The organism is Variovorax sp. AC103 (assembly GCF_979254005.1).
Genome location: NZ_CEEDFC010000007.1, coordinates 54,961 through 279,740, shown reverse-complemented (window position 1 = coordinate 279,740; position 224,780 = coordinate 54,961). Strand labels below are relative to the sequence as shown.

203 protein-coding genes, 1 tRNA gene and 1 pseudogene (1 of these 205 running past the window's edge) are annotated in these 224,780 nt (G+C 67.8%); 136 read left to right on the top strand and 69 right to left on the bottom strand.

Annotation, left to right across the window (positions count from 1 at the left end):
• Window positions 1-128: 128 nt before the first annotated feature.
• The 4 genes from AC0IYU_RS13355 to AC0IYU_RS13340 are packed head-to-tail and all read left to right on the top strand — an operon-like array spanning window position 129 to window position 4,957.
• Entirely contained in the window at window positions 129-1,163 is a 1,035-nt protein-coding gene (locus AC0IYU_RS13355; protein WP_472117440.1) for an ABC transporter permease, read from the top strand.
• Window positions 1,160-2,206, top strand: a complete 1,047-nt coding sequence (gene yjfF, locus AC0IYU_RS13350) for a galactofuranose ABC transporter, permease protein YjfF (protein ID WP_472117437.1) — start codon at window positions 1,160-1,162, stop codon at window positions 2,204-2,206. Before AC0IYU_RS13355 ends, yjfF begins: the two co-directional genes overlap by 4 nt.
• Before the next feature lie 43 nt (window positions 2,207-2,249).
• The gene (locus tag AC0IYU_RS13345) at window positions 2,250-4,010 is read left to right on the top strand and encodes an IlvD/Edd family dehydratase (protein WP_472117434.1); all 1,761 of its coding nucleotides are present in this window, start codon (window positions 2,250-2,252) and stop codon (window positions 4,008-4,010) included.
• Between the two features lie 29 nt (window positions 4,011-4,039).
• A complete protein-coding gene (locus AC0IYU_RS13340; protein WP_472117431.1) occupies window positions 4,040-4,957 on the top strand; it encodes a dihydrodipicolinate synthase family protein in 918 nt (305 codons plus the stop codon).
• A 49-nt stretch (window positions 4,958-5,006) separates the two neighbouring features.
• On the opposite strand, the pseudogene AC0IYU_RS13335 reads toward AC0IYU_RS13340, so the two are convergent.
• Window positions 5,007-5,873, bottom strand: a pseudogene (locus AC0IYU_RS13335) (LysR family transcriptional regulator); the annotation flags it as partial.
• Between the two features lie 112 nt (window positions 5,874-5,985).
• Between AC0IYU_RS13335 and AC0IYU_RS13330 the strand changes: the two are divergent.
• Window positions 5,986-6,762 (top strand): SDR family NAD(P)-dependent oxidoreductase, encoded by a 777-nt coding sequence (locus tag AC0IYU_RS13330; protein WP_472117428.1) that lies wholly within the window; start codon window positions 5,986-5,988, stop codon window positions 6,760-6,762.
• A gap of 49 nt (window positions 6,763-6,811) precedes the next feature.
• Here AC0IYU_RS13330 and AC0IYU_RS13325 read toward each other — a convergent pair whose 3' ends face one another.
• From AC0IYU_RS13325 to AC0IYU_RS13305, 5 genes are all read right to left on the bottom strand, one after another.
• A complete protein-coding gene (locus tag AC0IYU_RS13325) occupies window positions 6,812-7,066 on the bottom strand; it encodes a hypothetical protein (RefSeq protein WP_093245227.1) in 255 nt (84 codons plus the stop codon).
• Between the two features lie 135 nt (window positions 7,067-7,201).
• The gene (locus AC0IYU_RS13320; RefSeq protein WP_472117425.1) at window positions 7,202-7,681 is read right to left on the bottom strand and encodes a hypothetical protein; all 480 of its coding nucleotides are present in this window, start codon (window positions 7,679-7,681) and stop codon (window positions 7,202-7,204) included.
• Between the two features lie 28 nt (window positions 7,682-7,709).
• On the bottom strand, window positions 7,710-8,120 hold the full coding sequence (locus tag AC0IYU_RS13315; protein ID WP_472117422.1) for a hypothetical protein: 411 nt from the start codon (window positions 8,118-8,120) through the stop codon (window positions 7,710-7,712).
• 151 nt (window positions 8,121-8,271) lie between these two features.
• Window positions 8,272-10,839: a cyanophycin synthetase gene (cphA, locus tag AC0IYU_RS13310; RefSeq protein ID WP_472117419.1), complete on the bottom strand. Its 2,568-nt coding sequence runs from the start codon at window positions 10,837-10,839 to the stop codon at window positions 8,272-8,274.
• 45 nt (window positions 10,840-10,884) lie between these two features.
• Window positions 10,885-13,122: a cyanophycin synthetase gene (locus tag AC0IYU_RS13305; RefSeq protein ID WP_472117416.1), complete on the bottom strand. Its 2,238-nt coding sequence runs from the start codon at window positions 13,120-13,122 to the stop codon at window positions 10,885-10,887.
• Window positions 13,123-13,261: 139 nt separating this feature from the next.
• Between AC0IYU_RS13305 and AC0IYU_RS13300 the strand changes: the two genes are divergently transcribed.
• Window positions 13,262-15,550: a cyanophycin metabolism-associated ABC transporter gene (locus AC0IYU_RS13300; protein ID WP_472117413.1), complete on the top strand. Its 2,289-nt coding sequence runs from the start codon at window positions 13,262-13,264 to the stop codon at window positions 15,548-15,550.
• Window positions 15,547-16,026, top strand: coding sequence for a cyanophycin metabolism-associated DUF1854 family protein (locus AC0IYU_RS13295; protein WP_472117410.1), 480 nt, complete (start codon window positions 15,547-15,549; stop codon window positions 16,024-16,026). The genes AC0IYU_RS13300 and AC0IYU_RS13295 overlap by 4 nt, the downstream gene beginning before the upstream one ends.
• A 4-nt stretch (window positions 16,027-16,030) precedes the next feature.
• Here the strand turns inward: AC0IYU_RS13295 and AC0IYU_RS13290 are convergent, their stop codons facing one another.
• From AC0IYU_RS13290 to AC0IYU_RS13275, 4 genes are all read right to left on the bottom strand, one after another.
• Entirely contained in the window at window positions 16,031-16,741 is a 711-nt protein-coding gene (locus AC0IYU_RS13290; RefSeq protein ID WP_472117407.1) for a hypothetical protein, read from the bottom strand.
• Complete coding sequence (locus AC0IYU_RS13285) at window positions 16,738-18,261, bottom strand: alkaline phosphatase (protein ID WP_472117404.1); 1,524 nt, start codon at window positions 18,259-18,261, stop codon at window positions 16,738-16,740. Before AC0IYU_RS13285 ends, AC0IYU_RS13290 begins: the two co-directional genes overlap by 4 nt.
• A 32-nt stretch (window positions 18,262-18,293) precedes the next feature.
• On the bottom strand, window positions 18,294-19,769 hold the full coding sequence (locus AC0IYU_RS13280; protein WP_472117401.1) for an alkaline phosphatase: 1,476 nt from the start codon (window positions 19,767-19,769) through the stop codon (window positions 18,294-18,296).
• Between the two features lie 156 nt (window positions 19,770-19,925).
• The gene (locus tag AC0IYU_RS13275; RefSeq protein ID WP_472117399.1) at window positions 19,926-20,336 is read right to left on the bottom strand and encodes a DUF2177 family protein; all 411 of its coding nucleotides are present in this window, start codon (window positions 20,334-20,336) and stop codon (window positions 19,926-19,928) included.
• Between the two features lie 79 nt (window positions 20,337-20,415).
• On the opposite strand from AC0IYU_RS13275, the gene queC reads away from it, so the two are divergent.
• Entirely contained in the window at window positions 20,416-21,129 is a 714-nt protein-coding gene (gene queC, locus AC0IYU_RS13270; RefSeq protein WP_472117396.1) for a 7-cyano-7-deazaguanine synthase QueC, read from the top strand.
• Here the strand turns inward: queC and AC0IYU_RS13265 are convergent.
• A complete protein-coding gene (locus AC0IYU_RS13265) occupies window positions 21,111-22,898 on the bottom strand; it encodes an ABC transporter ATP-binding protein/permease (protein ID WP_472117392.1) in 1,788 nt (595 codons plus the stop codon). The genes queC and AC0IYU_RS13265 overlap by 19 nt on opposite strands.
• Window positions 22,899-23,007: 109 nt before the next feature.
• A complete protein-coding gene (locus AC0IYU_RS13260; RefSeq protein WP_472117389.1) occupies window positions 23,008-23,568 on the bottom strand; it encodes a phosphonate degradation HD-domain oxygenase in 561 nt (186 codons plus the stop codon).
• Between the two features lie 270 nt (window positions 23,569-23,838).
• Between AC0IYU_RS13260 and AC0IYU_RS13255 the strand changes: the two genes are divergently transcribed.
• The 5 genes from AC0IYU_RS13255 to AC0IYU_RS13235 are packed head-to-tail and all read left to right on the top strand — an operon-like array spanning window position 23,839 to window position 29,037.
• Window positions 23,839-24,873 carry a putative 2-aminoethylphosphonate ABC transporter substrate-binding protein gene (locus AC0IYU_RS13255; protein ID WP_472117386.1) on the top strand — a complete coding sequence of 345 codons (1,035 nt, stop codon included), beginning with the start codon at window positions 23,839-23,841 and terminating at the stop codon, window positions 24,871-24,873.
• 28 nt (window positions 24,874-24,901) lie between these two features.
• Window positions 24,902-25,981 carry an ABC transporter ATP-binding protein gene (locus AC0IYU_RS13250; protein WP_472117383.1) on the top strand — a complete coding sequence of 360 codons (1,080 nt, stop codon included), beginning with the start codon at window positions 24,902-24,904 and terminating at the stop codon, window positions 25,979-25,981.
• 2 nt (window positions 25,982-25,983) lie between these two features.
• The gene (locus tag AC0IYU_RS13245; RefSeq protein ID WP_472117380.1) at window positions 25,984-27,708 is read left to right on the top strand and encodes a putative 2-aminoethylphosphonate ABC transporter permease subunit; all 1,725 of its coding nucleotides are present in this window, start codon (window positions 25,984-25,986) and stop codon (window positions 27,706-27,708) included.
• Window positions 27,705-28,847 (top strand): TIGR03364 family FAD-dependent oxidoreductase, encoded by a 1,143-nt coding sequence (locus AC0IYU_RS13240; protein ID WP_472117377.1) that lies wholly within the window; start codon window positions 27,705-27,707, stop codon window positions 28,845-28,847. Before AC0IYU_RS13245 ends, AC0IYU_RS13240 begins: the two co-directional genes overlap by 4 nt.
• A 58-nt stretch (window positions 28,848-28,905) precedes the next feature.
• A complete protein-coding gene (locus AC0IYU_RS13235) occupies window positions 28,906-29,037 on the top strand; it encodes a hypothetical protein (protein ID WP_472117375.1) in 132 nt (43 codons plus the stop codon).
• A 21-nt stretch (window positions 29,038-29,058) separates the two neighbouring features.
• On the opposite strand, the gene AC0IYU_RS13230 is transcribed toward AC0IYU_RS13235, so the two are convergent.
• The 8 genes from AC0IYU_RS13230 to AC0IYU_RS13195 all read right to left on the bottom strand — a co-directional run bounded on the left by AC0IYU_RS13230 (window position 29,059) and on the right by AC0IYU_RS13195 (window position 38,022).
• Window positions 29,059-30,063, bottom strand: coding sequence for a tripartite tricarboxylate transporter substrate binding protein (locus tag AC0IYU_RS13230; protein ID WP_472117372.1), 1,005 nt, complete (start codon window positions 30,061-30,063; stop codon window positions 29,059-29,061).
• Window positions 30,064-30,097: 34 nt separating this feature from the next.
• Window positions 30,098-31,537 (bottom strand): MmgE/PrpD family protein, encoded by a 1,440-nt coding sequence (locus AC0IYU_RS13225; RefSeq protein WP_472117369.1) that lies wholly within the window; start codon window positions 31,535-31,537, stop codon window positions 30,098-30,100.
• A gap of 17 nt (window positions 31,538-31,554) precedes the next feature.
• Window positions 31,555-32,541, bottom strand: a complete 987-nt coding sequence (locus tag AC0IYU_RS13220) for a Bug family tripartite tricarboxylate transporter substrate binding protein (RefSeq protein ID WP_472117366.1) — start codon at window positions 32,539-32,541, stop codon at window positions 31,555-31,557.
• The gene (locus tag AC0IYU_RS13215; RefSeq protein ID WP_472117362.1) at window positions 32,538-33,710 is read right to left on the bottom strand and encodes a PrpF domain-containing protein; all 1,173 of its coding nucleotides are present in this window, start codon (window positions 33,708-33,710) and stop codon (window positions 32,538-32,540) included. Before AC0IYU_RS13215 ends, AC0IYU_RS13220 begins: the two co-directional genes overlap by 4 nt.
• Window positions 33,711-33,796: 86 nt before the next feature.
• The gene (locus AC0IYU_RS13210; protein ID WP_472117359.1) at window positions 33,797-35,113 is read right to left on the bottom strand and encodes a Bug family tripartite tricarboxylate transporter substrate binding protein; all 1,317 of its coding nucleotides are present in this window, start codon (window positions 35,111-35,113) and stop codon (window positions 33,797-33,799) included.
• Entirely contained in the window at window positions 35,110-35,736 is a 627-nt protein-coding gene (gene leuD, locus AC0IYU_RS13205; protein ID WP_472117458.1) for a 3-isopropylmalate dehydratase small subunit, read from the bottom strand. Before leuD ends, AC0IYU_RS13210 begins: the two co-directional genes overlap by 4 nt.
• A gap of 2 nt (window positions 35,737-35,738) precedes the next feature.
• Window positions 35,739-37,139 carry a 3-isopropylmalate dehydratase large subunit gene (gene leuC, locus AC0IYU_RS13200; RefSeq protein WP_472117356.1) on the bottom strand — a complete coding sequence of 467 codons (1,401 nt, stop codon included), beginning with the start codon at window positions 37,137-37,139 and terminating at the stop codon, window positions 35,739-35,741.
• 1 nt (window position 37,140) lies between these two features.
• The gene (locus AC0IYU_RS13195; protein WP_472117352.1) at window positions 37,141-38,022 is read right to left on the bottom strand and encodes an isocitrate lyase/PEP mutase family protein; all 882 of its coding nucleotides are present in this window, start codon (window positions 38,020-38,022) and stop codon (window positions 37,141-37,143) included.
• Between the two features lie 133 nt (window positions 38,023-38,155).
• Between AC0IYU_RS13195 and AC0IYU_RS13190 the strand changes: the two genes are divergently transcribed.
• Window positions 38,156-38,980, top strand: a complete 825-nt coding sequence (locus AC0IYU_RS13190) for a GntR family transcriptional regulator (RefSeq protein WP_472117349.1) — start codon at window positions 38,156-38,158, stop codon at window positions 38,978-38,980.
• A 33-nt stretch (window positions 38,981-39,013) separates the two neighbouring features.
• Complete coding sequence (locus AC0IYU_RS13185) at window positions 39,014-40,303, top strand: MFS transporter (protein WP_472117347.1); 1,290 nt, start codon at window positions 39,014-39,016, stop codon at window positions 40,301-40,303.
• On the opposite strand, the gene AC0IYU_RS13180 is transcribed toward AC0IYU_RS13185, so the two are convergent.
• On the bottom strand, window positions 40,251-41,669 hold the full coding sequence (locus tag AC0IYU_RS13180; RefSeq protein ID WP_435482703.1) for an aminotransferase-like domain-containing protein: 1,419 nt from the start codon (window positions 41,667-41,669) through the stop codon (window positions 40,251-40,253). The genes AC0IYU_RS13185 and AC0IYU_RS13180 overlap by 53 nt on opposite strands.
• Window positions 41,670-41,768: 99 nt before the next feature.
• Here AC0IYU_RS13180 and AC0IYU_RS13175 point away from each other — a divergent pair, with 99 nt between their 5' ends.
• The 3 genes from AC0IYU_RS13175 to AC0IYU_RS13165 are packed head-to-tail and all read left to right on the top strand — an operon-like array spanning window position 41,769 to window position 43,964.
• Window positions 41,769-41,957: a DUF2970 domain-containing protein gene (locus AC0IYU_RS13175; RefSeq protein WP_435441643.1), complete on the top strand. Its 189-nt coding sequence runs from the start codon at window positions 41,769-41,771 to the stop codon at window positions 41,955-41,957.
• On the top strand, window positions 41,954-42,667 hold the full coding sequence (locus AC0IYU_RS13170; RefSeq protein ID WP_472117344.1) for a c-type cytochrome: 714 nt from the start codon (window positions 41,954-41,956) through the stop codon (window positions 42,665-42,667). The genes AC0IYU_RS13175 and AC0IYU_RS13170 overlap by 4 nt, the downstream gene beginning before the upstream one ends.
• 13 nt (window positions 42,668-42,680) lie before the next feature.
• Window positions 42,681-43,964: a c-type cytochrome gene (locus AC0IYU_RS13165; protein ID WP_472117341.1), complete on the top strand. Its 1,284-nt coding sequence runs from the start codon at window positions 42,681-42,683 to the stop codon at window positions 43,962-43,964.
• Window positions 43,965-43,981: 17 nt separating this feature from the next.
• On the opposite strand, the gene AC0IYU_RS13160 is transcribed toward AC0IYU_RS13165, so the two are convergent.
• The 13 genes from AC0IYU_RS13160 to gspG form a co-directional block, all read right to left on the bottom strand.
• Window positions 43,982-45,373 (bottom strand): 8-oxoguanine deaminase, encoded by a 1,392-nt coding sequence (locus tag AC0IYU_RS13160; RefSeq protein WP_472117338.1) that lies wholly within the window; start codon window positions 45,371-45,373, stop codon window positions 43,982-43,984.
• Between the two features lie 78 nt (window positions 45,374-45,451).
• Window positions 45,452-46,351: a 5'-nucleotidase gene (locus AC0IYU_RS13155; RefSeq protein WP_435482707.1), complete on the bottom strand. Its 900-nt coding sequence runs from the start codon at window positions 46,349-46,351 to the stop codon at window positions 45,452-45,454.
• A gap of 37 nt (window positions 46,352-46,388) precedes the next feature.
• Window positions 46,389-47,627: a type II secretion system inner membrane protein GspF gene (gspF, locus tag AC0IYU_RS13150; RefSeq protein WP_472117335.1), complete on the bottom strand. Its 1,239-nt coding sequence runs from the start codon at window positions 47,625-47,627 to the stop codon at window positions 46,389-46,391.
• 15 nt (window positions 47,628-47,642) lie between these two features.
• Window positions 47,643-49,040 carry a GspE/PulE family protein gene (locus AC0IYU_RS13145; RefSeq protein WP_472117332.1) on the bottom strand — a complete coding sequence of 466 codons (1,398 nt, stop codon included), beginning with the start codon at window positions 49,038-49,040 and terminating at the stop codon, window positions 47,643-47,645.
• 48 nt (window positions 49,041-49,088) lie between these two features.
• The gene (gene gspD, locus AC0IYU_RS13140; protein WP_472117329.1) at window positions 49,089-51,389 is read right to left on the bottom strand and encodes a type II secretion system secretin GspD; all 2,301 of its coding nucleotides are present in this window, start codon (window positions 51,387-51,389) and stop codon (window positions 49,089-49,091) included.
• A 5-nt stretch (window positions 51,390-51,394) separates the two neighbouring features.
• A complete protein-coding gene (gene gspN, locus AC0IYU_RS13135; RefSeq protein ID WP_472117327.1) occupies window positions 51,395-52,201 on the bottom strand; it encodes a type II secretion system protein N in 807 nt (268 codons plus the stop codon).
• A gap of 10 nt (window positions 52,202-52,211) precedes the next feature.
• On the bottom strand, window positions 52,212-52,781 hold the full coding sequence (gene gspM, locus AC0IYU_RS13130; protein ID WP_472117324.1) for a type II secretion system protein GspM: 570 nt from the start codon (window positions 52,779-52,781) through the stop codon (window positions 52,212-52,214).
• Window positions 52,778-53,995: a type II secretion system protein GspL gene (gene gspL, locus AC0IYU_RS13125; protein ID WP_435482712.1), complete on the bottom strand. Its 1,218-nt coding sequence runs from the start codon at window positions 53,993-53,995 to the stop codon at window positions 52,778-52,780. Before gspL ends, gspM begins: the two co-directional genes overlap by 4 nt.
• A gap of 127 nt (window positions 53,996-54,122) precedes the next feature.
• A complete protein-coding gene (gene gspK, locus AC0IYU_RS13120) occupies window positions 54,123-55,091 on the bottom strand; it encodes a type II secretion system minor pseudopilin GspK (RefSeq protein WP_435482713.1) in 969 nt (322 codons plus the stop codon).
• Window positions 55,088-55,780 carry a PulJ/GspJ family protein gene (locus tag AC0IYU_RS13115; RefSeq protein WP_435482714.1) on the bottom strand — a complete coding sequence of 231 codons (693 nt, stop codon included), beginning with the start codon at window positions 55,778-55,780 and terminating at the stop codon, window positions 55,088-55,090. Before AC0IYU_RS13115 ends, gspK begins: the two co-directional genes overlap by 4 nt.
• A complete protein-coding gene (gene gspI, locus AC0IYU_RS13110) occupies window positions 55,780-56,169 on the bottom strand; it encodes a type II secretion system minor pseudopilin GspI (protein WP_472117321.1) in 390 nt (129 codons plus the stop codon). The genes AC0IYU_RS13115 and gspI overlap by 1 nt, the downstream gene beginning before the upstream one ends.
• The gene (locus AC0IYU_RS13105) at window positions 56,166-56,684 is read right to left on the bottom strand and encodes a prepilin-type N-terminal cleavage/methylation domain-containing protein (protein ID WP_472117318.1); all 519 of its coding nucleotides are present in this window, start codon (window positions 56,682-56,684) and stop codon (window positions 56,166-56,168) included. Before AC0IYU_RS13105 ends, gspI begins: the two co-directional genes overlap by 4 nt.
• A complete protein-coding gene (gene gspG / locus AC0IYU_RS13100) occupies window positions 56,659-57,099 on the bottom strand; it encodes a type II secretion system major pseudopilin GspG (protein WP_435482717.1) in 441 nt (146 codons plus the stop codon). The genes AC0IYU_RS13105 and gspG overlap by 26 nt, the downstream gene beginning before the upstream one ends.
• A gap of 50 nt (window positions 57,100-57,149) precedes the next feature.
• On the opposite strand from gspG, the gene AC0IYU_RS13095 reads away from it, so the two are divergent.
• Window positions 57,150-57,755, top strand: coding sequence for a type II secretion system protein N (locus AC0IYU_RS13095; protein WP_472117315.1), 606 nt, complete (start codon window positions 57,150-57,152; stop codon window positions 57,753-57,755).
• Between the two features lie 64 nt (window positions 57,756-57,819).
• Here AC0IYU_RS13095 and ilvA read toward each other — a convergent pair whose 3' ends face one another.
• A complete protein-coding gene (gene ilvA / locus AC0IYU_RS13090; RefSeq protein ID WP_472117312.1) occupies window positions 57,820-59,424 on the bottom strand; it encodes a threonine ammonia-lyase, biosynthetic in 1,605 nt (534 codons plus the stop codon).
• Between the two features lie 49 nt (window positions 59,425-59,473).
• Here ilvA and AC0IYU_RS13085 point away from each other — a divergent pair, with 49 nt between their 5' ends.
• Window positions 59,474-60,604: a hypothetical protein gene (locus AC0IYU_RS13085; RefSeq protein WP_472117310.1), complete on the top strand. Its 1,131-nt coding sequence runs from the start codon at window positions 59,474-59,476 to the stop codon at window positions 60,602-60,604.
• Window positions 60,605-60,704: 100 nt separating this feature from the next.
• Here AC0IYU_RS13085 and AC0IYU_RS13080 read toward each other — a convergent pair whose 3' ends face one another.
• Window positions 60,705-62,003 carry a porin gene (locus AC0IYU_RS13080; RefSeq protein ID WP_472117307.1) on the bottom strand — a complete coding sequence of 433 codons (1,299 nt, stop codon included), beginning with the start codon at window positions 62,001-62,003 and terminating at the stop codon, window positions 60,705-60,707.
• A gap of 246 nt (window positions 62,004-62,249) precedes the next feature.
• Between AC0IYU_RS13080 and AC0IYU_RS13075 the strand changes: the two genes are divergently transcribed.
• The gene (locus AC0IYU_RS13075) at window positions 62,250-62,699 is read left to right on the top strand and encodes an OsmC family protein (RefSeq protein ID WP_435441931.1); all 450 of its coding nucleotides are present in this window, start codon (window positions 62,250-62,252) and stop codon (window positions 62,697-62,699) included.
• Between the two features lie 18 nt (window positions 62,700-62,717).
• Here AC0IYU_RS13075 and coq7 read toward each other — a convergent pair whose 3' ends face one another.
• Entirely contained in the window at window positions 62,718-63,347 is a 630-nt protein-coding gene (coq7, locus tag AC0IYU_RS13070) for a 2-polyprenyl-3-methyl-6-methoxy-1,4-benzoquinone monooxygenase (protein WP_472117455.1), read from the bottom strand.
• A 281-nt stretch (window positions 63,348-63,628) separates the two neighbouring features.
• Here coq7 and AC0IYU_RS13065 point away from each other — a divergent pair, with 281 nt between their 5' ends.
• The 8 genes from AC0IYU_RS13065 to ygiD all read left to right on the top strand — a co-directional run bounded on the left by AC0IYU_RS13065 (window position 63,629) and on the right by ygiD (window position 73,055).
• Window positions 63,629-64,861 carry a porin gene (locus AC0IYU_RS13065; protein WP_472117304.1) on the top strand — a complete coding sequence of 411 codons (1,233 nt, stop codon included), beginning with the start codon at window positions 63,629-63,631 and terminating at the stop codon, window positions 64,859-64,861.
• A 194-nt stretch (window positions 64,862-65,055) separates the two neighbouring features.
• Window positions 65,056-66,036: an ABC transporter permease gene (locus tag AC0IYU_RS13060; RefSeq protein ID WP_435441666.1), complete on the top strand. Its 981-nt coding sequence runs from the start codon at window positions 65,056-65,058 to the stop codon at window positions 66,034-66,036.
• 1 nt (window position 66,037) lies between these two features.
• Complete coding sequence (locus AC0IYU_RS13055) at window positions 66,038-67,309, top strand: M20 aminoacylase family protein (protein WP_472117301.1); 1,272 nt, start codon at window positions 66,038-66,040, stop codon at window positions 67,307-67,309.
• 31 nt (window positions 67,310-67,340) lie between these two features.
• Window positions 67,341-68,927 (top strand): ABC transporter substrate-binding protein, encoded by a 1,587-nt coding sequence (locus AC0IYU_RS13050; protein ID WP_435441668.1) that lies wholly within the window; start codon window positions 67,341-67,343, stop codon window positions 68,925-68,927.
• Between the two features lie 72 nt (window positions 68,928-68,999).
• The gene (locus AC0IYU_RS13045) at window positions 69,000-69,911 is read left to right on the top strand and encodes an ABC transporter permease (RefSeq protein WP_435441669.1); all 912 of its coding nucleotides are present in this window, start codon (window positions 69,000-69,002) and stop codon (window positions 69,909-69,911) included.
• A 19-nt stretch (window positions 69,912-69,930) separates the two neighbouring features.
• A complete protein-coding gene (locus tag AC0IYU_RS13040) occupies window positions 69,931-71,001 on the top strand; it encodes an ABC transporter ATP-binding protein (RefSeq protein ID WP_435482725.1) in 1,071 nt (356 codons plus the stop codon).
• Window positions 70,998-72,038, top strand: a complete 1,041-nt coding sequence (locus AC0IYU_RS13035; RefSeq protein WP_472117298.1) for an ABC transporter ATP-binding protein — start codon at window positions 70,998-71,000, stop codon at window positions 72,036-72,038. Before AC0IYU_RS13040 ends, AC0IYU_RS13035 begins: the two co-directional genes overlap by 4 nt.
• Before the next feature lie 108 nt (window positions 72,039-72,146).
• Window positions 72,147-73,055, top strand: a complete 909-nt coding sequence (gene ygiD / locus AC0IYU_RS13030; RefSeq protein WP_472117295.1) for a 4,5-DOPA-extradiol-dioxygenase — start codon at window positions 72,147-72,149, stop codon at window positions 73,053-73,055.
• A gap of 27 nt (window positions 73,056-73,082) precedes the next feature.
• On the opposite strand, the gene zwf is transcribed toward ygiD, so the two are convergent.
• The gene (zwf, locus tag AC0IYU_RS13025) at window positions 73,083-74,555 is read right to left on the bottom strand and encodes a glucose-6-phosphate dehydrogenase (protein WP_435482728.1); all 1,473 of its coding nucleotides are present in this window, start codon (window positions 74,553-74,555) and stop codon (window positions 73,083-73,085) included.
• A gap of 151 nt (window positions 74,556-74,706) precedes the next feature.
• On the opposite strand from zwf, the gene AC0IYU_RS13020 reads away from it, so the two are divergent.
• Genes AC0IYU_RS13020 through AC0IYU_RS13005 form a run of 4 tightly spaced genes read left to right on the top strand, consistent with a single transcriptional unit; the run spans window position 74,707 to window position 79,714 of the window.
• Window positions 74,707-75,720 (top strand): ABC transporter substrate-binding protein, encoded by a 1,014-nt coding sequence (locus AC0IYU_RS13020; RefSeq protein WP_472117291.1) that lies wholly within the window; start codon window positions 74,707-74,709, stop codon window positions 75,718-75,720.
• Window positions 75,721-77,979, top strand: coding sequence for an ABC transporter permease (locus AC0IYU_RS13015; protein ID WP_472117288.1), 2,259 nt, complete (start codon window positions 75,721-75,723; stop codon window positions 77,977-77,979).
• A 16-nt stretch (window positions 77,980-77,995) separates the two neighbouring features.
• A complete protein-coding gene (locus tag AC0IYU_RS13010; RefSeq protein ID WP_472117286.1) occupies window positions 77,996-79,039 on the top strand; it encodes an ABC transporter ATP-binding protein in 1,044 nt (347 codons plus the stop codon).
• A 12-nt stretch (window positions 79,040-79,051) separates the two neighbouring features.
• Window positions 79,052-79,714: an HAD family hydrolase gene (locus AC0IYU_RS13005; protein ID WP_472117283.1), complete on the top strand. Its 663-nt coding sequence runs from the start codon at window positions 79,052-79,054 to the stop codon at window positions 79,712-79,714.
• Here AC0IYU_RS13005 and AC0IYU_RS13000 read toward each other — a convergent pair.
• The gene (locus AC0IYU_RS13000) at window positions 79,660-80,328 is read right to left on the bottom strand and encodes a lipocalin family protein (RefSeq protein ID WP_472117280.1); all 669 of its coding nucleotides are present in this window, start codon (window positions 80,326-80,328) and stop codon (window positions 79,660-79,662) included. The genes AC0IYU_RS13005 and AC0IYU_RS13000 overlap by 55 nt on opposite strands.
• A 270-nt stretch (window positions 80,329-80,598) precedes the next feature.
• Here AC0IYU_RS13000 and tal point away from each other — a divergent pair, with 270 nt between their 5' ends.
• The 15 genes from tal (at window position 80,599) to xylB (ending at window position 99,718) form a co-directional block, all read left to right on the top strand.
• A complete protein-coding gene (tal, locus tag AC0IYU_RS12995; RefSeq protein ID WP_472117278.1) occupies window positions 80,599-81,558 on the top strand; it encodes a transaldolase in 960 nt (319 codons plus the stop codon).
• Between the two features lie 2 nt (window positions 81,559-81,560).
• On the top strand, window positions 81,561-83,117 hold the full coding sequence (gene pgi, locus AC0IYU_RS12990; protein WP_472117275.1) for a glucose-6-phosphate isomerase: 1,557 nt from the start codon (window positions 81,561-81,563) through the stop codon (window positions 83,115-83,117).
• Window positions 83,118-83,190: 73 nt separating this feature from the next.
• A complete protein-coding gene (locus AC0IYU_RS12985) occupies window positions 83,191-85,782 on the top strand; it encodes a type VI secretion system Vgr family protein (RefSeq protein ID WP_472117273.1) in 2,592 nt (863 codons plus the stop codon).
• A gap of 11 nt (window positions 85,783-85,793) precedes the next feature.
• Window positions 85,794-88,040, top strand: coding sequence for a hypothetical protein (locus tag AC0IYU_RS12980; protein WP_472117270.1), 2,247 nt, complete (start codon window positions 85,794-85,796; stop codon window positions 88,038-88,040).
• Window positions 88,037-88,615: a hypothetical protein gene (locus AC0IYU_RS12975; RefSeq protein ID WP_472117268.1), complete on the top strand. Its 579-nt coding sequence runs from the start codon at window positions 88,037-88,039 to the stop codon at window positions 88,613-88,615. The genes AC0IYU_RS12980 and AC0IYU_RS12975 overlap by 4 nt, the downstream gene beginning before the upstream one ends.
• Window positions 88,616-88,966: 351 nt before the next feature.
• A complete protein-coding gene (locus AC0IYU_RS12970) occupies window positions 88,967-90,277 on the top strand; it encodes an ABC transporter substrate-binding protein (RefSeq protein ID WP_472117266.1) in 1,311 nt (436 codons plus the stop codon).
• 150 nt (window positions 90,278-90,427) lie between these two features.
• Complete coding sequence (locus AC0IYU_RS12965) at window positions 90,428-91,285, top strand: carbohydrate ABC transporter permease (protein ID WP_472117263.1); 858 nt, start codon at window positions 90,428-90,430, stop codon at window positions 91,283-91,285.
• A 10-nt stretch (window positions 91,286-91,295) separates the two neighbouring features.
• Window positions 91,296-92,120, top strand: coding sequence for a carbohydrate ABC transporter permease (locus tag AC0IYU_RS12960; RefSeq protein WP_435441686.1), 825 nt, complete (start codon window positions 91,296-91,298; stop codon window positions 92,118-92,120).
• A 167-nt stretch (window positions 92,121-92,287) separates the two neighbouring features.
• A complete protein-coding gene (locus tag AC0IYU_RS12955; RefSeq protein ID WP_472117260.1) occupies window positions 92,288-93,328 on the top strand; it encodes an ABC transporter ATP-binding protein in 1,041 nt (346 codons plus the stop codon).
• A 79-nt stretch (window positions 93,329-93,407) separates the two neighbouring features.
• Window positions 93,408-94,796 carry a D-arabinitol 4-dehydrogenase gene (dalD, locus tag AC0IYU_RS12950; RefSeq protein WP_472117452.1) on the top strand — a complete coding sequence of 463 codons (1,389 nt, stop codon included), beginning with the start codon at window positions 93,408-93,410 and terminating at the stop codon, window positions 94,794-94,796.
• Window positions 94,793-95,581 (top strand): L-iditol 2-dehydrogenase, encoded by a 789-nt coding sequence (locus tag AC0IYU_RS12945; protein WP_472117257.1) that lies wholly within the window; start codon window positions 94,793-94,795, stop codon window positions 95,579-95,581. Before dalD ends, AC0IYU_RS12945 begins: the two co-directional genes overlap by 4 nt.
• A 23-nt stretch (window positions 95,582-95,604) precedes the next feature.
• Window positions 95,605-96,276 carry a transaldolase family protein gene (locus AC0IYU_RS12940; protein WP_472117254.1) on the top strand — a complete coding sequence of 224 codons (672 nt, stop codon included), beginning with the start codon at window positions 95,605-95,607 and terminating at the stop codon, window positions 96,274-96,276.
• Window positions 96,277-96,293: 17 nt separating this feature from the next.
• Window positions 96,294-97,262 carry a carbohydrate kinase family protein gene (locus AC0IYU_RS12935; protein WP_435482746.1) on the top strand — a complete coding sequence of 323 codons (969 nt, stop codon included), beginning with the start codon at window positions 96,294-96,296 and terminating at the stop codon, window positions 97,260-97,262.
• Window positions 97,263-97,273: 11 nt separating this feature from the next.
• Window positions 97,274-98,230, top strand: a complete 957-nt coding sequence (locus tag AC0IYU_RS12930) for an AraC family transcriptional regulator (protein WP_435494138.1) — start codon at window positions 97,274-97,276, stop codon at window positions 98,228-98,230.
• A gap of 18 nt (window positions 98,231-98,248) precedes the next feature.
• Entirely contained in the window at window positions 98,249-99,718 is a 1,470-nt protein-coding gene (xylB, locus tag AC0IYU_RS12925) for a xylulokinase (RefSeq protein WP_472117251.1), read from the top strand.
• Between the two features lie 161 nt (window positions 99,719-99,879).
• Here the strand turns inward: xylB and groL are convergent, their stop codons facing one another.
• Together groL and groES are read right to left on the bottom strand one after the other, a co-directional pair.
• Window positions 99,880-101,532: a chaperonin GroEL gene (gene groL / locus AC0IYU_RS12920; RefSeq protein WP_435441693.1), complete on the bottom strand. Its 1,653-nt coding sequence runs from the start codon at window positions 101,530-101,532 to the stop codon at window positions 99,880-99,882.
• 53 nt (window positions 101,533-101,585) lie between these two features.
• Window positions 101,586-101,876 (bottom strand): co-chaperone GroES, encoded by a 291-nt coding sequence (groES, locus tag AC0IYU_RS12915; RefSeq protein ID WP_093125512.1) that lies wholly within the window; start codon window positions 101,874-101,876, stop codon window positions 101,586-101,588.
• A gap of 290 nt (window positions 101,877-102,166) precedes the next feature.
• Between groES and AC0IYU_RS12910 the strand changes: the two genes are divergently transcribed.
• Window positions 102,167-102,976: a GntR family transcriptional regulator gene (locus AC0IYU_RS12910; RefSeq protein WP_472117248.1), complete on the top strand. Its 810-nt coding sequence runs from the start codon at window positions 102,167-102,169 to the stop codon at window positions 102,974-102,976.
• A gap of 72 nt (window positions 102,977-103,048) precedes the next feature.
• On the opposite strand, the gene AC0IYU_RS12905 is transcribed toward AC0IYU_RS12910, so the two are convergent.
• From AC0IYU_RS12905 to AC0IYU_RS12890, 4 genes are read right to left on the bottom strand one after another with little or no spacing between them, the layout of a single operon-like run.
• On the bottom strand, window positions 103,049-103,786 hold the full coding sequence (locus AC0IYU_RS12905; protein WP_435444926.1) for an amino acid ABC transporter ATP-binding protein: 738 nt from the start codon (window positions 103,784-103,786) through the stop codon (window positions 103,049-103,051).
• Window positions 103,764-104,453 (bottom strand): amino acid ABC transporter permease, encoded by a 690-nt coding sequence (locus AC0IYU_RS12900; protein WP_435482750.1) that lies wholly within the window; start codon window positions 104,451-104,453, stop codon window positions 103,764-103,766. The genes AC0IYU_RS12905 and AC0IYU_RS12900 overlap by 23 nt, the downstream gene beginning before the upstream one ends.
• The gene (locus AC0IYU_RS12895) at window positions 104,453-105,121 is read right to left on the bottom strand and encodes an amino acid ABC transporter permease (protein WP_435482751.1); all 669 of its coding nucleotides are present in this window, start codon (window positions 105,119-105,121) and stop codon (window positions 104,453-104,455) included. The genes AC0IYU_RS12900 and AC0IYU_RS12895 overlap by 1 nt, the downstream gene beginning before the upstream one ends.
• A 15-nt stretch (window positions 105,122-105,136) precedes the next feature.
• Window positions 105,137-105,970, bottom strand: coding sequence for a transporter substrate-binding domain-containing protein (locus AC0IYU_RS12890; protein ID WP_472117246.1), 834 nt, complete (start codon window positions 105,968-105,970; stop codon window positions 105,137-105,139).
• A gap of 206 nt (window positions 105,971-106,176) precedes the next feature.
• Between AC0IYU_RS12890 and AC0IYU_RS12885 the strand changes: the two genes are divergently transcribed.
• The 7 genes from AC0IYU_RS12885 (at window position 106,177) to AC0IYU_RS12855 (ending at window position 113,153) form a co-directional block, all read left to right on the top strand.
• Window positions 106,177-106,503 carry a (2Fe-2S)-binding protein gene (locus AC0IYU_RS12885; protein WP_472117243.1) on the top strand — a complete coding sequence of 109 codons (327 nt, stop codon included), beginning with the start codon at window positions 106,177-106,179 and terminating at the stop codon, window positions 106,501-106,503.
• Window positions 106,496-107,944, top strand: a complete 1,449-nt coding sequence (locus tag AC0IYU_RS12880; protein WP_472117240.1) for an FAD-dependent oxidoreductase — start codon at window positions 106,496-106,498, stop codon at window positions 107,942-107,944. Before AC0IYU_RS12885 ends, AC0IYU_RS12880 begins: the two co-directional genes overlap by 8 nt.
• Window positions 107,941-109,089 (top strand): NAD(P)/FAD-dependent oxidoreductase, encoded by a 1,149-nt coding sequence (locus tag AC0IYU_RS12875; RefSeq protein ID WP_472117238.1) that lies wholly within the window; start codon window positions 107,941-107,943, stop codon window positions 109,087-109,089. The genes AC0IYU_RS12880 and AC0IYU_RS12875 overlap by 4 nt, the downstream gene beginning before the upstream one ends.
• A 12-nt stretch (window positions 109,090-109,101) precedes the next feature.
• Window positions 109,102-110,037: a dihydrodipicolinate synthase family protein gene (locus AC0IYU_RS12870; RefSeq protein ID WP_472117235.1), complete on the top strand. Its 936-nt coding sequence runs from the start codon at window positions 109,102-109,104 to the stop codon at window positions 110,035-110,037.
• A 52-nt stretch (window positions 110,038-110,089) separates the two neighbouring features.
• Window positions 110,090-111,502: a dihydropyrimidinase gene (gene hydA / locus AC0IYU_RS12865; protein WP_472117232.1), complete on the top strand. Its 1,413-nt coding sequence runs from the start codon at window positions 110,090-110,092 to the stop codon at window positions 111,500-111,502.
• A 13-nt stretch (window positions 111,503-111,515) separates the two neighbouring features.
• Window positions 111,516-111,770, top strand: a complete 255-nt coding sequence (locus AC0IYU_RS12860; RefSeq protein WP_472117230.1) for a zinc ribbon domain-containing protein — start codon at window positions 111,516-111,518, stop codon at window positions 111,768-111,770.
• Window positions 111,771-111,902: 132 nt separating this feature from the next.
• Window positions 111,903-113,153: an allantoate amidohydrolase gene (locus AC0IYU_RS12855; protein WP_472117227.1), complete on the top strand. Its 1,251-nt coding sequence runs from the start codon at window positions 111,903-111,905 to the stop codon at window positions 113,151-113,153.
• On the opposite strand, the gene AC0IYU_RS12850 is transcribed toward AC0IYU_RS12855, so the two are convergent.
• Complete coding sequence (locus tag AC0IYU_RS12850; protein WP_472117224.1) at window positions 113,131-114,081, bottom strand: LysR family transcriptional regulator; 951 nt, start codon at window positions 114,079-114,081, stop codon at window positions 113,131-113,133. The two genes, AC0IYU_RS12855 and AC0IYU_RS12850, sit on opposite strands and share 23 nt — an antisense overlap.
• A gap of 82 nt (window positions 114,082-114,163) precedes the next feature.
• On the opposite strand from AC0IYU_RS12850, the gene pyrB reads away from it, so the two are divergent.
• Both pyrB and AC0IYU_RS12840 read left to right on the top strand, forming a co-directional pair.
• Window positions 114,164-115,204, top strand: coding sequence for an aspartate carbamoyltransferase (gene pyrB / locus AC0IYU_RS12845; protein WP_472117221.1), 1,041 nt, complete (start codon window positions 114,164-114,166; stop codon window positions 115,202-115,204).
• Window positions 115,204-115,956 carry a sulfite exporter TauE/SafE family protein gene (locus tag AC0IYU_RS12840; protein WP_472117218.1) on the top strand — a complete coding sequence of 251 codons (753 nt, stop codon included), beginning with the start codon at window positions 115,204-115,206 and terminating at the stop codon, window positions 115,954-115,956. Before pyrB ends, AC0IYU_RS12840 begins: the two co-directional genes overlap by 1 nt.
• Window positions 115,957-115,999: 43 nt before the next feature.
• On the opposite strand, the gene AC0IYU_RS12835 is transcribed toward AC0IYU_RS12840, so the two are convergent.
• Complete coding sequence (locus AC0IYU_RS12835) at window positions 116,000-117,637, bottom strand: phospholipase D family protein (protein WP_472117215.1); 1,638 nt, start codon at window positions 117,635-117,637, stop codon at window positions 116,000-116,002.
• 137 nt (window positions 117,638-117,774) lie between these two features.
• On the opposite strand from AC0IYU_RS12835, the gene AC0IYU_RS12830 reads away from it, so the two are divergent.
• From AC0IYU_RS12830 to AC0IYU_RS12815, 4 genes are all read left to right on the top strand, one after another.
• A complete protein-coding gene (locus tag AC0IYU_RS12830) occupies window positions 117,775-119,895 on the top strand; it encodes a TonB-dependent siderophore receptor (RefSeq protein WP_472117212.1) in 2,121 nt (706 codons plus the stop codon).
• Between the two features lie 27 nt (window positions 119,896-119,922).
• A complete protein-coding gene (locus AC0IYU_RS12825; RefSeq protein ID WP_472117208.1) occupies window positions 119,923-121,113 on the top strand; it encodes a PepSY-associated TM helix domain-containing protein in 1,191 nt (396 codons plus the stop codon).
• A complete protein-coding gene (locus tag AC0IYU_RS12820) occupies window positions 121,110-121,298 on the top strand; it encodes a hypothetical protein (protein WP_472117205.1) in 189 nt (62 codons plus the stop codon). The genes AC0IYU_RS12825 and AC0IYU_RS12820 overlap by 4 nt, the downstream gene beginning before the upstream one ends.
• Window positions 121,299-121,361: 63 nt before the next feature.
• Window positions 121,362-123,512: a TonB-dependent receptor domain-containing protein gene (locus AC0IYU_RS12815; RefSeq protein ID WP_472117202.1), complete on the top strand. Its 2,151-nt coding sequence runs from the start codon at window positions 121,362-121,364 to the stop codon at window positions 123,510-123,512.
• Between the two features lie 269 nt (window positions 123,513-123,781).
• Here the strand turns inward: AC0IYU_RS12815 and metK are convergent, their stop codons facing one another.
• Window positions 123,782-124,966 (bottom strand): methionine adenosyltransferase, encoded by a 1,185-nt coding sequence (metK, locus tag AC0IYU_RS12810; RefSeq protein ID WP_472117199.1) that lies wholly within the window; start codon window positions 124,964-124,966, stop codon window positions 123,782-123,784.
• Between the two features lie 217 nt (window positions 124,967-125,183).
• On the opposite strand from metK, the gene AC0IYU_RS12805 reads away from it, so the two are divergent.
• A complete protein-coding gene (locus tag AC0IYU_RS12805; RefSeq protein WP_472117196.1) occupies window positions 125,184-126,074 on the top strand; it encodes a lysophospholipid acyltransferase family protein in 891 nt (296 codons plus the stop codon).
• On the top strand, window positions 126,071-126,955 hold the full coding sequence (locus tag AC0IYU_RS12800; protein WP_435441414.1) for an LpxL/LpxP family acyltransferase: 885 nt from the start codon (window positions 126,071-126,073) through the stop codon (window positions 126,953-126,955). Before AC0IYU_RS12805 ends, AC0IYU_RS12800 begins: the two co-directional genes overlap by 4 nt.
• 21 nt (window positions 126,956-126,976) lie before the next feature.
• On the opposite strand, the gene AC0IYU_RS12795 is transcribed toward AC0IYU_RS12800, so the two are convergent.
• Both AC0IYU_RS12795 and yihA read right to left on the bottom strand, forming a co-directional pair.
• On the bottom strand, window positions 126,977-127,888 hold the full coding sequence (locus tag AC0IYU_RS12795) for an alpha/beta fold hydrolase (protein ID WP_472117193.1): 912 nt from the start codon (window positions 127,886-127,888) through the stop codon (window positions 126,977-126,979).
• Between the two features lie 85 nt (window positions 127,889-127,973).
• The gene (yihA, locus tag AC0IYU_RS12790; RefSeq protein WP_472117191.1) at window positions 127,974-128,747 is read right to left on the bottom strand and encodes a ribosome biogenesis GTP-binding protein YihA/YsxC; all 774 of its coding nucleotides are present in this window, start codon (window positions 128,745-128,747) and stop codon (window positions 127,974-127,976) included.
• Window positions 128,748-128,825: 78 nt separating this feature from the next.
• Here yihA and AC0IYU_RS12785 point away from each other — a divergent pair, with 78 nt between their 5' ends.
• From AC0IYU_RS12785 to AC0IYU_RS12765, 5 genes are all read left to right on the top strand, one after another.
• The gene (locus AC0IYU_RS12785; RefSeq protein WP_472117188.1) at window positions 128,826-129,515 is read left to right on the top strand and encodes a c-type cytochrome; all 690 of its coding nucleotides are present in this window, start codon (window positions 128,826-128,828) and stop codon (window positions 129,513-129,515) included.
• 123 nt (window positions 129,516-129,638) lie between these two features.
• Window positions 129,639-131,813 (top strand): cytochrome c biogenesis protein ResB, encoded by a 2,175-nt coding sequence (locus AC0IYU_RS12780; RefSeq protein ID WP_472117185.1) that lies wholly within the window; start codon window positions 129,639-129,641, stop codon window positions 131,811-131,813.
• A complete protein-coding gene (gene ccsB, locus AC0IYU_RS12775) occupies window positions 131,810-133,126 on the top strand; it encodes a c-type cytochrome biogenesis protein CcsB (RefSeq protein ID WP_435441409.1) in 1,317 nt (438 codons plus the stop codon). The genes AC0IYU_RS12780 and ccsB overlap by 4 nt, the downstream gene beginning before the upstream one ends.
• A 116-nt stretch (window positions 133,127-133,242) precedes the next feature.
• Window positions 133,243-134,262 carry a protein-methionine-sulfoxide reductase catalytic subunit MsrP gene (gene msrP, locus AC0IYU_RS12770; RefSeq protein WP_435441408.1) on the top strand — a complete coding sequence of 340 codons (1,020 nt, stop codon included), beginning with the start codon at window positions 133,243-133,245 and terminating at the stop codon, window positions 134,260-134,262.
• Window positions 134,263-134,290: 28 nt separating this feature from the next.
• The gene (locus tag AC0IYU_RS12765) at window positions 134,291-134,953 is read left to right on the top strand and encodes a protein-methionine-sulfoxide reductase heme-binding subunit MsrQ (RefSeq protein ID WP_472117182.1); all 663 of its coding nucleotides are present in this window, start codon (window positions 134,291-134,293) and stop codon (window positions 134,951-134,953) included.
• A gap of 6 nt (window positions 134,954-134,959) precedes the next feature.
• On the opposite strand, the gene lysA is transcribed toward AC0IYU_RS12765, so the two are convergent.
• Together lysA and lptM are read right to left on the bottom strand one after the other, a co-directional pair.
• On the bottom strand, window positions 134,960-136,246 hold the full coding sequence (gene lysA, locus AC0IYU_RS12760; protein WP_472117179.1) for a diaminopimelate decarboxylase: 1,287 nt from the start codon (window positions 136,244-136,246) through the stop codon (window positions 134,960-134,962).
• Window positions 136,243-136,512: an LPS translocon maturation chaperone LptM gene (gene lptM, locus AC0IYU_RS12755; RefSeq protein ID WP_472117176.1), complete on the bottom strand. Its 270-nt coding sequence runs from the start codon at window positions 136,510-136,512 to the stop codon at window positions 136,243-136,245. Before lptM ends, lysA begins: the two co-directional genes overlap by 4 nt.
• Before the next feature lie 36 nt (window positions 136,513-136,548).
• Between lptM and cyaY the strand changes: the two genes are divergently transcribed.
• Window positions 136,549-136,881: an iron donor protein CyaY gene (gene cyaY / locus AC0IYU_RS12750; RefSeq protein WP_472117173.1), complete on the top strand. Its 333-nt coding sequence runs from the start codon at window positions 136,549-136,551 to the stop codon at window positions 136,879-136,881.
• A gap of 10 nt (window positions 136,882-136,891) precedes the next feature.
• Here cyaY and AC0IYU_RS12745 read toward each other — a convergent pair whose 3' ends face one another.
• On the bottom strand, window positions 136,892-139,303 hold the full coding sequence (locus AC0IYU_RS12745) for a penicillin-binding protein 1A (RefSeq protein WP_472117170.1): 2,412 nt from the start codon (window positions 139,301-139,303) through the stop codon (window positions 136,892-136,894).
• 240 nt (window positions 139,304-139,543) lie between these two features.
• On the opposite strand from AC0IYU_RS12745, the gene AC0IYU_RS12740 reads away from it, so the two are divergent.
• The 33 genes from AC0IYU_RS12740 to AC0IYU_RS12580 all read left to right on the top strand — a co-directional run bounded on the left by AC0IYU_RS12740 (window position 139,544) and on the right by AC0IYU_RS12580 (window position 172,568).
• Window positions 139,544-140,623 carry a pilus assembly protein PilM gene (locus AC0IYU_RS12740; protein WP_435441402.1) on the top strand — a complete coding sequence of 360 codons (1,080 nt, stop codon included), beginning with the start codon at window positions 139,544-139,546 and terminating at the stop codon, window positions 140,621-140,623.
• A complete protein-coding gene (locus AC0IYU_RS12735; protein WP_435482780.1) occupies window positions 140,620-141,240 on the top strand; it encodes a PilN domain-containing protein in 621 nt (206 codons plus the stop codon). Before AC0IYU_RS12740 ends, AC0IYU_RS12735 begins: the two co-directional genes overlap by 4 nt.
• A gap of 6 nt (window positions 141,241-141,246) precedes the next feature.
• Window positions 141,247-141,927 carry a type IV pilus inner membrane component PilO gene (locus AC0IYU_RS12730; RefSeq protein WP_472117168.1) on the top strand — a complete coding sequence of 227 codons (681 nt, stop codon included), beginning with the start codon at window positions 141,247-141,249 and terminating at the stop codon, window positions 141,925-141,927.
• Complete coding sequence (locus AC0IYU_RS12725) at window positions 141,924-142,463, top strand: pilus assembly protein PilP (protein WP_472117165.1); 540 nt, start codon at window positions 141,924-141,926, stop codon at window positions 142,461-142,463. The genes AC0IYU_RS12730 and AC0IYU_RS12725 overlap by 4 nt, the downstream gene beginning before the upstream one ends.
• Complete coding sequence (pilQ, locus tag AC0IYU_RS12720) at window positions 142,460-144,592, top strand: type IV pilus secretin PilQ (RefSeq protein ID WP_472117162.1); 2,133 nt, start codon at window positions 142,460-142,462, stop codon at window positions 144,590-144,592. The genes AC0IYU_RS12725 and pilQ overlap by 4 nt, the downstream gene beginning before the upstream one ends.
• A 23-nt stretch (window positions 144,593-144,615) precedes the next feature.
• Window positions 144,616-145,164, top strand: coding sequence for a shikimate kinase (locus AC0IYU_RS12715; RefSeq protein WP_435441397.1), 549 nt, complete (start codon window positions 144,616-144,618; stop codon window positions 145,162-145,164).
• A gap of 34 nt (window positions 145,165-145,198) precedes the next feature.
• Entirely contained in the window at window positions 145,199-146,308 is a 1,110-nt protein-coding gene (aroB, locus tag AC0IYU_RS12710) for a 3-dehydroquinate synthase (RefSeq protein ID WP_472117159.1), read from the top strand.
• Entirely contained in the window at window positions 146,305-147,435 is a 1,131-nt protein-coding gene (locus AC0IYU_RS12705; RefSeq protein WP_472117157.1) for a deoxyguanosinetriphosphate triphosphohydrolase, read from the top strand. Before aroB ends, AC0IYU_RS12705 begins: the two co-directional genes overlap by 4 nt.
• Before the next feature lie 20 nt (window positions 147,436-147,455).
• Entirely contained in the window at window positions 147,456-148,700 is a 1,245-nt protein-coding gene (locus AC0IYU_RS12700; RefSeq protein ID WP_472117154.1) for an MFS transporter, read from the top strand.
• On the top strand, window positions 148,697-149,272 hold the full coding sequence (locus tag AC0IYU_RS12695) for a DUF1415 domain-containing protein (protein WP_472117150.1): 576 nt from the start codon (window positions 148,697-148,699) through the stop codon (window positions 149,270-149,272). Before AC0IYU_RS12700 ends, AC0IYU_RS12695 begins: the two co-directional genes overlap by 4 nt.
• The gene (locus AC0IYU_RS12690) at window positions 149,269-150,156 is read left to right on the top strand and encodes a class I SAM-dependent methyltransferase (protein ID WP_472117147.1); all 888 of its coding nucleotides are present in this window, start codon (window positions 149,269-149,271) and stop codon (window positions 150,154-150,156) included. The genes AC0IYU_RS12695 and AC0IYU_RS12690 overlap by 4 nt, the downstream gene beginning before the upstream one ends.
• 43 nt (window positions 150,157-150,199) lie before the next feature.
• Window positions 150,200-150,895 (top strand): transposase, encoded by a 696-nt coding sequence (locus AC0IYU_RS12685; protein WP_472117144.1) that lies wholly within the window; start codon window positions 150,200-150,202, stop codon window positions 150,893-150,895.
• Window positions 150,896-151,080: 185 nt separating this feature from the next.
• Window positions 151,081-155,829, top strand: a complete 4,749-nt coding sequence (locus AC0IYU_RS12680) for a glutamate synthase-related protein (RefSeq protein WP_472117141.1) — start codon at window positions 151,081-151,083, stop codon at window positions 155,827-155,829.
• Window positions 155,830-155,863: 34 nt separating this feature from the next.
• Complete coding sequence (locus AC0IYU_RS12675) at window positions 155,864-157,342, top strand: glutamate synthase subunit beta (protein ID WP_472117138.1); 1,479 nt, start codon at window positions 155,864-155,866, stop codon at window positions 157,340-157,342.
• 66 nt (window positions 157,343-157,408) lie between these two features.
• The gene (locus AC0IYU_RS12670) at window positions 157,409-158,269 is read left to right on the top strand and encodes an ABC transporter ATP-binding protein (RefSeq protein WP_472117135.1); all 861 of its coding nucleotides are present in this window, start codon (window positions 157,409-157,411) and stop codon (window positions 158,267-158,269) included.
• Window positions 158,270-158,351: 82 nt separating this feature from the next.
• Window positions 158,352-159,134, top strand: a complete 783-nt coding sequence (gene mlaE / locus AC0IYU_RS12665) for a lipid asymmetry maintenance ABC transporter permease subunit MlaE (protein ID WP_472117132.1) — start codon at window positions 158,352-158,354, stop codon at window positions 159,132-159,134.
• Window positions 159,135-159,270: 136 nt separating this feature from the next.
• On the top strand, window positions 159,271-159,771 hold the full coding sequence (gene mlaD / locus AC0IYU_RS12660) for an outer membrane lipid asymmetry maintenance protein MlaD (protein ID WP_435441384.1): 501 nt from the start codon (window positions 159,271-159,273) through the stop codon (window positions 159,769-159,771).
• 35 nt (window positions 159,772-159,806) lie between these two features.
• Window positions 159,807-160,523: an MlaA family lipoprotein gene (locus tag AC0IYU_RS12655; RefSeq protein WP_472117129.1), complete on the top strand. Its 717-nt coding sequence runs from the start codon at window positions 159,807-159,809 to the stop codon at window positions 160,521-160,523.
• A gap of 162 nt (window positions 160,524-160,685) precedes the next feature.
• Window positions 160,686-161,345: an MlaC/ttg2D family ABC transporter substrate-binding protein gene (locus tag AC0IYU_RS12650; protein WP_472117126.1), complete on the top strand. Its 660-nt coding sequence runs from the start codon at window positions 160,686-160,688 to the stop codon at window positions 161,343-161,345.
• 4 nt (window positions 161,346-161,349) lie between these two features.
• Window positions 161,350-161,625, top strand: a complete 276-nt coding sequence (locus tag AC0IYU_RS12645) for an STAS domain-containing protein (protein WP_435441381.1) — start codon at window positions 161,350-161,352, stop codon at window positions 161,623-161,625.
• A gap of 33 nt (window positions 161,626-161,658) precedes the next feature.
• A complete protein-coding gene (locus AC0IYU_RS12640) occupies window positions 161,659-162,606 on the top strand; it encodes an ABC transporter ATP-binding protein (RefSeq protein ID WP_472117123.1) in 948 nt (315 codons plus the stop codon).
• A complete protein-coding gene (locus tag AC0IYU_RS12635; protein ID WP_472117120.1) occupies window positions 162,603-163,367 on the top strand; it encodes an ABC transporter permease in 765 nt (254 codons plus the stop codon). Before AC0IYU_RS12640 ends, AC0IYU_RS12635 begins: the two co-directional genes overlap by 4 nt.
• Window positions 163,368-163,384: 17 nt before the next feature.
• Window positions 163,385-163,627: a BolA family protein gene (locus AC0IYU_RS12630; protein ID WP_007835251.1), complete on the top strand. Its 243-nt coding sequence runs from the start codon at window positions 163,385-163,387 to the stop codon at window positions 163,625-163,627.
• Between the two features lie 40 nt (window positions 163,628-163,667).
• Entirely contained in the window at window positions 163,668-164,957 is a 1,290-nt protein-coding gene (gene murA, locus AC0IYU_RS12625) for a UDP-N-acetylglucosamine 1-carboxyvinyltransferase (RefSeq protein ID WP_472117117.1), read from the top strand.
• Window positions 164,954-165,595 (top strand): ATP phosphoribosyltransferase, encoded by a 642-nt coding sequence (gene hisG / locus AC0IYU_RS12620; protein WP_435441378.1) that lies wholly within the window; start codon window positions 164,954-164,956, stop codon window positions 165,593-165,595. Before murA ends, hisG begins: the two co-directional genes overlap by 4 nt.
• Before the next feature lie 16 nt (window positions 165,596-165,611).
• The gene (gene hisD / locus AC0IYU_RS12615) at window positions 165,612-166,982 is read left to right on the top strand and encodes a histidinol dehydrogenase (RefSeq protein WP_472117114.1); all 1,371 of its coding nucleotides are present in this window, start codon (window positions 165,612-165,614) and stop codon (window positions 166,980-166,982) included.
• 35 nt (window positions 166,983-167,017) lie between these two features.
• Window positions 167,018-167,842, top strand: coding sequence for a hypothetical protein (locus AC0IYU_RS12610; RefSeq protein WP_472117112.1), 825 nt, complete (start codon window positions 167,018-167,020; stop codon window positions 167,840-167,842).
• A 5-nt stretch (window positions 167,843-167,847) separates the two neighbouring features.
• A complete protein-coding gene (locus tag AC0IYU_RS12605) occupies window positions 167,848-168,195 on the top strand; it encodes a hypothetical protein (RefSeq protein WP_472117109.1) in 348 nt (115 codons plus the stop codon).
• Window positions 168,192-169,283 carry a histidinol-phosphate transaminase gene (gene hisC / locus AC0IYU_RS12600; RefSeq protein ID WP_472117107.1) on the top strand — a complete coding sequence of 364 codons (1,092 nt, stop codon included), beginning with the start codon at window positions 168,192-168,194 and terminating at the stop codon, window positions 169,281-169,283. Before AC0IYU_RS12605 ends, hisC begins: the two co-directional genes overlap by 4 nt.
• A complete protein-coding gene (gene hisB, locus AC0IYU_RS12595) occupies window positions 169,280-169,897 on the top strand; it encodes an imidazoleglycerol-phosphate dehydratase HisB (protein WP_472117104.1) in 618 nt (205 codons plus the stop codon). The genes hisC and hisB overlap by 4 nt, the downstream gene beginning before the upstream one ends.
• Window positions 169,898-169,916: 19 nt before the next feature.
• Window positions 169,917-170,573 (top strand): imidazole glycerol phosphate synthase subunit HisH, encoded by a 657-nt coding sequence (hisH, locus tag AC0IYU_RS12590; RefSeq protein ID WP_435441372.1) that lies wholly within the window; start codon window positions 169,917-169,919, stop codon window positions 170,571-170,573.
• A gap of 62 nt (window positions 170,574-170,635) precedes the next feature.
• Window positions 170,636-171,376, top strand: coding sequence for a 1-(5-phosphoribosyl)-5-[(5-phosphoribosylamino)methylideneamino]imidazole-4-carboxamide isomerase (gene hisA / locus AC0IYU_RS12585; protein WP_472117100.1), 741 nt, complete (start codon window positions 170,636-170,638; stop codon window positions 171,374-171,376).
• A 19-nt stretch (window positions 171,377-171,395) separates the two neighbouring features.
• On the top strand, window positions 171,396-172,568 hold the full coding sequence (locus AC0IYU_RS12580; RefSeq protein ID WP_472117097.1) for an AAA family ATPase: 1,173 nt from the start codon (window positions 171,396-171,398) through the stop codon (window positions 172,566-172,568).
• Window positions 172,569-172,580: 12 nt separating this feature from the next.
• On the opposite strand, the gene AC0IYU_RS12575 is transcribed toward AC0IYU_RS12580, so the two are convergent.
• The 3 genes from AC0IYU_RS12575 to AC0IYU_RS12565 are packed head-to-tail and all read right to left on the bottom strand — an operon-like array spanning window position 172,581 to window position 176,292.
• Complete coding sequence (locus AC0IYU_RS12575) at window positions 172,581-174,020, bottom strand: hypothetical protein (RefSeq protein WP_472117094.1); 1,440 nt, start codon at window positions 174,018-174,020, stop codon at window positions 172,581-172,583.
• Window positions 174,021-174,073: 53 nt separating this feature from the next.
• Window positions 174,074-174,973: an amino acid ABC transporter substrate-binding protein gene (locus AC0IYU_RS12570; protein ID WP_472117449.1), complete on the bottom strand. Its 900-nt coding sequence runs from the start codon at window positions 174,971-174,973 to the stop codon at window positions 174,074-174,076.
• Between the two features lie 11 nt (window positions 174,974-174,984).
• Window positions 174,985-176,292 (bottom strand): dicarboxylate/amino acid:cation symporter, encoded by a 1,308-nt coding sequence (locus tag AC0IYU_RS12565; protein ID WP_435441367.1) that lies wholly within the window; start codon window positions 176,290-176,292, stop codon window positions 174,985-174,987.
• Between the two features lie 144 nt (window positions 176,293-176,436).
• Between AC0IYU_RS12565 and AC0IYU_RS12560 the strand changes: the two genes are divergently transcribed.
• From AC0IYU_RS12560 to tatC, 9 genes are all read left to right on the top strand, one after another.
• The gene (locus AC0IYU_RS12560) at window positions 176,437-177,270 is read left to right on the top strand and encodes a D-hexose-6-phosphate mutarotase (protein ID WP_472117092.1); all 834 of its coding nucleotides are present in this window, start codon (window positions 176,437-176,439) and stop codon (window positions 177,268-177,270) included.
• Window positions 177,271-177,301: 31 nt separating this feature from the next.
• Window positions 177,302-178,087, top strand: a complete 786-nt coding sequence (gene hisF / locus AC0IYU_RS12555; protein WP_435482811.1) for an imidazole glycerol phosphate synthase subunit HisF — start codon at window positions 177,302-177,304, stop codon at window positions 178,085-178,087.
• Window positions 178,088-178,154: 67 nt separating this feature from the next.
• Window positions 178,155-178,544, top strand: a complete 390-nt coding sequence (hisI, locus tag AC0IYU_RS12550; RefSeq protein ID WP_435441364.1) for a phosphoribosyl-AMP cyclohydrolase — start codon at window positions 178,155-178,157, stop codon at window positions 178,542-178,544.
• A complete protein-coding gene (locus AC0IYU_RS12545) occupies window positions 178,541-178,939 on the top strand; it encodes a phosphoribosyl-ATP diphosphatase (protein ID WP_435482812.1) in 399 nt (132 codons plus the stop codon). The genes hisI and AC0IYU_RS12545 overlap by 4 nt, the downstream gene beginning before the upstream one ends.
• Window positions 178,940-178,966: 27 nt before the next feature.
• Complete coding sequence (locus tag AC0IYU_RS12540) at window positions 178,967-179,356, top strand: DUF4870 family protein (protein ID WP_472117089.1); 390 nt, start codon at window positions 178,967-178,969, stop codon at window positions 179,354-179,356.
• Window positions 179,346-179,705: a histidine triad nucleotide-binding protein gene (locus tag AC0IYU_RS12535; protein ID WP_472117086.1), complete on the top strand. Its 360-nt coding sequence runs from the start codon at window positions 179,346-179,348 to the stop codon at window positions 179,703-179,705. The genes AC0IYU_RS12540 and AC0IYU_RS12535 overlap by 11 nt, the downstream gene beginning before the upstream one ends.
• Before the next feature lie 65 nt (window positions 179,706-179,770).
• Window positions 179,771-180,013, top strand: a complete 243-nt coding sequence (tatA, locus tag AC0IYU_RS12530; protein WP_116912174.1) for a Sec-independent protein translocase subunit TatA — start codon at window positions 179,771-179,773, stop codon at window positions 180,011-180,013.
• A gap of 13 nt (window positions 180,014-180,026) precedes the next feature.
• Entirely contained in the window at window positions 180,027-180,500 is a 474-nt protein-coding gene (gene tatB, locus AC0IYU_RS12525; protein ID WP_472117084.1) for a Sec-independent protein translocase protein TatB, read from the top strand.
• Window positions 180,501-180,566: 66 nt separating this feature from the next.
• On the top strand, window positions 180,567-181,376 hold the full coding sequence (gene tatC, locus AC0IYU_RS12520) for a twin-arginine translocase subunit TatC (protein ID WP_472117080.1): 810 nt from the start codon (window positions 180,567-180,569) through the stop codon (window positions 181,374-181,376).
• 30 nt (window positions 181,377-181,406) lie between these two features.
• Here tatC and AC0IYU_RS12515 read toward each other — a convergent pair whose 3' ends face one another.
• The gene (locus AC0IYU_RS12515) at window positions 181,407-182,567 is read right to left on the bottom strand and encodes a trypsin-like peptidase domain-containing protein (RefSeq protein WP_472117079.1); all 1,161 of its coding nucleotides are present in this window, start codon (window positions 182,565-182,567) and stop codon (window positions 181,407-181,409) included.
• A 292-nt stretch (window positions 182,568-182,859) separates the two neighbouring features.
• Between AC0IYU_RS12515 and AC0IYU_RS12510 the strand changes: the two genes are divergently transcribed.
• The 3 genes from AC0IYU_RS12510 to pdxA are packed head-to-tail and all read left to right on the top strand — an operon-like array spanning window position 182,860 to window position 186,019.
• Complete coding sequence (locus AC0IYU_RS12510) at window positions 182,860-184,212, top strand: MFS transporter (protein ID WP_472117077.1); 1,353 nt, start codon at window positions 182,860-182,862, stop codon at window positions 184,210-184,212.
• The gene (locus AC0IYU_RS12505; protein ID WP_472117075.1) at window positions 184,209-184,982 is read left to right on the top strand and encodes a Nif3-like dinuclear metal center hexameric protein; all 774 of its coding nucleotides are present in this window, start codon (window positions 184,209-184,211) and stop codon (window positions 184,980-184,982) included. The genes AC0IYU_RS12510 and AC0IYU_RS12505 overlap by 4 nt, the downstream gene beginning before the upstream one ends.
• Window positions 184,979-186,019, top strand: a complete 1,041-nt coding sequence (gene pdxA / locus AC0IYU_RS12500) for a 4-hydroxythreonine-4-phosphate dehydrogenase PdxA (protein WP_472117072.1) — start codon at window positions 184,979-184,981, stop codon at window positions 186,017-186,019. The genes AC0IYU_RS12505 and pdxA overlap by 4 nt, the downstream gene beginning before the upstream one ends.
• Before the next feature lie 50 nt (window positions 186,020-186,069).
• Here the strand turns inward: pdxA and mscL are convergent, their stop codons facing one another.
• Window positions 186,070-186,504, bottom strand: coding sequence for a large conductance mechanosensitive channel protein MscL (gene mscL / locus AC0IYU_RS12495; RefSeq protein WP_435482819.1), 435 nt, complete (start codon window positions 186,502-186,504; stop codon window positions 186,070-186,072).
• A gap of 69 nt (window positions 186,505-186,573) precedes the next feature.
• Between mscL and AC0IYU_RS12490 the strand changes: the two genes are divergently transcribed.
• The 8 genes from AC0IYU_RS12490 to AC0IYU_RS12455 all read left to right on the top strand — a co-directional run bounded on the left by AC0IYU_RS12490 (window position 186,574) and on the right by AC0IYU_RS12455 (window position 192,823).
• Window positions 186,574-187,263: a phosphatase PAP2 family protein gene (locus tag AC0IYU_RS12490; RefSeq protein WP_472117069.1), complete on the top strand. Its 690-nt coding sequence runs from the start codon at window positions 186,574-186,576 to the stop codon at window positions 187,261-187,263.
• A gap of 230 nt (window positions 187,264-187,493) precedes the next feature.
• Window positions 187,494-188,267, top strand: a complete 774-nt coding sequence (locus tag AC0IYU_RS12485; protein WP_472117066.1) for a LuxR C-terminal-related transcriptional regulator — start codon at window positions 187,494-187,496, stop codon at window positions 188,265-188,267.
• Between the two features lie 211 nt (window positions 188,268-188,478).
• Entirely contained in the window at window positions 188,479-189,096 is a 618-nt protein-coding gene (gene petA, locus AC0IYU_RS12480; protein WP_472117063.1) for a ubiquinol-cytochrome c reductase iron-sulfur subunit, read from the top strand.
• 14 nt (window positions 189,097-189,110) lie between these two features.
• A complete protein-coding gene (locus tag AC0IYU_RS12475) occupies window positions 189,111-190,547 on the top strand; it encodes a cytochrome b (RefSeq protein ID WP_472117060.1) in 1,437 nt (478 codons plus the stop codon).
• A 34-nt stretch (window positions 190,548-190,581) separates the two neighbouring features.
• Window positions 190,582-191,355, top strand: a complete 774-nt coding sequence (locus AC0IYU_RS12470) for a cytochrome c1 (protein ID WP_435482838.1) — start codon at window positions 190,582-190,584, stop codon at window positions 191,353-191,355.
• Between the two features lie 99 nt (window positions 191,356-191,454).
• Window positions 191,455-192,066: a glutathione S-transferase N-terminal domain-containing protein gene (locus AC0IYU_RS12465; RefSeq protein WP_435444840.1), complete on the top strand. Its 612-nt coding sequence runs from the start codon at window positions 191,455-191,457 to the stop codon at window positions 192,064-192,066.
• Between the two features lie 41 nt (window positions 192,067-192,107).
• Window positions 192,108-192,686 carry a ClpXP protease specificity-enhancing factor gene (locus tag AC0IYU_RS12460; RefSeq protein WP_472117057.1) on the top strand — a complete coding sequence of 193 codons (579 nt, stop codon included), beginning with the start codon at window positions 192,108-192,110 and terminating at the stop codon, window positions 192,684-192,686.
• Window positions 192,687-192,747: 61 nt separating this feature from the next.
• Window positions 192,748-192,823, top strand: a tRNA-Thr gene (locus AC0IYU_RS12455).
• Between the two features lie 40 nt (window positions 192,824-192,863).
• Here the strand turns inward: AC0IYU_RS12455 and AC0IYU_RS12450 are convergent.
• From AC0IYU_RS12450 to AC0IYU_RS12420, 7 genes are all read right to left on the bottom strand, one after another.
• Window positions 192,864-195,032 carry an SWIM zinc finger family protein gene (locus tag AC0IYU_RS12450; protein WP_472117054.1) on the bottom strand — a complete coding sequence of 723 codons (2,169 nt, stop codon included), beginning with the start codon at window positions 195,030-195,032 and terminating at the stop codon, window positions 192,864-192,866.
• A complete protein-coding gene (locus tag AC0IYU_RS12445; RefSeq protein ID WP_435482841.1) occupies window positions 195,029-196,153 on the bottom strand; it encodes a VWA domain-containing protein in 1,125 nt (374 codons plus the stop codon). The genes AC0IYU_RS12450 and AC0IYU_RS12445 overlap by 4 nt, the downstream gene beginning before the upstream one ends.
• Window positions 196,150-198,603 carry a DUF5682 family protein gene (locus AC0IYU_RS12440; protein ID WP_472117051.1) on the bottom strand — a complete coding sequence of 818 codons (2,454 nt, stop codon included), beginning with the start codon at window positions 198,601-198,603 and terminating at the stop codon, window positions 196,150-196,152. Before AC0IYU_RS12440 ends, AC0IYU_RS12445 begins: the two co-directional genes overlap by 4 nt.
• A 10-nt stretch (window positions 198,604-198,613) precedes the next feature.
• Window positions 198,614-199,762 carry an ATP-binding protein gene (locus AC0IYU_RS12435; RefSeq protein WP_472117049.1) on the bottom strand — a complete coding sequence of 383 codons (1,149 nt, stop codon included), beginning with the start codon at window positions 199,760-199,762 and terminating at the stop codon, window positions 198,614-198,616.
• 11 nt (window positions 199,763-199,773) lie between these two features.
• The gene (locus AC0IYU_RS12430; RefSeq protein WP_472117046.1) at window positions 199,774-203,955 is read right to left on the bottom strand and encodes a WGR and DUF4132 domain-containing protein; all 4,182 of its coding nucleotides are present in this window, start codon (window positions 203,953-203,955) and stop codon (window positions 199,774-199,776) included.
• A 264-nt stretch (window positions 203,956-204,219) separates the two neighbouring features.
• Window positions 204,220-205,386, bottom strand: coding sequence for a GGDEF domain-containing protein (locus AC0IYU_RS12425; RefSeq protein WP_472117044.1), 1,167 nt, complete (start codon window positions 205,384-205,386; stop codon window positions 204,220-204,222).
• Window positions 205,387-205,530: 144 nt separating this feature from the next.
• The gene (locus AC0IYU_RS12420; RefSeq protein WP_472117041.1) at window positions 205,531-206,514 is read right to left on the bottom strand and encodes an SDR family oxidoreductase; all 984 of its coding nucleotides are present in this window, start codon (window positions 206,512-206,514) and stop codon (window positions 205,531-205,533) included.
• 188 nt (window positions 206,515-206,702) lie between these two features.
• Between AC0IYU_RS12420 and AC0IYU_RS12415 the strand changes: the two genes are divergently transcribed.
• Complete coding sequence (locus AC0IYU_RS12415; RefSeq protein ID WP_472117038.1) at window positions 206,703-207,242, top strand: DUF1003 domain-containing protein; 540 nt, start codon at window positions 206,703-206,705, stop codon at window positions 207,240-207,242.
• 55 nt (window positions 207,243-207,297) lie between these two features.
• On the opposite strand, the gene recJ is transcribed toward AC0IYU_RS12415, so the two are convergent.
• Window positions 207,298-209,019 carry a single-stranded-DNA-specific exonuclease RecJ gene (gene recJ / locus AC0IYU_RS12410; protein ID WP_472117035.1) on the bottom strand — a complete coding sequence of 574 codons (1,722 nt, stop codon included), beginning with the start codon at window positions 209,017-209,019 and terminating at the stop codon, window positions 207,298-207,300.
• Window positions 209,016-209,981, bottom strand: coding sequence for a hypothetical protein (locus tag AC0IYU_RS12405; protein WP_472117033.1), 966 nt, complete (start codon window positions 209,979-209,981; stop codon window positions 209,016-209,018). Before AC0IYU_RS12405 ends, recJ begins: the two co-directional genes overlap by 4 nt.
• Window positions 209,982-210,036: 55 nt before the next feature.
• Here AC0IYU_RS12405 and AC0IYU_RS12400 point away from each other — a divergent pair, with 55 nt between their 5' ends.
• Together AC0IYU_RS12400 and lolD are read left to right on the top strand one after the other, a co-directional pair.
• Window positions 210,037-211,293 (top strand): lipoprotein-releasing ABC transporter permease subunit, encoded by a 1,257-nt coding sequence (locus AC0IYU_RS12400; RefSeq protein ID WP_472117030.1) that lies wholly within the window; start codon window positions 210,037-210,039, stop codon window positions 211,291-211,293.
• Entirely contained in the window at window positions 211,286-211,963 is a 678-nt protein-coding gene (gene lolD, locus AC0IYU_RS12395) for a lipoprotein-releasing ABC transporter ATP-binding protein LolD (protein ID WP_472117027.1), read from the top strand. Before AC0IYU_RS12400 ends, lolD begins: the two co-directional genes overlap by 8 nt.
• Window positions 211,964-212,248: 285 nt before the next feature.
• On the opposite strand, the gene AC0IYU_RS12390 is transcribed toward lolD, so the two are convergent.
• Window positions 212,249-213,058: a sigma-70 family RNA polymerase sigma factor gene (locus tag AC0IYU_RS12390; RefSeq protein WP_472117025.1), complete on the bottom strand. Its 810-nt coding sequence runs from the start codon at window positions 213,056-213,058 to the stop codon at window positions 212,249-212,251.
• Window positions 213,059-213,108: 50 nt separating this feature from the next.
• Here AC0IYU_RS12390 and AC0IYU_RS12385 point away from each other — a divergent pair, with 50 nt between their 5' ends.
• Entirely contained in the window at window positions 213,109-213,720 is a 612-nt protein-coding gene (locus AC0IYU_RS12385; protein WP_472117022.1) for an ATP-dependent Clp protease proteolytic subunit, read from the top strand.
• 3 nt (window positions 213,721-213,723) lie between these two features.
• Here AC0IYU_RS12385 and AC0IYU_RS12380 read toward each other — a convergent pair whose 3' ends face one another.
• Window positions 213,724-214,110 carry a RidA family protein gene (locus AC0IYU_RS12380; protein ID WP_472117019.1) on the bottom strand — a complete coding sequence of 129 codons (387 nt, stop codon included), beginning with the start codon at window positions 214,108-214,110 and terminating at the stop codon, window positions 213,724-213,726.
• Window positions 214,111-214,321: 211 nt separating this feature from the next.
• On the opposite strand from AC0IYU_RS12380, the gene AC0IYU_RS12375 reads away from it, so the two are divergent.
• The 9 genes from AC0IYU_RS12375 to AC0IYU_RS12335 all read left to right on the top strand — a co-directional run.
• The gene (locus AC0IYU_RS12375; RefSeq protein ID WP_472117016.1) at window positions 214,322-215,902 is read left to right on the top strand and encodes an ABC transporter substrate-binding protein; all 1,581 of its coding nucleotides are present in this window, start codon (window positions 214,322-214,324) and stop codon (window positions 215,900-215,902) included.
• A 19-nt stretch (window positions 215,903-215,921) separates the two neighbouring features.
• The gene (locus AC0IYU_RS12370) at window positions 215,922-217,181 is read left to right on the top strand and encodes a lactonase family protein (protein WP_472117013.1); all 1,260 of its coding nucleotides are present in this window, start codon (window positions 215,922-215,924) and stop codon (window positions 217,179-217,181) included.
• Window positions 217,181-218,134 (top strand): ABC transporter permease, encoded by a 954-nt coding sequence (locus AC0IYU_RS12365; protein WP_472117010.1) that lies wholly within the window; start codon window positions 217,181-217,183, stop codon window positions 218,132-218,134. Before AC0IYU_RS12370 ends, AC0IYU_RS12365 begins: the two co-directional genes overlap by 1 nt.
• 10 nt (window positions 218,135-218,144) lie before the next feature.
• Window positions 218,145-218,984 carry an ABC transporter permease gene (locus AC0IYU_RS12360; protein WP_435493888.1) on the top strand — a complete coding sequence of 280 codons (840 nt, stop codon included), beginning with the start codon at window positions 218,145-218,147 and terminating at the stop codon, window positions 218,982-218,984.
• Entirely contained in the window at window positions 218,984-220,015 is a 1,032-nt protein-coding gene (locus tag AC0IYU_RS12355; protein WP_472117006.1) for an ABC transporter ATP-binding protein, read from the top strand. Before AC0IYU_RS12360 ends, AC0IYU_RS12355 begins: the two co-directional genes overlap by 1 nt.
• Before the next feature lie 154 nt (window positions 220,016-220,169).
• A complete protein-coding gene (locus AC0IYU_RS12350; protein WP_472117003.1) occupies window positions 220,170-221,147 on the top strand; it encodes an ABC transporter ATP-binding protein in 978 nt (325 codons plus the stop codon).
• Window positions 221,144-222,469: an amino acid deaminase gene (locus AC0IYU_RS12345; RefSeq protein WP_472117000.1), complete on the top strand. Its 1,326-nt coding sequence runs from the start codon at window positions 221,144-221,146 to the stop codon at window positions 222,467-222,469. The genes AC0IYU_RS12350 and AC0IYU_RS12345 overlap by 4 nt, the downstream gene beginning before the upstream one ends.
• Before the next feature lie 10 nt (window positions 222,470-222,479).
• A complete protein-coding gene (locus tag AC0IYU_RS12340; RefSeq protein ID WP_435440568.1) occupies window positions 222,480-223,391 on the top strand; it encodes a MurR/RpiR family transcriptional regulator in 912 nt (303 codons plus the stop codon).
• Window positions 223,388-224,780: the 5' portion of an N-acyl-D-amino-acid deacylase family protein gene (locus tag AC0IYU_RS12335; RefSeq protein WP_472116997.1), read on the top strand. Its footprint extends 83 nt past the window's final position; only the first 1,393 of its 1,476 coding nucleotides appear in the window; it begins with the start codon at window positions 223,388-223,390; its stop codon lies beyond the right edge, outside the window. The genes AC0IYU_RS12340 and AC0IYU_RS12335 overlap by 4 nt, the downstream gene beginning before the upstream one ends.

The following is a 224,780-nucleotide window of genomic DNA, read 5'->3' as shown; positions in this document are numbered from 1 at the left end:
TTTTTCTCCCTCCCCTCCGGGGGGTGGGTCGGGGTGGGGGCGCGCGGCCTTCACCTTCGCGCAATGTCGAAGGCCGCGTGCCCCCATCCCAACCTTCCCCCAAAGGGGGAAGGAGCAAGGCAGAAGACATGAACCGCCTTTCATCCCTCATGCGCCATCGCCTCGCCTGGCCCCTCATCACACTGCTGCTCCTGCTCGCAGTGAACACCGCCTTCAACGCCAGCTTCCTCCACCTCGAATGGCGCGACGGCCATCTCTACGGCAGCCTGATCGACATCCTGAACCGCGCGGCGCCGCTGGTGCTGGTGTCGCTGGGCATGACGCTGGTGATCGCCACGCGGGGCATCGACATTTCGGTGGGCGCGGTGGTGGCCATTGCGGCGTCGCTCGCGGCCTGGATGATCGGGGGCTCGGTGGCCAACGACGTGAGCCGCTTCCCCATGTCGCTCGCCATCGCCGCGGCCATCGGCATCGCGCTGCTGTGCGGGCTGTGGAACGGCCTGCTGGTCGCCAAGGTGGGCATGCAGCCGATCATCGCGACGCTCATTCTCATGGTGGCCGGGCGCGGCATCGCGCAGCTCATCGCCGACGGGCAGATCATCACCATCTACTACAAGCCCTTCTTCTTCCTGGGCAGCGGCTACCTGCTGGGCCTGCCGTTCTCGCTGTTCATCGTGGCGGCGGTGTTCGTGCTGCTGTACTTGGCGATCACGCGCACGGCGCTGGGCCTGTTCATCCAGGCGGTGGGCATCAACCCGACGGCGGCACGCGTGGCCGGCGTGCAGGCGCGGCGGCTGGTGGTCGGGGCCTATGCGTTCTGCGGTGCTTGCGCGGGCGTGGCGGGCCTGCTGATCAGCTCCAACGTGAAGAGCGCGGACGGCAACAACGCCGGCCAGCTCATCGAGCTCGATGCGATCCTGGCCGTGACGCTGGGTGGCACGGCACTCACCGGCGGGCGCTTCAGCCTGGTGGGCAGCGTGATCGGGGCGCTGATCATCCAGACGCTGACCTATGCGATCTATTCGCTGGGCGTGCCGCCGGAGATCAACCTGGTCGTGAAGGCAGGGGTGGTGTTCGCGGTGATGCTGTTGCAGTCGCCGGAGTTTCGTGCCGAGATCCGGTCGCTGGTGCAGCGGCCGGCGGGTGAAGGGGCCAAGGTATGAGCGCGGTGATCGATACGGCACCCTCACCCCAGCCCTCTCCCGCTAGCGGGAGAGGGAGCAAGACCGGGGGCAAGGGCAGGAACGGGCTCAATCCGAAGTACCTGCCGTTGACCGCAACCATTTCTTTGTTCCTGCTGGTGGCCACGCTCGGCTCGGTGTTCTACGACGGCTTCTTCTCGGCGCAGGTGTTCCTCAACCTGCTGATCGACAACGCCTTCCTGATCGTCGTGGCCGTGGGCATGACCTTCGTGATTCTCTCGGGCGGCATCGACCTGTCGGTGGGCTCGGTGATCGCGCTCACCACCATGGTCTCGGCCTCGCTGGTCGAGAAGCACGGCTGGAGCCCGGGCATCGTCATTCCGCTGGTGCTGGCGATGGGCACGGCCTTCGGGGCATTCATGGGGCTGCTCATCGAGCGCTACAGGCTGCAGCCCTTCATCGTCACGCTGGCGGGCATGTTCCTGGCGCGCGGGCTGTGCTACCTGATCAGCATCGACTCCATCAGCATCACCAACGCGTTCTATTCGGAGGTTTCGCAGATCCGCATTCCGATCTGGGGCGAAGCCTCGGTGTCGATCAGCGCGCTGATCGCCATCGTGGTGCTGCTGGCGGCGGTGTTCATCGCGCACTGCACGCCCTTTGGCCGCGCGGTGTACGCCATCGGCGGCAGCGAGCATTCGGCCATGCTGATGGGCCTGCCGGTGCGCCGCACGCTCATCGGCGTGTACACGCTCTCGGGCTTCTGCTCGGCGCTGGCGGGTGTGATCTTCACCTTCTACATGCTCTCGGGCTACGGCCTGCATGCGGTGGGGCTGGAGCTCGACGCCATCGCGGCCGTGGTGATCGGCGGCACGCTGCTCACGGGCGGCGTGGGGTATGTGGCGGGCACGCTGTTCGGCGTGCTGATGCTCGGGATCATCCAGACGCTGATTTCCTTCGACGGCACGCTGAGTTCGTGGTGGACGCGCATCGTGGTCGGCGCGCTGCTGTTCGTGTTCTGCCTGCTGCAGCGCTTCTTCACGTCGCGCGCGCCGCGCCGCTGACGACTTCTTTTTTTCTCTCTCCAGCTTTCATCAGGACTTCCGCATGTCGGACCCCACATCCAAGACCCCCCCGAAGAAACTGCGCTCCACCGAGTGGTTCGGCTCGGCCGACAAGAACGGCTTCATGTACCGCAGCTGGATGAAGAACCAGGGCATTCCGGACCACGAGTTCGATGGCCGCCCGATCATCGGCATCTGCAACACCTGGTCGGAGCTCACGCCGTGCAACGCGCACTTCCGAAAGATCGCCGAGCACGTGAAGCGCGGCATCTCGGAGGCGGGCGGCTTTCCGGTGGAGTTCCCGGTGTTCTCCAACGGCGAGTCGAACCTGCGGCCCACCGCCATGCTCACGCGCAACCTCGCGAGCATGGACGTGGAAGAGGCCATTCGCGGCAACCCGGTCGATGCGGTGGTGCTGCTCACCGGCTGCGACAAGACCACGCCCGCGCTGCTGATGGGTGCGGCGAGCTGCGACATCCCGGCCATCGTGGTCACGGGCGGGCCCATGCTCAACGGCAAGCTCGACGGCAAGAACATCGGCTCGGGCACGGCCGTGTGGCAGCTGCACGAATCGCTGAAGGCGGGCGAGATCAACCTGCACCAGTTCCTCTCGGCCGAAGGCGGCATGTCGCGCTCGGCGGGCACCTGCAACACTATGGGCACGGCCTCCACCATGGCCTGCATGGCCGAGGCGCTGGGCACCTCGCTGCCGCACAACGCGGCCATTCCGGCGGTCGACGCGCGGCGCTACGTGCTCGCGCAGATGTCGGGCATGCGCGCGGTGCAGATGGCCAAGGAAGGGCTCACGCTGTCGAAGATCCTCACGCGCGAGGCCTTCGAGAACGCCATCCGCGTGAACGCGGCCATCGGCGGCTCGACCAACGCGGTGATCCACCTGAAGGCGATCGCGGGGCGCATCGGCGTCGAGCTGGAGCTGGAAGACTGGACGCACATCGGCAGCCACACGCCCACCATCGTCGACCTGATGCCCTCGGGCCGCTTCCTGATGGAAGAGTTCTATTACGCCGGCGGCCTGCCTGCCGTGCTGCGGCGGCTGGGCGAGAACGGCCTGTTGCCGCACCCCGGTGCGCTCACGGTCAACGGCCAGTCGCTCTGGGACAACGTGCGCGAGGCGCCCAGCCTCGACGACGAGGTGATCCGCCCGCTGAGCAACCCGCTGATCGCCGACGGCGGCATCCGCATCCTGCGCGGCAACCTGTCGCCGCGCGGCGCGGTGTTGAAGCCCTCGGCCGCAACGCCCGCGCTGCTCAAGCACCGCGGCCGCGCGGTGGTGTTCGAGAACCTGGAGCACTACAAGGAACGCATCGTCGACGAAGACCTCGACATCGACGCGAGCTGCGTGATGGTGCTGAAGAACTGCGGCCCCAAGGGCTACCCCGGCATGGCCGAGGTCGGCAACATGGGCCTGCCGCCCAAGCTGCTGCGCCAGGGCGTGAAGGACATGGTGCGCATCTCGGACGCGCGCATGAGCGGCACGGCCTACGGCACGGTGGTGCTGCACGTGGCGCCCGAGGCCGCCGACGGCGGGCCTTTGGCGGCGGTGCGCGACGGCGACTGGATCGAGCTCGATTGCGATGCGGGGCGGCTGCACCTGGACATCAGCGACGAAGAACTGGCCTCGCGCCTGGCGTCGTTGACCGGCACCGACGCGCAACCCATGAGCACGCGCGGCGGCGGCTACCAGAAGCTCTACGTCAACCATGTGCTGCAGGCCGACGAGGGCTGCGACTTCGACTTTCTGGTGGGCTGCAGAGGTTCTGCCGTGCCGCGCCATTCGCACTGACATTCCACCGACCTCCACGGCGATTCACCATGACCCCCAGATACCGCGGCATCTTCCCGGTGGTGCCCACCACCTTCACCGAACAGGGCGCGCTCGACCTCGAGAGCCAGAAGCGCTGCGTCGACTTCATGATGGACGCGGGCTCCGACGGCCTCTGCATCCTGGCGAATTTCTCGGAGCAGTTCGTGCTGTCCGACGAAGAGCGCGAGGTGCTCACGCGCACGATCCTCGAGCACGTGAAAGGCCGCGTGCCGGTCATCGTGACCACCACGCACTACAGCACCCAGGTCTGCGCCGAGCGCAGCCGCCGCGCGCAGGACATGGGCGCGGCCATGCTGATGGTGATGCCGCCATACCACGGCGCCACCTTCCGCGTGCCCGAACCCCAGATCTTCGAGTTCTATGCGCGGCTGTCGGACGCGGTGGGCATCCCCGTCATGATCCAGGACGCACCGGCCAGCGGCACGGTGCTGTCGGCGCCGTTCCTGGCGCGCATGGCCAGGGAGATCGAGCACGTCGCGTATTTCAAGATCGAGACGCCCGGCGCGGCCGCCAAGCTGCGCGAGCTGATCCGCCTGGGCGGCGACGCGATCGAAGGCCCGTGGGACGGCGAGGAAGCCATCACGCTGATGCCCGACCTCGACGCCGGTGCCACCGGCTCCATGACCGGCGGCGGCTACCCGGACGGCATTCGCCCGATCATCGAGGCGCACCGCGCGGGCGACCGCGACAAGGCCTTCGCGCTGTACCAGCAGTGGCTGCCGCTCATCAACTACGAGAACCGCCAGGCGGGCCTGCTGGCCTGCAAGTCGCTCATGAAGGAGGGCGGCGTGATCGCTTGCGAGGCGCCGCGGCATCCGCTGCCGGCGATGCACCCCGAGACGCGCGCCGGCCTGATCGAGACGGCGAAGCGGCTCGACCCGCTGGTGCTGCGCTGGGGGCGCTAGCGGCGTCGCGTTCCTCGGTGAAGTACGGCGCGAGGATTTCCGTCAGCCAGTCCATCACCGCCAGCACGCGCGGCGCGAGCTGGCGGCGGTTGACGTACACCAGCGACACCGGCATGGGGCGCGCGGTGAACGCCGGCATCAGCTGCACGAGCGAACCTCTCTCGAAGCAAGGCTGCAGGCCCGCGACAGGCGCCTGGATCAGCCCGAGGCCCGCCACCGCCGCGGCGTTGTAGGCGTCCGTGCCGTTCACCGTGACGGTGGCGCGCACAGGCTGCACCCTGTAGCGGCCTGCTGCCGCGTCGAAGTATTCCCAGCCCGCATCGTTCGGCGAGACGGTTTGCGCGAAATGCACGATGCGGTGCTGCGCGAGGTCGGCCAGCGTGTGCGGCGTGCCATGTGCCTGCAGGTAGGCCGGGCTCGCGGCGTTGGCCATGCGCATGACACCGAGCGGCCGTGCGACGAGTTCGGAGTCTCCGAGCACGCCCACGCGCAGCACGCAGTCGAAGCCCTCGTTCACGAGGTCGACCCGGCGGTCGGTGGTGCTGATGCCGATCTCGAGCGCGGGATGCCGCGCGAGGAATTCGGGCAGGCGCGGAATGACGAGGTCGCGCGCCACGGTGGCGGGCAGGTCGATGCGCAGGCGCCCCGTCAGGCCGCCGGTGTTCGAGCGGAACAGGGTGGCCAGTTGTTCGCCTTCTGCGAGGTAGTCCTTGCATCGCGCCAGGAAGTGTTCGCCGTCCTCGGTGAGCCGCACGCTGCGCGTGGTGCGCTGCAGGAGCCGCGTGCCGAGCCGTTCCTCGAGCTGCTGCACGGCCACCGACACGCGCGCCCGGGTCAGGCCGAGCTGGTCGGCGGCGCGGCTGAAGCTCGCGAGTTCGGCGACCCTGGAGAAGATGCGCAGTTCATCGGTGTTCATTGCGGTGGATTGTTATGAAATCGGATAACAGTGTGCATCGCCTTGCGGGATTTATCTTGCTGCCGGTAATTTTTAAAGTCCATCCATCGATTCATCCACCGAGGACTTTGAAATGACCGCTTCCATCACACCCGTTTCCCGCATTGCCCTCGTCACCGGCGGCAGCCGCGGCCTGGGCCGCAGCACCGCGCTGGCGCTTGCCGCAGACGGCGTCGACGTGATCCTGACCTATGTGTCGAACGAAGCCAGCGCTCAGGCGGTGGTGTCGGAAATCGAAGCGAAGGGGCGCCGCGCCGTCGCGCTTCAGCTCGACGTTGGCGACAGCAGCGCGTTCGCCGCGTTCGCGCAAGCCGTGAAGGCGGCGCTGGCGTCCACCTGGCAACGCGAGCGCTTCGACTTCCTGGTGAACAACGCCGGCGTGGGCCTGCATGCGAGCTTCGAGGAGACGACCGAGGCGCAGTTCGACATGCTGTTCAACATCCACTTCAAGGGCACGTACTTCCTCACGCAGAAGCTGCTGCCGTTGATTGCCGACGGCGGGCGCATCGTCAACCTGTCGTCGGGGCTGACGCGCTTCTCGATGGCCGGCGCCTCCGCTTATGCCGCCATGAAGGGCGGCGTGGAAGTGCTCACGCGCTACCTCGCCAAGGAGCTGGGCGCACGCGGCATCACGGTGAACACGGTGGCGCCGGGCGCGATCGAAACCGACTTCAGCGGCGGCATGGTGCGCGACAACCCGCAGGTGAACGCGATGGTCGCGGGATTCACCGCGCTGGGACGCGCGGGCAGGCCCGACGACATCGGCGGTGCGATCGCGGGCTTGCTGGGGGAGGGGAACCGCTGGGTAAATGCCCAGCGCATCGAGGTCTCGGGCGGGATGATGGTCTGAGCGCGGGGCGCGCCCTGACGGGGACCGGGCACGGCGTGCCCGGGTGAACTCAGCTCTTCTCGAGCTCGGTGACCTGCAGCGACAGGTCGAACAGCTTCGACTTGCTGGCGTAGTAGCGGTCGAGCCGCCACTCCTTCAGGATGTCCATGGCGAGCTGGAAGCTCTTGTAGTCGAGGTTGTACAGCGTGATCAGTTCGAAGCTGCGTTCGGACTCCAGCGCCAAGACGAGCTGGGCCAGGATCTTGGCCGATTCGTTGGCCGGGTCCGTTTCGATGAATCGGCGAGCGACCTTGATGGCATTCATGGGAAGGGATTCCTCGGTAGGCAGGGACCGAGAACTATAGCTAGCACTCCTGCGCCTTTTGTGACGGTTTTATGACAGCCAAGGTCATCGCCCGCCTTCCGGGCGCAAACCCGGAAGGGAGGGGCCTGCGGGCGTTCAGCGCATCGGCATCGGTGCCGGCATGGGCACCATCACCGGCTCGGGTGCGCGCTCCATCGGCATGGGCCGCGGCATCGGGCGCGCGGGCCGCACGGTGGTGGTGACCGATTCGCGGATCACGCCGCCGCCCATCACGCTGCCCTCGACCGCCGCGCTGGTGTTGCCGCTGCCGCCCAGCACCCGGGCTTCGCAGTCGGCACGGTCGGCCGGTTGCTGCAGGCCGCAACGGGCCAGGGCGTTGGCACGGTAGTCGGGTGCGCCGGTCAGGGCGCCCTGGGCCGCGGCCTGGCGCGCTGCGCCGGCTTCGCGGATGCAGGCGGCACGGTCCTGCTGGTTGTGGCCGCACACGGCCAGCTCCTGCTGGTAGGTGCCGCCGTCACCGCGGCGCGGGCCGGCGGCCGAGGCCACGGAGGCGCTGGCCACGCCGCCCAGGGCGAGCAGCGCGAAGATCATCGAACGCGAGGTCTTGCTTTGCATGATGTGTTCCTTGGGAAGTCAAAGGGGTTCAACGCGACGGCACGGGCTGCGCCGGCAGCGGCGTCACGGTTTCGCGGATCACGCCGCCCCCCATCACGCTGCCTTCGGTGGTGGTGCGCGCGCCGCCCTTGATGCGGGCTTCGCAGTCGGCCTGGTCGGCCCCGGGCTGCTCGCTGCAACGGGCCAGCGAATTGACCTGGCCGCGGGCCGGGCTCGGTGTGGTGAGGCCGCTGCGGCCGGCTTCCTGCTTCGCGGCGCCGGCTTCGCGAAGGCATGCTGCGCGGTCTTGCTGCACACCGTCGCACACCGCGCGCTCTTTCTGCATGCGGGCATCGCTGCCCGGCGCCTGTGCGACGGCGGTCTGCGCGCCGAACACGATGAATCCGCTGGCGGCGAAAAGGGCCGTGGCGGAAAGGATGGAACGAACTGTTGTTGTCATGCGGGCTCCTGGTTGGGGCACGCCCTCCTGGAGGTGCGTGACCGGAGCCACAGTGTGGTGTCGGTGGGGGTGGCGGGTCTGTGGGACAGCCGCACCCTCTGGCCGGGCCGGACGCGCCCCTCTCTGTGGGACGTGTCCGGCAAGCGGGGCTTCAGCCAGCCGCGATGCGCTGCGCGAGGTGAGCGAGCGCTTCCTCGACCTGGTCGACGAGGATGAGCGACAGGTCCCCGGGCTGCAGGCGCGCCAGCGCGGTGTCGATGGCGACGAACTCGCCGCGGATCTCGTCGATGTAGCGCGTGCGGGCCGCGCCCTGCAGGCCCTGGCGCAGCAGCGCCATCACCTCGCCGTCGGCGCGGCCGCGCTGCGCCGCGTCCTGGTACAGGATCACGTCGTCGAAGGCCTGGCCGAGGATGGCGGTCTGGTCGCGGATGTCGGAGTCGCGGCGGTCGCCCGCGCCGCTGATGACCACCGAGCGCTTCTTCGCCGGCATCGTGTCCACGGCCGACACCAGCGCGCGCATGGCGTCGGTGTTGTGGCCGTAGTCGGCAATGACGGTGGCGCCGCGGTAGTCCATGACGTTGAAGCGCCCGGGCACGCCGGCCGCGTCGTTCATGAAGCTTGCGAGGCCGCTGCGGATGGTGTCCCAGTCCAGGCCCACGGCCCAGGCCGCGGCCACCGAGGCCATCACGTTGTCGACCTGGAAGCCGATGGTGCCGCCGCGCGTGATCGGCACGTCGCGCAGCGCGATGCGTTCGCGCCACGAGCCTTCGGCGGCGACCAGCGTGTCCTGGTCGACGTACACGGTGCGCTTGCCCTGGGCGCGGTGCGTGGCCATCACCGGGTGCATGCGGTCGGCGGTGAAGAAGATCACGTGGCCCGGGCAGCCCGCGGCCATGGCCGCGACGTTCGGGTCGCCTGCGTTGAGCACCGCGTAGCCGTCGGCGGACACGTTGCGCACGATCACGCGCTTCAGCACCGCGAGGTCTTCCACGGTGGTGATGTAGTTCAGCCCCAGGTGGTCGCCGCTGCCGATGTTGGTGACCACGGCCACCTCGCAGCGGTCGAAGCCCAGGCCCTCGCGCAGCACGCCGCCGCGGGCCACCTCGAACACGGCCGCGTCCACGTCGGGGTGCATCAGCACGTTGCGCGCGCTCTTCGGGCCGCTGCAGTCGCCGCTGTCGGTCTGCCGGCCGTCGACGTACACGCCGTCGGTGTTGGTCATGCCGGTGCGCAGGCCGCTGGAGGCGAGCAGGTGGTTGATGAGGCGTGCGGTGGTGGTCTTGCCGTTGGTGCCGGTGACCGCCACGACCGGAATGCGGCCGTCGTCGCCGTGGGCAAACAGGGTGTCCATCACCGCTTCGCCCACCGCGCGGCCGCGGCCGAACGAGGGCGAGATGTGCATGCGCAGGCCGGGCGCGGCGTTGACCTCGACCACGCCGCCGTGCTGCTCCTCGAGCGGGCGCAGCACGTTCTCGCAGACCATGTCGACGCCGCAGATGTGCAGGCCGACCATCTGCGCCGCATCGACGGCGCGCGCCGCCACTTCGGGGTGCACGGTGTCGGTCACGTCGGTGGCGGTGCCGCCGGTGGACAGGTTGGCGTTGTTGCGCAGCACCACGCGCTGGCCGCGCGCGGGCACGCTGTCGGGCGTGAGGCCTTGCGATTCGAGCCGGCCGACGGCAATGTCGTCCAGCCGGATCTTGGTGAGCGAGGTGGCATGGCCCTCGCCGCGGCGCGGGTCGAGGTTCACGGTGTCCACCAGCTGGCGCACGGTGAGGACGCCGTCGCCGATCACCTGCGGCGGATCGCGCCGCGCGGCGGCCACCAGGCGGTCGCCCACCACCAGCAGGCGGAAGTCGAAGCCGGGGAGAAACTTCTCGACCATCACCTCGCCGTAGACGGCCGCCGAATCGTAGGCCGAGAACAGTTCCTCGCGCGTGGTGATGTTCACCGTGACGCCCTTGCCCTGGTTGCCGTCCTGCGGCTTCACCACGACCGGCAGGCCGATCTCGTGGGCGGCGGCCCAGCCGTCTTCGGCGCTGGACACGGGGCGGCCCAGCGGCACCGGCACGCCGGCGGCGTTGAGCAGCTGCTTGGTCAGTTCCTTGTCCTGCGCGATCGATTCGGCCACGCCGCTGGTGCTGTCGATTTCGGCGGCCTGGATGCGGCGCTGCTTGGAACCCCAGCCGAACTGCACCAGGCTGCCGCGCGTCAGGCGGCGGTACGGAATGCCGCGTGCCACGGCCGCATCGACGATGGAGCCGGTGCTCGGCCCCAGGCGCTCCGATTCGTCCAGGTCGCGCAGCTCGGTGATGGCGGCGTCGGCGTCGAAGGGGGTGTCGGCCTGCGCGGCGGCGATCAGTTGCTCGGCCAGTTCGATGGCGCGGCGGCCCACGGCCTCTTCGCTGTACTGGAAGACGACCTGGTAGACGCCTTCTTCGAGCGTCTGCGAGGTGTGGCCGAAGTTGACGGCGCAGCCGGCCTGGGCCTGCAGCGCCACGGCGGCGTTTTCCAGCACGTGGGCCAGGGCCAGCGGCTGGCCCAGCACCATGGGGTGCAGCTCGCCGATGGTCGGGAAGCGCGCGCGCAGGCGGCTTTCGAAGCCGGCCAGCTTGCCGGTGGCGTTTTCATCGCCTTCGCAGGCCACGACCGCTTCGATGGCGGTGTGGCGGCTCCAGAGATTGGGCCCGCGAAGGGCTCGGATGCGGGTGACTTTCATGGGGCGGCGAGGGCTCGAGGCTTGCGTTTCCGGCGCGCGAACGCGTCAGATGAATTGAGGTTGGAGGGGCTGGGTCTGCGACAGCTGGAGCGAGGCCAGCGCGGCCTGCAGGTCGGCCTCGAAGGCCTCCACGCCGGCGCCGATCAGGTTCAGCGGAATGCCCAGGGCCCAGGCCGCGGCCACGGCGGCCAGCAGGCTTTCGAGGCTCACGCCGGCATGGGTGGCGCGCCACACGGTCAGCCGGCCCAGGCCGGGCAGGAACGATTCGCTGCTGCCGTTGGCCAGCACCACGCGGTCCTGGCGCACCAGCACGGCCTTGCCGCCGGCGGTCTGGTGCGCGGTGAGCGCGGCAGCCTGCGGTTCGGCCGAATACAGGATGACGGCGCCGTCGCACAGCGGCGCCAGGCCGGCCACGCGCGCGTCGGCCGCGTTCAGCACGGCGGTGCCTTCGGACAGCACCACGTCGACCTGCGTGCGCAGCACCTTCACCAGCTGGTCGCTCTCGGTGATGTCGTAGTCGGTGAGGGCTTCGAAGCCGTCGAGGTCGGTGACGATGCCGACTTCGCAGCGGTCGTACGACAGGCCGTCGCGCAGGATGGTCTCGGCGCCGTTCTCGATCACCACGGCCTGCACGGCACGGTTCACCAGCAGGCGGTGGCCGGCGTCCCAGTTGGCGCTGTCGCGTGCGTCGACGCGGCGGCGTTCCAGGAACAGGCCGTCGCGGCAGGCCAGGCCGGTGTGGCGCCCGCCCAGGTTGACGAGCCAGGCGACCAGGCGTGCCAGCACCGCGGTGTTGCGCGAGCCGGCCACGCCGATCACGGGAATGCGCCCGGGCGCGTCGTTGGGGAACAGGTGGTCGCAGATGGCGCGGCCCACCGGGCGCGGCGAACCGACGGCCGGCTTCAGGTGCATCAGCAGGCCGGGGCCGGCGTTGACTTCGACGATGGCGCCGCGCTGCGGGCCCAGCGGCTTGGAAATGTCCTGCGCCACCAGGTCGATGCCGGCGATGTCGAGGCCCACCACGCGCGCGGCCAGCACGGCGGCATGCGCGACTTCGGGGTGGACCTGGTCGGTGCAGTCGTTGGCCATGTTGCCGTTGCGCTGGATGGTCACCACGCGGCCGGCGGCCGGCACGGCGTTGCCGTCCAGCTCCTGGCGCTTGAGCTCCAGCTGCAGCTTGGCGTCGGTGTCCAGCACGATCACGTCGAGCGGAAACTCTTCCTCGGCGCCGCGGCGCGGGTCGCTGTTGAGCTGCTTGTCGATCAGCTCGCGCACGCTGGCCTGGCCGTCGCCGGTCACGGTGATGATCTCGCCGCGCGCGGCCGCCACCACTTCGCCGCCCACCACCAGCAGGCGGTGTTCGTGGCCGCGGATGAAGCGCTCGACCATCACGTCGCTGCCTTCGGGCTCGGCCACCGCGAAGGCGGCCATGACTTCTTCGCGCGTCGTCAGTTCCAGCGAGACGCCGCGGCCGTGGTTGGCGTCCGACGGCTTCACGACCACCGGCAGGCCGATGTCTTCGGCGGCTTCCCAGGCTTCCTCGGCGCTGTTGACGACCTGGCCTTCGGGCACCGGCACGCCGCAGCTCGCCAGCAGGGACTTGGTCAGCTCCTTGTCGCTGGCGATCGATTCGCCGATGGCGCTGGTGTAGTCGGTCTCGGCGGTCCAGATGCGCTGCTGGTTGGCGCCGTAGCCCAGCTGCACCAGGTTGCCGCTGTTCAGGCGCATGTGCGGAATGCCCCGGTCGGTGGCGGCGGACACGATGGCCGCCGTGCTCGGGCCGAGGTAGCAGTCTTCGACCTTGGCCTTGACCGCGTCGACCGCCTTCTGCACGTCGGCGGCGCTGAACGGGTCGTTGTTGATGGCGGCCATCAGCAGGCGGTGGCCCTGGGCCAGCGCCACGCGGGCGACCTGCTCGTCACGCGCCCGGAACACCATGCGGTAGACGCCGTGCTCCGAGGTGCTGCGGGTTTGCCCGAAGCCCGTGGGCATGCCGGCCAGGTTCAGCAGCTCGATGACGACGTGCTCCAGCACGTGGCCCGACCAGGTGCCCTCGGTCAGGCGCTGGATGAAGCCGCCGCGCTCGCCGACGCCGCAGTGGTGCTCGATGAGCGCCGGCAGCAGCCCGGTCAGGCGGTCGGTGAAGCCGTTGATCTTGTTGGAGGGGAAGTCCTCGAGCGAGCCCAGATCGAGCCAGACTTCGAGCACCGGACGGTAAGTCCAGAGATTGGGACCGCGCAAATAGTTGATGCGCAGCAATTGGATGTCGTCGAAACGGGTCATGCAAACGTTCGATGTGCTTTGGCCGAGCACCGCGGCGCCTTCAAGCGCGCCCATGGTGATCGGTCAGAATCGGCGCCCGACCAAGGGCGCCATGAAGCGGTCCATGCGGCCCGCGACGGGCAAGAGTCAAAGAAACACAATGCAACATCACGATCCAGTCGGCACCCGGGAGGGCGAAACAGAGGCGGCTTCAGCGGCGCTGAAAAACCGTCTCGCAGTCGCGGAAAACGTTCTGGTAACACTGACGGTTGACCTCGACGACCAACTTCGCTTTTCCGGCGGCCTAGTCGCCCTCACTGACCGGAGGCTGATTGCGTGCGAACCGGGTGGCGAATGGCGTGAGTGGTCGCTAACTGAATCGGCCCTCGAACTGCGTCTTTCAGACCATTCCGGCGTCGGAACCCTTGATTTGACGGGGCCCGCGGGCCGTCTGGGCCGCTGGCGCTACACGCTGGGCAGCCAGGCCGCGGCGCTGCGGCTGCTCAAGTTGTTCGGACAGCGAACACAGGGTGCCGCCAAGGAAATGCCTCGGGCCGTCGACCCGGCCGACGGCGACGACGGCGCGATAGACACCGAAATCCAGGCCCCGCCCTCGACCTGGGTGCTGCTGCGCCTGGGCCGTTTTGCCGGGCCGTACCGCAAGCAGCTGATCCTGGGGTTCGTTCTGACCCTCATTTCCACCGCCGCCACGCTGGTCCCGCCGTACCTGACCATTCCGCTGATGGACGACATTCTGATTCCGTTCCAGAACGGGCAGAAGATCGACACCATGCGCGTGGGCCTGTACCTGGGCGGCCTGCTGATCGCGGCGCTGGTCGGCTGGGGGCTGGGCTGGGCGCGCACCTACCTGCTGGCGCTGGTGTCCGAGCGCATCGGCGCCGACCTGCGCACCACCACCTACGAGCACCTGCTGACCCTGCCGCTGGACTACTTCGGCGGCAAGCGCACCGGCGACCTGATGTCGCGCATCGGCTCGGAAACCGACCGCATCAACGTCTTCCTGTCGCTGCACGCGCTCGATTTCGCCAACGACGTGCTGATGATCGTGATGACCGCGATCATCCTGTTCTCCATCAACCCGCTGCTGGCCGTGGTCACGCTGGTGCCGCTGCCCTTCATCGCCTGGATGATCCACGTGGTGCGCGACCGCCTGCGCACCGGCTTCGAGAAGATCGACCGCGTCTGGTCGGAGGTGACCAACGTGCTGGCCGACACCATCCCCGGCATTCGCGTGGTCAAGGCCTTTGCGCAGGAGCGCCGCGAAGCCGAGCGTTTCCGCGTGGCCAACGTCTACAACCTGCAGGTGAACGACAAGCTCAACCGCACCTGGTCGCTGTTCACGCCGACCGTGTCGCTGCTGACCGAAATCGGCCTGCTGGTGGTGTGGGCCTTCGGCATCTGGCAGGTGGCGCGCGGCAGCATCACCGTGGGTGTGCTCACCGCGTTCATCGCCTACATCGGGCGTTTCTACACGCGGCTCGACTCCATGAGCCGCATCGTATCGGTCACTCAGAAGGCGGCCGCGGGCGCCAAGCGCATCTTCGACATCCTCGACCATGTGAGCAACGTGCCCGAACCTGCAAATCCGGTGAAGGTCGAGCGTGTGCAGGGCCGCATCGAGATGAGCGGGCTGGGCTTTCGCTACGGCTCGCGCGCCGTCATCCACGACCTCGACCTGGTGATCGAGCCCGGCGAAATGATCGGCCTGGTGGGCCACAGCGGCTCGGGCAAGAGCACGCTGGTCAACCTCATTTGCCGCTTCTACGACGTGACCGACGGCGCCATCAAGGTCGACGGCACCGACATCCGCCGCTTCGCCGTGGCCGACTACCGGCGCCACGTGGGGCTGGTGCTGCAGGAGCCGTTCCTGTTCTTCGGCACCATCGCGCAGAACATCGCCTACGGCAAGCCCGACGCCACGCGCGAAGAGGTGGTGGCCGCGGCCCGCGCGGCCCATGCGCACGACTTCATCCTGCGGCTGCCGCACGGCTACGACTCGCTGGTGGGCGAGCGCGGGCAGGGCCTGTCGGGCGGCGAGCGCCAGCGCATCAGCATTGCGCGCGCGCTCCTGATCGACCCGCGCATCCTGATCCTCGACGAAGCCACCTCGGCGGTGGACACCGAGACCGAGAAGGAAATCCAGAAGGCGCTGGACAACCTCGTGCAGGGCCGCACCACCATCGCCATTGCGCACCGCCTCTCGACGCTGCGCAAGGCCGACCGCCTCGTGGTCATGGACCGCGGCGAGGTGGTCGAGGTCGGGCCGCATGACGAGCTGATGGCCAAGCAGGGCGCCTACTGGCGCCTGTACCAGGCGCAGCTGCGCCAGGGCGACGACGATGCGAGCGAAGGCGCGGTCGACGAACGCGCGGGCGCGCAGGCATCGATGGCCGTGACGCACGCAGCCCATCCGGCGGGGAACGCATGAACACCGACACCCAACCCTCTTTCGAACTCGAGCGCGACACCTTCGGCCGCCTCGTGCTGACCGACGCCCAGGGCGAGCGGCATGTGGGCATCACGCCGGTGCGCGCCTTTCCACTGAGCGCGCCCGGCCATGGCGTGTCGCTGGTCGGCGGCGAAGGGCGCGAGCTGGTCTGGATCGACGACGTCGCGCAGTTGCCGGGCAACGCCAGGGCACTGCTGCAAGAAGAACTTGCCGTGCGCGACTTCGCGCCCACGCTGCTGCGGCTGCACCGCGTGTCCAGCTTCGGCGTGCCCAGCACCTGGACCGTGAGCACCGACCGCGGCGACACCGCCTTCGTGCTCAAGGCCGAGGAAGACATTCGCCGCCTCGAAGGCGGCGCGCTGCTCATCGCCAGCGCGCACGGCGTGCAGTTCAGGATTCCCGACGTGAAGGAACTGGACCGCGCGTCGCGCAAGCTGCTGGAGCGCTTCCTCTAGAACTTCAGTCCAGCAAGTCCGAGTACTCGCCGCGCTCGTAGACCTCGGCGGTCTGCCAGGGCAGTGTCTTCGGTGCCGCGATGGCCGCGGCGGTCATCGTGTTGACCGAGGTGCCGTTCGCGTTGCGCTGCTCGATCCTGCGGGCGTAGCGGCCCGCCACGTCCCAGTCGATGCGCAGCGTGCTTTCGCCCTGCGGCAACTCGTAGCGCTGCACCCCCTTGCCGCCGGCGCCCAGCGCCTTCATGCGCGGCAGGCTCGCCGGGTCGACCAGCCAGTAGGCGTTGGCCCACGAGCCGCCGTAGCCCACGTTGCCGTAGTTGGCCTGGTCGACCTCGATCACCTTGCGCTGCTCGCGCAGCACCATGCCCACCTGTACCTTGCCGGCCGCATCGCGGCGCAGCCACAGCGGCGCTGCCGTGGTGTCGGCGTGCGAGTGGCCGATGTGCACCTTGCCTTCGCGCGCCTCGTGGTCGTGGTCGGCGCGCAGCACCGGCGGCAGTTCGCGCTCGATCCACACCGTGCCGGCGCGGCGGAACATCAGGTCGGCGTAGCGGCTCTCGCGCTGCACGCCGTCCTTGCCGATCGACATCACGTGGTGGCTGATGCGCAGGTTCTGGTCGGGCGCCGCAGCGTCGCCCGCCGCGCCCGCCGTCATCGAGAAGGCCGCGAAGGCCGTGGCGCCCAGCAGCGCCTTGAGGGTCGGGGAGGCGTTCACAGGCCGGCCGCTTCCTTCACCTTGTTGAACACCTTGATGTTCTCCATGGTGCCCTTGAAGATCTTCGAGCCCGCGCCGCCGGCGAACAGCATCACGTCGCCGCCGCCGTGCGTTTCCGCGCCGGGCGAGCCGAGGTTGATGCCGACTTCCTGCAGGAAGTTGTCGTCCGTGGTGTCCATCACGCTCTGGTCGTCGCGGCTCGCCGCGCGTGCCGGGGCGATCCACTTCTTGCCGCCGTCTTCCGCGTTGACGTCGCTGCCTGCGGTCGCGTTGGGCCGGCCGCCGTTGCCGAACACCAGCGTGGTGTACGGCTTGCCGTCCGACGCCTTCGAGGGCTTGCCGTCGGCGTAGCCGTTGACCAGGCCCAGGATCGGGTTGCCGATCTTCGGATAGCCGTTGAAGGCGATCGCGTGGTCGTGGTCGGCCGTGACCACCACCAGCGTGTTCTTCAGGCCCGGGTCTTTCTTGTTCATGTAGTCCAGCGCGGTCTGGATGGCCGCGTCGAAGGCCAGCGTGTCTTCCAGCGCGCGCTTGGCGTTGGTGCCGTGCAGCGCGTGGTCGATGCGCCCGCCCTCCACCATCAGGAAGAAGCCCTTGTCGTTCCTGCTCAGCACGCCGAGCGCCTTCTCGGTCATGTCCGACAGGCTGGGCTGGTCGAGGTTCTGCTTCACGCGGTCCAGCTCGTAGGCCATCTCGCTCGGCGAGAACAGGCCCAGCAGCTTGCCCGTGGCGGCCGCATCGACGGCCTTGAGCTTGGTGCCGTTGTCCACGTAGGTGTAGCCCTTGGCGGTCATCGCGGCCACCAGGTCGACGCCGTCGGTGCGCTTGGTGCCCGCCGTCGTCAGGTAGTTGCGCTGGCCGCCGCCCAGCAGCACATCGATGCCGTCGAGCAGCTTGGGGTTGTAGTTGGCATGGCCCGGCACGCTCTGCTCGGCAATGGTGTTGTAGCCGTTGCGGTTGCAGATGTGCGCGTAGGTGGTGGCCGGCGTGGCGTGGCCCACGCGCGTGGTCGACACCGCGCCCACCGCGCGGCCCTTGGCCTTGGCGAGCTCCAGCAGCGTGTCGGCGGCCTTGCCGTTGGTCGGCGGGCAGGTGGTGTTCTCGCCGTTGATGTACTGCTTGCCGGTGCTGTCGACGGCGACGGTGTCGCTCGACATCGAGATCACCTCGTTGCGCATCTTCACGCCGGTCATGTAGGCCGCCATGGAAGGCGCGCTGTCGGTGGTCTGGCCGTCCAGCGAGAAGGTCTTCACGCGCGCCGCGTAGGGCAGCGACTGCATCACGAGGTTGGCGCGCTCCGGGCTCACCAGCGAGCCGGGCCTGGCGGCCAGCTGCTTCTCCCCCTTGTAGATGCGCGCTGCGGTGACGGTGACGGGGCCCATGCCGTCGCCGAGGAAGAAGATGACGTTCCTGGCTTCGCCGGCGGCGTGCGCGTTGCCGGCCAGCATGCCTGCGGCGCCGCCAAGCAGGGCGACGGCCAGGCGGGTGGTGCGAATGGTGCGGTTCATGGTCTTGGGCATGTGGGTGTTCGTCCGTGGGTGCTCGCGGCCCCTCACAGGCCGACCGCCTTCTTGATCAGCCCGAACACGTCGGTGTTGGTGATGACCCCCGAGAAGTTGTCCGCGCCCAGGCCCTGCGCGCCCAGGAACACGTCGGCACCGCCGTGGGTCTCGGAGTCGCTCGCGCCGTCCATCGGCACCACCGCTTCCTGCCTGTAGTCCTTGCTTTCCAGCGCGGTGGCGTCGATGGCGCCGCGCGTGGCCAGGCGCACCGGGCCGTTGCCGAAGCCGATGATGGTGTACGGGTTGCCGTCGACGTCCTTGCTGGTCTTGCTGGTGTCGACGTAGTCCTTCACCAGGCCGAGCACGCCCGGCTTGCCGGCTTCGGTCTTGCCGGTGCGCGCGGCGTAGCCGTTGAGCTGCAGCGTGTGGTCGTGGTCGGCCGTGACCACCACCAGCGTGTTCTTCAGGCCCGGGTCGATGGCCTGCATCTTGTCGAGCGCGAGCTTGATCGCGTCGTCGAAGGCGCCGGTGTCCTGCAGCGCGCGGCGTGCGTTGGTGGCGTGCAGCGCATGGTCGATGCGCCCGCCTTCCACCATCAGGAAGAAGCCCTTCTTGCGCGCGGCCAGCGCGTCGATGGCCTTGCCGGTCATCTCGGCCAGGCTCGGCTCCTTGGCGGCGTCGCGGTCCAGGTCGTAGGCCATGTGGCTCTTGGTGAACAGGCCGGCGATTTTGGTGCTGCCGTCGACGGGCAGCTTGTCGAAGTCGCTCTTGCTGGCGGCGAAGCTGTACTTCGCGGCCTTCAGCTCGGCGATCAGGTCGCGCTTGTCGTTGCGCTTGCCGCCGGCTTCCTTGCTGGTGAAGTAGTCGGTGCCGCCGCCGAAGAACACGTCCACGCCGTCGCCCAGCTTGCCGTTGTAGCCCGCGCCGCCCGGCACCAGCGCCGCGGCGATGGTGTTCTCGGCGTCGCGGTGGCACACATGCGAGTAGGTGGCGGCGGGCGTGGCATGCGTGATGCGCGTGGTGGTCACCACGCCGGTGGCATAGCCCCTGGCCTTGCTCTGTTCCAGCAGCGTTTCCACGGCCTGGCCGTTGCCCGAGGGGCAGGTGCTGTCGAAGTTGACGTGGTAGGCCTTGCCCGCCGCGTCGGTGGCCTTGGTGTCCGCGCTCATGGAGATGACTTCGTTGTTCATCTTCACGCCGGTCATGTAGGCCGACATCGAGGGCGCGCTGTCGGTCACCTGGGCGTCGTTCGAATAGGTGTGGACGAAGGCGGTCTCGGGCAGCGTGTCCATCGTGAGGTCGCCGTCTTCGCCGACCTTGTAGATGCGCGCCGCGGTCATGGTGGTGATGCCCATGCCGTCGCCCAGGAAGAACAGCACGTTCCTCTGCGCCTGCGCCGCCACGGGCGGCGTGGCCGGGGGCGGAGTGAGCGGCAGCACGTGGCTGGTGTTGTTGCTGCCGCCGCAGGCGGACAGCAGCAAGGAAACGCCCAGCAGCAGCGCTGGGGCATGGAAGCGTCGAGTCATGCAACTCCCTCGGATGGTGTTCGAGCGGCGCGCCTGCTGCGCACCGTTTCTGGAGCTGCAATCTAAAGACCTCGGATGACCCGGGAGTGACGAGTCTCCTGCGCTGAAAAAGTCAGCGCGTTTTCTTCGGGGAGCGTGAGGTCGAGCGCGGGCCGGTCAACGCGTCGCGTACCACCTCAGCGCGGCCGCGCCCGCTGCGGCCGCCACACCGCTCACCAGCGTGCCCCACGCAATGTCGATGAAAGACAGCGCCAGCGGCCAGTTGCGAATGACGGCCAGGTTCGTCAGGTCGTAGGTGGCGTAGCAGAACAGGCCGAACAGGCCGCCAAGCACCGCCGCCCGTGTCACGCTCTGCGCCTCGGCGCCCGGCAGGATCGCGAAGATCAGCAAGCCGATGGGATAGATCAGGTAGAACGCCGCCGCGAAGGCCAGCCGCGGGTTCGGCGACATCAGGTCGCCCATGGCCTCCTGGTACATGCTCTTGGCGACGACGCCGAGCCAGATCATGTCGATGACCAGCAGCACCACGAAGGTGACCGCCCATGCAACCAGGTGTTTAGTGTTCATTCGCGGGATCGTATCCGTGCGCGCGACCTGGCCTGCGAAAATTGCGGCTTTGGACTACGACGGCCCGCCGTCGACGGATATGCCCCTGCACACCACCGCCCTCGTCCTGTTCTCCGGCGGCCAGGACTCCACCACCTGCCTGGCCGATGCGCTTTCCAGGTACCAGCGCGTCGAAACCCTGGGCTTCGACTACGGGCAGCGCCACCGCGTCGAGCTCGACGTGCGTGGCACCATCCTCACGCAGGTGCGCGAGCGCTTTCCCGACTGGGCGCCCCGCCTGGGCGAAGACCATGTGCTCACGCTCGCCGCGCTGGCGCAGCTGGGCGGCTCGTCCCTCACCGAGGAAGTGGCGTTCGCCATGCAGGCCGACGGCCTGCCCAACACCTTCGTGCCCGGGCGCAACCTGCTGTTCCTCACGCTGGCCGGCGCGCTGGCCTACCGGCGCGGGCTGCAGGTGATCGTCACCGGCGTCTGCGAAACCGACTTCTCGGGCTACCCCGACTGCCGGGACGACACCATGAAGGCGATGCAGCTCGCGCTGTCGCTCGGGCTGGAGCGCCGCCTGGTCATCGAGACGCCGCTCATGTGGATCGACAAGGCCGAGACGTGGGCCATGGCCCACCGCCTGGGCGGCGAGCCGCTGGTGGACCTCATCGTCGAAGAAACCCACACCTGCTACCTCGGCGACCGCGAACACCGCCAGGCCTGGGGCTACGGCTGCGGGGAGTGCCCCGCCTGCGACCTGCGCAAGAAGGGCTGGGAGCGATATTCCGGTCAGGCCGCTGCGGGCTGAACAGCCGCCGTGTTCAGCCGGTAGCGCGCGCCCGTCGATCCTTCGGCCTGCGGCTCCAGCGTCCATCGCTGGTTGTGAAAGTCGCCTACCGCCGCACGGTGCGCGATCGACACCATGGCGCCCCCGGCGGCCTGCACGGTGTCCGAGAGGCGCTTGTAGAGCACGCCCTCGGCGTGCGCGTCCAGCGCGCTGGTGATCTCGTCGGCGAACAGCCATGCCGGCTTCTTCAGCAGCACGCGCGCGATGGCCAGGCGCTGCTGCTCGCCGCCCGAGAGCTTCTGGCTCCAGGCGTCGCTGTCGTCCAGGCGGGTGGCCAGGTCGGGCAGCAGGGCGTCGGTCAGCGCCTGGCGCAACTGGTCGTCGCTGAAGTCCGCGGCCGGGTTGGGGTAGGTCAGCGCGTCGCGCAGCTTGCCGTCGGGCACGTAGGGGCGCTGCGGCATGAAGACGGCGTCGTCCGGCACCTGCATGTGGCCCTTGGAGAACGGCCAGATGCCGGCGAACGAGCGGAACAGCGTCGACTTGCCGCTGCCGGACGGGCCCTGCAGCAACACGCTGTCCCCGGGCTTGACCGACAGCGCGGCGCCGGCGAGCAGCGGCGCGCCGTCGGGCAGCGCGACCGCAAGGTCGTCGGTGCGCAGCACGGCCGCGGGGGTGCGCTGCACGCTGTCGTCGCGCTCGGCGTGGGCGCGCATGCCGTCGTCGAAACTGGTCAGGCGGTCGGTGGTGGCGCGCCACACGGCCACGCTGTCGTAGTTGTCGACGAACCAGCTCAGCGACTCCTGCACCTTGCCGAAGGCCGAGCCGATCTGCATCAGGTGGCCGAGCTGGAAGGCCCCGCCGAAGTACTGCTGCCCCGCCACCAGGAACGGAAAGATCACTGCCGCCTGCCCGAAGAACGAGGTGAAGGTGACCAGGTTCTTCTGCTGCTTGATCAACTGCAGGTAGTTGCGCAGCACGTCGCCGAAGCGCAGGTCGAGCTGGCCGCGCTCGACCGTCTCGCCCTTGTCCAGCGCGATGGCTTCGCTGTACTCGCGCACACGCACCAGGTGGTGCCGGAAGTCGGCTTCGTAGCGCTGTTGTCTGAAGTTCAACCCGATCAGCGGGCGTCCGATGAAGTGCGTGATGACGGTGCCGATGATGGAATAACCCAGCGCCACCCAGACCATCGCGCCTACCACCTGGTAGGTGGTGCCGCTGAACGTGAACGAGAAATTACCCGACAGCCCCCAGAGCAGGCCGATGAAGCTCATGAGCGTGACCACGGCGTTCAGCAGGCCCATCGACAGCGTCATCGTGGAACTGGTGAAGATCTGCATGTCCTCCTGGATGCGCTGGTCGGGGTTGTCCGGCGTCTGGCCGTTTTTGCCGGCGTAGCGCGCCAGCTCCAGGTGATAGAAGGTGCGGTCGGCCATCCAGCGCGACAGGTAGCTGCGCGTCATCCAGGAGCGCCAGCGCAGTTGCAGCAACTGGGTCACGTAGAACTTGAGCACCTGCACCGCGATGTTGGCGAAGGCGATCCAGCCGAACACGCCCACCTCGTGCCAGAAGACCACCGCGTTCTTGTTCTGCAGCGCGTCGTAGAAGCGCCCGTACCACTCGTTGCCCAGCACGGCCACGTACACATAGAACAGGTTGAGCGCGACGATGGTCAGCAGCATGGCGCGGGCGCGCCACTTTTCCTCCGACTTGAAATATGGCGCCGACAGCGCGAAGACGCGCCTCAGGACCTGGGCGAACGTGGCGGCACGCGCCGTGACGGAGAGAGACATGCAGGTTTCCTCGCAGGCGCTCGCGCGCCGTTCATCGTGAGGAAACCATAGTAGACAAATGTTTCTTAAACCGGCCTGAAATGCGGCCCAGGCACCAAAAAGACTTCGATCAGCGCCGCATCACCCTGGCCGCGGTCGCCAGGAAGTGCCCCAGCGGCGGCGTTTGCAGCCCTTGCACCTTCGCCTCTTCGTCCCACAGCCGCAGCCGCACGGCGTCGCCGGCCCCTTCGAGCGCGGCAAAGCGCTGCGCGGCCTCGCCGTCCATCACGCCGCCCTGCAACGCCAGGCTGCGCACCGAGTCGGGCGAGAGCTTCGAGAAGTAGCCGGCCTGCGTGGCGCACAGGTAGCGCTTGGCATCCACGTGCAGCCGGATCGGCTCGCGCACCTCGGCGTCGAAGGCGCCGCGCAGCAGGGGCAGGGCGATGTACTGGTGCCGGTCGTCGATGCCCAGCTCGGTGGGCGAGCGCGACAGCGTCTGGTGCTCGGCGATCAGCAGGTGGCCCAGGTCGTGCAGCAGCGCGGCCGTCACCAGCGCGTCGCTCGCGCCAGCCTGTTCGGCCAGCCAGGCGCATTGCAGCGCGTGCTCCAGCTGCGACACCGGTTCACCCGCGTAGGCAACCCCGCCGCGTTCGGCGAACAGGCGGGCGATCTCGGCGAGGTCGAGGGTCATGAAAGTGAACGGAGCGGGCGAAGCGAAAACACGGGCAATGGAACCCGGACTTTGCCGCCAGGCAGTGACACGCGGATGACGGTGCCGCCGATCGCGGGCGCTTTTTTGGGCGTTTGGGTTTTTTTGGGGCATCCGACAAATCCCTGTCACATGCCGCTGCCAGCATCGCCCGCATTCGCCGCACCGGACGACTTTCGTACTTTCGCCTGCCTGTCCGTTTGCCCCGCACCGCGTCCTCTCTTCTCTCTACTTTCTCCCAAGGATCCCACCATGCTGCATCGTCAACTCCGCTGGTCCGTCGTGCCGGCCGCCCTGCTTTCGATGGCCTTCGCCGCGTCGGCCCAGGGCCGCACCGAGCTGCTGGTCTACACCGCGCTCGAAGCCGACCAGGTGCAGGCCTACAAGGCCGCCTTCGAAAAGGAGAACCCGGCCATCGAGCTGAAGTTCGTGCGCGACTCCACCGGCATCGTCACCGCCAAGCTGCTGGCCGAAAAGGCCAACCCGCAGGCCGACGTGGTGTGGGGCCTGGCCGCCACCTCGCTGATGCTGCTCGACAAGGAAGGCATGCTCCAGCCCTACGCGCCCAAGGGCTTGGACGCCGTCAAGCCCACCATGCGCGATCCGGCGAACCCGCCCAAGTGGGTCGGCATGGACGTGTGGTCGTCGGCCATCTGCTTCAACACCTCCGAAGCCACCAAGAAGAACTTGCCCAAGCCCACCAGCTGGGCCGACCTGACCAACCCGGTCTACAAGGGCCAGATCACCATGCCCAACCCCGCCGCCTCGGGCACGGGCTACCTGATGGTGTCGGGCTGGATCCAGATGATGGGCGAGGACAAGGCCTGGAAGTACATGGACGCGCTGCACCAGAACATCGGCATCTACAGCCAGTCGGGCAGCAAGCCCTGCCGCCAGGCCGGCGCGGGCGAGTTCGCGCTCGGCATGTCGTTCGAATACCGCGCCAACAAGACCAAGCGCGACGGCGCGCCCATCGACATCGTGCTGCCCAAGGAAGGCCTGGGCTGGGACATGGAAGCCACCGGCATCATCAAGACCAGCAAGAAGCAGGACGCCGCCAAGGCGCTGGCCGACTGGGCCGTGACGAAGCAGGCCAACGAGCTGTACGCGAAGAACTTCGCCGTGCTTGCGCTGCCGGGCATCCAGGAAAAGCTGGAGTTCGTGCCGGGCGATGTGGAGAAGCTGCTCGCCAAGAACGACTTCACCTGGGCCGCCGCCAACCGCGACCGCATCCTGACGGAGTGGTCCAAGCGCTACGAGTCGAAGTCCGAGAAGAAGCCGCTCTGATCCCCTTGAAACGAAGCGGTACCTGGTCATGACGAGCAGCAGCTTTCTCTCCCTTCGCGGCATCGGCAAGTCCTTTGGCGCCACACGCGTGCTCGACGGCATCGACCTGGACATCGAGCCTGGCGAGTTCGTGTGCCTGCTCGGCCCCTCGGGCTGCGGCAAGACCACGCTGCTGCGCATCGTGTGCGGCATCGAGCGCGCCGACAGCGGCCAGATATTGCTGGGCGGCCAGGACATCGCGGGCCTGCCGCCCGCGGCGCGCGGCTTCGGCGTGGTGTTCCAGTCGTACGCGCTGTTTCCCAACCTCACGGCCGCGCAGAACATCGCCTACGGCCTGCATCCCACGGGCGCACTGGCCCGCGAGATGGCCAAGCGTTCGCGCGAGATGCTCGACCTGGTCGGCCTCACCGCGCATGCCGACAAGTACCCCGTGCAGCTCTCGGGCGGCCAGCAGCAGCGTGTCGCCCTGGCGCGTGCATTGGCCCCCAACCCGCGCCTGCTGCTGCTCGACGAGCCGCTCTCCGCGCTCGACGCGCAGGTGCGCGCCAGCCTGCGCAGCGAAATCCGCGCGCTGCAGAAGCGCCTGGGCATCGTCACCATCATGGTCACGCACGACCAGGAAGAAGCGCTGTCGATGGCCGACCGCGTGGTGCTGATGCACAACGGCCGCATCGAGCAGGCGGGCACCCCCGACGAGCTGTACCGCCAGCCGCGCACCCGTTTCGCGGCCGGCTTCGTCGGGCGCATGAACATGCTGCCCGCGACGGTGCTGGCCGACGGCAAGGTGCGGGTGCGCGACAGCGAGCTGTTCTGCGCGCCGGGCAACTTGAGCGTCGGTTCGCAGGCCACCGTGGGCATTCGCCCCGAACACGTGGTGGTCAAGCGCTTCGGCACCGAACTCGGCGCCAACAGCTTCGCGGCGCGCTTGCTCGACACCGAGTTCTTCGGCAACCGCACCTCGGCCCGCCTGGCATGCGAGCCGCTGGGCATAGAGATAGAAGCCGAGCTGCCCGCCGATGCGCGCGGTGGCGGCGGCGAGCCCTTGGTGCCCAGCAGCATGGTGCATATCCAGTTGCCGTTGAACGCGCTGTCGGTGCTGGCGCATTGAGCATGAGCAGTTCTCCCGACGCCGTTGCCGTCCTGCCGGTGGCGACGGCGCGCATGGCGCGCATGGGCGCGTTCGACCGCGAGCGATGGCTGACCGGTGCCGCCGTGCTGCTGATGGTGCTTGTGCTGGTCGTGATCGTCGCGTTGCCCGTAAGTGCGCTGGTCGGCCAGAGCTTCTTCGACCGCGCGGGCGCCTTCGTGGGCCTCGCCAACTTTGCGCGCTACCTCGACAACCCGGCGCTCGTGCAGTCGGCGTTCAACAGCCTGGGGCTCGCCGCCGTCAGCGCCGTCATCTGCACCGGCATCGCCTACGTGTACGCCTACGGGCTCACGCTGTCGTGCATGCCGGCCAAGGGCCTTCTGCGCGCGGTGGCGCTGGTGCCGCTGCTCGCGCCTTCGCTCCTGCCGGCCATCAGCCTCGTGTATCTGTTCGGCAACCAGGGCCTGTTCAAGGGGCTGCTGGGCGAGGTGTCGATCTACGGGCCGCTGGGCATCGTGCTGGGCTCGGTGTTCTGGACGCTGCCGCATGCGCTGCTGATCCTCACCACGGCCATGGCCACCTCCGACGGCCGGCTGTACGAAGCCGCGCAGACCCTCGGCGCCTCGCGCTGGCGCATCTTCCGTACCGTGACGCTGCCGTCGTCGCGCTACGGCCTGATCGTGGCCGCGATGGTGGTCTTCGTGCTGGTCATCACCGACTTCGGCGTGCCCAAGGTGGTGGGCGGCCAGACCGGCGTGCTCGCGACCGACATCTACAAGCAGGTGGTCGGGCAACAGAACTTCCAGATGGGCGCCGTGGTCGGCCTGGTGCTGCTCATTCCCGCGGTGCTGTCCTTCCTGGTCGAGCGCCGCGTGCGCGGCAAGCAGGCCGCGGCGCTGTCGGCACGCGCCACGCCGTACCAGCCCGAACCGGTGAAGTCGCGCGACCGCGCGCTGCTCGCGTTCTGCGTGCTCACCGCGTGCGCCATCCTCGTGATGATCGGCATGGCCGTGTTCGCCTCGCTGGCCACCTACTGGCCCTACAACCTCGCGCCGTCGGTGAAGAACTACGACTTCAGCAACATGGACGGCGGCGGCTGGGGCAGCTACTTCAACTCGCTGCGACTGGCCGTGTGCGCGGCGGTGGCGGGTGCGCTCGCCACCTTCGTCTCGGCCTACCTGGTCGAGAAGCCGCGCCACTTCGGGCTGCTGCGCGAACTGCTCAACCTGCTGGCCAACCTGCCGCTGGCCGTGCCCGGGCTGGTGCTGGGCGTGGGCTACATCTTCTTCTTCATCTCGCCGTCGAACCCGCTGCGCGGCATCTACGGCAGCATGACCATCCTCGTGGTGTGCACCGTGGCGCACTTCTTCTCGGTGGCGCACCTCACCTCGCTCACCGCGCTGCGCCAGCTCGACCGCGAGTACGAGCTGGTGTCCGAGTCGATGGGCGTGCCCTTCTGGCGCACCCTGTGGCGCGTGCACCTGCCGGTGGCGCTGCCCACCGTGCTCGGCGTGGGCGGCTACTTCTTCGTCAACGCGATGACGACCGTGTCGGCTGTCGTGTTCCTCTATTCGCCGCAGACTTCGCTGGCCGCCATTGCCGTGCTCAACATGGACGACGCCGGCGACGTTGCGCCGGCCGCCGCCATGGCCTCGCTGATCATGCTCACGGCCGCGCTCGGCCGGGGCCTGTTCGCGCTCGCGGGGCAGGGGGCACTCAAGCGCACCCAGGCATGGAGACACCGGTGAAGCCCGCGACCCGAGCTCTTTACTCTGACCATTTCGACCTGATCGTGGTCGGCGCCGGCATCGTCGGCCTGGCCCACGCCTACACCGCCGCGCAGCGCGGCCTGAAGGTGTGCGTGGTCGAGCGCGACGCGGCCTGCGTGGGCGCGTCGATCCGCAACTTCGGCTTCATCACCGTCACCGGCCAGGCACCGGGCGACACCTGGCGCCGTGCGATGCATGCGCGCGAGGTGTGGCAGCAGATCGCGCCGTATGCGGGCATCGACATCGTGCACCGCAACCTCTGGCTCGCCGCTTACCGCCCCGAGGCGCACGACGTGCTCGAGGCCTTCATGCGCACGCCGATGGGCGAGGGCTGCGAGCTGCTCGACGCCGCCGATGCGCAGGCCAAGGCACCGGCGCTGAGCCTGGCCGATGCGCAGTCGGTGCTGTTCAGCCCGCACGAGCTGCGCGTGGAATCGCGCACCGCCATCGGCCGGCTCGCGAAGTGGCTGGCCGAGGCGCACGGCGTGACTTTCCGCTTCGGCGAAGCGGTGCACGAAGTCGAAGCACCGCGCGTGCGCACCTCGCGCGGCACGCTGCATGCCGAGCGCGTGGTGGTGTGCACCAACACCGACCTGCACGGCCTGTTCGCCGAGCGCATCGCCGCGCACGACCTCACGCTGTGCCGCCTGCAGATGCTGCGCGTGCAGCCCGAGCCCGGCTTTCATTTGCCCGGCTCCGTGATGATGGACCTGAGCCTGGTGCGCTACGAGGGCTACAGCACGCTGCCCGAGGCCGCCGCGCTGCGCGCACGGCTGCAACAGGAAGAAGCGGCCTCGCTGGCGCACGGCATCCACCTCATCGTGGTGCAGAGCGCCGACGGCTCGCTGGTGGTGGGCGACTCGCACCACTACGCCGATGCGCCCGAGCCCTTCGCGATGGAGGCGGTCGACCAGCTCATCCTGCGTCACCTGCGCAGCACGCTGAACCTGGAGGCCGCGCAGGTCACCGAGCGCTGGACCGGCGTGTACCCGTCGTCGAAGACCACGCCCTGCGTGATCGACGCGCCGGACGACGCCACGCGCGTGGTGCTGGTCACCAGCGGCAGCGGCGCGAGCACCGGCTTCGGCATTGCGCACGACGTGCTCGACGCCTGGTGAGGCGGTTCGGCGCGGTGTCCGACTTGACGCACCGCGGCGCGGTCATAGCATGGGCTGTATGAGAAGCACAGCATTCGTTCTTTTGTTCTGCCTCGGCCTGCTGACTGCCGGCTGCGACGACAAGCCCAAGCCTGGTGGACCGATGCCCAAGGCGCTGGCCGCGGGTGTCTTTGCCGCGCCGCAGCACTGATTCCCGGTACCGGGCCGGCGGCTATTCCAGCGTCATGTGCGACGCGGTGACGATCTGCGCCATGCGCGTGCGCTCCTCCAGCAGGAATTTCTCGAAACCAGCGCGCCCCAGCAGCATCGGCTGCGCGCCGCCGCGCTCGGTCTGCGCGATCAGGTCGGCGTCTTCCTGGTAGGAGCGCAGGGTCACTTCGGCGATGCGGTCGAGCACGGCGGGCGACGTGCCCTTCGACGCGAAGATGCCGCCCCAGTGCTGCATGAGGATCGTCGGGAAGCCTTGCTCGACCGTGGTCGGCACCTGCTTCATCGGTCCGGTGCGTTCGCGTGCCGTGAGCGCCAGCGCGTGCAGCTTGCCCGACTGCACGAACGCGGAGACCCCGATGGGTGCCTCCGAGGCCAGGTCCACCTCGCCGCCGACGATGGCGTTCACCGTCTGCGAGCCACTCTTGTAGTGCACCAGCGTCACCGGCACGCCGAGCGCGGCCTCCACCATCTCCGCCACGAAGTGCCCGGTGCTGCCGCTGCCTGCGGTGCCGAAGTTCAGCCGGCCCTTGGCGCGGGCCCACGCTTGCAGCTCCTTCAGGTTCTTCACCGGCACGCCCGCGTTGGTGACCAGCACCGAGGGCGCGGTGCTGGTGCCCACCACGGGCACGAGGTCGGTCTCCGCATACGGCATCTTCGGGCGCAGCAGCGCGTTGGCGATGGCCCCGTTGCCGGCCGACAGCCAGGTGTAGCCGTCGGGCGCGCTCCTGGCGACGTATTCGCTGCCGATGATGCCGCCGGCGCCCGGCCGGTTGTCCACGATGATGGTCTGGTTCAGCCGCTTGCCCTGGGCCTGCGCCATGGCGCGCACGTTGGTGTCGCCGGGGCCGCCGGCGGAGAACGGCAGCACCAGGCGGATCGGCTTGGCTGCGGGCCACGGGTCCTGCGCGCGGGCGGGCAGGCAGGCCGCACCCGCGAGTGCCAGCAGGCCCAGCGAGAACGTGCGGCGGTGCGTGTGAGTGGAGGTGTGCGCGGATGTGTGCGTCATGGTGTCTTGTCTCCTTCGTTCTTTTCAGGGCCTGTCAGTCGAAGGCCGCCGCCACAGGCGGCGCCAGCAGCGCGAGTAGCTCGCGCACGTCGGGCAGGTCTTCGATGGAATGCACCATCTGCTCGATGGCCTGCTGCCGCGCGCCATCGATCAGTCCGTCGGTCAGCGCGCGGTACTTGGCCGCGACCTCGTCGCTGCTTTGCGGCGACTCGATGGCGCGGGACGCGTTGCGGTCGATCTGGATGCGCTGGCCGTCAGTGAAGCTCACCGCCAGCCGCACACGGCCACGCTTCAGCGGGCCGCCGGTATCGAATTCGGGCTGGTGCCGCACCTCGATGCGCGGAATCAGCGCCCACACGTCGTCGGCGTCGATGCGCGCGGGTGTGAACTGCTTCACCATCGCTTCGCCGTCGAGCACCGCCACGGCCAGCGCGTAACCGATGTTCATCTGCGCGCCGATGGGCGTCAGCGGCCGCTCGGGCACCCACCAGCCGTGGTGGTAGACCGCGTGGCTCACCTCGACCTCGATGCGCGCGATGTCTTCGGGCACCAGCTTGCGCTGCGCGGCGGCGTCGAACAGCGCGTCCAGCGGCGAGTGGATGCCACCCATCGCCGCATAGGGCTTGATGACGATGCGCTCCACCTCCCAGCGCTCGCCCAGCGCCTCGGTGATCTTCGACGCGTCGGGGTCGTGACCTTCGCCGAAGGTGGAGAGGAAGCCGCCGTACTCGCGCTCGAACACACGCTTGATGCCGGTGTAGCCGCCTTCGGCCAGCACAGCGGCATACAGGCCGTTGCGCGCCGAGAAGCCATGGTGCATGCGCTTGCACATTGCCTCGTACTGCGCGGCCATGAGCCCGGCCGACTGCGTGCCCGCCAGGCCCAGCGCGTCTTCGAAGCGCGCGGGGTCCAGCCCCAGCAGCTTGCCGACCGCCGCCGCCGCCGCGTGCGTGCCGAACACCGAACCCGAGTGCCAGCCGCGCGACAGCATCTGCGCACCATGCAGCGCCATGCCCACGCGCGGTCCGACTTCGTAGCCGGCCAGGGCGGCTTCGAGGAACTGGCGACCCGTGACCTTCAGGTCGCCTTCCGAGGCCGCCCACAGCGCGGGCAGCACGATCGATGCGCTGTGCAGCGGGCCCAGCGGGTGGTAGTCGTCCAGTTCGAAGCCCTGGATGAAGGTGCCGTTGAGCAGCGCCGCGCCCGGTGCGCTGGTGCGCGCGCCCCAGCCGACGATGGTGCGGTCGCCGCGGCCTTCGAACTTCTGCACGATCTGCGCGGCAGTGCGCGACCACGGCAGCTGCGCGCCGACGATGGCGCAGGCGATGCCGTCGAGGGTGAGGGCCTTGGCGCGTTCGCGCGCCGAAGCGGGCGCGGTGTCGAGGCGGAAGTCGGCGAGCCAGTGGGCCAGGCGGCCGGTAGGGCCCGAGGGGTCGGTGGCGTCCGCGGAAAGGGTCGTGGCTTTGCTTTGCATGGAAGGGCTCCGGTTCGTCAGTCGATCTGGACATTGCCGTCCGTCACGGCCTTGCCCCATTTCTTCACTTCGCTCTGCAGGAAGGCCGCGAAATGGGCGGACGAGTCCACCGACACCTCGGAGCCGATGGCGCGCGTGGCCTCCTGCAGCGCGGGGCTGGCCGCCGCGCGGTGGATGGCCGCGTTGAGCGCCTCCACCGTGGCCGGCGGCGTGCCGGCCGGCGCGAGAAAGCCGACCCACGAATTCACGTCGAAGCCCTTGAAGCCCTGTTCGTCCACCGTGGGCACCGCGGGCAACTGCGGGTTGCGCTTCAGTCCCGAGATGGCCAGTGCTTTCAGCTTGCCCGATTTCACGTGCGGCAGCACCGATGGCAAGGCATCGAACATCAGCGACACCTGGCCGCCCATCAGGTCGTTCAGCGCCGCGGGCGAACCCTTGTAGGGAATGTGATTGAGCCGGATGCCGGCCTGCGCCTGGAACATCTCCATCGCCAGGTGCGCGGTGATGCCGTTGCCGCCCGAGCCGAAGTCGACCTTGCCGGGGCGCGCCTTGGCGTAGGCGATCAGCTCCTTCGCGTCGTTCGCGGGGAACGACGGGTTCGCCACCAGCAGCAGCGAGCCCATGCTGACCAGCGACACCGGGGCGAAATCGTTCAGCGTGTCGTAGGGCAGCTTCTTGTACAGCGTCGGGTTGATGGCCATCTGCCCCAGCGTGCCGAGCAGCAGGGTGCTGCCGTCGGGCGCGCTGCGCTTCACCTCCTGCGCGCCGAGGCTGCCGTTGGCGCCTGCGCGGTTGTCGACGTATACCGGTTGGCCCAGCTCCTTGGTGAGCGCTGCGGCGTAGTTGCGCGCAATGATGTCCACCGTCTGGCCGGCGGGGTAGCCGACCACGATGCGCAGCGGCTTGTTGGGCAGCGGGCCTTGTGCAACGGCCGTGGTGGTGGCGATGGCTGCTGCCGTGAGGCAGAGCGCGGCAAACGTGCGCCGCGAGAACGTTGCATTCATGCGTGTTCCTCCACGGGCACGTAGACCTCGCCCGCCATCAGTCGGCGCGCGGTGCGCGTGAGGCCCAGCGCCGAGAAGCGGGTGTCTGCCGGGTGGTCGGAGGTTTCGGCCACCACCTTCACTTCCATCACGCCGAGCGGATGCCCGATGCGCAGCGTGCCGGTCGCCGCGCGCTGCGCGCCGACGGCCTGGTGCACCGTGGAGCCGGTCACGCGCGAGGCGGCGGCCGTGCACATCGACCCGGTGCCGGCCATGCTGTCGTGGCACTTGCCGAGAAACACGAGGCGCGCCCGCAGGTCCATGGTGGCGGCCGCCTGCGTCTGGCCATTCACGTCCACGTAGTCGGCCGGCGGCGCGACGATCACCGCCAGCGGCAGGCCCGGCAGGTGCACCTCGCGCCAGTCGGCGTACAGGCCGATGCGTTCGCCCATCTTCGACTGGATCTCGCCCAGCGTCTCGATGAGCGCGCGGTCGGCGCTGATGGCGTCGGGCAGCTCGCTGCCGTGCATGCCGAGCGATGGCGCCGCGATGAACACGCAGGGGTTGGCCGTGTCGCACAGCGAGACCTCGATGCGGCGGCCATCTTCCAGCGTCACTGTGTCCACTTCCCGGCCCGTGGGCAGCAGCCGGCCGGTCTTGGCGCCCACGGTGCCCGCGTAGTCCATGAGGATCTCCGCGCCCGTGCCCGGCACGCCGGGAACGGCGCAGTCGCCGTGCACGCGGGCCTTGCCGTTCTTCACCTGCACTTTCGACACCAGCAGCTTGCCGGTGTTGGTGTTGTGGATGCGCACGGTGGTCACCGGCTCGACGGCCTCGACCAGCCCTTCGTCGATGGCGAAGGGCGCGACGGCCGAGGAGATGTTGCCGCAGTTGGCGTCGTAGCCGATGCCGTCGCGGTCCACGTCGACCTGCGCGAAGGTGTAGTCGACGTCGGCATCCTCGCGCGCGGAGCGCTGGACGATGGCGACCTTCGAGGTCACGAGCCGCGAGCCGCCCATGCCGTCGATCTGCAGCACGTCGGGCGTGCCCATCGCGCGCTTGAGCAGCCGGTCGCGCGCGGGGCCCGCGGGGGGCACGTCGCGTTCGTGGAAGAACAGCGCCTTGCTGGTGCCGCCGCGCATCAGCACGCAGCGAACGCCGACCTGTTCGGTCTGGGGAATGGAAGCCATGGTCTTGCTCCTTGGGCAGAAAAGGCCGGCGGGCGCGGCCGATGCGCGGCGCCCGGGCCAGGGAAGATGGAAGAGGGAGGGTTGCCTTACTCGAGCGGGTAGAGCTTGACGAGCGCCGCCATGCGCTCGCTTTCTTCCCGCACCTGCGCCGCAAAGGCGGCAGGGGTGTTCACCACCGGCTCGGCGCCGGCCGAGGCGATGGTCTTGCGCACGTCGGCGTCCTTCACCGCCTCGTGCAGCGCGTCGACGATGCCTTGCGTGACTTTCGCAGGCGTGCCCTTGGGCGCGAACAGGCCGAACCACGTCACCGACTGGAACTGCGGATAGCCCGCCTCGGCGGTGGTCGGCACCTCGGGCAGGGCGGCGGCGCGTTTGGGGCCTTGCGTGGCGAGGATCTTCAGCGTGCCGGCCTTGTAGTGCGGCAGCGCGGCGGTGATGCCGGTGAACGCCATGTTGACGTTGTTCGCGATCATGTCCGTCACGATGGCGCCCGTGCCGCGGTAGTTGACGACGATCAGGTTCGGCAGCCCCGCCTCGGCCGCGAGCTGCTTGGCCGACACCCGCGCCAGCGATTCACCGGTGGCCAGCGAGCAGGGCTGCGCGGCAGTCTTGCAGTACTGCACGAACTCGCCGAACGTCTTCACCGGCAGCTTGGCGCTCACGACCACCGCCGCGGGCGACTGCGACACGGCCGTCACCTGCTCCAGCCGCGCGAGCGGGTCGATGCCCTTCAGTCCCGGCGTGTACTTGGTGATGACGATCGAAGGCACCTGCAGCAAGAGCGTGTAGCCGTCGGGCTTGGCTTCCATCACGCGGCGCGTGCCGATGAGGCCGTCGGCGCCGGGCATGTTCTCGACGATCACCGGCTGGCCCCAGATCACGCCGAGCTGCTTGGACACCGCGCGCGCCGTGGCGTCGGTCCCACCGCCGGCGGCATAGGGCACGACGAGGGTCACGGGGCGATCGGGGTGCCAGGCGGCCTGAGCGAACGCAGGGGGTGCGAGCAAGCAGAGCGCGGCGGCGGCGATCACGCAAAGTGCCGGCGGTGGCTTGTATTTCTTGAGGCGTTCGATGGTCATGTTGTCTCCGTTTTGAATGAATGAATCCGGGGCGGCGCGCGGCATGTCAGGCCGGGGGGCGAGTCGTCCGCGCGCCTTCGGACAGCGCGTCGATCGAGCGCGGCCCCCTGCGAGCAGGTGCGTGATGGCGTGGGCCATAGGCACATCGGGGTCTTTGCACGGCAGCAGCCAGTGCGTGGCCTGCGCGGGCAAGGCGCTCCACGCGAGCGCGGGCGAGCGGTTGCAGCCGACGCCGTCACCGGCTTGCCGGCCTCGCGTGAGCAGGCCGGCCCACCGCAGCACCCAGGGGTGCCCCCGCAGCGAGGTGGCCGTGGTTGCGTTCATGCAAGGGCTCCCTGCGCGGCGGGCCAGGCCCAGGGCCGGCGCGCACGGTCGGCCTCCTGCCATTCGCGGATCAGCGCATCGTCCTTCAGCGTGAGGCCGATGTCGTCGAGGCCGTGCAGCAATGCCTCGCGGCGCAGCGGGTCGATGTCGAAGGGCGACACCCGGCCGTCGGGCGCGGTGACGGTTTGCGCATGCAGGTCGACCGTGACCGCCGCGCCGCCCGCGCACTGCGCCGCCAGCGCCTCGACCTGCGCGACCGGCCAGCGCAGCGGCAGCACGCCGTTCTGGAAGCAGTTGTTGAAGAAGATGTCGCCGAAGCTCGGTGCGATCACGCAGCGGATGCCCAGGCCCATCAGCGCCCACACCGCGCCTTCGCGCGACGAGCCGCAGCCGAAGTTCTCCGCCGCCAGCAGCACGGGCGCGCGCTGAAAGGCTGGCTGGTTGAGTACGCATTGCGGGTCTTCGCTGCCGTCCGGTCGCAGGCGCAGTGCCTCGAATGCGTAAGGTCCGAGCTGGTCGCGCTTGAACGCGGTGAGGCGCTCGATGCGGATGATCACATCCGTGTCGACGTTGGCGCGCATCAGCGGCGCGGCGGTGCCGGTGACCGAGGTGAAGGGGGTCATGGTCATGCCAGCGTCCTCACGTCGGTGATGCGGCCGGTCACCGCCGCGGCAGCCGCCATCGCGGGGCTCGCCAGATGCGTGCGCGCCCCGGGCCCCTGCCGCCCGACGAAGTTGCGGTTGGAAGTGGACACGCAGCGCGCCTTGGGCGGCACCTGCTCGCCGTTGGCGGCCACGCACATGCTGCAGCCGGGTTCGCGCCACTGGAAGCCCGCAGCCTCGAACACCTCGTGCAGCCCTTCGGCCTCGGCGGCGCGCTTGACGTTCTCGGAGCCGGGCACGACCCATGCAGTCACACCCTTGGCCACATGCCGGCCGCGCGCCACTTCGGCCGCGGCGCGCAGGTCGGGCAGCCGCGAGTTGGCGCACGAGCCGATGAAGACCCAGTCGATCGGCGTGCCCGCAATGGCTGCGCGCGGCGCGAGGCCCATGTAGGCCAGTGCGGCCTCGATGGCGCCGCGCGCTGCCTCGTCCGGCGCATGGGCTGGGTCGGGCACATGGCCGTCGATGGCAATCGCGTTCTCGGGGCTGGTGCCCCAGGTGACGGTCGGCGCGACCGCGGCGGCGTCGATCGCCTCTTCGCGGTCGAACACGGCGTCGTCGTCGCATGCCAGCGAGAGCCAGTACGCGGCGGCGGCGTCGAACGCCGCCCCTGTCGGCGCGAAGGGGCGCCCGCGCACCCAGTCGACGGTGCGCTGGTCGGGCGCGATCAGGCCGAAGCGCGCGCCGAGTTCCACCGTGAGGTTGCAAAGGGTGAGCCGCGCCTCGACGTCGAGCGCGCGCACTGCCTCGCCCGCGAACTCGACGGCGTACCCCACGCCCGCCGCAGCGCCCAGCCGGCCGATGATGTGCAGCGCGAGGTCTTTCGCGGTGACGCCCGCGCCGAGCACGCCGTCGCAGCGGATGCGCATGCGCCGTGGCTTTTGCTGCCGCAAGGTTTGCGTGGCCAGCGCGTGCGTGCTCTCGGAAGAGCCGACGCCGAAGGCCAGCGCGCCGAGGCCGCCGTTGGTGCAGGTGTGGCTGTCGCCGCAGATCACCGTGAGGCCCGGCAGCACGATGCCCATTTCGGGTCCCATCACGTGCACGATGCCCTGGCCCGGCTGGCCCAGGTCGTAGAAGCGCACGCCCGATTTCGCGCTGAGGTCGCGCAGCGCGCCGTGCAGCCTGCCGCCCAGCGCAAAGGTGCCGGGCGTGCGCCCGGGCTGGCTGGAGGCGGCGTGGTCGGGCGTGGCGAAGTCCAGCTCCGGGTTGTGCAGCGGCAGGCCGCGCGCGGCCACCTCGGCCATCGCGGGCGGGCCCGACAGGTCGTGCAGCAGGTGGCGGTCGATGTGCAGCAGCGCCCAGTCGTCGCCGAGCGCGCGCACCACGTGGGCATCCCAGAGCTTGTCGAACAGGGTGCGGGCCATGTCAGCGGCTTTCCATCGCCGCGCCTGCGTTGAAGCGCGTCCGCAGGGCATCCCATTCGTCCGCGCCGAAGCGGCGGAAGGTCTGCGCCACGGTGGCGTTCACCGTCGGGGCCTTGAAGGTCGCCTTCAGCTCGGCCAGCGCCGCGTCGCCTGCCTCGATGGCGGCCTTGAGCATCAGCCCCGGCAGGATCGCGAGCCTATAGCCCATGGCTTCGGCTTCGCGCAGGTCGAACACCGGCGTGCGCCCGCCGGGCACCACGTTGAGCAGGCAGGGGCCGTGCACGCGCCTCGGCACGGCGGCGGCTTCCTCGGGCGTCTGCGTGGCTTCGACGAAGGCCATGTCGGCGCCGGCCTGCAGCGCGGCGTTGGCGCGCGCGATGGCTTCGTCCAGGCCCAGCATGGCGCGCGCGTCGGTGCGCGCAATGACCATGAACGCCTTCGTGCGGCGTGCCTCCACCGCGGCGCGAACCTTGGAGACGAACTCCTCGTGCGACACCACCTGCTTGCCGTCGAGGTGCCCGCAGCGCTTGGGCGAGACCTGGTCCTCGATGTGGATGGCGGCCACGCCGCGCGCCTCGTACTCGCGCACGGTGCGCGTCACGTTCAGCTCGTTGCCGTAGCCCGTGTCGGCGTCGGCGATGAGCGGGATGTCGACCGAGCGTGCCATCACCGCCGCGTTGTCGACCATCTCGCTCATCGTGAGCAGGCCGAAGTCGGGAAAGCCGCGCGCGGCCGAGGTGCCGGCGCCCGTCATGTAGACGGCGGCGAAGCCTGCCTGCTCGATCAGGCGCGCGCCGATGGCGTCGTAGGCGCCCGGGGCGATCACCATGCCGGGCGCGTCGAGCAGCTGGCGAAGCGAAGGGAGCGTCGGGGTGGGAGTCATGGCGGGGCCTTGCCGGATGGCGTTTGAGTTGATGTGTTTATATTCTAAATACAACTGGAGGGAATCCGCAAGCGTGTCGTCCGGCCGCCATCCTGGCGTCTTGCTATGCTCGACCTTCGCTTTTCCTTCTGTCATGGCACGTCCTCCCGCATCTGCTCCCTCGCTCGAACGCGGTCCCGGCACCTCGCTGCACCGGCAGCTCTTCGTCGTGCTGCGTGACGAAATCACCCGCGGCGTCTTTGCCTCCGGCGCGTTGCCGAAGGAAGAGTCGCTGTGCGAGCGCTTCGGCGTGTCGCGCATCACAGTGCGCCGGGCGCTGGCCGACCTGGCTTCGCTGGGCCTGGTCGAACGCCGGCACGGCCTGGGCACCTTCGTGCGCGCCGACCTGCCGCAGGTGCGCGCACGGCCCAGCCTCGGCCTGGTCGACGGGTTGCGCAAGGCGGCACTCGAAACCGATGTCGAGGTGCTCGAGGTCGCGCAGTCCGTGGCGCCGCCCGACGTGGCCGCGCTGCTGCAGCTCGCGCCCGACGAGAAGGCCGTGCATGCGCTGCGCCTGCGCAGCATCGACGGCGTGCCGGTCATGCTCACCGACGCGTGGGTGCCGTCGCGGCTCGGCAAGCGCGTGTCGGCCGCTGCGTTGCGCAAGCATGCGCTCTACGAGATCCTGCTGTCGCAGGGCGTGAAGTTCGGCCGCGTGGTGCAGGAGATCACGGCCGAGGTGGCCGACCCGGTGCGCGCGCGGCTGCTGCAGGTCGACACCGGCGCACCGCTGCTGAAGATGGTGCGCCTGCTGCACGACCTCGACGCCCAGCCGGTGCAGCACCTCACCGTGTCGCTGACGGCGGAGCGCAGCCGGATCCTCATGGACATCGCCGGCGCGACGATCAACACGCTCACTGCGGGGCAGGTGGTGCACGACGTGCATCCGCCGCCTTCGCCCCCCCGGCGGCGCACCTGACGCCGCCCCGAAAGAAGAAGAGAGACAACAACAATGACCCGCGCGGAGACAACGCCCCTCACCCCACCCGGCCACCTGCCCGATTCACGCTACGCCATGCTGCGCCTTGGCCTCACGCTGCTGATCATGACGGTCGGCAGCAGCGGCATGTACGTGGTGTCGGTGATGCTGCCCGCGGTGCAGGCCGAGTTCGGCGTGGCGCGTGCCGACGCCTCGCTGCCCTATACGCTGCTGATGCTGGGCTTCGGCTTCGGCGGCGTGCTCATGGGCAAGCTGGCCGACCGTGTCGGCGTGATGTGGCCGCTGCTCGGCGGCTCGGTCTTCCTCGGCCTGGGCTACATCGCCACGGGCCTGTCGGGCGGCATCGTGTCCTTCACCATCGCGCAGGCATTGCTGGTCGGGCTGCTCGGCTGCTCGGTGACCTTCGCACCGCTGGTGGCCGACACCTCGCTGTGGTTCGTCAAGCGGCGCGGCATCGCGGTGGCGGTCTGCGCCAGCGGCAACTACCTGGCCGGCGCGGTGTGGCCGCCGATCGCGCAGCACTTCGTGGAGACGGTGGGCTGGCGGCAGACCTACATCGGCATGGGCATCTTCTGCGGCGTGACGATGGCGCTGCTCGCGTTGCTGTTCCGCGCGCGGCCGCCTGCGCTTGCGCAGGCACTGCCTGCCGGCGCGTCGAACCGGTCGAGTGGCCTGGCCGCACGCGACCCCACGCGGCCCTTCGGCCTGCGCATGGGCACGGCGCAGGGCCTGCTGTGCGTGGCCGGTGTCGCGTGCTGCGTGGCCATGGCGATGCCGCAGGTGCACATCGTGGCCTACTGCGGCGACCTGGGCTACGGGCCGGCACAGGGCGCGATGATGCTGTCGCTGATGCTGGGCTTCGGCATCGTGAGCCGGCTGGTGTCGGGCGTCATCTGCGACCGCATCGGCGGGCTGCGCACGCTGATGCTCGGCGGCCTGCTGCAGTGCGTGGCGCTGCTGCTGTTCCTGCCCTTCGACGGGCTGGTGCCGCTGTATGTGATCTCGGCGCTGTTCGGGCTGTTCCAGGGCGGCATCGTGCCTTCGTACGCCATCATCGTTCGCGAACACTTTCCGCCGGAGGATGCGGGCGCGCGCGTGGGCACGGTGCTGATGTTCACGCTGTTCGGCATGGCGCTGGGCGGCTGGATGTCGGGCAAGGTGTTCGACCTCACGGGCAGCTACCACGCGGCCTTCCTGAACGGCATTGCGTGGAACCTGCTCAACGTGGGCATCGCGGCGTTCCTGCTGTTCAGGACGCTTCGGCGACCAGGCGGCCAAGGGTCTGCATTGCCTGCTCGCTGAGCGCGTCCCAGGGGTGGCCATAGTTCAGGCGCAGGCAGTTGGTGAAAGCGCGCGTGGCCGAGAAGATCGGCCCGGGCGCCACGCTGATGCCGAGCGCCAGCGCCTTGCCGTGAATCTCCAGCGCGTTCACCCGCGCCGGCAGCTCGACCCACAGGAAGTACCCGCCCAGCGGCCGCGTCGCACGCGTGCCCGCCGGAAAGTAATGCCCCACGGCCTGCGCGAAGGTGGCCTGTTGCAGGGCCAGCGTCTGGCGCAGCCGGCGCAGGTGCTTGTCGAGCCCGCCCTTTTCCAGGTAGCCGGCCAGCGCGAGCTGCGACGGCGCCGAGGTGCTGAGCGTGGTCGTGAGCTTTTGCCGCGCCACCTGCCGTGCGAAGCGCCCGGCCGATGCCCAGCCGATGCGGTAGCCGGGCGCCAGGCACTTGGAGAACGAGGCGCAGTGCAGCACCAGGCCTTGTGTGTCGAAGGCCTTGGCCGGGGGCGGGCGGCGCTCGCCGAAGTAGAGCTCGGCGTACACGTCGTCCTCGATCAGCGGCAACTGGTGCCGCGCCAGCAGCGCGACCAGCGCCTTCTTCTTCGCATCGGGCATCAGGCTGCCCAGCGGGTTCTGGAAGGTGGTCATGAGCCAGCAGGCGGTGGGCCTGTGCGCCGCGATGGCCAGCTCCAGCGCGCCCAGGTCGATGCCTTCGCCCGGATGCGTGGGCACCTCGATGGCGCGCAGGCCCATGCGCTGCAAGGCCTGCAGCGCGGCATAGAAGGTGGGCGACTCGACGATCACCGCGTCGCCCGGCCGCGTCACGGCCGAGAGGCAGAGGTTGAGCGCTTCCAGCGCGCCGTTGGTCACGACGATCTCGTCGGCCGGCACCGGCATGCCGTCGCCCAGGTAGCGCAGCGCGATCTGCCGGCGCAGCGCGGCGCTGCCGGGCGTGAGGTCGTCCACCGTGCTCCACGGGTCCAGCGACTTGGCGCTGGCCGCCATGAACTGCCCCAGCCGCGCCAGCGGAAACAGCAGCGGGCTCGGGAAGGCCGAGCCGAAGGGCACCACCTTGCGCGACATGCTGGCTTCGAGGATGTCGAACACCTGGTCGCTCACGTCGAGCGAGCGCGGGCCGTCGGCGGGGCGCGAGGTGAGGGTGGACTCGGGTGGCGCGTCGCGCAGGCCGCCGCCGGTCACGTAGTAGCCCGAGCGGTCGCGCGCGCGCACCAGGCCGCGCGCCTCGAGCAGGTAGTACGCCTGGAACACGGTGGACGCGCTGACCCCGCGGCTCTCGCCGGTGTGGCGCACCGAGGGCAGGCGGTCGCCGGTCTTCAGGGTGCCGTTGCGAATGGACGCCTCGATGTCGGCGGCCAGGGCTTCGTAGCGCTTCATGGCAGGGCGGTGTTCATTCGGCAGGACTTTATCTGCACCGGTCAATTGAGGGGAATCTGCATCTGTTTTTTTGAGTGGGCAGGGTTCACACTCGGTCCCATGTCGAATCTCATGCGCGCGGTGCGCGCCGTTCTCTGGAGTTTCATCGGCCTGGGCGGGCGCCGCGCCGACGCCGACAAGCGAACCGCGCAGGTCGGCATCCTGCCGCTGATCGGCGTGGCGCTGGTGATGGTGCTGCTGCTGATCGCGGGTCTGCTGGCGTTGGCGCATTACGCGGCTGGCACATGAAGCGCGGACTGCGCCTCTTCGCGCTCGGGCTGCTGCTTGCCGTGCAAGGGACGGCAGGGGCTGCCAACACCACCGTGCCCGACACCATCGAGCAGCGCGTGGCCGCCTGCATCGCCTGCCACGGCCGCGAGGGCGCGACCACCAACGCCGGCTACTTTCCGCGCCTGGCGGGCAAGCCGTCGGGCTACCTGTTCAACCAGCTGGTGAGCTTTCGCGACGGGCGCCGCTTCAACACCGACATGGCGTACATGGTGCAGCACATGTCCGACGATTACCTGCGCGAGATCGCCGACTACTTCGCCGGGCTCGACCTGCCGTATCCGCCGGTCTCGCCCGTGAGCGACGCCACGCCCGAGGTGCTCGCTCGCGGCCGCATGCTCGCGCTGCAGGGCGACCCCGAGCGCCGGCTGCCCGCGTGCGTGCAGTGCCACGGCGCAGCGCTCACCGGCGTGCAGCCCGCCACCCCGGGGCTGCTGGGCCTGCCGCGCCTGTACCTGGCGTCGCAGCTGGGCGCCTGGCTCACCAACGAGCGGCACGCGCAGGCACCCGACTGCATGGCCGAAGTCGGCCGCCGCATGTGGACCTCCGACGTGAACGCCGTGGCGAGCTGGCTGGCCACGCAGCCGGTGCCGGCCAACGCGAAGCCCGCCGCTTCGCTGCCCGCGCCGATGCCGATCGCCTGCGGCGGCACGACCGGGCCGAAGAAGTGACGAAGCCGCACCCATGAAACTCCGACACCTCGGCTGGACGCTGCTGACCCTTCTGGTGCTGATGGCCGTGGCCGCCGGCACCGTCGTGGCCCTGAACCTGCGCGGCGAAGACCCGCTGCCCGAAACGGCCGAAGCCTTCCAGTCCACGCCGCAACAGGTCGAGCGCGGCCGCTACCTCGCGCTGGCCGGCAACTGCGCGGGCTGCCACACCACGCGCGGCGGCCGGCCCTACGCGGGCGGCCTGCCCATCGACACGCCCTTCGGCACGATCTATTCGAGCAACCTCACGCCCGACGACGGCACCGGCATCGGCCGCTGGAGCAGCGCGCACTTCTGGCGCGCGATGCACAACGGGCGCAGCAAGGACGGCCGCCTGCTGTACCCCGCGTTCCCGTATCCCAACTTCACCCAGGTGACGCGCGACGACTCGGACGCCATCTACGCGTACCTGCGCAGCGTGCCAGCCGCCACGGAGCCCAACAGGGCGCACCGGCTGCGCTTTCCCTACGACACCCAGCCCGCGCTGGCCGTGTGGCGCGCGCTGTCGTTCAAGCCCGAGCCTTTCGTGGCCAACGCGGGCAAGCCGGCCGAGTGGAACCGGGGCGCCTACCTGGTCAACGGGCTGGGGCATTGCATCGCCTGCCACGGCCCGCGCAACTCGCTGGGCGCGACGGACACCAGGCTCGGCCTTTCGGGCGGGCTGATTGCCGTGGAGAACTGGTACGCCCCGTCGCTCACCGACCCGCACCAGGCCGGCGTGGCCGACTGGCCCGCCGCCGACGTGGTGGCGCTGCTGAAGACGGGCGTGGCGCCGCGCGGCTCCGTCATGGGGCCGATGGCCGACGTGGTGTTCCGCAGCACGCAGTACCTGAGCGAGGCCGACCTGGGCGCAATGGCGAGCTACCTGAAGGACCTGCCCGGCGTGCCGAAGGCCGAAGCGCCCGTGGCGGCCAACGCCCCGATCCGCCGCGACGCCGGCACCATGGCACGCGGCGCGAAGATCTACGACCAGCGCTGCGCGTACTGCCACGGCGACCAGGGGCAGGGCGCCGCCGGCGCCTATCCGCCGCTGGCGGGCAACCGCGCCGTGAACATGGCGCAGCCCACGAACCTGATCCAGGTCGTTTCGCACGGCGGCTTCCTGCCCACCACGGCCGGCAACCCGCGCCCCTACGGCATGCCGCCGTTCGGCCAGGTGCTGGACGCGGCGGACGTGGCGGCGGTGCTCACCTATGTGCGCGGCTCGTGGGGCAACGACAGCGCGCCGGTCACGCAACTCGACACGATGCGGCGCTGAGTGCGGGGCCGCCGGGGTCAGGCCGTGTGCGGATGCTGCGCGCGCTCGTACAGCGTGCGCGCCAGCGCGCGGTGCCGTGCCAGCAGCGGCGTGAGCTCCAGGCCGGTGAACTGCCCGTCGCGGATGCGCACCGCGCCGTCGATCACGCTCAGCGACATCTGCCCCGGCGTGCAGAACACCAGCGCCGCCACCGGGTCGTGCCATGCGCCCGCATGCGCCACGCCGCGCAGGTCGAAGGCCACGAGGTCGGCCGACATGCCCGGCGCCAGCGCGCCGATGTCGTCGCGCCCCAGCACTTGCGCTCCGCCCAGCGTGGCGATCTCCAGCGCCTCGCGCGCCGTCATCGCGGCGGGGCCGTGGCCCACGCGTTGCAGCAGCATGGCCTGTCGCACCTCGCCCAGCATGTGCGCGCCGTCGTTCGAGGCGCTGCCGTCCACGCCCAGCCCGACCGGCACGCCCGCGCGGCGCATCGCACCGATGGGCGCGATGCCCGAGGCCAGCCGCATGTTGGAGCAGGGGCAGTGCGCCACGCCGGTGCCGGTGCGCCCGAAGAGGGCGATGCCGGCTTCGTCGAGCTTCACGCAGTGCGCGTGCCACACGTCGCGCCCGACCCAGCCCAGGTCCTCGGCGTATTCGGCCGGCGTCATGCCGAACTTCTCGCGCGAATAGGCCACGTCGTTGTCGTTCTCCGCCAGGTGCGTGTGCAGTGACACGCCGCGCTCGCGCGCCAGTTCGGCCGACAGGCGCATCAGGTCGCGCGACACCGAGAAAGGCGAGCAGGGCGCCAGCACGATGCGGCGCATGGAATGGCGCGACGCGTCGTGCCAGCGGTCGATGAGCCGCTCGCTGTCGCGCAGGATGGCCTCTTCGGTCTCCACCACTTCGTCGGGCGGCAGGCCGCCGGCGCTGCGGCCCACGCTCATGCTGCCGCGCGCGGCATGAAAGCGCATGCCCATGGCGTGCGCCGCCTCGATGGAGTCGTCGAGCCTGGCGCCGTTGGGAAACAGGTAGAGGTGGTCGCTGCTGGTGGTGCAGCCTGAGAGCATCAGCTCGGCCATGGCGGTCTGTGTCGACACGCGGATCATCTCGGGCGTGAGGCGCGCCCACAGCAGGTACAGGTGGGTGAGCCAGCCGAAGAGCTCGGCGTCCTGCGCCTCGGGCACGGCGCGCGTGAGGCTCTGGTACATGTGGTGGTGCGTGTTGACCAGGCCGGGCAGCACCACGTGGCCGTGCATGTCGAGGGCCTCGGCCTGCCCGCTGCGCAGGGCGTCGAGGTAAGAGGCCGGCAACTCGGCCGTCGGCCCCACCCAGGCCACCGCGGGCCCGTCGCACACCACGGCGCCGTCGGCGATTTCGCGCCGCGCGGCGTCCATGGTGACCAGAACGTCGGCGTGTCGAAGGATCAGCATGCCGGCATTCTTGCCGGTGCCCGCGGGCCCGGCAAGCCCGTGGCCCGTCATGGCGCCTGCGCAGCGCCTTCGCGGTGCTCAGGGCTCGTTGCTGATGCCGCTGCTCACATGCCCCGCGGGCACGTGGCGCGAGGCCGCGTCGACGTGCCCGGTCTGGTCGTCGAAGAAGAAGTCGGGCTCGAACTCGCGCAGGAACTCGCCCTTGGGCAGGCCGCCGAGGAACATGGCCTCGTCGACGCGGATGTTCCACTTCATCAGCGTGCGAATGGCGCGCTCGTGCGCCGGTGCGCTGCGCGCGGTGACCAGCGCGGTGCGAATGCGCATGTGCGCATTGCCCGCCATCTGCAGGCGGTGCAGCGCCATCAGCAGCGGCTTGAACGGCCCTTCGGGCAGCGGCAGGTCGGCCTTGCTGAGTTCGTGCGCCTGGAAGGCGTCCAGCCCCTCGGCCTGGAACACGCGCTCGGCCTCGTCGCTGAAGAGCACCGCATCGCCGTCGAAGGCAATGCGCACTTCGCTGGGCCAGGCGTCGCTGGCCTTCACCGATTCGACCAGCACGCGCGCGGCCGGAAAGCCCGCGCCCAGCGCCTCGCGCACGTCCTGCGCATTGGCCGACAGGAACAGGTGCGCGCGCAGGGGGCGCAAGTAGCCGAAGGGCGGGCGGCCCTGCGTGAACACGCCGCGCTGCAGCTTGATGTCGGCCGCCACGCTCGAGCGGAAGATGCGCATGCCCGACACCGGGTCGTTGCGCGACAGGATCACCACCTCCACGCGCTGCACGCCGTCGTCGTTGAAGCGCAGCAGCTTGCGGATCAGCGAGTACGCAATGCCCGGTGCGGCCGGCACGTCGATGCGGTCGAGCTGCAGCTTCATGTAGCCCTCGTTGTCGCCGGCGTCGAAGATCCTGTTTTCTTCTTCGAGGTTGAACAGGGCGCGCGAGGAAATCGCGACCACGAGCTTGTCTTCGAGCGTTACGGGCATGTCGCGTGCACCTGGGTGTGTGAGGCGATGCGGCGCGTCACTTGATGAACTGGTTGAGCTGGATGATCGGCAGCATCACCGCCAGCACGATCAGCATCACCACGCCGCCCATCGCCACGATCAGCAGCGGCTCGAGGATGGTGGCCAGGTGCATGGCGCGGCGCTGCACTTCGGCGCCCAGCTGGTTGGCCGCGCGCTGCAGCATCAGCGGCAGCGTGCCCGTTTGCTCGCCCAGGCGCGCGAACATCGACACCAGCCCCGGAAAGCGTTTCTTCTGCGCCAGCGCAGAGGCCAGCGGCGCGCCTTCGCGCACCAGCACCAGCGCGTCGAGCGCGTCGGCGCGCATGGCGCGGTTGCTCAGCGTTTCGGCCGCCGCCTGCAGCGCGCGCAGGATGGGCACGCCGGCGGTGGCCAGCATGGCCAGCGTGCTGGCGAAGCGCGCCGCGTTGTAGCCGCGCGCGAGCTTGCCCACCAGCGGCAGCTTGAGCCAGGCGGCGTCGAACTTCAGGCGGAAGGCTTCCTGCGCCAGCGCGAGCCGCACGCCGGCTGCTGCGAGCACCACCGCGCCCAGCATCCACCAGCCGTAGTTGCGCACGCCCGCGCTCAGCGACAGCATCACGGTGGTGAGGAAGGGCAGCGAGCGCTTGGTGCCCGCGAACACCTGCGCCACCTGCGGCACCACGTAGCTCACGAGGAAGATCACGATCACGATCGCCACCAGCGTGACGATGGCCGGGTACAGCGCCGCGCCGATCAGCTTCTGCTGCAGCGCCTGGCGCTCTTCCAGGTCGTCGGCCAGGCGGTCGAGCACCAGGCCCAGGTTGCCGCTCTGCTCGCCGGCACCGATCACGGCGGTGTAGATGGGCGAGAACTCGCGCGAATGCGCCGACAGCGCACGCGCGAACGGCGAGCCCGCGTTGACCTCGGCGCGCAGCGAGGCGACGAGGTTGCGCTGCGGCTCGGACTCGGCCTCGTCGGTGAGGGCGGTGAGCGCGCGTTCCAGCGGCAGGCCCGAAGACACCAGGCCCGCGAGCTGGCGCGTCCACACGGCCAGGCCGGTGGAATTGAAGACCCGCTTGCCGCCGCCCAGCCAGCGGCTCAGGCTGCTGCGCTGGCCGGTGCCGTTGACGTGGTCGCTGCCGACCGGCTTGACCGACAGCGGAATGAGCGCCTGCGCCCGCAGCAGGCTGCGCGCGCTGCGTGCGGTGTCGGCCTCGAGCACGCCTTCGCGCGACTGGCCGGTGGCATCGATGGCTTCGAAGGAATAGGCGGGCATGGCGAAACCGGCGCGCTAGTCGCGCGTGACGCGCAGCAGTTCGGCGCGCGAGGTGACGCCGGCCTGCACCAGCCGCTCGCCGTCTTCGCGCATCAGCCGCAGGCCGCCGCGCGCGCCGGCTTGCAGCAGCTCGCTCTCGGCCGCCTTGCTGTGAATGAGGCCCTGCACGGTCTCGTCGGCCACCAGCAGCTCGAAGATGCCGGTGCGGCCCTGGTAGCCGGTCTGGCCGCAGACCTCGCAGCCGGCACCCGCGCAGGCCGTGCAGACCTTGCGCACCAGCCGCTGCGCGAGCACGCCCAGCAGCGACGAGCTCAGCAGGAAGGGCTCCACGCCCATGTCGGTCAGGCGCGTGACGGCGCTGACGGAGTCGTTGGTGTGCAGCGTGGCCAGCACCAGGTGGCCGGTGAGCGAGGCCTGGATGGCGATCTGCGCGGTCTCGAAGTCGCGGATCTCGCCGATCATGATCACGTCCGGGTCCTGCCGCAGGATGGCGCGCAGGGCCTTGGCGAAGGTGAGTTCGATCTTGGCGTTGATCTGCGTCTGGCCCACGCCGGGCAGCTCGTACTCGATGGGGTCTTCCACCGTCATGATGTTGCTGCGGCTGGCGTCGAGCCGGGCCAGCGCGGCGTACAGCGTGGTGGTCTTGCCCGAGCCCGTGGGGCCCGTCACCAGGATGATGCCGTGCGGCTGCGAGATGAGTTTTTCGAAGCGATGCAGCGTGTCGCCCTGCATGCCCACCGATTCGAGCGTGAGCTTCGACTCGCTCTTGTCCAGCAGGCGCAGCACCGCGCGTTCGCCGTGCGCGCTGGGCAGCGTGGACACCCGCACGTCGACCGCGCGCGTGCCGATGCGAAGGCTGATGCGCCCGTCCTGCGGCAGCCGCTTCTCGGAGATGTCGAGGTCGGCCATGATCTTCAGCCGCGAGATCAGCGCGGCGTGCAGCGCGCGGTTGGGTTGCACCACCTCGCGCAGCGTGCCGTCGATGCGAAAGCGCACGGACGAGGTGCGCTCGTAGGGCTCGATGTGGATGTCGCTGGCGCCGTCGCGCGCAGCCTGCGTGAGCAGCGCGTTGAGCATGCGGATGATGGGCGCGTCGCCCGCGCTGGCCAGCAGGTCTTCGACGGCCGGCAGCTCCTGCATCATGCGCGAGAGGTCGGCGTCGTTCTGCACTTCGCTCACCACCGCGGCGGCGCTCGATTCGCCCTGCGAGTAGGCCGCGCTGATGCGCTGCGCCAGCACGCCGTCGGCGAGCACCTCGAAGGCCTGCACGCCGTACTTGCGCGCCACCTCGCCCACGGCGCTGCGCGCGGGGTGCGAGGACATCCACAGCGTGTGGCGGCCGTCGTCGGCTTCCTCGAGCAGCAGTTGCTGGCTGCGTGCGAACGCGTAGGGCAGGGGGTAGCGGCTGGACATCAGGGCAGTATCAAGGCATTTGGCGCGCGTCAGGGCAGTTCGCGTGCGTCAGGGCAGCTCGCGTGCGCTCACGGGATCGGCCGTGGGCGGCAGCGCGCCGCGCAGGGGGCTCGGGGCCAGGCGGCGGTTGTCGGCGGGCAGCGCCGGCGGCGGAATCAGCTGGGTGCCTTCGTCGCGCAGGCCGCCGGTGCGGTTGCTCGCGGCACCCAGCGGCGGTGCGGCCGGCAGGATGGGGGCGGCGCTCACGTTGCGCAGCATCACGTTGTCGGTGTTGGGCTGCGCCGCCTGCTGCAGGCCGCGGATCTGGTCGTAGCGGTCGTAGGCGAAGGCTTCGGTCGAGTTCGCGTCGCGCATGACCACGGGGCGCAGGAACATCATCAGGTTGTTCTTCTCGCGCTTGCGGGTCTCGTTCTTGAACAGGTTGCCCACGATCGGGATGTCGCCGGCCAGCGGCACCTTCTCGATGGCGTTGCCGTAGGTGTCCGACAGCAGGCCGCCCAGCATGACCAGGCCGCCGTCTTCCACCAGCACGCTGGATTCGAGCGAGCGCTTGTTGGTGGTGGGGCCGTTCGGGTCGGTGGTGGTGCCGGCCGCGACGTTGGAGATCTCCTGGAAGATCTGCATCTTTACCGTGCCGTTCTCGTTGATGGTCGGGCGCACGCGCAGCGTGAGGCCCACGTCCTTGCGCTCGACGGTGGTGAAGGGGTTGATGCCCACCGAGCCCGAGGTGCTGGCGTACGAGCCGGTGGGGAAGGGCACGTTCTGGCCGATGACGATCTTGGCCTCTTCGTTGTCCAGCGTCAGCAGGTTGGGCGTGGACAGCACGTTGGCGTCGTTGTCGCTGCTGAAGAAGTTGGCGATGGCGCCCAGGATGTACTGGCCGCCGACCTTGCCCGCGATGCCCAGGTTCAGGCCGGTGGGAAGGTTGATGCCCGCCGCGTTGCGGGTGGCGATGGCCTGGGTCAGCGCCAGGATGTTGGCGCCCGTCAGGCTGGAGTTGGTGCCGATGACCGCGTTGTTGCCCAGCGCGCTTTGCCACTGCACGCCGAAGTTGGCGGCCTTGGTGGCGTTCACCTCGACGATGAGCGCCTCGATCATGACCTGCGCGCGGCGCCCGTCGAGCCGGTCGATCACCGCGCGCATCTGGCGGTACTGCGGCTCGGGCGCCGTGATGATCAGCGAGTTGGTGCTCGGGTCGGCCTGGATCTGGCCGCCGGTGGACGGCTGGTTGGCGTTGTTGAGCGGCGCCGAGGCCTGCGGCGAGCTGCTTCCCTGACCGCCGAAGGCCGACTGCTGCGCCTGCTGCGAGAACGCGTTCTGCCCCTGCGGCTGGGCCGCGCCACCGGCCGCGCCCGCGGCGCCGCCCTGGGTGGTGTTGATCTGGTTGGCCGCCATGGCGGCGCGCAGCGTGGCCGCCAGGCGCACCGCGTCGGCGTTCTTCAGGTAGACGACGTAGATGTTGCCGGCCGCGCCGTTGGTGCTTTCGGCGGCCGGGCGGTCGAGCTTGTCGACCAGCGAGCGCACCAGGCTCACGCGCGCCGGGTTGGCCGCGCGAAGAATCAGCGAGTTGCTGCGCGGGTCGGCCATCAGCGTGGTGCGGAACGACGCATCGGCGGCGCCCGGGGCAGCGGCCGCGCCCGGCGCGCCCGCACCGCCGCCGTCGATCAGGCGCTGCACCAGCGGCACCATGTCGGTGGCGATGGAGTGCTTGAGCTGGATCACCTCGATGTCGGACGCGTTCGGCACGTCGAGCGACGCGATGATGCGCGCCAGCCGGCGCATGTTGTCGGCGTAGTCGGTGATCACGAGCGAGTTGTTGCCCGGGTTCACGTTGATGGTGTTGTTCGGCGGAATCAGGGGGCGCAGCACCGGCAGCAGGCTGTTGGGCGACTCGTAGTTGAGCCGGAAGATCTGCGTGACGATCTGGTTGCTGCCGCTGGACGACGCGGCGCCGATGGAGGTGTTGACGGTGCTGCTCTGCAGCTTGGCGTCGGCCTCGGGCACCACCTTGTACAGGCCGTCGGCCTCCACCACCGCGAAGCCCTGCAGCCGCAGCGCCGAGGCGAACTGGTTGAAGGCCGCGGCCGGCTGGATGGCGCGGTCGGTGACCAGGTTCATCGTGCCCTTCACGCGCGGGTCGACCACCACGTCGCGCCCGGTGACCACCGCCATGGTGCGCGCCACGGCCTCGATGTCGGCGTTGGCGAAGTTCAGCGTGATCGGCTCCCCGCGGCGCGGTGCGTCGCCGGCCTGCGCGAACACGGCGGGCGCGGCCTGCAGGAAGGTGGCGGCGATCAGCACGCGCACCGCAAGGGCGACGGTGCCGGTCGAAAACAGTGGCTTCATCATGAGGATCAACCCAGGGTGATGATCGAGCGTGCGTTGTCGCGGCGCCCGATGATGTTCAACAAATTGGAAAGTGCGTCTTCGCGGCCTGGCGCCGCACTGGCTTCGCCGTTGAAGCGGAACGAGGTGCCGTTCCAGCTGCCGCTGCCGTTGAGTTCGAGGCTGCCTGCGCGCGTGCTCAGCAGCAGCGTGGGGCTGGGGCCGCCGTCGAGCGTGAGGCGGTAGCTGCCCATCGGCCTCAGCGTCGACAGGCTGGAGGAAACGTCGGTGGCGTCGAGCGTGGCCTGGCCCGCGATGCGCAGCGCGGGACCGTCCCACTGCACTGCGAAGGCCTTGGTGGACAGGTCGAGCGCGCCTTCGAGCTTGAGCGTGTTCCAGGGCGCGCCCAGGCCGGCGAGCATGGTGGCGGGCCAGCGCGAGCGGCTGTCCTGCCAGGTGAGCAACATGCCGCCGGCGCGCGGGCTGGCCTTGAGTTCGAGCGGCTGCGCGGCACAGCAGGCCAGGTCGAGGCTGGCGGACATGCCGCCCCAGCCCGGACGCATGCGCCAGTGCAGCACGCCGGGCAGCGACACGGCCTGCGCGCCACCCGCGCCGCTGGCGAACACCACGGCAGCGGTGCCGTTCCACACGGTGCCGCGCGGGTTGGCCAGCACGAGGCGGCCTTCGCTCCAGCTCGACAGCGCCGCCGACAGCCAGCGGGCCGGCGCGAACAGCAGCACCGCCGCCAGCACGCCGAGGGTCAGCCCGAGCAGGGCCCAGCGCCAGCCGCGGGGCGGCCTGGGTTGGAAGGCGGAGGGGGCGGACCGGGTCACCATGCGGTGCTGCTCATCGCGCCGCGGGCAGCGCCATGACGACGGTGCCGTCCCAGCGGACCACCGGCGGCTTGGCGGCGTCCTTGCCGCCTGGCGACGGTGCGGCCGCGGCGGCGGGCGTGGAGGCGGGCGTGGATGTGGGCGCGCGGGTCAGGTGCACTTCGCGCGGCACCGCATGGGCATTGCCGCGGGCCTGGGCAAGCCATTGGGCGAGCGTGGGCGCAGGCGCGGCGCGCAGCGACACCGTGGCGGCACCGTCGCCGCCGGCCGTCATGAGCTGGGCATTGCTGGCGCCGAGGCCGTCGCGCACCGAGGTCTCCAGCGCGCGCAGCGCGTCGTCGCGGTTCAGCCGCGGCTGCGATTGCAGCGCCTTCGCGCGGTTCTGCAAGGTGGCCATCTGCTGCAGTTGGGCGTCGAGCCGTGCGTGTTCGGCCGGGGCCGCGGCCAGCGTGCGCAACGCGGGGGCGAGCGCAATCCACCACAGCAAGGCCAGTGCCACCAGCGTGGCGGCCCCTGCGACCAGGCGGCGCTCGCGCGCATCGAGCGCGGCCCAGCGCGCCTTGAGTTGTTCGCTGAAGTTCATCGGGTGGCCTCGGCCTGTGCCTGCACGAGCAGCAGGTCGCCTTCGGTGCGCACGCCGTAGCCGCGCGGCGCCATGGCGCCGGTGACCTGCGACACCTCCGACGGCTGCAGCCCCAGGCCGCGCAGGCGCAGCTGGCCTGCGCTGTAGTCGACGGCGCTGGGCACCTTGCCCGGCGGCAGGTTGGCGGCGAGCGCGCCGACCATGGGTTCGAAGTCGCTGTCGGCCACGTCGCCCACGGCCTGTTGCAGCGCCGAAACCTCGCGCTGCATCTGCAGCGGCGCGTCGATCACGATCTTCACCGAGGGGAATGTCTGGGTCAGCATGGTCTTGGCGGCCTGGCGCTTGGCGTCGAGCGCGTTGCGCTCCTTCCAGGCCCAGGCGTTCAGGCCGATGAGCTGGGTCAGCAGCAGCGCCACCACGCCCCAGCGCGCGGCACGCCATTCGGGTGCGTAGCGCAGGGTCTGGAAGACGGAGGCGAACTTCTTGCCGGCGCGCGCGCGGCCGGTCACGGCCAGGTCGAACTGCGCCAGCTCCCACGGCGTGCGCGCGGCCTGCAGCCAGCGCTGAGGCGTCTGCACGATGGGCACGCGGCGCTCCAGCAGGTGCTCGGCGGCTTCGGCCACGGCGGGTTCGGTGGTGATGACGGCAGTGTCCAGCGGCAGGCCGCTCGACAGCGCCAGCCCCGCACCGGCCAGCGGCAGAGAGACCACGCCGTCGGCGTCGCAGACGGTGAGCCGCGGCGCCTCGGGCTCGCCCGTGACCAGCAGCAGCGGCGGGGCGTCGAGCGGCTGGGGCGCGAACTCGGGAACGATGCGCACCACGCGCCGGCCGGCCGCTTCAAGCGCCTGCACCACGCTGCGCAGCCAGATGCGGTTGCAGGCCGCGACCCACACCGGCGCGCCGGCCTTGGCGTCGGGCTCGAGCGCGAAGTGCAGGCTCTCGGGCTCGTCGAGCAGGTGCTCTTCGAGCAGGCCGTCGAGCACCGCGCGCAGCCTGGAGGCGCTGCCCATGCTGCCCTTGGGCAGCGTGACGCGGTGCCACGAGAGGGCGGCGGAAGGAATGCCGAGCATGACTTCGCTGCCCGAGGGCAGGAGCGCCAGCAGCGCGCGGCCCTGGTTGCGCAACGCAATGCCGTCGTCGCCTGCCTGGGCCCAGTCGAACTCGCCCGCGGCGTCGGCCGGGGGGAGGGGGGCAAGGAGCAGCAAGGGGGTCATGTCGATGTTGGAAAAGCCGGTGGATTGTAGGTGTCTGTCCGACAGTGGAGCGCTCTTCTTTCGATAGCGTACTGTGCAGCTGTGACGCGCGTTAGAAGGCTTTTTATTTACAAATAGTGCCGCGAAATCAGGGTTTGACCGGAGTGTTCGTTGCGCCGGCGCCTCGGGTGCGCCAGATGGTCGTCACCGTGACACCGTTGCGTTGTAGGAGCGAGTGTTCCTCGACATAGGTGCGGTCCAGCCGCAGGCGGCCGTAGACCTCGAAATAATTGGTGCCCACGCCGTGCTGCGCCGCGTTGAAGGGCGCGCTGCCGCTGGGCAACGCGGCGTTGGCGGCGGCGATGTCCTTGAAGAAGCTGCGCGTGCGGCGCTCCACCAGCTGGCGCGCGCTGGCGATGTTGAGCGACTCCATGCTGGCGCTGATGGCCTCGGCGCTGGCGGTGTTCAGGTTGAGCGTGGTGCGCACCGGCAGGATCGTCACGTAGGGTTCGAGCGCCGCCGCGGTCGAGGGCGACAGGCCGAGCCACACCAGCTGCGAGACTTCCTGCGGCATCAACGGGGCGCCGCCGGCATCGCCGTCGGCACCCGTGGCGAGCGCGCTCACCAGGCCCGTGGTCATGCGATTGAGCTCGGCCACCGGCAGGCCCAGCGTGTTGAACAGCCGGGTGAAGGTGGCGACGCTGGCGGGTATGGGCTGGCCGGCGTCGACCAGCGACAGCACGTTGAGCTTGGACTGCGCGTCGACGATGCGGCCCGACAGGAACGCGTCGGGCAGGCCTTCGACGCTGTCGCTGGCCACGTTCTTCTCGGCCGCCAGGAAGGTGGTGAGCCGCGCCTCCTCGAGCGGCACGGCCCAGGGCTCGGTGAGGTTGTCGGAACCGCCGGCGCGGCCGTCCTCGCCGAGGATCAGCCGCGACCAGTCGAGCGCGCCGACCAGCACCCAGGCGGCCTGCACGCGGGCGCGCTCGGCGCCTTCGATCTCGGCGGCGCGCCATTGCTGCCAGAGCGCCGCGGCGGAAAAGGTGGCCACCAGCATCACCGTGAGCATCGCGGCGAGCAGGGCGGCGCCGGACTGGCGCTGGGCGGTCTTCGTCATGAGCTTCGGGGCGCGCCGACGGTGGGGCGGACCCAGTCGCGCGTGAGGGTGCCCGAGAGCCCGTCGCCCGGCGGCAGCGTGATCACCAGGCGCAGCCCGTCGGGCATGGCGACGACCGGGCCCGTGGGCGCATTGGGGGTGGCGGCGACGGTGGGCAACTGGCTGGCGGGCACCCAGGTGTTGTCACGAAAGAAATAGAGCTGCCAGCTGCTGGCGGGCACCAGCGTGACGTCGCTGTAGCCGCCTGCGGCGCCGGTGCCGGCGTCCTGCGACCAGGCGGCGGCCATGTTCCAGGCCTGCTGCCACTCGCCGCGCGTGGCGAAGGGCAGCGATTGCCAGCGCCGCCAGCGCACGCCGTCGGGGCCTTGCTTGAGCGTCCAGGCGACCACCAGCACGGAGGGCGCGCTGGCGTCGCTGCCGCGCCGCGTGAGGCGCAGCACGCGGCCGTCCCAGTCGATCGGGCGGGTCTGCGCCAGCGTGGTCACGGCGTCGAGGTCGGCGCCCCACTGCGCAAGCGTGGTCTGCAGCGTCAGCACGGCGTCGGCGCGCTGCTGGTTCTGCGTGGTGGCGCGCGACATGCTCTCCAGTCCGCGCCAGCTCACGAGCGACAGCAGGGCCATCACCGAGATGGCGACGAGCAGCTCGATCAGCGTGAAGCCGCGCGGGGCGGTGGGTGTGGCGCGCCGCATCAGTAGCGCCCCACCACGGTCGAGATGCGCAGGATCGGCGCGTCGCCCTCGTCGCGCACCTGCACGTCGACACGGCGGAAGTTCGGGTTCAGCGTGGGAAAGGTCGAGGTCGTCACGTTGAACGACACGCCGGCCTGCGGGCAGATCGAGCCCGAGTCGCCCACCGCCGGCATCTGCCGCGAGAGCCGCGCCTTGGCGAGTTCGTTCTCCGCGCACAGCTCGGCCAGCACCAGGTCGGACTGGCGCTGCGCATTGCGGGTGAGCGACATCGTGGCCTGCGAGCCCGCGGCCAGCGCCAGCGCCACGATGCCCAGCGCGATCAGCACTTCGATCAGCGTGAAACCGCGGCCGTGCGAGACGCGTGATGACGAAAGGCGCCGCGCGCTCATTGGACGGCCGTCACGGTGAAGGGGCGCAGCCCGTCGGTGGCGATGCGCAACGCGCGGGCGGGTGGGCCGGCCGAATAGAGCATGACCTGCTGCGGCGCAATGATCGGGTCGGGCCCCAGCTGCAGGCCCGGAACCGGCACACCGCTGGCGAGCGAAGCCTGCGCCGTGATGCCTTCGGCGGCCCAGCCGCTGGGCAGCGCACCGGCCGGCAGGCCGTCGAACACGAAGCCGCCTTCCACCAGGCGCCACCGCACCACCACGCCGCTGGCGCGCGACTGGGCGCGCGCCGATTCGAGCAGGGCGGCCAGGCGGTCGCCCTCGCGGTCGAGCTTGGCGGCGTCGGTGTCGCGCATGGCGAAGCTCACGGCGGCGGTGGCAATCGCGATGATCGCGATCACCACGATCAGCTCCAGCAGGGTGAAGCCGGCGGCCGGATGGCTGTTGTGGGGAGGGTGCGGATGCAGGTTGCGGCGCGGCGCGCCCGGGCTGCTACTGCCAGCTGCCGATGTCGGCATTCTTGCCCTCGCCGCCGCTCTGGCCGTCGGCGCCGAACGAGAGCACGTCGATCTCGCCCTTGATGCCCGGGTTCATGTACTGGTACGGATGGCCCCAGGGGTCGTTGGGCAGCTTCTCGACGTAGGGCTTCCAGTTGGGCGCGGCCGGGCCCGAGGTCGGGCGGGTGAGCAGCGCCTGCAGGCCCTGCTCGCCGGTGGGGTAGCGCTGGTTGTCCAGGCGGTAGAGCTTGAGCGCCTGCATCAGGTTGTTGATGTCGGTGCGTGCGGCCGTCACGCGGGCGTCGTCGGCGCGTTCGATCACGTTCGGCACGATCAGCGCCGCGAGCACGCCGATGATGACCAGCACGACCATCAGTTCGATCAGCGTGAAGCCGCGTTGGGCGGTGCGGGTGGCGGTACGAAGGAATTTTTTCATGGGTTCGGCGGACATGATTCGGAAGGCGCGCTGCATGATAATCCGCGCCCATGACAAGTCCTTACTCCGCCGCCCGCTGGCATGCCCCACTTGCAACGACAGGGCTTTGGGCGCTGGCAGCCGGCGCGGCCGTGTTCTGGGCGCTGCGCCTGGCCTCGCCGACCGACATGGTCGCGGCGGCCGCGACCATGCCCCGGCCGTCGGTTGCGGCCGACTCGGATGCGGTGGCGCGGCTGCTGGGCGTGCTCCCCGCATCGAGCACCGCGCCGGTGACGCCGGAGGCGGCCAGCCGCTTCGCACTGTCGGGTGTCGTGGCCGACCCGTCGAAGCAGGGCGCCGCGCTGATCGCCATCGACGGCAAGCCGCCGCGGCCGTTTCGCGTGGGGTCGAGGGTTGGCGACAACTACGTGCTGCAGTCGGTGGGATTGCGCTCTGCCACGCTGGGCGCGCAGGCCGACGGGCCCGCGGCGTTCACGCTGCAACTGCCGGTGCGCGCGCCGATCAGCGTGTCGAGCGTGCCGGGTGCATTGCCGACGGTGGCGTCGGCACCGCCCGTGTCCATGAGCGCCCCGCCGCCCGCCGGATTGCCGCCGGCGATGATGCCGACGGTGGTGGCGCCACCTCCGCAGCAGGCGCCTCAAGGGCAGGCGCAGTAGCCCGCAGCAGGGCGCAGCGAACGATTCAGCGACAGAAGCCGGCCTTGCGCCGGCTTCTGTCTTTTCAGGCCTGCAGGAACATGCGGTACGCCGGGTTGGCCGTTTCCTCGACGTAGGGATAGCCCAGCGTTTCGAGGAAGGCGTCGAACGCGGCGGACTCACCGGTCGGCACCTGCAGCCCGACCAGGATGCGTCCGTAGTCGGCGCCCTGGTTGCGGTAGTGGAACAGGCTGATGTTCCAGTTGGGCTTCATCAGGCTCAGGAACTTGAGCAGCGCGCCCGGGCGTTCGGGAAACACGAAACGCAGCAGGCGTTCGTCGTGCGCGAGACCGGTGCGCCCGCCCACGAGGTGGCGAAGGTGCTCCTTGGCCAGCTCGTCGTGCGTGAGGTCCAGTGCCTCGAAACCGTGTTCGTTGAAGCTGCGCGCAATGGTGGCCGACTCTCCGCGCTCCGAGGTCGTGAGGCCGACGAACACGTGGGCCTTGGCCGCGTCGCTGATGCGGTAGTTGAACTCGGTCACGTTGCGCGGCGCGCCGCCGGCCTCGGCGTCGCGCGCGGGCAGTTCGCTCACCAGCTCGCAGAAGCGGCGGAAGCTGCCGCGCTCTTCGGGGATCGTGACCGCGAACAGTGCTTCGCGTTCTTCGCCGACCTCGGCCCGTTCGGCCACGAAACGCAGCCGGTCAAAGTTCATGTTGGCGCCGCACAGGATGGCCGCGTAGGTCTCGCCCTGGCGGCCGTGCCGTGCCACGTATTGCTTGATGGCCGCCACCGCCAGCGCGCCCGCCGGTTCGACGATGCCGCGCGTGTCCACGAAGATGTCCTTGATGGCGGCGCACACCGCGTCCGTGTCGACGGCGATGTACTCGTCCACCAGCTCGCTGGCGATGCGGAAGGTTTCTTCGCCGACCAGCTTGACCGCGGTGCCGTCCGAGAACAGACCGACGTCGGGCAGGTTCACCCGCTGGTGCGCGGCGACCGATTGCATCATCGCGTCGGAGTCGTTCATCTGCACGCCGATGACCTTGATCTCGGGGCGCACGGCCTTGATGTAGTTGGCCACCCCGGAGATCAGGCCGCCGCCGCCGATCGCGACGAACACGGCATCGAGCCGGCCCTGGTGCTGGCGCAGGATTTCCATCGCGATGGTGCCCTGGCCTGCAATGACGTCAGGGTCGTCGAAGGGGTGGACGAAGGTCAGGTCTTGCTGCGTCTGCAATTCGAGTGCGTGCAGATAAGCGTCCGAATAGCTTTCGCCGTGCAGCACGATTTCGCCGCCGAAGCCGCGTACGGCATCGATCTTCAAGCGGGGCGTGGTCACCGGCATCACGATGACGGCGCGGGTGCCGAGCTTGCGCGCGCCCAATGCAACGCCCTGTGCGTGATTGCCGGCGGATGCGCAAATCACGCCGCTCGCCAATTGCGCCGCGCTCAGGTGCGCCATCTTGTTATAGGCGCCACGCAGCTTGAAGCTGAATACCGGTTGCTGGTCTTCGCGCTTGAGCAAGACCGTGTTGCCGAGCCGTGCGCTGAGCGCGCGCGCCTTCTCCAGAGCGGACTCCACGGCCACGTCGTACACACGGGCGTTGAGAATTTTTCTGAGATAGTCGGCGGGCGTCAGCGCCGGAGTAACAGGTGCATTGCGCACGATTTTTTCCAAGGGAGTTTTCATTTGCTAACCGTCGATGATAAGAGGCATCGGGATTGCATGCGGGTATGACATGGACACAAATGTCATAAACCTATTTCAAAGTACCCCTGCAGCCAATGATTCGGGATTTTTTGGACGCAGCTATTCCGCAGTTCACACGCCTGCCAATCAAATTACGATTGAGCAAAATTTGTTATCAATTTCTGTCAGCGACCTTTCCAAAGGACTGATGCAGGCAGAGGCTGCGCGTGTTCAGCGAAAAGAAATTGGCCGGCCCACGTGGCAGGTCATGGGCAACAGATTGCGTGCGCACATCATTCCGCTGCTGGGTGATGTGCAGGCGCAGTCGTTCGTTACGGCCGATGCGCAGCGCCTCATCGACCACCTCGGCGCGCAGGGCTTCACCAGCACGACGATCGCGCAGTATCTGGTGCTGTTGCGCAAGGTGCTGATGCATGGCGTGCACACCGGCGTGCTGCGCGATGCGCCGGCATTTCCGAAAGTGAAGGTTCGCAGCCAACCGCGCGGCAGCTTCAGCGTGGCGGAGTACCGAACGATCATTGCGGCCGCGCGAAGCTTGCGCGGGCACGCGCACCCGGTGCTCGATCAGCTGTCGGCCGGCGAGCGCTTCTGGATCGCGAGGGAACTGCTCGTGATGCCGGACGAGTTGCCATGGCTGATCCGCTGGATGGTGAACACCTTCGTGCGGCCGAGCGACATCAAGCTCATGAAGCACAAGCACATCGATGTGGTGCGCGGCAAGCATGTCTACCTGCGCATGAACTTGCCGGAGACCAAGCGGCACAGCCAACCCATCGTGAGCCTTCGACCCGCCGTGCGTGTCTATGAATGCTTGCTCGCTCATCGCGGCGAACATGGATTTGGCGGCGCGGAAGACTACATCTTCATGCCGCACCTGAAGAACCGTGAACACGCATTGGCCGTGCTCAACTTCTTTTTCCACTGGGTGCTCGAGAAGACGGGACTCGCCAAGGGGCCGTTGGGTCAGGCCAGGACGCTCTATTGCCTGCGCCACACAGCGATCACGTTGCGGCTCCTGTATGGGCAGGGCATCGACATGCTGACCTTGGCGCGCAACGCACGCACGAGCGTCAACATGGTTGAACGTTTCTACGCGTCGGTGTTGAGCGGAGAAATGAATGTGGGGCTGCTGCAGAGCAGGCGTGGTCGGGTGACTTGAAGGGAAAGGGAAAGGACAAAAAGCCGCCCGGCTTGCACCGGGCGACTTGAGGCTTTGCTGAATCGAACTGGCGGGAGCCAGCATCGGGATCAGACGAAGATCAGAACGCGTGACGGATACCGAAGTCGTAGCCCGTCGAGTTCTTCGGCGTGAAGGCTCCAGCTGTGTTGTTGTAGAAGGCCGGGCCGCCCACAGTCAGAGCCGCGCCGTTCTTGTTGCTCACGCGAGCCACCGTGGCGTACAGGGCCGTGCGCTTCGACAGGTTGTGCACGTAGCCGAGTGCCAGCTTGTTGGCCTTCGGGTCGCGGATCGGCAGAGCGAACGCGGTTTGAACCCTGTTCAGGTCGTACTTGACCGACGAGTACGAAGCGCGGATCAGGCCAGCACCGACCGGCACGGTCACGCCGAGCAGATAGCCCTTCAGGTTCACGTCGGGGCGGCCTCCGCCGAAGGGGGTGACTTCGTAGTCACGCGAGTTCTTGGCGCGCGAAACTTCACCGAAGAGCTTTGCGGGACCGAAGTCGTACGAAGCACCGAGGTTGAAGGTCTTCACAGCGTCGGTGGTACCGGCGTAGTACTGGTCGCCCACAGTGCTGTTGCCGTAGGCAAGTGCGACATCCAGGGGACCGTTGGCGTAGCCGAAGCGACCGCCAATGTAGCGGCCGGTGCGGCTCTTGGCCGCGCTGGCCTGCTCGATTGCGCCGGTCTTCGAATTCAGGGCGAAGCCGGTGCCCGCAGTTGGCGTGAATTCGCCGTTTTTGTACTTGTCGTTTTCGTGGAACGCGTACATCAGCTGACCGTAGAAGCCACCCAGGTTCGGCGGCAGGAAGTAGCCGATCGAGTTGCTGGCGCGAACGTAGTTGGCGTTGCCGCCGAAGCCGCCCGTGCCGCCGGCGGTGTTGAAACCGTTGGCCGTCGAGATCAGGTTGGTGCCCACGCCGTTGGTGCCGAACGGATCGAACACGGTGTCGTTCCAGAAGGTCGGGGTGTAGTCACGGCCGAGGCGGATTTCGCCGAAACCACCGGACAGGCTCACGGTCGAGCGACGAGCGAACGTCGAGACACCGGTTGCGCCGTCGTCATTGGTGATCGGGGCTTCGAGCCAGAAGCTGGCTGCCAGACCGCCACCCAGGTCTTCCGTACCACGGAAGCCCAGACGGCTGGAGTTGTAGCCCGAGTTCGCCAGAGCGGTACGGCGGACCTTGACGCTGCCTTGGTTCGTATACGTGGGAATGTTGAAGTCGTTGCGCAGCACGGTGGGCTTGAGGTCCCGCGAACTGGACGAATAGCTGCTGATCGATGCGTCGACCACACCGAACAGAGTGACGGACGACTGGGCCGAGGCAACACCGGCGACAGCCAGGGCAGCCAGAGCAGCTGCCCTTTCAGGCGCGCGCACTAGAGTGGCTCAGGCCTGCTGCGTGTCCCGCGGCAAAGAAAAAAGCCCCGAGCTTTGCAGCTCGGGGCTAAATCCACCAATTGGAAGGGTGGAGGAGACAACTTGCTGCACGCAACGGGGCGTGCAATGAAATAAAGTATATCGACTGTTTGCTGCGATGCAACAAGCGAGTGACGCTTTTCCCACACATCAACCGATGTTGCTGTGCATTTTTGCCCGACATCTCTCACTGGAACCCGAACGACCATGGAATGCACAGTAAGTTGGACCGGTGACGCCGGCACCCGATCGGCCATGGGCTTCGTTGCCGAGACCGGCAGCGGCCATGTCCTGACGATGGACGGCGCACCCGACGCCACCAAGCCGGAGAACGGCGGCCAGAATCTGGCGCCCCGGCCCATGGAGACGCTGCTCGCCGGCACCGGCGGCTGCACGGCCTATGACGTCGTGCTCATCCTGAAGCGCGGCCGCCACCGCGTCGAGCGCTGCAGCGTCAAGCTGACGAGCGAACGGGCCGAAAAGGATCCCAAGGTGTTCACCAAGATCCACATGCATTTCACGGTGGCGGGAAAAGGCATCCCTGCCTCAGCCGTGGAGCGCGCAGTTGCGCTGAGCCACGAAACCTACTGTTCCGCCAGCATCATGCTGGCGAAGACGGCCGAAATCACCACCAGTTTCGATCTGATCGAAACCTGAGGGCCGGACCATACCGGCTCAGATGCGGTGCGCCAGCGTTGTCATGATGCGGGATGCCACGCGCATCAGGGCCTTGGCTGGGGGCGGCAGTTCCGCAGCCCCGGCATCGACGGCTTGTGCTGCGTGGCGTGCCTCGTCGAGCTTCATTTGCTCGACGACGGCCCTGGAGGCACTGTCGGCGGGTGGAAGGCGGTTCAGGTGGCTGTCGAGGTGGGCCTCCACCTGCCGCTCCGTTTCGGCGACGAACCCCAGGCTCAGCGGATCTCCCAGACGCCCCGCAACCAGCCCGAGGCCGAAAGCGCCGGCGTACCAGAGCGGATTCAGTATCGAAGGCCTTGCGCCAAGTTCATCCAGGCGCTGGCGCGTCCAGGCCAGATGATCGGTTTCCTCGTGTGCGGCCTCGATGAACTGGGCGCGCAAGGATGGGTCATGCGTCACGGCAGCCTGCGCGGTATAGAGCGCTTGTGCGCAGACCTCGCCGACGTGGTTCACGCGCATCAGGGCGCCAGCCTCCCTCCGCTCAGGAGCGCTCAGCTCGCCCGGGGCATCGAAAGGGGCGGGCATGGCCCGGGTGGCGTGGGGGCGGGCAAAAAGAGTGCGCAGTGCCGCGTCCGCCGCGGTCAGAACAGGATCTAGCAGGGGCGTCATGGGTCTATTTGAACCCACGTGGGAAATGACCTGCTTGAGCGTCGTCATATTTCACATGATGGCAAGAAGGGTGGTCCAAGTCCTTTGTTGCAGGCGTGCAACGAAACGCGATGACCAGCCAACTTTTCGGGCGAATTGTTTTGCCCTGCTGCGACGGCTCTGGTGCAATAGCAACAACTTCCCAAAAGGAGGTTGGCCCGGGGTCCGGTGGGAGCACTAAGTGCCAGTCACAGTGAGCCCTTCGCACCGGAGCCCTATGTTTAACCTTGGAGAAACTTGCAATGAAAAAATCTCTAGTTGCTCTGGCTGCCCTGGCTGTCGCCGGTGTTGCCTCGGCTCAGTCGTCCGTCACTCTGTTCGGTGTGGTCGACGCGTCGGTCAGCGGCTACTCGTCCAACTCGCGCGACCTCAACGGTGCGACGCTGTTGAACCCGTTCTACCAAAACCAAGGCAGCGCCAAGGTCAGCCGTACGACTCTGGCTAACTCGGCGTACAACTCCAGCCGTCTGGGCTTCCGTGGTACGGAAGACCTGGGTGGCGGTCTGGCAGCCAGCTTCTGGCTCGAAGCCCCGATCACCAATGACGACGGCGCAACCGGTGTCTCGACGTTCGCTCGTCGCTCGACCGTGAGCCTGTCCGGTGGTTTCGGTGAAATCCGCCTCGGCCGTGACTACACCCCGACCTTCTGGAACGACACCGTGTTCGATCCGTTCGGCACCAACGGCGTGGGCACCAACCTGATCTCGACGGCCAACGGTTTCAACACCGCCGGCGGCACGGGCGGCTTCGGCGGCAATGCCAACTACGTTCGCGCCAGCAACTCGATCGGCTACTTCCTGCCGCCGAACCTGGGTGGCTTCTACGGTCAACTGATGTACGCGTTCCACGAACGTGACAAGTTCGACGGTATCGGCGCTCAAGCTGCTCGCGGTACGGCTCTGAGCCGCACCGGCCGTTACGTCGGTGGTCGCTTCGGCTACGCCAACGGTCCTCTGGACGTCGCAGTTGCCTACGGCAACAGCACGACCGGTGACGCTTTCAACGCCGGTTCGACCGACGCTGTGAAGACCCTGAACCTCGGCGCTTCGTACGACTTCGGTCCCGTGAAGCTCTTCGGTGAAGTTTCGCGCGCCAAGAACACCCGCGACTTCGACGGCAACTTCGTGTTCCAGCCGATCAACCCGCCTGACGTCGATCTGACCGGTTACCTGCTCGGCGTGACCGTGCCGGTCGGTGCTGGCCTGATCCGCGCTTCGTACTCGGCTGTGAAGTACGACCTGAACGCAGTTCAGAACCCGTTCGCCCTGCCGATCCGCGACCCGAAGGCCAACAAGCTGGCAATCGGCTACGTGCACAACCTGTCGAAGCGCACGGCTCTGTACGCAACGGTGGCTCGCGTGAGCAACAAGAACGGTGCAGCTCTGACGACCGGCGGCCCGGCGTTCATCAGCAACGCAACGTTCACCCCGAAGAACTCGACCGGCTACGACTTCGGTATCCGTCACGCTTTCTAATTTGACGCTGGCGTAAGCCAGCTTCGAATCAAAAGCTCAAGAAGCCACTCGACGAAAGTCGAGTGGCTTTTTCGTTCTGGCGCACCCTCCGTGACGAGTGTTGGCAAAGAGCACCAAGTGCGTGCACCCCCGGGGAACCCCCGTGCGGGCACGCACCTTGCACTGCTAGCATGCCCGTAAACTTTAGTAGCTGAATGATCGCCTTTGTACTGCGCCGCCTGATCCAGGCCGTGATCGTGATGATCGCGGTCGCGTTCATCGCCTTCCTTTTGTTCCAGTATGTCGGCGACCCCGTCGTGTTCCTGCTGGGACAAGACGCCAAGCCCGACCAGATCCGCGAACTGCGCGCCTCATTGGGGCTCGACCAGCCCTTCTTCGTGCAGTTCTGGCACTTCCTGGTGAATGCCGCGCAGGGCGAGTTCGGATTGAGCCTGCGCCAGGGCGCCAAGGTGTCGCGCCTCATCGGCGAACGCTTTCCCGCCACGCTTGAACTCGCGCTCGTGGCTGCGGTGCTCGCGTTGTTCATCGGCATCCCGATGGGCGTGTACACCGCGCTGCGCCGCGGTACCTTCATGAGCCAGGTGTTCATGACCGTGTCGCTGCTGGGCGTGTCGCTGCCCACGTTCCTGATCGGCATCCTGCTGATCCTCGTGTTCGCGGTCACGCTCGGCTGGTTTCCCAGCTTCGGGCGCGGCGAGACGGTGAGCTTCGGCTGGTGGACCAGCGGCCTGTTCCGCGCCGACGGCTGGCACCACATCGTGCTGCCGGCCGTGACGCTGGCGATCTTCCAGCTCACGCTCATCATGCGGCTGGTGCGCGCCGAGATGCTCGAGGTGCTGCGCACCGACTACATCAAGTTCGCGCGCGCGCGCGGCCTGTCGAACCGCGCCATCCATTTCGGCCACGCGCTCAAGAACACGCTGGTGCCGGTGATGACCATCACCGGCCTGCAGCTCGGCGGCCTGATCGCCTTTGCCATCATCACCGAGTCGGTGTTCCAGTGGCCGGGCATGGGCCTGCTGTTCATCCAGGCCGTCACCTTCGCAGACATCCCGGTGATGGCGGCCTACCTCTGCCTCATTGCCTTGATCTTCGTGGTGATCAATCTGGTGGTCGACCTGCTGTATTTCGTGGTCGATCCGCGTCTGCGCGTCGGCAAGGCGGGAGGGCACTGACATGACGGCAATGACATCCGAGGCGCCACGCCTCCAGGCGTCCGGGCGCGCGTTCGCGCACATCGCGAGCTTCTATCCGGAGATCGCGGCCTTTCGCCGCGACCTGCATGCACACCCCGAACTCGGCTTCGAAGAGGTCTACACCTCGGGCCGCGTGCGCGAGGCCCTGCGCGCCTGCGGTGTGGATGAGATCCACGAGGGCATCGGCAAGACCGGTGTGGTCGGCGTGATCCGTGGCAAGTCGACCGCCAGCGGCCGCATGATCGGCCTGCGCGCCGACATGGATGCGCTGCCCATGCGCGAGGACAACGACTTTGGTTGGCGCTCCGCCAAGGACGGCCTCATGCACGGCTGCGGCCACGACGGCCACACCGCCATGCTGGTTGGCGCGGCGCGCTACCTTGCCGAAACACGCGACTTCGACGGCACGGCCGTGCTGATCTTCCGGCCCGGCGAAGAAGGCTTCGCCGGCGCGCGCGTGATGATCGAGGACGGCCTGTTCGACCGCTTCCCCGTGAACGCCGTCTACGCCATGCACAACTGGCCCGCCATGCCGGCCGGCACCGTGGGCATCAACCGCGGCGCGATGATGGCCGCGGCCGACCGCGTCACCATCCACATCAAGGGCAAGGGCGGCCATGGCGCGCACGCTTACCAGACCGTCGACCCGGTGATCGTCGCGGCGCACATCATCACCGCGGCCCAGAGCATCGTCTCGCGCAACGTGCGCCCGATCGACGCCGCGGTCCTCAGCATCTGTGCCATGCAGGCCGGCGACCTCGGCGCCATGAGCGTGATACCGGGCGAGGCCACGATGGTCGGCACGGTACGCACCTTCAGCGCCCGCGTGCAGGCGCAGGTGGAGCAGCGGCTGAGCGAGCTGTGCACGGCCATTGCTTCCGGCTTCGGCGCGAGCGCCAGCATCCAGTACGAGCGCATCTACCCCGCCACCATCAACACCGCGCCCGAGGCGATGTTCGCGGCCGACGTGGCCGAATCGCTGGTGGGCGCGAAGAACGTCGACCGCAACATGGAGCCCAGCATGGGCGCGGAAGACTTCTCCTTCATGTTGCAGAAGAAGGCAGGCGCCTACCTGCGCATCGGCCAGAACGTGCGCGAAGGCGCCTACCTGCACAACAGCCGCTACGACTTCAATGACGAGATCCTGCCGCTCGGCGCCGCGCTGCACGCCGGCCTGATCGAGCAGGGCATGCCGCTTGCCGCTACCCGCGGCGCGCAGCCAGTGAAAGCAGCCGCCACCGCGGCGACGTGATGTGTTCGATTTCAACCCGAGGAGTGATTACATGAGTTTCAAGAAGAATGTGGCTGCGGCCGCCGTCATGTGCGCCCTGGGCGCACTCAGCATGGCTGCCGGCGCGCAGACCATCCGCGTTGCGAACCAGGGGGACGCCCTGTCGCTCGACCCGCACTCGCTCAACGAGTCGCTGCAACTGAGCACCACCGCCAACGTGTATGAAACCCTGGTCGGGCGCAACAAGGACCTGAGCGTCGCGCCGTTGCTGGCCACCAGCTGGAAGCAGACCTCGCCCACCGTGTGGCGCTTCGAACTGCGCAAGAACGTGCAGTTCCACGACGGCACGCCGTTCAACGCCGACGACGTGATCTTCAGCTTCGCGCGCGCCTCGGGCGACGGCTCGGACATGAAGTCGAACACCACCGACATCAAGGAAGTCCGCAAGGTCGACCCGTACACCATCGAGATCGAGACCAAGGGCCCGTTCCCGATCCTGCCCGACGTCATCACGCAGCTCATGATCATGAGCAAGAAGTGGTGCGAGGAGAACAAGGCCGTCACGCCCGTGGACCGCCGCAAGGGCATCGAGAACACCGCCTCGTTCAAGGCCAACGGCACCGGCCCGTACCGCGTGCGCGAACGCCAGCCGAACGTGCGCACGGTGTTCACGCGCAACCCTACCTACTGGGGCAAGATCGAAGGCAACGCGCAGGAAGTCATCTTCACCCCGATCGCCAACCCGGCCACCCGCGTGGCCGCGCTCATCTCCGGCGAAGTCGACGTGATGGAGCCGGTGCCGGTTCAGGACATCGCGCGCGTCAACGCCAGCCCGACGGCCCGCGTCATCTCCGGCCCCGAACTGCGCACCATCTTCCTGGGCATGGACCAGAAGCGCGACGAGCTGCTCTACTCGAGCGTGAAGGGCAAGAACCCGTTCAAGGACAAGCGCGTGCGCCAGGCCTTCTACCAGGCCATCGACATCGTCGGCATCCAGCGCACCGTGATGCGCGGCGCCTCGCGCCCGACCGGCCTGATGGTCGGCCCCGGCATCAACGGCTGGACCGAAGCGCAGGACAAGCGCCTCCCGCTGGACGTCGAAGGCGCCAAGAAGCTGCTGGCCGACGCCGGCTACCCCAACGGCTTCGAGGTGTCGCTGAACTGCCCGAACGACCGCTACGTGAACGACGGCCAGATCTGCCAGAGCGTGGCCTCCAACCTCGCGAAGATCGGCGTGAAGATCAACCTCGTGGCCGAGACCAAGGGCACGTACTTCCCCAAGGTGCTGCGCCGCGACACCAGCTTCTACATGCTGGGCTGGACCCCGACCACCTACGACTCGCACAACGCGCTGACCGCGCTGATGGCCTGCCCCGACGACAAGACCGGCGCCGGCCAGTTCAACCTGGGCGCGTACTGCAACCCGAAGGTCGACGAGCTGACCAAGAAGATCCAGTCCGAAACCGACAAGCCCAAGCGCGACGCGATGATCAAGGAAGCCTTCGACCTGCACACCGCCGACATCGGCCACCTGCCGCTGCACCAGCAGACGCTGGCCTGGGGTGTCAGCAAGAAGGTGTCGCTCACGCAGATGGCCGACAACTACATGCCGTTCAAGTGGATGAGCATCAAGCCGTGATCCCCAGGGCCGCTCTCTGAGCGGCCCGACCATGGGCCCGCTTCTTGCGGGCCCATTCCTTTTTGCCCCACGATGAAAAAAACACTAGCCCGTTGGCTCGACAGCGATGTCGGCTACAGCTTCCGCACTTCGCCGGTGGCGATTGCAGCGGCGCTCATTGCGCTGGTCTGCGTCATCTGTGCGTTGTTCGCCGGATGGGTTTCCCCGCACAACCCCTTCGACCTTGCCGTGCTCGAACTCGGCGACGCACGGCTGCCGCCGGCGTGGACCGCCGAAGGCTCCTCCAAGTACCTGCTCGGCACCGACGACCAGGGCCGCGACATTCTCTCGGCCGTCATTTACGGCGCGCGCATCTCGCTGATCGTCGGCCTGGTGTCGGTGGCGCTGTCGCTCGTGGTGGGCGTGGTGCTCGGCCTGCTGGCCGGTTTCTTCGGCGGCTGGCTCGACTCTTTCCTCATGCGCGTGTGCGACGTGATGCTGTCGTTCCCGCCCATCCTGGTGGCGCTGCTCATCTCGGGCGTCGGCCGTGCGCTCTTTCCCGGCGCGCACGAGTCGCTGGCGTTCGGCGTGCTGATCATTTCCATTTCGCTGACCGGCTGGGTCCAGTACGCGCGCACGGTGCGCGGCTCCACGCTCGTGGAGCGCAACAAGGAATACGTGCAGGCCGCGCGCGTCACCGGCGTGGCGCCCGTGCGCATCATGCTGCGCCACGTGCTGCCCAACGTGATGGGGCCGGTGATGGTGCTGGCCACGATCCAGGTGGCCACGGCCATCATCACCGAGGCCACGCTGTCGTTCCTCGGCGTGGGCGTGCCGCCGACCTCGCCTTCGCTGGGCACGCTCATCAGTATCGGCAACCAGTACCTGTTCTCGGGTGAATGGTGGATCACGGTGTTCCCGGGGCTGATGCTGGTGCTGATCGCACTCAGCGTGAACCTGCTGGGCGACTGGCTGCGCGACGCGCTCAACCCGCGCTTGCGCTGAACACAAGGACAACGCCACCATGACGCTGCTCCAGGTCAAAGACCTCGTCGTCGAATTTCCGCACCGCCGCGGCACGCTGCGTGCCATCGACCGCATTTCCTTCGACATCGCACCCGGGGAAATCCTGGGGGTGGTGGGTGAGTCGGGCGCGGGCAAGTCGCTCACGGGCGCGGCCATCATCGGCCTGCTCGAGCCGCCCGGGCGCGTGGCCGGCGGGGAGATCCTGCTCGAAGGCCAACGCATCGACAACCTCGGTTTCGATGCCATGCGGCCCATTCGCGGGCGCAAGATCGGCGCGATTTTCCAAGACCCGCTCACTTCGCTGAACCCGCTCTACAGCGTGGGCCGGCAACTGGTCGAGACGATCCGCGCCCACTTGCCCGTGACCGAGTCCGAAGCGCGCAAGCGCGCCATCGGCCTGCTGCAGGACACCGGCATTCCCGCCGCCGAACAGCGCATCGACCACTTTCCGCACCAGTTCTCCGGCGGCATGCGCCAGCGCGTGGTGATTGCGCTGGCACTCGCCGCGGAGCCCAAGCTCATCGTGGCCGACGAGCCGACCACCGCGCTCGACGTGTCGATCCAGGCGCAGATCATTCAGCTGCTCAAGCGCATCTGCAAAGAGCGCGGCGCGGCGGTGATGCTCATCACGCACGACATGGGCGTGATCGCCGAGACCTGCGACCGCGTGGCCGTGATGTATGCGGGCCGCATCGCCGAGATCGGCCCGGTGCACGAGGTGATCCACCAGCCCTCGCACCCCTACACCTCGGGGCTGATGGCCTCGATTCCGGACATGACGAGCGACCGCGAACGGCTCAACCAGATCGACGGCGCCATGCCGCGGCTCAACGCCATTCCCACCGGCTGTGCCTACAACCCGCGCTGCCCGCGCACCTTTGCACGCTGCCTGACCGAACGGCCCGAGCTCATGCATGCCGGCGCCACGCGCGCGGCCTGCTGGCTGCACGACGGCGCGGACCCGCATGCGGGGCAGGCCGAGATCGCCGCGAAGCACCATGACGCGCTCGCGGGCGGCGAACGCGCCGCGCCCGAGGCGTCCGAACCCCTCGTGGAGGTGACGCGATGAGCGCCGTGACCGAACCCGTCATCGCCACGACCGCGGCCGTTGCCGGTGAACCCCTCGTGGTCGCGCACGATCTCGCGCGCACCTTCGACGTGTCGCCACCCTGGCTCAACCGCGTGCTCGAGCGCAAGCCGCGCGTGCTGCTGCACGCGGTGGACGGCGTGAGCTTTTCCATCGAGCGCGGCAAGACGCTGGCGCTGGTGGGCGAATCGGGCTGCGGCAAGAGCACCGTGGCGCGCCTGCTGGTGGGCCTGTACGCGCCCACGCGCGGCGGCCTGCAGTTCGACGGGCAGGACGCGCATGCCGCGTTCAAGACGCCCGAGGGCCGCAAGCTGCGCCGCCGCATCCAGATGATCTTCCAGGACCCGTACGCGAGCCTGAACCCGCGCTGGATCGTGGAAGACATCATCGGCGAGCCGCTGCGCGAGCACGACATCCTGAGCGACAAGGCTGCGCTGCGCGAGCGCGTGGGCGAGCTGCTGAAGTCGGTCGGCCTCTCGCCGCTGGACATGAGCAAGTACCCGCACCAGTTCTCCGGCGGGCAGCGCCAGCGCATTTCCATTGCGCGCGCGCTCGCCACGCAGCCCGAGTTCCTGGTGTGCGACGAGCCCACCTCGGCGCTCGACGTGAGCGTGCAGGCGCAGGTGCTCAACATCATGAAGGACCTGCAGCGCGAGCAGGGCCTGACGTATCTTTTCATCTCGCACAACCTTGCGGTGGTGCGGCACGTGGCCGACCAGGTCGGCGTGATGTACCTCGGCCGGCTGGTCGAAGTGGCTGACAAGCAGGCGCTGTTTGCGGCGCCCCAGCATCCGTACACGCGCATGCTGCTGGACGCCATTCCTCAGATGAAGCACACCGGCCGCCAGCGCACGCCGGTGCAGGGCGAGGTGCCCAACCCGCTGAACCCGCCCACGGGCTGCGCCTTTCATCCGCGCTGCCCGCACGCCAATGCGCGCTGCTCGGCCGAGCGGCCGAAGTTGCTGAGCATCAAGGGCGTGCAGGTGGCCTGCCATGCGGCCGAGGAAGGGCGCATCTAGGCGTGACGCTTCCATAGGTTGTTGCGTGCGCTGGCCGGACGCAGGTCTCTTTCGAAAAGTGTGCGCAAAGGCACCGCCTTGCGCACAGAACTGCTGCAGAGTGCCGCCATGCCAATGACGACGACGCTTGCACACTCCGAACTGGGCCGCCGCGGCTTCCTGATGGGCTCCGCCCTGGGCGCGACCGCGGTGCTCGCTTCCCTGGCCTGCAGCGTACAGGCGGCTGGCGCGCCTTCGCGGCGCATGCCGGTCGTGTTCATCGGCCACGGCACGCCCATGAACGCCATCGCCGACAACGCCTTCACGCGCCGGCTGTCGGCATGGGGCAGGGAGCTGCCGCGGCCCTCGGCCATCCTCAGCGTGTCGGCGCACTGGCTCAGCCGCGGCGCCACCGGAGTCGGCGTGCAGGCGAACCCGAAGACGATCCACGATTTCGGCGGTTTTCCGCAGGCGCTGTTCGATGTTCAGTACCCCGCGTCGGGCCATCCCGCGCTGGCCCGTGAAACCGTCGGCGTGGTGAAGCAATCGGCCGTGATCGCCACCGACCAGTGGGGCCTCGACCATGGCACGTGGTCGGTGCTGAAGCACCTGTATCCCAAGGCCGACGTGCCCGTGTTCCAGCTCAGCATCGACTACGACAAGCCGGCCGCCTTCCACTACGCCGTGGGGCGCGACCTGGCGGCATTGCGCGACCGGGGTGTGCTCGTGATGGGCAGCGGCAACGTGGTGCACAACCTGCGCGCCACGGACCGCGGCACGCCCGACGGGCCGAGCGCGAGCCGGCCGTGGGCGCAGGCTTTCGACGATGCGGTGAAATCCGCGCTGGCGGGGCGCGACGACCGAGCGCTGGTCGATTACGAGAAGCTGGCGGGGGCGTCCACCGCCGTGGCAATGCCCGACCACTACTACCCTTTTCTCTACGCCCTCGGCGCCGCCGGCATCGGCGAGTGTGCGAAGACGGTCTACGAGGGATTCCAGTCGGGCACGCTCAGCATGCGGTGCCTGCAGTTCGGCTGAGGCTGAGCGCGCGGCCGCAAGGGCGGGTTACTGCTCCTCGCCCCAGGCGAACCCGTCGCGCGCAATCATCGCGCTCGACGCGCTCGGGCCCCAGGTGCCGGCCGCATAGGGGCGCGGACCGCCGTCCGATGCCCAGCTGTCGATCAGCGGCTCGACCCAGCGCCACGCCTCTTCCTGCTCGTCGCTGCGCACGAACAGGTTGAGGCGCCCGTCGATCACGTCGAGCAGCAGGCGCTCGTAGGCGCCCACGCGTTCGGAGCCGAAGCGCTTGTCGAAGTCCAGGTCGAGCTGCACCGGCGCCAGTTGCGTGGCGGCGCTGTTCGCTCCGCTGCTGCGCTGGCGGTTGTCCTGCGCCTGCGCGAGCATGTGCAGTTCCAGCCCGTCCTTGGGCTGCAGGTTGATCACCAGCTTGTTGACGTTGCCGGCCGGCGCGCGGTAAATGGCGTGCGGCGTGGGCCTGAAGTTGACCTCGATGCGTGCGTCGCGCGAGCCCAGGCGCTTGCCGGTGCGGATGTAGAAGGGCACGCCGGCCCAGCGCCAGTTGGCGATTTCGGTGCGCAGCGCCACGAAGGTCTCGGTGCGGCTGTCGGGCGGCACGCCGGGTTCGTCGCGGTAGCCCTGCACCCGCTCGCCGTAGGCCGTGCCGGCGGTGTACTGGCCGCGCACCGCATGCAGGTTCAGGCTTTCGGGGGTCCAGGGCTTCAGCGCGCGCAGCACCTTGAGCTTCTCGTCGCGGATGGCGTCGGCGTGCGCGTTGATCGGCGGCTCCATGGCCACGGCGCACAGCAGTTGCAGCGCGTGGTTCTGCACCATGTCGCGCAGCGCGCCGGTCTGGTCGTAGAAGGCGCCGCGCTTTTCCACGCCCAGGTCCTCCGCGATGGTGATCTGGATGTTGGCGATGTGTTCGCGCCGCCAGATGGGCTCGAACAGCGCATTGCCGAAGCGCATGGCGAACAGGTTCTGTACAGAGGGCTTGCCGAGGTAGTGGTCGATGCGAAAGACCTGCTTTTCCTCGAGCACCTTGCTCACCGCCGCATTGATGGCACGGTTCGATGCAAGGTCGTGGCCCAGCGGCTTTTCGAGCACGATGCGCGTGCTCGGCCCGTTCAGGCCCGCCGCGGCAATCTGCTCGACCACCTGCGTGAAGAGCGCGGGCGCGGTGGCCACGTACATCACCACCGTGTCGGCATTGCGCTGCTTGAGCAGCTCGGCCAGCCGCGCATAGTCGTCGGGCTTGGACAGGTCCATGCGCAGGTAGTGCAGCATCGACGCGAACTTCTTGAACTCTTCGGGTGAAGGGCGCTTGGAACCCTCGACCGCGCTGAAGCGCGACTGGATGAGTTCGCGGTACTGGTCGTCGGAGTGATCGTCCCGCGCCACGCCGATGATGCGGCCGTCCTGCGGAAGGCTGCCGTGCCGGAATGCCTGGAACAGCGCGGGCATCAGCTTGCGCCATGCGAGGTCACCGGTACCGCCGAACAGAACGAGATCGAAGCTCATGAAAAAACTTTCCTTTGTCTGGATGCCGAGCAGGCCGCAGGCCTGGGGGTGCAGTCGCGATGGTACTTGTACCGATTTTTGAAACCTGTACTAAAGCTATGCTGCCACGTGGCCGCAAGGCCTTTTTTTGTTGAAGAGGCGGAGATTCCCAATGAAGAGCAAGATTTTTACCGCAGCCGCGCTGCTCGGCCTGTCGGCCGCGGCCTCGGCCCAGACCGTGAACGTGATCTGTTCGGTGCAGGCCGAATGGTGCAACGTGATCTCCACCGTCTACGCGCGCACCACGGGCGTCCGCATCAACATGGCGCTCAAGGGCTCCGGCGAGGCGCTGGCCCAGTTGATCGCCGAGAAGGACAACCCCAAGACCGACGTCTGGTTCGGCGGCACCGGCGACCCGCACCTGCAGGCGGCCGAGCAGGGCCTCACGCTCGAGTACAAGTCGCCCACGCTGTCGCAGCTGCACCCCTGGGCGCAGCAGCAGGCCAGGCAGTCGGGCTACAAGACGGTCGGCATCTACTCGGGCCCGCTGGGCTTCGGCTACAACCCCGAGCTGCTCGCCAAGAAGAAGCTGCCCGTGCCCAAGACCTGGGCCGACCTGCTCAAGCCCGAGTACAAGGGCGACATCCAGGTGGCGAACCCCGCGTCCAGCGGCACGGCCTACACCATGATCGCCACGCTCGTGCAGATGATGGGCGAGGACAAGGCCTTCGAATACCTCAAGGCGCTGCACAAGAACGTGGGCCAGTACACCCGCTCCGGCACCGGCCCCATCAAGGCGGTGGCGCGCGGCGAAACCGCGATCTCCATCAGCTTCGTGCACGACGGCCCGGGCGAGAAGATGCAGGGCTTCCCGGTGGAGACCATCACGCCGAGCGACGGTACCGGCGCCGAGATCGGCTCCATGAGCATCATCAAGGGCGCGCGCAACCTCGACGCCGCCAAGAAGTTCTACGAATGGGCGCTCACGCCCGGCGCGCAGGAACTGGGCGCCGCGAACAAGCAGTTCCAGCTGCCGAGCAACGTGAACGCCAAGCTCGATCCGCGCATTCCGGACTTCAAGAAGATCAAGTTCATCAACTACGACTACGCCAAGTACGGCGCCAGCGCGGAGCGCCGCCGCCTGATCGCGCGCTGGGAAAAAGACGTCAACTCGCTGCCGCGCTAAGTGGACGCGCGTTCCATCGACGGTGCGCCGGCCAACCCGGCGTCCGTGGCGGCGGCCCGGCGCTCGCAGCGCTGGATCCGGGCATGGGTGGCGCTGGGTTTCGCGGCCTACCTGCTGCTGCCTTGGTACGCGATCCAGGATGCCACCTGGTACGAGGCCGTTCCGCAGGTCTTCGGCCAGGCCGAGGGCGCCAACGGCCTGATGCAGGCGGCCACGCAGGGGCGCGGCTGGCTGTTCATCGGGCTGGTGGGACTGGCGTTGTGCGCCGTGGGTGCATGGCGGCCGGCCGGCAAGGCGCAAGGGCGCTGGCTGCTGGCCGGTGGCGCGATCGGCTTCATCGGGCTGGCCGTTGCGGGCTTCACCATCGGCGCCAAGGGCTGGAGCTTCGCGGCACTCAATACGCAGTTCGGCGAGCTGGCCATCAACCAGTTCGGCATTGGCGCGGGCGGCTTCGTGGCGCTCACCGCCCTGGTGCTGCTGGCGGCCTTCGGCATGGCGCGGCTGGGCCTGTTCAAGGGCGACCTGTTCGTGTCTGCCGCCGTCATCGGTTGTGGCGTGCTGATGGCGCTGTTCATCGCCTACCCGGTGAGCAAGGCGCTGGCCGGCGCGTTCTTCAATGAAGACGGGCAATGGTCGATCACCGCCTTCATCGCGCGTGTGTTCACCGAGCGCATCTGGGGCGTGGGTTGCCTTGCCGGCGGCGTGCGCTGCGGCGTGGCATGGAACACGCTGGTGCTGGCGCTGCTCACGGCCGCCGGCACCACCTTCCTCGGCACCCTTATGGCGTTGATGGCCGAGCGCGGCAGCAAGCGCGGGCAGGGTGCGTTGCGGGTGCTGGCGCTGCTGCCGATCATCACGCCACCCTTCGTGGTGGGCCTGGGGCTGATCCTGCTGTTCGGCCGTGCCGGCATCGTCAACCAGGTGCTCGAGAGCGTGTTCGGCATCGAGCCCACGCGCTGGTTCTACGGCATGCCGGGCGTGCTGGTGGCGCAGCTGTTCGCCTTCACGCCCATCGCGTTCATGATCATGCGCGGCGTGGTGCAGGGCATTGCGCCCAGCCTGGAGGAGGCCGCGCAGATGCTGCGCGCCGACCGGCGCCGCACCTTCTTCACCATCACGTTGCCGCTGCTCAAGCCCGGGCTGGCCAACGCCTTCCTGGTCGGCTTCATCGAGAGCATTGCCGACTTCGGCAACCCGGTGGTGGTGGGCGGGCAGTTCTCGGTGCTGTCGACCGACATCTTCTTCGCCATCGTCGGCGCGCAGTACGACCAGGGCCGCGCGGCCTCGCTGGCCTGGGTGCTCACGCTGTTCGCGCTCGGCGTGTTCGCGCTGCAGCGCGGCCTGCTGGGCAAGCAGAACTACACCACCGTGAGCGGCAAGGGGGACGCCGGCATCGCGATGGCGCTGCCCGACGGCGTGCGCCGCACCATCTACTGCGTGGCGCTGCCGTGGATCGCCTTCACCGCCGTGGTCTACCTGTTCGCCTTCGCGGGCGGCTTCGTGCAGACCTGGGGGCGCGACTACACCTTCACGCTGAACCACTTCAAGAGCGCCTTCGCGCTCGAGTGGGGCCAGTTCGGGCTGGTGTGGGCCGGCACCGCATGGAACTCGCTGATCACCACGCTCAAGCTCGCGGGCATCTCGGCGCCCATTACGGCGGCGCTGGGCCTGCTGATCGCGTGGCTGCTGGCGCGCAACGAGTTCAAGGGGCAAGGCTTCTTCGAGTTCGGCGCGCTGCTGGCGTTTGCGATTCCGGGCACGGTGCTGGGTGTGAGCTACATCCTGGCCTTCAACGTGCCGCCCTTCGAGCTCACGGGCACCGGGCTGATCATCGTGCTGTGCTTCATGTTCCGCAACCTGCCGGTGGGCGTGCGGGCCGGCACGGCGGCCTTCAAGCAGCTGGACCGCTCGCTTGACGAGGCCTCGCTGATGCTGCGCGCATCGACCTCGCAGACGCTCTTCAAGGTGGTGCTGCCGCTCTTGAAGCCCGCGCTGGTGGCTGCGCTGGTCTACAGCTTCGTGCGCGCCATGACGACGGTGAGCGCGGTGATCTTCCTGGTCACGGCCGAGAACGAGCTCGCCACCACGTACATCATTGGCCGTGTGGGCAACGGCGACTACGGCATTGCGCTGGCGTACTGCACGGTGCTCATGATCCTGATGTCGCTGGCTATTGCGCTGGTGCAGTTCGTGGTGGGGGAGCGCAAGCTGGGGCGGCGCAAGACCGGGGCTCCCGTGGTGGCCGCGCCGGTGCATTGAAACGAGAGAACAACACATGAGCAACGGCATCGAATTCCGCAACGTCACCAAGCGCTACGGCACCGACAGGAACGCGCCGCTGGCCGTCAAGGGCATCAGCTTCGAGGTGCCCGTGGGCACGCTCACCACCATCCTCGGCCCCTCGGGCTGCGGCAAGACGACCACGCTGCGCATGATCGCGGGGCTCGAATCCCCCACCTCGGGCTCGATCTTCATGGGCGGGCGCGACGTCACCACGCTCGGCCCCGCCGAGCGCAACGTCAGCATGATGTTCCAGAGCTACGCGCTGTTCCCGCACATGAACGTGATCGAGAACGTGAGCTACGGCCTGCGCATGAGCGGCGTGAAGAAGGACGAGGCCACCTCGCGCGCCCGCGAGGCGTTGCGCGGCGTGGGCCTGGTCGGCTTCGACGAGCGGCTGCCCAGCGAGCTGTCGGGCGGCCAGCAGCAGCGCGTGGCCCTGGCGCGTGCGCTGGTGCTGGAGCCGGCGGTGCTGCTGTTCGACGAGCCGCTGTCCAACCTTGACGCGCGGCTGCGGCGCGAAATGCGGGAAGAAATCCGCATGCTGCAGCAGCGGCTGAAGCTCACGGTGGCCTACGTCACGCACGACCAGAGCGAGGCGCTGGCCGTGAGCGACCAGATCATCGTGATGGACCACGGCGTGATCGCCCAGCGCGGCACGCCGGAGCAGCTCTACGGGCGCCCCGAGAGCGAGTTCGTCGCCGGCTTCATGGGCGAGGCGATGGTGTTTCCCGCCACGGCCCAGGCCGACGGCAGCGTGGTGTTGGGCCCGCTGCGGCTGCAGCCGCGCTATGCGGTGTCCCCCGGCACGGTGAAGGTCGCGGTGCGTCCGGAGGCCTGGCAGATCGGCGCGATCGACGGCTTGCCGGCGACCTTGCGCAAGGCGGCGTACCTCGGCAGCTTCTACGAATACGGCTTCGACACCACCCTGGGGCCGGTCTTCGTGGTGTCGGCCGACCTGGCCCGCCCGCTGGCGGCTGGCGCGCAGACGACGCTGTCCCTCGGAGCCCATGGCGTGAGCGTGGTGCCGGGCGCATGAAACAATGGCGCCATGAACGTGGTTTTCGATCTGGGTGCCGTGCTGTTCGCATGGGAGCCCACCCGCCTGGTACAGACCCATCTCCCGCAACACGCGCCGACTGAGGCCGCCGCGGCCGCGTTGGGGCGTGCGCTGTTCCATCACGACGACTGGACCAGCTTCGACTGCGGCACCCGCACGCTGGACGACGCCATCGCCCGCATGGCTGCCCGCCTGTCGTTGCCGACCGCACCGCTGCACGCGATGCTCGAAGGGCTGGGCGAGCGGCTGGAGCCCATCGGCGTCACGGTCGAGATGCTCGAGCAGCTGATCGCCCACAGGGAGGCGGGCCAGCCGCTGCGGCTGTACTACCTGTCGAACATGCCCGCGCCGTATGCCCGAGCCATCGAGCGCCGGCACGCTTTCATGCGCCGGTTCGACGGAGGGGTGTTCTCGGGAGATGTCAAATTTCTCAAGCCCGAGCGCGAGATCTACGAGGTGCTGGCCATGCGCCATGGCCTCGACCCTGAAGAAACGGTGTTCATCGACGATTCGGCCGCCAACGTCGAGATGGCGCGCGCCTTCGGCTGGCACGCCATCCATTGCACCGCGCCGGCCATGCTGCCGTCGCAGCTGCAGCGCTACCTGCCGGTCAACACCACCTTGTCGGTGTCGAACCCCAGGCTGCGGGCGTAGTCCAGCTCCGCTTCGAGCACGGCGGCATCCAGGCGCGGCGCACGCGACAGCACCCACAGGTACTCGCGGTTGGGCGTGCCGACCAGCGAGACCTGGTAGTCGCGGTCCAGCTTCAGGATCCAGTAGTCGCCCCACACCAGCGGCAGCCAGCTGAGCCACGAAGGGGCGAAGCGCACCTCCAGACGGCCCGCCCCGGGCTGGCCCGCCACCGGCACCACGCGGGCGGAGCCGATGGTTTCGTCGAAATTGCCGTCCTGCCGCACGCAACGGTTCAGCACCTGCACAGTGCCATCGGGTTGCGGCGTGTACTCGGCCGTGACCGGACCGGCACATTGCTTCTGGAACCGGTTGGGCAGGCGGGCCTGCTCGTGCCAGATACCGGCATAGCGCTGCAGGTCGACCGGCGCAACCACCTGCAGCGGCGCCCTCATCAGCGGCGCGCCATCGGCCGGGCCTGCCGGCTGGGCGCGCGCGGTGCGAGCCGCGCCCAGAGCCAGCCAGGTGGCCACGCCGCCCACGACGAAGGCCGTGGCCATGACGCCGATCGCGTGGCTGGTGCGGCGGTCGTCGAAAGGCCGGGCGACGGGCGTGGCGGGGCGAGGGCGTTGGGTCATGGGGGGCACTCCTGAAGGGGATGAAAACGTTCGGCTTGTTCCGAAGGGTAGCCCCAGGGTGGGCACTTGGCCGTCAGTCACGGACCACAGCCGATGTAGGGCCGGGAGGCTGGAAACGACGCACTGTGCAAGCCCCCGGCGGACATACAACCCCACAGGCATCAGGCTGATGGAACCGCGCGAAAACCCGTGCTACGGTGCGCATGAAAACATAGGCCGACGCGCAACTGCGTGCAGGACTTGTCACCACCCGCACAGGATAATGATTTCATGAACCAACTCGATGCCCTCCGCCAGTGGACCACCGTCGTCGCAGACACCGGTGACTTCAAGCAGCTCAGCGTTTCCAAGCCGCAGGATGCGACCACCAACCCGTCGCTCATCCTGAAGGCCGTGCAGAAGCCCGAATACCGGCCCCTGCTGGACGAAACCGTGAAGAAGCACGCCGGCAAGCCGCTGGACGAGGTCATCGACCGCCTGCTGGTCAACTTCGGCACCGAAATCCTTCAGATCATTCCGGGCCGCGTGTCCACCGAAGTCGACGCCCGCCTGTCCTTCGACACGGCCGCCACCATCGCCCGCGGCGAGCGCATCGTGGCGCTCTACAAGGCCGAAGGCATCGACACCGAGAAGCGCCTGCTCATCAAGGTGGCCTCCACCTGGGAGGGCATCGAGGCCGCGCGCGAACTGCAAAAGCGCGGCATCCGCACCAACCTCACGCTGCTGTTCTCGTTCGCGCAGGCCGTGGCTTGCGGCGCCGCGGGCGTGCAGCTCATTTCGCCCTTCGTGGGCCGCATCTACGACTGGTACAAGAAGTCGGCCGGCGCCAAGTGGGACGAGGCCGCCAACGCGGGTGCCAACGACCCCGGCGTGAAGTCGGTGCGAGAAATCTTCAACTACTACAAGCAGCACGGCATCAAGACCGAAGTCATGGGCGCGAGCTTTCGCAATGTGGGCCAGATCCAGGCGCTGGCCGGCTGCGACCTGCTGACCATCAGCCCCGAGCTGCTGGCCGAGCTGGCCGCAAGCAACGAGCCGCTCGAACACGCGCTCGACGCCAAGGCTGCTGCAACCCAGGGCGATGCCAGGAAGGTGAGCTACGACGAGGCGGGCTTCCGCTTCGCGCTCAACGAAGACGCCATGGCCACCGAGAAGCTGGCTGAAGGCATTCGCGCCTTCGCGGCCGACGCCGTGAAGCTCGAAAAGCTCATGCAGGAAAGCGGCAAGTAAACATGGCCATGACCCAACGCTGCGATCGCGCGCCGGCCTGGGCGCAGCTGCAATCCAGTTTCGACGTCGCCGGGCGCCAGTTCGACGTGCGCCACGCCTTCGTCGACGACGCCGGGCGCTTCGCGCGCTTCAGCCAGGAGGCGCCTTATGTCTTCGCCGACCTGTCGAAGAACCTGATCGACGCGCGCACCGAAGAGCTGCTGCTCACGCTGGCGCGCGAATGCGGCCTCGAGGCGCACCGCGACGCCATGTTCGCGGACGAGCACATCAACAACACCGAAGACCGCGCCGTGCTGCACACGCTGCTGCGCGCGCCTGCCGATGCGCCGACCGGCGCCAAGACGGCGAACGAGCTGCGCGAGGTGCACGCCACGCTCGACGCCATGCTGGCCTATGCCGAGAAGGTGCGCGGCGACCACACGATCACCGACGTGGTCAACATCGGCATCGGCGGCTCCGACCTCGGCCCGCAGATGGCGGTGCTGGCGCTCGCCGAATTCGCCGCGCCGGGCAAGCGCTTTCATTTCGTCTCGAACGTCGACGGGCATGAGCTGGCGGGCGTGCTGAAGGGCCTGGCACCGGAGCACACGCTGTTTCTCATTGCCTCGAAGACCTTCACCACCACCGAGACGATGACGAACGCGCAGTCGGCCAAGCGCTGGTACGAGCAGTCGGGCGGAACGGACATCGCCGGGCATTTCGCGGCACTCACCACGAACGTGGAAGCAGCGAACAAGTTCGGCATTGACACCACCTTCGGCTTCTGGGACTGGGTGGGCGGGCGCTATTCGCTGTGGTCGGCCATCGGCCTGCCGATCGCGCTGGCCATCGGCCCCGAGGGCTTTCGCCGGCTGCTGGCCGGTGCGCATGCGATGGACGAGCACTTCCGTACCGCACCGCTCGCACAGAACCTGCCGGTGCGCCTGGGCCTGCTCGACGTCTGGTACCGCAACTTCCACAAGTTCACGAGCCGCGGCATCGCGCCGTACCACAGCGCCCTGAAGCGCCTGCCGGCCTACCTGCAGCAGCTGGAGATGGAAAGCAACGGCAAGCAGGTCGACGCGAGCGGCAAGCCGGTGGCCTTCGGCACGTCGCCCGTGCTGTGGGGCGAGCCCGGCACCAACGGCCAGCATGCGTACTTCCAGATGCTGCACCAGGGCACGGACGTGATTCCGCTCGAATTCGTGGCGGTGCGCGACGCGGCGCACGACCTCGAAGGGCACCACCCCAAGCTGCTGGCCAATGCGCTCGCGCAGGCGCAGGCCTTGATGGTGGGCAAGCTCGACGAAGGCGGCCACAAGAACTTTCCGGGCAACCGGCCGAGCACGTTCTTCGTGTTCGAGAAGCTCACGCCCGAATCCCTGGGCGCCTTCCTCGCGATGTACGAGCACCGCGTGTTCACCAGCGGTGCGCTGTGGGGCATCAACAGCTTCGACCAGTGGGGCGTGGAGCTGGGCAAGGTGCTCGCGAAAGACATCGAGCCGCGCCTCGCCTCGGGCGACATCACGGGCCTGGACGCCTCGACGGCGGGATTGCTGCGGCGCCTTAGCTCGCGGTAGCGATTTGCAGCGGGCGCCGACGCCGGCGCGCCGCGCAGAAGCCATGTGAGCGAGACGGCCCGACCGCGCCGCGGTGCGCGGATTCTGCAAATTACTTCTCACTCTTTTTGGCTTTGTTCGGCTATGGAGGCCGGGCGACCATTGTTTGCAATGGTGCAGCGCACGCACCCCTGAGACTTCTTGGACGATCACTCGTCAAGGTCTGTGCGTGCCTTCTTCCATCTTCACCAGCTCACGAACAATCTCCGTCGACAGCGTTGCAATGCCCAGCCTGCTGGGCAACCCCGCGCTGGAATTCAAATCGCTCGACGGCCACGAGTCGTTGGGCGAACTCTTCGAATACACCGTCCGGCTGCAGACGCCCGACAGCCCGGCACTCACCGAGTACGTCACGGCCAATGTTCCGGTCAAGCAACTCATCGGCAAGGAGCTCGGTGTTTGCATCGAGCTCGACGGCAAGGGCTTCGGTGTAGCGGCCCGAACGGGCGCAGGCATCCGCGAAATCAACGGCCTCGTCACCAGCGCCCGGTTCGTGCAGCACGAGAACCGCCGCGGCATCTACGAGATCGTTCTGCGCCCATGGTTGATCCTGGCCACCCACACCAGTGACTACAGGATTTTCCAGAACAAGACGCCGCTGGAGATCATCGAAGAGGTGCTGGCCGACTACAGCTTTCCCACTGAAAAGCGGGTCACCCATCGCTACCCGCAGCGCGTGTTCCAGGTGCAGTACGGCGAGACGGACTTCGAGTTCATCACGCGGCTGATGCAGGAGTTCGGTATCTACTATTTCTTCGAGCACAAGGATGCTGCTCACCGGCTGGTGTTGGTGGACGACGTGGGGGCACACAAAACCTTCGAGAGCGGGGCCTACAGGGTCATCAGCTACTACCCGCCAGGGCACCAGGTCGACGAAGAGCACTGCAACGAGTTCTGCAGCAGCGAGAGCCTCGAATCGAGCCAATGGGTCACCGACGATTTCGACTTCACCAAGCCGCGTGCCAGGCTTCGGCAGATCTCCAAGATGCCGCGCAACACGGGCAACAACACCTATGAGTTGTACAAGTGGCCGGGTGATTACAGCGATCCTGATGAAGGCCGCGACCTGGCGCGCACGCGCATGGAGGCGACCGGCGCCCCTGGCAGCCGCGGCCGGGGAAGCGGGAACCTGCGTGCGGTCGTCACAGGATGCACCTTCTCTCTGATCAACTACCCGCAGGATGCGGCGAACCTCGAGTACTTGGTCATCGCCAGCACCTTGCGCCTGCACGAAAGCGCGCATGCCAGCGGCCAAGACGGCTACGTGTGCTACGCCGACTTCGAAGTCCAACCCGCCAGCAAGATCTTTCGCTCACCGCAGTCGCAACCCAAGCCGAGCACCGCCGGGCCGCAGACCGCCATCGTCACCGGCCCGAGCGGCCAGGACATCTGGACCGACGAATACGGCCGCATCAAGGTCAGCTTCCACTGGAACCGCTACTGCACGAAGGACGAAAATTCTTCCTGCTGGATACGTGTGGCCTCCTCTTGGGCCGGCACCAACTTCGGCGCCATGCATGTGCCGCGCATCGGCCAGGAGGTGATCGTCGACTTCGAGAACGGGGACCCTGATCGCCCCATCGTCACCGGGCGCGTCTACAACCGGCTGAACATGCCGCCCAGGCAACTGCCCGGGCAAAAGCACCTCTCGGGTTTTCGCAGCCGTGAACTGAGTGCCGATGGACAAGGCCAGAGTGTCCGCGGCAACCATCTCGAACTGGACGACCATCCCGGCAAGATCCAGGCGCAGCTCAAGAGCGACCACCTGAGCAGCAGCTTGAGCCTGGGGCACATCGGGCGTATCGAAGACACGACCGGCCGCAAGGACGACCGCGGCCAAGGCGTCGAACTGCGCACCGACGGCCACGGTGCGATCCGCGCCGCGCAAGGCTTGTTGGTCACCACGCAAGCCAGGCCCAACGCGCAGGCGCACATCACCGACATGGGGGAGACCCTCGTCAGGCTCACGCAGGCGCGCGATCTGCACGAGGGAATGAGCGAGCTGGCGCAGCAGGTCAAGGCGCACGAAGCGGGCGATCAGGATGCCGTCACGAAGGTCCTGAAGGAACACAACGACGCGGTCAAGGGCAAGCGCGGCGGCACTGCGCAAGGGCAGTTCCCGGAACTCGATGAACCCCACCTGGTGCTTGCCAGCCCGGCAGGCATTCACAGCACCGCCGGGACGACGACGCACATTGCAAGCGTCGGGCACAACGCGTTGACAAGCGGCGGGCATACCAGCGTCAGTGCGGGCAAGGGCTTTCTGGTGAGCGTGAAGGATGCGATGCGCCTGTTTGCCTGGAAGGCCATTCGCCTGACGGCCGCCACCGCAGGCATCGACATCGTGGCGCTGCAGAACAGCATCAAGCTCATGGCCAAGCTCGACATCAAGCTGGAGGCCCACAGGATCAGCATCACCGCCAAGGAAGAGATCCTGATCAACGGGGGGAGCAGCTACACCCGGTGGGACGCCTCGGGCATCGTGCATGGCACCACTGGGGTGTGGCGCGAGCACGCGGCCACGCACAGCTTTGCGGGGCCCGACAGCTTGCCGGTGGCCGTTACTTCCTTCGACGTGCCCCAGGTATTGCCGAAGACAAACGGCAAGTTTCCCTTCTCTCTCTGAGCTCGATTGACATGATCATCAGCCCTCCCTTCCTGTCGTTGAGCGACATCCCCGTCTATGACGGTCAGTGCGTCAGTAGCGTCATGCCCGGTGGCATTGTCGGCAGTGGTGCCTACCCGATCAGTCAGGCCATGGGCTGGCATGGCGGACTTCACATCCACGCCCCCACCAATACGGAGCCCGTGCGCGCCATTGCCGACGGCACCGTGGTCTTCAGACGCGACGCAGGCAACGCGCGCTACGACAACGAGGACCATTCGACGGGTTGCGTCGTGATCCGTCACGTGAGCGAGATCGGCGCGCAAGGCTCCACGCCTGTCACCGTCACCTACTACTCCATCACCCAACATCTTCGGCAACTGGATCGCGACCTGCCCGCTGTCGGCAGGGCCATCTATCGCAAGGACAAGCTGGGACTTGCTGGCACCATTCATGGCGAGAGCGACCGCATCCATCTGGAAATCATCGCGGGCGATGCCGACACCCTCAAGCTCGTCGGACGCAGCACCGGGGAATTGGCTGTCGGTGGCAGCGGTCGCATCGATGCGGTTTACGGCCAGATGTATGTGCTGGTGCCCGCCAAGAGCCCGTGGTACAGCGCGCAGCCAGCCGGCGTCCCCGGGGCCACGGCTGCCGGCGACAGTGGCAACGACGACCTGGTCATCGGCATCCGGTATGAAGCGGGTAGCGCCACGCTCACCACATACAAGCTCAGCGGCGGCATCGTCGGAACGGCGCCGCGAGAAGCCGATGCCGAATACAACCTCTACACCGAGGCAAACGCGCGCCATGGCCGGCTGAGCGCAGCCGACCAGCTCCACAGCAGCCCCAGTGGCTGGTACGAGTTGCTGCGCTTCGGTCGAAATCTGGGCACGGACTCCTTGCCCGCAAATGCAGCCCACTGGCGCAAGGTCGTCGTGCCGGGCCAATCAGGCGGTGTCTGGATCAATCTGAATGCCAGCAACACCAGGAAATTCAGCGATGCCGATTTCCCGCAGTGGGCAGGCTGGAAGCTGATCGACGATGACGTGACCGACGACAACAGCCGCTGCGACTCGGCCGCGATCAACGCGATGCTGACCTCGCCACCTCAAACCGGTGCCACAACGGTCCTCACGCCAGCGCAGAAGGCCGCTGACCGCATGCAGAACCTGTGCAAGTCTGATGTGCAGGAGAAATTGGCCAAGACCATTTGCAAGTTTCCGACCGAATGGGCCAAGGATGAAGTGCGCAAGCGCTGGGCATGGACGAGGGAGACCGGAAATCCCTCGATGCCGTATCCGCTGGAAGACGAAACCGACTTCACCGAAATGGCGGACTTCGCTCAGAAGCTTTGCTTCTGGGAGGACCTGCCTGCTGAAGACAAAAGCCGCCTGACGATCAAGCACTGGCACTTTCATCCCAGGGAGTTCATCAAGCACTTCAGGATGTGCGGGTGGCTGAGCAAAAGAGAGTTGGCTAAGCTGATACCTGTAAATATCATCAGAAAGCCCGGGAGCCACAATTCAAGCTCGGCTGCGATCTGGGAGTCGCCTAGTTTGTCGGCAGCACAAAATTTCCTCTCGATTCATGCCGCCGAACTGAATTTTTCGCTGAGAAAATTCTTGATAAATACACCCATCAGGCAGGCTTGCTTTTTTGGTAATTCGACACAAGAGACGCAGTGGTTTCGCTATTTGAAGGAGGGGAATGGTGGAAATCCAGCGCTCCATCAAGGGTGGTATGGCCGTGGATTTTTGCAGCTGACGAATCCGAATGGAAATATGAATGGTGGAAGAAACAACTATTATAAATATTTCAGGTTCGTGGGGCGTGCCCCTTCATTTCCGCAAGGCAATCAAGAAACTATCTGGCGCGATGAAATTGGCACCGATCCGCACCATGCGGCACAAAGTGCCTGCGCCTATTGGGTCTGGGACAATAAGTCAGCGCCAGATGCCGCAAATCCCAGTCGCGCGCAAGTCGACAATGCTAACAAGTATGCAGATATGCAAGGCGTAAATCAGCGAAGAACGATATCGACCGGAAGCAATGGGGTGAAGATATGGTATTACAACCAATCCTTCGTCAACTGCGCCACTGCCGTTAATTTTCCTGGCGCGACGGGACAAAATCCACCCAACATGAACGGATTGGTTGATCGCTCAGTCGCATTTGTGAACGCTTTAATGGTTTTGGCTGATGTTCCTTTGTTCGAGAATTCCCAACAAATTTACGAGCCTCAGCCAGAGAGCTACGTTCAGCAAAGGGCCGTATGAAATCAGTATCCATTCTCTGGATGGTTCTCGCCCTTCATCTGCCCTGCAATGCAAAAGCTACGGATTTTTCTAGCCCCACTGCTGCAGACAGGCTCAAGATTGAATGCGGCTACGATCTTGGAGAGGAAATAACCAGGGAAATTATTTCGGAGGAGATAAAAGAAGGTGTTTTTGATTCTGCCAAATACGTCAATTTTGATTTCCGAATTAATTTGAGAATTTTGCAAAAAGAGGTGGCAGCCAATATTGTTTTTAATTGCATTGGTGAGGGGTCACGTGCCCCATCTAAGAAATCGCTGACGCCGATTCAATTGATGCGGCAGGAGGATGCAGGTGGTCGTTATTTTCGGCACGTCGCATGGCAACGAAAAATACATGGGCGTAATTGGAGTGGCTTGATTGCTTATTCTGATTATCTTTTTGGAGACGGGCAGAAAACGCCGACTTACACCTATTTGATCTGTCGTGCTCAATCGCAGTGTTTTAATTTTGAGATTGATCCAAGAGATAGACTGACCTCCAGGGAGCGTGAGGCAGTGCTTGATTTGATAAAGGACATTTCGTACGAAAAATAAAAAGATGAAATCTTGGATATTTCAATCGAAAAGTAAATAAGTTTCTCAGTGTTGTCTCAAACGCTGGAGGCCTGCGGTTTGCGCTGCGCATGTCACGCGACCCGCATTGGTCTCGCTTGGTGAGACGCGTGGATCTCCGCCATGGCGGTTGCAGCAGTCGCTGGGCGGCTGTGGCCTTTGGACCCCGCAACATGCATGCTGTATTGCAGTAACTAGGGAATATCCCAGTCAAGTAGTGCATGAAAGTACCATTGCTGTCCGTCGAAGTACCAAAGCTGCAACGGCGTTTCTCCAGAATCCCCCCACGGCGACCCGACAACAAGAGGGCGTCGCTCACCTCTAGGAGACAACATGAAGCGTTTTCTGAAAGCGGGCCTCGTCCTCGCACTCATCGGCACGGGCGTCGTGTCCCAGGCCGCCACCGAACTCGTGATCGCGACCGTGAACAACGGCCACATGATCGAGATGCAGAAGCTCACCCCCTTCTTCGAGAAAGCCAACCCCGACATCAAGCTGAAGTGGGTCACGCTCGAAGAAGGCACGTTGCGCCAGCGCGTGACCACCGACATCGCCACCAAGGGCGGCCAGTTCGACGTGATGACCATCGGCCTGTACGAAACCCCGATCTGGTCGAAGAAGGGCTGGCTCAAGCCCATCGCCACCGATGCGGCCTACGACATCGACGACCTGCTGCCCGCCATCCGCAACGGCCTGTCGACCGACGGCAAGCTGTACGCGGCGCCGTTCTACGGCGAGAGCTCGATGCTCATGTACCGCAAGGACCTGGCCGACAAGCTGGGCGTGAAGTTTTCCGACCAGCCGACCTGGGCGCAGGTGAAGGAGTTCGCCGACAAGGCCAACGACCCGAAGGGCGGCGTCTACGGCATGTGCCTGCGCGGCAAGCCGGGCTGGGGCGACAACATGGCCTTCCTGACCACGCTGGTCAACACCAACGGTGGCCAGTGGTTCGACATGCAATGGAAGCCGCAGATCGACACCAAGGCCTGGAAGGACGCGATCACCTTCTACGTCGACATGATGAAGAAGGACGGCCCTCCGGGCGCGTCGGCCAACAGCTTCAACGAGAACCTCGCGCTCTTCAATGAAGGCAAGTGCGCGGCCTGGGTCGACGCGACCATCGCGGCCTCGTTCGTCAGCGATCCGAAGCAGTCAAAGGTGGCCGACAAGGTGGCGTTCACGCAGGCACCGACCGCCAGCACGCCCAAGGGCGCCAACTGGCTGTGGTCGTGGAACCTCGCCATTCCGGCCAGCTCGACCAAGGACGAGGCCGCGCAGAAGTTCATCAAGTGGGCCACGTCCAAGGACTACATCAACCTCGTGGCCAAGGAGACCGGCTGGGCCTCGGTGCCGACCGGCACGCGCAAGTCGACCTACGCGAACCCCGAGTTCCAGAAGGTCGCCAAGTTCGCCGAAGCCGAGAAGAAGGCCATCGACAGCGCCAACCTGACGGACAGCACGCTGCCCAAGTCGCCGTACGTCGGCGTGCAGTACGCGGCCATTCCGGAGTTCCAGGCCATCGGCGTGGCGGTGGGTCAGCAGATGAGCGCGGCGCTGTCGGGCAAGGTCACGGTCGACCAGGCGCTGAAGACCTCGCAGACCGCCGCGGAGCGCGAGATGAAAAAGGGCGGGTACTACAAGTAAAGCCTGCGGGCTTTGCTCCCTCCCCTTACGGGGGAGGGTAGGGGTGGGGGCATGCGGCGCGCGCGACAACGCCGCGCCTGAACAGGCAGCCCCCATCCCGGCCTTCCCCCAGCGGGGGAAGGAGCCAGGGACCACAAGAAGGGATACCTCATGAAAAGACTCCTGCCCCGCGCCCTCATGGCGCCCGCGGTGCTCACGCTCTTCCTTTGGATGATCGTGCCGCTGCTGATGACGTTGTATTTCTCGTTCGTCAACTACAACCTCATGCAACCCGGCGAACGCACGTTCGCGGGCCTCGAGAATTTTCACTACTTCGTCACCGACCCCGACTTCTGGCCGGCCACATGGAACACGCTGCTGCTGATCGGCAGCGTGATCGTCATCACGGTGGTGTTCGGCGTGCTGCTCGCGCTGCTGGTGAACGAGCCCTTCCCGGGGCGCGGCATCGTGCGCGTGCTGCTCATCTCGCCGTTCTTCGTCATGCCCGCAGTCAATGCCCTGCTGTGGAAGCACATGATGATGAACCCCATCTATGGCGTGCTGGCCGACCTGTGGCGCTTCTTCGGCGCCGCGCCGGTGGACTGGCTCACCGACGTGCCGCTGTTCTCGGTGATCGTCATGGTGGCCTGGCAGTGGCTGCCCTTCGCCTGCCTGATCTTCATCACCTCGCTGCAGTCGCTGGACCGCGAGCAGATGGAGGCCGCGCGCATGGACGGCGCGAGCTCGTTCCAGCGCTTCTTCTATCTCACGATTCCGCACCTCGCCCGCCCGATGGCCGTGGTGATCATGATCGAGATGATCTTCCTGCTCAGCGTGTTCGCCGAGATCGCCATCACCACCAACGGCGGCCCGGGCAACGAGAGCACGAACATGACCTACCTGATCTTCAAGCAGTCCCTCATGAATTTCGACGTGGGCGTGGCTTCGGCCGGTGCGCTGTTCGCGGTGGTGCTGGCGAACATCGTGGCGGTGTTTCTCATCCGAATCATCGGCAAGAACCTCGACTGAAGGAACGATCATGCAACCCAGCAACTTCCTTCCCCAGCTGCTGCGCACCGTCGGTGCATGGGCCGTGGCGCTGCTCTTGTTTTTTCCGCTCGGCTGGCTGTTCCTCACGGCCTTCAAGACCGAGCTGCAGGCCATCCATGTGCCACCGCTCTTCATCTTCGAGCCCACGCTGGACAACTTCGGCGAAGTGCAGCGCCGCAGCGACTACCTGCTGTACGCGCGCAACTCGCTCATCACCAGCCTGGGCTCGACCATCCTGGGCCTGCTGATCGCGGCGCCTGCGGCGTACTCGATGGCGTTCTTCCGCACGAAGCGAACGCGCGACATCCTGATGTGGATGCTCTCCACCAAGATGATGCCGGCCGTGGGCGCGCTGGTGCCGATCTACGTGCTCGCGCAGACCGCGGGCATGCTGGACTCGCTCACCGCGCTGACCATCGTGTTCACGCTGTCGAACCTGCCGATCATGGTGTGGATGCTCTACAGCGCCTACAAGGACATTCCGAACGAGATCCTGGAAGCCGCGCGCATGGACGGCGCGAGCCTGTGGACCGAGTTCCGCCACGTGGTGCTGCCGCTGTCGGTCGGCGGGCTCGCGTCGACCGGCCTGCTGTGCCTGGTGCTGAGCTGGAACGAGGCCTTCTGGGCGCTCAACCTCACCTCCGCCAAGGCCGGCACGCTGGCGACGCTCATCGCCTCGTACTCCAGCCCCGAAGGCCTGTTCTGGGCCAAGTTGTCGGCCGCCTCGCTGATGGCCATCGCGCCCATCGTGGTGTTCGGCTGGTTCAGCCAGAAGCAGCTCGTCCAGGGCCTGACCTTCGGCGCCGTGAAATGAACACCCCCAGTCTTCGCGCACTTCGTGTCGCTTCGCCAACCCTCTCGAGGGAGCGCTGCCAGCAGCCCGGCAAAGCCGGTTCCGCGGCAGCTCCCGCATTTCGCTGCGCGCTTTCGACCCGTGCAGGTGCTTCGGCAGCCTGCCCACAAGCAATCAAGGAGTTGTGAATGGCCTACCTCGAACTCAAGAACATCAAGAAGAGCTTCGGCGAAGTCGACATCATCAAGGGTGTGGACCTGCAGATCCAGAAGGGCGAGTTCATCGTCTTCGTCGGGCCTTCGGGCTGCGGCAAGTCGACGCTGCTGCGGCTGATTGCCGGGCTCGAGCCCATCACCAGCGGCAGCCTGATGCTCGACGGCAAGGACATCACCTGGGCGCCCTCGGGCAAGCGCGACCTGGCGATGGTGTTCCAGAGCTACGCGCTCTATCCGCACATGAGCGTGTACGACAACATGTCGTTCGCACTCAAGCTCGCGGGCGTTTCCAAGAGCGAGATCAAGACCAAGGTCGAGCATGCGGCCACCACCCTCAACCTCACGCAATACCTCGACCGCACGCCCAAGGACCTGTCGGGCGGCCAGCGCCAGCGCGTGGCCATCGGGCGCGCCATCGTGCGCGCGCCCAAGGTGTTCCTGTTCGACGAGCCGCTGTCCAACCTCGACGCGGCGCTGCGCGGCAACACGCGTGTGGAAATCCACAAGCTGCACCGCGCGCTGGGCGCGACCACCATCTACGTGACGCACGACCAGGTCGAGGCCATGACGCTGGCCGACCGCGTGGTGGTGCTCAAGGACGGGCTCATCGAGCAGGTCGGTACGCCGCTGGCGCTGTACGACCGCCCGGCCAACCAGTTCGTGGCGCAGTTCATCGGCATGCCGTCGATGAACATGGTGGCCGCCAATGCCATTCCCAGCTTCTCGGCCGCCACCGGCGGCAGGCTGCCCGCGGACGGTTTCCTGGGCGTGCGCCCTGAAGGCCTGCGCGTGCACGCGAGGCAGGGCGCGCCGGTGTCCGACGTGCAGGGCCGCGTCGAGCTCATCGAGGCGCTGGGCGCCGACACGCTGATTCACGTCGACGTGGGGGGCGTGCCGCTCGTCGCCCGCCAGAACGACCGCACGCCGCTGCAGGCCGGCGACGACGTGGCTGTGGAGCTCGACCCCTCCGTGCTCCATCTGTTCAACCGCGAAGGCCGTTCGGTCAGCGCGTGAGCCCGATTCCTTCAACGCCATTTCAACGGACATTGCCGTGACCATCGCGCACATTCCACCGGCTCCCACGGAGTTCACGGTGCTTCATCTCGGCCTGGGCTCGTTCCATCGCGCGCACCAGGCGGTGTACCTGCAGCGGCTGATCGACGCGGGCGACACCCGCTGGTCGCTGTCGGGCGCCAACATCCGGCCGGACATGGCCGACATCGTCGCGGCGCTGCAGGCGCAGGGCGGACGCTACACGCTCGAAACGGTGTCGCCGGCGGGCGAGTACCGCTACGAAGAGATCGAGGCCATCCGCGAGGTGCTGCCCTGGGAGCGCTCGCTGGCCAGCGTGATCGCGCGCGGCGCGACGCCTTCCACGCGCATCGTGTCGTTCACCGTCACCGAAGCCGGCTACTACCTCGACGACAAAGGCAAGCTGGACCTGTCGTTCGGCGATCTCGCGGCCGATGTAGCGCGCGCGCGGCGCGGCGAGGCCGGCGGCGACAACGTGACCATCTACGGCGCGCTGTGCGCCATCCTGCGTGCGCGCAAGGAAGCGAATGCGGGCGCCGTCACGCTGCTGAACTGCGACAACCTGCGCCACAACGGCGAGCGCTTCCGCGCGGGCCTGCTGGAGTTCATTGCGCTCGCGGGCGACACCGGCCTGCTGGCCTGGGTGAAGGCGAACACGCGCTGCCCGAACGCGATGGTCGACCGCATCACGCCGCGCCCGCCGCCCGAGCTGCGCGCACGCGTGAAGGCCGCCACGGGCCGCGACGATGCCGCCGCCATCACCGGCGAGAGTTTCATCCAGTGGGTCGTCGAAGACGACTTCGCGGCCGGCCGGCCCGATTGGGGCCGCGTGGGCGCGGAGCTGGTGGCATCGGTGCAGCCGTACGAGGAAGCCAAGATCCGCATCCTCAACGCCACGCACAGCTGCATCGCCTGGGCGGGCACGCTGGTGGGGCTGGGCTTCATTCATGAAGGCACGCACGATGCGGCGATCCGGAAGATGGCGTTCGACTACGTTACCGACGACGTCATTCCCTGCCTGACCCCGAGCCCGATCGACCTCGCGGCGTACCGCGACGTGGTGCTCGACCGCTTCGGCAACCCCGCCATCCGCGACACCAACCAGCGCGTGGCGGCGGACGGTTTCTCGAAGATCCCGGGCTTCATTGCGCCGACGGTGCGCGAGCGCCTGGCGGCCGGCCACGGCATCGACAGCGTGGCGATGCTGCCCGCGTTGTTCCTGGCGTTCCTGCAGCGCTGGCACAAGGGCACGCTGCCCTATGCCTACCAGGACCAGGGCATGGACGAAGCGGTGGCGCACGCGATCTGCGACGCGGCCGATCCGGTCGTCGCGCTGTGCTCGGACGCGGGGCTGTGGGGTCCCCTTGCCGCCGATGCCCGCCTGATCGATGCCGTGCGCCGTGCCAGCGAGCGCGTTGCGCGTTTCATCCAGACCGAAAGCCAGCCATGACCCCACGTCTTCAAGACCGCCATGTTCTGCTGACCGGCGCGGGCGGCGGCATCGGCCTGGCCGTGGCCGAGGCGTGCATTGCCGAAGGCGCGCGCTGCAGCGTGATCGACCGCGCGACCGCCGCACCCGACGCGGTGCGCGAACTCCAGCAGCGCCACCCGGACAGCCTGGCGTACATTGCCGCCGACGTCACCGACACGCAGGCCATCACGCACATGCTGGCCGGGGCGCAAGTGGCGTTCGGGCCGATCCACACGCTGTTCAACAACGCGGCGGTGTTCGACCTGGCGCCGCTGCTGGACAGCGACGAGGCCTCGTTCGACCGGCTCTTCGCCGTCAACGTGAAGGGCATGTTCTTCGTGATGCAGGCGGTGTTGCGCCACATGGTCGAGGCAGGCACGCAGGGTGCCTCGGTCATCAACATGGCCTCGCAGGCGGGGCGGCGCGGCGAGGCGCTGGTGTCGCACTACTGCGCGACCAAGGCGGCCGTCATCAGCTACACGCAGAGCGCCGCGCTGGCCATGGCGCCGCACGGCATTCGCGTGAACGGCATTTCGCCGGGGGTGGTCGACACGCCGATGTGGGACCACGTCGACAGCCTGTTCGCCAAGGCCGAAGGACTGCAGCCCGGGGAGAAGAAGCGGCAGGTCGGGCTGGCGGTGCCGCTCGGGCGGATGGGCTCGCCGAGTGACATTGCCGGCGCGGCGGTGTTCCTTGCCAGCGACGAGGCGCGCTACATCACGGCGCAGACGCTCAATGTCGATGGCGGCAACGTCATGAGCTGATCCTCCTGTATGCGACCCGAGCCATGAATGAAGACTTCCACCTGTACCTCGACAGCGCCGACCTGAGCGAACTGCAGGCCTGCCTGCCGCACCCGGTGGTGCACGGCGTGACCACCAACCCGACCCTGCTGCTTCGTGCAGGCGTCGGCCGTGCTGCCTTGCCGGGGCTGCTGAAGCGCTGCATCGAACTGGGTGCACGCCAGGTGCAGGCCCAGGTGTATTCCAGCGAGGTCGACGGCATGCTCGAAGACGCGCGCGCCTTGCTGTCGCATTTCAACCGCGGCCAGCTCGTCATCAAGATCCCCGCCACGCGCCAGGGCCTGGATGCCGGCGCGCGGCTCATTGCGCAGGGCGTGCCCGTCACCTGGACGGCCGTGTATGCGCCCGAGCAGGCGCACTTTGCGGCGCAACTGGGTGCGGCCTACGCGGCGCCGTACCTCGGGCGTCTCGAAGACGCGGGCGCCAACGGGCTGGCGCTGATTGCGCAGATGCAGTCGCTGGTCGCGCAGCGGCCTTCGTCCGGCACACGGCTGCTGGTGGCCAGCATTCGCTCGCGCGAGGCGTATCTTTCGTTGCTGGGGGTCGGCGTGGGGGCCATCACCATTCCGCCGCGTCTCTTTGCCGAACTGCTCGACCATTCCGCGACGCTGGCCGCCGAACGCGGCTTCCTGGCCGATGCGAGCGCCTTGCCCTGATCGAGAATCCAGACACCATGCGCATAGCACTCACGGGCGAAGCCCTCATCGATTTCACCGCCAGCGAGGCGGGCACCCTGGCCTTCCTGGGGCACGAGGGCGGCTCGCCGCTCAACACGGCGGTGGCCTGCGCCCGGCTCGGGCAGCCGACAGGCTTCTTCACGCAGCTCTCGACCGACCTGTTCGGCGAGCGGCTGATGGGTTTCCTGCAGAGCAACGGCGTGGACACGAGTTTCGTGCTGCGCAGCAATGCGCCTTCCACGCTGGCCTTCGTCGAGCGCACGCCGCAGACCAACCGCTACGCGTTCTACACGCAGGGCAGCGCCGACGCCACCTGGGCGCCCGAGCCGCTGCCGCAGCTGCCGGCGGACTGCCGATTCCTGCATTTCGGCTCGATTTCGCTGCTCCAGCAGCCGGCTGCCACGCGCATCACCGACCTGATCACGGCGAACAAGGGTCGCTGCGTGATCGTGTTCGACCCCAACGTGCGGCCCAGCCTGATTGCGGACATGGTCGGCTACCGAGCACGCGTGACGGGCTGGTTCGCGCTGGCCGACCTGGTCAAGCTCAGCGACGAAGATGCCGAACTGCTCGCGCCCGGGCAACCGGTCGACGCCCTGGCCGCGGACATCCTGAAAGCCGGGGCGCGTGCCGTGATCGTCACGCGCGGCGGGCACGGCGCAACGCTCTGGCGCACGGGGCACGCGCCCATGGCCGTGGCTGCGCCGCGCGTGCAGGTGGTCGACACCATCGGCGCGGGAGACACCTTCACGGCCGGGTTGTCGGTCTCGCTGCTTGCGCACGGCGTCGAGCGGCCGGCGCAGCTCGGCGAACTGGGCGACGAGGCCTGGCGCGAGGTGATGCGCTTCGCCGCCACCGCCGCCGCGCTCAACTGCGCCCGCGAGGGTGCCGACCCGCCCACGCTCGCCGCGGTTCACATCGCGCTCGCGGAGGCACAAAATACCGGTGCTGCTTCCCGGTCCTGAACCGTGCTGCCATGACGACGTCCACACGCAAGCGTTCGATTCCCCGCCAGCGCCAGCCTGAGCTGGAGCGCGACTTTGCGCGCTCTCCCTCGCTGGGCTACGAGGCGCCCGAAGAAACCGGCCTGGTGCGCTGCCTGGCGCACGGCTTTCCCAGTCCGCTGGTGCGATGGCACTTTCATGAAGACTACGAGCTGCACCTGATCACCGAAACCTCGGGCAAGGCCTTCATCGGTGACTGGATCGGGCCGTTCCAGCCCGGGCACCTGGTGCTGTGCGGGCCGCGGCTGCCGCACAACTGGATCTCGCTCGACGTGCCCGAAGGCGGCGCCGCGGGGCGCGACCGGGTGATCCAGTTCCGCCACGAGCCCATCGAGCGCGCGGCCAGCGAGATTCCCGAGCTGCGCGAGGTGATGCAGCTGCTCGAGCGCGCGCGCCACGGCATCGAGTTCTTCGGCATGTCTGCGCAGGCGCAGGTGCACTGGGACCACATCAAGGCCGCGCGCGGCGTGCGGCGCCTGGGTCGGTTCTGCGAATTCCTGGCCGATCTGGCGGAGTGCACCGACTACCGGCTGCTGTCGAGCGTGCAGATGCAGGGCGCGCAGGGCGCGGACGGCGATGCGCAGGTCGACCAGATCAACGGCATCGTCAACCGCATCACCAACAACATGGCCGAGTCGATCTCGATGTCGGACGTGGCCGCCGAGCTGGGCATGAGCGAGAGCCGCTTCAGCCGCTTCTTCCGGCGCTCCACCGGCAACAGCTTCACCGACTTCGTCAACCGCGTGCGCATCAACAGCGCCTGCCACCTGCTGATGCAGACCGACCACTACGTGACGGACATCTGCTACCAGGTGGGCTTCAACAACGTCGCCAACTTCAACCGGCGCTTCCTTGAAATCAAGGGCATGACGCCGAGCGAATTCAGAAAACAGGCCGACACGCGCTTCGGCAGCGGCGTCTCTTCGTAACACGGCAGGGAGTTCATCTTGTACCTGGGACTCGACCTCGGCACGTCCGAGCTCAAGGCGCTGCTGCTCGCCGACGATCACCGCATCGTGGGCGTGGCGCGTGCGCCGCTCACGGTCGAGCGGCCGCAACCGCTGTGGTCGGAGCAGGCGCCGCGGCAGTGGTGGCAGGCGCTCGAGCAGGTGATGGCGGCGTTGAAGGCATCCCATGGCGAGGCGCTGTCTGCCGTGCGCGCCATCGGCCTGTCGGGCCAGATGCACGGCGCCACGCTGCTCGACGCGGCGGGCGAGGTGCTGCGCCCGGCCATCCTGTGGAACGACGGGCGCAGCGGCGCGCAGTGCGAGGCGCTTGCGCGCGCCGTGCCGCGCCTGGGCGCGATCGCGGGCAACCTGGCGATGCCGGGCTTCACCGCTCCCAAGCTGATGTGGGTGCGTGAACACGAGCCCGAAATCTTTGCGCGCACGGCACGCGTGCTGTTGCCGAAGGACTGGCTGCGCTTCATGCTCAGCGGCGAGGCGGTCAGCGAGATGTCGGACGCCGCGGGCACGCTGTGGCTGGACGTGGGCGCGCGCGACTGGTCCGACGAGTTGCTGTCGGCCACCGGGCTCACGCGCGAACACATGCCGCGGCTGGTCGAAGGCAGCGAGGTGTCGGCGCAGCTCAAGCCCGAGCTGGCAACGCGGTGGGGCGTGGGCCGCGGCACGGTGCTGATCGCCGGCGGCGCGGGCGACAACGCCGCGAGCGCGGTCGGCATGGGGCTGGTGGAACCGGGGCAGGGCTTCGTGTCGCTCGGTACGTCGGGCGTGGTGTTCGTGTCGACCGACCGCTTCCTGCCGAACCCCGCGCAGGCCATGCACGCCTTCTGCCACGCGCTGCCGAAGCGCTGGCACCAGATGTCGGTGATGCTCTCGGCCGCGAGCGCGGTGAGCTGGGCGGCGAAGGCGTTCAGGTTCACCGACGAGGCGGCGCTGCTGGAGGCTGCGGCGTCGGTGCCGGTGTCGCAGCGTGTGCACTGCCCGCTGTTCCTGCCGTACCTGTCTGGCGAGCGTTCGCCGCACAACAACCCCGCTGCACAGGGCGTGCTGTTCGGGCTGACGCATGCGCACGGTCCTGCGGAGATTGCCTATGCCGTGGTCGAGGGCGTGAGCTTCGGCCTGCGCGACGGCTTCGACACCCTGCGTCTGCCGCCCGACATGCCGCTGCGCGAAGTGGCGCTGGTGGGCGGCGGTGCGCGCAGCGTGTGGTGGGGCCAGTTGCTGGCCGACATCTTCCAGGTACCGCTCACGCTCTATGCGGGCAGCGAGACCGGCGGGGCGCTGGGCGCGGCGCGCCTGGCGTGGTTGGCCGATGGCGGCGCCGTCGCACAGGTGTGCACGCTGCCGCCGGTGAAGCAGAAGCTGGTTCCGGGGGCGGAAGGCGTGGAGACGCACAAGGTGCGGCGTGCGCGCTTCCAGGCGCTCTATGCGGCGCTGCGGGATCAATTCGAATAAGCGACGCACAGACCGAGCGCCCATAAAAAAACCCGTCGCAAGACGGGTTTTTTACTTTCGCGAAACACCGCGGAACCGGCTTTGCCGGGCCGCAGATGTTGCCCCCGGTAGGGGTTGGCGTAGCGGACACGAAGTGCCGCGCAGCCTGGGGGCGAGCGAAATTACATCCCCATGCCGCCCATGCCGCCCATGCCACCCATGTCAGGCATGCCGCCGCCGGCACCCGATTCTTCCTTCGGTGCGTCAGCGATCATGGCTTCGGTCGTCAGCAGCAGCGAGGACACCGAGGCGGCGTTCTGCAGTGCGGTGCGCGTGACCTTCGTCGGGTCCAGGATGCCCAGTTCGAGCATGTCGCCGTACGAGTCGTTCGCAGCGTTGAAGCCGTAGTTGCCCTTGCCGGCCAACACAGCGTTCACCACCACCGAGGCTTCGCCGCCGGCGTTATTCACGATTTCGCGCAGGGGCGCTTCGATGGCCTTGAGCACCAGCTTGATGCCGGCTTCCTGGTCGGCGTTGTCGCCCTTGACCGAGTCGCCCACAGCTTGCTTGGCACGCAGCAGAGCCACGCCGCCGCCAGCCACGACGCCTTCTTCCACGGCAGCGCGGGTGGCGTGCAGTGCATCTTCGACGCGGGCCTTCTTTTCCTTCATTTCGACTTCGGTGGCAGCGCCGACCTTGATCACTGCAACGCCGCCGGCCAGCTTGGCCACGCGCTCTTGCAGCTTTTCACGGTCGTAGTCGCTGGTCGCTTCTTCGATCTGAACGCGCACCTGCTTCACGCGGGCTTCGATGTCACCAGCAGCGCCGGCGCCGTCGATGATGATCGTGTTTTCCTTGCCCACTTCGATGCGCTTGGCTTGACCCAGGTCGGCCAGCGTCACCTTTTCGAGCGTCAGGCCCACTTCTTCAGCGATGACCTTGCCGCCCGTCAGGATAGCGATGTCTTCCAGCATGGCCTTGCGGCGGTCGCCGAAGCCGGGAGCCTTGACAGCCACGACCTTCAGGATGCCGCGGATCGTGTTCACGACCAGGGTCGCCAGGGCTTCGCCTTCGACTTCTTCGGCAATGATCAGCAGTGGACGGCCAGCCTTGGCGACTTGCTCCAGCACCGGCAGCAGGTCACGGATGTTGCTGATCTTCTTGTCGAACAGCAGCACGAAGGGGTTGTCCAACAGCGCCGATTGCTTCTCGGGGTTGTTGATGAAGTAGGGCGACAGGTAGCCGCGGTCGAACTGCATGCCTTCGACGACGTCGAGTTCGCTGTCCAGCGACTTGCCGTCTTCCACGGTGATCACGCCTTCCTTGCCGACCTTGTCCATCGCGTCAGCGATGAGCTTGCCGATGGTTTCGTCGCTGTTGGCCGAAATGGAGCCGACCTGCGCGATTTCCTTGGAGGTGGTGGTGGGCTTGGAAGCCTTCTTCAGCTCGGCGACCAGGGCCGTGACAGCCTTGTCGATGCCGCGCTTCAGGTCCATCGGGTTCATGCCGGCAGCCACCAGCTTGAAACCTTCGCGAACGATGGCTTGTGCCAGCACGGTCGCGGTGGTGGTGCCGTCACCGGCGTTGTCCGAAGTCTTGGAGGCTACTTCCTTCACGAGCTGGGCGCCCATGTTCTGGAGCTTGTCCTTGAGTTCGATTTCCTTGGCCACGGACACACCGTCCTTGGTCACGGTGGGGGCGCCGAACGAGCGCTCCAGAACCACGTTGCGACCCTTGGGGCCCAGGGTGACCTTGACTGCGTTGGCCAGGATGTTCACACCCTCGACCATGCGTGCGCGGGCTTCTCCGCCGAAGACTACGTCTTTTGCTGCCATGATGAATTAACTCCGAATGGATTGGATTTGAATGAATCGGAAGGGGAGAAGGCTTACTTCTCGACGACTGCGAACAGGTCGTCTTCCTTCATCACGAGCAGTTCGTCGCCGTCGACCTTGACGGTCTGGCCGCTGTACTTGCCGAACAGGACGCGGTCGCCGACCTTGACGGTCAGTGCGGTCAGTTCGCCCTTGTCGGTGCGCTTGCCCGGGCCCACGGCCAAGACTTCGCCCTGATCGGGCTTTTCGGCGGCTGCGTCGGGGATGACGATGCCGGAGGCGGTCTTGGTTTCGCTGTCAACACGCTTGACGATCACGCGATCGGCCAAAGGACGAAGTTTCATTGCATCTCCTGATATGGATAAGAAACGGGTTTGTGGTCGGACACCGGACTGGGCCCGGGTGCCCATTCGACTGGCAGCAAGTGGCTGTTAGCACTCGTCGGCAGTGAGTGCTAATGATAAGGGCATTCGGTGACGTTTCAAGGGCAGGGATTGGGGGCGCCGCATTTCAGGGCCGTTTTCCGAGTTGCCGGACGCGTCGGTTCCGCAAGGCCGAACCAGCCTCGCGGGCACTGCGATGCCTGACGTATGCTGTGGCATCGTTCGATTGCACACAGTTTGTAGACAAACATATGAAACCCCCAGCCCCGATCAAGCCGGCGCCGCGCGCCAAGCCCGGCAAGCCCGGCAAGACCGCAGCAGCGGTCAAGGCCTCGGGCGCCCGCAAGCCCGGGCCGGGCGTTGCCAGGACCGGGGCCGACGCGTCCGCCGAGCCCGACGCGTCGGGCGAAGCCTCGAAGAATCTGACCGACCGGGCCTACGCCGTCGTGAGGCGGCTCATTCTGCAGCGCGAGTTGACCGGTGGCGAAGTGCTGGTCGAAGGGCGCTTGGCCGAGCGCCTGCAGATGTCGCGAACGCCCTTGCGCGAGGCCCTGCTCCGGCTCGAGGGCGAAGGCCTGCTGGTGCGGGCCAATGCGCGCTCGTACGCGGTGCGGCGCATCACCGCGTCGCATTACTTCCAGTGCCTGCAGGTGCGCGAACGGCTGGAGTCGCAGGCCGTGTCGCTCGCCATGGGGCATGTGCCCGCGGAACTGGTGCAGCGCCTGCGCAGCGACATCCTGTCGCTGGATTCGAGCCAGCAGGGTTCGAGCCACTGGCACGCCGACGACGAGATCCACGGCCTGTTCGCGCGGGCCTCCGGCAACGCCATGCTGGCCGAGACGATCGCGCACCTGCGCGTGCTGTGCCGTCTGTTCGAGGTGGTCGACCCGTTCAACCGCATCGAGGACGACAGGGCCGAGCACCTGGCCATCCTGGACGCCTACATCGCGGGCAACGCGAAAGCGGCCGAAGAGGCCGTCATTGCGCACCTGCGCCACCTGGCGCGCTACACGCTCTCCAGGCTCAGCAACGGACTGGTCACCGGCTTCCCGCCGCACTAGCAGCGCGGGCGCAGCCCGTGGCACTGGCGGCACCGGCGGGACGGGCGAGCCTGCCCGCGGTGCGAGCCCCTTTCAGTGCCGCAGGATCTTGCCGACGAAATCGCGGGTGCGGGCCTCGCGGGGCGCGTCGAAGATCTGCCGCGGGTCGCCGACCTCGACCACGTGCCCGTCGGCCATGAAGACGACCTTGCTCGACACCTCGCGCACGAAGCCCATCTCGTGCGAGACGATGAACATCGTCATGCCCTCGGCGGCCAGCAGCCGCACGGTGTCGAGCACTTCGTTGACCAGCTCGGGGTCGAGGGCGGCCGTGACCTCGTCGAGCAGCAGGATGCCCGGCTGCAGCGCCAGCGCGCGCGCGATCGCCACGCGCTGCTGCTGGCCGCCCGACAGCTGGTCGGGGTAGGACTTCAGCTTGGCCCCCATGCCCACCTTCTCGAGCAGCTGGACCGCATAGTCCTCGACCTGCTTGCGCGGGCGTCCCTTGACCTTGATGGGGGCGACCGTGACGTTGTCGAGCACCGTCATGTTCTGGAACAGGTTGTACTGCTGGAACACGATGGCCATCTGCGAGCGCACGCGGCGAAGTTGCTCCCGGTCGTTGTAGTCCAGGGCCTGGCCGTCGATGCGAACCTGGCCCTCGATGGGCGGCAGCAGGCCCATGAGCACGCGCAGCAAGGTGCTCTTGCCCGAGCCCGACGGCCCGATGAGGCTGACGATCTCTCCCTTGTCCACCGACAGGTTGATGCGCTCGAGTACGGTGTGCGCGCCGTAGTTGGCCTTGAGGTCAACGATTTCGAGTTGGGGCAAGTTTTTTCTCCAGGTATTTGCCGAACCGGGCCAGCGGATAGGACAGCATGAAATAAAGCGCCAGCACCGTGCCGTAGACCAGCGTGGCCGAGAAGCCCTTGTTGTTCATCGTCTTGCCGGCGAAGGCCAGCTCGACGACGCCGATCTGCGAGGCCAGCGCGGTGTCCTTGATGAACAGCACGAAGAAGCCGAAGACCGGCGGAAGAATGATCTTCCAGGCCTGCGGCACGATCACCAGGCGCAGCGTCTGCAGGTAGCTGAAGTTCATGGCCGCCGCCGCGTCCCACTGATTGCGGTGCACCGACTCGAGCCCGCTGCGCACGATCTCCGCAATGAAGGCGGTGGCGATCAGGCACACGCTGATCAGGGCCACCGTGAACATGGCGAGGTCGGCGTGCAGGCCCTGGAAGATGAAGAACACCAGCATCAACGTGACCAGGAACGGGATGCGCCTGAACAGCTCGATGAAGGCCGTGGCCGCAACGCGCAGCGGCATGCCGGCGGGCCGGTCGCCCAGCCGCACCGCCGCCAGCACGAAGCCCAGCGAGAAGCCGACGATGCAGCCGATGGCGGACAGCGCGAATGTCACGCCCAGCGCCTTCGCGAAGAACAGCAGGTTGTAGTAGCTGAAGAAGCGAGGCAGCTCCTGCAGGATCTGGTCGAGCATCAGAACCACCTCATCTTGGCGCGGAAGAAGCGCTTGCCCACGAAGGCCAGCGACAGCGTGGCGATCAGGGTGATCACGAGGTAGAGCACCGCCACGACGGAGAACACCTCGATCGAGCGAAAGGTCTCGGCGTTGATGTTGTAGGCCCGTCCGGTGAGTTCCTCGACGCCGAAGATGGCCGCCATCGAGGTGCCCAGGGTCATCAGGATGTACTGGTTGGACAGCGGCGGAAACAGCACGCGCACGATGTGCGGCAGGATCACGTAGCGAATGGTCTGGATGCGGGAGAAGCCCAGCGTTTCGGCGGCCTCCAGCTCGGGCAGGCGCACCGATTCGAAGCCCGCGCGCTGGATTTCGGTCAGGTACGCACCGGCATTGAGCGTCATGCCGATCAGCACGGCCTGGTAGGGCGACAGCAGGATGCCCGCGTCGGGCAGCGCGAAGAAGATGAAGAAGATCTGGATGAGCTGCGGCGTGTTGGTGAAGAACACCACGTAGGCGCCGACGATGCGGCGCGCCCACCGCGGGCCGTAGGCGCGCACCGAGGCACCGCCCAGGCCGAGCAGCATGCCGAGCGCGAACGCGAGGAACGCGATCTGCAGGCTCAGCCAGGCGCCGCCGACCAGGTAGGGCAGGCGCTCCAGCACCGATGAATAGTCGAACTGCATGCGCCCCCTGCGGCCTTACTTGTAGCTCGCTGCGGTGCGCGGATCGTGCAGCATCGGGCCGCCGAACCACTTCTTCCAGCGTTCGTCCACGTAGCCGCTCTTGTGCATTTCCTTGATGGCGCCGGTGAGCTTCTCGCGCAGCGCGTCGTTGCCCTTCTGCACGCCGATGCCGCAGAAGTAGACCTCGATGGGGGCGTCCACGATGCGCCAGTCGATCTTGTGCTTGGCCGTGTGCTCGGTCATGAAGTCCATCACGTCGATCATCGCGTCGGCCCGGCCCTGGGCAATGGCACGCACCGCGTCGGGGTAGTTGTCCAGCAGCAGCAACTGCGCCTTGGGCAGCTTTTCCTGCACCAGCTTCACGGGCGTGGCACCGCGCACCTCGACCAGCCGGACCGCCGGATCGTTGAGCTCCATCCAGTCCTTGTAGGGCTTGGCCTTGGTGGTCAGCACGCCCAGCACCTCGGTGTGCAAGGGCACGGTGAAGTCGATCACCTTCTGGCGCTCGGGCGTGATCGTCATGGCGCCGAGCACGGCATCGATCTTGCCGCTGCTCACGAAGGGAATGCGGTCGGGCGAGCCGACCTGCACGATCTCCGTCTTGACGCCCAGCAGTTCGCCGAGCTTGCGCGCGATGTCGACGTCGAAGCCGTCGATCTCGTTCTTGTCGTTGAAGATGCCCAGCGGCGGAAGGGTCGGGTTGACGCCGACCACCAGCTTCTTGCTGGCCACGATTTCATCGAGCGTGCGGGCCGAGCTGGCCATCGGCAGGCCCATCAGGGCCGACCCCAGCGCGAGCGAACCGGCCACCAGGAGGGTGCGGCGGACGGCGTTCCTTGTTTGCTTCATCGAGAAAAACTCCTAGAGGTTGAAGGTTGAGCCAGAGGCGCCGAAGCGCTCCGGATTGCCGGGTGGACGGATGCAAGACGAATGCCAGATGGCGCGTTGTCTGCAAAAAATATAAGATTTATATATTGAATGTATACAATAAAATTCCATCGGTCCAGTCCAAGCTTGCGCTTCGGGTTTGCCTGTTCATCCGGCCACTTCCTTTCATGACGAAAAGCTCAACTTCTGCAATGCCCTCGCTGCGCGACGAGCGGGCGGTGCGGCGCGGGCCTGCGGTGCGCTTCACGGCCGACGGCCACCCGGTCGAAGCCTTCGAAGGCGAAAGCGTCGCGGCGGCGCTGCTTGCCGCGGGGCGGCGCGAACTTCGGCGCAGCCCGCGCAACGGCGCACCGCGTGGCATGTTCTGCCTCATGGGCTCCTGCCAGGAATGCCTGGTGTGGGTCGGCGAACGCAAGCTGGCGGCCTGCCAGGTGCCGGTGGTGGCAGGCCTGGCGATCGAATCGCTCGACTTCCGGGAGCAGCGCCTTGGCTGAAGCGCTCCCTTCACCCGTCGACTTGCTGGTGATCGGTGCCGGTCCGGCCGGTGCGCGCGCGGCCTTGCGCGCGCAAGCCTGCGGCCTGGACGTGCTGCTGGTCGACGAGAACCCGGACGCAGGCGGCCAGGTGTGGCGCGCGCTGCCGCCTGGCTTCATGCGGGCCGCCGGCGTCCGGCCGTCGCACGAAGCCATGCAGGGCGACGCCCTGCGCGCCGAACTGCATCGCTCGGGCGTGCGCTGCCTGTTCGGCCACAAGGTATGGAACGTGGGCAGCAGCCTGCGCACCGACCTGATCGGCCCCGGCGGCGTGGCGAGCTGGCAGCCGCGCGCCCTGCTGGTGGCGACCGGCACCACCGAGCGCGTCGTGCCCTTCGCCGGGTGGACCGAGCCCGGGGTGATCGGCCTGGCCGCGGCCACCATCCTTCTCAAGTCTCAGAACATGCTGCCCGGCCGGCGCACGGTGGTCGCCGGCAGCGGTCCGCTGCTGCTGGCCGTGGCGACCGGCATCCTCAAGGCCGGCGGCGAGGTCGCCGCGGTGCTGGACCTGGCCAGCCGCGCGGACTGGCTGCGAACCCTGCCTTCGCTGGCCGGCCGGCCCGATCTGCTGTGGCAGGGCATGCAATGGCAGGCGCGCCTGCGCATGGCGGGGGTGCCGATGTTCTATCGGCACGGCATTGCGTCGGTCGAGGCGCTCGGCGACGGGTTCCGTATTCACGCGCAGCAGGTCGACACGACCGGTGCGCCTCTTGCGCGCATCGCGCCTGTGGCTTTCGATGCGGACGCTGTCGCCGTGGGGCACGGCCTGGTGCCGGGTACCGACGTGACCCGGCTGCTGCGGGCGCGCCATCGCTACGACGCGGCGCGCGGCGGCTGGATCGCACACGCCGACGTCGAGGGCCGTACCTCCATCGCCGGCCTGTACGTCGCCGGCGACGGGGCGGGCATTGCCGGTGCCGCTGCGGCCGGCGCCCATGGCGAGCTTGCGGCCGTCGCCTGCGCCCACGATCTGGGCCGCTTGACCGCCGAGGCCCATGCGCGCGAGCGCGATCGCCTGCTCGCGCAGTGGCGCAAGCCCGCGCGCTTCGGGCGCGCGATGGCGGGCCTGATGGCCTTGCGAAACGGCAGCCTCGCAGGCATCGCGCCCGACACGGTGGTCTGCCGCTGCGAGGACGTGACCCGCGGCGAGATCGACGCCGCCGCGCGCGACGGGGCGCGCGACATGAACCAGCTCAAGGCCTGGACCCGCTGCGGCATGGGCCCCTGCCAGGGGCGCACCTGCGGGGACGTCGCGGGGGCATTGCTCGCCGCCCACGTGGGCAGCCGCGAAGCCGCAGGCTGCTTCACTGGCCGGGCGCCGTTGCGGCCGGTCTCGCTCGCCGAGGTGGCCGGCGACTACACCTACGCCGACATCCCCATTCCGAAGGCGGCCCCGCTGTGAGCCGCGGCGCAGGCTCCTCTTCGGCCTACGACGCGGTCGTGATCGGCGGCGGTGTCATGGGCTGCTCGACCGCGCTGCATCTGGCGCGAGGCGGCATGCGGGTCGCGCTGGTCGACCGCGGGCCGCTGTGCCGCGAGGCGTCCGGCGTCAACGCCGGCACGCTGACGCTGCACATGACGCGCGCCGCGCTGGTGCCCTATGCCATGCGCGCCTGGCAGATGTGGATGGATGCCGAGCAATGGCTGGGCATGGGCGTGCTCGCCACGCACGTACCGGGCCTCACGCTGGCCTTCACCGAGGCCGAGTGCGAGCTGGTCGACCTGCGTGCCAGGGCGCGCCGCGAATACGGGGCACCCATCGAAGTCATTTCGGCGGCGCGCGCGCGAGAGATCGAACCCGGCGTGCATCCCGGGCTGATGAAGGCGGGCTACTGCGACATCGACGGCTTCGCGAGCGCCTACCTCACGGGCCGTGCCTTTCGCCACGCGCTCACTGCCGCGGGTGTGGCGGTGATCGAGAACGCGCCCGTCGAGGCCATCGATTCCGGCGATGCGGGCCACCGCGTGCGCTTTGCCGGCGCGGTGGGCCGAGCGCCCTTGCAGGCGGCGCGCGTGGTGCTCGCGGGCGGTGTGTGGATCGAGGACATGCTGGCCTGGCTCGGCGTGCGGATTCCCATCAAGGTGCTGGTCAACCAGCTCATCGTGACCGAGCGCATCCGGCCGGTGATGCGCACCGTGCTCAGTGTGGCCAACGGGCTGCTGTCGCTCAAGCAGTTCGCCAACGGCACCGTGCTGATCGGCGGCGGCTGGCAGGGCGAGGGCGACCGCGAGCGCGGGGGCGTCGAGGTTCGCGCGCAGAACCTCGTGGGCAACATGCGCCTGGCCGCCTATGCCGTGCCCGCCCTGGCCGAAGCCCGCATCGCGCGCATCTGGCTCGGACTGGAGGCCGAGACCGCCGACGCCATGCCGATCGTGGGCGAGGTGCCCGGCGTGCCGCGGGCCTACGTGGTCGGCAGCGCCCATTCGGGCTACACCAGCGGCCCGTTCATGGGCCGGATCATGGCCCAGCACATCCTCGGGCAGCAACCCGACCTGCCTCTTTTCGATCCCGCCCGCCTGCTGGGCATGCCGATGCCTGGCGCTTGACAACCCGTTGCCATGATTCCTGAACAACCCGACGCTTTCCACGGCATCTATGCCGCCACCCTGTGCCCGCTGCACGACGACGGCCGCATCGACGAAGCGACGCTGGCGCGTCATCTCGAAGCCAACGCCCGCGTGCCGGGCATGAAGGGGCTGCTGATCAACGGCCACGCCGGCGAGAACTTCACGCTCTCGCGCGAAGAGAAGCGCCGCGTGACCGAGATCGCGTTCGAGGTCTGCGGCCCGCGTTCGCTGCTGGTGTGCGGCATCAATGCCGAGGACAGTTTCGAGGCCCAGCGCCACGTCGACGATGCGAAGGCCGCGGGGGCCGACGCCGTGCTGGTCTTTCCGCCGTTCTCGTGGGCGCTCTCGCAGGACGCGCGCATGGCCGTGACGCACCACCGGATCGCCAACGCCAATGCGGGCCTGCCCCTGATGCTCTACCAGGCCGGCGTCAATGCGGGCACCTTGGGCTATCGCCCCGAGGTGCTGGCCGAGCTGGTGCAGCTGCCGCATGTGGTCGGCGTCAAGGAGGGCAGCTGGGAGGCCGCGGCCTACGAGGCCAACCGCCGGCTGGTGAAGCGGGTGGCGCCGCACGTCGCCATGATGGCCTCGGGCGACGAGCACCTGCTGACCTGCTTCGCCGTCGGCAGCGAAGGCAGCCTTGTGAGCCTCGCCGCGGTCGTTCCCGAGCTGGTGATCGACCTCGACCTTGCGATGAAGCGCGGCGATCTCGCGACGGCGCGCCGCCTCAACGAACGCATCTATCCGCTCGCCAAGGCGATCTACGGCACGGCGCCCGGCGGCTACGCGACGGCGCGCCTGAAGACCTGCCTCAAGCTGCTCGGCCGCTTTCCGAGCGACGCCATGCGCGCGCCGCTGGGACCGTTGCCGCGCGAGGAGGTGGCGGCCCTGGAGCGTGCGCTGGCCGAAGCCGGCGTGACCGCATGAACTGAACTGAACTGAACCGACCCGACCCGACCCGACCCAGGAGAACGCACCCATGACCCGCAAGATCATCCGCAACGGCCGCATCGTCACGGCCGTGGACGACTACACCGCCGACCTGCTGATCGACGACGGCTGCATCGTCGCCATCGGCCGCACGCTCGACGTCGGGCCCGACGTCGAGGTCATCGACGCCGCCGGCATGCTGGTGCTGCCGGGCGGCGTGGATTGCCACACCCACATGGACAACACCTTCGGCGACTCGACCACGTGCGACAGCTTCGAGTCGGGGACGCGGTCGGCCGCTTTCGGCGGCACCACCACCATCGTGGACTTCGCCTTCCAGCGCAAGGGAGTGAGCGTGCTCGAGGCCATCGAACGCGCCCGCGCCAAAGGCGCCGACGGGGCCTGCATCGACTACGGCTTCCACGTCATCGTGACCGGGGTGGACGAGCAGGTGCTGGCCGACATGCAGCATGCGATCCGGCATGAAGGCGTCTCCAGCTTCAAGATGTTCATGGCCTACCCGGGGTCGGTGATGGTCGACGACGCGGCCATCTTCCAGGCGATGCGCATGGTCGGGCAGCACGGCGGCATGATCGCGCTGCACGCCGAGAACGGAACCATCATCGAGCTGCTCATCAAGGAGGCGCTGGCCCAGGGCCACACCGCGCCCAAGTACCACGCGCTCACGCGCCCTGCGATCATGGAGGGCGAGGCCACGCACCGCGGCATCAAGCTGGCCGAGCTCGCCGACGCGCCGGTGTACTTCGTGCACCTCTCGGCCAGGGAGGCGCTCAAGCACGTGGTCGAGGCGCGGGACATGGGGGTGCCGGTGTTCGCCGAGACCTGCCCGCACTACCTTTTCTTCGACGACAGTGCCTACGACAGCGAAGACTTCGATCTGGCGCGCTACGTGATGAGCCCGCCCCTTCGCTCCAAGACGTCGCAGCAGGCCTTGTGGACCGCACTGCGCACCGACGACCTGCAACTGGTCTCGACCGACCATTGCCCCTTCTGCATGAAGGAAGGGCACCTGGGGCGCATCAACCAGAAGCCGTACGGCCAGAACGATTTCTCGAAGATTCCCAACGGCGTGCCCGGCGTGGAAACGCGCATGCCGACCCTCTACGACGGCGGCGTGCGCGCGGGCCGCATCTCGCTGAACCGCTTCGTGGAGCTGGTGTCCACGGCGCCGTCGAAGCTGTTCGGCCTGTTTCCGCAAAAGGGCACGATCGCCGTCGGCAGCGATGCCGACCTGGTGATCTTCGACCCGGAGGCGCAGCACGTCATCTCGGCGAAGACGCAGCACGGCAACTGCGATTTCACGCTGTTCGAAGGCCACGGCGTGACGGGGCAGGTGAAGAAGGTGCTGTTGCGCGGCGAACTCATCGTCGACGGCGAGCGATGGCTCGGCAAGGCCGGCAGCGGCCGCTATGTGGTGCGCGGGGAATCGGGCGGCTGGTAGCCGGCGACGCGGCATGCCCACCTACGACTACGCCTGCGCGCGCTGCGGCCCCTTCGTCGAGCGACGGCCGATGGCCTTGTTCGACCGGCCGGCGCCGTGCCCCGCGTGCGGCGCGCCGTCGGACCGCGCGCTGAGCGTGCCTCAGTCGCTGGGCACCCGGCGCAGCCAGGAAGGTCCAGGCCGCGCGGCAGCGCACGGCGATGCGCCGGGCTACCGGCGCCTGCGCCCGGGTGGCGGGTGCGCCTGCTGTCCGCCTGCCAGCGCGTGAACCGTCGGGCGGTCTTTTACGCGTCGTCAAGTTTCTTCGACGGGCCCGTCCGAGGGTGGGCAAAAAATGCTTTATGGCTTGCATTACCCGTTCCCGCTTCATGGAACGCGCCGCGCACGTCACCATGCGGGGATGCCCTCAACCTTCCGCATCCAGGCCGATCGCCTCTGGCAGCGCCTCGAGACCCTCGCCTCTTTCACCCGCCCTGACGTTCCCTGGACGCGCCGCGCCTTCTCGCCCGAATTCGACGAAGCCAGGAACTGGCTGCGCGGCCAGTTCGAGCAGGCCGGGCTCAGCGTGCGCACCGACGCCGCCGGCAACCTGACCGGGCGCCGCGAGGGCACCGAACCCGGGCTGGCGCCGCTCGTCACCGGGTCGCATTGCGACACCGTGGTGGGCGGTGGGCGTTTCGACGGCATCCTGGGCGTGCTGGCGGGGCTGGAGGTGGCGCAGTCGCTCCACGAGGGCGGCGTCTTGCTGCGCCATCCGCTGGAAGTGATCGACTTTCTCTCGGAAGAGCCCAGCGACTACGGCATTTCCTGCGTGGGAAGCCGTGCTTTCGCCGGCACGCTGGACGCGGCCATGCTGGCTTCCTGCAACGAGGCCGGCGAAAGCCTGGCGCAGGCCATGCGGCGCATCGGCGCACGGCCCGACGACCTGGCCAGCGCGGCCCGCGGACCCGGCGGCATCGCCTCCTTCGTGGAGCTGCACATCGAGCAGGGGCCGGTGCTGGAGCGCGAGGGCCTGCCGATCGGCGTGGTCACCGACATCGTGGGCATCCGCCGCGTCGCGTTCACCGTGACCGGGCAACCGGACCACGCCGGCACCACCCCGATGGACATCCGCCGCGACGCCCTCGTCGGCGCGGCCCGGCTGATCGACACGGTGCACCGCGAGGCCTGCGCCATGGACGGCAGTCCGCACTACGTGGTGGCGACGGTCGGGCGCCTCTCGATGAGCCCCAACGTGCCCAACGCCGTGCCCGGCCGGGTCGACATGGTGCTGGAGGTGCGCAGCAATGCGCAGACGGTGCTCGACGATTTCCCCGAGCGCGTGATGGCCCTGTGCCGCGACGACTTCCAGCGGCTGCGTGTCGCCTGCAGCGCCGCACCCCTCACGCGCACGCCGCCCACGCGGTGCGACGACATCGTCATGCAGGCCGTTGCCCAGGCCGCCGACGGCCTGGCGCTGGCGCACCGAGCGCTGCCCAGCGGCGCCGGCCACGACGCGATGCACGTCGCAGCGACGGGCCCGATGGGGATGATCTTCATCCCCTGCCTGAACGGCCGCAGCCACTGCCAGGAAGAGTGGGCCAGCAAGGAGCAGGTGGCCGCCGGCACCCGGGTGCTGGCGCAAACGCTCAGGCTGCTGGACGCACGCTAGCCGCCGCCGCTTCGAAGGCCCGCCCCGCCGCGACGACGGCGTCGATCACCTGCCGCAAGCCCTTGCTCAGCGGCTTGTCGTTGCGGGTGACGAGCGCCAGGGTGCGGTGCAGTGGCGGGTACAGCGCTCGCAGGTCGAGCTCGGGGTGATGCCCAGGGCCCGTGACCGCCATCCTCGGCAGGATCGCCACGCCCAGGCCGGCCGCCACCATGGCCTTGATGGCCTCGACGCTGTCGAACTCCATCACCGGCGGCGACGTGCATCCGCCGCGCCGCAGCCAATCGTCGACGAGGCTGCGCGTGCTGGCTTCCGACACGAACTTGACGAGCGGCAGCGAGCCGAGCATGGCCGCCGTCACTTCGGCCGGCCACTCGGTGCTGCCGCGCTGGCAGATGGCCACGAACTCGTCGCGAAGGATCGGCGTCACGGCCAGCGCGCGCGAGCTGACCGGCAGCGTGACCACGGCAGCGTCGACCGTGTTGTCTTCCACGCGCCGCACGTAGCCCTCGGTGTTGCCCGTGCTCACGATGATGTTGAGCAGCGGATAGCGCGCGCGCAGGTCGCGCAGCGCCGCGGGCAGCAGGTAGAGGCAGCTGGTGCCGCCAGTGCCGAGCCGCACACGGCCGGCCACGCCCGCCGAATGGAACGTGGCGGCATTGATCGCGTTGGACAGCGCCGCCACCACCTGGGGCAACTCCGCCATCAGGTCGGTGCCCGCGGGCGTGGGACCGACCCTGCGGCCGACCCGTTCGATCAGGCGCACGCCGAGGCGCCTTTCGAGTTGCTTCACCTGCACGCTGACCGCCGGCTGCGTCAGGCCGAGCCGTTCGGCGGCGGCTGAAAAGCTACCTAATTCGAGCACCAGTGAAAAAGTGCGCAATTGCTCGAAATTAATAGACAAAGCCAAATTGTTTTTTATGGGGTGCATAACGATGCACGGCTTCTTTCAAGCATGCGCGACTACAAGAATGAGTTGGGGAGGGGCAAAGAGCAGAACACTGGCCGAACGAATGGATGCCAGGGCGGCAAGATCCGCACGGCAGGTTATATGCCAAGGACCCCATGGACGCGTTTCAAACAAACTGCTCAAGGGGATTGGCATGCAGGACCTTATTTCCATCGAGGATCTTTCCAGGATCGATATCGAGAAATTGTTTTCGACCGTCGATCATTTGCGTCGCACACCCGAAATCTTCAGGCACGCGCTGGCCGGGCGTGTGGTGTGCACGCTTTTCTTCGAACCCAGCACGCGAACACGGTTGGGCTTCGAGGCGGCAGCGCACCGCCTGGGCGCGCGCGTGCTCACCGTGTCCGACATGCGCACCACGCGGCTGGAGCTCGGCGAGAGCCTGCTGGACACCACGCGCATGGCCGGCTTCTATTGCGACGCGGTGGTGGCGCGCCACGCGGAGGACGGCGTCATGCGCCGCATCAAGGACACGGTGCGCGTGCCGCTCATCAATGCCGGCGAGGGACAGGTCCGGCATCCGAGCCAGGCGCTCATCGATCTCTATACGCTGCAGGACCATTTCGGCGACATCGACAACCTGCATGTGGGCATTGCCGGCGGCATTCGTTATTCGCGGGCGGCGAAATCGCTGATCGCGGGGTTGCGCAAGTTCAGCAATGTCCGCCTTCACGTGGTCGATGCGCCGCACGAGGCGGACGAAGGCACCGAATTTCCCCGTGAACTCGGCGAATTGAACGGCGTGCCGGCGCTCGAGTATTCGTCGATGAAGGAAATGATCGGGCTTGTCGACGTCGTGTACATGGTGCGCGTGCAGCAGGAAAAATTCACCGATCCGGCCGCATACCAGCGCCAGCTGCACAAGTGCCGGCTGCACCGTGCGCTGCTGTCCCGCGCATTGCCGGGCCTCGTCGTCATGCACTGCCTGCCGCGCACCGACGAGCTGGATGCGGACATCGACGACACGCCGCAGAACAAGTACTTCCAGCAGGCGCGAAACGGCGTGGCCGTGCGCAGTGCGGCGCTGCTGCGCTGCCTCGCCGTCGGGTCCGGCGCGGCCCCGGTCGGCGGCGGCAGGTCGTGATGACCTTGCTTGTGATTCCGGCGCTGGGCCTTTTCATCGGCGTGGTGGCGGTCACCATCGGCGGCGGTGCGACGGCGGGCGTGCCGCTGTTGCTGCTCATGGGGCACTCGGCGGCACAGAGCATTGCCACGGTCAAGTTCGCGCTGCTCGGCTCCTTCGTCACCGGCTCGCTCGCGCACCGCGGTGACGCCGCCGAGCGCAAGGCGATGCCCTGGGTGGTGTGGCCGCTGGCGGTCGTGGGATCGGTATCGGGCTCGCTGCTGGTGGTCGGCATTGCCGACCGGGTGCTCAAGATCGTGGTGGCGCTGCTGATGATCGTCATTCTCTGGATCACGCACCGGACCGACTTCTCGCAACGCCCGCGTGACGCGCAGGCGCGCCTGCCGTGCGCGCCAGTTGGCCTGGCGGTGATCTTCGGGCTGTGCGTGTATTCCGGGTTCTTCGGTGCCGGCTTCGGCACGTTCCTGATCTTCGCGCTGATGCGCTGCTACGGATTCACGTTCCGCGACAGTGCGGCGGTCATGACGCGCATCAACCTGCTGGTGGTCGGGGCGTCGGTGGCCACCTTCGTCTTCAGCGGCGCCGTCGACTTCCGCCTGGGCATTCCCTTGTTCGTCGGATGCGCGGTGGGCGGATGGCTGGGCGCGTGGGTGGCCCGTGTGGCGGACCCCAGGCGCATGAAGACCGCGTTCCAGGCCTTCACGCTGCTGCTGGGCGCCAAGCTGTTGTGGGAAGCGTGGGCGGCGGGGTAGGAGCCGGCACACGTGGCCCGCGCAGCCCGGGGTTGCCGGGCCGCTACAGCTGGTCCGTCGGTACGAACCACGAGAACAGCAGCAACTGCAGCCGCGTCAGCATGCTGGAATCGGGCTCGCTGTCGAGCACCTCGTTGTCGACGTCGCCGGTGCCGATCCACTGCACGTTATGGCCGTCGGGGTTGAGGGTCACGCGGTACACGCCTTCGATGTCGTCGAGCTGGTAGGCGAACAGCAGGGCCTGCGCCAGCTCGAAGCTGCGCACGCGCACGCCGAACTCGGTGTTCAAAAGCGCCGAGCGCGGGTCGAGGTTCATGGAACCTAGCAGCACCCACTGGCGGTCGACCAGCGCCAGCTTGGCGTGCAGGCGGCCGCGGGCCTTCTTCAGCAGGGTGCGGAACTGGCCGGCGCGGCGCAGCTGCTGCGTGCTGACCTCGTACAGGTTCACGCCCAGCTTGAGCATGTCGACGCGGTAGCGGTTGTAGTTGATGTTGACCAGCGGCTCATCGCTGTCGGCCAGCGAGTTGGTGATGACGGTGATGTTGATGCCGTGCTCGCGCCCCATGCGGATGCGCTCCATGCCTTCGTCGCCCGGAATGAAGTAGGGCGAGATCACCACCACGTTCGACTGCGCGGTGGCCAGCATTTCATGGAAGCGGCGCGCCAGCGACTCGGTGGGCTGCGTCATGACGCCCAGCGCCTTGTTGGGGCTGTCTGCCGTGGCGTGCGCCTCGGCGCGCATCCATCGGAGCTGCGCCACGTCGGCGAGCTGCGCGCCCAGCGGCAGGTCGCCGAGCAGGTCGGTGATCGGAAGCGGGTCGGGCGAGGGCGCGTGGGCCGGGGAGGTGGCTTCTTCGAAGTCGGCCTTCAGCGCCTGCGGTGTGCGGCTCGTGCTGGCCACCCGGCGCAGGGGGTAGACCACGTCGCTGTTCCAGTAGGTGTCGAAGATGGCGGCGGACTCGGGGGCCACCGGACCGGCCATGAGCAGTTCGAAATCGATGAAGTTCGCGCTCTCGCTGCGCAGGAAGTACTCGTCGGCGAGGTTGCGCCCGCCTGCGATGACCATGGCGCCGTCGGCCACGAACAGCTTGTTGTGCATGCGGTGGTTGAGCCGGCGGAAGTCGCCGAAGAACTCCAGCCAGCGCCCCGACGAATGGTCGCGCGCGTTCACGAACGGGTTGAACAGCCGCACCTCGGCGTTGGGCTCGGCGGCCAGGCCGAGCAGCAGGGGGTCCATGCCGGCCGTGTAGAAGTCGTCGAGCAGCAGCCGCACGCGCACGCCGCGCCGGGCGGCATTGCGCATTTCGCGCAGCAGCAGCCGGCCGGTCTTGTCGTTGCCCAGCTGGTAGGTCTGGATGTCGAGCGACGACGTGGCGCGCCGCATGAGTTCGAGCCGCGCGTCGAGCGCGAAGGAGGCCTCGATCAGCGGGCGCATGCTGGACAGCCCGTCGGGCGGTGAATTGAGGCTGAGCGCCGCGCGGCCGAGCTCGGTGGACGCGGAGGCCGCAATCGCGAATGCCGGCGGCTCGGGAATGCGCGGAGGCAGCCCGGCGCAGCCTGCCAGCACCAAAGCCGCAGCCAGGGCCATCAGGCGCCAGGCCAGGCCGCGCAGTGCAGAAGACAAAAGGGCAATGAGCTTGAACATGAGGGCCGCAAACGCACGGGGGCGTGCGGGCGGCATGGTAGCTGTTTCGCCTCGAAAAGAAGACGCAATTTCACAACGCAACCCCCCGCTCGGTGACTGGGGATTGGACGAAGTGCCTGCTTTTCCCTCATAAAATAATAATGATTCTTAATTGTATTTGGAGCGAGGTTCTGATGAAGAGGTTGGTTGCGCGGCCCAAGGCTGTATCGGTGCTGGTGGGGTGTCTGGCGATCTATGCGCAGCACCAGGTGCTTGCCCAGACGACAACGGCGGGTTCCTTGCCTGAAGTCCGGGTCGATGCCAATGCTGATGCCGAAACGGCGACCTCGCCCGTCATCGGCTACCGCGCAAGGAACGCCGTCACCGCCACCAAGACCGACACGCCGCTGTCCGAAACACCTCAGTCGGTGACGGTCGTCACCCGGGACCAGATGGTCGATCAAGGTGCGACCAACCTGCAGGACGCACTGACCTACGCTGCGGGCGTGCGCTCTGACGCCTACGGCCTCGACGCTCGCTCCGACAGCTTCTCGGTGCGCGGCAGCGATCCTTCCGTCTATCTCGACGGACTGCAGACCTATTCGTCCGGCTACTACACCGCCACGGCTCGCCCCGACCCCTACACGCTGGAGCGCCTGGAGGTGCTGCGCGGGCCTGCCGGCATGCTGTTCGGCGCGGGCACGGCCGGCGGCGTGGTCAACATGGTCAGCAAGCGCCCGCAGCAGCAGGCGTACCGCGAGGTGGGCGTGCAGCTCGGCTCCTTCGGCCGCAAGCAGGTCCAGGCCGACCTCACCGGTCCGCTGACGGCGGACGGCGACTGGTCGCACCGACTGGTGGCGCTGCAGCGCAAGTCCGACACGCAGGTCGACTACGTGCCGGACGACCGCTCGCTCATCATGCCGTCGCTCACCTGGCGGCCCAGTGCCGCCACCTCGCTGACGGTGCAGGGCCTGTGGCAGAAGGACAAGACCGGCAGCACCTCGCAGTTCTTTCCTTGGCAAGGCACCATCCTGGCAAACGTCAACGGCCCGCTGCGCTCGAGCCGGTTCATCGGCGAGCCGGGCGATGGCTACGACACCGAACGCAAGACCTTCGGCTGGATGTTCGAGCACAAGTTCAACGACGACTGGACGTTCCGCCAGAACTTCCGCGTGTCGCGCACGTTCAACGACTCGCACTACCACTACGGCGACTTCTTCTCCTTGCCCGGCGGCTGGGGCCTCGACCCGGCCGGCCAGCGCCTGCTGGGCCGTGTCAATGACAAGTCGCTGACCTGGACGCGCATGACCGGCGTCGACAACCACGTCGAAGGTCACTTCAACACAGGCGCGGTGCGCCACACGTTCCTGGTGGGCGCCGAGTATTCGCGCCAGCGCCAGGACAGGATCGAGGGCTCCTCGTACAGCGCCATCGACGCGTACGCGCCGGTCTACGGCGTCGGCTACGTGCCGGTGACCGAGTTCGCCAACCGGCCCCGCACCACCCAGCGCAACGCCGGCGTCTATGTGCAGGACCAGATGAAGCTGGACAACTGGATCTTCGTGGCCGGCTTGCGCCATGACCGCAGCACAGCCGGCACTGCAGGCAGCGACTCGGAGACCACCAGCGCCACCTCGCGCCGGCTGGGTGTGATGTACACGCTGCCGTCGGGCTGGTCGCCCTACCTGAGCTACACCGAATCGTTCACCCCGCAGGCTGGCACGAACGTCGAGGGCAACCTGTTCAAGCCGCTGCGCGGCGAGCAGGTGGAGGCCGGTGTCAAGTACCAGCCCGCGGGCTCGGCGACGAGCTTCACCGCGTCGGTCTTCTCGCTCAAGGAAAAGAACCGTGTCGTCTCCGACAGCACCAACCCCAACTACGGCCGCCAGGTCGATGCGACGAAGAACAAGGGCGTCGAGTTCGAACTCAAGACGACGCTGGCGCGCGATTTCGACCTCATCGCCAACTACACCCACATCGATGTCGACCGCAAGCTCGTCGAACAGCCGCGCAACCAGGTGTCGATGTGGGGCAAGTACCGCTTCTCGATCGCCGGGGTGCCGGGCTTCTCGGCCGGCGCCGGTGTGCGCTACATGAGCGACTTCACCGATGTGGACGGCAGCAGCGCGGGGCCGCGCGTGCCTTCGGTGACCCTGGTGGACCTGATGCTGGCCTACGAGTCGGCCAAGTGGCGCTACGCCCTGAACATCAACAACGCGACCGACAAGACCTACTTCAGCACCTGCCTGGCGCGGGGCGACTGCTGGTACGGTGCGCGTCGCAGCGTCGTCGCGAGCGCCACCTACCGCTTCTAGACTACGACCTGAAAAAACCACCACGACATGAACAGCCGAAAAATCAAGACCTGGGCCTGGGTGCACAAATGGAGCAGCCTCGTGTGCACCGTCTTCATGCTGCTGCTGTGCCTCACCGGCCTGCCGCTCATCTTCCACCACGAGATCGGCCATCTGCTGGGCACCGAGGTCGAGGCGCCGAAGATGCCGGCCGGCACGCCCCGCATCAGCCTGGACCGCGTGCTCGACATCGCCAAGGCCAAGCACCCCGACCGCGTGGTGCAGTTCGCCTCGCAGCCGGAGGACGACGACGGCCTGTGGTTCGTCACGCTCACGCCCACGCCGGCGCCCACGGACGACTTCAAGTCGGTCGCGGTCGACGCGCGCACGGGCGACATCCTGGCGCAGCCCAAGTTCGACGAGGGCTTCATGTACGTCATGTTCAAGCTGCACGTCGACCTGTTCGCGGGCCTGCCGGGCAAGCTGTTCCTGGGCTTCATGGGGCTGCTGCTGCTGGTGGCCATCGTGTCGGGCGTGGTGCTGTATTCGCCTTTCATGCGCAAGCTCGACTTCGGCACGGTGCGCCGCGAGAAGCGTCCGCGCCTGAAGTGGCTCGACCTGCACAACCTGCTGGGCATCGTCACGCTGGTGTGGGTGTTCGTGGTGGGCTCCACCGGCATGATCAATACCTGGGCCGACCTGCTCATCAAGTACTGGCAGTACGACCAGCTCAGCGCGCTGCTCACTCCCTACAAGAACGAGCCGGTGGTGGCGGTGAACGAGCGCGCCTCGGTGCAGCGCTCGATGGACGCCGCGCTGCAGCACGCGCCCGGCATGAAGCTGTCGTTCATCGCCTTCCCGGGCACCTCGTTCTCCAGCCCGCACCACACCACCTTCTTCGTGCGCGGCAGCGAGCCCTTCACCTCCAAGCTCTTCCAGCCGGTGCTGGTGGACGCCAAGACCGCCGCAGTGACCGCTTCGCCGAAGCTGCCCTGGTACCTCACGGCGCTGCTGGTGTCGCAGCCGCTGCACTTCGGCGACTACGGCGGCATGCCGATGCAGATCCTCTGGGCGCTGCTCGACATCGCCACCATCATCGTGCTGGGCAGCGGGCTGTACCTGTGGCTCAAGCGGGGCAATCCCGTGCCCGCATCCCGCAAGACCGCGGCGCCTGAACAGCCGGGGGTTCCCGGTGGCGCGCAACCCGAGCCGGCACCGGCCATGAAGGCGCAGGCATGAAACAGCACCAGGGCTTCTGGCGCATGTGGGGCTGGCCGATCGTGCTGGGCCTGCTGACGACCTTCGGGTTGATCTCGGCGTTGTTCAGCGACGGCGGGCTGGGCGACATCCTGGCCTGGATCACCTTGGGCATTCCGGTCATCGTCTGCGCCTGGTTCGGCTGGCGAAAGTCGCCCAGCCGCTAGTTTTCCCTTGGCGTCGCGTCACCGCGACACGGCGGGGGGCGAGGCCGAAGCAGAATCGGCGCGATGAACATCGCTCCCGTCGCTGCGGCCTGTCTCCTGTTGCTGGGGGCTTCATCGGCCGCGCAGGCCCAGCCGGAGCCGCCGCCCGGTCCCGATACCGGTCCGCAGGCCGGTGCCTTGCGCCTGCGCGAAATCACCGTCTCCACGCCGCGCGGCGAGGTCACGCCCTTCAACGTGCCCGGCTCGGTCGACCGGGTCGACGGCAGCGACATGCGCGACAGCCGCCTGCAGGTCAACCTCTCCGAAAGCCTGGGCGCCGTGCCGGGTCTGCAGGTGCAGAACCGGCTGAACTACGCACAAGACCTGCAGCTGTCGATTCGCGGCTTCGGCGCGCGCTCGACCTTCGGTGTGCGCGGCGTGCGGCTGTATGTCGACGGCATCCCGGCCACCTTGCCCGACGGGCAGGGCCAGACCTCCAACATCGACATCGGCTCGGTGGACCGCGTGGAAGTGCTGCGCGGGCCGTTCTCCGCGCTCTACGGCAATTCTTCCGGCGGCGTGGTGCAGGCCTTCACCGCCTCGGGCGAGGGCCCGCCGCGGCTGTCGTATTCGCTCGCGGGCGGCAGCTTCGGCACGCGGCGGCAGTCGCTGCAGCTGAGCGGTTCGCAGGGCGCGGTCGACTACCTGCTCGACGCGAGCCGCTTCCACACCGACGGCTGGCGGGAGCACAGCGCCGCGCGGCGCGACATCGCCAACGGCAAGCTGGGTATCGCGCTGGACAACGGCGACAAGCTCACGCTCATCATGAACAGCGTGCGCATCGACGCGCAAGACCCGCTGGGACTCACCGCCGACCAGTACGCGCTGGCCCCGCGCAGCGCGCCTCTGGCCACGCAGTACGACACCCGAAAGACGGTCGAGCAGACGCAGGTCGGGCTGCTCTACGAGCGTCGCATCGATGCCGAACAGGGGCTGCGCGTGATGCTCTACGGCGGCGAACGCAAGACCACGCAGTACCAGTCCATTCCCCCGTCGGCACAGCAGAACCCGCTGCACGCGGGCGGTGTGATCGACCTGTCGCGCCAGTACGGCGGCGTGGACCTGCGCTGGAACGCCGCGCTCACGCTGGCCGGCCGGCCTTTCGACGTGGTGGCGGGCCTGGGCTACGACAGCCTGCGCGAGAAGCGCCGCGGCTACGAGAACTACCTGGGCCCCGTCGCGGCGCCCGTGCTCGGCGTGCAGGGCCGGCTTCGGCGCAACGAGCTCAACGAGGTGTGGAACCTCGACCCTTACGCCCAGGCCACCTGGCGCTTCACCGACCGCTGGACGCTCGAGGCCGGCGTGCGCCGCAGCAGCGTGCACTTCAACTCGCAGGACCGCTACATCGTCGGCACGAACCGCGACGACAGTGGCAACGCGCGCTACAGCAGGACGCTGCCCGTGGCCTCGCTGCGCTACCAGGCCACGCCCGACCTCGCGCTGTACGGCTCCATCGGCCGCGGCTTCGAGACGCCGACGCTCAACGAGCTGTCGTACCGGGCGAACGGCGCGAGCGGCTTGAACTTCGCGCTGCGCCCTTCGATGAACGACAGCATCGAGGTCGGCGCCAAGGCCAGGCTCGCGGGCGGACTGCTGACGGCGGCACTGTTCCAGACCCGCACACGCGACGAGATCGTGACGAACACCAACGTCGGCGGCCGCGCGACCTTCCAGAATGCCGGGCGCACCCGGCGCAACGGTTTCGAGCTGGGCTGGCAGCACGAAACCGCCAATCACTGGCGCACGCAGCTGGCCTACACCTGGCTGGACGCCACCTACCGCGATGCGTTCTGCTCACCGTCGCCCTGCGGGACCGGCAATGCGGTGTCGGCGGGAAACCGCATTCCCGGAATTGCGCGCCAGTCTCTGTTCGCATCGCTGGGCTGGGTGCCGCCCGAAGGCTGGCGCGCGGGCGTGGAGATGCGCGCGCTGGGCATGCTCCAGGCCAACGACGTCAACACTGCGAGCGCGCCGGGCTATGCCGTCGCGGCGGTGTACGCGGGCTATCTGAAGAAGTGGGAGCGCTGGGAGTTCAATGCCTTTGCGCGTGTCGACAACCTGTTCGACCGGCGCTACGTGGGTTCGGTGATCGTCAACGAAGGCAATGGCCGCTACTACGAACCCGCGCCGGGGCGCAACTGGACGGTAGGCTTGAGTGGTGCCTACCGGTTCTGATGCCATCGCAGCGGCATGAAAGCAAAAAACGGCGGGTGATGCCCGCCGTTCTTTCGTGTGTGCAATGCGCAATCGTCAGAACGCTGCGGGCCGCCACTGAGGGCACGGGGCTGGGCCTGGCCATAGTGCGCGAGATTGCACGGGCCTTCGATGCCGATGTGGACCTCGCAGCCAACCCGCGCGAGGCGAGCGGGCTGCTGGTCACGGTGCGCTTCCTGCCGGCCGGCCCGGCGAGGGCCGCGAGCTCGGCGGAAAGAGCGGCTTAGGCCTTACTTCAGGCCGGCGGCCGCGCGCAGTGCCGGAGCCTGCGTGGTGGCTTCCCAGGTGAACTCGGGCTCTTCGCGGCCGAAGTGGCCGTAGGCGGCGGTCTTCTGGTAGATCGGGCGCAGCAGGTCGAGCATCTGGATGATGCCCTTCGGACGCAGGTCGAAGTGTTCGCGCACGAGGGCTGCGATCTTCTCGTCGGAGATCACGCCGGTGCCTTCGGTGTAGACCGTGATGTTCATCGGCTCGGCCACGCCGATGGCGTACGCCACCTGGATCTGGCACTGGCGCGCGATGCCCGCGGCCACGATGTTCTTGGCCACGTAGCGTGCAGCGTAGGCGGCCGAGCGGTCGACCTTCGACGGGTCCTTGCCCGAGAACGCGCCACCACCGTGCGGGCAGGCGCCGCCGTAGGTGTCCACGATGATCTTGCGGCCGGTGAGGCCGCAGTCGCCTTGCGGGCCGCCGATGACGAAACGACCGGTCGGGTTGATCAGGTAGCGCGTGTTCTGCAGCCATTCCTTCGGCAGCACGGGCTTGATGATTTCTTCAATGACGGCTTCGTTGAACGAGGCCTTCATCTTGGTCGAGGTTTCGCTCTGGTCGGGGTGGTGCTGCGTCGACAGCACCACGGTGTCGATGCTGTGCGGCTTGCCGTCCACGTAGCGCATCGTGACCTGGCTCTTGGCATCGGGGCGCAGGAAAGGCAGGCGGCCGTCCTTGCGCAGCTGGGCCTGGCGTTCCACGAGGCGGTGCGCGTAGTAGATGGGCGCGGGCATCAGCTCGGGCGTTTCGTCGCAGGCGTAGCCGAACATCAGGCCCTGGTCGCCGGCGCCGGTGTTCAGGTGGTCGTCGCTCGCGTGGTCCACGCCCTGGGCGATGTCGTTGGACTGCTTGTCGTAGCAGACCATCACGGCGCAACCCTTGTAGTCGATGCCGTACTCGGTGTTGTCGTAGCCGATGCGCTTGATGGTGTCGCGCGCGACCTGGATGTAGTCGACGTGCGCGTTGGTGGTGATTTCGCCGGCGAGCACCACGAGGCCGGTGTTGGTCAGCGTCTCGGCGGCCACGCGGCTGCGGGGGTCCTGCTCGAAGATCGCGTCGAGGATGGCATCCGAGATCTGGTCGGCAACCTTGTCGGGGTGGCCTTCGGAAACGGATTCGGAAGTGAAGAGGAAATCGTTCGCCATTTTTCAAAGCTCCTTGAAGTGATTTGGCGCGTTGCCAACTCTGCGGAGCCCTGGCGAACGCTTTAGCAGAGTGTCGAAAAAATCGACGGGGCACAATCGCCATGCGCTTGTGTTTGTCGCCCTGCAAGTTGTTCCGTAACTCAGCGACAATTTGGATTCTATTCGAGCCGCTCATGCCATGCGCGCGCGTCCGTTTTTTGACCCCCTCCCGTTTTCAATGATCACCCTGTTCCGCCTGCTTGCCCGCGTGCCGATGCCGTTGATGCATGGGTTCGGTGCGATGCTGGGCTGGCTGGTCTGGTGGAGCGCGCCGGGCTATCGCCGCCGCTTCAGGGCCAACGCCGAGCGCGCGGGCTTCGCGCCCGACCAGTACCGTCCCGCCATCGCCGCCGCGGGCAAGATGGCCTCCGAGCTGCCCTGGCTCTGGCTGCGTCCGCACGGCCAGACAGTGCTGCACCGCGTGGTGCGTTGGGAAGGCGTCGAGGCCTTCGAGGCCGCCATGCAGGCCAAGAAGGGCGTGATCCTTGTGGCGCCGCACCTCGGTAGCTGGGAGATGTGCGGCCAGGCCATCGGCGAGCGCTTCCTCGCGGCCTACGGACCCATCACGGCGCTGTTTCGTCCGGCGCGCAAGAAATGGATGGCCGACCTGATCGCCGCCGGCTCGCGCGACCGCCCCGGCCTGCAGACGCTGCCCACCAACAACAGCGGCGTGCGCGGCCTGATCCGCACGCTGCGCGGCGGCGGCTACACCGGCATCCTGCCCGACCAGGTGCCGCCGCTGGGGCAGGGCGTCTGGGCGCCGTTCCTCGGCCGCCCCGCCTACACCATGACCCTGCTTCCCCGCCTCGCGCAACAGACCGGCGCGGCCTGCTTCCTGAGCGTGTGCGAACGCCTGCCGCGCGGCGCGGGCTACGTGATTCGCTTCGAACCCATCGTCGGTACCGCGCTCACCGACCCGGCGGCCTCCGTCGAAGACGCGACGGCCGCCATGAACGATGGCATCGGCCGGCTGATTCGCAGCCTGCCTGGCCAGTACGTCTGGGACTACGCGCGCTACAAGGAGCCGCGCGCCGAGCGGGTGACCGCCGCCACCGGGGAGGCCGCATGAGCTTCGGTTCCCGGCTCGGCATCGGTTTCATGCGCGCGATTGCGCCGCTGCCGCTGCCGCTCGTGCGTGGCTTCGGCAGGGTGCTGGGCCGCATCCTGCACACCGTGGCCGTGCCGCGGCGGCGCGTGGTCGATACCAACCTGGCCGTCTGCTTCCCCCAGAAGTCCGAGGCCGAGCGCCGCGCCCTGGCGCGCGAAACCTTCGTCTACGTGGCGCAGTCGTGGCTCGACCGCGGCTGGCTCTGGCATGCACCGGAGAAGGTGGTGGCGAGCCGGCTCAAGGTGGTCGGGGCGGCACCGGAGATCCGCGAGATCGCCGAGGGCGACGCGCCCATGATCCTGTTCGCGCCGCACTTCTACGGACTGGACGCCGCGGCCACCGCGCTGACCATGCACACGGCGCGCCCCTCGGCCACCATCTACACGACCCAGCGCGACCCCATGGTCGACGCCTGGATCCGCGAGGGCCGCACGCGCTTCGGCGACGTGGCGGCGCTCAACCGGGTGGACGGCATCAAGCCGGTGCTTCAGGGCCTGCGCAAGGGCGGCCTGCTGTACCTGCTGCCCGACATGGACTTCGGCCGCGACCAGACGATCTTCGTGCCGTTCTACGGCGTGCAGGCCGCCACCGTGCCCTCGCTGTCGCGCTTTGCGCGCCTGGGCAAGGCCAAGGTGGTGCCGGTGGTGTCGAAGCTCACGCCGGGCGGCTACGAAATCCAGGTCCTGGAGACCTGGCAGAACTTTCCGACCGACGACATCGATGCCGACACGGCGCTCATGAACGAGCGCCTGCAGGGCTACATCGACACGATGCCCGCCCAGTACTACTGGGTGCACCGCCGGTTCAAGACGCGCCCCGAAGGCGAGCCGCCGATCTATTGAAGCGGCCCGGCGGCGGCGGCATCAACTGCGCTGCAGGAAGGCCTCGATCTCGCGGGCGACCAGTTGCGGTTGCTCGTGCACGATCCAGTGGGTCGCGTCCGGCACCTTCTTGATCTCGAGCTTTGGCACGTACTCGTCGAGCCCTTCGAGCAAGCCGGGCAGCAGCGCGGCATCGTCGAGCGCCCAGAACACGAAGGTCGGCACGTTCACCGTGAGCCGCTCGCGCGGCAGCACCGGAATGCCGTCGACGGTCTGGCCCGGCAGCGGCGGCTTCATCGGTGTCACGCGGTACAGGTTGCACGCGCCGGTGAGGCCGGCGCCCCACACTTCGCGGTACTGCTGCTTCACTTCTTCGGTGAGCCAGCCGAAGCCGTCGGGGCCGGCCTTCATCAGCGTGAAGAAGGGCCACATGCGCTTGAAGTCGTCGGCCGCGAGCAAGGCTTCGGCATCGGGGCGCGCAAGGAAGTTCATGTAGGCACTGGCCTGCTGCTGCGCCGGGTTGTTGCGCAGCTCGCGGGTGAAGGTGCCCGGGTGCGGCGAATTGATGATGACCAGCTTGCCCACCTGCGCCGGGAATGCATTGGCATAGCCCCATCCGAAGGCACCGCCCCAGTCGTGGGCCACCAGCGCGGCCATGGTGCCGTCGGCGCTCTCGGTGGCGACGAGTTGCTGGATGTCCTGTATCAGCAACTGGGGCTTGTAGGCCGCCACTTCGGTAGGCGCGCTCGATCGCTCGAAGCCGCGCAGGTTGGGTGCCACGCAGCGGTAGCCGCCGTGCGCCGGGTCCGAGAAGTAATCGAGCAGTTCGTCCCAGATGAACGCGGCTTCTGGAAAGCCGTGCAGGAACACCATCAGCGGGCGGCCCGGCTTGCCGGCGGCGCGGCAGCTCAGGGTGGTGCCGTTGGGCAGGCTGCGTTGGAAGGTCTCGGTCATGCTCGTTGTCTCCTTGGGTTGACTGTCGCTATTCTTTTGATAGTGAACCACGCGCGCTGGACGGCCGCTGCAGCCTGTTTGAGGCCTATTCGTCTGCGGGCGAAGGCTCCGTGGGTTCGATCGGCTCGGCCGCTGCAGCCGATGCGGCCGCGGGTGCTGCAGCCCCGTCGGGGTGCACCCAGCGCCACAGCAGCTCGGCCGCCTCGCCGACACCCTGCTTCTTCAGGGCCGAGAACAGTTTCACCTCACCGCCGCCGGCGTTGAGTCGCGTGATCGACAGCACCTTGGCGGCTTCGCTGCGCGTGAGCTTGTCGGACTTGGTCAGCAGCACCAGGAATTTCAGGCCCTGCTCCACGCGCGGGCGGATCACGTCGAGCAGGATCTCGTCGAGCTCGGTCAGGCCCTGGCGCGGGTCGCACATGAGCACCACACCGCGCAGGCTTTCGCGCGTCATCAGGTAGTTGCCCATCACACGCTGCCAGCGCAGCTTGGCTTCCTTGGGCACCGCTGCGTAGCCGTAGCCGGGCAGGTCGGCCAGCACGGCGTCATCGACCTTCTGCTTGCCGATGCCGAACAGGTTGATGTGCTGCGTGCGGCCCGGCGTCTTCGAGGCGAAGGCCAGGCGCGTCTGCTGCGTGAGGGTGTTGATGGCGGTCGACTTGCCCGCGTTCGAGCGGCCGACGAACGCGATCTCGGGCAGGTCGACAGGGGGCAGGTGTTCCAGCTGGGGAGCGCTGGTGAGGAAGTGGGCGGTGTGCAACCAGCCCAGTGCCACGCGCTCGCGTTCGGCGACCTGGGGGTCCGCGGCGGGAGCCGCGCGGGAAGGATAGGCAGCGGGCTTGGCGCGCGGGGAGGGCATCTACGGACTTTCTAAACAAGACCCCCATTGTAGAATCGTGAGGTTTTGCGCCAATAAATTCGAAGCGAAGCCCCCGATATGAAGTTGTTTGCCAATATTCTGCTTGCAGCCCTCGTCGGCATCGCATGCAGCACGAGTTTTGCAGCCGATGAGCACGCGGCAACGCCAGGAGCGGCAAGTGCGGCCGCCGCGGCCCCTGCAAAGCCGACCAAGCCGGACCCTGCCAAGGGGGACACGTTGTTCAACGCGACGCCGGCCAACAGCCAGAGCTGCGCGTCGTGCCACAACGCAGACGGCAACTCCGCCATTGCGGCAAACCCCAAGCTGGCGCAACAGCATCCCGAATACATCCTCAAGCAGTTGGAAGAGTTCAAGTCCGGCAAGCGCAAGAGCGCAATCATGAAGCCGCTGGCTTCCGCGCTGTCCGAGGAAGACATGCGCAACATCGCCTGGTTCGTGGGCTCGAAGAAGGTCAAGCCGGGCTTCTCGAAGGACAAGGACACCCTCGCGATGGGCGAGAAGATCTACCGCGGCGGCATCGGCGAGCGCCAGATCCCGGCCTGCGCAGGTTGCCACAGCCCGAACGGCGCCGGCATTCCTGCCCAGTACCCGCGCCTGGGTGGACAGAACGCCGAGTACACCGTGGCCCAGCTCACCGCCTTCCGCGACAACGTGCGCCTGAACAGCGCACCCATGACCGGCGTTGCCGCCAAGCTCAACGACCGCGAAATCAGGGCGGTGGCCGACTACATTGCCGGTCTGCGTTGATGACGACGCGCGTTCGAGCGTGAACTAACCGCCGACAACAACCCCAAACAAAGGGCGGGCCGATCCAGGAGGATGGCCCGCCCTTTTGCTTTTTTCTTCCTTTCCTTCATTCCTCTCGCCCCGATGTCCGTCTCCACACATGGCCTTCGCGTTCGTCGCGGCCCGCAAATGCTTCGCGCTGCGGTGGAGCTGTTTTCGTCGATGCGCTTCGCCATTGCGCTGCTCACCGTCATCTGCATCGCGTCGATCATCGGCACGGTGCTCAAGCAGCACGAGCCGATCAACAACTACATCAACCAGTTCGGTCCGTTCTGGGCCGCGCTGTTCCGCGCGGCGAAGCTCGACGCGGTGTACGGCGCCTGGTGGTTCCTGCTGATCCTGCTGTTCCTGGTGATCAGCACCACGCTGTGCATCGCGCGCAACACGCCGCGCATCCTGGCCGACCTGAAGACCTTCAAGGAAGACATTCGCGCGCAGAGCCTGAAGGCCTTCGGCCAGCGCGCGGAGAGCCGCCTCGGCGAAACGCCCGAAGCCGCAGCCAACCGCATCGGGCAACTGCTGGTGAGCGGCGGCTGGAAGGTCAAGCTGCAGCAGCGCGAGGCCACCGACGGCAGCCGTGCGACCTCGGCGGGCTGGATGGTCGCGGCGCGCGCCGGCGGCGCGCACAAGCTGGGCTACATCGCGGCCCACAGCGCCATCGTGCTGGTGTGCATCGGCGGGCTGCTCGACGGCGACCTCATGGTGCGCGCGCAAACCTGGTTCAACGGCAAGAGCGTGTTCACCGGCGGCGGCATGATCGCCGACGTGCCGCCGCAGTACCGGCTGTCCGCCAGCAACCCGACCTTTCGCGGCAACATCCTCGTGCCCGAAGGCGGGCAGGGCAGCGTGGCCATCCTGAACCAGGCCGACGGCGTGCTGCTGCAGGAGCTGCCGTTTTCCATCGAGCTGAAGAAGTTCATCGTCGATTACTACTCGACCGGCATGCCCAAGCTCTTTGCGAGCGAGGTGGTGCTGCACGACCGCGAAACCGGCGAAGCGGTGCCCGCGCGCATCGAGGTCAACCACCCGGCCAGCTACAAGGGCGTGGAAATCTACCAGTCCAGCTTCGACGACGGTGGCTCCAAGGTGAAGCTCAAGGCAGTGCCGATGGCGGCTGCAGCCAAGCCCTTCGAGGTCGAAGGCGTCATCGGCGGCCCGAGCACCGAGATCACCAACGGCAAGGACAAGCTCACGCTCGAGTACGCCGCGCTGCGCGTGATCAACGTGGAGAACTTCGCCGACGCGGGCGCGCTGACGAGCGGCGCCGACGTGCGCAAGGTCGACCTGCGCCACGACATCGAGTCGCGCCTGGGCGCGGCCAACAAGGTCAACAAGCCGAAGGTGCTGCGCAACATCGGCCCGAGCATCGGCTACAAGCTGCGCGACGCCGCCGGCCAGGCGCGCGAGTACCAGAACTACATGGTGCCGGTCGACACCGGCGACGGCCAGCCCGTGTTCCTGCTGGGGATGCGCGAGAAGCCCGAAGACCCGTTCCGGTACCTGCGCGTGCCGGCCGACGATCAGGGCTCGATGGACGGTTTCGTGCGCATGCGCGCCGCGCTCGGCGATGCCGACACCCGCGCCAGGGCCATCGAGCGCTACATCGCCAAGGCGAGCGACGCCAAGCGCCCCGAGATGGCCGAGCAGCTGCGCGTGTCGGCCACGCGCGCGCTGGCACTGTTCGCGGGCAGCGAGCGCGCCAAGGCGGACGCCACCACCGTGGGCGGCTGGCAGGCGATCGCCGAGTTCATGGAAGTCAACGTGCCCGAGGCCGAGCGCGAGCGCGCCGGCGGCGTGCTGGTGCGCATCCTGAACGACGTGCTGTTCGAGGTGCTCAACCTGAGCCGCGAAGGCGCCGGCCTGGCCGCGTTGCCCAACGACGAGAAATCGCAGGCCTACCTGACGCAAGCCGTGCTGGCCATCAGCGACGCGCACTTCTACCCGGCCCCGGTCGCGATGATGATGACCGACTTCACCCAGGTGCAAGCCAGCGTGTTCCAGGTGGCGCGCGCGCCCGGCAAGAATGTGGTGTATCTGGGCTGCCTGTTGCTGATCATCGGAATTTTTGCCATGCTGTACGTTCGCGAGCGCCGCCTCTGGGTGTGGCTCACACCCGACGGCACGGCCTCCGGAGACACACGCACCGCCGCCACGATGGCCTTCTCGGTCAATCGCAAGACCATCGACAGCGATCGCGAATTCGAGCACCTCAAGCACAAGCTGCTCGCACTGGACAAAGAACAAACGGCGACACCATGAACACCACGACCCTCACGCTCAATGAAAGCTGGCTCTCGCGCCGCAACCTGTTCGACTGGGTGTTCGCGGCGCTGGTGCTGGCCGGCGGCCTGTTCGCGTTCACGCGCTACGCGGGATCGATGGACTACTACGAGAAGCCGATCCTTGCCGCCGCACTGATCGCGATGATCTCCATCGGCTGGTTCTGGCGGCCGTTGCGCGTGCTGGCCCTCGTGGTGGCCGCCGCTTCGCTGCTGGCCATCAGTTCCTACCAGGGCGACCTGGCCCGGGCCGACACGGTGTTCTGGCTCAAGTACTTCCTGTCGAGCCAGTCCGCCATTCTCTGGATGAGCGTGCTGTTCTTCATGAGCACGCTGTTCTACTGGCTCGGCTTCTTCGTCGGCAAGCAGGCCGACACCTTCGACGCGATCGGCTCGCGCCTGGCCTGGGCCGCCGTGACGATGGCGCTGATCGGCACCATGGTGCGCTGGTACGAAAGCCACCAGCTCGGCCCGGACATCGGCCATATCCCGGTGAGCAACCTGTACGAGGTGTTCGTGCTGTTCTGCTGGCTGACGGCCGCGTTCTATCTGTACTTCGAAGAGCGCTACAACACGCGCGCGCTGGGCGCCTTCGTGATGCTGGTGGTGAGCGCCGCGGTCGGCTTTTTGCTCTGGTACACGATCGTACGCGAGGCGCATGAAATCCAGCCGCTGGTGCCCGCGTTGCAAAGCTGGTGGATGAAGCTGCACGTGCCCGCCAACTTCATCGGCTACGGCACCTTCTCGCTCGCGGCCATGGTGGCCTTCGCCTACCTCATCAAGGAGCAGGCCGACGAAAAACGCTGGTACAAGCTCACGCCGATCTGGCTGCTGGGCGTGGCGCTGTGCTTCGTGCCGGTGGCGTTCCGCCAGCGCGTGCAGGAAGCCGGTGGCAGCTACTGGGTGGTCTACGCGGGCATCTCGGCGCTGATCGCGGCGGGCATCCTGCTCGGGCGCAAGCGCATCGCGGCGCGCCTGCCGGCCAACGAGGTGCTGGACGACGTCATGTACAAGTCGATCACCGTCGGCTTCGCCTTCTTCACCATCGCCACCGTGCTGGGCGCCCTGTGGGCGGCCGATGCCTGGGGCGGCTACTGGAGCTGGGACCCGAAGGAAACCTGGGCGCTGATCGTCTGGCTCAACTACGCGGCCTGGCTGCACATGCGGCTCGTGAAAGGCCTGCGCGGCACCGTGGCGGCCTGGTGGGCGCTGGGCGGCCTGGCGGTCACGACCTTCGCCTTCCTGGGCGTGAACATGTTCCTGAGCGGCCTGCACAGCTACGGCACCCTGTAGGCGCAGGCTCGCGGCCTTTCGCGAAGAATTGAAACCGCGCGCCGCGATGGCGCGTAACCAAAGCAGGGGGAGTCACGAACTACCCTGAGCATCACGATTCACGCGAAAGGCCTGTCATGTCGTTCCATTCCCGCCCGATCCGCCGCTCCAGCAGCAACGACGGCTTCATTCACCCGCTGTCGAGCGAAATCACGCCGCGCGCCGAATACGAAAGCCGGCGCGACCTGCTCAAGCTCATGGCGGGCGGTGCGGCAGGCGCGGCGCTGGCGGCTTTCGCGTCGCGCGAAGCCTGGGCACAGACGGAGCGTCCCAACAAGCTCGCGCCGCTGCCGGGCGCCAAGTCGGCGGTGCCCGGTGCCATCTCGATGGACAAGCTCACCGACTACAAGGACGCGTCGACCTACAACAACTACTACGAGTTCGGTACCGACAAGGCCGATCCGGCCAAGAACGCCGGCACGCTGAAGACGCGGCCCTGGACCGTCGAGGTCGAGGGGCTGGTCAAAAAGCCGGGCAAGTACGGCATCGAAGACCTGCTCAAGCTCAGCGCGCAGGAAGAACGCATCTACCGCCTGCGCTGCGTCGAAGGCTGGTCGATGGTCATTCCGTGGGTCGGCTATTCGCTGGCCGAGCTCATCAAGAAGGTCGAGCCGCAGGGCAACGCCAAGTTCGTCGAGTTCGTGACGCTGGCCGACCCCAAGACCATGCCCTTCGTGGGCTCGCGCGTGCTCGACTGGCCCTACACCGAGGGCCTGCGCATGGACGAGGCGATGCACCCCCTCACGCTGCTGTCCTTCGGCATGTACGGCGAGGTGCTGCCCAACCAGAACGGCGCGCCGGTGCGCCTGGTGGTGCCATGGAAGTACGGCTTCAAGTCGGCCAAGTCGATCGTGAAAATCCGCTTCGTCGAGAAGGAGCCGAGCACCGCATGGAACAAGGCGGCGGCCAACGAGTACGGCTTCTATTCGAACGTGAACCCCAACGTGGACCATCCGCGCTGGAGCCAGGCCACCGAGCGGCGCATCGGCGACGGCGGCGGCCTGTTCGCCAAGCGGCGCAAGACCGAGATGTTCAACGGCTACGAAGCCCAGGTCGGCCAGCTGTATGCGGGCATGGACCTGAAGAAGAACTTCTGAACCCGCGCGCCACGCGCTCGCCGCTCCCATGAACAAGCTGCTCATGCATCCGGCGACCAAGCCGGTCATCTTCCTGCTGTGCCTGCTGCCGTTCGCACGGCTGGCCTACGGCGCATTCACCGACGGGCTCGGCGCCAACCCGGCCGAGTTCCTGATTCGCGCCACCGGCGACTGGACGCTGCGCTTCATCTGCATCGTGCTGGCGGTGACGCCGCTGCGCGTGATGAGCAAATGGAACGCGCTCGCGCGCTACCGTCGCATGCTGGGCCTGTTCGCGTACTTCTACGTGGTGCTGCACCTGCTGTGCTACAGCTGGTTCGACATGGGTTTCGAGTGGGGTGACATCGCCAAGGACATCGCGAAGCGGCCGTTCATCCTGGTGGGCTTTTCGGCCTTCCTGCTGCTGACGCCGCTGGCCGCCACGTCGTTCAATCGCGCGATCAAGGCGATGGGCGCCAAGCGCTGGCAGATGCTGCACAAGCTCGTCTACGTGATCGCCGGGCTCGGCCTGTTGCACTTCTTCTGGATGCGCGCGGGCAAGAACAACTTCGCCGAAGTGTTCATCTACGCCGGGATCATCGGGGTGCTGCTGGCCTGGCGCGTGTGGAATTTCGCGAGCAAGCGCAGCAAGGCCAGGCAGTCTGCGGCCGGCGTGGCGCGCAGCAGCGAGAAGCCGCTGCGCACCGGCTGACGGCGCTCAGCCGTCGATTTCCGCACGCAGCTGGTCTTCCATCGTCTCGCGACGGCGGATCAGCGTGGCGGTGGCGCCGCTCACCAGCACCTCGGCGGCACGGCCGCGCGTGTTGTAGTTGCTGGACATGCTCATGCAGTACGCGCCCGCCGACAGCACGGCCAGCATGTCGCCGGCCACCACGTTGAGCGCGCGGTCGCGGCCGATCCAGTCGCCGCTTTCGCAGACCGGGCCGACCACATCGTAGGTCGGCGCATCGCCGGCGCGCGTGCGCAGCGGCACGATGCGCTGGAAGGCCTGGTACATCGCGGGGCGCGGCAGGTCGTTCATGGCCGCATCGACGATGCAGAAGTTCTTGTCTTCGCCCGGCTTGGTGTACAGCACCTCGGTCACGCACACGCCGGCGTTGCCGACCAGCGAGCGGCCGGGCTCGATGACGAGCTTGCGCTCGCCGAAGCCGCGCGCGTCGAGCTTGGCGAGCAGCTGCAGCCAGAGGTCGTCGGCCTTGGGCGGCACTTCGCCGTTGTAGTCGATGCCCAGGCCGCCGCCGAAGTCCAGGTGATGGATCTGCACACCAGCCGCTTCGATGGCCTCGACCAGGTCCAGCATCCGGTCGCAGGTGTCGAGATAGGGCGAGGCTTCGGTGATCTGCGAGCCGATGTGGCAGTCGATGCCGACCACTTCAAGGCCGGGCAGCCTCGCGGCGTGGCGGTACGCCTCGACTGCGCGGTCGTGCGCAATACCGAACTTGTTGCCCTTCAGGCCGGTGGAGATGTACGGGTGCGTCTTCGGATCGACGTTCGGGTTGATGCGAATGCTGATGGGCGCGCGGCGGCCTTCAGCCAGCGCCACTTCGTTGAGCACGTCGAGCTCGGCTTCGCTCTCGACGTTGAAGCAGGCGATGCCGGCCGCGAGGGCCTGGCGCATTTCCGCGCGGGTCTTGCCGACGCCGGAGAAGATGATCTTCTTCGGATCGGCGCCGACGGCCAGCACGCGCGACAGTTCGCCGCCCGACACGATGTCGAAGCCGCAGCCGGCCTGCGCGAACACGCGCAGCACGCCGAGCGACGAGTTGGCCTTCATCGCGTAGCAGATCAGGGCGTCTCGGCCTTCGAAGCCGCGCTGGTAGGCCGCCAGGGCGTCCAGCATCCATTGCTTGGAGTAGACGAAAAGAGGGGTGCCGTGCTCGCGGGCCAGTGCGTCGAGCGCGAGACCCTCGATGTGCAGCGCGCCGTCGCGCTGGGCGATGTGCGGGTGGCCAGGGAGGGCGGCAGACGTGACGGTGCCGGTCATTTCCGGGTCCCCGTGTTGCTGCTGCTGCCGGCCGGCGCGCTGGCACCGGCGGCCGGTGCACTGGCGGCTGCAGCCGGCGCGGGCGCCGCCTCGCTCGAGGACGACGACCTCAGGCTCTCGGGCGTCATGAGCTGCGGCAAGGTGGCCCGCTGGGCGGCCGCGGGATCGGTCGGCAGGTACAGCGCACCGCGCTGTCCGCAGGCGACCAGTCCGGTGGCGGCTGCGACGAGGCAGACCATGAGCGCAGCGCGGGGGCGGGTGCTCACTAGAATTTGGCGAACATTCAACATAGCGAAATTGTAATGACCGACATTGAGTACATGGACCGCGCCGAAGCTGCGCTCTCCGCCATCGAGCGCGGTTGCGACAGCATCAACGACGCGAGCGACGTCGACCTCGACAACCAGCGGGTCGGCGGGATGATCACGATTTCATTCCAGAACGGCAGCCAGTTGATCGTGAACCTGCAGAAACCCCTGCAGGAAATCTGGCTGGCCGCGCGTTCGGGCGGCTACCACTATCGCCATGACGGCAAGGCCTGGGTCGACACCAAGACCGGCGAGGAGTTCTTCGGCAACCTGTCGCGCGAAGCGACTCTGCAAGCCGGGCAGCCGCTGACGTTCGCGGCTGCCTGATTCATCTTCCTCAGTTCCTGAACAGGTCGAGGATGCGGTTGCGCTCCTCGGGCGGAGGCTGCGGGCTCACCGGCGCGCCCGTGAGGCTTTCTACCGGCGCCACAGGGGCAGAGGATTCCACGCCCAGGCTGGCCACGCCGCGGCCCGGTGCGTAGTCGTCGTAGTACCACTCGCCGCCGACGCTCACGATGCCTGACGGCGGGTTGGCCGACAGCTCGGTCACAGGCACTCCCTTGATGGCGGTTTCCATGTAGTTGATCCAGATCGGCAGGCTCAGGCCGCCGCCGGTTTCGCGGTCGCCCAGGTTGCGCGGCGTGTCGTAGCCGATCCACGAGATGGCCGTCATGGTCGGCTGGAAGCCAGCGAACCACGCATCGAGCGAGTCGTTGGTGGTGCCGGTCTTGCCGTACAGGTCGGGGCGCTTGAGCATGGCCTGGGCCTTGGCGGCGGTGCCGGCACGGGCCACGGAGTTCAGCAGCGTGTCCATGATGAAGGCGTTGCGCTGCGGAATGGCACGCGCCGCCTCGTTGAGCAGCGTCGGCTGCTTGTCGACCAGCAGCTTGTCCTTGTGGTCGGTGATGCGGGTCACGAGGTAAGGATTGACGCGGTAGCCGCCGTTGGCGAACACCGAGTAGCCCACGGCCATCTGCATCGGCGTGACCGCGCCCGCACCGAGCGCCATCGGCAGGTAAGCCGGGTGCTTGTCCTTGTCGAAGCCGAAGTTGGTGATCCAGTCCTGCGCATAGCGCGTGCCGATGGACTGCAGGATGCGGATCGACACGAGGTTCTTCGACTTCATCAGCGCGGTGCGCATCGACATCGGGCCGTCGTAGCCGCCGCCGTAGTTCTTCGGTTCCCAGGGCTGGCCGCCGGTGGTGGCGGCATCGAAGAAGAGCGGGCCGTCGTTGATGACGGTGGCGGGCGTGAAGCCCTTTTCGAGCGCTGCGGAGTAGATGAAGGGCTTGAAGCTCGACCCCGGCTGGCGCCAGGCCTGCGTCACGTGGTTGAACTTGTTCTTGCCGAAGTCGAAGCCGCCGACCAGCGCCTTGATGGCGCCGTCGCGCGGGTCCATCGCGACGAATGCGCCCTCGACCTCGGGCAACTGCGTGATTTCCCAGGTGTTCTTGGGCGTCTTGACCACGCGGATCACCGCGCCGCGACGGATCTTGATGTTGGGCGGGGCCTTGTCGGACAGGCCGGACTGCGCGGGCTTGAGGCCTTCGCCCGTGATCTGCACAGCGTCGCCGTTGGCGCGCACGGCGTCGATCTGCTTGGCCGTGGCCTTGAGCACCACGGCAGCCATCACGTCACCGTTGTCGGGGTGGTCGCTCAACGCATCGTCCACCGCTTCGTCGACTTCCTTGGCGTCGGCGGGCAGGTCGACGAACTTCTCGGGGCCGCGATAGATCTGGCGGCGCTCGTAGTCCATGATGCCCTTGCGCAGTGCCTTGTAGGCTGCAGCCTGGTCGGCCGCCACCAGCGAGGTGTAGACCTTCAGGCCGCGCGTGTAGGTGCTGTCGCCGTACTGCGTGTACATGAGTTGACGCACGGTTTCGGCCACGTACTCGGCGTGCAGCCGGTTCGGGTCGGCGGCGTCGCGCAGGTGCAGTTCCTCCTTCTTCGCTTCGCCCGCCTGCTCGGCAGTGATGAAGCCGGCTTCCTGCATGCGGTCGATCACATAGAACTGGCGACCGCGCGCGCGCTGGGGGTTGTTCACCGGGTTGTTCGCGCCGGGCGCCTTCGGCAGTCCCGCGAGCATCGCGGCCTGCGCGATCGTGAGATCCTGCAGCGGCTTGCCGAAATAGGCCTCCGAGGCGGCGGCAAAACCGTAGGCCCGGTTGCCCAGATAGATCTGGTTCAGGTAGATCTCGAAGATCTGGTCCTTGCTGAGCAGGTGCTCCAGCTTGAAGGTCAGCAGCACTTCGTAGATCTTGCGGGTCAGCGTCTTTTCAGAACTGAGGTAGACGTTGCGCGCCACCTGCATCGTGATGGTCGAGGCGCCCTGGCTCTTCACGCGGTTCAGGTTCGCCAGGCCCGCGCGGACCATGCCCTTGTAGTCCACGCCGCCGTGGTCGTAGAAGCGCGAGTCTTCCGCGGCGAGCACTGCGTCCTTGACCACCTTGGGAATCGCCGAGATCGGCGTGAGGTTGCGGCGCTCCTCGCCGAACTCGCCGATCAGAACGCCCTCGGACGAGAACACCCGCAACGGCAGCTTGGGCCGGTAGTCGGAGAGCTCGGAGATGTCCGGCAGGTTTGGATACGCGACCGCCAGGGCCACCGCCACCACGCACAGCACCGACAGCACGCCGGCTGCAGCAATGCCGAATCCCCAGAAGAAAAGGCGCAAAAGCCATTTCAGCCAGGTCGGGCGTCGAGGGGGAGGGGTCTTGGCTGGCCATTTGGGGCTGGATGTTTCTTGCATGAGGGGCCGGAGAGTCACCGAACATTATAAAAAGCCGCCTCCTTCCCACCATCTGTTCTTTGCCGACCTTGCATCGGCCTAATTCAAAAGTTACAAAATGCGCATTTGCCGTCAGGTTTTGACAACGATTATGGGTTTTGCTCCGCGGCGTTGCTTGGTAGGTGCTACGCCTGCTGCTAGCATGCAACCGAACGCAAGTTTTTCTATTGGTTACAAATACAGGGGATAGAGGGACCTACCTTGGCTGCTCTTGGATCATTGTTTCGTCGTCAGAATGCTCCCTTGCTTGGGCTGGATGTCAGTTCGTCCAGTGTCAAGCTGGTAGAGCTCGGCCGTGAGGCCAGCGGCAAGCTGGTTCTGGAACGCTGTGCCATCGAACCCCTGGAGCGTGGCTGGATCACGGACGGCAACGTCGAGAAGTTCGACGAAGTCGCGGAAGCTGTCCGCCGTGTGGTTCGCAAAAGCGGTACGCGCACCCGCAATGTCGCGCTCGCGCTGCCGCCCTCGGCGGTGATCACCAAGAAGATCATTCTTCCAGGCGGCATGAGCGAACAGGAACTCGAGATTCAGGTCGAGTCCGAGGCCAACCAGTACATCCCTTTCTCGCTGGACGAAGTCAGCCTCGACTTCTGCGTCACGGGCCCGAGCAGCAGTTCGCCCGGCGATGTGGAGGTGCTGATAGCCGCTTCCCGCAAGGAAAAGGTCCAGGACCGCGAAGGCTTGGCGGAAGCTGCCGGCTTGAAGGCGATGATCCTCGACGTCGAGTCCTATGCATCGCGCCTGGCGACGGCCCGCCTGATCGAACAACTCCCCGGCAAGGGGACCGACGCCATCGTGGCGCTGTTCGAAGTGGGTGCTTTCACCACCAGCATGCAGGTGCTGCGCAACCAGGAAGTGCTGTACGACCGCGACCAAGCCTTCGGTGGCGCGCAACTGACGCAGCTCATCGTGCGCCAGTACGGTTTTTCCGCCGAAGAGGCCGAGGCCAAGAAGCGCAGCGGCGACCTGCCGGACGACTACGGTTCCGGCGTGCTCAAGCCCTTCGTGGAAAGCATTGCGCAGGAAATCGCGCGTGCGCTCCAGTTCTTCTTCACCAGCACGCCGCACAACCGCGTGGACTACGTGTTGCTCGCAGGCGGCTCGGCATCGTTGCCGGGCTTGACCAATGCCGTGACCCGGCAGACCTCGTTCGCCTGCTCGCTGCTCAATCCCTTCGACGGCATGGACTTCAGTTCGAACATTCGCGAAAAGAAGGTCCGGCGCGAGGCGCCTTCCTATCTGACCTCCTGCGGTCTGGCCATGCGGAGGTTCCTGCAGTGATCCTCATCAACCTGCTTCCGCACCGCGAAGCCGCGCGCAAGAAGCGCCGCGAGGCGTTCTACGGGACCCTGGGCGCCTCGGCCGTGCTCGGCCTGCTGATCGCCGGGCTGGGTTACCTTTGGTTCGAGGCGCAAATTTCCGGGCAGCAATCGAAGAACAGCTTTCTCCAGGCCGAAATCAAGAAGCTCGAGGTCGAGATCAAGGAAATTTCGACGCTGCAGGAAGAAATCGCAGCCCTGCGCGCGCGCCAACTGGCGGTCGAAGACCTGCAAGGCGACCGCAACCTGCCGGTTCACCTGCTCAATGAACTGGTGCGGCAATTGCCCGACGGTGTCTACCTGACGAGCATGAAGCAGGACAACCAGACCATCACGCTGCAAGGCATGGCGCAGTCGAACGAGCGAGTCTCGGAACTGCTGCGCAACCTGGGCAACAACAGTCCCTGGCTGGTGAAGCCGGAGCTGGTCGAAATCACCTCGGCCAACGTCAACCTGACCCAGCGCGACCAGCGTCGCGTGGCCAACTTCACCATGCGCATCGGTCTGAAGCGACCCACCGACGCGCAGAAGGCTGCTGCCGACAAGGCATTGGCTGCAACCGCGCAGTCCAAGGGGTAATCGATCATGGCAAGCAATCGCCCCTCCCAGAAAGTAGATCTCGCCGCGGCGCTGCGCCGTTTCGGCGACCAGTTCCGCGGACTCAATCCGAACGATCCGTCGATGTGGCCAACGGTGCCCCGCTATGCGCTGTGCGTGGCTGTGACGGCACTGGTGCTGGTCGCCCTGTGGTTTGTCTGGCTGACCAATTCGAATGACGAACTGGAAAGCGAGCGCGCCAAGGAAGTCACGCTCAAGGCCGACTACTCGAAGAAGGTGGCGCAAGCCGCCAACCTCGAACTGCTGAAGAAGCAGCGCGAGCAGGTGCAGCAGTACGTGACCCTGCTCGAGAAGCAACTGCCCAGCAAGGCGGAAATGGACGCGCTGCTGTCGGACATCAACCAAGCGGGCCTCGGCCGCAGCCTGCAGTTCGAGTTGTTTCGTCCGGGCCAGGTGTCGGTCAAGGACTACTACGCCGAGCTGCCGATTGCCGTGCGCGTTACCGGGCGCTATCACGACATGGGCGCCTTCGTGGCCGACGTGGCGGCCCTGTCGCGCATCGTGACGCTGAACAACATCACCGTCACGCCGCAGAAGGACAAGGACATGCTGACGATGGACACCACCGCACGCACCTTCCGCTACCTTGACGACGACGAGCGGGCGGCACAGAAGCGCGCCGCCGTGGCGAAGGAGAAAAAGAAGTGAAGGTTGCCGCCAAGATTCTCTGCGTGGCGCTGGCCGGCGCCGCGCTGAGCGCGTGCGAGTCAGACCAGGGTGAGACGCAGCGCTGGATGGCCGAACAGCGTGCGCAGGTCAAGCCTTCGGTGGCGCCGATCACGGCGCCCAAGAAATTCACGCCGCAGGTGTACACCGAGGCCTCGTCCTTCGAGCCGTTCAACATCCTGAAGCTCACTCAGGCGCTGCGCCGCGATTCGAATCAGCCGAGCACCTCAGAGCTGATCGCGCCCGAACTGGCGCGCCGCAAGGAGCCATTGGAAGCCTTTCCGCTCGACTCGATGACGATGGTCGGGAGCATGGATCGCAACAAGCAGCCTGTGGCGCTGATCCGTGTGGACAAGCTGCTGTACAAGGTGCGCGTTGGCGAATACCTGGGACTCAACTACGGGCGTATCACCCTCATCAATGAGACCGAAGTCGGCTTGCGCGAGATCGTACAGGACGCCGCCGGTGAATGGATCGAACGCGTTGCGACGCTGCAGCTGCAAGAGAGAGCGAAATGAACCAAGAAAAATCAAAGATGGCTCGATGGCTGCGCGCTGCCGGCCTGGGTCTGCTGGCCTTCGGCGCATTGGCCGTGGCCCATGCACAAAACGCCATCGAGGCAGTGACCAGTTCGACCCAATCGGGTGCGGAAGTGATCCGCATCGATCTCGCACAGCCGCTTGCGGCCGCGCCCGCGGGGTTTGCCGTCCAGACGCCTGCGCGTATCGCGCTTGATTTCCCCGGTGTCACGAATGCGATCGGCCGCTCCGCCATCGAAGTGAACCAGGGCAACCTGCGTTCGGTGAATGTGGTTCAGGCGGGCGACCGTAGCCGCGTGGTGTTGAACCTGAAGCAAGCCACGGCCTACAAGACCGAGATCCAGGGCAAGTCGCTGCTGGTCATTCTCGAACCGGCGGCGGGCACCGCGCTGGCCGCATCCAATGCGACCACGTTCGCAGAAAATCGCAACCGCGACACTTTGCCGTTGCGCGATGTGGACTTTCGCCTTGGCAAGGACAGCACCGGCCGCGTGATCGTCGATCTTGCGAACAACCAAGTCGGCGTCGATGTGAAGCAGCAAGGCAAGAACCTCGTCGTGGAATTCACCAAGTCGACGCTGCCTGAAGGCCTGCGTCGCCGTCTCGATGTGTCCGATTTCGGCACCCCGGTCCAGCTGATCACCTCGCAACAATCGGGCGACCGCGTCCGCATGACGATCGAGGGCAAGGGCGAGTGGGAGCACAGCGCGTACCAGAGCGAGAACCAGTTCGTGGTCGAGATGCGCGCTCGCAAGGTCGACCCGACGAAGCTGACGCAAGGCGTGGGCTACAACGGCGAGAAGCTGTCGCTCAACTTCCAGAACATCGAGATCCGCTCGCTGCTGCAGGTGATCGCCGACTTCACGAACTTCAACATCGTGACGTCGGACTCGGTCACCGGCGCGCTGACGCTGCGGTTGAAGGATGTGCCGTGGGACCAGGCGCTCGACATCATCATGCAGGCCAAGAACCTGGGCATGCGCAAGAACGGCAGCGTGCTATGGATCGCACCGAAGGACGAACTCAACGCCAAGGAAAAGCTCGAGTTCGAGGCCAAGGCAGCCATCGAGAATCTGGAGCCGCTGCGCACGCAGTCGTTCCAGCTGAACTACACCAAGGCCCTGGTGATCGCGCAAGGCTTGACCGGGTCGGGCGCCTCGGCGGGTGGCGGTGGCGGTGGCGGTGGTGGCAACACGAGCCGCATCCTGAGCCCTCGTGGCAGCGTGATCGCCGAATCGCGTACGAACCAGCTGTTCGTGTCCGACATTCCGTCGCGTCTTGCTCAGGTTTCCGACTTGATCCAGAAGCTCGACATCCCGGTTCGCCAGGTGTTGATCGAGGCGCGCATCGTCGAGGCGTCAGACACCTTCGGCAAGTCGCTGGGCGTGAGACTCGGTGGCGGCATCTCCGGCGAGCGCTTTGCGTCGTCGGCGGGCAACCGTGCCTTCGCCACCGTCGGTGGAGTACCCAGTACAGGTACCACGGGCACCGCGTTCACCAATTCCAACTTCATCAACTTGCCAGCAGGCGATGCAGGCGGTACAGGCAACTCGGCAGGCGCCTTCGCGATCTCGCTCTTCAATTCGAGCTTCTCGCGCATGCTGAACCTCGAAATCTCGGCGCTCGAGGCCGATGGCAAGGGCAAGCTGGTCTCCAGCCCCCGCGTGATCACCGCCGACCAGACCAAGGCGCTGATCGAGCAGGGCGAGGAAATTCCCTACCAGCAGGCGACGTCCAGCGGGGCAACCTCCATCTCGTTCCGCAAGGCCGTGCTGAAGCTCGAGGTGACGCCGCAGATCACGCCTGAGGGCAACATCATCCTGACGCTGGACGTGAGCAAGGACGCGCGCGGCGTGAACACGTCGGCAGGTCCCGCCATCAACACCAAGCACGTGCAAACCGAGGTGCTGGTCGAGAACGGCGGCACGGTCGTCATCGGTGGTATCTTCGAACTAACCGAAACCAATGACGAATCGCGCGTGCCGGTGCTGGGTGAAGTGCCCTACCTGGGGGCACTGTTCCGCAAGCGCGAACGCGTTGCAAACAAGACCGAAATGCTCGTCTTTATCACTCCGAAGATGATTACCGACCGCAACGCCGCGCGCTGACGCGCGGGCGTAGCAGCCACCGCGTGGCGGTCGCACTCGTCGGGTTGCCCGGCGCCGGAAAATCCGCAGTGGGCCGGCGCCTGGGGATGCGGCTGGACCTTCCTTTCATCGACACCGATCACGTGATCGAGCAGCGCATCGGCTGTTCGATCCGTGATTTTTTCGATCGTGAAGGCGAGGTTGCCTTCCGCGACCTTGAGCAAAACGTCATCGCCGACCTGGCGGCCAACGCCCAGGGCGTGCTGGCCACCGGCGGCGGGGCAGTGCTGCGCGATGCCAACCGCAACCAGTTGCGCGATCACTTCCACGTGATCTACCTGCGCTCCTCCCCCGAGGACCTGTTCCGGCGCCTGCGTCACGACGTCAAGCGTCCCTTGCTGCAGGTGGCCGATCCGCTGGGCCGCCTGCGGGAGCTGCATGACGCGCGCGACCCGTTCTACCGGGAAACCGCGCACGACGTGGTCGACACAGGCCGTCCGTCCATCGCCATGCTGGTGAACATCATCGTCATGCAGCTCGAACTGGCCGGCATCGTCGAGCCTGGGGCCCATCCGGAAGAGCCCGCCGCCTGAGCCGGCCCTGGCCGCAGCGCCTAAACTCGCCGCCATGTCCCTGTCCGTACTTTCCGCTCCGCCAGAACGCGTCGACATCCAGCTCGGCGACCGCAGCTATCCCATCCTGATCGGTGCCGGTCTGCTGGACGACCCCGAGAGCTTCGCCGTCGCGCCTGCAGCCGCTTCCGCCCTGATCGTCAGCAACACCACGGTGGCGCCGCTCTACGCGAAGGCACTGCAAGCCGCCCTCGCGGGGCGTTTCCGCACGGTTCACTTGCTCGAGCTGCCCGACGGCGAAGTGCACAAGAACCTGCAGACGCTGAACCTGATCTTCGACGCCCTGCTGGGCCACGGCAGCGACCGCAAGACGGTGATGTTCGCGCTCGGCGGTGGCGTGGTGGGCGACATGACCGGCTTCGCCGCTGCCAGCTACATGCGCGGCGTGCCCTTCATCCAGGTGCCGACCACGCTCCTGGCGCAGGTCGACTCTTCGGTGGGCGGCAAGACGGCCATCAATCACCCGCTGGGCAAGAACATGATCGGCGCGTTCTACCAGCCGCAGCTCGTGGTGTGCGACCTGGGCACGCTGCAGACCCTGCCGCCGCGCGAACTGAGCGCCGGACTGGCCGAGGTCATCAAGTACGGCCCGATCCACGACATGGCCTTCTTCGACTGGATCGAGGCGAACATCGACGCGCTGGTGGCGCGCGACCCCGCCGCGCTGGCCTACGCCGTCAAGCGCAGCTGCGAGATCAAGGCGCTGGTGGTCGGCCAGGACGAGCGCGAGACCGGCCTGCGCGCCATTCTCAATTTCGGCCACACCTTCGGCCATGCGATCGAGTCGGGCCTGGGCTACGGCGAATGGCTGCACGGCGAGGGCGTCGGCTGCGGCATGGTCATGGCAGCGCACCTGTCGCAGCGCCTCGGCGGCGTGGACGCGGCCTTCGTCGAGCGGCTCACGCGCCTGATCCAGCGTGCCGGCCTGCCGACCGTCGGCCCGGCGCTGGGGGCCGAGCGCTACCTGCAGCTGATGCGCGTCGACAAGAAGTCCGAGGCCGGCGAAATCCGCTTCGTGGTAATCGACAAGCCCGGCTCCGCCGTGGTCCGCAGCGCGCCGGATGCGCTGGTGCGCGAAGTGCTCGCGCAGTGCTGCGAGGGATGAGTCTCGCGGCCTATGCCTGCCATCCCGCGCAGTCGCGCGGCCGTCGGCATGCCGAGCCGCCCGCGCCCACGCGCGACGCCTTCCAGCGCGACCGCGACCGCATCGTGCATTCGACGGCCTTCCGCCGGCTGGTCTACAAGACGCAGGTCTTCCTGAACCACGAAGGCGACCTGTTTCGCACCCGGCTCACGCATTCGCTGGAAGTCGCCCAACTGGGCCGTTCCATTGCGCGCGCCCTGCACATCAACGAAGACCTGGTCGAGGCGATCGCGCTGGCGCACGACCTGGGCCACACGCCGTTCGGACACGCGGGGCAGGATGCGCTCAATGCCTGCATGGCCGGTCACGGCGGCTTCGAGCACAACCTGCAGAGCCTGCGCGTGGTCGATGCGCTGGAGCACCGCTACCCGCAGTACGACGGCCTGAACCTCAGCTTCGAGACCCGCGAGGGCATCCTCAAGCATTGCTCGCGCGCGAACGCCGAGAAGCTCGAAGCCGTGGAGCCTCACGGCGTGGCCCGGCGCTTTCTGGACCGCACGCAGCCGGGCCTCGAAGCCCAGCTGTGCAACCTGGCCGATGCCATCGCCTACAACGCCCACGACATCGACGATGGCGTGCGCTCGGGCCTCATCAGCGTCGAGCAGCTGTCCGACGTGGCGCTGTTCGAGCGCTACCGCCGCGAGGCGCTCGCCGAGCACCCGCAATTGAAGGGCCGCCGCGTGCTCTACGAGACCATCCGTCGCATGCTGAGCGCGCAGGTCTACGACGTGATCGACGCAACCCGCGCTGCGCTCGAGGCGCTCGGACCGGCCGATGCCGATGCGGTGCGCCAGGCAGCACCCATCGTTGCATTCACCGAGGCCATGCGGGCGGAATCGGAAGACCTGAAGCGCTTTCTCTTTCGCAACCTCTACCGCCATCCGCAGGTCACGCAGACCACCGACCAGGCGCAGGCCGTGGTGCGGGAGCTGTTCGACGCCTACCTTGCGCGCAGCGCCGAAATGCCCGACGGCTACGCCGAGCGCGACGACCGGCACCGCGCGGTGGCCGACTACATCGCCGGCATGACCGACCGGTTCGCCATGCGCGAGCACGAACGGCTCACGGGCCGCCGGGGGATCGCGTGAGCCCTGCCGCGCCTGCGTCCGTGCGACCGCGCGTGCCGGTCGCCGCCTTTGCCGTGCTCCTGGGCGGCGTCAGCGGCGCTTTGCACCTGGGCAAGCTGCCGCCGGCCGTGCCCGCGCTGCAGGCGTCGCTGGGCATCGGCCTGGTGGAGGCCGGATTCCTGCTGTCGCTCGTGCAGGTGGCGAGCATGACGCTCGGCCTGGCCGCAGGCCTGGCGGCCGACACCATCGGCCTGCGCCGCAGCATGCTCGCTGGGCTGGGCGTGCTGACGGTGGCCAGCCTGCTGGGCGGCGGGGTCGGCGTCGGCGCGCTGGGCGGCACGCACGCCGTGGCGTGGTTGCTGGCGCTGCGGGCGGTCGAGGGCATTGGTTTTCTGCTGGCCGTGATGCCGGGGCCCGGACTCATCCGCGCGCTCACCCCGCCGGGCGCCGACAAGGCCGCGCTGGGCCTGTGGGGCGCCTACATGCCGCTGGGCGTGGCGCTCGCGCTGCTGCTCGGGCCGGCCCTGATCGCGTGGGGCGGCTGGGCCGACTGGTGGTGGGCGCTGTCGCTGGTCTCGGCGTTGGCCGCGCTGTGGGTGTGGCTGGCGGTGCCGGCCGACCGGCTGAGGCCGGTGGCCCCCGGCAACGCGTCGATCGGCTGGAAGTCGCGCCTGCACGCCACGGGCGGCGCCCGCGCGCCCTGGCTGGTCGGCCTGACCTTTGCCGTGTACTCGGCCCAGTGGATGGCGGTGATCGGCTTCCTGCCCGCCATCTATGCGGGCGCCGGCGTGCCCGCCGCCTGGAACGCGGTGCTGACCGCGCTGGCCGCCGCCATGAACATCGTCGGCAACATCGCCGGCGGCCGCTGGCTGCAACGCGGCGTGGCACCGCAGCGGCTGCTGCAGCTCGGTTTCCTGACGATGGCGCTGGGCGGCGTGGCGGCCTTCGCGCAACTGGGGCAGGGCACCGACGCGCTGAGCCTGCCGCCGGTGCTGCGCTACATCGCCGTCTGCGCGTTCTCGCTGGGCGGCGGCATGGTGCCGGCCACGCTGTTCTTTCTCGGCGTGCGGCTGGCGCCGGGGCCCTCCACCGTTTCGACGACGATCGGCCTCATGCAGCAGGCGTCCTCGCTCGGCCAGTTCCTGGCGCCGCCGGCGGTGGCATGGGTGGCGCACCGCGTCGGCGGCTGGCACTGGACGTGGACGGCCACGCTGGCCTGCTCGCTGGCCGGCATGGCGCTCGCGCGGCGCCTGGGGCGGATTCGCCCTGCGGCGGAGATGGCATGAGCGGCCCGGCGACAATCGACGTTCTTCAGGCCGAAGCCGACATGCGGCGCTGGCTCGAGCGCGCGGTGATCGGGCTGAACCTGTGCCCGTTCGCGAAAGCCGTTCACGTGAAGGGGCAGATCCACTACGCCGTATACGAGAGCGCCGAGCAGGCCGACCTGATGGACGCGCTCCTGTCCGAAGCCCAAGACCTCGCGGCACTCGACGCCGCCCAGCGCGACACCACCCTTTTGATAGCACCGAACACCTTGGCCGACTTCCTGGACTTCAACGATTTCACGGCGCGTGCCGAACGCCAGCTGGCGCGTGCCGGCTACGACGGCGTGTTCCAGCTGGCGAGCTTTCATCCGCAGTTCCAGTTCGCCGGCACCGAAGCCGACGACATCGGCAACGCCACTAACCGCGCGCCGTACCCCACGCTGCACCTGCTGCGCGAAGACAGCGTGGACCGTGCGGTCGAAGCCTTCCCCGACGCGGACGCGATCTTCGAACGCAACATCGACACCCTGCAAGCGCTGGGCCCGCAAGGCTGGGCGGCGCTGGACGTCGGCCCCGGGAGTGCCAAGGCATGAACACCAAACTCGCAGCGCAAGCACCCCGGACGAACAAGGCCGCCAAGGCCGACGCGGAACTGGCCGAAGTGCTCAAGCCGGGCCAGTCCGTCGAATTGCTCAAGGAGCTGCACATCCTCACGCGCGAGGGCCGGCTCAACCAGGACTCGCGGCGCAAGCTCAAGCAGGTCTACCACCTGTTCCAGTTCATCGAGCAGTTGCTGCGCGAACTGCCGCAAGAGGGCGCGGGCGCCACGCTGGCCGACCACGGCGCGGGAAAGTCGTACCTGGGTTTCATCATCTACGACCTGTTCTTCCGCGCGCGGCAGGGCGGGGGGCATGTCTACGGCATCGAGACGCGCAGCGAGCTGGTCGAGCGCTCGCGCGCATTGGCGCAGCGCCTGGGCTTCGAGCGCATGTCCTTCCTCAACCTGACGGTGGCCGAGTCGGCGCAGGCGGGCGAGCTGCCGGCGCAGATCGACGTGGTCACCGCGCTGCACGCCTGCGACACCGCCACCGACGACGCCATTGCCTTCGGCCTCGCGAAGAAGGCCCGCTGCATGGTGCTGGTGCCCTGCTGCCAGGCCGAAGTGGCGGCCTGCTTGCGCGAAACGAAGGCGCTTGCCTTGTCGCGCACGCCGCTGGCCGAGCTGTGGCGCCATCCGCTGCACACGCGCGAAATCGGCAGCCAGCTGACCAACGTGCTGCGTTGCCTGTACCTCGAAGCCAATGGCTACAGCGTCACGGTCACCGAGCTGGTCGGCTGGGAGCACAGCATGAAGAACGAACTGATCCTGGCGCGCTACACGGGCCAGCGCAAGGCCAGCGCGGCCACGCGGCTGCGCGAGCTGCTGGCGCAGTTCGGGCTCGACACGCTGGGCGACACGCGCTTTCGCCTGGCCTGAGCGCCGGCGCAGCCCCGCAGGCCGGTCCACCCACGCCAACGCCATGGCACGCCTTCCCCGCCTCACGCTGGCCGGCATGCCGCACCACGTGATCCAGCGCGGCAACAACCGCCAGCCGATCTTCGTGGACCGCGCCGACCACGAGAAGCTGCTCGCCCTGCTGGCGGAGAACGCCGCGCGCTTCGGCGTCGCGCTGCATGCCTACGTGCTGATGGACAACCATTTCCATTTGCTGGCCACGCCCGACAGCACCGCCGGCCTGCCGCAGCTCATGCAGTCGGTGGGACGCAGCTACGTGCGCTACTTCAACGACCGCCACGGCCGCAGCGGCACGCTGTGGGAAGGCCGCTACCGGTCGACGCTGATCCAGACCGACCGCTACCTGCTCACCTGCATGGCCTACATCGACCTCAACCCGGTGCGCGCGGGCATGGCCGCCGATGCGCGCGACTTCCCCTGGTCCAGCCATGGCCACTACGCCGGGCTGCGGCACGACCGGCTTCTCACGCCGCATCCGCTGTACTGGGAACTCGGCAACACGCCGTTCGCGCGGGAAGCGGCCTATGTCGAGTTGGTGCGCAGCGGGGTGCGGGCGGCCGAGCAGGCGGCCCTGACCGAGGCCACCTTGCGCGGCTGGGCGGCGGGCGACGAGGATTTTCTGGACACGCTGCAGAAATCGACCGAGCGGCGCGTGGTCAAGGCCAAGGCCGGACGGCCACCGTCGACCCCTCGATCCTGAGACCAAATAGCGCCTAAACCGGCGCCGGGGCTAGAGTTTTCGCTCCTTGTTTTGATGTGTCCCCATTTAAATTCTGACAAGAAAACTCAAGATTTAATAAGAATCTGACCCCAATTAAAGTATTTGGCATTCTTTGTGCATCGCAATATGCTCCCTTTCCCTGCGAAAACTGAAGGAGCGCGCCCATGACGACGGCTGCCGAGATTCAACATCTCCAAGAACACGGTCTGTATTCCGGTGCCGACGAGCACGATGCCTGCGGCGTCGGCTTCGTCGCCCACATCAAGGGCGAGAAAAGCCATGCCATCGTGCTGCAGGGCCTGAAGATCCTTGAAAACCTCGACCACCGCGGCGCCGTGGGCGCCGACAAGCTCATGGGCGACGGCGCGGGCATCCTGATCCAGCTGCCCGACCACCTGTACCGCGAAGAGATGGCCAGCCAGGGCGTCACGCTGCCCCCGCCGGGCGAGTACGGCGTCGGCATGATCTTCCTGCCCAAGGAACATGCCTCGCGCGAAGCCTGCGAGCAGGAAATGGAACGCGCCATCAAGGCCGAAGGCCAGGTGCTGCTCGGCTGGCGCGACGTGCCGGTCAACCGCGACATGCCCATGTCGCCCACCGTGCGCGCCAAGGAGCCCCTGCTGCGCCAGGTGTTCATCGGCCGCGGCAACGACGTGATCGTGCAGGACGCGCTGGAACGCAAGCTCTACGTCATCCGCAAGACCGCCAGCGCCAACATCCAGCGCCTGAAGCTCAAGCACAGCAAGGAGTACTACGTACCCAGCATGTCGAGCCGCACCGTGGTCTACAAGGGGCTGCTGCTGGCCGACCAGGTCGGCACCTACTTCATGGACCTGCAGGACAAGCGCTGCGTCTCGGCCCTGGGCCTGGTGCACCAGCGCTTCTCGACCAACACCTTCCCCGAGTGGCCGCTGGCCCACCCGTACCGTTACGTCGCCCACAACGGCGAAATCAACACGGTCAAGGGCAACTACAACTGGATGAAGGCGCGCGAAGGCGTGATGTCCTCGCCCGTGCTGGGCGCCGACCTGCAGAAGCTCTACCCGATCAGCTTCGCCGGCCAGTCCGACACCGCCACCTTCGACAACTGCCTCGAGCTGCTGACGATGGCCGGCTACCCCATCAGCCAGGCCGTGATGATGATGATTCCCGAGCCCTGGGAACAGCACGCCACCATGGACCCGCGTCGCCGCGCGTTCTACGAGTACCACGCCGCCATGCTCGAGCCGTGGGACGGCCCGGCCTCCATCGTCTTCACCGACGGCCGCCAGATCGGCGCCACGCTCGACCGCAACGGCCTGCGCCCCTCGCGCTACTGCGTGACCGACGACGACCTGGTCATCATGGCCTCCGAATCGGGCGTGCTGCCCGTGCCCGAGCAGAAGATCGTGCGCAAGTGGCGCCTGCAGCCCGGCAAGATGTTCCTGATCGACCTGGAACAAGGCCGCATGATCGACGACGAGGAGGTCAAGTCCACCCTCGCCAACAGCAAGCCCTACAAGCAGTGGATCGAGAACCTGCGCATCAAGCTCGACAGCGTCAAGGCCGAGCCGTTCTCCGCGCCCCTGAGCCAGGTGGCGCTGCTCGACCGCCAGCAGGCCTTCGGCTACACCCAGGAAGACATCAAGTTCCTGATGAGCCCGATGGCGCAGGCCGGCGAGGAAGGCATCGGCTCCATGGGCAACGACAGCCCGCTGGCCGTGCTCTCCAGCAAGAACAAGCCGCTCTACAACTACTTCAAGCAGCTGTTCGCGCAAGTGACCAACCCGCCGATCGACCCGATCCGCGAAGCCATCGTGATGTCGCTGGTGTCCTTCATCGGACCCAAGCCCAACCTGCTGGACATCAACCAGGTCAACCCGCCGATGCGGCTCGAAGTGAGCCAGCCGATCCTCGACTTCTCCGACATGGCGAAGCTGCGCGACATCGGCAAGTACACGCAGGGCAAGTTCAAGAGCTACGTGCTCGACATCACCTACCCGCTGGCCTGGGGCGACGAAGGCGTCGAAGCCAAGCTGGCCTCGCTGTGCGCCGAAGCCGTGGACGCCATCAAGGGCGGCCACAACATCCTGATCGTGAGCGACCGCGGCGTGAGCCCGACGCAAGTCGCGATCCCGGCCGTGCTGGCGCTGTCGGCCGTGCACCAGTACCTGGTGCGTGAAGGCCTGCGCACCACCGCCGGCCTGGTGGTGGAAACCGGCTCGGCGCGCGAAGTGCATCACTTCGGCGTGCTGGCCGGCTACGGCGCGGAAGCCGTGCACCCGTACCTGGCCATGGAAACGCTGGCGGCCATGCATGCCGACCTGCCGGGCGACCTGAGCGCCGACAAGGCGGTCTACAACTACGTCAAGGCCATCGGCAAGGGCCTGTCGAAGATCATGTCGAAGATGGGTGTCAGCACCTACATGAGCTACTGCGGCGCGCAGCTGTTCGAGGCCATCGGCCTGAACACCGTCACCGTCAACAAGTACTTCACCGGCACCGCGAGCCGCGTGGAAGGCATCGGCGTCTTCGAGATCGCCGAGGAAGCCATCCGCATGCACAAGGCCGCGTTCAGCGACGACCCGGTGCTCGCCAGCATGCTGGACGCCGGCGGCGAGTACGCCTGGCGCGCACGCGGCGAAGAGCACATGTGGACGCCCGACGCCATCGCCAAGCTGCAGCACAGCACGCGCTCCAACAACTGGAACACGTACAAGGAATACGCCCAGCTCATCAACGACCAGAACCGCCGCCACCTCACGCTGCGCGGCCTGTTCGAGTTCAAGATCGACCCGGCCAAGGCCGTGCCGGTCGACGAGGTCGAGTCCGCCGTCGAGATCGTCAAGCGCTTCGCCACCGGTGCGATGTCGCTCGGCTCGATCAGCACCGAGGCCCACGCCACGCTGGCCGTGGCCATGAACCGCATCGGCGGCAAGAGCAACACGGGCGAGGGCGGCGAAGACCCCGCGCGCTACCGCAACGAGCTCAAGGGCATCCCGATCAAGCAGGGCGACACGCTCAAGAGCGTGATCGGTGCGGCCAACGTCGAGGTCGACCTGCCGCTGAAGGACGGCGACTCGCTGCGTTCGCGCATCAAGCAGGTGGCCTCCGGCCGCTTCGGCGTCACCGCCGAGTACCTGCATTCGGCCGACCAGATCCAGATCAAGATGGCCCAGGGCGCCAAGCCGGGCGAGGGCGGCCAGCTGCCCGGCGGCAAGGTCACCGAGTACATCGGCAAGCAGCGCTATGCCGTGCCGGGCGTGGGCCTCATCTCGCCCCCGCCGCACCACGACATCTACTCGATCGAAGACCTGGCGCAGCTCATTCACGACCTGAAGAACACCGCGCCGCACGCCAGCATCAGCGTGAAGCTGGTGAGTGAAATCGGCGTCGGCACCATTGCCGCGGGCGTGGCCAAGTGCAAGAGCGACCACGTCGTGATCGCCGGCCATGACGGCGGCACGGGCGCCTCGCCCTGGTCGTCGATCAAGCATGCAGGCAGCCCGTGGGAAATCGGCCTGGCCGAGACGCAGCAGACGCTGGTGCTCAACCGCCTGCGCAGCCGCATCCGCGTGCAGGCCGACGGCCAGATGAAGACCGGCCGCGACGTCGCCATCGGCGCGCTGCTGGGTGCCGACGAGTTCGGCTTCGCGACCGCGCCGCTGGTGGTCGAAGGCTGCATCATGATGCGCAAGTGCCACCTGAACACCTGCCCGGTGGGCGTGGCCACGCAGGACCCGATCCTGCGCAAGAAGTTCTCGGGCAAGCCCGAGCACGTCGTCAACTACTTCTTCTTCGTGGCCGAAGAAGTGCGCCAGATCATGGCCCAGCTGGGCATCCGCAAGTTCGACGACCTGATCGGCCGCGCCGACCTGCTCGACATGCGCAAGGGCATCGAGCACTGGAAGGCTTCGGGCCTCGATTTCAGCCGCCTCTTCGCGCTGCCCAACGTGCCGGCCGACGTGCCGCGCTTCCATGTCGAGAACCAGGAGCACGGCCTGGAGCGCGCGCTGGACGTCAAGCTCATCGAGAAGTCGCGTCCCGCCATCGACAAGGGCGAGAAGGTGCAGTTCATCGAGGTGGTGCGCAACGTCAACCGCTCGGTGGGCGCCATGCTCTCGGGCGCGCTGACCAAGGTGCATCCGCAAGGCCTGCCCGACGACTCGATCCGCATCCAGCTCGAGGGCACGGGCGGCCAGTCGTTCGGCGCCTTCCTGGCACGCGGCATCACGCTGTACCTGATCGGCGACGCCAACGACTACACCGGCAAGGGCCTGTCCGGCGGCCGCGTGGTGGTTCGCCCCAGCCTGGACTTCCGCGGCGAAGCGGTGCGCAACACCATCGTGGGCAACACCGCGCTGTACGGCGCGACCACCGGCGAGGCCTACCTGTGCGGCGTGGCCGGCGAGCGTTTCGCGGTGCGTCTTTCGGGCGCCACGGCGGTCATCGAAGGCACGGGCGACCACGGTTGCGAATACATGACCGGCGGTACGGTGGCCGTGCTCGGCAAGACGGGCCGCAACTTCGCGGCCGGCATGAGCGGCGGCGTGGCCTTCGTCTACGACGAAGACGGCCAGTTCGCCACGCGTTGCAACCTCGCGATGGTCTCGCTCGACAAGGTGCTGACCTCGGCCGAGCAGACGGCCAGCGTGCACCGCAAGATCTGGCACGGCGGCGAGACCGACGAAGCGCAGCTCAAGAAGCTGCTCGAGGAGCACCACCGCTGGACCGGCAGCAAGCGCGCGCGCGAACTGCTCGACAGCTGGGCCGTGTCGCGCACCAAGTTCGTGAAGGTGTTCCCGAACGAATACAAGCGCGCGCTGGCCGAGCTGCACGACCGCAAGGTCGAGCTGGCGAGCAGCGGCAACAACGCGCACGCCGGTCTCGAGCCGCATGCGCTGGTGGCGCCGTCCGCAACCGCCGCGGTCTGAGCGGCAACGAACACGAAGAACAGAGGAAAGCACGATGGGAAAGATCACCGGCTTCATGGAGCATGAGCGCATCGAAGAGGGCTACAAGCCCATCGACGAGCGCGTCAAGCACTACAAGGAATTCGTCGTCGGCCTGACGCCCGAGCAGGCCAAGGTGCAGGGCGCGCGCTGCATGGACTGCGGCACGCCGTTCTGCAACAGCGGTTGCCCGGTCAACAACATCATTCCGGACTTCAACGACCTCGTGTATCGCGACGACTGGCAAAACGCCTACGCGGTGCTCGACTCGACCAACAACTTTCCCGAGTTCACCGGCCGCATCTGCCCCGCGCCCTGTGAAGCGGCCTGCGTGCTCAACGTGAACGACGACGCGATCGGCATCAAGTCGATCGAGCACGCGATCATCGACCGCGCCTGGGACGAAGGCTGGGTGGCGCCGCGCGCCGCCAAGCACAAGACCGGCAAGAAGGTGGCCGTGGTGGGTTCGGGCCCGGCCGGCATGGCGGCTGCGCAGCAACTGGCACGCGTGGGCCACGACGTGACGCTGTTCGAAAAGAACGACCGCATCGGCGGCCTGCTGCGCTACGGCATTCCCGACTTCAAGATGGAGAAGACCCACATCGACCGCCGTGTCGAGCAGATGAAGGCCGAGGGCGTGACCTTCCGTACCGGCGTGATGGTCGGCGCCGCGAAGGACCCGCTGGGCAAGGGCTCCAAGGTGACCAACCTCGCCAAGGAAACCGTCACACCCGAACAGCTGCAGAAAGAATTCGACGCGGTGGTGCTCACCGGCGGCGCCGAGCAGTCGCGCGACCTGCCGGTGCCCGGCCGCGACCTGGACGGCATTCACTACGCCATGGAGTTCCTGCCGCAGCAGAACCGCGTCAACGCGGGCGACAAGGTCAAGGGCCAGTTGCGCGCCGACGGCAAGCACGTGATCGTGATCGGCGGCGGCGACACCGGCTCCGACTGCGTGGGCACCAGCAACCGCCACGGCGCGGCGAGCGTCACGCAGTTCGAACTGATGCCGCAGCCACCCGAGGAAGAGAACCGCCCCATGACCTGGCCGTACTGGCCGATCAAGCTGCGCACCAGTTCCAGCCACGAAGAGGGCTGCGAGCGGGAGTTCGCCATTTCCACCAAGGAATTCATCGGCGAGAAGGGCAAGGTCACCGGCCTGAAGACCGTTCGCGTCGAATGGAAGGACGGCAAGATGCAGGAAGTGGCCGGCAGCGAGCAGGTGCTGAAGGCCGACCTGGTGCTGCTCGCCATGGGCTTCATCAGTCCCGTGGCCACCGTGCTGGACGCCTTCGGTGTCGAGAAGGACGCGCGCGGCAACGCTCGCGCGACGGTCGACTTCATCGGCGGCTATGCCACCAACGTGCCGAAGGTGTTTGCCGCGGGCGATATCCGCCGTGGCCAGTCGCTGGTGGTGTGGGCCATTCGCGAAGGCCGTCAAGCGGCACGTTCGGTCGATGAATTTCTGATGGGATTCAGCGACTTGCCGCGATGAATTTTGTTTCAATTTAGCGGGTCCGGTCGCGGCCCCGTTATCATCCGCGTGAAACCGCATGCCGGGATGCTTGAAAAAGCGCCCGGCTTTTTTATTGAGATGGACCCAGCCGCACCGCAACATCCCTTCGTAGAGTTCCGCAACGTCACGTTCGGCTACGGCGCGCGCGCCATTCTCGACGGCGTGTCCTTCACCGTGCCGCGCGGCAAGGTGACGGCCCTGATGGGCGCATCGGGCGGCGGCAAGACCACGGTCCTGCGCCTGATCGGCGGACAGCAGAAGGCACAGCGCGGCGAGGTTCTTTTCGACGGTCAGGACGTCGTCAGGTTCGACGCCTCGGCGCTCTACGCGGCGCGGCGCCGCATGGGCATGCTGTTCCAGTTCGGCGCCTTGTTCACCGACATGAGCGTGTTCGACAACGTGGCGTTTCCGCTGCGCGAGCACACGCAGTTGTCCGAAGCGCTGGTGCGCGACATCGTGCTCATGAAGCTCGACGCCGTCGGCCTGCGCGGCGCGCGCGACATGATGCCCAGCGAGGTGTCGGGCGGCATGGCACGGCGCGTGGCGCTGGCGCGCGCCATTGCGCTCGACCCAGACCTCGTGATGTACGACGAACCCTTCGCCGGACTCGACCCCATTTCGCTGGGCACCGCGGCGCGGCTGATTCGCCAGCTCAACGACACGCTCGGCCTCACCAGCATCATCGTGTCGCACGACCTGGAAGAAACCTTCCGCATCGCCGACCACGTGATCATCCTGGCCAACGGCGGCATCGCTGCGCAGGGCGCGCCCGACGACGTGCGCAACAGCGTCGATCCTTTGGTCCATCAGTTCGTGAACGCATTGCCCGACGGGCCCGTGCGGTTTCACTACCCCGGTGTCAGCATCGAAGACGACTTCGGCAACGTCGAAGGAGGGCGGTCATGAGCGCTGCGCTGGGCCGCCCCGAGCAAGCGAAGCCCCACTCGGGGGGCAGTGAGGGCACGAAGTGCCGAACGTGGGGGCAAACATGAGTTGGTGGAAGCCCGCCGATGTCGGCTTTGCCGTGCGCAGCCGTCTGGCCCACCTCGGGCATGGCGCGAAGCTCTTCCTGCGCCTGCTCGGGCCGGGCGCGCAGATCATGCGCCGCTTCAGCCTCGTGCGCGACCAGATCCACTTCCTGGGCAACTACTCGCTCGCCATCATCGGTGTGTCGGGTTTGTTCGTGGGATTCGTGCTGGGCCTGCAGATGTACTACGCGCTGCAGCGCTACGGCTCTGCCGAAGCACTCGGCCTGCTGGTCACGCTGAGCCTGGTGCGAGAGCTCGGACCGGTCGTGGCGGCATTGCTGTTCACCGGGCGCGCCGGCACGTCGCTCACTGCGGAAATCGGTCTCATGAAGGCCGACGAGCAACTGAGCGCCATGGAAATGATGGCCGTCGACCCGGTGCAGCGCATCCTCGCGCCGCGTTTCTGGGCCGGCGTCATCACCATGCCGTTGCTGGCCGCCGTGTTCAGTGCGGTCGGCATCATGGGCGGCTATGTGGTGGGCGTGCTGATGCTGGGTGTGGACCCGGGCGCGTTCTGGGGGCAGATGCAGGGCGGCGTCGACGTGTGGCGCGACGTCGGCAACGGCGTCATCAAGAGCATCGTCTTCGGTTTCACCGTGACCTTCATCGCGCTGCTGCAGGGGTATGAAGCCCAGCCGACGCCCGAAGGCGTGTCGCGCGCGACCACGCGCACGGTGGTGACGGCATCGCTGGCGGTGCTGGGGCTGGACTTCCTCCTGACCGCCATGATGTTCAGCATATGAACGAGTACACCCCCAGGCTTGCCCACCTTGTGTGGCCGCCAACCCCCTTGCAGGGGGCAACTCCAGCAGCCCGGCAAAGCCGGTTCTGCGGTGTTCCCCGAATGAGTCAATCCGCAGGAATTTAGGAAGAGTCGATATGCAACGTTCCAACAATGACATCTGGGTCGGCCTGTTCGTGCTGATCGGCGCCGCCGCATTGCTGTTTCTCGCGCTGCAGTCGGCCAACCTGCTGAGCCTGAACTTCCAGAAGACCTATTCGGTGACCGCGCGCTTCGACAACATCGGCGGGCTCAAGCCCCAGACCGCGATCCGAAGCGCGGGCGTGGTGGTCGGCCGTGTGGAATCCATCTCCTTCAACGACAAGACCTTTCAGGCCGATGTCACACTGGCTTTGCAAAACCGTTACAGTTTTCCCAAGGACAGTTCGCTCAAGATCCTGACCAGTGGCCTGCTCGGCGAGCAGTACATCGGGATCGAGGCGGGCGCCGAGGAGAAGAACCTGCAGGCCGGCGACACCATCACAGCGACGCAATCCGCGGTGGTGCTGGAAAACCTGATCAGCCAGTTCCTCTACAGCAAGGCCGCCGATGGGAGTTCCAACTCCGGCACGGCGCAGGGCACCCCCAATAAAAAATGAAAACACGATCCTTTTTGCATGTCGCCTCGACTGTCATGAACAAAACAGCCAAATACGCGCGCTGGACCAGCGCGGCCGCGGTCTTCGCACTCGTGGCCGGTTGCGCCACCGGTCCCAATGCCAATCCGGCTGATCCTTTCGAACCGTTCAACCGCGGCGTGTTCACGTTCAACGACAAGCTCGACCAGGCCGTGCTCGTGCCTGTGTCCACGGTCTACGTCAACGTGCTGCCTTCGATGGTGCGTACGGGGGTGAACAACTTCTTCGGCAACCTTGGCGACGTCTGGAGTTTTGCGAACAGCGTGGCCCAGCTCAAGCTGCAGAACAGCGCCGAGACCTTCATGCGGGTCAACGTCAACACCTTCTTCGGTCTCGGCGGCCTGCTCGACGTCGCCACCGAAGCCGGTATCGACCGCCACGACGAAGATTTCGGCCAGACGCTCGGTCGCTGGGGTGTGGGCGCAGGCCCGTACATCGTGCTGCCGGTGCTCGGCCCCTCGACCCTTCGCGACACGGTCGCCAAGCCGGTCGACTTCTACGGCGACCCGCTCAGCGCCATGAACGACGTGGCGTGGCGCAATTCGCTGACCGTGCTGCGCGCGGTCGACATGCGCTCGCAGTACCTGCGCGCCGGTCGCCTGATCGACGACGCCGCGCTCGACAAGTATTCGTTCACGCGCGACGCCTTCCTGCAACGCCGGCTCAGCCTGGTCCACGACGGCAAGGGCCCCGACGAAGACGCAGGCAAGTAGCCAGCCGGGCGCGGCCGGCGCAGGTGGCTCGCTTGCATTCCGTTGCAAGGCTTCACCTGCGCGACAGGAACCCGGTAGGCCCGGGGCCTGTCGAACCCGTTCTATCGTGACACGCCGTTCTGGTGCGTGTTGCGCGAAATCCGAAACCTGAGGGACCTCTCCATGAACAACAAGATGATCCTGCAACGACGCGGCTTCGGCCACCTGGTGCTGGCTGGCGCCATGCTGTTCAGCGCCGCCGCCACCTTCGTGAGCCCCGCACGCGCTGCCGACGAAAGCCCCGATGCGCTGGTCAAGCGCATTTCGACCGATGTGCTCGAGACCATCAAGTCGGACAAGTCGATCAAGTCGGGCGACGTCAACAAGATCATGCTGCTGGTCGACAGCAAGATCATGCCCAACGTCAATTTCCAGCGCATGACGTCCTCGGCCGTCGGCCCGGCCTGGCGCACGGCCACGCCGGAGCAGCAAAAGCGCCTGCAGGAAGAGTTCAAGACCTTGCTGGTGCGCACCTATGCCGGCGCGCTCGACCAGGTCAGCGACCAAACCGTCACCGTGCGTCCGTTCCGCGGCTCGCCCGACGATGCCGATGTGCTGGTGCGCACCGAGGTCAAGGGCCGCGGCGACCCGGTCCAGCTGGACTACCGCCTTGAGAAGACCCCCGGCCAGGGCGCCGGATGGAAGGTCTACAACCTCAATGTGCTGGGCGTCTGGCTGGTCGACACCTACCGCACCCAGTTCTCGCAGGAAATCAACAAGAGCGGCATCGATGGCCTGATTGCGGCGCTTGCGGCGCGCAACAAGGGCAACAGCAAGGGCTGATCGGATGCTGGTCCTGCCCACGCGCCTGACCCATGACGAGGCCCCCGCCTGCATGCGCATGCTGCAGCAGGGGCTGAAGGGCCAGGTCGATTCGTCGTCCACCGTGGTGGACGCCACCGCGCTGGCCCAGTTCGATTCGTCGGCGCTGGCGGTGCTGCTCGAATGCCGGCGCGAATCCAGTGCGCTGGGTCGCGGCTTCTCGGTGAAGGGCCTGTCTCCCCGGCTGCGCGAGCTGGCGGCGCTGTATGGTGTTGCGGGCCTTTTGCCCGCCGCGCCCTGAAAAAGTAACGGCCCGGTAAAATCGCGGGCTCCCATGCCCGCGATCTCATTCCAATCGGTCTCCAAGACCTACCCCCCCTCCCGACAACAGAAAGCCCAAGGCAAGCAAGGGCTGCAGGCGGTCGACGAGGTCACATTCCAGATCGAGCCCGGCGAGTTCTTCGGCCTGCTCGGGCCCAACGGGGCGGGCAAGACCACCCTGATCAGCATGCTCGCGGGCCTGTCGCGCCCCACGGCCGGCGCCATCAGCGTGCACGGCTTCGATGTCCAGCGCGACTTCGCCGAGGCGCGCCGCCAGCTCGGCATCGTGCCGCAGGAGCTGGTGTTCGACCCCTTCTTCAACGTGCGCGAGTCGCTGCGCATCCAGTCGGGCTACTTCGGCATCAAGAACAACGAAGCCTGGATCGACGAGCTGCTGCAAAGCCTGGGCCTCGCAGACAAGGCGACGGCCAACATGCGCCAGCTGTCGGGCGGCATGAAGCGCCGGGTGCTGGTGGCGCAGGCGCTGGTGCACAAGCCGCCGGTGATCGTGCTGGACGAGCCCACGGCCGGCGTGGACGTCGAGTTGCGCCAGACGCTCTGGCAGTTCGTCGCCAGGCTCAACAAGCAGGGCAGTACCGTGCTGCTGACCACCCACTATCTCGAAGAGGCGGAGGCGCTGTGCAACCGCATCGCAATGCTCAAGCAGGGCCGCGTGATTGCGCTCGACCGCACCAGCGAGCTGCTGAAGTCGGCCGCGAGCAACGTGCTGCGCTTCAAGACCGACGCCATGCTGCCCTGGGCCATTGCCCAGCATGCGCGCATCACCGGGCGCATCGTGCAACTGCCCGCACAGAACGCCCATGAAGTCGAACAACTGCTGGCCGCGATCCGCGAAGCCGGCGTCGCGGTGGAAGACGTGGAAATGCGCAAGGCCGACCTGGAAGACGTGTTCATCGACCTGATGGCGGGCGAGCAGACGCCCCTGGAGGTCGCGCGATGATGGCCGTAACCGGGTGGCGCGCGCTGCTCTATAAGGAGACGCTGCGCTTCTGGAAGGTCGGTTTCCAGACCGTCGGCGCGCCGGTGCTCACAGCGCTGCTGTACCTCATGGTGTTCGGCCACGTGCTCGAAGGCCGCGTCACGGTCTACGGCACCGTGCCCTATACCGCGTTCCTGGTGCCGGGCCTGGTGATGATGAGCGTGTTGCAGAACGCGTTCGCCAACAGCTCGTCGTCGATCATCCAGAGCAAGATCATGGGCAACCTGGTGTTCGTGCTGCTCACGCCGCTGTCGCACTGGGGCTGGTTCTTCGCGTACGTGGGCTCGTCGATCATTCGCGGGCTGGCCGTGGGGCTTGGCGTGTTCCTGGTCACCATGTTCTTTGCCATGCCCAGCTTCGTGGCGCCGCTCTGGATCATCGCGTTCGCGTTCCTGGGCGCCGCCATGCTGGGCACATTGGGCCTCATCGCCGGCCTCTGGGCCGAGAAGTTCGACCAGATGGCCGTGTTCCAGAACTTCTTGATCATGCCCATGACCTTCCTGTCGGGCGTGTTCTATTCGATCGGTTCGCTGCCGCCTTTCTGGCAGAAGGTGAGCCACCTGAACCCGTTCTTCTACATGATCGACGGCTTCCGCTACGGCTTCTTCGGCGTGAGCGACGCCTCGCCCTGGCTGAGCCTGGGCATCGTCGGCACCGCCTGGCTGGTGGTGAGCGCCATTGCCGTCCACCTCCTGCGCATCGGTTACAAGATCCGCAGCTGAACGTTTTTCCACACCCTATGACCGCCGAACAACTCCAGGCCCTGATCCAGTCCCATCTTCCGTGCGAGCACATCACGCTCGAGGGGGACGGCCGGCATTGGTACGCCACCATCGTCTCGGCCGAGTTCGAGGGCAAGCGCGCCATTCAGCGCCATCAGCGGGTCTACGCCACCCTCGGTGCGAAAATGCACACCGACGAGGTGCATGCGCTTTCGATGAAGACCTACACGCCGGCCGAATGGGCCGCAGTGGAAAAATAACGTTCCGGCCCTGCGGGGCCCTGATTTCGCTGGAATTTCGATGGACAAACTTCTGATTCGCGGCGGGCGAGAGCTCCGCGGCGAAGTACTCATTTCCGGCGCCAAGAACGCCGCGCTGCCCGAGCTGTGCGCGGCGCTGCTGACCGATCAGCCCGTGACGCTGCACAACGTGCCGCGCCTGCAGGACGTGTCGACCATGCTCAAGCTCGTGCGCAACATGGGCGTGACAGCCGAGCGCGACGACAACGGCACCGTGCAACTCGACGCAGGCGACCTGGGCAACCCCGAGGCGCCCTACGAACTCGTGAAGACCATGCGCGCCTCCGTGCTGGCCCTGGGCCCGCTGCTGGCGCGCTTCGGCCATGCCAAGGTGTCGCTGCCCGGCGGCTGCGCCATCGGCTCGCGGCCTGTCGACCAGCACATCAAGGGCCTGCAGGCCATGGGCGCGGAAATCGTGGTCGACCACGGCTACATGCTCGCGCGGCTGCCCGAGGGCCGCACCCGCCTGAAGGGTGCGCGCATCCTGACCGACATGGTCACCGTCACCGGCACCGAGAACTTCCTGATGGCGGCCGCGCTGGCCGAGGGCGAAACCCTGCTCGAGAACGCCGCGCAGGAGCCCGAGATCGTCGACCTGGCCGAGATGCTGATCCGCATGGGCGCGAAGATCGAAGGCCACGGCACCAGCCACATCCGCATCCAGGGCGTGGAAAAGCTGCACGGCTGCGAACACGCCGTGGTGGCCGACCGCATCGAAGCCGGCACCTTCCTGTGCGCCGTCGCGGCCACGGGCGGCGAGGCCTTCCTGCGCCATGCGCGCGGCGACCACATGGACGCCGTGATCGACAAGCTGCGCGATGCGGGCTGCACCGTCGCCTGCGAAAAGGACGGCGTGCGCATCGCCTCGAAGGGCCCGGCGCACCAGACCCTGAAGGCGCAAAGCTTCAGCACCACCGAATACCCGGGCTTTCCGACCGACATGCAGGCCCAGTTCATGGCCCTGAACGTCATTGCGCGCGGCGCCTCGATGGTCACCGAAACCATCTTCGAGAACCGTTTCATGCACGTGAACGAGATGGTGCGCCTGGGCGCGCGCATCCACGTCGAGGGCAAGGTGGCGATGGTCGAGGGCGTGCAGCAGCTCTCCGGCGCCACCGTGATGGCCACCGACCTGCGCGCGTCCGCCAGCCTCGTCATCGCCGGCCTCGTGGCCGAGGGCGAGACGCTGGTCGACCGCATCTACCACCTGGACCGGGGCTACGACCGCATGGAAGCCAAGCTGCGCGGCCTCGGCGCCGACATCGAACGTGTGACAGGAGCCGCCGCATGATCACCCTGGCACTTTCCAAAGGCCGCATCTTCGAAGAGACGATGCCCCTGCTGGCCGCCGCCGGCATCGAGGTCACGGAAGACCCCGAGAAATCGCGCAAGCTCATTCTCGACACCACCCGCCCCGACGTGCGCGTGGTGCTGGTGCGCGCCTCCGACGTGCCCACCTATGTGCAGTACGGCGGCGCCGACCTCGGCGTGACGGGTTCCGACGTGCTGCTCGAGCATGGCAACCAGGGCCTGTACCAGCCGCTGGACCTGCGCATCGCGGCCTGCCGCCTGAGCGTGGCCGTGCGCAACGACTACGACTACGCCTCGGCCGTGAAGCAGGGCTCGCGCCTGCGCGTGGCGACCAAGTACGTGGGCCTGGCGCGCGACTTCTTCGCCAGCAAGGGCGTGCACGTCGACCTGATCAAGCTCTACGGCAGCATGGAGCTGGCGCCGCTCACGGGCCTGGCCGACGCCATCGTCGACCTCGTCTCGACCGGCAACACGCTCAAGGCCAACCACCTCGTCGAGGTGGAGCGCATCATGGACATCAGCGCGCGCCTGGTCGTGAACCAGGCCGCGCTCAAGCTCAAGCGCGAGCCCATCCGCCGCATCATCGACGCGTTCGCGTCCGCCATTCCCTCCGTCTGACTTCCGCCTGAACCCCATGACTCTGAAAGCAGCCCCCGCCCGACTCTCCACGACTTCAGCCAGCTTCGATGCTGAATTCAAGGCGCGGCTGCATTGGTCCGCGGACGCGGACGCGGCCATCGAGAAGGTGGTGGCCGACATCCTGGCCGATGTGCGCACGCGCGGCGACGCGGCGGTGCTCGAGTACACGCGCCGCTTCGACGGACTCGGCGCGGCCACCGTGCCCGAACTCGAGCTCACGCAGGCCGATTTCAAGGAAGCCTTCGATTCCCTGCCCGAACACCAGCGCACGGCGTTGCAGGCCGCGGCCGACCGCGTTCGCAGCTACCACGAGGCGCAGAAGAAGGCCAGCGGCGAAAGCTGGAGCTATCGCGACGTGGACGGCACGCTGCTGGGCCAGAAGGTCACGCCGCTGGACCGCGTGGGCATCTACGTGCCCGGCGGCAAGGCGGCCTATCCGTCCAGCCTGCTGATGAACGCCATTCCGGCCCATGTGGCCGGTGTCGGCGAAATCATCATGGTGGTCCCGACGCCCGTGAAGGGCAGCGTGGCCACGGGGGGGGCGGGCGGTCAATCGTCCGCGAAGGGCGAGCGCAACGTGCTCGTGCTTGCCGCCGCCTACGTGGCCGGCGTCACCCGCGCCTTCACCATCGGGGGTGCACAAGCCGTGGCCGCCCTGGCGTACGGCACCGCCACCGTTCCTGCCGTCGACAAGATCACCGGCCCCGGCAACGCCTACGTGGCGGCCGCCAAGCGCCGCGTGTTCGGCACCGTGGGCATCGACATGATCGCGGGGCCCAGCGAAATCCTGGTGCTGGCCGACGGCAGCACACCGCCCGACTGGGTGGCCATGGACCTGTTCAGCCAGGCCGAGCACGACGAGCTGGCCCAGAGCATCCTGCTGTGCCCCGACGCCGCCTACATCGAGCGCGTGCAGGCCGAGATCGACCGCCTGCTGCCCACGATGCCGCGCGCCGAAATCATCGCCGCCTCGCTCAACGGCCGCGGCGCGCTGATCCACACGAAGAGCATGGAAGAGGCCTGCGAGATCAGCAACCGCATCGCCCCCGAACACCTGGAAGTGAGCAGCAGCGAACCCGACCGGTGGGAGCCGCTGCTGCGCCACGCCGGCGCGATCTTCCTGGGGGCCTTCACCAGCGAGAGCCTGGGCGACTACTGCGCCGGCCCGAACCACGTGCTGCCCACCAGCGGCACGGCGCGCTTTTCGAGCCCGCTGGGCGTGTACGACTTCCAGAAGCGCTCCAGCCTGATCGAGGTCAGCGAGGCCGGCGCCCAGGTGCTGGGCCCCATCGCCGTCACGCTGGCCGAAGGTGAGGGCCTGCAGGCGCACGCCGAAGCCGCCCGCATGCGGCTGCGTAAGATCTGAGCCCCCATGACAAGCCTCCGGGAGGAGCAAGCAAGATGATTGACCGTCTCTGTCGTTCGCGTCTGTTCAGATTCGCCGCGGGGCTCGTCGCGGGCGCCGCCTTGCTGGCTGCCTGCAGCCAGATGCCGCGGCAAGTGATCAGCGACCCGCCGGCCGCCAACGCAACACCCAGCGCCGCACCCGCGCCGCAGCTCGGCACGCAGTGGGGCGAGGGCCGCGAGTCGAAGACGCAGGCGGTCGTCACCAGGCGCCTGTCCGCCCAGCCGGACGACGTGGCTTCGCTCGGCTACAACGAAGCATCGGCCGTGCGCCGCGCGGTGGGCAACAACCCGGAACGCCGACTGAGCCTGATGCTGGCCGACGGCGACATCGAATGGTCGGTGCTCGACGAAGACGGCCAGCCCCTGCCGCTGCAGCGCGCGCGCCGTGGCGCAGGCGCAGAAGACATGTTCCGCCTGGCCGGCGTCCAGGGCTCGCGCTACACCTTGCGCTTTCGCAACCTCGGCGAGCGCAGCTACGAGGTCATCGCCACGGTCGACGGGCTGGACGTGCTGAACGGCAAGCCCGGCAGCCTGCGCAACGGGGGCTACGTGCTGCGCCCGTTGCAGGCCTTGACCATCGAGGGTTTCCGCAAGAGCCAGAACGAGGTCGCAGCCTTCCGCTTCGCGGCGCCGGGCCGTGCCTATGCCGCGAACACCGACGCCGGCGACGTGCGCAACATCGGCGTGATCGGCGCCGCGCTGTTCGAGCTCGAAGAAAAAGACGCTCCCCGCCGCCAGCGCCGCGACGCCACCCCGTCGCAGCCCAGTGCCTTTCCGGCCGACGGCGCCTTCGCGCCGGCGCCGCGCTACCGCAAATGATGCCGATGAAGCGGGCCGCTTTCCTGCTTCTCGCGCTGGTGGCCGCCGCCGGCGCGCAGGCCATGAGCATCCGCGAACTGCGCACGCTCGAAGCCAGCGAGAAGGACGGCAAGGCCTACGCCAGCTACTACCTGGTCGGCGTGCTCGAAGGCCTGCGCGAAGGCGTCGAGGCTTCGCAGCGCAACGGGCAGGCGCCCGTGTTCTGCGTCGAGGGCCGCCGCCTAGAACCCGCCATGGCCCGTTCGCTCTACCAGACCGAGCTGAGCCGCAACGCCGACAGCTACGAAGCCGACATGCCCGTTCAACTGGTCATGGCCGGCGCCCTGAAAAACAGCTACCGCTGCACCCGATGACCGTTCCAGAATCCGCCCGCTCCCCGCTCGACCGTATCCGCAACGACGTGCGGGCCATGCATGCCTATGCGGTCCAGGACGCCAGCGGCTTCATCAAGCTCGACGCGATGGAAAACCCCTTCGGGCTGCCGCCCGCGCTGCAGGCCGAGCTGGGCGCGCGGCTCGGCGCGCTGGCGCTCAACCGGTATCCGGGCGAACGCGGCGCCCACCTGCAGCGTGCGCTCGCCGCCCATGCGCAGATGCCCGAAGGCTTCTCCCTGATGCTGGGCAACGGCTCCGACGAGCTGATTTCGCTGCTCGACATCGCCTGCGACCAGCCTGGCGCCACGGTGCTGGCGCCGCTGCCCGGCTTCGTGATGTATGCCATGAGCGCGCAGCTGCAGGGCCTGCGGTTCGTCGGCGTGCCGCTCACGGCCGATTTCGAGCTCGACGAGGCCGCCATGCTGGCTGCCATCGCGCGAGAGAAGCCCGCCATCGTCTACCTGGCCTACCCGAACAACCCGACCGCCAACCTCTGGGACGACGCCGTCATCGAGAAGATCGTCCAGGCCCAGGGCGCGCAGGGCGGCCTGGTGGTGATCGACGAGGCCTACCAGCCGTTCGCCGCCAGGAGCTACATCGACCGGCTTGCGGCGCACGGCCATGTGCTGCTGATGCGCACGCTCAGCAAGTTCGGCCTGGCCGGCATCCGCCTGGGCTACCTGATGGGGCCTGCCGCGCTGATCGCCGAGATCGACAAGGTGCGCCCGCCCTACAACATCAGCGTGCTCAACTGCGAGTGCGCGCTGTTCGCGCTGGAACACGCCGAGGTGTTCGAGGCCCAGGCCCGGCAGATCCGCGAGGAGCGCGAGCGACTGATGATGGGTCTCGGCCGCCTGCCCGGCGTGAAGACCTGGCCCAGCGACGCCAACATGATCCTTTTGCGCGTGCCCGATGCCACCAGGACCTTCGAGGGCATGAAGGCGCGCGGGGTGCTGGTGAAGAACGTTTCTAAAATGCACGAACTGCTCGCCAACTGCCTGCGCCTCACCGTCGGAACCGCCGACGAGAATGCGCGGATGCTCGCGGCGCTCGAAGCCTCACTATGAACACCCCCACCTCCCAGGACAGCGGCGAGCGCATCGCGTCTGTCACCCGCAACACCGCGGAAACCAAGATCACCGTCAGCGTCAACCTGGACGGCACCGGCAAGGCCAGGCTCTCGACCGGCATCGGTTTCTTCGACCACATGCTCGACCAGATCGCCCGGCACGGGCTGATCGACCTCGACATCGATTGCCAGGGCGACCTGCACATCGACGGTCACCACACGGTGGAGGACGTGGGCATCACCTTCGGCCAGGCCGTGGCCAAGGCCATCGGCGACAAGAAGGGCATCCGCCGCTACGGCCATGCCTACGTGCCGCTCGACGAAGCACTGAGCCGCGTGGTCATCGACTTCTCCGGTCGCCCGGGCCTCGTGATGCATGTGCCCTTCACCAGCGGGATGATCGGCACCTTCGACAGCCAGCTCACCTACGAGTTCTTCCAGGGCTTCGTGAACCACGCCTTCGTCACGCTGCACATCGACAACCTCAAGGGCATCAACGCGCACCACCAGTGCGAAACCGTGTTCAAGGCCTTCGCGCGCGCCATGCGCGGGGCGCTGGAGCTCGACCCCCGCTCCGTCGGGGTGATCCCGTCGACCAAGGGATCGCTGTGAAACGCGCCGTCGAACAGCTATGAAATCCGTAGCAAATACCGTGGCGGTCGTCGACTACGGCATGGGCAACCTGCATTCCGTGTCGCAGGCCGTGCGCCATGCGGCCGACCAGGTGGGCGTGGAAGTGTTCGTCACCTCCGACCCCGACGTGGTCCGCAAGGCCACCCGCGTGGTGCTGCCAGGGCAGGGCGCCATGCCCGACTGCATGCGCGAACTGCGCGAGTCGGGCCTGCAGGAGTCGGTGCTCGAGGCGGCCGCCAGCAAGCCGCTGTTCGGCGTGTGCGTGGGCATGCAGATGATGCTGTCGCGCAGCCATGAAGGCCCGACCGACGGCCTGGGCCTTATTCCGGGCGAGGTCGTCAAGTTCGACCTGGCCGGGCGCCTGCAGCCCGACGGCAGCCGCTTCAAGGTGCCGCAGATGGGCTGGAACCAGGTGCGCCAGGCCCAGCCGCACGCCGTGTGGGCGGGCGTGCCCGACGACAGCTATTTCTATTTTGTGCACAGCTTCTACGCCTGCCCGGTCGACCCCAAGCACAGCGTGGGCGAAGCGGATTACGGCGCGAGCTTTACCGCAGCCATTGCACGCGATAATATTTTTGCCACCCAGTTCCACCCGGAGAAGAGTGCGGACCATGGGTTGCAGCTCTATCGCAACTTCCTCCACTGGAATCCCTGAACCTTTTTTCTGTCCGGGCCGAACCTCCCACAGCCCGGACTCCGCACACTCGCGTCACTTCCATGCTCCTCATTCCCGCCATTGATCTCAAGGACGGCCACTGCGTTCGCCTCAAGCAGGGCGACATGGACCAGTCCACCGTCTTCAGCGAAGACCCCGCCGCCATGGCCCGCAAGTGGGTCACGGCGGGCGCGCGCAGGCTGCACCTGGTCGACCTGAACGGGGCCTTCGCCGGCAAGCCGCAGAACCACGCGGCCATCAAGGCGATCCTGCAAGAAGTCGGCGACGACATTCCGGTGCAGCTGGGCGGCGGCATTCGCGACCTCGACACCATCGAGCGCTACATCGACGACGGCCTGCGCTACGTGATCATCGGCACCGCCGCGGTCAAGAACCCGGGCTTCCTGAAGGACGCCTGCAGCGCCTTCGGCGGCCACATCATCGTGGGCCTGGACGCCAAGGACGGCAAGGTCGCCACCGACGGCTGGAGCAAGCTCACGGGCCACGAGGTGGCCGACCTGGGCAAGAAATTCGAGGATTACGGCGTCGAGTCGATCATCTACACCGACATCGGCCGCGACGGCATGCTCTCGGGCATCAACATCGAAGCCACCGTCAAGCTGGCGCGGGCGCTGACCATTCCGGTGATCGCCTCGGGTGGCCTGTCGAACATGCTGGACATCGACAACCTCTGCGCCGTCGAGTCCGATGGCATCGAGGGCGTCATCTGCGGCCGCGCCATCTATTCGGGCGACCTCGATTTCGCCGCGGCGCAAGCCCGCGCGGACGAACTGGCGGTTTGAAGCCCTTTTCGCGCAGCGCGTGCTCTCCGCGCTCGCCATTGCCAACTACCGTTCGCTGCGCCAGCTGACGGTGCCGCTGGGCCGGCTCACGGTCGTGACCGGGGCCAACGGCAGCGGCAAATCGAGCGTGTACCGGGCGATGCGGCTGCTGGCCGACATTGCCAACGGCGGCGTGATCCGCTCGCTGGTCCGCGAAGGCGGCCTGTCTTCCACGCTGTGGGCCGGGCCCGAGCGGTTTTCGGCTGCCATGCTGCGTGGCGAGGTGCCCGTGCAAGGCACCACGCGCAGCGAGCCGGTGGCGCTGAAGCTGGGCTTTGCCGGTGTCCAGAGTGAAGATTTCGGCTATGCCATCGACATCGGCCTGCCGCCGCCGATTCCGTCGACGGCTTTTTCGCGCGACCCGCAGATCAAGCACGAGGCCATCTGGAGCGGCCCGCTGCTGCGCCCCTCCACGCAACTGGTCGACCGCAAGGGTGCTGCGCTGCGCCTTCGCGACGGCAAGGGTTGGCAGGCCGTCGGCCGCCCGATGCCGGCCTTCGCCAGCATGATGACCGAGCATGCCGACCCGCGCGACGCGCCCGAGATGCTCACGCTGCGCGAGCAGATGCGCTCCTGGCGCTTCTACGACCATTTCCGTTCCGATGCCGAGGCGCCCGCGCGCCAGCCACAGCTGGGCACCTACACGCCCGTGCTGGCCGACGACGGCGCCGACCTGGCCGCGGCGCTGCAGACCATCCGCGAGATCGGCGACGGCGAAGCGCTCGACCGAGCCGTGGACGACGCCTTTCCGGGAGCCCGCGTCGAAGTCCAGGTGGCCGGCGACCGCTTCGAGACGCTGATGCACCAGCACGGCCTGTTGCGCCCCCTGACCGCCGCCGAGCTGTCCGACGGCACCCTGCGCTACCTGTTGTGGATCGCGGCCCTGCTCACGCCCCGCGCGCCAGCGCTGCTTGTGCTCAACGAGCCCGAGACCAGCCTGCACCCCGACCTGCTTCCCGCGCTCGGCCGCCTCATCGCGCAGGCGGCGCGCCAGTCGCAGGTGATCGTGGTGTCGCATGCCGCGCGGCTGATCGCCGCGCTGGAAGACAGCGACGACCTGAAATCGGTGGTGCTCGACAAGCAGTTCGGCGAAACGCGTATCGCCAACCTGGACATGAGCGAGATCCCGCGCTGGGAGTGGCCGGCGCGCTAGGGCTTGCGTGTCTCAGGCCCGCGCCAGCGCCCGAAAGGCCGCGCTGGCGATCACGCCTTCGGTCTTGCGGTGCGAGGCCGCGAAGCGCGTGCGGTCCGGCATGGTGGCCGGCACGGCGCGCCAGTCCGCCAGGTCGGGGTGGCCGCTCCACGCCATGTTCAGCACCAGGGTGCGATGCAGCGCAGGCAGGTCGTTGCCGTGGTCGTCGCACACCGCCTGCGTCTTCATGCGGTGCAGCACCGGCAGCAGCTCGGGTTCGGTCACCAGAAAATCGAGCAGGCCGCCGCCGCGTGCGAGCGCAAAGCCCGCGAAGGCCTGGAAGAACCAGTTGATGCCCGGGTTGTAGTTGTCGTAGCTGTGCAGCGCGTAGCGCGCCAGCACCGTGGCCAGCAGCCGCCGGAACTGCGGATGCCGGGCGCCGAAGTCGATCAGCCGGCAGACGTCGGCCGGGCTCTTGCGCGCGCAAGGCGTGAGCGCCAGTTCGAACAGCGCCGGCAGTTCGGGCAGGCCCAGGTGGGCGGCCGCGCGAGCCCGGATGTCGGGCACGTCGAAGCACATCAGCAACAGCGCCATGTGCGCAGGCAGTGCAAGCAGCCGGTGCACGATGGCGTCGAGGTGACCGCATTGCACCAGCGCATGCAGCAGGTTGACGAACTCACCGCCGGTGCCCCGGTGCAGTTCGTGCAGCGGCGGCTCGGCAATGAGCGCCAGCGTGGCGTCGAGGTCGAAGCTGTCCAGCGTGCGCCAGAAGGCATGGACGCGCGGATGCGCATAGCCGACCTTGAACGCATGCGCCTGCAGCGCGTAGCTGCGGGCCTGGTAGTGCTGGCGGTTGGCCGTGGCGGCGGGGTCGTTGTCGAAGGCTTCGACGTCGGCCACCGCAAACTCGGTCGGAATGTCGAAGGAGCCGTTGAAGAACCTGAACCTGTAGACCGGCGCACCCTTGTGCAGCAGCGTGTTGCCGATGGCGCAGCGCGCCTTGGCGAGCGTGAGCTGGCCCTGCTCGAACCAGCAGAAGGGCGTGCGCTGCGGGTCCATGCCCCAGTCGCCCACGGTGCCGTCGAACACCGAGTCGACCCAGGCCTGGATCTGCGCGTTGGCATGTAGCGGTCGCTTGAGGGCGCTGCTTTCGTCTTCCGGCACCCGGCGGGCGGCAAAGTCCCAGAAGGCGCGGTAGCCGTGCCGGTATGCGTTCTGCACGTGGGCCAGTGCCGCGGGCGTGTCGCCGGCCGTGGCTTCGGCGACGGCGGCCCAGAACAGGAAGGTGTGGTCCCGGCAGGCCAGCGCGGCGTCGTCGGGCGGAACGGCACGCGCTAGCGCAAGGGCTTCGTCGAGGCGCCCGGTGCGCAGGTGTCGTTCGAGGGTGTCGCTCAACGCCTGCCAGGTGGCCTCGCAGCGGCGGTCGAGGGCGAGCAGGTCGGCGAGGGGGGGCGTGTCGGGGCTGGGTGGCATCGGGCCGCAGTGTTGCACACGGCCCGGGGCGGCAGCCCCTGTCGCGCCCTGGGCTACTCGGCCTTCACCGACATCGTCTGGATGATCGTTTCCAGCTGCGCGCTCATCGGCAGGTTGAGGCTCTCCCCCGAGGGCAGCTTGCGCAGGAACCAGCGCTTGTACTGCCGCTCGATTTCGCCGTCTTCCGCCAGCACCTGGAAGGCGTCGACGACCAGCTTGTTGAGCTGCGCGTCGTCCTTGCGGTACATGATCCCGTAGGGGTCGTAGGAGAGAAAGTCGCCGACCACCTCGTAGTTCGACTTGGCGGCGTCCTGCGCGATCAGGCCGTAGAGCAGCACATCGTCGGTGGCGAAGGCGTCGGCCTGTCCGCCCTTCACCAGCCCGAAGGACTCCGCATGGTCGGGCGTCACGATCAGGTTGATGCCGAGCTTGAACTTTTCCGACAGCTCGCGCAGCGTCTTCTCGTTGGTGGTGCCGGCCGTCACGGCCACCTTCTTGCCGGCCAGGTCGCGGAACGACTTGATCGGCGAGCCCTTCTGCACCAGCACCTTGGTGCCCGAGACGAACATGGTGGGCGAGAAGCTCACGCGCTTCTGCCGCTCGAGGTTGGTGGTGGTGGAGCCGCACTCCAGGTCGACCTTGCCGCTGGCGACGGCGTCGATGCGCGAGTCCGAGGTCACGGGCACCCACTTGATGGTGAGGCTCTTGTTCACCGCGTCCTCGATGGAGCTCACCAGCGAGCGGCAGAGCTCCACGGAGTAGCCGATGGGTTCCTTGCGCGCATTGAGGTACGAGAAGGGCACCGACGACTCGCGGTAGCCGAGGGTGATGGCGCCTGTGGAACGCGCCTTGGCCAGCGTGCCGGTGAGCTCCTGCGCCTGAGCGGAAACCGCCAGCACCAGGGCCGCGAGCAGCGCGGCGCCGGCGGATGCAAGCGTGCCGATGCGCTTCATGGCGTGCCTGCTCACGCGTGCGCCGGGTGGGCGAGCGTGGCGTTGGCCTCCTCGTCGATGGCCCGGGCGTTGACCTCGGCGTCGCTCTCGGAAAGCAACTCGCCCTCCCACTTGGCGACCACCGCGGTGGCGATGGAGTTGCCCACCGCGTTGGTGGCCGAGCGGCCCATGTCGAGGAAGGTGTCCACCCCAAGGATCAGCAGCAGGCCGGCCTCGGGAATGTCGAAGTGGTTCAGCGTGGCGGCAATCACCACCAGCGAGGCGCGCGGCACGCCGGCCATGCCCTTGGAGGTGAGCATCAGGATCAGCAGCATCGTGACCTGCGTGCTGATCGGCATGTGGATGTTGTAGGCCTGCGCGATGAACAGCACGGCGAAGGTGCAATACATCATGGAGCCGTCCAGGTTGAACGAATAGCCCATCGGCATCACGAAGCTGGAGATCTTGCGCTTCACGCCGAAACGGTCGAGCGCCTGCAGGATCTTCGGATACGCGGCTTCCGAACTGGCCGTGGCAAACGACAGCAGGAAGGCCTCCTTGATGAGCACGAGCAGCTTGAACACGCGCGGCCCCAGGAACAGGAAGCCCGCCAGCACCAGCACGCTCCACAGCACGAACAGGCCGAGATAGAAGTCGCCCATGAACACCGCGAACTTCAGCAGGATGCCCAGCCCGTTGACGGCCACCGTGGCGGCCATGGCGGCCAGCACCGCGAGCGGCGCGAGCTTCATCACGTAGCCCGTGATCTTGAGCATGGCGTGCGAAAGCTCCTCGATGGCCGCCACCAGCGTCTTCGCCTTGTCGCCGAGCGAGGCGAGCGCCACGCCGAAGAACATCGAGAACACCACGATCTGCAGGATCTCGTTGTTGGCCATGGCTTCCACGAACGACTTGGGCACCGTGTGGCTCACGAAGTCTTTCAGCGTGAACTTGGAGGTGGCCAGGTTGGCCGAGGCGCCGATGTCGGGCAGCGGCAGGCCCAGGTTCTCGCCGGGCTTGAGCAGGTTGGCCATGATCAGGCCGATGACCAGCGAGATCAGCGAGGCGGTCAGGAACCAGCCGATGGCCTTGCCGAACACGCGGCCCACCGACTTGGCGTCGCCCATGTGCGCGATGCCCACCACCAGCGTGGAGAACACCAGCGGGCCGATCAGCATCTTGATCAGGCGCAGGAACACGTCCGAGACGATGGAGACGTAGTCGGCGATCTCCTTGGCGGCTTTCTTGTCCGGGAAGCTCGTGAAGATCATGTAGCCCACGATGATGCCGAGCACCATGGCGATCAGGATCCAGGCGGCCATCGGCAGCTTTTTCTTCATGCATATCCCCTTTTGTCGTGTGAGAGTGATTTTTTCGAGCACGGGACTGAAGCGGTCACAGGGTATCCAAGAAGGCCCCGTGCACGCAATGGCCCGGGACGCCAGTTCCGTGCCACGGCGCGGGCGCTGCCTACAATTCTCGCCATGGAAATCACCCCGATCGAGTTTCGCGGCCAGCCCGCACTGCGCGCCACAGGCCCTGACGAAAGCACCCTCACCGTCGCTTTGCACGGCGCGCAAGTGCTCTCCTGGACGGCGGGCGACGGGGTGGAAAGGCTTTACCTGAGCCCTTCGGCGGTGTTCGACGGGCAGACGGCCATCCGCGGCGGCGTGCCCGTTTGCTGCCCCCAGTTCAACCAGCGCGGCATGTTGCCCAAGCATGGATTCATGCGCAATTTGCCTTGGAAGCACGAGCCGTCGGACGCGCCAGACACGCTGCGGCTGACGCTGCGCGACGCCGAAGCCACCCGCAAGCTCTGGCCGCACGCTTTCGAGGCGCGGCTCGAAGCCACCCTGTCGCGCGGCCAGCTGCGCACGGCGCTCACGCTGGTCAACCTCGACCGTGCGCCCTGGACCTTTGCTGCGGCACTGCACACCTACCTGCGCGTGGACGACATCGCCAATGTGCGGCTGGAAGGCCTGCAGGGTGCCAACCGCTGGGATTCGCTGCGCGACGACCGCCATGTGGAAACCGCGGCGGCGTTGCATTTCGATGCAGAGTTCGACAGCGTGTATGCCGCGCCCGCCCAGCCGCTGCGGCTGGTGCAGCCGGGCGGCAAGCTCGAAATCTCGCAAAGCGCGAGCTGCAGCGAAACGGTGGTGTGGAACCCCGGCGCGGTGCTCGGTGCGAAACTCGCCGACATGCCCGCGGACGGCTTCCGCCACATGCTGTGCGTGGAGGCTGCCCGGATCGACGAGCCCGTGCTGCTCGCGCCCGGCGCCCAATGGCAGGGCTGGCAACAGCTGCGCGTGCTCTGATTCTTTCTCTGCTTCCTTCCTGGTCTACCCCATGCTTGCCAAACGCATCATTCCCTGCCTCGACGTCACCGGCGGCCGTGTCGTCAAGGGCGTCAACTTCCTCGAACTGCGCGACGCGGGCGATCCGGTCGAGATTGCCGCACGCTACAACGCGCAGGGCGCCGACGAGCTCACCTTCCTCGACATCACCGCCACCAGCGACGGCCGCGACCTGATCCTGCCGATCATCGAAGCGGTGGCTTCGCAGGTCTTCATTCCGCTGACCGTGGGCGGCGGCGTACGCACCGTGGCCGACGTGCGCCGGCTGCTCAACGCGGGCGCCGACAAGACCAGCTTCAACTCCGCCGCCATCGCCGACCCGAACGTGATCGACGACGCCTCGCAGAAGTACGGCTCGCAGTGCATCGTGGTCGCCATCGACGCCAAGCGCCGCAGCCCCGAAGAGGCCGCCACGCGCGGCGCGGGCTGGGACGTGTACAGCCACGGCGGGCGCAAGAACACCGGCCTGGATGCCGTCGAATGGGCCACCGAGATGGCGCGCCGCGGCGCCGGCGAGATCCTGCTGACCAGCATGGACCGCGACGGCACCAAGAGCGGCTTCGACCTGGAGCTGACCCGCGCGGTGAGCAATGCCGTCAGCGTGCCGGTGATCGCCTCGGGCGGCGTGGGCAGCCTGGACGACCTGGCCGACGGCATCCAGACCGGCGGCGCCGACGCGGTGCTGGCGGCCAGCATCTTCCACTACGGCGAGCACACGGTGGGCGAAGCCAAGGCCCGCATGGCCGCGCGGGGCATTCCCGTGCGGATCGACCGCTGAGCCAGCGCCCCCGGGGGGCCGTTCGAACGCCCCTCAAGGGTCTTTTTCTATCCCCGACAATACCGCGATGAAATGGCTCGATGAAGTGAAGTGGGACGCGAACGGCCTGGTGCCGGTCATCGCGCAGGAACAGGGCAGCAACGACGTGCTGATGTTCGCCTGGATGAACCGCGAGGCGCTCGAAAAGACCGCCGAGCTGGGCCGTGCGGTGTATTTCAGCCGCTCGCGCAACAAGCTGTGGTTCAAGGGCGAGGAGTCGGGCCATGTGCAGACGGTGCACGAGATCCGGCTGGACTGCGACAACGACGTGGTGCTGCTCAAGGTCACCCAGCTCGGCCACGAGCCCGGCATCGCCTGCCACACCGGTCGCCACAGCTGCTTCTTCAGCAAGTACGACAAGGGCCAGTGGACGGTGGTCGAACCCGTCTTGAAAGACCCGGAATCGATCTACAAATGACGGCCACGGTGAACACCCCCAGCCCCTCCTCGTCCGTAGACGCCCTGGCGCGCCTGGCCGCCGTCATCGAGAGCCGCCTGCCCGCGAACGGCGGCGACCCCGAAAAAAGCTACGCCGCCCGGCTGCTGCACAAGGGGCCCGACGCCTTCCTCAAGAAGATCGGCGAGGAAGCCACCGAGGTCGTGATGGCGGCCAAGGACGCCGACCACGGCGGCGACCGCTCGAAAATAGTGAACGAAGTGGCCGACCTGTGGTTCCACACCATGGTGGCGCTGGCGCACTACGGTTTTTCGCCTGCCGACGTCACCGCGGAGCTCGAGCGCCGCGAGGGCACCAGCGGCATCGAGGAAAAGGCGCTGCGCAAGGTGCAGGCCCGCGAAGCTGGCAACGGTTAACGGTTAACGGTTGAAAGGACATCCCTCATGGCCAACGACATCGTGAACGTGGAACCCGACGACTCCCTCAAGACCTGGGGCTGGGTCAGCTACATCCTGCACCTGATCGTGGCCATCGGCGCCGTCGTGCCGGGGGCGCAGGCGTCGGTGCTGCTCCTGCTGATCGCGCTGGTGATCGATTTCGTCAAGCGCGACGATGCGGCCGGCACCTGGCAGGCGTCGCATTTCAGCTGGCGCATCCGCTCCGTGCTGTGGGCCGGGTTGCTCTACATCGTGACCTCGTGGCTCTGGCTGCTCTTCTTCATTCCGGGCTGGATCGCCTGGAGCCTGATTTCGCTGTGGTTCCTGTACCGGATCGTGAAAGGCATGATCCGTATGAACGACAGCCGTCCCATGGAATCCAAAGATGTCATCTGACCCGAACTGCGTCTTCTGCAAGATCGTCGAAGGCAAGATCCCCTCGCGCAAGGTCTACGAAGACGACGACCTGTTCGCCTTTCACGACATCGCGCCGTGGGCGCCGGTGCATTTCATGGTGGTGCCCAAGAAGCACATCGCGTCGATGGCGCAGCTCACGCCCGACGACGCGGCGCTCATGGGCAAGATCATGACCCTGGCGCCCCGGCTGGCGCTGGAGCAGGGCTGCAAGCCCTATCCGGAGGGTGGTTTCCGGGTGGTCGTCAACACCGGCAACGAGGGCGGGCAGGAGGTTCACCATCTCCATGTCCATGTCATGGGCGGTCCCCGGCCATGGCTTCGCGGCTGAGTACGCTTAAGCCAAACTGTCACATTTCGCCCGACTAAAATCGGACACATTCTTAGGAGTTCTCCATGGGTTCTTTTTCCATCTGGCACTGGCTGATCGTGCTGCTCGTCGTGGTCATGATCTTCGGCACCAAGAAGCTACGCAACATGGGCTCCGACCTTGGCGGCGCCGTCAAGGGCTTCAAGGACGGCATGAAGGACGGCAGCGCAGACGCGCCCGCCGGCACGTCGGCACCCGCCCAGCAAGTGACCGGCCAGCCGGTCAACGACAAGTCGACCATCGACGTCGAAGCGCGTCAGAAGTCCTGAGCGCGGACCGCACGTGTTCGACCTCGGTATCGAGAAGCTGGCGCTGATCGGCGTCGTGGCGCTGATCGTCATCGGTCCGGAGAAGCTGCCGCGCGTGGCACGCACCGTGGGCACCCTGCTCGGCAAGGCGCAGCGCTACGTGAACGACGTCAAGTCCGAAGTCAACCGCTCGATGGAGCTGGACGAGCTCCGCAAGATGAAGACCACCGTGGAGGATGCGGCGCGCGACGTCGAGCACAGCATCCACACCGGTGCGAGCGACTTCGAAAAGCAGTTCAGCGGTTCTTCGGGCGAAACACTCTCGGCGCTGGCCGAACCCGAGCCGCCACCGCCGCCGGAGTACCGGCACCCGCGCAAGAACTGGCGGCTGAAGCAGGGCGCCACACCGCAGTGGTACAAGTCGCGCAACGGCGTGCGCACCAAGGCGCTGTCGGGTGCGGCACGGGTCGCCCGCTTCCGCCCCCACACGATCAACAAGATCAACTAGCGCACCCCCACCACCGCGTTCCCCGAGCGCCGCACGCCGGCCGACGTCACGCTATCTTCTTTTCCAATGGCCGATTCCGACAACAAGAACAACGACAAAGAAGACGAGCTGGCGGGCACCGAACAGCCGTTCGTGGCTCACCTGGTCGAGCTTCGCGACCGCCTGCTCTATTGCGTCTACGGCCTGGTCATCGCGGGCATCCTGCTGTCCATCTGGCCGGGCCCCGGCGGGCTGATCGACATCATCGCGATGCCGATCAAGGCGCACATGCCGCACGACGCCAAGCTGATCGCCATCGGCGTGTTCTCGCCGTTCTTCGTGCCGCTGAAGGTGCTGATGATGGCCGCCGTGCTGCTGGCACTGCCCTGGCTCATGTACCAGGCGTGGATGTTCGTGGCGCCCGGGCTCTACAGCCATGAGCGCAAGTTCGCGCTGCCGCTGATCTTCTTCGGCAGCCTGCTGGCCTACGGCGGCATCGCCTTCGTGCAGCTGTTCGTGCTGGACAAGATGTTCAGCTTCATCCAGCGCTTTGCGCCAGCCGCTGTGCAGGCGACGCCCGACATTTCCTCGTACGTCGAGGCCATCCTGTCGCTGTACATCGCCTTCGGCGTGGCCTTCCAGGTGCCGATCGTGGTGATGCTGCTGGTGCGCTTCGAGATGGTGACCATCGAGAAGCTGAAGTCCTTCCGCGGCTACTTCATCGTGGTCGCGTTCGTCGTGGCCGCCGTGCTCACGCCGCCCGACGTGGTGTCGCAGCTGGCGCTGGCGGTGCCGATGTGCCTGCTGTACGAGGTGGGCATCATCGGTGCCAAGTACTTCGCCAGCTCCGGCAAGAAACCGGAAGAAGAGGAAGGCGCCGACTCGGCGTCCAGCTGAGTTCCGGCGCGCAAAGCCCGAGGGCGGGCCTTATTCGGGCTGGTTGGGCACCTGCTTGACGGGGCTCTTGGGTCGCAGCCCCGGCGTCACATCCAGCTCCATCTTGTCGCTGCCGCGCTGCAACGCGAACCGTGAGCTGCTGCCGGGCTTCAGGCCCGCCACCGCGGTCAGCAGCGCCTGCACGCTGTCCGTCTTCTTCTCGCCCACCGCGATGATCACGTCGCCGGGGCGAATGCCGGCCTTGGCGGCCGGGCCGTTCTGCAGCACGCCGGTGATGATCACCCCCGTATCCGCCTTCACGCCGAAGGTCTCGGCCAGTTCGGGCGACAGTTCGTTCGGCTCCACGCCGATCCAGCCGCGGCGCACCTGGCCTTCCTTGACGATCCCCTCGAGCACGATCTTGGCCATCGACACCGGAATGGCGAAGCCGATGCCCATGCTGCCGCCCGAGCGCGAATAGATCGCGGTGTTGATGCCCTGCAGGTTGCCGTTGACGTCGATCAGCGCGCCGCCCGAGTTGCCGGGGTTGATGGCCGCGTCGGTCTGGATGAAGTTCTCGAAGTTGTTGATGCCGAGCTGGTTGCGCCCCAGCGCCGAGACGATGCCGCTGGTCACGGTCTGGCCCACGCCGAAGGGGTTGCCGATGGCCAACACCTGGTCGCCCACCTGCAGCGCGTCGGAGTCGCCCAGCACGATCACGGGCAGCTTGTCGAGTTCGATCTTCAACACGGCCAGGTCGGTGTCGGGGTCGGTGCCGATCACCTTGCCCCGCGCGTGGCGGCTGTCGTTCAGCGTCACCTCGATCTCGTCGGCGCCCTCGACCACGTGGTTGTTGGTGAGGATGTAGCCGTCGGGGCTGACGATCACGCCGCTGCCCAGGCCCATCTGGGGCTGGTCGTCCTGGTCACCGAAGAAGAAGCGGAACCAGGGGTCGTTGCTGCGCGGGTGGCGCTGAGCGGCCTTGCTGGTGTTGATGCTCACCACCGCGGGCGAGGCCTTCTTGGCCGGCACGCTCAGGCTGCCGGGTGCCGGGATGGCCGCGCCGCCCGCCGGCGCCTCCACGATGGACACCACGCCGCCCAGCGACGTCGAGCGCTTGTTGATCCACTCGGGCTTGAGCGTCGCAACGACGAAGTAGGCCGCCAGCAGGACGGTCACGGCTTGGGCAAAGAGCAGCCAGGTGCGTTTCATGAAAAATTGGAGAGAAAGACGGTGGAAGACTGCCTGGAGATGCAGCAATGTTGTCAATTGTCCACCAATCGCATGGGACAGAGACCGCGCTGTCCGGTCGAGATTCGGACGGCCCACGTGCGGAAATAAGGGTTAACACTTAGCATCTCCCGTCGGCCCGAACCGGGCCGCTCTTTCAGGCCTCCTGCGGCGCCCATCCGGCGAACGCGGCCAGGCATTTCGTCCACGCGCCATTGTTCCGTTTCTCATCCGCTCTACGGGCGGGCGCGCGGCCACGACCTCCCTGCCAGCCATGACTTCACAAGCAACCCTCCCGGACGGCGCCCAGCCGCAACCGGCCCGCACGCTCGGCGCGAGCGACTACAAGACCCTGGCCCTGTCCGCCCTCGGCGGCACGCTGGAGTTCTACGACTTCGTCATCTACGTGTTCTTTGCCACCGTGCTGGGCGCGCTGTTCTTCCCGGTGGACATGCCCGACTGGCTGCGCCAGCTGCAGACCTTCGGCATCTTCGCGGCCGGCTACCTGGCGCGCCCGGTGGGCGGCATCGTCATCGCGCATTTCGGCGACGTGTTCGGGCGCAAGCGCATGTTCACGCTGTCGATCTTCCTGATGGCGGCGCCGACGCTGGTCATCGGCCTGCTGCCCACTTACGCGAGCATCGGTATCGCGGCGCCGTTGCTGCTGCTGGCCATGCGCGTGCTTCAGGGCGCGGCCATCGGCGGCGAAATGCCCGGCGCCTGGGTGTTCGTGGGCGAGCACGTGCCCGCACGGCGCTACGGCTTCGGCATCGGCATGCTGACCTCGGGCATCACCGGCGGCATCCTGCTGGGCTCGCTGATTGCCGTGGCCATCAACCGCCACTACGCGCCGGAGCAGGTGAGCGACTTTGCCTGGCGCATTCCGTTCATCCTGGGCGGCGTGTTCGGGCTGGTGTCGGTCTACCTGCGCCGCTTTCTGCATGAAACGCCGGTGTTCAAGGAACTGGCCAGCCGCCGCACCGTGGCGCGCGAGCTGCCGCTGCGCACCGTGCTGCGCGAACACCGCCTGGCCTGCGTGTATGTCGCGCTGCTGACTTGGGTGCTGTCGGCCGCCATCGTGGTGGTGGTGCTGTACACGCCCACCTACCTGCAGAAGGTGCACCACATTCCCGCCGCGTTGGCGCTGGAGGCCAACGCGCTGGCCACGCTGACCCTCACGCTGGGCTGCATGCTGACCGGCTGGGCCAGCGACCGCATCGGCACGCGCGCGGTGATGCTGGTCGGCTGGGGCGGCCTGTTCGCCACGGCGTACCTGTTCTACAGCGGACTGCCCGGCACGCCGACCACGCTGTTCTGGCACTACGGCCTGGTGGGCCTGTTCGTGGGCACCATCGCCACGGTGCCGATCGCCGGGGTGCGCGCCTTTCCGGCGCCGGTGCGCTTCACGGGGCTTTCGTTCGCCTACAACATGTCGTACGCGGTGTTCGGCGGGCTGACGCCGGTGATCCTCACGCTCTGGCTGCAGCACGACACGATGGCGCCCGCGCACTACGTGGCGGTGCTTGCGGGCCTGGGCTTCCTGCTGGCGTTCCTGCCGCTGGCCGCGCGCGGCCATGCCATGCGCGACGGCACGGCGGGCGAGGGCGGCGCGACAATGTCGCGATGAGCACCACCCGCCACGAACTGCTTCACGCATTCGACCTGCTGCTGGCCCCCGGCCGCTTCAAGGACTACGGACCCAACGGCCTGCAGGTCGAGGGCCGCACCGTGGTCCGCAAGATCGTCTCGGGCGTCACTGCCAGCCGCGCGCTGATCGAGGCCGCGATCCACGCCGAGGCCGATGCCATCTTTGTTCACCACGGCCTGTTCTGGCGCGGCCAGGACGGCTGCGTCACCGGCTGGATGAAGCAGCGCCTGGGCTTGCTGCTGGGCGCCGACGTCAATCTGTTCGCCTACCACCTGCCGCTGGACGCGCACCCGGAGCTCGGCAACAACGCACAGCTGGGGCTGCAGCTGGGGCTCGTGGCGCATGCCGGCGCCGGCGGGCGCTTCGGCGAACAGGAGCTCGGCTTTCTCGGCGCGCAGGAACGCGGCGCCGGCTTCGCCGATGCCCGAACGCTCGCCGTGCATGTCGAATCGGTGCTGAAAAGGCCGGTAACGCTGGTGGATACTGCGCATCGCGCTATTAAAAAAATAGCGTGGTGCACAGGCGGCGCGCAGGGCTACTTCGAGGCCGCGATCGCAGCGGGCGCGGATGCCTTCATTACCGGCGAGATCTCCGAGCCGCAGGCCCATTACGCGCGCGAGATGGGCGTCGCCTACCTGGCCTGCGGGCACCACGCCACGGAGCGCTACGGCGCGCAGGCGGTGGCCGCGCACGTGGCGACGCAGCTCGGCCTGGTGCACGAATTCATCGACATCGACAACCCCGCATGAACGACGCCATCGCCATCACCCTGGGGGACCCGGCGGGCATCGGCCCCGAGATCATCGTCAAGGCCTTCCGCGACGCGCCGGAGGCCGCCCGCGGCGCCTTCGTCGCGGGCGACGTGGGCACCGTGCGCCAGGCCTCGCAGGCGCTGGCCGCGCCGGGGCACCCGGCCTGGCCGGTGCTGGAGATCGAATCGGTCGCCGAGGCCGCCACCGTGCCGCCGCGCTGCATTCCCGTGCTGCAGGTGATCGCTGCGCCGTCGCACATCGCCCAGGGCCGCATCAGCGCGGAGGCCGGCCGCGTGGCGGGCGAATGCGTGGTGTGGGCCGCGCGGGCCGCGCTGCGCCGCGAAATCGGCGCCATCGTCACCGCGCCGCTGCACAAGGAGGCGCTGTCGGCCGCCGGCTTTCCGTACCCCGGCCACACCGAGCTGCTGCAGGCCGAGGCGGCCGCGCACCTGGGGCGCACCGTGGCCGAGGTGCCGGTGCGCATGATGCTGGCCAACGACGAGCTGCGCACCGTGCTCGTGAGCATCCACATGTCGCTGCGCAACGCCATCGACGCGGTGCGCTTCGAGGGCGTGCTCGACACGCTGCGCATCACGCACCGGGCGCTGACCCATGCGCTGGGCCGCGCGCCGCGCATCGGCGTGGCGGGCCTGAACCCGCATGCGGGGGAGGGCGGCCTGTTCGGCTCGGAAGAGCGCGAGATCATTGCGCCGGCCATCGAGGCCGCGCGCGCCGAAGGCATCGACGCCCGCGGGCCCTACGCGCCCGACACGGTCTTCATGCGCGCGCGCGCCAAGGCGGGTATGCCGGCCAGCGGCGAGTTCGATGTGGTGGTGGCGATGTACCACGACCAGGGCCTGATCCCGGTCAAGTACCTGGGCGTGGAGAAGGGCGTGAACGTGACGCTGGGCCTGCCGCTGGTGCGCACCAGCCCCGATCACGGCACCGCGTTCGACATTGCGGGAACGGGGCGGGCCGATGCGGCCAGCCTTGTCGAGGCGCTGCGCATGGCCAGGGTGCTCAAGGGCGCCTGAAAGGCACCCGGCTTGCCTGAAGGGAAGGTGCCTGAGCGGCACCTTCGTGCTCAAGGGCGCTGCTTGAGGCTGTCGCGAATCTCGCGCAGCAGCACCACGTCTTCGGGCGTGGCGGGTGCCGGCACCGGTGCCGGCTCGTCGTTGCGCTTCATGCGGTTGATCTGCTTGACCATCATGAAGATGATGAAAGCCAGGATCACGAAGTTGACCGCGATGGTGATGAAGTTGCCATACGCCAGCACCGGCACGCCGGCCTTCTTCAGGTCTGCCAGCGTGTGCGCCACGCCGGGCGGTGCGGTGCCCAGCACCACGAACAGGTTCGAGAAATCGAGCTTGCCGAACACCAGACCGGCGATCGGCATGATGATGTCGGCCACGAGTGAGTCGACGATCTTGCCGAATGCGGCCCCGATGATCACGCCCACTGCGAGGTCGATCACATTGCCCTTGACGGCAAATTCCTTGAATTCACTGAGGATGCTCATGATTCAAATGGCTGCTTGAGCTTTGCTTGTTGAGGGAGACGCTAGTATGCCTGCGGAACCCTCGCACGCATGCGCGTCTCCCGGTGGGGTTTGCCTCTCCCGCCCCCGTTCTCCGCCCGTCTCCTGACCTCACCCATGCACAGTTTCTGGCAGGCCTTCACCTGGTTCGGTGACAGCGGCTTCTTGCTGCCCACGGCGCTGCTTGTTGCGCTCTGGCTTTTCGCGGACACCGGCTCGCGGATGGCCGCTGCGCAATGGGTGCTGCTGTTTGGTGCCTGCGGCCTTGTCGTCATGGTGTCGAAGATTGCCTTCATGGGATGGGGCATTGGCAGCGCCACCCTCAACTTCACCGGCTTCAGTGGCCACACCGCGCTGGCGACCAGCGTGTGGCCGGTGTTGCTGTGGGCGACCGCGTCGCGCTTTTCCGCGCGCGTGCGCCTCATGGCCGCGGCCTTCGGGTGGTGCCTGGCCATGGCCATCGGCGTGTCGCGGCTGGCGCTCGAAGCGCACTCGAACTCCGAAGTCGTGGCTGGCGCATTGCTGGGCACGCTCGCGAGCGCGGTGTTCCTGGCGCTGCAGCGGCACGCGCCTGCGCGGCCGTGGGGCGCGCGCTGGATGCTGCTTGGCGTGGCAGCGTTGATGGCCGTTCTCATGCATGGCCGCGCGGCGCCGACCCAGGGGGCGCTCGAGATCATCGCCGCCAGGCTCGCCAATCTGGAGCGACCTTTCACCCGGGCCGACCTCCTGCGAAGAAGTTGATTGAGTGCTACGTAACGTGCTCCGCCACATGCTTCGTAACAGTGACGCTAAATAGCGTCCACCTACCGCTTTCCGCAGGCCCGGATTTCACCGATTGCTTCGGTATTCCCCAATGAAATCAATGTGATCGGCCTGAAGACGGGGTCCACGCATCCAACTGTTTCCGGGCGGGCATCGTTCCTGCAACGTCTGATACGAAAGTGAACATTTCTAGTCCCGGAGTTGTCGCCATGAGTCTTGTATTCCAGCCCTCTTCTTCGTTGCCGATGCTGGCGCCCGGAGCGCCCGAGGCCTCCTACGGCGCCGCCTTCCACGGCGTGCTGGTCGTGGAGCAGGACCTCGCCATGGGCGGGCGCATGCGGCGCATCGTGAGCGGGCTCGCGCCGGGTCGCCGCGTGGTGATTGCGTCCACGCGCGCCGAGGCCTGCAACCTGTTGGCGGCGCTGCCTTACGACCTGGTCCTGATAGACATGCGCCTGCCCGACCGCGACGGCGTGGCGCTCATCAAGCACGTTCGCCAGACCTACCCGTGGATCGAAAGTGTTGCGATGTCGGCCGCCGACGACCACGAACTGGTCGACGCCGCCATTGCCGCGGGGGCGGTAGGGTACCTGCTGACCGAGGCGGACGATGCCGAACTGGCCTTCCTGCTGAGATCGATCGAGCGCGGTGGCGCGCCGATGGACTCGCGCGTGGCGCGCCGCCTGCTGAGCATGATCGCAGCGTCGTCCAGGCCGCAGGGGATCGCGCCGGTCGTGACGCGGCCGTCGATGCCGCCGGCGTCTTCCGCCCAAGCCCGTCCGGCGCCCAGCCCGCTGTCGCCGCGTGAACTCAAGGTGCTGCGGCTCATTGCGCAGGGCTGGAGCAATCGCGAGATTGCCGAGGCGGTCTTTCTCTCGGTCAACACGGTCGAGTTCCACGCCAAGAGCATCTATCGCAAGCTCTCCGTGAAGTCGCGGACCCAGGCGGTCCACGAGGCGACGCAGCACGGTCTCCTGAACTGAGAGCCCGTGCGGGGCCGTGCCGCCCCGTCACGCGGGCAGCACGGCCGCTCCTTCGATGGCGCGCAGCGCAAGCCCGCGCGGCGCCCCCGCGCGCCGCTTCAGCGGGTTTTCCGCCTGTTGAAACTCCTTGAAGCGCCCCGCTACAATCCTTGGTTGACCTTGCTACGGTTAAGGTTGGCCCTGCTCCAGCGAAGAAGACAAGAGGATCCCCATGAGTGACATGACCTCCGGCTCGCCCCGGACCGACACCAGCAAGCGGACGTGGTTGATCGCATCCGGATGTGCCGGCGTAGCAGGTGGCGTTGCCACCGCCATCCCCTTTGTGAGCACTTTCCAGCCGTCCGAAAAGGCCAAGGCTGCGGGTGCCGCGGTCGAGGTCGATATCAGCGGCCTCAAGGTCGGCGAGAAGATCACCGTCGAATGGCGCGGCAAGCCGGTCTGGATCCTCAAGCGCACGCCGGCGCAACTCGCCGAACTTCCCAAGCTGGACGGCCAGCTCGCAGACCCGCTCTCCAAGCGTCACCCCGACGAATTCACCCCCAAGTACGCGCAGAACGAGCACCGCTCGATCAAGCCCGACGTGCTGGTCGTGGTCGGCATCTGCACCCACCTGGGCTGCTCGCCCACCGACCGTTTCCAGGCCGGCCCGCAGCCCTCGCTGCCCGCCGACTGGGAAGGCGGCTTCCTCTGCCCTTGCCACGGTTCCACGTTCGACCTGGCCGGCCGGGTCTTCAAGAACAAGCCCGCGCCCGACAACCTGCCCGTGCCGCCGCACATGTACCTGTCGGAAACCAAGCTCCTGATCGGTGAAGATTCCAAGAAGGCCTGAGGCAGAAGAACGACATGGCTGAATTCCACGACATCTCCCCCAATGCGCCCACGGGCGCGAAGCTGCTCAACTGGGTCGACAACCGGTTCCCGCTGAGCAAACTCTGGAACGACCAGTGGGGCAAGTACTACGCACCGAAGAACTTCAACTTCTGGTACATCTTCGGCTCGCTGGCCATGCTGGTGCTGGTGATCCAGATCGTCACCGGCATCTTCCTGGTGATGCACTACAAGCCCGACGCAACCCAGGCGTTTGCATCGGTCGAGTACATCATGCGCGACGTGCCGTGGGGCTGGCTCATCCGCTACATCCATTCGACGGGCGCCTCGGCGTTCTTCATCGTGGTGTACCTGCACATGTTCCGCGGCCTCATGTACGGCAGCTACCGCAAGCCGCGCGAGCTGATCTGGGTGTTCGGCTGCGCGATCTTCCTGTGCCTGATGGCCGAAGCCTTCATGGGCTACCTGCTGCCGTGGGGGCAAATGAGCTACTGGGGCGCCCAGGTCATCGTGAACCTGTTCGCCGCCATTCCGTTCATCGGCCCCGACCTGGCCCTGCTGATCCGCGGCGACTACGTGGTGAGCGACGCCACGCTGAACCGCTTCTTCAGCTTCCACGTGATCGCCGTGCCGCTGGTGCTGCTCGGCCTCGTGGTGGCCCACCTGATCGCGCTGCACGAAGTGGGTTCGAACAACCCCGACGGCATCGAGATCAAGGCCAACCGCGGGCCCGACGGCCATCCGGTCGACGGCATCCCGTCGCATCCGTACTACACGGTGCACGACATCTTCGGCGTGGTGGTGTTCCTCACGATCTTCTCGGCGGTGATCTTCTTCGCCCCTGAAGCCGGCGGGTACTTCCTGGAATACAACAACTTCATTCCGGCCGACTCGTTGAAGACGCCGAACCACATCGCTCCGGTCTGGTACTTCACGCCGTTCTATTCGATGCTGCGCGCGACCACCGACGACATGGTCAACGTGTTCGCGCTGATCATCGGCGCGGCCGCCATCTGGAACTTCGTCAAGGGCAAGTCGGGCACGGGCCTGAAGATCGCGGCCCTGGTCGTGGCGGCCGTGGTCATCTTCCTGCTGAAGACCTTCGACGCCAAGTTCTGGGGCGTGCTCGTGATGGGCGGCTCGGTCATCATCCTGTTCTTCCTGCCGTGGCTCGACCACAGCGAAGTCAAGTCGATCCGCTACCGCCCGAGCTGGCACAAGTACGTGTACGGCGTGTTCGTGTTCTTCTTCCTGATCCTGGGCTATCTGGGCATCCAGCCGCCGGGCGTCTGGGGCAACCTGGTCATCGGTTCCTTTGCCCTCGACATCGCACAGACCATTTCGCAGATCGGCACGCTCTTCTACTTCGGCTTCTTCCTGCTGATGCCGTGGTGGAGCCGCAAGGGCGATTTCAAGCCCGTGCCCGAGCGCGTGGTCTTTGCCGCGCATTGAGACAAGCCGCCCCCAAGAGCTGAGAGAACACACGATGAAGAAAAGCATTTCCGGCTGGCTCGCGGTCCTGGGTCTGGCACTAGGCCTGACCTTTTCCGCGGCGGCGTCCGCCGAGTCCGAGGGCATTGCCTGGGACAAGGCGCCCAACAAGACCAACGACGTGGCATCGCTGCAGAACGGCGCCAAGCTGTTCGTCAACTACTGCCTGAACTGCCACTCGGCCGCGTTCATGCGCTACAACCGCCTGCAGGACATCGGCATCACCGAGCAGCAGATCAAGGACAACCTTCTGTTCACGACCGACAAGGTCGGCGAAACCATGAAGGCCAACATCGACGCGCGCCAGGCCAAGGAGTGGTTCGGCACCACGCCACCCGACCTGACGCTGGTCGCCCGCTCGCGCGCCGGCCACGGCGGCACGGGTGCCGATTACCTCTACACGTATCTGCGCACGTACTATCGCGACGACACCAAAGCCACCGGCTGGAACAATCTCGTGTTCCCGAGCGTCGCCATGCCGAACCCCCTGTGGGAACTGCAAGGCGAACGCCGACCGGTCTACACCAAGGTCGAACAGCACGGCCACGAAACCGAAGTGTTCAAGGGTTGGGAGCAAGTCACTCCCGGCACCCTGACATCCGTGCAATACGACAATGCCGTCGGCGACCTGGTGAGCTACCTGCAATGGATGGCCGAACCGGCACAGAACACCCGCATTCGCATCGGCGTGTGGGTGCTGCTGTTCCTGGCCATGTCGGTGGTTTTTGTGTGGCGACTGAACGCCTCGTACTGGAAAGACGTCAAGTAGTTCCGTCCACGCCGACCGGGCGCCCGCTGGGGGCAACCGGTCCCACAGAGTGGGTTGCCAACGCGACCCACTCTTTTTGATTTTTAGGAGTCTCTCGCCATGATGGTCTTGTATTCAGGAACGACCTGCCCCTTTTCCCACCGTTGCCGTTTCGTGTTGTTCGAAAAGGGCATGGACTTCGAGATTCGCGACGTCGATCTCTACAACAAGCCCGAAGACATCAGCGTGATGAATCCGTACGGCCAGGTGCCGATCCTGGTCGAGCGCGACCTGATCCTGTACGAGTCGAACATCATCAACGAGTACATCGACGAGCGCTTCCCGCATCCGCAACTGATGCCCGGCGACCCGGTCGACCGCGCCCGCGTGCGCCTGTTCCTGCTCAACTTCGAGAAGGAGCTCTTCGTGCATGTCGCCATGCTCGAGAACCGCACCACCAAGGGCAACGAGAAGGCGATCGAGAAGGCCCGTTCGCACATCCGCGACCGCCTCACGCAGCTGGCCCCCGTGTTCCTCAAGAACAAGTACATGCTGGGCGACAACTTCTCGATGCTCGACGTGGCCATTGCGCCGCTGCTCTGGCGCCTGGACTACTACGGCATCGACCTCAGCAAGAACGCTGCGCCGCTGCTGAAGTACGCCGAGCGCATCTTTTCGCGCCCCGCCTACATCGAGGCACTGACCCCGTCCGAAAAGGTCATGCGCAAGTAAGTAAGCTCCGTGCCTGCTTTCACTGTTCTTCGCCGTCTTTCATGATCAACGCGCTCGAGTCGTCTTCCACCCGCCCGTACCTCATCCGGGCGTTGTATGAATGGTGCACGGACAACGGGTTCACGCCCTATGTCGCCGTGCAGGTCGACGACACCGTCCAGGTGCCGCGCGAGTACGTGAAGAACGGCGAAATCGTGCTCAACATCAGCTTCGACGCGACCAGTTCGCTCAAGCTGGGCAACGATTTCATCGAGTTCAAAGCCCGTTTCGCGGGCTCGGCGCGAGAAATCAGCGTGCCGGTGGGGCGCGTGATTGCGATCTACGCGCGCGAGAACGGACAGGGCATGGCGTTTCCTGCGCCTGTGCCCTCCGTTCCCGCGGACCTGCAGGGCGGCGACGCCCCGGCGGCCGTGCCGTCGCCGCAGGGCCCGGCGCGCATGCCCTTGCGTGACGCTTCGCGCGGCACCGAAGGCGACGCCGGCAAGGTCGTCCACCTGGTGACGGGCGAGGACGGCGACGAATCCGTCGTCGATACCGGTGCAGGCACCGACCCGGTCGATGAGCCGCCACGCCCGCCGGTCAACGGCGGCTCGCGGCCGTCGCTCAAGCGCGTCAAGTAGGTGTGTGCAGGGCGGGCGGCCATGCCGGCCGACGCCACTAGAATCACGCACTGGAATTTCAGCCGCTTTAGCTCAATTGGTAGAGCACCCGCCTTGTAAGCGGAAGGTCGTCAGTTCGATTCCGACAAGCGGCACCATGCAAAGAACCCCCAAGTCAGCCATGGCTTGGGGGTTTTTTCATGCCGATGCCTCTGTGGCTGCGGACTGCGCCACGCCCTGGATCAGCAGCCCCAGCATCGCCAGTTGCGCCACCAGCGCCGGCCGCTGTGCGGAGCGCAGGTTTTCCAGAACCGTGCCCAGCAGCGCCGCGCCCCGGTCGAGCCCGGCCTGCTTCAGGCGCAGCACCTGTGCCTCGGCACGCGACAGCGCATTGCCGCCCTGATGCCGAAGGCCCTGGCGCAGCCATAACGCCAGCAGCGCGAGCGTGTCGTTCGCGAGCGCGTTCAGCGCGGGCGCCTCGTCGACTTCGCTGTGCAGGCCCAGCGGCTGCGGCGCCACCGTCTCGACCTGCAGCACCACGGCGCGTTGTGCGGTCAAAAGGCTCAGCGGCTGCATGACCGCCACGCCACCTTGCAGGTGCACCGTGCCCGCCACGGCGCGCAGCGCGCCATGGTCGCCGGCGAGGGTGCGGGCCAGCGCATCGACCGCGCCCGGCGCCACCGCGCGGTGCGGCAGCGCCAGATGCAGCAGTTCTTCGGCGGGCACCGCCGCGGGCTCGCCTGCCTCGTCCACCAACGCCGGCGCCTGCGCCAGCGCCGCATGCAGCACCTGCGCGGCCGCATCCCAGTGGCACGACACCACCTCCATGCGATCGAAGGCCACCACGTGCAGCTGCCCGGAGGCCCCGGCAGACGCACCGCTCGCCGCCTGCCTGGGCCGGACGAAATCGGGCCGCGCCTCGCGCAGGTGCGCCACCAGCGCGGCCACGCTGCCTTGCCGCAGAGGCGCGACGAGGTCGTTCCACGACGTGGGCGAGAGCGGCAGCACGCCCGTCTGCCGCGCGCCGGCCGTGATGTCGACCAGCCCGTTGGCGCGCCGCGTCGCGGTCTTGGTGATGACCTGCCCGCTCGCGAGCTGCCGCAGCGGAAAGCCTGCCACGCGCCGGTTCATCAGCGCCTGCGCCGCGCCGCCGGCCGCCGCGTCGGCCGCGCGCGTCCACTGGCGCTCCAGCACCGTCACGTTCTGCGTGTCGGGGTCGGCAAAGAGAATGCTCGCGCCTTCCGCCGTGTCGTCGGACCAGAGCTCGGCGCCGAGCGACACCAGCCGCAGGTGGTCGAGCGCCACCTCGCCCTTCACGCCGACGCCGAGGATCTGGCTCGCCAGCAGGGCCGGCCGCGCGGTGCCCGGCTGTTCCGCATGCGCCGCCGCCTGCAGCCGCGCCCACAGCTCGGCCAGCACGCGCACCAGGCGCAGCGGCTCGAAGCGGCTGCTGCGTGCCTGCTGCGCCTGCAGCAGCTGCCACAGCTCGTCGAGCGCGTCGTCGACCCAGTTCCAGCCCAGCGCGCGGGCCTGTTCGCGCACGGCCTCGAAGCGTGCCGCGAGCGCCATCAGCGGCTGGCCCGAGCCGTCGAGCCAGAGCGAGAGCAGCAGGGCGTCGATATGGGCGCGCAGCGTGCGCGCAGCGTCGCCCTGCATCAGCGGCTGCTGTGCGCCGGCCGTTGCGTCCGCATCCGCCGACGTGGGCGGGCGGACTTCGACCATCGCTTCCGCGGCGCCCGGCGTCAGCGCGCCGGCCTGGCGGAACGCCCACACCGCAACCACCACGTGCGCGCAGCCGCTGCCCTGTTTGCAGTCGCAGCGCGCATGCACGAGCGAGCTGCGCGAGAAGAAGCGCACGCTGCACATCGGCAGCCGCGCCACCGGCGGCGCGCTCGCGCTGCGCCACGCCTGCACGCCGACCACCGGCCGCGCGGCGGCCAGCTTGTTCGCCTGTTCGAGCACGGACGGCGCAAAGCTCGCGGCCAGCGCGGCATCGTCGAACTGCGCGGGGTTCCAGGCGCCGTCGGGCTCGGCGGGCGCATCGCCCGCGGCCGCAGGTGCCTGCGCTTTCGAAGACGCCGCCAGCGCCTGGTATGCCAGCACCAGCATCACGCGGTGCCTGCACATGCCGCTGGCCGGGCAACTGCACTGCGCATCGCGCAGGGTGCGCCCCGGCGGCAGGCTGGTGCGCACGCCGTCGTCGAAATGCGCCTGCACCACGCCGTCCGCACCGGCCTCCAGCCGCGGCAGCAGGCCGGCGGCCACGTCCTTCTGCGCACGCTTCACGAAGCCCGCGTTGGCCAGTGCCGTGAGCGCCTCGGGCGTCAGCTCCAGCAGGTCGGTGCGCCATGCGATGTCGCTGCTCATCCCTGCACCTTCTCTGCGAGCCAGCCGGCCAGTTGCCCCGGCGTCATCGCGCCGATCTGCGCGCCTTCGCGCACCAGCCGCGCGGCCATCTCGCGGTCGTAGTTGGGTTCGGCCTGTGCATCGAGCGCGGCCAGGCCCAGCACCTTGGCGCCGGACTCCACCAGCGCCTTCACGCGCCGCACCAGCTCGTGGGGGCTGCCGCCTTCGTAGAAGTCGCTCACCAGCACCACGATGCTGCGGGCCGGATTGGCGACGAGCGACTGCGCATAGCCCACCGCCTTCGCGATGTCGGTGCCGCCGCCCAGCTGCACCTTCATGAGCAGCTCGACCGGGTCGGACACGTCGGCCGTCAGGTCGACCACCGCCGTGTCGAAGGCCACCAGCCGCGTGCGCATGCCGGGCAGCTGCCACAGGCAGGCCGCCATCACCGCGCTGTGGATCACCGAGTCGACCATCGAGCCGCTCTGGTCGATCAGCAGGATGATGTCCCACGGCTCGGCATGCCGCTTCGTGCGGCTGATGAACACCGGCCGCTCCACGTAGAGCTTGCGGCGCTCGGGGTCGTAGCGGTGCAGGTTGGCCGCCAGCGTCTGCTTGAAGTCGAAGTTGCGCGCCACCTTCATGCGCGAGCGGCGGCGCCGGTCGCGGCTGCCGCTGAAGGCCTGGCGCACTTCGGTGGCCAGCTTCTCCATGATGCGGCGCACCACCTCGGCCACCAGCTTGCGCGCGGCCGCCAGCACCTCGGGGTTCATCAGGTGCTTGGTGTGCAGCACGGCGCGCAGCAGCGACTCCGACGGCTCGATGCGCTCCAGCACCTCGAGGTTGGTCACCACCTCGTCGATGCCGTAGCGCTCCACCGCGTCCTGCTCCAGCCGCTCGATCACTTCCTTCGGAAAGAGCGTGTGGATGGTGTTGATCCAGTCCGGCGTGCTGAGCGCCGAGGGGCCCAGGCCGGCGCTGCGTTCGCCGCGGCTCGCGCGGTCGCTGTCGCGGCCGTAGAGCCAGTCGAGCGCGGCGTCGGCCGCTTTCGCTTCGGCGCTCAGGCCGCCGCAGGCCGCCTCGGCCGGGTCGCCCAGCAGCAGGCGCCAGCGTTGCAGCGGGTCGGGAATGTCCAGGCTCATGGGTGAAGCGTTCCTTGCGTATCGTCGAGCGTCACGCCCCAGGCAGCGAGGCGCGCGAGCACGGCGTCTTCCACGCGGCGCGCCTCGGCCAGCTGCGCGGGCGCGGCCTCGCCGGCGCGGTGCGCCGTGAGCGTGCGGCGCGACAGGTGCGCGGCGTCGTGCAGCGCCAGCACCTGGTCGGCCAGCAGTCCGCGTTCCTGGGGCGGCAGCCAGGCGAAGGCGGCGCGCAGGCTGGGCATGGCGCGCACGAAGTCGGCGTTGTCCAGTGCCTGCACGGTGCGGTCCATGCCGGCGATGAAGGCGGGCTCGGACGCCAGCGTCTCGCGCGCCAGCGCCAGCAGGCCGGTGAGCGCATCGCCGAGCACGGGGGCGGGCAGCGAGTGCAGCAGCAGCATCGCCTCGCCCACGCCGTCTTCATGCGCTTGTGCATGCGGCAAGCGACCGGCCAGGCTCAGCGTGGCACCCAGCGCCGCGCCGCGGCTCACGGGCGCGGCGCCGGCGTCGGCGGCCTTGCGCTGCCACACGGCGAGTGCGCGGGCGGGCTCCACGTCGAGCAGCGAGGGCGCGTGCATGTCTTGGGCGTGGTCCTGCGCATGGGCCAGCACGTCGGCCACGATCTGGCGAAGCGCCAGGTGGCCTTCCAGGTGCGGCTGCATGTCGGCCGGCGCCACGGCGGCGGGCGGCTCCAGCAGCCACAGCGCGCGGTCGAAGCCCGCGCCGATCACCACGTGCAGCACCGGCGCGTCTGCCATGCCCAGTGTCTGGCCGTGGCGCAGCAGCGTGTGCAGCACCGACAGGGCGGGCCCCAGCGCCTCGAAGCGCGCTTCGTTGGCAATCGCGCCTTGCAGCTCGCGCAGCAACGCATCGCTGAGCGCCGACAGGCCCGCCCATGCGGCCTGGTTGAGGCCGTCGGCCAGCGGGGCGATCTGGCCTTGCGCCTGCCGCAGGTCGTCTTCCAGCCGGGCGCGCGCGGCGTCGTGCAGGCTTGCGCCCCAGGCGCCGGCCTCGATCAGCGCGGCCTGCTGTTCCAGCGGTTCGCCGAGCGACCAGAGTTCGGTGCGCTCGCCCGACATCGCGAGCTTCGGCCCCTGCGTGCGCCGCACGCCAGGCAGCCGCAGGATCGACAGCCGGTGCAGCACGCGGCTCTTCGCACGGTCGGCCTCGCCCAGCAAGTCGAGCTTGAGCTGCCCGCGCAGCACGATGCCGTGCGCCGCCAGCTCGGCCTGCACCGCGGCCACCAGCGGCGGCTGCGGCGTGCCCGGCGCGAGGCGCCCGACGGTGTCGCCGGCCAGCACGTCCATCGCCTGCACCAGCACGGGATCGGTGCCGGGGCGCATGGCGCCGCGGTAGGTCCAGGGCAACGGGGCGTCGAGCGCGTCTTTCACCAGTGCGCCGGCCAGCGCGTCGAGCCAGTCGGAACGCAGCGGCTTCTCGTGCCCGCGCAGCCGCGCGAGCCCCTGCGCGCGCAGATGCACGGCCATCAGGTCGGCGGTGGAGGCGGGGAGCTTCTTCTCGCGCAGGCGCTGCATCACGTGCTGCAGCGCGCGGTGCGCCGCGCCTTCGGGGCCCAGCTCCCACACCCACTGGTAGTAGGCCGGGGAGGGCATGCCCGAGGCATAGCCGGCAAAGGCGTCCAGGCGCTTGAAGGTGTAGGGCACGAGGTAGGAGCCGAAGCGCAGCGGGGCCTGCGCATCGCGCGTGCCGGCGCCTTCTTCGTCTTCTTCGTCTGGCTCGGTGGATTCGTGCGAAGGTTCGGGCGTGGCGGGCAGGTCGGCGGGCATGCCGGGCCACAGCCGCGCGAGCGCGGGCGCGTGGTAGCCGCCGCACACCACCAGCGCCTGCGCGCGGCCGGGCTCGGCCGGCTGCGCCATCGCCCAGGCGATCCAGCGCGCCATCATCTGTTCGCGCGCCTGGTTGCCCTGCGAGCCGGCGTCGTCGCCGCGCAGATGATCGAAGTAGGTGCGAAGGCGCTGCGCCAGTTCGGCCGCGTCGCAGCCGTCCTCGAACAGGTGGTCCCACAGCGCGTCGCGGCCCTGCACGGAAAGTGTCTCGGTCAGCGCGCGCTCGTAGGCTTCGGCGCGTTCCTCGTGCGCATGGTCGGCCACGTCGGCATAGCGGTTCTCCATGTGCGAGAAGGCGCCGTGCCACGCGGGCAGGTCGATGAAGCGCACGGCCGCGCCCACCTCGCGCGCCACCACCAGCGCCTGCCACTCGGGCGAATGCTCGGCAAAGGGCGACCACGAGCCGTGGTGCCGGTCGTCGCCCGACAGGTAGCTGTAGATCGCCACCGGCAAGCGGTGCGGCAGGTACAGCTCGTCGAGCCGCTCGTTGAAATCGGCCGGGCCTTCGATCAGCACGAACGCCGGGCGCAGCGTGCGGATGCGCTCGGCCACCAGCCGCGCGCAGGCCGGGCTGTGGTGGCGCACGCCGACGATGTGGGGCTGTGTCATGGCGGCGGCATCAGGGCAGGCGATGGCGCGCTTCGTAATACGCGCGCCAGTGCGCCCCGTTGCGCTTGGCCGCCTTCTGCTCGAAGTAGCGCCGCAGCTTGGCGCGGTCGTCCGCGTTGTCCTTCACCACCGTGCCGGCGATGCAGTCGACCAGGTCGGCCGGCGAGCCTTCGCGCTGTTCGAGGAACCAGGCACGCACGCCCACCGCATGCGCCACGTTCACGGCTTCGGCGGTCGACATCACGGCGGTGAGCTTGTCCATCGCGCCGTCGTTGCCCCCGTTGCCGTTGCCTTTTTCAGCCTTGCCAGGCGCGCCGCGCAGGTCGCGGAAGGTCGACACGAGCAGCTCCAGCACCGGCGCGGGCACGGTCTTCGGAATGCCGCTCTGCGCGAGCAGCCGCGCGGACGATTCCTGCACCAGCGCCAGTTCGCGGTCGAAGTCCAGGATGGGGAACACCGTCTCGAAGTCGAAGCGCCGCTTCAGCGCCGCGCTCATCTCGTTCACGCCGCGGTCGCGCGTGTTGGCGGTGGCGATGATGTTGAAGCCCTCGCGTGCGTAGAGCATGCCGTGCTCGCCGGCCAGCTCGGGCACCGCCATCACGCGGTCCGACAGCATGCCCAGCAGGCAGTCCTGCACCTCCAGCGGCGCGCGCGTGATTTCCTCGAAGCGCACCACCTGGCCGCGCTGCATGCCCAGGTACAGCGGCGCGGGCACCATGGCGCGCGGGCTCGGGCCTTCGTTGATGAGCAGCGCGTAGTTCCAGCCGTACTTGATCTGGTCTTCGGTGATCGATGCGCCGCCCTGGATGGTGAGCGTCGAGATGCCCGAGATGGCCGTGGCCAGCAGCTCCGACAGCATCGACTTCGCCGTGCCCGGCTCGCCCACCAGCATCAGCCCGCGGCCGGTGGCCAGCGTGACGAGCATGCGCTCGATGCTGGCCACGGGCGCGACGATCTTCGGCGCGATGCCGAGCGCCGCGTCGCCCAGGATGAACGAGCGCGCGGCTTTCAGGCCCAGTGCCCAGCCGGGCGGGCGCGGGTCGGTGTCCTGCGCCTGAAGGCGCGCGAGCTGATCGGCGTAGAGGATTTCCGCCGGCGGGCGCTGCAGTTGCTGCGATGCCGTACCGGAGGCGTCTTTGGTCTTGTTCGATGTGGCCATGTGTGTGTCGTTCAGGCCCGCAGGCCTTCCATGTCGCGGATCAGTTCGCTCGCGGAAATCGGGTCGAGCTGGTTCAGCGTTTCCGCATCCTGCATGTCGCCCCAGCCCGAGGGCTTGCCGACCTGCACCTGGCCCAGCGTCTGCTCGGGGTACTCGTCCACCATGCCGACGATGATGCCGGGGTCCAGGCTGAGCTCGATCACGCGGCTCGTGCCCAGCGGCTTGCTGAAGTACCAGATGCAGCCTGCGTCCTGCGCCTGGCCGCGGCGCCAGCCCTTGTTGGCCAGCCCCAGCACGCGGCCCGTGGGCACCTTGACGTCCTTCCAGCGCTCCAGCTTCAGGCTCTTCTTTTCTTCGTCGGTCAGCGTGTACACGTCGCGGCCGATCTGCGCGAAGGGCTGCAGCAGCTCGTAGTCGGCGAACACCTGGCCGAAGGCCGCGGCGTCGGCGGCCGGCAGGTCCAGCGCATGCGGCACGCCGATGCGGATGTTCGTGCCGTGGCCCGGTTCCGGCAACTCGAACGCGTCGTCCTCGGCCGTGGTGTAGCTGCCGTCCTCCGCCACGCGGAAGCACGCCTGCAGCGTGCCGCCGTAGTTGGCGTCGCCTTCCACCGCATACACGCCCCAGATCAGCCGCTGCACGATGTGGCGCACCAGCGGATGCTCGACCAGGAACATGCGAAACACCTCGGGCGTCCAGCGCCGGCGCGCGCACATCGCCACCTCCAGGCGCAGCAACTGCTGGCTGGCGATGGTGCGTGCATCCTTCTTCAGCAGCTTGAAGCGCTCGACGGCCTCCTTGCTCAGTTCGGCGTCGTCGGTCTTCTTGGGCTTGGGCAGGTCGGGCAGGCGGGCGCCGTCCACGCCGTCGGTGGTCTCGCGCACATAGGGCTTGAGCGTTTCGTCGAAGCCCACCTTGAACGCGCGCGGGCCGAAGTCCAGCCGCATCGTGCCCTGCTCGTCCAGGCCGAGGTCGGGCGCGAGCCGGTCTTCGAGCTCTTCGGTGCTCAGGCCGCGCGCTTCGGCAATGGCGCCGATCTTCTCGCGCGCCTTGTCCTGCAGGCCCTTGAACTTGACCTTCTGCGCAATGCCGTTGAGCAGCATCAGCGCCACGTCGCTGCCGATGGTCGCCAGCACGTCCAGCCCGGTCACGGCGCGCGCATGCGCCGCCTCGCCGGGCCATGCGCGAATGAAGGGCGTGAGCTTGCGCGCGGTGTCGTCGTTGCCGAACTGGCCCAGCATGGTGAGTGCCCAGCCTTCCTTGCTCGGGCCGCCGGCTTCGAGCCAGGCGGTGAAGGCGTCCCAGGCGAACTCGGCCAGCGAGACGGCGTCGCAGGCTTCCCTGACCACGGCGATGCCGCCGTAGACCTCTTCGTTGGTCGGGAAGGTCAGCATCTGGCCGAGGTTGTCGAGCGCGTCGTCGGGCAGGGCCTTGCCGTTCTTCAGCGCGGGCCGGCGCCAGCCGCGCGGCTGCCAGAACTCGGGCAGCTTGGCGCGCTTGGTGGGGAAGCGGTCGAGCGGGCTTTCGTCGAGCACGGCGCGCAATGCCTCCACCACTTCGGGCTTGCCGTAGCGGCCGGCCACGTCGAGCAGCAGCGCCTCGTGGCCGTTGGCCTGCAGCAGGCGCAGCGCGGAGCCGGCGCAGTCGCGCGCCTCGCCGGCCTTGCCGAGCGCGGGTGCAATCAGGCCGCAGGCGGTGTGCTCGGGGTACTTCAGCAGCCAGGCGCGGCCTTCGGCACGCAGCGTCTTCAGCTTGGCGAAGGCGCGTGCGGCGGGCATGGCCAGCTCGGCCGCGCCGTAGTTCAGCGCGTACGAGAGGTTCTCGGTGGGCTTGCTGCGCACCATGGCCACCAGGCCCGGCAGCACGGCCAGGCCGTGGGTGGCCAGGATGAGCCCGATGTCGTCGCTCTCGGCCTCGCCGGCCACGGCGTTCCAGAACGGCACGCCGACGGCGGCCGGCAGCAGCGCGGCATAGGCCGAGTCGAAGCGAAACCAGTAGTAGCGCTCCTTCTTGCGCTCGGCCACCATCGCGCGCCAGTGGGTGATGAGCGCGTCGGCGTCGCCGGCCTTCACGGCCTCGGCCGCCAGCTTGCCCAGCGGGCCGATCGTCTTCTGCTTCGACTTGTCGAAACCCAGTTCGTCCATCAGCACCGACAGGTCCTGGCGCGCCGATGCATGGCGGTTCATTTGCCAGGAGTTGATGCGCAGCGCCTTCTCGCGTTCGCCTTCCTGCCATTGCTCCACGGGCGTCGATGCCAAGGGTTCCAGCGCGAGCGCGCCGGCCGCTTTCTTCTGCACCTTGGCCAGCCACGGCGGCGCCACCAGCACGCCGGGCAGCTCGCTCGCCTCGGCCACCTCGGTGGGGCCGGCCAGCAGCGCCAGTTGCTGGTCGATCACGGCCTGCGCGCCCGCGTCGAGCCAGGGCCGCAGCGCGGGCAGGGCCGCGCCGTGCGCGCGCAGCAGCCGCGTGAGGCTGGGCTTGACGAGGTTCGCGTCCTTGCCGCCCGACGCGACCAGCCGCGACAGCGCGGGAATCGCCGCCATCGGCCAGCGGTCGACCGACAGCGCCAGGCGTGCCAGCGCGCCCTTCGACGTGCTCGCCACGCGGGCCAGCGCCAGCACCGCATCGGGCGTGCCGATGCAGGCGAGCGCGTCGCCCGCGTCGTCGGTGGCCGCGCCGCGCTCCAGCACGGGAACCGCATCGACGCCCCGCTCCTGCGCCAGCGTGCTGGTCATGGGGCCGCTGCCCCAGAAGCCGCTCGAATAGCTCAGCCGCACCTTGGCGGCCAGCGCGAGGGCGTCGGGGTCGGTGGCGGTCAGCTGCAGCCAGTGCATCGTCTCGGGCGCGGGCTTCGCGGCCGCGAGCGCATGCACCAGCGCGTTGGAAATTTCGGGCGCATCGGGCAGCAGCATCGCCAACGCGGGCTGGCGGCTCGGGTGCACGCGGGGCAGGCCGGCCTCGATGCGGTCGCGGCAGTCCTGCCAGACCTCGGGTGCGGCAAGCGCCAGCTGCGCGCGGAAGGCCTGCTCGCCTTCACCCAAGGGGCCGTAGTAGGCGCTGCCCATCTGCTTGGAGACGCTGGCGCTGAAGCTGTAGTGGTGCTTCTTGGCCGCCCGGTCGTAGTCGGACTGCACCTCGATCTGTTGCGCGGCCAGCAGGATGTCGACCGCGCCCGGCAGGCCGTACTGCACCGCCAGGTAGGGCACCAGCTCCGCGCCCATCTGGCTGTTGCCGTGGTTGCCGCTGCTCAGCACCAGCGCCAGCAGCACGGTGTCGGCCTCGGCGTCGGCCGCGGGAATGGGCTGCGTGCTGCGGTCGATCACGCGCTGCGTGGCGTCGCGCAGCACCGCGTCGGTGCCGGTCATGTTCACGTGGAGTTCGAGCTTGCGGCGCACCGGCAGCCAGGCCGCGCCCACGCTCACCGGCGGCTCCAGGGGCTTGGGCGGAAAGCGGCGCGAGGGGAAGGCTTCGCGCAGCATCTCGGGCGACAGCCGCACGGGTGTGCCGGCGGCGAGCCAGGGCGGTGTGTCGGCGCTGACGGCGGCTTCCGAGGCCGGTGCGGACGAAGCCGCGGCCTGCGTGGTCGAGGCCGAGGTGCCCAGTTCCTTCGCGATGGCCTGCGCATCCTTGGGTGGCGAGCAACTGGTGCCCCAGCCCTCCAGCAGACCCGCGGACTGCAGCCGCTTGAAGGCGAGCGCGGCGCCTTGTTCGCTCACGCCGTGCTGGCGCTTGAGGCTGGCGGGCGAGAGCGTGTCCTTGCGGGTGAGCGTGCCCTCTTCGATCTGCGAGCGCACGCTTTCGAACACGCGGTCGGCCTGGCTGTCGATGCCTTCGGCGGGGGCGTCCGCCGCTGCGGTGTCGCTTGCTGGCGCGGCCTTCGCGGCCGATGCGGCCGTGGCCTTTTCCGGTGCCGCCTCGGCCTTCGGCTTGGTCTCGGCCTTTGTCTCGGCCTTCGCCTCGGTCTTGCCGATGGCCGCACCCGCCGCCACGCCCACTTCGCTGTAGCCCTTGCCCGTCTTCTCGGCCACCAGCTTGGTCAGCGCGGTGGCGGCCTTGGTGGCGTCGGCGAACGACTTGGTCTGGCTCTGGCCCGCGGTGCCGATGCGGCCCCAGCGGATGTTGAGGTCGGTGTCCGACTGCTCCACTTCCCAGAATTTGCTGGCGGTTCCTTCGATCAGTTCAAAACGGCGCATGGAAAAAACGTCCTCCTGTGATGGCATGGAGCGCCCGCGCGCGATGCGCGCAGCGCTGGATGTGGGGCGGATGAATGAGAAGGCCCTGACAGGCCGGACCTGTCAGCCACGCGAAGGCGGTGCCGGCGGTGGTGCTGAAAAAACAGGCAGTGCGAAAGCATGGAATCTCATGCCTGAATCATGCACTGTGCCTCGCGGGACGCGAGGTAAGAAGAAGGTTCGAAAGCCGGACGCGCCGCTGGCAGGCCTTGCGCGCAATTGCTGTCAGCCCTGTGCCGCGCTTCCCGAATTTTCCCCGGCGAACGCATAGGACGGTCCCATGCGCTGCCGCTTGCAATGGCGCAGGGCGCGATCGGCCGATTCGAGCAGGCGCGCCAGCGTGTCGCCGTCGGCAGGGTGGCATGCGATGCCCATGCTGAGCTCGCCGCCCGCGAGCAGCCGGCCTTCGAAGGCCACCGGCGTGGCGCCCGCGGTCTCGATGCGGATCGCCATCTCCGCGAGTTTCTGCCGCGCCGGGTTGCCGGCCAGCAGGATCGCGAACTCGTCGTCGCCCAGGCGGGCCACCATGTCGTCGGCGCGCACCTGCTGGCGCAGGCGTTGCGCGATGGCGGCCAGCACCGCGTCGCCGCCCGCGCGGCCGTGGCGTTCGTTCACGCGCTTGAAGCCGTTCAGGTCGACCATCATCAGCGAGAAGGGACGGCCTTCGCGCAGCCATTCCGTGCCGCGGCTTTCCAGGCCGGCGCGGCTGGTGGCGCCGGTGAGCGCGTCGGTGCCCATGGCGCCCATCAGGGCCTGCGTGCGTTGTTCCAGCGCCTTCTCGGCGCGCAGCACCTGGCGGATGCGCGCGGCCAGCGCCAGCGCCAGCAACGCGAGTTCGGCGATCACGGCGGCCTGCGCGGTGTTCATGCGCAGGGGCGCCCATGGCTGTTCGGCCCAGGCCGGCAGCGGCGTGGCCGAGATGCCGGCCAGCAGCAGCACGGCACCCGCGCAGAACAACGCCACCGTCCAGGGCAACGCGCGCCGCGCCAGCAGCGCACCCACCGCGAGCAGCACGGTGGAGGCCACCACCAGCCCCTGCAGCGCGCGCAGCGTCCAGCCCAGCCGGGTGTCGAGCGCGGCAAAGAGTACGGTGACGGCGAGCGCGGCCAGCAGCACCAGCGCGGCCTTGTCCAGGCGCGGCGCGAAATGCCGCATGCGCAGCAGCTGCCGCGCGAACTGCAGCCGGCACGCGGCCCACAGCACCAGTGCCGCGGCCGGCCAGTGCGCGAATGCATCGTGAGGCGACAGGCTGTTCCATCCGGCAAAGGCGGCCAGCGCGAAGCCGCAGGCCAGCACGTACCAGACATGGATGAACGTGCCGAACACCAGCAGCAGCACGAGGCCGCAGACCATCAGGCCCGCCAGCAGGCCATGGCTCGCACCGTCGGTCATGAGCGACGGTCCTGGGTGGAGGGAAAGCGGGGGCAGGGGCTGGGCGGCATCCGGGTAAGTCGAGGCACGGGCACTGACGAAAGACGAGGTCTCCGATCGTATGCCCGAAGCGCCCACCGCCTATGCGCTGCGTCTCAGAAACCCTCAGGCCGCGCCCACGCTGCCCGTCACCGGCAGCACGATGCCGGTGATGTAGCTGGCGCAGCTCGGCGCGGCAAGGAACACGTAGGCCGGCGACAGTTCCTCGGGCTGGGCCGGCCGCTTCATGTCGGTGGCCTTGCCGAAGTTCTTCACGTCCTCGGGCGCCTTGTCGGCGGGGTTCAGCGGGGTCCACACCGGCCCCGGCGCCACCGCGTTCACACGGATGCCCTTGTCCAGCAGGTTGCTGGCCAGCGCCTTGGTGAAGGCGTGGATGGCGCCCTTGGTGGTCGAGTAGTCCAACAACTGCGCGCTGCCTTCCAGCCCGGTGACCGAGCCGGTGTTGATGATCGAGCCGCCCTTGCGCAGGTGCGGCACCGCGGCGCGCGCCATCTGGAAGTAGCCGAACACGTTGGTTCGCAGCGTGAGGTCGAAGCGCTCGTCGGTGATGTCTTCGATGGACGCCGCGTGCAACTGGAACGCGGCGTTGTTGACGAGGATGTCGAGCTTGCCGAAGGTCTTGACGGTCTTGCCGACCGCCTTGTCGCAGAACGCCGGCTTGCGCACGTCGCCCTTGACGAGCAGGCAGCGCGCGCCTTCGGCTTCCACATGGCGCCGGGTCTCCTGTGCGTCGGTGTCTTCGTCGAGGTAGACGATGGCCACGTCCGCGCCTTCGCGTGCGTAGAGCACCGCCACCGCGCGCCCGATGCCGGAGTCGCCGCCGGTGATCAGCGCGGTCATGCCCTTGAGCTTGCCGCTGCCCTTGTAGTCCGGCGCTTCGAAGCGAGGTCGCAGCGCCATGCCGGCTTCGTGGCCGGGCTTGTCCAGGTGCTGGGTCGGCAACGGCGTGGCGGGTTGTGGCCGGGGGCCGGCCTGCACCGCTGCCTTCTTCGCTTTCTTCTCTGTCTTTTTCGTGGCCGCAGGCTTGGCGCTGTCCCGCGCGTCCTGTTTGCGCTGCGCGGCGCGGGCGGTGGTGCTGGCTGACTTCATGGACGGCATCTCCTGTGGCAAATGATCACGGTAGAACGCGTGCGCCCGGCGCGGCCGTAGGAGTCCGCCGCCAAAACGCGCCCGCCACCCCCGGCCCGCCAACCCGGCCTGATTGCCGACCCTCTTTCAACCAGTGCCGACGCCAGCCTACGCGTGGCGCGGCGGCCGGCGGCGATAAACACGCTGCCATGCCAACGCCCCAGCAACAGCCCCAGAAGAATCCGTCGATCGGTGAGCTGACCCACCGCAACATCGAAGCCATCCTCTGCCTGGAGGAGGGCAACCGCCGCTCGAAGCCCGCGCTCTACAAGCTGGTGGCGCGCATGTCGCGCTTCTGCGGCACCGTGGCCTTCCTGTGGTGGAACCTGGGTTTCTTCGCGCTGTGGATCGTGCTCAACCAGTGGGTGTGGAAGATCGACCCGTACCCCTTCACCTTCCTGCTGTTCCTGGTGTCGATCGAGGCCATCGTGCTGGCCATCATGATCCTCATCAGCCAGAAAATGTCCGACGAGGAGAACGAGCGCCGCCACCACCTGGACCTGCAGATCAACCTGCTGAACGAGCGCGAGATGACCGCCATGCTGCGGCTGGTGACCCGCATGGCCGAGAAGATGGAACTGCCGCCCGAGGCCGACGACGAAGTGAAGGCGCTGACCGAACGCACCGACCCGGGCAAGGTGCTGCACCAGATCGTGTCGGCCGAGGCTGCGCACGGCAAGGGCGCCTGAAGCGCCCCTTGCGCCCCTTGCGCCCCATGCGCCGCTTTGCGCGCTGCAACCGGAACTAGAACTCCGCGCCTTCGACCAGGAAGCGCAGCCGCCGCACGCCTTGCCACTCGTCGGCATCGAGCCGGAACGCCAGCATCACCTTGGGCGGCAGGGGCTCGGTATGGCTGAACCAGATTGCGTCGATCGGCTGCCCCTGGTGCCTGAGCTTGAGCGACAGGTGCTTCTCGCCCACCAGGCGCTGCGACACCACTTCCACCTCTTCGCTGAAGGTCGGCGGCGCGAAGCCCTGGCCCCACACCTCCTTGTGCAGCGTGTCGACCAGGTCGATGCGCATGTACTCGCGCGCGATCGGCCCGTCGGTCTCCAGCTGCCGCGTGAGCGCCGAGGCCGCCAGCCATTCGCCCGCCACCTGCGCCAGGCCCTGCTCGAAGGTCTTGAAGTGCTCGCGCGCCACCGTGCAGCCCGCGGCCATCGCGTGGCCGCCGAAGCGCAGCAGCACGCCCGGGTGGCGCTTGGCCACCAGGTCGAGCGCGTCGCGCAGGTGAAAGCCCGGAATCGACCGGCCCGATCCCTTGAGCTCGTGCTCCTTGCCCGGCGCACCGCTCGCGGCAAAGACGAAGGTGGGGCGGTGAAAACGGTCCTTGATGCGCGAGGCCACGATGCCGACCACGCCTTCGTGGAAGTTGGCGTCGAACACGCTGATGGCCGGCGGCGGGGCTTCGATGCCTTCACCATCCGCGGCGAACAGCGACTCGGCCAGCAGCAGCGCCTGGTCGCGCATGCCGCCTTCGATGTCGCGCCGCTCGCGGTTGATGCCGTCGAGCATGCGCGCCAGCTCTTCGGCGCGGCCCGCGTCGTCGGTCAGCAGGCATTCGATGCCCAGCGTCATGTCGGCCAGCCGGCCGGCCGCGTTGATGCGCGGGCCCAGGGCAAAGCCGAAGTCGAAGGTGGTGGCGGCGGACGCCGTGCGGCCCGCGGCCTTGAAGAGCGCGGCCACGCCGGCCGGCATCGAGCCCGCGCGGATGCGGCGCAGGCCCTGCGCCACCAGGCGGCGGTTGTTGGCGTCGAGCTTCACCACGTCCGCGACCGTTCCCAAAGCCACCAGCGGCAGCAGCGCATCGAGCTTCGGTTGCGTGGCCACGTCGAACACGCCGCGCTTGCGCAGCTCCGAGCGCAGCGCGAGCAGCACGTAGAACATCACGCCGACGCCGGCGATGCTCTTGCTTTCGAAGTCGCAGCCCGGCTGGTTGGGGTTGACCAGCACGTCGGCCACGGGCAGCTCGGGGCCGGGCAGGTGGTGGTCGGTCACCAGCACCTGCAGGCCGCGCGCCTTGGCGGCGGCCACGCCGTCGACGCTGGCAATGCCGTTGTCCACGGTGATGAGCATGTCGGCGCCGCTGTCGGCCACGCGTTCGGCAATGGGCGGCGTGAGGCCGTAGCCGTCGACCACGCGGTCGGGCACGAGGTAGCTCACGTGCCTGGCGCCCAGCAGGCGCAGGCCGCGCACGCCGACCGCGCAGGCGGTGGCGCCGTCGCAGTCGTAGTCGGCCACGATGCACAGGCGCTTGTCCTGCGCGATGGCGTCGGCCAGCAGCACGGCGGCGGCCTGCGTGCCGCGCAAGGTGTCGGGCGGCAGCAGGCGCGCGAGGCCGTCGTCGAGCTCGTCCTTGGCGCGCACGCCGCGTGCCGCGAACAGGCGCGCCAGCAGGGGGTGCACGCCCGCCTGCTCCAGTGCCCAGACGGTGCGCGGCGGGATCTCTCTAGCTATGATTTTCATAGCGATTCCAGCACGACCGACGCGCGTTTGCGGTCGAAAAGGCTCCTGGCCCAGCGTGCCAGGCCGCGCGGCTGCACGGTGTAGCGCTGCGCGGCGCGGTCGCCGCACAGCGTGAGCGCCACGTCGGCGCCGCGCGTGTAGTCGGCCAGCAGCATGGCAACGGGGCCGGCGTCCAGCGCCTGCCACGCTTGTGCCCAGCCGGCGCCGTCGTCGCGCAGCGAGGCCACGCGCAGCGCGTCGCTCACCTCGGGCGCGGGGCCGGTCGGCGACGGTGTTTCTTTCAGCGCGCCGGTGCCGCTGAGCCAGAATGAGTTGATGGGCGGCACGCCGCGCGCGGCGCGGTCGTCGTTCACGCGCTCGGTGTACAGCAGCATCTGCATCTCGTTCTGCAGCCGGCGCAGCGAGCGCGCGGCGTCGGCCAGCGGCGACCACTGCGAGATCGGGTAGCCCACCGCGCGGTCGATGGAGGCGGTGGCCAGTCCGTCGAAGATGCGCGCGCGCGCCAGCCAGCGGCCGGGCACGGGAGACGCGTGCAGCGCAATGCCGTCTTCCTCGAAGAAGGGGCGCGCCACGGCCAGCAGCGCCGCCGATTCGGCCGCGTCGATCTCGATGGCGGACGGGTCGCCCAGCGCCACGTCGTCGATGCCGACCTGCCAGTTGCACAGCGTGACGAGGCCCCAGCCTTCGGTGTCGTCCGGCGTGGCGATGCCGAGTTGCCGCGCCTCGAAGGCGGCCCAGGGGATGCAGCCGTCGGCCGCCTGAATGCCGAGCGCCCGCGCCAGCGCGCGTTCGTGCGGCGGCGAGCGCGTGCTGTCGTCCTGGGTGTCGGTGTCGGCGAGGGTCAGTCGCAGCAGCAGGGTTTCGAGGTTGGGCAGCCGCAACGTGGGCAGTGCCGCGCGGCAAGCCGGGGAACCGCGGCCGGCGAAAGGGATCAACAAATGACGTGGGAGGGTTTCGGCCATCTCCCTATTGTCCGGGAAGCCCTGAGGTCATCCGGAATGCCACAATTCCGACCCTATGCGATTTCCCTATGAACTGCAGCTCGGCTGGCGCTACACGCGCGCAGGCCGGGCGACGCGGCGCAACGGCTTCATCTCCTTCATCTCCGGTGTCTCGATGCTTGGCATCGCCCTGGGCGTGGCGGCGCTGATCATTGTGCTCAGTGTGATGAACGGCTTCCAGAAAGAGGTGCGCGACCGCATGCTCGGCGTGGTGTCGCACATCGAGATCTTCTCGCGCGACGGCCAGGCGCTGCAAAGCCTCGACCAGATCATGGCCGCGGCGCGCAAGAACACCGAGGTGTTCGGCGCGGCGCCCTTCATCAGCACGCAGGCGCTCATTGCGCGCGGCGAGGACATGAAGGGCACCATCGTGCGCGGCATCGACCCCAAGCTCGAACCCGAGGTGACCGACATCAACGGCATTGCGTCGAAGGGCACCTTCGACAAGCTGGTGCCGGGCGAGTTCGGCATCGTGCTGGGCGCCGAGCTGGCGCGCTCGCTGTTCGTGCAGCCGGGCGACCAGGTCACGCTGGTGGCACCGGGCGGACAGGTCACGCCGGCCGGCGTGGTGCCGCGGCTGAAGCAGTTCACCGTGGTCGGCACCTTCGACTCGGGCCACTACGAGTACGACTCGGCGCTGGCCATGGTGCACGAGCAGGATGCCGCCAAGGTGTTCCGCCTCGAGGGCCCCACCGGCATCCGCCTGAAGCTGAAGGACCTGAACGAGGCGCGCGACGTGGCCGACCAGCTGGCCGTGAGCCTGCCGGGCGAGTTCCTCATCCGCGACTGGACGCGCCAGAACAAGACATGGTTCGCGGCCGTGCAGGTCGAGAAACGCATGATGTTCATCATCCTCACGCTCATCGTGGCGGTGGCGGCGTTCAACCTGGTCTCCACGCTGGTGATGACCGTGACCGACAAGCGCGCCGACATCGCCATCCTGCGCACGCTGGGCAGCTCGCCGCGCAGCATCATGGCCATCTTCGTGGTGCAGGGCGCGATGGTGGGCGTGATCGGCACGCTGGCCGGGCTGCTGCTGGGGCTGGGCATCGCCTACAACATCGACGTGATCGTGCCCTTCCTGGAGCAGCTGTTCCACGCGAGCTTCCTGCCGAAGGACATCTACCTGATCAGCAAGATGCCGAGCGATCCGCAGCAAAGCGACATCGTGCCGATTGCGATCATTTCCCTGGTGCTGGCCTTCGTCGCCACGCTGTACCCGAGCTGGCGCGCCAGCCGCGTGAACCCGGCCGAGGCCCTGCGCTATGAGTGAAGTTGTTCTGAAGGCCCGTGGACTGACCAAGCGCTTCCACGAGGGCCGGCTCGACCTGACCGTGCTGCACGGCGTCGACCTTGACGTGCACGCAGGCGAAACGCTGGCCATCGTCGGCGCATCGGGTTCGGGCAAGAGCACGTTGCTGCACCTGATGGGCGGACTCGACGCGCCCACGGCGGGCAAGGTCGAGCTGCTCGGCAAGGATATCGCGCATGCGGACGCGGCGGAGCAGGGGCGCTTGCGCAACCAGCACCTGGGCTTCGTCTACCAGTTCCATCATCTGCTGCCCGAGTTCAGCGCGCTGGACAACGTGGCGATGCCGCTGAAGATCCGGCGCGTGGAGCCTGCCACGGCGGCGCAGGCGGCCACGAAGATTCTCCAGAGCGTGGGGCTGGGCGAGCGGCTGCACCACCGGCCGGCCGAGCTGTCGGGCGGCGAGCGCCAGCGCGTGGCGATTGCGCGCGCGCTGGTCACGCAGCCGGCCTGCGTGCTGGCCGACGAACCGACGGGCAACCTCGACCGCAGCACGGCGGACAACGTGTTCGAACTGATGCTGGACCTGGCAAGGCGGCATGGCACGGCGTTCGTGATGGTCACGCACGACCAGGACCTGGCGAAGCGGTGCGATCGGGTGCTGCAGCTGGTGGCCGGGCGCCTGGCCGGCTGATCGAGGTTTTTCTACCTCCCCCCGCTGGGGGAGGGCCGGGGTGGGGACTAGCGGCCTTCAACGCCATGCAGCCTTCGAGGCCGCGCGTGCCCCCATCCCAGCCTTCCCCCAGAGGGGGAAGGAGCCAAACCAGGACGGGAGCGACGTCAGTTCGTCGCGTTGCCTTCTGTTTTTCTCCCTCCCCCGCTGGGGGAGGGCCGGGGTGGGGGCTCGCGGCTTTCAACGCCATGCAGCCTTCGAGGCCGCGCTGCCCCCATCCCAACCTTCCCACAGAGGGGGAAAGCGCTAATTCAAAGGCAGGGCTTCTTCTTCGGTCTGCCGCGCATCCAGCGGCAGCACGCACAACACCTTGCCGCCCAGCGTCAGCACCAGCCCGAGCCGTCCGCCCATCTGCACCACCTGGCAGACCGCGCGGGGCGCGCCCGACCTGGGTGCCATGGCGGCCGGCACCGCGACCGCACGCAGCGGCGGCTGCCGCAGCATCGCGAACAGGGTTTGCGCATCGCAGTCGCTCAGTGCCTGCCGGTACGCCTGGAAGGCCGCTTCCGATCCGGTGTCTTCCCCGCCCCCGTCCCCGTGCTTGTCTTGGCGCAGCCGCAGCAGCGCGCGATGCAATTGCTGCCGGCACGCCGCCTCGGTCTTGCCGCTGGCCTGCGCAATCTCCTTGAAGCTGGCCTCGAAGACTTCGCGCAACAGCACCGCGGCACCATCGGCCGGCGACAGCCTGGCGGCGATCGAGCGCAGCGCCTGTTCGATGGACTCGGCCTGCGCCGCATCGGCTTCCGCCGAAGGTGCTTCGAGCGTGAGCGGATCGGCATCGCGCAGCCAGCGCCGCATCCAGTTGTCGCGCCGCAACCGGTCTACCGCAAGGTTCTGCATCACCGTGGTCAGCCACGCCTGTGCCGAATCGGGCGGCTGCACGTCGCCGGCTTCGAGCGCGCGCAGGTAGGTGTCCTGCACCACGTCCTCTGCTTCGGCCTGCGTGCCCAGCGTGCGCGCCGCCGCGCGAACCAGCCGGGCTCGCAGCGCCGGGAATTGCGAGAGATAGCGTTCATCGAGCATCGGCGCAGCTTGCCACAGCAGGCGCGATGTCACGAAACTGTGGGCTTGTTCGTCAAGACAGTCCAACCACAGGAGCTTTCTTCATGCACCCGATGTTCTCTCTGGAATCCGACGACGACACCAAGCCCGCCGCCACCGCCGAGCCGCGCAACTCCTACCTGGAAGAAAAGGCGTTCAAGTCGCGCACGCTGCTGATCTTCGGCAGCATCACCGACGCCGTGGCGGCCGACGTGACGCGCCGGCTCATCGCGCTGGACGCCGACAGCGCCGACAAGCCCATCGACATCCTCGTGAGCTCGCCGGGCGGTCACCTGGAGTCGGGCGACGCCATCCACGACATCGTGCGTTTCATCAGCGCGCCGGTGAACATGATCGGCACCGGCTGGGTCGGCAGCGCGGCCACGCACCTGTTTCTGGCCGCCCCGCGCGAGCGCCGGGTGTGCCTGCCGAACACGCGCTTCCTCATCCACCAGCCCAGCGGCGGCGCGGGCGGGCAGGCGACCGACATCGCCATCCAGGCGCAGGAAATCATCAAGGCCCGCCTGCGCATCGCGCACGAGATCGCGCGCGAAACCGGCAAGCCGCTGGACGTGGTGCTGGCCGACATCGAGCGCGACCGCTGGCTGTCGGCCGAGGAGGCGGTCGACTACGGGCTGGTCTCGCGCATCATCCAGCGCAAGACCGAGCTGAAGTAGCGGTTACTTCGGCTTGTAGGCCACCACGTCGATCTCGACCTTGGCGTCCACCATCAGGCGCGCCTCGGTGGTCGAGCGCGCCGGCTTGTTCTCGCCGAAGTAGCTCATGTAGATGCGGTTGAAGGCGCCGAAGTCGCGCGCGTCCTGCAGCCAGACGGTGCTCTTGCACACGTCGTCGAGCGTGGCGCCGGCCAGCGCCAGCACGGTCTTGAGGTTTTCCATGACCTGGCGCGTCTGCGCCTCGATGCCGCCCGCCACGATCTCGCCGTTCTTGTCCGCGGGGACCTGGCCCGACACATAGACGAAGTCGCCGGCACGCACGGCCGGGGAGAAAGGGCGCACCTGGCGGTCGGAGGCGAGGGGCGGGGCGCCGAGGTATTCGAGAGGCATGAGGGCTCCTTGAGGGAAGAAATCGGGTGATCGAACAGGAGGGAAACGCGCTGCGAGTATCCCTCCAATCTGAAAATCTATTTCAGAATAACCCCTGAGCAAGGGTTAACACGGATGATTTGGCATGGATAGTGCTTCAGAGTCCGGGCAAGAAAGAAAATTTCTTTCAAAACCCGCCCGTTCGAGGCGCCCGCCCCAAGAAGGAGTCCTCATGCCCCACATCGGTCCAGTCCAGCGTCTTTCGTTGCCCCTGTTGTCCAGGCGCAGCCTGCTGGGCGCCTCCCTGCTCGCGATGCTGTGCGCCGCGCTGCCTTACCAGAGCGCCCGCGCACAGGGCCCGCGCAACTTCGCCACGCTGGCGATGGTGGCCGAGCCGCAGACGCTCGACCCGATGGCTTCGACCGCCGACCTGGTCGGAACCATCATGCAGCACGTTTACGAGACGCTCTACACCTTCGACGCCAAGTGGAACGTGGTGCCGATGCTGGCCGAGGGCATGCCGAAGATCTCTGCCGACGGCAAGACCTACGCCATCACCTTGCGCCGCGGCGTGATGCTGCACAACGGCCGCGAGCTCACCGCCGACGACGTGGTCGCCAGCCTGCAGCGCTGGATGGAGCAGTCGCCGCGCGGCAAGGCGGTGGGCAAGGAAATCGACAGCCTGAAGGCCAAGGGCCCGCTGGCGGTCGAGGTGGTGCTGAAGGAGCCCTATGCACCGCTGCTGTCGCAGCTCGCGCTGCCCAGCGGCATGGCCGCCATCATGGCCAAGGACTCGATCGCCTCGCCGCTGAAGGACTTCGTCGGCACCGGCCCCTACAAGTTCAAGGAGCGCCGCCCCGACCAGTTCGTGCTGCTCACGCGCTTCGACAAGTACGCCGCGCGCAAGGAGCCCGCGAGCGGCTACGGCGGCAAGCGCGAGGCGGCCATCGAGGAGCTGCGCTTCGTGCCCGTGCCCAATGCCAGCACGCGCGTCGAAGGCGCGCTGGCCGGCCAGTACGACTTTGCCGACCTGCTGCCGGTGGAAGCCCTGCCGCGCCTGGAGAAGTCCGGCGGCAAGACGGTGCCGATCATGACGCCCTCGTTCGGCTTCCCGTACCTCGTGCTCAACACCAAGGAAGGCGTGGCCGCCAACCCGGCCCTGCGCCAGGCGATTCAAACCGCGCTGGGCGAAGGCGAGATGCTCGCGGCCGGCTTCGGCGACACGCGCTTCTTCGCGGCCGAGGGCAACCATTTCCCGAAGGGCTCGCCGTTCTATTCGACGGCCGGCAGCGACCAGTACAACCAGCGCAACGCGCCCAAGGCCAAGGAGGCCGCGGCCAAGGCCGGCTACAAGGGCGAGCCCATTCGCGTGCTCACCAGCCGGCAGTACGACTTTCACTACAACATGTCGCTGCTGATGGCCGAGCAGTTGAAGCGCGCCGGCTTCAAGGTCGACCTGAACGTGGTCGACTGGGCCACGCTGGTGCAGCGCCGCAACGACTCCAAGCTGTGGGACATCTACGTGACCCATTCGGGCCAGTTCCCCGAGCCCATGCTCTCGCCGCCGCAGCTCGGCGACGGCGCGCCCGGCTGGTGGGACACGCCCGCCAAGAAGGCGGCGCTGCAGGCCTTCAACGTCGAGAGCGACCCGGCCAAGCGCGGCGCGCTGTGGGGCAAGGTGCAGCAGGTGGTCTACGAGGAGGTGCCGTACATCAACGTGGGCAAGTTCAACGGCCTGTCGGCCAGGAGCCCGGCGCTGGACAACTACACGCCCGCCACCTGGCCGTTCTTCTGGAACGCGAAGATCAAGTAAGCCCGCAAGGACCCCCGCCATGCCATCGCGTCGCCAACTTCTGCAAGCCAGCGCACTGGCCTCCGGCCTCGGAGCCTTGGGCCTCACGTCCACTTCCGTCCGGGCCGCAACGTCCGGCCCGGTCTACGCCTACGTCGGCACCTACAGCGACGGCGGCAAGCCGTGGCGCGGCGGGCGCGGGCTGGGCGTGCACGAGTTCGTGCTCGACGGCGCGACCGGCGCGCTCAAGCCCATTCCCGGCGCGCCGGCGGCGGTGGCCGCCACGGGCGAGGGCGCGAAGCTGCGCAATCCCGCATCGCTCGCGCGACACCCGAAGCTGCCGATGCTTTACGCGGCCAACGAGTTCGAGGCCGGCTCGGTCTCGGCTTTTCGTATCGGTGCCGACGGCGCCCTGTCGTTCGTGTCCGAGACGCCCTGCGGCGGCAAGGACCCGGCCTACATCAGCGTGCACCCCGACGGCCGCTTCCTCTTCACCGCCAACTACGCGAGCGGCGACGTCAGCGTGATCGCGCTGCGCGCCGACGGCACGCCCGACGCCGGCGCCGCCGCCGTGGTCTACAAGGACATCGAGGCCTGCGGCGCCGGTACGCCCTGCAAGCCCGGCGCCGACGTGGTGCCCGCCGCCGCCCGCTCGCACGAAGGCTTCGCCACCAGCGACCACGACGGCCCGCATGCGCACATGGTGCATGCCGACCCGAAGGGCAACTTCGTGCTGGTGGCCGACCTGGGGCTGGACCGCGTCATCTCCTACCGCTTCGACCGCATCACCGGCGTGCTGAGCCAGCCGAGCACCGTGGCCGTGTCCGAGAGCTCGGGCGCGCGGCACTTCGTCTTTCACCCGAACGGCAAGTGGCTGTACCTGGTGAACGAAGAGGCCTCGACCATCGCCTTCATGCGCTACGACAACGCAACGGGCGTGCTCGCGCTGGTGAGCGAGACCTCGGCGTTGCCGCAGGGCTTCAAGGGCACCAGCTACGCCTCGGGCATTCGCATGCTGCCGGACGGCCAGCACTTCGTGTCGCTCAACCGCCTGCACGATTCGATCTCGCTCTTCAGGATCGACGCGCGCACCGGCGCCCCCGCGCTGGTGCGCGAGGAGTGGACGCGCGGCAACTACCCGCGCAGCTGCACGCTCGACCCGAGCGGCCGCTTCCTCTACGTGTGCCACAACAAGCAGGGCGACAACGTGACGGTGTTCCGCGTGCGCAAGGGCGACATCCGGTTCACCGGCCGGTACGTGGCGGTGGGCAGCGCGTCGGCCATCGAGTTCTCTGCGTGATGAAAAGCGCTCCGCTTCGCTACATCGCCTCGCGCGCGCTCGGCATGCTCGTGGTGCTCGCCCTGGTGGCGGTGATCGTCTTCGTGCTCACGCGCGCGGCCTCGGGCGATCCGGTGTCGGTGCTGCTGGGCGACCAGGCCACCGCGGCCGACATCGCCCGCGTGCAGAAGGAATACGGGCTCGACAAACCGCTGCCCGTGCAGTTCGGCTACTGGCTGCGCGAGGTGCTGCAGGGCAACCTCGGCACCTCCATCTTCCTGCAGCGCCCGGTCACGCAGGCGCTGTGGGAGCGCGCCGAGCCGACCACGCTGCTGGCGCTGATGGCGGTGGCCATCGCGGCGCTCATCGGCGTGCCCTGCGGCATCGTCTCCGCCGTGTTCCGCGGGCGCGTGGTCGACCAGCTGTTCACCGGCATCGCGATGCTGGGCGCCAGCATTCCGAGCTTCTGGCTCGGCATCGTGCTGATCCAGATCTTCGCGTTGTCCTTCGGGTGGTTCCCCGTATCAGGCTACGGCGCGCCCGACGCGCCGCTGGCCGAGCGGCTGCATGCGCTGGTGCTGCCGGCCGCGGTGCTGGGCCTGCTGAACTCGGCGCTCATCATCCGCTTCACGCGCGCCTCGATGCTCGACGTGCTGGGCGAAGACTACGTGCGCACCGCGCGCTCCAAGGGCCTGAGCGAAAGCACCGTGGTGCTGAAGCACGCGCTGCGCAACGCGCTGGTGCCCATCGTCACGGTGATCGGCCTCACGGTGGCGCTGATGATCGGCGGCGCCGTCATCACCGAGACGGTGTTCGGCCTGCCGGGCGTGGGCAACCTCGTGGTCAGCGCCGTGCTGCGGCGCGACTACCCGGTCATTCAAGGTGCGCTGCTCGTGATTGCGGCGATCTACGTGCTGATCAACTTTTCCATCGACCTGCTCTACGCCGTCGTCGATCCGCGCGTGAAGGTCTGAGGAAAGAAAAATGCAAATGCCTCGCATGCTCCGCCAGCTGATGCATCGCCGCATCGTGATGGTCTCCGCCCTGGTGCTGCTGGTGATCGCCATCCTGGCGATCGGCGCGCCGGTCTTCGCCTCCATGGACCCCAACGACACGGCGGTGCTCGACCGCCTGAAGCCGCCGAGCGCCGCGCACCTGCTGGGCACCGACGAACTGGGCCGCGACATGTATTCGCGCATCGTGCACGGCGCGCGCTACTCGCTGGCCATCGCGGCGCTCACCGCGCTCGGTGCCGTCATTGCAGGCACCGCGCTGGGCCTGATGGCCGGCTTCTTCCGCCGGCTCGACACGCCGCTGATGCGCGTGGTCGACGCGATGATGTCCTTTCCCGACATCCTGCTGGCCATTGCGCTGGTGGCCATCCTCGGGCCCTCGCTGCTCAACACGGTGCTGGCGCTGGTGCTGGTCTACACGCCGCGCGTGGCGCGGGTGGTGCGGGCCTCGACGCTGGTGGTGCGCGAGCTGCTCTTCGTGGAAGCGGTACGCGCGCTGGGCGTGCGCACCTCGCGCATCCTGTGGCGGCACATCCTGCCGAACCTGATGTCGCCGATCCTGGTGCAGGTGTCGTTCATCTTTGCCTACGCCATCCTGGCGGAGGCGGGGCTGTCGTTCCTCGGCGTCGGCGTGCCGCCCGAGATCCCGACCTGGGGCACCATGGTCGCGGGCAGCCAGCAGTACGCGCACCAGGCCTTCTGGGTGGTTCTGTTCCCGGGCCTGGCCATCATCTTCACGGCGCTGTCGCTCCAGTTGCTGGGCGACGGCGTACGAGATTTGCTCGACCCGAAACTGAAGAAGACCTCGTGATGACGACCACAACCCCACGTCTCACGGTCAGCAACCTGAGCACCAGCTTTCCCACCGAAGACGGCCTCGTGCGTTCGGTGGCCGACGTGAGCTTTTCGATCCAGCCCGGCAAGACGACCGCGCTGGTGGGCGAGTCGGGCTCGGGCAAGTCGGTGACCAGCCTCACGCTGATGCGCCTCTTGCCCAAGACGGCCAACGCGCAGGTCAGCGGCAGCGCCTCGTTCGTCACGCGCGAAGGCAAGACGCTCGACCTGCTGCAGATCGGCGAACGCGAGATGCGCTCGCTGCGCGGCAACCAGCTGTCGATGATCTTCCAGGAACCGATGACCAGCCTGAACCCGGTGTTCACCATCGGCGAGCAGATTGCCGAGAGCGTGCGCCTGCACAAGGGGCTCGACCGCAAGGCGGCCATGGCGCATGCGCTGCGCATGCTGGAGCTGGTGGAGATTCCGGCCGCCGCGCAACGCATCCACGAGTACCCGCACCAGCTGTCGGGCGGCATGCGCCAGCGCGTGATGATCGCGCTGGCCATGGCCTGCGACCCGACGCTGCTGATCGCCGACGAGCCCACCACCGCACTGGACGTGACCATCCAGGCGCAGATCCTCGAACTCATGCGCCGGCTGCAGGCCGAGACGGGCATGAGCATCCTGTTCATCACGCACAACCTCGGTGTGGTCGCGCACCATGCGGACGACGTGGTGGTGCTGTATGCGGGCCGCGTGGTCGAGAGCGCGCCCGTGCGGCCGCTGTTCGCGCAGCCGGAGCATCCGTACACGCAAGGGCTGCTGGCCTGCCTGCCAGGCAAGGCGCGCCTGCCGGGACAGCCCCGCCCCAAGCGCCTGTTCGCGATTCGCGGGCAGGTGTCGAGCCCGCTGGCGCCGCCGCCGGGTTGCGCCTTCGAGCCGCGCTGCGACCTGGCGCTGCCCGAATGCAGCGCGGCCATGCCGCCGCTGATCGAAACGCACCATGGCCGCGAGGCGCGCTGCGTGCGCGTGCAGCCGGCGCAACCGTTGCCGAGAGTCGCATGACAAGCGCGCTGCCTGGCGTGTTGCTCCTTCCCCTTCCGGGGGAAGGCTGGGATGGGGGCAAGCGGCGTTCGTTCGGCGCAGTGCTTCATCCAGTGCCGTCGTGCCCCCACCCCAACCCTCCCCCAAAGGGGGAGGGAGCCAGTACAACATCCCCATGACCACCGCCGCCCCCCTCATCGAAGTCCGCGGACTCAAGAAATACTTCGGCAGCGGCGACCGTCCGGTGCGCGCGGTCGACGACGTGTCGTTCGCCATCCAGCCCGGCGAAACGCTGGGCCTGGTCGGCGAATCGGGCTCGGGCAAGAGCACCATCGGGCGCACCGTGCTGCGCCTGCTAGAACGCACCAGCGGCCAGGTGCTCTACCGCGGCGAAGACATCGGCGCGCTGTCGGGCGAGCGCATGCGCAAGCTGCGCAGCAAGCTGCAGATCATCTTCCAGGACCCGTACGCCAGCCTGAACCCGAAGATGCGCATCAGCGCCATCCTCGGCGAGGCGCTGTCCACGCACGGCCTGCACAAGGGCGCGGCCGCGCGCGACAAGCGCATCGCCGAGCTGCTCGAAACCGTGGGCCTGCGCGCCGAGCATGCGAGCCGCTTTCCGCACGAGTTCTCGGGCGGGCAGCGCCAGCGCATCGGCGTGGCGCGCGCGCTGGCCGTGGAGCCCGAGTTCATCGTGGCCGACGAGCCGCTGTCGGCGCTCGACGTGTCCATCCAGTCGCAGGTCATCAACCTGCTGGCCGACCTGCGCGAGCGGCTGGGCCTGACGATGCTCTTCATCTCGCACGACCTCGACGTGGTCGAGTACCTGTGCGACCGCGTGGTGGTGCTGTACCTGGGCAAGGTGATGGAAGTGGCCACCACCGACGAGCTGTTCGCGCGCCCCTCGCACCCCTACACGCAGGCCTTGCTGGCCGCCAGCCCGAAGCCCGACCCCGAGGTGGCGACCGAGCGCATCGCGCTGAAGGGCGACATTCCCAGCCCCATCTCGCCGCCCTCGGGCTGCGTGTTCCGCACGCGCTGCCCGCATGCCATCGAGGCCTGCGCGCAGACCGTGCCGCCGCTCGACGAAATTTCCACCGGACACTACAGCGCCTGCATCCGCAAGGAACTGCTCTCCAACATCACCGCATGACCATGACCGACAAAGCCGCCGCCGCCGACGCCATCGCCTCCGACTTCAACGACCCGCTTCTGAGCGACCGCTTCAAGGGCTACCCGCGCACCCAGGCGCCGCGCCGCCGCAGCGAAGTCGGTGCCGCCGGCTGGAACGTGCTGGCCGGCGACCTGCCGCTGCCGCTGGCCGTGCTCAAGCGCGAGGCGCTCGAACACAACCTGGCGTGGATGCAGGCGCGCGTGCGCGAGTGGGGCATCGACCTGGCGCCGCACGGCAAGACGACCATGTCGCCGCAACTGTTCCAGCGCCAGCTCGACGCGGGCGCCTGGGGCCTGACCTTCGCCACCGTCACGCAGCTGGCCGTGGGCGTGGCGGCCGGCGCGCGCCGCACGCTCATCGCCAACCAGGTGGTGAGCGACGAAGACCTGGGCGGCATCCAGCTGCTGCTGCGCGCGAACGCCGGCCTGCGCATCGTGTTCCTGGTCGATTCGCTCGCGCAGCTGGCCTTGATCGAGGACTGGGCGACCCGCCATGCCGGCAGCGTGCCCTTCGAGGTGATGCTGGAGATCGGCGTCGAAGGCGCGCGCACCGGTTGCCGCACGCATGAGGAAGCCATTGCGCTCGCCACGCGGCTGCGCGCCAGCGACGCCACCCGGCTCGTCGGGATCGAGACCTACGAAGGGCAGGGCGCCACCGGTGCCAGCGAGCCCGACGCGGCCTATGCGAAGACGCTGATGGACCGCGTGGAAGCCGTGGCGCGCCATTGCGACACGCACTCGCTCTTCGAGACCGACGAAGTGCTGGTCTCCGCCGGTGGCTCGGCCATCTTCGACCTGGTGGCCGGCCGCCTGAAGCCCGCGCTCGGCGCACCGGTGCGCGGCCTGCTGCGCTCGGGCTGCTACGTCACGCACGACCACGGCTTCTACAAGCGCATGGTGAGCGCGGTCGACGAGCGCCTGGGCTGCGGCTGCGGCGAAAGCCTGGTGCCCGCCATGGAGGTGTGGGCCACCGTGCAGTCGCGCCCCGAACCGGGCCTGGCGATTCTTGCGGTCGGCAAGCGCGACATCTCCTTCGACCTGTCGCTGCCCGTGCCCATCGCGCGCGCGGCCCGCGGCGCGCTCGAAGCGCAAGCGGTGCCCGCCGGCTGGAAGATCACCGCGCTGAACGACCAGCACGCCTACCTGCGCTGGGACGCGGGCGAGGAAGCGCAGGCCCCCGTGGTCGGCGAGCGCGTCGGCCTGGGCATTTCGCACCCCTGCACCACCTTCGACAAATGGCACTGGATGCCCGTGGTCGAAGAGAACTACCGCGTGAGCGACGCCGTCGCCATGCACTTCTGAATCCGCACCGATGACGCCCTCCCTGCTCCAGAAAATCGCCGAGCTGCGCAGCAGCGCCCCGGCCACGCGGCGCGCGATTCTCGACCTGATCCTCGAAGACCCCGACCGCGCGCTCGAAGAAAGCTTCGAGCAGCTGGCCGAGCGCTCGCGCAGCTCGGTGCCGACCATCATGCGCACCTGCCGCGACCTGGGCTTTGCCGGGCTGCGCGAGTTCAAGCTCGCGCTGGCGCAGGAACTGGCGCTGGGCGGCTCGCCGCTGCACCGCCGCGTGAACATCGAGGATGCGGCCGACGAGGTGGTGGGCAAGATCGCGCGCAGCGCGGCGGCGTCGGTCTCGGGTGTGCGCGGACAGCTCGACATGCAGGTGCTCGAAGGTGCCGTGGCGGCCATTGCGGCGGCGCCGCACGTGGACATCTACGGCGCGGGCGCCACCTCGTGGTTCATGGCCAACGACCTGCAGGCACGGCTGTTCCGGCTCGGCCTGTCGGCCAACGCCTGGGCCGACTACCACCTGCAGCAGGTGGCCGGTGCGGCGCAGCGCCGGGGTGGCGTGGTCATCGCCATCTCGCACGTGGGCGGCATGCCGTCGCTGCTCGACGCGGTGGACATCGCGCGCGGGCAGGGTGCCCAGGTGGTCGCGCTCACGCGGCCCGGGACGGCGCTCGCGGCCAAGGCCGACTTTCTGCTCGGCCTGTCGGTGCCCGACGACGCGGTGATGCACGTGGGCATCGACGCCTACCTCACCCACCTCACGGCCATCGAGATCCTCACGGTGCTGGTGGCGCAGCGCCGCGGCGAGCCCGCGGTGCAGCGCCTGCAGCGCGCACGCGAGGCGTTCCAGCGCCACGGCATCGACGCCACCACGCACCCGCTGCAAAGCTGGGACGGCGGCGGCATCAACAGCAAGAAGGCCGCACCATGAACGAGACCGCCAGCAAAGCCATCCTGCTCGAAGCGGGCCTGGTGGTCGACGGCTCGGGCGGGCCGTCGTGGCCGGGCGACGTGCTGCTGCGCGGCGACCGCATCGTCGCGCTGGGCGAAGGCCTGCGCGGGCGGCTGCCCGACGGCCTGGTGCTGGCCGACGTCGACGTGGTCGACTGCCGCGCCAAGGTGATCGCGCCCGGCTTCATCGATGCGCACACGCACGACGACGCCATCGTGCTGCGCGACCCGCTGTGCCTTCCCAAGGTGTCGCAAGGCATCACCACGGTGGTGACGGGCAACTGCGGCATTTCGCTGGCGCCGTACCGCACGCCGCAGTCGAAGCCGCCGCTCACGCTGCTGGGCGCCGAATCGTTCCAGCACGCGACCATGGCCGCGTACCGCGCGGCGGTGGACGCGGCGCAGCCCGCGCTCAACGTGGCCGCGCTCATCGGCCACACCACGCTGCGCTTCGCGACCATGCAGGCACTCGACCGCCCGGCCAGCGCCGACGAACTCGCGCGCATGGCGGCGCTGCTCGACAGCTGCATGGCCGACGGCGCGCACGGCATGTCCTCGGGCCTGTTCTACGAAGAGGCGTTTGCGGCGCCCGCGGAAGAGGTCACCGCGCTGGCCCGCGTGGTGGCGCGCCACGGCGGTGTGTATGCCACGCACCTGCGCAGCGAGATGCAGCAGATCATCGAGGCGCTGCACGAGGCCGGCGACTCGGCCTTTGCGGCCGGCGTGCCGCTCGTCATTTCGCACCACAAGTGCGCCGGCCCCGCCAACTGGGGCCGCACCAGGGAAACCCTGCCGCTGATAGAAACACTAGCGCAGCGCCAGCAGATCGCGATGGATGTCTACCCCTACGTGGCCGGCTCCACCGTGCTGCGCGAGGACCTGGTGGACGGCGTGATCGACGTGCTGCTCACCTGGTCCGACCCGCACCCGGAGATGACCGGTCGCCTCGTTTCCGACATCGCGCGCGAGTGGGGCATCATCGAGCAGGAGGCCTGCCTGCGCCTGAAGCCCGGCGGCGCCTGCTACTTCCAGATGCAGGAGGAAGACGTGGAGCGCGTCATCGCGCACCCGCTCACCATGATCGGCAGCGACGGCCTGCCGCACGACCGCCATCCGCATCCGCGCCTTTGGGGTGCCTTTCCGCGTGTTCTGGCGCGCTACTGGCGCCAACGCCGCCTTTTCACGCTGGAGCAGGCCGTGCACAAGATGACCGGCATGACCGCGCGCAACCTGCGCATTGCCGACCGCGGCCTGCTGCGGGCCAACGCCATGGCCGACGTGGTGGTGTTCGACCCCGAGACCATCGCCGACACCGCCACCTACGACCGCCCGCATGGCGTGAGCCTGGGTGTGGAGCGGGTGTTCGTGA

Bases quoted from the DNA above. Each gene is read 5' to 3' on its own strand.
- AC0IYU_RS13355 (WP_472117440.1), top strand. From the start codon at position 129: ATGAACCGCCTTTCATCCCTCATGCGCCATCGCCTCGCCTGGCCCCTC.
- yjfF (WP_472117437.1), top strand. From the start codon at position 1,160: ATGAGCGCGGTGATCGATACGGCACCCTCACCCCAGCCCTCTCCCGCT.
- AC0IYU_RS13345 (WP_472117434.1), top strand. From the start codon at position 2,250: ATGTCGGACCCCACATCCAAGACCCCCCCGAAGAAACTGCGCTCCACC.
- AC0IYU_RS13340 (WP_472117431.1), top strand. From the start codon at position 4,040: ATGACCCCCAGATACCGCGGCATCTTCCCGGTGGTGCCCACCACCTTC.
- AC0IYU_RS13330 (WP_472117428.1), top strand. From the start codon at position 5,986: ATGACCGCTTCCATCACACCCGTTTCCCGCATTGCCCTCGTCACCGGC.
- AC0IYU_RS13325 (WP_093245227.1), bottom strand. From the start codon at position 7,066: ATGAATGCCATCAAGGTCGCTCGCCGATTCATCGAAACGGACCCGGCC.
- AC0IYU_RS13320 (WP_472117425.1), bottom strand. From the start codon at position 7,681: ATGCAAAGCAAGACCTCGCGTTCGATGATCTTCGCGCTGCTCGCCCTG.
- AC0IYU_RS13315 (WP_472117422.1), bottom strand. From the start codon at position 8,120: ATGACAACAACAGTTCGTTCCATCCTTTCCGCCACGGCCCTTTTCGCC.
- cphA (WP_472117419.1), bottom strand. From the start codon at position 10,839: ATGAAAGTCACCCGCATCCGAGCCCTTCGCGGGCCCAATCTCTGGAGC.
- AC0IYU_RS13305 (WP_472117416.1), bottom strand. From the start codon at position 13,122: ATGACCCGTTTCGACGACATCCAATTGCTGCGCATCAACTATTTGCGC.
- AC0IYU_RS13300 (WP_472117413.1), top strand. From the start codon at position 13,262: ATGCAACATCACGATCCAGTCGGCACCCGGGAGGGCGAAACAGAGGCG.
- AC0IYU_RS13295 (WP_472117410.1), top strand. From the start codon at position 15,547: ATGAACACCGACACCCAACCCTCTTTCGAACTCGAGCGCGACACCTTC.
- AC0IYU_RS13285 (WP_472117404.1), bottom strand. From the start codon at position 18,261: ATGCCCAAGACCATGAACCGCACCATTCGCACCACCCGCCTGGCCGTC.
- AC0IYU_RS13280 (WP_472117401.1), bottom strand. From the start codon at position 19,769: ATGACTCGACGCTTCCATGCCCCAGCGCTGCTGCTGGGCGTTTCCTTG.
- AC0IYU_RS13275 (WP_472117399.1), bottom strand. From the start codon at position 20,336: ATGAACACTAAACACCTGGTTGCATGGGCGGTCACCTTCGTGGTGCTG.
- queC (WP_472117396.1), top strand. From the start codon at position 20,416: ATGCCCCTGCACACCACCGCCCTCGTCCTGTTCTCCGGCGGCCAGGAC.
- AC0IYU_RS13265 (WP_472117392.1), bottom strand. From the start codon at position 22,898: ATGTCTCTCTCCGTCACGGCGCGTGCCGCCACGTTCGCCCAGGTCCTG.
- AC0IYU_RS13260 (WP_472117389.1), bottom strand. From the start codon at position 23,568: ATGACCCTCGACCTCGCCGAGATCGCCCGCCTGTTCGCCGAACGCGGC.
- AC0IYU_RS13255 (WP_472117386.1), top strand. From the start codon at position 23,839: ATGCTGCATCGTCAACTCCGCTGGTCCGTCGTGCCGGCCGCCCTGCTT.
- AC0IYU_RS13250 (WP_472117383.1), top strand. From the start codon at position 24,902: ATGACGAGCAGCAGCTTTCTCTCCCTTCGCGGCATCGGCAAGTCCTTT.
- AC0IYU_RS13245 (WP_472117380.1), top strand. From the start codon at position 25,984: ATGAGCAGTTCTCCCGACGCCGTTGCCGTCCTGCCGGTGGCGACGGCG.
- AC0IYU_RS13235 (WP_472117375.1), top strand. From the start codon at position 28,906: ATGAGAAGCACAGCATTCGTTCTTTTGTTCTGCCTCGGCCTGCTGACT.
- AC0IYU_RS13230 (WP_472117372.1), bottom strand. From the start codon at position 30,063: ATGACGCACACATCCGCGCACACCTCCACTCACACGCACCGCCGCACG.
- AC0IYU_RS13225 (WP_472117369.1), bottom strand. From the start codon at position 31,537: ATGCAAAGCAAAGCCACGACCCTTTCCGCGGACGCCACCGACCCCTCG.
- AC0IYU_RS13220 (WP_472117366.1), bottom strand. From the start codon at position 32,541: ATGAATGCAACGTTCTCGCGGCGCACGTTTGCCGCGCTCTGCCTCACG.
- AC0IYU_RS13215 (WP_472117362.1), bottom strand. From the start codon at position 33,710: ATGGCTTCCATTCCCCAGACCGAACAGGTCGGCGTTCGCTGCGTGCTG.
- AC0IYU_RS13210 (WP_472117359.1), bottom strand. From the start codon at position 35,113: ATGAACGCAACCACGGCCACCTCGCTGCGGGGGCACCCCTGGGTGCTG.
- leuD (WP_472117458.1), bottom strand. From the start codon at position 35,736: ATGACCCCCTTCACCTCGGTCACCGGCACCGCCGCGCCGCTGATGCGC.
- leuC (WP_472117356.1), bottom strand. From the start codon at position 37,139: ATGGCCCGCACCCTGTTCGACAAGCTCTGGGATGCCCACGTGGTGCGC.
- AC0IYU_RS13195 (WP_472117352.1), bottom strand. From the start codon at position 38,022: ATGACTCCCACCCCGACGCTCCCTTCGCTTCGCCAGCTGCTCGACGCG.
- AC0IYU_RS13190 (WP_472117349.1), top strand. From the start codon at position 38,156: ATGGCACGTCCTCCCGCATCTGCTCCCTCGCTCGAACGCGGTCCCGGC.
- AC0IYU_RS13185 (WP_472117347.1), top strand. From the start codon at position 39,014: ATGACCCGCGCGGAGACAACGCCCCTCACCCCACCCGGCCACCTGCCC.
- AC0IYU_RS13180 (WP_435482703.1), bottom strand. From the start codon at position 41,669: ATGAAGCGCTACGAAGCCCTGGCCGCCGACATCGAGGCGTCCATTCGC.
- AC0IYU_RS13175 (WP_435441643.1), top strand. From the start codon at position 41,769: ATGTCGAATCTCATGCGCGCGGTGCGCGCCGTTCTCTGGAGTTTCATC.
- AC0IYU_RS13170 (WP_472117344.1), top strand. From the start codon at position 41,954: ATGAAGCGCGGACTGCGCCTCTTCGCGCTCGGGCTGCTGCTTGCCGTG.
- AC0IYU_RS13165 (WP_472117341.1), top strand. From the start codon at position 42,681: ATGAAACTCCGACACCTCGGCTGGACGCTGCTGACCCTTCTGGTGCTG.
- AC0IYU_RS13160 (WP_472117338.1), bottom strand. From the start codon at position 45,373: ATGCTGATCCTTCGACACGCCGACGTTCTGGTCACCATGGACGCCGCG.
- AC0IYU_RS13155 (WP_435482707.1), bottom strand. From the start codon at position 46,351: ATGCCCGTAACGCTCGAAGACAAGCTCGTGGTCGCGATTTCCTCGCGC.
- gspF (WP_472117335.1), bottom strand. From the start codon at position 47,627: ATGCCCGCCTATTCCTTCGAAGCCATCGATGCCACCGGCCAGTCGCGC.
- AC0IYU_RS13145 (WP_472117332.1), bottom strand. From the start codon at position 49,040: ATGTCCAGCCGCTACCCCCTGCCCTACGCGTTCGCACGCAGCCAGCAA.
- gspD (WP_472117329.1), bottom strand. From the start codon at position 51,389: ATGATGAAGCCACTGTTTTCGACCGGCACCGTCGCCCTTGCGGTGCGC.
- gspN (WP_472117327.1), bottom strand. From the start codon at position 52,201: ATGGTGACCCGGTCCGCCCCCTCCGCCTTCCAACCCAGGCCGCCCCGC.
- gspM (WP_472117324.1), bottom strand. From the start codon at position 52,781: ATGAACTTCAGCGAACAACTCAAGGCGCGCTGGGCCGCGCTCGATGCG.
- gspL (WP_435482712.1), bottom strand. From the start codon at position 53,995: ATGACCCCCTTGCTGCTCCTTGCCCCCCTCCCCCCGGCCGACGCCGCG.
- gspK (WP_435482713.1), bottom strand. From the start codon at position 55,091: ATGACGAAGACCGCCCAGCGCCAGTCCGGCGCCGCCCTGCTCGCCGCG.
- AC0IYU_RS13115 (WP_435482714.1), bottom strand. From the start codon at position 55,780: ATGCGGCGCGCCACACCCACCGCCCCGCGCGGCTTCACGCTGATCGAG.
- gspI (WP_472117321.1), bottom strand. From the start codon at position 56,169: ATGAGCGCGCGGCGCCTTTCGTCATCACGCGTCTCGCACGGCCGCGGT.
- AC0IYU_RS13105 (WP_472117318.1), bottom strand. From the start codon at position 56,684: ATGCCGACATCGGCAGCTGGCAGTAGCAGCCCGGGCGCGCCGCGCCGC.
- gspG (WP_435482717.1), bottom strand. From the start codon at position 57,099: ATGAAAAAATTCCTTCGTACCGCCACCCGCACCGCCCAACGCGGCTTC.
- AC0IYU_RS13095 (WP_472117315.1), top strand. From the start codon at position 57,150: ATGACAAGTCCTTACTCCGCCGCCCGCTGGCATGCCCCACTTGCAACG.
- ilvA (WP_472117312.1), bottom strand. From the start codon at position 59,424: ATGAAAACTCCCTTGGAAAAAATCGTGCGCAATGCACCTGTTACTCCG.
- AC0IYU_RS13085 (WP_472117310.1), top strand. From the start codon at position 59,474: ATGGACACAAATGTCATAAACCTATTTCAAAGTACCCCTGCAGCCAAT.
- AC0IYU_RS13075 (WP_435441931.1), top strand. From the start codon at position 62,250: ATGGAATGCACAGTAAGTTGGACCGGTGACGCCGGCACCCGATCGGCC.
- coq7 (WP_472117455.1), bottom strand. From the start codon at position 63,347: ATGACGCCCCTGCTAGATCCTGTTCTGACCGCGGCGGACGCGGCACTG.
- AC0IYU_RS13065 (WP_472117304.1), top strand. From the start codon at position 63,629: ATGAAAAAATCTCTAGTTGCTCTGGCTGCCCTGGCTGTCGCCGGTGTT.
- AC0IYU_RS13060 (WP_435441666.1), top strand. From the start codon at position 65,056: ATGATCGCCTTTGTACTGCGCCGCCTGATCCAGGCCGTGATCGTGATG.
- AC0IYU_RS13055 (WP_472117301.1), top strand. From the start codon at position 66,038: ATGACGGCAATGACATCCGAGGCGCCACGCCTCCAGGCGTCCGGGCGC.
- AC0IYU_RS13050 (WP_435441668.1), top strand. From the start codon at position 67,341: ATGAGTTTCAAGAAGAATGTGGCTGCGGCCGCCGTCATGTGCGCCCTG.
- AC0IYU_RS13045 (WP_435441669.1), top strand. From the start codon at position 69,000: ATGAAAAAAACACTAGCCCGTTGGCTCGACAGCGATGTCGGCTACAGC.
- AC0IYU_RS13040 (WP_435482725.1), top strand. From the start codon at position 69,931: ATGACGCTGCTCCAGGTCAAAGACCTCGTCGTCGAATTTCCGCACCGC.
- AC0IYU_RS13035 (WP_472117298.1), top strand. From the start codon at position 70,998: ATGAGCGCCGTGACCGAACCCGTCATCGCCACGACCGCGGCCGTTGCC.
- ygiD (WP_472117295.1), top strand. From the start codon at position 72,147: ATGCCAATGACGACGACGCTTGCACACTCCGAACTGGGCCGCCGCGGC.
- zwf (WP_435482728.1), bottom strand. From the start codon at position 74,555: ATGAGCTTCGATCTCGTTCTGTTCGGCGGTACCGGTGACCTCGCATGG.
- AC0IYU_RS13020 (WP_472117291.1), top strand. From the start codon at position 74,707: ATGAAGAGCAAGATTTTTACCGCAGCCGCGCTGCTCGGCCTGTCGGCC.
- AC0IYU_RS13010 (WP_472117286.1), top strand. From the start codon at position 77,996: ATGAGCAACGGCATCGAATTCCGCAACGTCACCAAGCGCTACGGCACC.
- AC0IYU_RS13005 (WP_472117283.1), top strand. From the start codon at position 79,052: ATGAACGTGGTTTTCGATCTGGGTGCCGTGCTGTTCGCATGGGAGCCC.
- AC0IYU_RS13000 (WP_472117280.1), bottom strand. From the start codon at position 80,328: ATGACCCAACGCCCTCGCCCCGCCACGCCCGTCGCCCGGCCTTTCGAC.
- tal (WP_472117278.1), top strand. From the start codon at position 80,599: ATGAACCAACTCGATGCCCTCCGCCAGTGGACCACCGTCGTCGCAGAC.
- pgi (WP_472117275.1), top strand. From the start codon at position 81,561: ATGGCCATGACCCAACGCTGCGATCGCGCGCCGGCCTGGGCGCAGCTG.
- AC0IYU_RS12980 (WP_472117270.1), top strand. From the start codon at position 85,794: ATGATCATCAGCCCTCCCTTCCTGTCGTTGAGCGACATCCCCGTCTAT.
- AC0IYU_RS12975 (WP_472117268.1), top strand. From the start codon at position 88,037: ATGAAATCAGTATCCATTCTCTGGATGGTTCTCGCCCTTCATCTGCCC.
- AC0IYU_RS12970 (WP_472117266.1), top strand. From the start codon at position 88,967: ATGAAGCGTTTTCTGAAAGCGGGCCTCGTCCTCGCACTCATCGGCACG.
- AC0IYU_RS12965 (WP_472117263.1), top strand. From the start codon at position 90,428: ATGAAAAGACTCCTGCCCCGCGCCCTCATGGCGCCCGCGGTGCTCACG.
- AC0IYU_RS12960 (WP_435441686.1), top strand. From the start codon at position 91,296: ATGCAACCCAGCAACTTCCTTCCCCAGCTGCTGCGCACCGTCGGTGCA.
- AC0IYU_RS12955 (WP_472117260.1), top strand. From the start codon at position 92,288: ATGGCCTACCTCGAACTCAAGAACATCAAGAAGAGCTTCGGCGAAGTC.
- AC0IYU_RS12945 (WP_472117257.1), top strand. From the start codon at position 94,793: ATGACCCCACGTCTTCAAGACCGCCATGTTCTGCTGACCGGCGCGGGC.
- AC0IYU_RS12940 (WP_472117254.1), top strand. From the start codon at position 95,605: ATGAATGAAGACTTCCACCTGTACCTCGACAGCGCCGACCTGAGCGAA.
- AC0IYU_RS12935 (WP_435482746.1), top strand. From the start codon at position 96,294: ATGCGCATAGCACTCACGGGCGAAGCCCTCATCGATTTCACCGCCAGC.
- AC0IYU_RS12930 (WP_435494138.1), top strand. From the start codon at position 97,274: ATGACGACGTCCACACGCAAGCGTTCGATTCCCCGCCAGCGCCAGCCT.
- groL (WP_435441693.1), bottom strand. From the start codon at position 101,532: ATGGCAGCAAAAGACGTAGTCTTCGGCGGAGAAGCCCGCGCACGCATG.
- groES (WP_093125512.1), bottom strand. From the start codon at position 101,876: ATGAAACTTCGTCCTTTGGCCGATCGCGTGATCGTCAAGCGTGTTGAC.
- AC0IYU_RS12910 (WP_472117248.1), top strand. From the start codon at position 102,167: ATGAAACCCCCAGCCCCGATCAAGCCGGCGCCGCGCGCCAAGCCCGGC.
- AC0IYU_RS12900 (WP_435482750.1), bottom strand. From the start codon at position 104,453: ATGCTCGACCAGATCCTGCAGGAGCTGCCTCGCTTCTTCAGCTACTAC.
- AC0IYU_RS12895 (WP_435482751.1), bottom strand. From the start codon at position 105,121: ATGCAGTTCGACTATTCATCGGTGCTGGAGCGCCTGCCCTACCTGGTC.
- AC0IYU_RS12890 (WP_472117246.1), bottom strand. From the start codon at position 105,970: ATGAAGCAAACAAGGAACGCCGTCCGCCGCACCCTCCTGGTGGCCGGT.
- AC0IYU_RS12885 (WP_472117243.1), top strand. From the start codon at position 106,177: ATGACGAAAAGCTCAACTTCTGCAATGCCCTCGCTGCGCGACGAGCGG.
- AC0IYU_RS12870 (WP_472117235.1), top strand. From the start codon at position 109,102: ATGATTCCTGAACAACCCGACGCTTTCCACGGCATCTATGCCGCCACC.
- hydA (WP_472117232.1), top strand. From the start codon at position 110,090: ATGACCCGCAAGATCATCCGCAACGGCCGCATCGTCACGGCCGTGGAC.
- AC0IYU_RS12860 (WP_472117230.1), top strand. From the start codon at position 111,516: ATGCCCACCTACGACTACGCCTGCGCGCGCTGCGGCCCCTTCGTCGAG.
- AC0IYU_RS12855 (WP_472117227.1), top strand. From the start codon at position 111,903: ATGCCCTCAACCTTCCGCATCCAGGCCGATCGCCTCTGGCAGCGCCTC.
- AC0IYU_RS12850 (WP_472117224.1), bottom strand. From the start codon at position 114,081: ATGCACCCCATAAAAAACAATTTGGCTTTGTCTATTAATTTCGAGCAA.
- pyrB (WP_472117221.1), top strand. From the start codon at position 114,164: ATGGATGCCAGGGCGGCAAGATCCGCACGGCAGGTTATATGCCAAGGA.
- AC0IYU_RS12840 (WP_472117218.1), top strand. From the start codon at position 115,204: ATGACCTTGCTTGTGATTCCGGCGCTGGGCCTTTTCATCGGCGTGGTG.
- AC0IYU_RS12835 (WP_472117215.1), bottom strand. From the start codon at position 117,637: ATGCCGCCCGCACGCCCCCGTGCGTTTGCGGCCCTCATGTTCAAGCTC.
- AC0IYU_RS12830 (WP_472117212.1), top strand. From the start codon at position 117,775: ATGAAGAGGTTGGTTGCGCGGCCCAAGGCTGTATCGGTGCTGGTGGGG.
- AC0IYU_RS12825 (WP_472117208.1), top strand. From the start codon at position 119,923: ATGAACAGCCGAAAAATCAAGACCTGGGCCTGGGTGCACAAATGGAGC.
- AC0IYU_RS12820 (WP_472117205.1), top strand. From the start codon at position 121,110: ATGAAACAGCACCAGGGCTTCTGGCGCATGTGGGGCTGGCCGATCGTG.
- AC0IYU_RS12815 (WP_472117202.1), top strand. From the start codon at position 121,362: ATGAACATCGCTCCCGTCGCTGCGGCCTGTCTCCTGTTGCTGGGGGCT.
- metK (WP_472117199.1), bottom strand. From the start codon at position 124,966: ATGGCGAACGATTTCCTCTTCACTTCCGAATCCGTTTCCGAAGGCCAC.
- AC0IYU_RS12805 (WP_472117196.1), top strand. From the start codon at position 125,184: ATGATCACCCTGTTCCGCCTGCTTGCCCGCGTGCCGATGCCGTTGATG.
- AC0IYU_RS12800 (WP_435441414.1), top strand. From the start codon at position 126,071: ATGAGCTTCGGTTCCCGGCTCGGCATCGGTTTCATGCGCGCGATTGCG.
- AC0IYU_RS12795 (WP_472117193.1), bottom strand. From the start codon at position 127,888: ATGACCGAGACCTTCCAACGCAGCCTGCCCAACGGCACCACCCTGAGC.
- yihA (WP_472117191.1), bottom strand. From the start codon at position 128,747: ATGCCCTCCCCGCGCGCCAAGCCCGCTGCCTATCCTTCCCGCGCGGCT.
- AC0IYU_RS12785 (WP_472117188.1), top strand. From the start codon at position 128,826: ATGAAGTTGTTTGCCAATATTCTGCTTGCAGCCCTCGTCGGCATCGCA.
- AC0IYU_RS12780 (WP_472117185.1), top strand. From the start codon at position 129,639: ATGTCCGTCTCCACACATGGCCTTCGCGTTCGTCGCGGCCCGCAAATG.
- ccsB (WP_435441409.1), top strand. From the start codon at position 131,810: ATGAACACCACGACCCTCACGCTCAATGAAAGCTGGCTCTCGCGCCGC.
- msrP (WP_435441408.1), top strand. From the start codon at position 133,243: ATGTCGTTCCATTCCCGCCCGATCCGCCGCTCCAGCAGCAACGACGGC.
- AC0IYU_RS12765 (WP_472117182.1), top strand. From the start codon at position 134,291: ATGAACAAGCTGCTCATGCATCCGGCGACCAAGCCGGTCATCTTCCTG.
- lysA (WP_472117179.1), bottom strand. From the start codon at position 136,246: ATGACCGGCACCGTCACGTCTGCCGCCCTCCCTGGCCACCCGCACATC.
- cyaY (WP_472117173.1), top strand. From the start codon at position 136,549: ATGACCGACATTGAGTACATGGACCGCGCCGAAGCTGCGCTCTCCGCC.
- AC0IYU_RS12745 (WP_472117170.1), bottom strand. From the start codon at position 139,303: ATGCAAGAAACATCCAGCCCCAAATGGCCAGCCAAGACCCCTCCCCCT.
- AC0IYU_RS12730 (WP_472117168.1), top strand. From the start codon at position 141,247: ATGGCAAGCAATCGCCCCTCCCAGAAAGTAGATCTCGCCGCGGCGCTG.
- pilQ (WP_472117162.1), top strand. From the start codon at position 142,460: ATGAACCAAGAAAAATCAAAGATGGCTCGATGGCTGCGCGCTGCCGGC.
- aroB (WP_472117159.1), top strand. From the start codon at position 145,199: ATGTCCCTGTCCGTACTTTCCGCTCCGCCAGAACGCGTCGACATCCAG.
- AC0IYU_RS12705 (WP_472117157.1), top strand. From the start codon at position 146,305: ATGAGTCTCGCGGCCTATGCCTGCCATCCCGCGCAGTCGCGCGGCCGT.
- AC0IYU_RS12695 (WP_472117150.1), top strand. From the start codon at position 148,697: ATGAGCGGCCCGGCGACAATCGACGTTCTTCAGGCCGAAGCCGACATG.
- AC0IYU_RS12690 (WP_472117147.1), top strand. From the start codon at position 149,269: ATGAACACCAAACTCGCAGCGCAAGCACCCCGGACGAACAAGGCCGCC.
- AC0IYU_RS12685 (WP_472117144.1), top strand. From the start codon at position 150,200: ATGGCACGCCTTCCCCGCCTCACGCTGGCCGGCATGCCGCACCACGTG.
- AC0IYU_RS12680 (WP_472117141.1), top strand. From the start codon at position 151,081: ATGACGACGGCTGCCGAGATTCAACATCTCCAAGAACACGGTCTGTAT.
- AC0IYU_RS12675 (WP_472117138.1), top strand. From the start codon at position 155,864: ATGGGAAAGATCACCGGCTTCATGGAGCATGAGCGCATCGAAGAGGGC.
- AC0IYU_RS12670 (WP_472117135.1), top strand. From the start codon at position 157,409: ATGCTTGAAAAAGCGCCCGGCTTTTTTATTGAGATGGACCCAGCCGCA.
- mlaE (WP_472117132.1), top strand. From the start codon at position 158,352: ATGAGTTGGTGGAAGCCCGCCGATGTCGGCTTTGCCGTGCGCAGCCGT.
- mlaD (WP_435441384.1), top strand. From the start codon at position 159,271: ATGCAACGTTCCAACAATGACATCTGGGTCGGCCTGTTCGTGCTGATC.
- AC0IYU_RS12655 (WP_472117129.1), top strand. From the start codon at position 159,807: ATGAACAAAACAGCCAAATACGCGCGCTGGACCAGCGCGGCCGCGGTC.
- AC0IYU_RS12650 (WP_472117126.1), top strand. From the start codon at position 160,686: ATGAACAACAAGATGATCCTGCAACGACGCGGCTTCGGCCACCTGGTG.
- AC0IYU_RS12645 (WP_435441381.1), top strand. From the start codon at position 161,350: ATGCTGGTCCTGCCCACGCGCCTGACCCATGACGAGGCCCCCGCCTGC.
- AC0IYU_RS12640 (WP_472117123.1), top strand. From the start codon at position 161,659: ATGCCCGCGATCTCATTCCAATCGGTCTCCAAGACCTACCCCCCCTCC.
- AC0IYU_RS12635 (WP_472117120.1), top strand. From the start codon at position 162,603: ATGATGGCCGTAACCGGGTGGCGCGCGCTGCTCTATAAGGAGACGCTG.
- AC0IYU_RS12630 (WP_007835251.1), top strand. From the start codon at position 163,385: ATGACCGCCGAACAACTCCAGGCCCTGATCCAGTCCCATCTTCCGTGC.
- murA (WP_472117117.1), top strand. From the start codon at position 163,668: ATGGACAAACTTCTGATTCGCGGCGGGCGAGAGCTCCGCGGCGAAGTA.
- hisG (WP_435441378.1), top strand. From the start codon at position 164,954: ATGATCACCCTGGCACTTTCCAAAGGCCGCATCTTCGAAGAGACGATG.
- hisD (WP_472117114.1), top strand. From the start codon at position 165,612: ATGACTCTGAAAGCAGCCCCCGCCCGACTCTCCACGACTTCAGCCAGC.
- AC0IYU_RS12610 (WP_472117112.1), top strand. From the start codon at position 167,018: ATGATTGACCGTCTCTGTCGTTCGCGTCTGTTCAGATTCGCCGCGGGG.
- AC0IYU_RS12605 (WP_472117109.1), top strand. From the start codon at position 167,848: ATGAAGCGGGCCGCTTTCCTGCTTCTCGCGCTGGTGGCCGCCGCCGGC.
- hisC (WP_472117107.1), top strand. From the start codon at position 168,192: ATGACCGTTCCAGAATCCGCCCGCTCCCCGCTCGACCGTATCCGCAAC.
- hisB (WP_472117104.1), top strand. From the start codon at position 169,280: ATGAACACCCCCACCTCCCAGGACAGCGGCGAGCGCATCGCGTCTGTC.
- hisH (WP_435441372.1), top strand. From the start codon at position 169,917: ATGAAATCCGTAGCAAATACCGTGGCGGTCGTCGACTACGGCATGGGC.
- hisA (WP_472117100.1), top strand. From the start codon at position 170,636: ATGCTCCTCATTCCCGCCATTGATCTCAAGGACGGCCACTGCGTTCGC.
- AC0IYU_RS12575 (WP_472117094.1), bottom strand. From the start codon at position 174,020: ATGCCACCCAGCCCCGACACGCCCCCCCTCGCCGACCTGCTCGCCCTC.
- AC0IYU_RS12570 (WP_472117449.1), bottom strand. From the start codon at position 174,973: ATGAAGCGCATCGGCACGCTTGCATCCGCCGGCGCCGCGCTGCTCGCG.
- AC0IYU_RS12565 (WP_435441367.1), bottom strand. From the start codon at position 176,292: ATGAAGAAAAAGCTGCCGATGGCCGCCTGGATCCTGATCGCCATGGTG.
- AC0IYU_RS12560 (WP_472117092.1), top strand. From the start codon at position 176,437: ATGGAAATCACCCCGATCGAGTTTCGCGGCCAGCCCGCACTGCGCGCC.
- hisF (WP_435482811.1), top strand. From the start codon at position 177,302: ATGCTTGCCAAACGCATCATTCCCTGCCTCGACGTCACCGGCGGCCGT.
- hisI (WP_435441364.1), top strand. From the start codon at position 178,155: ATGAAATGGCTCGATGAAGTGAAGTGGGACGCGAACGGCCTGGTGCCG.
- AC0IYU_RS12545 (WP_435482812.1), top strand. From the start codon at position 178,541: ATGACGGCCACGGTGAACACCCCCAGCCCCTCCTCGTCCGTAGACGCC.
- AC0IYU_RS12540 (WP_472117089.1), top strand. From the start codon at position 178,967: ATGGCCAACGACATCGTGAACGTGGAACCCGACGACTCCCTCAAGACC.
- AC0IYU_RS12535 (WP_472117086.1), top strand. From the start codon at position 179,346: ATGTCATCTGACCCGAACTGCGTCTTCTGCAAGATCGTCGAAGGCAAG.
- tatA (WP_116912174.1), top strand. From the start codon at position 179,771: ATGGGTTCTTTTTCCATCTGGCACTGGCTGATCGTGCTGCTCGTCGTG.
- tatC (WP_472117080.1), top strand. From the start codon at position 180,567: ATGGCCGATTCCGACAACAAGAACAACGACAAAGAAGACGAGCTGGCG.
- AC0IYU_RS12515 (WP_472117079.1), bottom strand. From the start codon at position 182,567: ATGAAACGCACCTGGCTGCTCTTTGCCCAAGCCGTGACCGTCCTGCTG.
- AC0IYU_RS12510 (WP_472117077.1), top strand. From the start codon at position 182,860: ATGACTTCACAAGCAACCCTCCCGGACGGCGCCCAGCCGCAACCGGCC.
- AC0IYU_RS12505 (WP_472117075.1), top strand. From the start codon at position 184,209: ATGAGCACCACCCGCCACGAACTGCTTCACGCATTCGACCTGCTGCTG.
- pdxA (WP_472117072.1), top strand. From the start codon at position 184,979: ATGAACGACGCCATCGCCATCACCCTGGGGGACCCGGCGGGCATCGGC.
- mscL (WP_435482819.1), bottom strand. From the start codon at position 186,504: ATGAGCATCCTCAGTGAATTCAAGGAATTTGCCGTCAAGGGCAATGTG.
- AC0IYU_RS12490 (WP_472117069.1), top strand. From the start codon at position 186,574: ATGCGCGTCTCCCGGTGGGGTTTGCCTCTCCCGCCCCCGTTCTCCGCC.
- AC0IYU_RS12485 (WP_472117066.1), top strand. From the start codon at position 187,494: ATGAGTCTTGTATTCCAGCCCTCTTCTTCGTTGCCGATGCTGGCGCCC.
- petA (WP_472117063.1), top strand. From the start codon at position 188,479: ATGAGTGACATGACCTCCGGCTCGCCCCGGACCGACACCAGCAAGCGG.
- AC0IYU_RS12475 (WP_472117060.1), top strand. From the start codon at position 189,111: ATGGCTGAATTCCACGACATCTCCCCCAATGCGCCCACGGGCGCGAAG.
- AC0IYU_RS12470 (WP_435482838.1), top strand. From the start codon at position 190,582: ATGAAGAAAAGCATTTCCGGCTGGCTCGCGGTCCTGGGTCTGGCACTA.
- AC0IYU_RS12465 (WP_435444840.1), top strand. From the start codon at position 191,455: ATGATGGTCTTGTATTCAGGAACGACCTGCCCCTTTTCCCACCGTTGC.
- AC0IYU_RS12460 (WP_472117057.1), top strand. From the start codon at position 192,108: ATGATCAACGCGCTCGAGTCGTCTTCCACCCGCCCGTACCTCATCCGG.
- AC0IYU_RS12450 (WP_472117054.1), bottom strand. From the start codon at position 195,032: ATGAGCAGCGACATCGCATGGCGCACCGACCTGCTGGAGCTGACGCCC.
- AC0IYU_RS12445 (WP_435482841.1), bottom strand. From the start codon at position 196,153: ATGAGCCTGGACATTCCCGACCCGCTGCAACGCTGGCGCCTGCTGCTG.
- AC0IYU_RS12440 (WP_472117051.1), bottom strand. From the start codon at position 198,603: ATGACACAGCCCCACATCGTCGGCGTGCGCCACCACAGCCCGGCCTGC.
- AC0IYU_RS12435 (WP_472117049.1), bottom strand. From the start codon at position 199,762: ATGGCCACATCGAACAAGACCAAAGACGCCTCCGGTACGGCATCGCAG.
- AC0IYU_RS12430 (WP_472117046.1), bottom strand. From the start codon at position 203,955: ATGCGCCGTTTTGAACTGATCGAAGGAACCGCCAGCAAATTCTGGGAA.
- AC0IYU_RS12425 (WP_472117044.1), bottom strand. From the start codon at position 205,386: ATGACCGACGGTGCGAGCCATGGCCTGCTGGCGGGCCTGATGGTCTGC.
- AC0IYU_RS12420 (WP_472117041.1), bottom strand. From the start codon at position 206,514: ATGAAGTCAGCCAGCACCACCGCCCGCGCCGCGCAGCGCAAACAGGAC.
- AC0IYU_RS12415 (WP_472117038.1), top strand. From the start codon at position 206,703: ATGCCAACGCCCCAGCAACAGCCCCAGAAGAATCCGTCGATCGGTGAG.
- recJ (WP_472117035.1), bottom strand. From the start codon at position 209,019: ATGAAAATCATAGCTAGAGAGATCCCGCCGCGCACCGTCTGGGCACTG.
- AC0IYU_RS12405 (WP_472117033.1), bottom strand. From the start codon at position 209,981: ATGGCCGAAACCCTCCCACGTCATTTGTTGATCCCTTTCGCCGGCCGC.
- AC0IYU_RS12400 (WP_472117030.1), top strand. From the start codon at position 210,037: ATGCGATTTCCCTATGAACTGCAGCTCGGCTGGCGCTACACGCGCGCA.
- lolD (WP_472117027.1), top strand. From the start codon at position 211,286: ATGAGTGAAGTTGTTCTGAAGGCCCGTGGACTGACCAAGCGCTTCCAC.
- AC0IYU_RS12385 (WP_472117022.1), top strand. From the start codon at position 213,109: ATGCACCCGATGTTCTCTCTGGAATCCGACGACGACACCAAGCCCGCC.
- AC0IYU_RS12380 (WP_472117019.1), bottom strand. From the start codon at position 214,110: ATGCCTCTCGAATACCTCGGCGCCCCGCCCCTCGCCTCCGACCGCCAG.
- AC0IYU_RS12375 (WP_472117016.1), top strand. From the start codon at position 214,322: ATGCCCCACATCGGTCCAGTCCAGCGTCTTTCGTTGCCCCTGTTGTCC.
- AC0IYU_RS12370 (WP_472117013.1), top strand. From the start codon at position 215,922: ATGCCATCGCGTCGCCAACTTCTGCAAGCCAGCGCACTGGCCTCCGGC.
- AC0IYU_RS12365 (WP_472117010.1), top strand. From the start codon at position 217,181: ATGAAAAGCGCTCCGCTTCGCTACATCGCCTCGCGCGCGCTCGGCATG.
- AC0IYU_RS12360 (WP_435493888.1), top strand. From the start codon at position 218,145: ATGCAAATGCCTCGCATGCTCCGCCAGCTGATGCATCGCCGCATCGTG.
- AC0IYU_RS12355 (WP_472117006.1), top strand. From the start codon at position 218,984: ATGACGACCACAACCCCACGTCTCACGGTCAGCAACCTGAGCACCAGC.
- AC0IYU_RS12350 (WP_472117003.1), top strand. From the start codon at position 220,170: ATGACCACCGCCGCCCCCCTCATCGAAGTCCGCGGACTCAAGAAATAC.
- AC0IYU_RS12345 (WP_472117000.1), top strand. From the start codon at position 221,144: ATGACCATGACCGACAAAGCCGCCGCCGCCGACGCCATCGCCTCCGAC.
- AC0IYU_RS12340 (WP_435440568.1), top strand. From the start codon at position 222,480: ATGACGCCCTCCCTGCTCCAGAAAATCGCCGAGCTGCGCAGCAGCGCC.